Annotated in this window: 199 protein-coding genes, 2 tRNA genes and 5 pseudogenes (2 of these 206 running past the window's edge); 80 read left to right on the top strand and 126 right to left on the bottom strand. The window is 56.3% G+C overall.

The annotated features are described in order from the left end of the window. Together C3406_RS03645 and C3406_RS03640 are read left to right on the top strand one after the other, a co-directional pair. Positions 1-75, top strand: partial view of an NAD(P)H-dependent oxidoreductase gene (locus tag C3406_RS03645; RefSeq protein WP_103823329.1) — the 3' end only. Its footprint begins 1,281 nt before the window's first position; the window shows 75 of its 1,356 coding nt (coding positions 1,282-1,356); its start codon lies beyond the left edge, outside the window; the stop codon is at positions 73-75. A gap of 50 nt (positions 76-125) precedes the next feature. After that, positions 126-1,010: an NAD(P)-dependent oxidoreductase gene (locus C3406_RS03640; RefSeq protein WP_103823330.1), complete on the top strand. Its 885-nt coding sequence runs from the start codon at positions 126-128 to the stop codon at positions 1,008-1,010. Here C3406_RS03640 and C3406_RS03635 read toward each other — a convergent pair. After that, positions 1,003-2,007, bottom strand: a complete 1,005-nt coding sequence (locus C3406_RS03635) for a LacI family DNA-binding transcriptional regulator (RefSeq protein ID WP_158250560.1) — start codon at positions 2,005-2,007, stop codon at positions 1,003-1,005. The two genes, C3406_RS03640 and C3406_RS03635, sit on opposite strands and share 8 nt — an antisense overlap. A gap of 219 nt (positions 2,008-2,226) precedes the next feature. Then, positions 2,227-2,314: transfer RNA gene (locus tag C3406_RS03630), tRNA-Ser, on the bottom strand. A gap of 208 nt (positions 2,315-2,522) precedes the next feature. On the opposite strand from C3406_RS03630, the gene C3406_RS03625 reads away from it, so the two are divergent. Next, positions 2,523-3,380: an alpha/beta hydrolase family protein gene (locus tag C3406_RS03625; protein ID WP_103823332.1), complete on the top strand. Its 858-nt coding sequence runs from the start codon at positions 2,523-2,525 to the stop codon at positions 3,378-3,380. 63 nt (positions 3,381-3,443) lie between these two features. On the opposite strand, the gene C3406_RS03620 is transcribed toward C3406_RS03625, so the two are convergent. From C3406_RS03620 to C3406_RS03600, 5 genes and pseudogenes are all read right to left on the bottom strand, one after another. Continuing rightward, a complete protein-coding gene (locus C3406_RS03620; RefSeq protein WP_103823333.1) occupies positions 3,444-5,540 on the bottom strand; it encodes a pyrroloquinoline quinone-dependent dehydrogenase in 2,097 nt (698 codons plus the stop codon). 12 nt (positions 5,541-5,552) lie between these two features. Beyond that, entirely contained in the window at positions 5,553-5,918 is a 366-nt protein-coding gene (locus C3406_RS03615) for a hypothetical protein (protein ID WP_103823334.1), read from the bottom strand. A gap of 233 nt (positions 5,919-6,151) precedes the next feature. Continuing rightward, positions 6,152-6,337: pseudogene (locus tag C3406_RS03610) on the bottom strand (choline transporter); the annotation flags it as partial. A gap of 110 nt (positions 6,338-6,447) precedes the next feature. Further along, positions 6,448-6,535: transfer RNA gene (locus tag C3406_RS03605), tRNA-Ser, on the bottom strand. Positions 6,536-6,680: 145 nt separating this feature from the next. Beyond that, on the bottom strand, positions 6,681-8,309 hold the full coding sequence (locus tag C3406_RS03600; protein WP_103823336.1) for an ABC transporter substrate-binding protein: 1,629 nt from the start codon (positions 8,307-8,309) through the stop codon (positions 6,681-6,683). 267 nt (positions 8,310-8,576) lie between these two features. On the opposite strand from C3406_RS03600, the gene yccA reads away from it, so the two are divergent. Continuing rightward, complete coding sequence (gene yccA / locus C3406_RS03595) at positions 8,577-9,236, top strand: FtsH protease modulator YccA (protein ID WP_103823337.1); 660 nt, start codon at positions 8,577-8,579, stop codon at positions 9,234-9,236. 86 nt (positions 9,237-9,322) lie between these two features. Next, on the top strand, positions 9,323-9,652 hold the full coding sequence (gene tusE / locus C3406_RS03590; RefSeq protein ID WP_103823605.1) for a sulfurtransferase TusE: 330 nt from the start codon (positions 9,323-9,325) through the stop codon (positions 9,650-9,652). Here tusE and yccX read toward each other — a convergent pair. From yccX to C3406_RS03575, 3 genes are all read right to left on the bottom strand, one after another. Next, positions 9,649-9,930, bottom strand: coding sequence for an acylphosphatase (yccX, locus tag C3406_RS03585; protein ID WP_103823338.1), 282 nt, complete (start codon positions 9,928-9,930; stop codon positions 9,649-9,651). The two genes, tusE and yccX, sit on opposite strands and share 4 nt — an antisense overlap. Before the next feature lie 61 nt (positions 9,931-9,991). Then, a complete protein-coding gene (locus C3406_RS03580; protein ID WP_476629926.1) occupies positions 9,992-10,720 on the bottom strand; it encodes a helix-turn-helix transcriptional regulator in 729 nt (242 codons plus the stop codon). Positions 10,721-10,791: 71 nt separating this feature from the next. Then, entirely contained in the window at positions 10,792-11,349 is a 558-nt protein-coding gene (locus tag C3406_RS03575; RefSeq protein ID WP_103823340.1) for a kinase inhibitor, read from the bottom strand. Positions 11,350-11,524: 175 nt separating this feature from the next. Between C3406_RS03575 and rlmI the strand changes: the two genes are divergently transcribed. Both rlmI and hspQ read left to right on the top strand, forming a co-directional pair. Then, the gene (rlmI, locus tag C3406_RS03570) at positions 11,525-12,715 is read left to right on the top strand and encodes a 23S rRNA (cytosine(1962)-C(5))-methyltransferase RlmI (RefSeq protein ID WP_103823341.1); all 1,191 of its coding nucleotides are present in this window, start codon (positions 11,525-11,527) and stop codon (positions 12,713-12,715) included. A gap of 60 nt (positions 12,716-12,775) precedes the next feature. Next, the gene (hspQ, locus tag C3406_RS03565) at positions 12,776-13,093 is read left to right on the top strand and encodes a heat shock protein HspQ (RefSeq protein WP_103823342.1); all 318 of its coding nucleotides are present in this window, start codon (positions 12,776-12,778) and stop codon (positions 13,091-13,093) included. A gap of 37 nt (positions 13,094-13,130) precedes the next feature. On the opposite strand, the gene C3406_RS03560 is transcribed toward hspQ, so the two are convergent. Next, positions 13,131-13,544, bottom strand: a complete 414-nt coding sequence (locus tag C3406_RS03560) for a CoA-binding protein (protein WP_103823343.1) — start codon at positions 13,542-13,544, stop codon at positions 13,131-13,133. A gap of 170 nt (positions 13,545-13,714) precedes the next feature. Between C3406_RS03560 and csgI the strand changes: the two genes are divergently transcribed. Both csgI and mgsA read left to right on the top strand, forming a co-directional pair. Next, positions 13,715-14,377: a curli synthesis inhibitor gene (gene csgI / locus C3406_RS03555; protein WP_103823344.1), complete on the top strand. Its 663-nt coding sequence runs from the start codon at positions 13,715-13,717 to the stop codon at positions 14,375-14,377. A gap of 79 nt (positions 14,378-14,456) precedes the next feature. Further along, complete coding sequence (mgsA, locus tag C3406_RS03550) at positions 14,457-14,915, top strand: methylglyoxal synthase (RefSeq protein ID WP_103823345.1); 459 nt, start codon at positions 14,457-14,459, stop codon at positions 14,913-14,915. Positions 14,916-14,952: 37 nt separating this feature from the next. Here the strand turns inward: mgsA and helD are convergent, their stop codons facing one another. Continuing rightward, entirely contained in the window at positions 14,953-17,007 is a 2,055-nt protein-coding gene (helD, locus tag C3406_RS03545) for a DNA helicase IV (RefSeq protein ID WP_103826474.1), read from the bottom strand. 123 nt (positions 17,008-17,130) lie between these two features. On the opposite strand from helD, the gene C3406_RS03540 reads away from it, so the two are divergent. Together C3406_RS03540 and yccS are read left to right on the top strand one after the other, a co-directional pair. After that, positions 17,131-17,577, top strand: coding sequence for a YccF domain-containing protein (locus C3406_RS03540; protein ID WP_103178960.1), 447 nt, complete (start codon positions 17,131-17,133; stop codon positions 17,575-17,577). Positions 17,578-17,595: 18 nt separating this feature from the next. Continuing rightward, positions 17,596-19,731 (top strand): YccS family putative transporter, encoded by a 2,136-nt coding sequence (yccS, locus tag C3406_RS03535; protein ID WP_103823347.1) that lies wholly within the window; start codon positions 17,596-17,598, stop codon positions 19,729-19,731. On the opposite strand, the gene C3406_RS03530 is transcribed toward yccS, so the two are convergent. Then, on the bottom strand, positions 19,712-20,341 hold the full coding sequence (locus C3406_RS03530) for a TfoX/Sxy family DNA transformation protein (protein WP_103823348.1): 630 nt from the start codon (positions 20,339-20,341) through the stop codon (positions 19,712-19,714). The two genes, yccS and C3406_RS03530, sit on opposite strands and share 20 nt — an antisense overlap. Positions 20,342-20,558: 217 nt before the next feature. On the opposite strand from C3406_RS03530, the gene sulA reads away from it, so the two are divergent. Together sulA and ompA are read left to right on the top strand one after the other, a co-directional pair. Further along, a complete protein-coding gene (gene sulA, locus C3406_RS03525; RefSeq protein WP_103178957.1) occupies positions 20,559-21,068 on the top strand; it encodes an SOS-induced cell division inhibitor SulA in 510 nt (169 codons plus the stop codon). A 354-nt stretch (positions 21,069-21,422) separates the two neighbouring features. Further along, entirely contained in the window at positions 21,423-22,478 is a 1,056-nt protein-coding gene (gene ompA, locus C3406_RS03520; protein ID WP_103823606.1) for a porin OmpA, read from the top strand. 66 nt (positions 22,479-22,544) lie between these two features. Here the strand turns inward: ompA and matP are convergent, their stop codons facing one another. Beyond that, positions 22,545-23,000, bottom strand: a complete 456-nt coding sequence (gene matP / locus C3406_RS03515; protein ID WP_103178956.1) for a macrodomain Ter protein MatP — start codon at positions 22,998-23,000, stop codon at positions 22,545-22,547. Positions 23,001-23,186: 186 nt separating this feature from the next. Between matP and C3406_RS03510 the strand changes: the two genes are divergently transcribed. Beyond that, on the top strand, positions 23,187-24,947 hold the full coding sequence (locus C3406_RS03510; RefSeq protein ID WP_103823349.1) for an AAA family ATPase: 1,761 nt from the start codon (positions 23,187-23,189) through the stop codon (positions 24,945-24,947). Between the two features lie 68 nt (positions 24,948-25,015). Continuing rightward, positions 25,016-25,534: a bifunctional 3-hydroxydecanoyl-ACP dehydratase/trans-2-decenoyl-ACP isomerase gene (fabA, locus tag C3406_RS03505; protein ID WP_000227926.1), complete on the top strand. Its 519-nt coding sequence runs from the start codon at positions 25,016-25,018 to the stop codon at positions 25,532-25,534. Between the two features lie 72 nt (positions 25,535-25,606). Here fabA and rmf read toward each other — a convergent pair whose 3' ends face one another. The 6 genes from rmf to rlmKL all read right to left on the bottom strand — a co-directional run bounded on the left by rmf (position 25,607) and on the right by rlmKL (position 33,535). Beyond that, complete coding sequence (gene rmf / locus C3406_RS03500; protein ID WP_010429337.1) at positions 25,607-25,774, bottom strand: ribosome modulation factor; 168 nt, start codon at positions 25,772-25,774, stop codon at positions 25,607-25,609. Between the two features lie 255 nt (positions 25,775-26,029). Further along, positions 26,030-26,593, bottom strand: coding sequence for a membrane integrity-associated transporter subunit PqiC (pqiC, locus tag C3406_RS03490; protein ID WP_103823351.1), 564 nt, complete (start codon positions 26,591-26,593; stop codon positions 26,030-26,032). Further along, entirely contained in the window at positions 26,593-28,230 is a 1,638-nt protein-coding gene (gene pqiB, locus C3406_RS03485; RefSeq protein WP_103823607.1) for an intermembrane transport protein PqiB, read from the bottom strand. The genes pqiC and pqiB overlap by 1 nt, the downstream gene beginning before the upstream one ends. A gap of 4 nt (positions 28,231-28,234) precedes the next feature. Next, positions 28,235-29,488, bottom strand: a complete 1,254-nt coding sequence (gene pqiA / locus C3406_RS03480; RefSeq protein ID WP_103823352.1) for a membrane integrity-associated transporter subunit PqiA — start codon at positions 29,486-29,488, stop codon at positions 28,235-28,237. 18 nt (positions 29,489-29,506) lie between these two features. Next, entirely contained in the window at positions 29,507-31,414 is a 1,908-nt protein-coding gene (locus tag C3406_RS03475; protein WP_103178951.1) for an ABC transporter ATP-binding protein, read from the bottom strand. Positions 31,415-31,426: 12 nt separating this feature from the next. Next, positions 31,427-33,535 (bottom strand): bifunctional 23S rRNA (guanine(2069)-N(7))-methyltransferase RlmK/23S rRNA (guanine(2445)-N(2))-methyltransferase RlmL, encoded by a 2,109-nt coding sequence (gene rlmKL / locus C3406_RS03470; protein WP_103823353.1) that lies wholly within the window; start codon positions 33,533-33,535, stop codon positions 31,427-31,429. 97 nt (positions 33,536-33,632) lie between these two features. Between rlmKL and C3406_RS03465 the strand changes: the two genes are divergently transcribed. After that, a complete protein-coding gene (locus C3406_RS03465; RefSeq protein WP_103823354.1) occupies positions 33,633-34,742 on the top strand; it encodes a YcbX family protein in 1,110 nt (369 codons plus the stop codon). Here C3406_RS03465 and zapC read toward each other — a convergent pair. Both zapC and pyrD read right to left on the bottom strand, forming a co-directional pair. Then, positions 34,739-35,275 carry a cell division protein ZapC gene (gene zapC, locus C3406_RS03460; RefSeq protein WP_103823355.1) on the bottom strand — a complete coding sequence of 179 codons (537 nt, stop codon included), beginning with the start codon at positions 35,273-35,275 and terminating at the stop codon, positions 34,739-34,741. The two genes, C3406_RS03465 and zapC, sit on opposite strands and share 4 nt — an antisense overlap. Positions 35,276-35,442: 167 nt before the next feature. Then, positions 35,443-36,453: a quinone-dependent dihydroorotate dehydrogenase gene (pyrD, locus tag C3406_RS03455; protein WP_103823356.1), complete on the bottom strand. Its 1,011-nt coding sequence runs from the start codon at positions 36,451-36,453 to the stop codon at positions 35,443-35,445. Positions 36,454-36,701: 248 nt separating this feature from the next. Between pyrD and ssuE the strand changes: the two genes are divergently transcribed. From ssuE to ssuB, 5 genes are read left to right on the top strand one after another with little or no spacing between them, the layout of a single operon-like run. Further along, positions 36,702-37,277: an NADPH-dependent FMN reductase gene (gene ssuE, locus C3406_RS03450; RefSeq protein ID WP_103178946.1), complete on the top strand. Its 576-nt coding sequence runs from the start codon at positions 36,702-36,704 to the stop codon at positions 37,275-37,277. After that, entirely contained in the window at positions 37,270-38,232 is a 963-nt protein-coding gene (locus tag C3406_RS03445; RefSeq protein WP_103823357.1) for a sulfonate ABC transporter substrate-binding protein, read from the top strand. The genes ssuE and C3406_RS03445 overlap by 8 nt, the downstream gene beginning before the upstream one ends. After that, the gene (gene ssuD / locus C3406_RS03440; protein WP_103823358.1) at positions 38,229-39,374 is read left to right on the top strand and encodes an FMNH2-dependent alkanesulfonate monooxygenase; all 1,146 of its coding nucleotides are present in this window, start codon (positions 38,229-38,231) and stop codon (positions 39,372-39,374) included. The genes C3406_RS03445 and ssuD overlap by 4 nt, the downstream gene beginning before the upstream one ends. Before the next feature lie 9 nt (positions 39,375-39,383). After that, positions 39,384-40,175 carry an aliphatic sulfonate ABC transporter permease SsuC gene (ssuC, locus tag C3406_RS03435; protein ID WP_103823359.1) on the top strand — a complete coding sequence of 264 codons (792 nt, stop codon included), beginning with the start codon at positions 39,384-39,386 and terminating at the stop codon, positions 40,173-40,175. Continuing rightward, positions 40,172-40,942 (top strand): aliphatic sulfonates ABC transporter ATP-binding protein, encoded by a 771-nt coding sequence (gene ssuB, locus C3406_RS03430; protein WP_103823360.1) that lies wholly within the window; start codon positions 40,172-40,174, stop codon positions 40,940-40,942. Before ssuC ends, ssuB begins: the two co-directional genes overlap by 4 nt. Positions 40,943-41,056: 114 nt before the next feature. Here ssuB and pepN read toward each other — a convergent pair whose 3' ends face one another. After that, the gene (gene pepN, locus C3406_RS03425; RefSeq protein WP_103823361.1) at positions 41,057-43,669 is read right to left on the bottom strand and encodes an aminopeptidase N; all 2,613 of its coding nucleotides are present in this window, start codon (positions 43,667-43,669) and stop codon (positions 41,057-41,059) included. A 264-nt stretch (positions 43,670-43,933) separates the two neighbouring features. Here pepN and pncB point away from each other — a divergent pair, with 264 nt between their 5' ends. The 4 genes from pncB to C3406_RS03400 all read left to right on the top strand — a co-directional run bounded on the left by pncB (position 43,934) and on the right by C3406_RS03400 (position 49,758). Then, complete coding sequence (gene pncB / locus C3406_RS03420) at positions 43,934-45,136, top strand: nicotinate phosphoribosyltransferase (protein WP_103823362.1); 1,203 nt, start codon at positions 43,934-43,936, stop codon at positions 45,134-45,136. 162 nt (positions 45,137-45,298) lie between these two features. Then, a complete protein-coding gene (asnS, locus tag C3406_RS03415) occupies positions 45,299-46,699 on the top strand; it encodes an asparagine--tRNA ligase (RefSeq protein ID WP_103178939.1) in 1,401 nt (466 codons plus the stop codon). Positions 46,700-47,303: 604 nt separating this feature from the next. After that, positions 47,304-48,383, top strand: coding sequence for a porin (locus C3406_RS03405; protein ID WP_103823363.1), 1,080 nt, complete (start codon positions 47,304-47,306; stop codon positions 48,381-48,383). Positions 48,384-48,567: 184 nt separating this feature from the next. Then, entirely contained in the window at positions 48,568-49,758 is a 1,191-nt protein-coding gene (locus C3406_RS03400) for an amino acid aminotransferase (protein WP_103178937.1), read from the top strand. A 112-nt stretch (positions 49,759-49,870) separates the two neighbouring features. On the opposite strand, the gene C3406_RS03395 is transcribed toward C3406_RS03400, so the two are convergent. The 7 genes from C3406_RS03395 to cmoM all read right to left on the bottom strand — a co-directional run bounded on the left by C3406_RS03395 (position 49,871) and on the right by cmoM (position 60,508). Continuing rightward, positions 49,871-50,518, bottom strand: a complete 648-nt coding sequence (locus tag C3406_RS03395; protein WP_103823364.1) for an MBL fold metallo-hydrolase — start codon at positions 50,516-50,518, stop codon at positions 49,871-49,873. Positions 50,519-50,536: 18 nt separating this feature from the next. Beyond that, positions 50,537-51,085, bottom strand: a complete 549-nt coding sequence (gene mepK, locus C3406_RS03390) for a peptidoglycan L,D-endopeptidase MepK (RefSeq protein ID WP_103823365.1) — start codon at positions 51,083-51,085, stop codon at positions 50,537-50,539. A gap of 178 nt (positions 51,086-51,263) precedes the next feature. Then, positions 51,264-53,087 carry a L,D-transpeptidase gene (gene ldtD / locus C3406_RS03380; RefSeq protein WP_103823366.1) on the bottom strand — a complete coding sequence of 608 codons (1,824 nt, stop codon included), beginning with the start codon at positions 53,085-53,087 and terminating at the stop codon, positions 51,264-51,266. Between the two features lie 183 nt (positions 53,088-53,270). After that, positions 53,271-57,719, bottom strand: a complete 4,449-nt coding sequence (gene mukB, locus C3406_RS03375; protein WP_103823367.1) for a chromosome partition protein MukB — start codon at positions 57,717-57,719, stop codon at positions 53,271-53,273. Continuing rightward, on the bottom strand, positions 57,719-58,423 hold the full coding sequence (gene mukE, locus C3406_RS03370) for a chromosome partition protein MukE (RefSeq protein WP_103178932.1): 705 nt from the start codon (positions 58,421-58,423) through the stop codon (positions 57,719-57,721). Before mukE ends, mukB begins: the two co-directional genes overlap by 1 nt. Next, complete coding sequence (gene mukF, locus C3406_RS03365; protein ID WP_103823368.1) at positions 58,404-59,726, bottom strand: chromosome partition protein MukF; 1,323 nt, start codon at positions 59,724-59,726, stop codon at positions 58,404-58,406. Before mukF ends, mukE begins: the two co-directional genes overlap by 20 nt. Continuing rightward, the gene (cmoM, locus tag C3406_RS03360) at positions 59,723-60,508 is read right to left on the bottom strand and encodes a tRNA uridine 5-oxyacetic acid(34) methyltransferase CmoM (RefSeq protein ID WP_103823369.1); all 786 of its coding nucleotides are present in this window, start codon (positions 60,506-60,508) and stop codon (positions 59,723-59,725) included. Before cmoM ends, mukF begins: the two co-directional genes overlap by 4 nt. A 124-nt stretch (positions 60,509-60,632) precedes the next feature. Here cmoM and elyC point away from each other — a divergent pair, with 124 nt between their 5' ends. Then, on the top strand, positions 60,633-61,412 hold the full coding sequence (elyC, locus tag C3406_RS03355) for an envelope biogenesis factor ElyC (RefSeq protein ID WP_103823370.1): 780 nt from the start codon (positions 60,633-60,635) through the stop codon (positions 61,410-61,412). Here elyC and C3406_RS03350 read toward each other — a convergent pair. The 13 genes from C3406_RS03350 to C3406_RS03290 form a co-directional block, all read right to left on the bottom strand. Continuing rightward, on the bottom strand, positions 61,389-62,282 hold the full coding sequence (locus tag C3406_RS03350; RefSeq protein WP_103823371.1) for a YcbJ family phosphotransferase: 894 nt from the start codon (positions 62,280-62,282) through the stop codon (positions 61,389-61,391). The two genes, elyC and C3406_RS03350, sit on opposite strands and share 24 nt — an antisense overlap. Positions 62,283-62,419: 137 nt before the next feature. Continuing rightward, a complete protein-coding gene (gene kdsB / locus C3406_RS03345; protein ID WP_103823372.1) occupies positions 62,420-63,166 on the bottom strand; it encodes a 3-deoxy-manno-octulosonate cytidylyltransferase in 747 nt (248 codons plus the stop codon). Continuing rightward, positions 63,163-63,345 (bottom strand): protein YcaR, encoded by a 183-nt coding sequence (ycaR, locus tag C3406_RS03340; RefSeq protein WP_103178926.1) that lies wholly within the window; start codon positions 63,343-63,345, stop codon positions 63,163-63,165. The genes kdsB and ycaR overlap by 4 nt, the downstream gene beginning before the upstream one ends. Positions 63,346-63,390: 45 nt before the next feature. Next, positions 63,391-64,620, bottom strand: a complete 1,230-nt coding sequence (locus C3406_RS03335; RefSeq protein ID WP_103823373.1) for a winged helix-turn-helix domain-containing protein — start codon at positions 64,618-64,620, stop codon at positions 63,391-63,393. 15 nt (positions 64,621-64,635) lie between these two features. Beyond that, positions 64,636-65,640, bottom strand: coding sequence for a tetraacyldisaccharide 4'-kinase (lpxK, locus tag C3406_RS03330; protein ID WP_103823374.1), 1,005 nt, complete (start codon positions 65,638-65,640; stop codon positions 64,636-64,638). After that, positions 65,637-67,385 carry a lipid A ABC transporter ATP-binding protein/permease MsbA gene (gene msbA / locus C3406_RS03325; RefSeq protein ID WP_103178923.1) on the bottom strand — a complete coding sequence of 583 codons (1,749 nt, stop codon included), beginning with the start codon at positions 67,383-67,385 and terminating at the stop codon, positions 65,637-65,639. The genes lpxK and msbA overlap by 4 nt, the downstream gene beginning before the upstream one ends. 36 nt (positions 67,386-67,421) lie before the next feature. After that, complete coding sequence (locus tag C3406_RS03320; protein WP_103823375.1) at positions 67,422-69,686, bottom strand: ComEC family protein; 2,265 nt, start codon at positions 69,684-69,686, stop codon at positions 67,422-67,424. 213 nt (positions 69,687-69,899) lie between these two features. After that, the gene (gene ihfB / locus C3406_RS03315; RefSeq protein WP_039029484.1) at positions 69,900-70,187 is read right to left on the bottom strand and encodes an integration host factor subunit beta; all 288 of its coding nucleotides are present in this window, start codon (positions 70,185-70,187) and stop codon (positions 69,900-69,902) included. A 120-nt stretch (positions 70,188-70,307) separates the two neighbouring features. After that, complete coding sequence (rpsA, locus tag C3406_RS03310; RefSeq protein ID WP_032617357.1) at positions 70,308-71,981, bottom strand: 30S ribosomal protein S1; 1,674 nt, start codon at positions 71,979-71,981, stop codon at positions 70,308-70,310. Between the two features lie 111 nt (positions 71,982-72,092). Continuing rightward, positions 72,093-72,776, bottom strand: a complete 684-nt coding sequence (cmk, locus tag C3406_RS03305; protein WP_103823376.1) for a (d)CMP kinase — start codon at positions 72,774-72,776, stop codon at positions 72,093-72,095. A gap of 183 nt (positions 72,777-72,959) precedes the next feature. Further along, positions 72,960-74,243, bottom strand: a complete 1,284-nt coding sequence (gene aroA / locus C3406_RS03300) for a 3-phosphoshikimate 1-carboxyvinyltransferase (RefSeq protein ID WP_103823377.1) — start codon at positions 74,241-74,243, stop codon at positions 72,960-72,962. A 71-nt stretch (positions 74,244-74,314) separates the two neighbouring features. After that, a complete protein-coding gene (gene serC, locus C3406_RS03295; RefSeq protein ID WP_103823378.1) occupies positions 74,315-75,403 on the bottom strand; it encodes a 3-phosphoserine/phosphohydroxythreonine transaminase in 1,089 nt (362 codons plus the stop codon). Between the two features lie 162 nt (positions 75,404-75,565). Next, positions 75,566-76,258 carry a DUF421 domain-containing protein gene (locus C3406_RS03290; RefSeq protein WP_103823379.1) on the bottom strand — a complete coding sequence of 231 codons (693 nt, stop codon included), beginning with the start codon at positions 76,256-76,258 and terminating at the stop codon, positions 75,566-75,568. A gap of 138 nt (positions 76,259-76,396) precedes the next feature. On the opposite strand from C3406_RS03290, the gene ycaO reads away from it, so the two are divergent. The 4 genes from ycaO to pflA all read left to right on the top strand — a co-directional run bounded on the left by ycaO (position 76,397) and on the right by pflA (position 82,698). After that, positions 76,397-78,157 carry a 30S ribosomal protein S12 methylthiotransferase accessory factor YcaO gene (gene ycaO, locus C3406_RS03285; RefSeq protein WP_103823380.1) on the top strand — a complete coding sequence of 587 codons (1,761 nt, stop codon included), beginning with the start codon at positions 76,397-76,399 and terminating at the stop codon, positions 78,155-78,157. A 406-nt stretch (positions 78,158-78,563) separates the two neighbouring features. Beyond that, positions 78,564-79,421 (top strand): formate transporter FocA, encoded by an 858-nt coding sequence (gene focA, locus C3406_RS03280; RefSeq protein WP_146052351.1) that lies wholly within the window; start codon positions 78,564-78,566, stop codon positions 79,419-79,421. 51 nt (positions 79,422-79,472) lie between these two features. Continuing rightward, positions 79,473-81,755: a formate C-acetyltransferase gene (gene pflB, locus C3406_RS03275; protein WP_103823382.1), complete on the top strand. Its 2,283-nt coding sequence runs from the start codon at positions 79,473-79,475 to the stop codon at positions 81,753-81,755. A 202-nt stretch (positions 81,756-81,957) separates the two neighbouring features. Further along, positions 81,958-82,698 carry a pyruvate formate lyase 1-activating protein gene (gene pflA, locus C3406_RS03270; protein ID WP_103823383.1) on the top strand — a complete coding sequence of 247 codons (741 nt, stop codon included), beginning with the start codon at positions 81,958-81,960 and terminating at the stop codon, positions 82,696-82,698. Between the two features lie 34 nt (positions 82,699-82,732). On the opposite strand, the gene C3406_RS03265 is transcribed toward pflA, so the two are convergent. The 10 genes from C3406_RS03265 to lrp form a co-directional block, all read right to left on the bottom strand. Next, positions 82,733-83,269 (bottom strand): anti-virulence regulator CigR family protein, encoded by a 537-nt coding sequence (locus tag C3406_RS03265; protein ID WP_103823384.1) that lies wholly within the window; start codon positions 83,267-83,269, stop codon positions 82,733-82,735. Positions 83,270-83,392: 123 nt separating this feature from the next. Next, positions 83,393-84,541, bottom strand: a complete 1,149-nt coding sequence (locus C3406_RS03260; protein ID WP_103178912.1) for an MFS transporter — start codon at positions 84,539-84,541, stop codon at positions 83,393-83,395. 275 nt (positions 84,542-84,816) lie between these two features. Further along, entirely contained in the window at positions 84,817-85,680 is an 864-nt protein-coding gene (locus C3406_RS03255) for a dimethyl sulfoxide reductase anchor subunit family protein (protein ID WP_103823385.1), read from the bottom strand. Position 85,681: 1 nt separating this feature from the next. Next, positions 85,682-86,299: a DMSO/selenate family reductase complex B subunit gene (locus C3406_RS03250; protein ID WP_039029496.1), complete on the bottom strand. Its 618-nt coding sequence runs from the start codon at positions 86,297-86,299 to the stop codon at positions 85,682-85,684. A 10-nt stretch (positions 86,300-86,309) separates the two neighbouring features. Then, positions 86,310-88,754 carry a dimethylsulfoxide reductase subunit A gene (gene dmsA, locus C3406_RS03245; protein ID WP_103823386.1) on the bottom strand — a complete coding sequence of 815 codons (2,445 nt, stop codon included), beginning with the start codon at positions 88,752-88,754 and terminating at the stop codon, positions 86,310-86,312. Between the two features lie 207 nt (positions 88,755-88,961). Next, on the bottom strand, positions 88,962-90,254 hold the full coding sequence (serS, locus tag C3406_RS03240) for a serine--tRNA ligase (protein WP_103823387.1): 1,293 nt from the start codon (positions 90,252-90,254) through the stop codon (positions 88,962-88,964). A gap of 93 nt (positions 90,255-90,347) precedes the next feature. Next, positions 90,348-91,691 (bottom strand): replication-associated recombination protein RarA, encoded by a 1,344-nt coding sequence (gene rarA / locus C3406_RS03235; protein WP_103823388.1) that lies wholly within the window; start codon positions 91,689-91,691, stop codon positions 90,348-90,350. Between the two features lie 9 nt (positions 91,692-91,700). Further along, positions 91,701-92,315: an outer membrane lipoprotein periplasmic chaperone LolA gene (lolA, locus tag C3406_RS03230; RefSeq protein ID WP_103823389.1), complete on the bottom strand. Its 615-nt coding sequence runs from the start codon at positions 92,313-92,315 to the stop codon at positions 91,701-91,703. 127 nt (positions 92,316-92,442) lie between these two features. Further along, entirely contained in the window at positions 92,443-96,360 is a 3,918-nt protein-coding gene (gene ftsK / locus C3406_RS03225; RefSeq protein WP_103823390.1) for a DNA translocase FtsK, read from the bottom strand. Between the two features lie 133 nt (positions 96,361-96,493). Beyond that, positions 96,494-96,988, bottom strand: a complete 495-nt coding sequence (lrp, locus tag C3406_RS03220) for a leucine-responsive transcriptional regulator Lrp (RefSeq protein WP_000228469.1) — start codon at positions 96,986-96,988, stop codon at positions 96,494-96,496. A gap of 549 nt (positions 96,989-97,537) precedes the next feature. Between lrp and trxB the strand changes: the two genes are divergently transcribed. From trxB to infA, 5 genes are all read left to right on the top strand, one after another. Further along, positions 97,538-98,506 (top strand): thioredoxin-disulfide reductase, encoded by a 969-nt coding sequence (trxB, locus tag C3406_RS03210; RefSeq protein WP_103823391.1) that lies wholly within the window; start codon positions 97,538-97,540, stop codon positions 98,504-98,506. 113 nt (positions 98,507-98,619) lie between these two features. Next, entirely contained in the window at positions 98,620-100,386 is a 1,767-nt protein-coding gene (gene cydD, locus C3406_RS03205) for a heme ABC transporter permease/ATP-binding protein CydD (RefSeq protein ID WP_103823392.1), read from the top strand. Continuing rightward, on the top strand, positions 100,386-102,107 hold the full coding sequence (gene cydC, locus C3406_RS03200) for a heme ABC transporter ATP-binding protein/permease CydC (RefSeq protein ID WP_103823393.1): 1,722 nt from the start codon (positions 100,386-100,388) through the stop codon (positions 102,105-102,107). The genes cydD and cydC overlap by 1 nt, the downstream gene beginning before the upstream one ends. 47 nt (positions 102,108-102,154) lie before the next feature. Beyond that, positions 102,155-102,862, top strand: a complete 708-nt coding sequence (gene aat / locus C3406_RS03195; protein WP_103823394.1) for a leucyl/phenylalanyl-tRNA--protein transferase — start codon at positions 102,155-102,157, stop codon at positions 102,860-102,862. Positions 102,863-103,148: 286 nt separating this feature from the next. Further along, positions 103,149-103,367 (top strand): translation initiation factor IF-1, encoded by a 219-nt coding sequence (gene infA / locus C3406_RS03190; RefSeq protein WP_001040187.1) that lies wholly within the window; start codon positions 103,149-103,151, stop codon positions 103,365-103,367. 77 nt (positions 103,368-103,444) lie between these two features. Here infA and C3406_RS03185 read toward each other — a convergent pair whose 3' ends face one another. From C3406_RS03185 to clpS, 3 genes are all read right to left on the bottom strand, one after another. After that, positions 103,445-103,861, bottom strand: a complete 417-nt coding sequence (locus C3406_RS03185; RefSeq protein WP_103823395.1) for a hypothetical protein — start codon at positions 103,859-103,861, stop codon at positions 103,445-103,447. Positions 103,862-104,430: 569 nt separating this feature from the next. After that, positions 104,431-106,707 (bottom strand): ATP-dependent Clp protease ATP-binding subunit ClpA, encoded by a 2,277-nt coding sequence (gene clpA / locus C3406_RS03170; RefSeq protein WP_103823398.1) that lies wholly within the window; start codon positions 106,705-106,707, stop codon positions 104,431-104,433. Between the two features lie 30 nt (positions 106,708-106,737). Beyond that, the gene (gene clpS / locus C3406_RS03165; protein WP_103823399.1) at positions 106,738-107,058 is read right to left on the bottom strand and encodes an ATP-dependent Clp protease adapter ClpS; all 321 of its coding nucleotides are present in this window, start codon (positions 107,056-107,058) and stop codon (positions 106,738-106,740) included. A 322-nt stretch (positions 107,059-107,380) separates the two neighbouring features. On the opposite strand from clpS, the gene cspD reads away from it, so the two are divergent. Next, positions 107,381-107,602, top strand: coding sequence for a cold shock-like protein CspD (gene cspD / locus C3406_RS03160; RefSeq protein WP_032617324.1), 222 nt, complete (start codon positions 107,381-107,383; stop codon positions 107,600-107,602). Positions 107,603-107,767: 165 nt separating this feature from the next. Here the strand turns inward: cspD and macB are convergent, their stop codons facing one another. After that, a complete protein-coding gene (macB, locus tag C3406_RS03155) occupies positions 107,768-109,708 on the bottom strand; it encodes a macrolide ABC transporter ATP-binding protein/permease MacB (RefSeq protein ID WP_103823400.1) in 1,941 nt (646 codons plus the stop codon). Beyond that, on the bottom strand, positions 109,705-110,820 hold the full coding sequence (macA, locus tag C3406_RS03150) for a macrolide transporter subunit MacA (RefSeq protein WP_103178898.1): 1,116 nt from the start codon (positions 110,818-110,820) through the stop codon (positions 109,705-109,707). Before macA ends, macB begins: the two co-directional genes overlap by 4 nt. Before the next feature lie 159 nt (positions 110,821-110,979). On the opposite strand from macA, the gene C3406_RS03145 reads away from it, so the two are divergent. Then, complete coding sequence (locus C3406_RS03145; protein WP_103823401.1) at positions 110,980-111,936, top strand: VirK/YbjX family protein; 957 nt, start codon at positions 110,980-110,982, stop codon at positions 111,934-111,936. On the opposite strand, the gene C3406_RS03140 is transcribed toward C3406_RS03145, so the two are convergent. Beyond that, on the bottom strand, positions 111,933-113,591 hold the full coding sequence (locus tag C3406_RS03140) for an ATP-dependent endonuclease (RefSeq protein WP_103823402.1): 1,659 nt from the start codon (positions 113,589-113,591) through the stop codon (positions 111,933-111,935). The two genes, C3406_RS03145 and C3406_RS03140, sit on opposite strands and share 4 nt — an antisense overlap. Before the next feature lie 371 nt (positions 113,592-113,962). On the opposite strand from C3406_RS03140, the gene aqpZ reads away from it, so the two are divergent. The 4 genes from aqpZ (at position 113,963) to hcr (ending at position 118,500) form a co-directional block, all read left to right on the top strand. Next, the gene (aqpZ, locus tag C3406_RS03135) at positions 113,963-114,658 is read left to right on the top strand and encodes an aquaporin Z (protein WP_103823403.1); all 696 of its coding nucleotides are present in this window, start codon (positions 113,963-113,965) and stop codon (positions 114,656-114,658) included. A 166-nt stretch (positions 114,659-114,824) separates the two neighbouring features. Continuing rightward, complete coding sequence (locus C3406_RS03130; protein WP_103823404.1) at positions 114,825-115,724, top strand: LysO family transporter; 900 nt, start codon at positions 114,825-114,827, stop codon at positions 115,722-115,724. A 143-nt stretch (positions 115,725-115,867) separates the two neighbouring features. Further along, positions 115,868-117,520, top strand: coding sequence for a hydroxylamine reductase (gene hcp, locus C3406_RS03125; RefSeq protein ID WP_103823405.1), 1,653 nt, complete (start codon positions 115,868-115,870; stop codon positions 117,518-117,520). A gap of 11 nt (positions 117,521-117,531) precedes the next feature. Then, the gene (gene hcr, locus C3406_RS03120; protein WP_103823406.1) at positions 117,532-118,500 is read left to right on the top strand and encodes an NADH oxidoreductase; all 969 of its coding nucleotides are present in this window, start codon (positions 117,532-117,534) and stop codon (positions 118,498-118,500) included. 153 nt (positions 118,501-118,653) lie between these two features. Here hcr and C3406_RS03115 read toward each other — a convergent pair. Then, positions 118,654-118,734: pseudogene (locus tag C3406_RS03115) on the bottom strand (GntR family transcriptional regulator); the annotation flags it as partial. A gap of 151 nt (positions 118,735-118,885) precedes the next feature. Here C3406_RS03115 and poxB point away from each other — a divergent pair. The 4 genes from poxB (at position 118,886) to C3406_RS03095 (ending at position 124,195) form a co-directional block, all read left to right on the top strand. Next, on the top strand, positions 118,886-120,604 hold the full coding sequence (poxB, locus tag C3406_RS03110; protein WP_103823407.1) for a ubiquinone-dependent pyruvate dehydrogenase: 1,719 nt from the start codon (positions 118,886-118,888) through the stop codon (positions 120,602-120,604). Between the two features lie 38 nt (positions 120,605-120,642). Then, positions 120,643-121,644, top strand: a complete 1,002-nt coding sequence (gene ltaE / locus C3406_RS03105; RefSeq protein WP_103823408.1) for a low-specificity L-threonine aldolase — start codon at positions 120,643-120,645, stop codon at positions 121,642-121,644. Positions 121,645-121,653: 9 nt separating this feature from the next. After that, complete coding sequence (locus tag C3406_RS03100; RefSeq protein ID WP_103823409.1) at positions 121,654-123,090, top strand: SDR family oxidoreductase; 1,437 nt, start codon at positions 121,654-121,656, stop codon at positions 123,088-123,090. 91 nt (positions 123,091-123,181) lie between these two features. After that, the gene (locus C3406_RS03095) at positions 123,182-124,195 is read left to right on the top strand and encodes an NAD-dependent epimerase/dehydratase family protein (protein ID WP_103823410.1); all 1,014 of its coding nucleotides are present in this window, start codon (positions 123,182-123,184) and stop codon (positions 124,193-124,195) included. Between the two features lie 56 nt (positions 124,196-124,251). Here C3406_RS03095 and C3406_RS03090 read toward each other — a convergent pair whose 3' ends face one another. The 15 genes from C3406_RS03090 to gspC all read right to left on the bottom strand — a co-directional run bounded on the left by C3406_RS03090 (position 124,252) and on the right by gspC (position 140,500). Next, complete coding sequence (locus C3406_RS03090) at positions 124,252-126,108, bottom strand: glycoside hydrolase family 19 protein (protein ID WP_103823411.1); 1,857 nt, start codon at positions 126,106-126,108, stop codon at positions 124,252-124,254. Positions 126,109-126,244: 136 nt separating this feature from the next. Next, a complete protein-coding gene (iagB, locus tag C3406_RS03085; protein WP_103823412.1) occupies positions 126,245-126,688 on the bottom strand; it encodes a type III secretion system invasion protein IagB in 444 nt (147 codons plus the stop codon). 96 nt (positions 126,689-126,784) lie between these two features. After that, the gene (locus tag C3406_RS03080) at positions 126,785-129,493 is read right to left on the bottom strand and encodes a glycosyl hydrolase family 18 protein (protein ID WP_103823608.1); all 2,709 of its coding nucleotides are present in this window, start codon (positions 129,491-129,493) and stop codon (positions 126,785-126,787) included. A gap of 246 nt (positions 129,494-129,739) precedes the next feature. Beyond that, a complete protein-coding gene (locus C3406_RS03075; RefSeq protein ID WP_103823413.1) occupies positions 129,740-130,537 on the bottom strand; it encodes a prepilin peptidase in 798 nt (265 codons plus the stop codon). Continuing rightward, a complete protein-coding gene (gene gspM / locus C3406_RS03070) occupies positions 130,534-131,019 on the bottom strand; it encodes a type II secretion system protein GspM (protein ID WP_103823414.1) in 486 nt (161 codons plus the stop codon). The genes C3406_RS03075 and gspM overlap by 4 nt, the downstream gene beginning before the upstream one ends. Beyond that, positions 131,016-132,161, bottom strand: coding sequence for a type II secretion system protein GspL (gene gspL / locus C3406_RS03065; RefSeq protein WP_103823415.1), 1,146 nt, complete (start codon positions 132,159-132,161; stop codon positions 131,016-131,018). Before gspL ends, gspM begins: the two co-directional genes overlap by 4 nt. Positions 132,162-132,176: 15 nt before the next feature. Continuing rightward, positions 132,177-133,190, bottom strand: coding sequence for a type II secretion system minor pseudopilin GspK (gspK, locus tag C3406_RS03060; protein ID WP_103823416.1), 1,014 nt, complete (start codon positions 133,188-133,190; stop codon positions 132,177-132,179). Beyond that, complete coding sequence (gene gspJ / locus C3406_RS03055; RefSeq protein ID WP_103823417.1) at positions 133,187-133,846, bottom strand: type II secretion system minor pseudopilin GspJ; 660 nt, start codon at positions 133,844-133,846, stop codon at positions 133,187-133,189. Before gspJ ends, gspK begins: the two co-directional genes overlap by 4 nt. Continuing rightward, on the bottom strand, positions 133,843-134,223 hold the full coding sequence (gene gspI / locus C3406_RS03050; protein ID WP_103823418.1) for a type II secretion system minor pseudopilin GspI: 381 nt from the start codon (positions 134,221-134,223) through the stop codon (positions 133,843-133,845). Before gspI ends, gspJ begins: the two co-directional genes overlap by 4 nt. Beyond that, positions 134,216-134,701, bottom strand: a complete 486-nt coding sequence (gene gspH / locus C3406_RS03045; RefSeq protein WP_103823419.1) for a type II secretion system minor pseudopilin GspH — start codon at positions 134,699-134,701, stop codon at positions 134,216-134,218. Before gspH ends, gspI begins: the two co-directional genes overlap by 8 nt. Next, complete coding sequence (gspG, locus tag C3406_RS03040; RefSeq protein ID WP_103823420.1) at positions 134,701-135,144, bottom strand: type II secretion system major pseudopilin GspG; 444 nt, start codon at positions 135,142-135,144, stop codon at positions 134,701-134,703. The genes gspH and gspG overlap by 1 nt, the downstream gene beginning before the upstream one ends. Before the next feature lie 2 nt (positions 135,145-135,146). Continuing rightward, positions 135,147-136,355 (bottom strand): type II secretion system inner membrane protein GspF, encoded by a 1,209-nt coding sequence (gene gspF, locus C3406_RS03035; protein ID WP_103823421.1) that lies wholly within the window; start codon positions 136,353-136,355, stop codon positions 135,147-135,149. Then, entirely contained in the window at positions 136,355-137,833 is a 1,479-nt protein-coding gene (gspE, locus tag C3406_RS03030) for a type II secretion system ATPase GspE (RefSeq protein ID WP_103823422.1), read from the bottom strand. Before gspE ends, gspF begins: the two co-directional genes overlap by 1 nt. Before the next feature lie 11 nt (positions 137,834-137,844). Then, the gene (gene gspD, locus C3406_RS03025) at positions 137,845-139,755 is read right to left on the bottom strand and encodes a type II secretion system secretin GspD (protein WP_103823423.1); all 1,911 of its coding nucleotides are present in this window, start codon (positions 139,753-139,755) and stop codon (positions 137,845-137,847) included. Positions 139,756-139,768: 13 nt separating this feature from the next. Then, positions 139,769-140,500, bottom strand: coding sequence for a type II secretion system protein GspC (gene gspC, locus C3406_RS03020; protein ID WP_103823609.1), 732 nt, complete (start codon positions 140,498-140,500; stop codon positions 139,769-139,771). A 304-nt stretch (positions 140,501-140,804) separates the two neighbouring features. Between gspC and C3406_RS03015 the strand changes: the two genes are divergently transcribed. Then, entirely contained in the window at positions 140,805-142,382 is a 1,578-nt protein-coding gene (locus tag C3406_RS03015; RefSeq protein WP_103823424.1) for an ExeA family protein, read from the top strand. Between the two features lie 131 nt (positions 142,383-142,513). Continuing rightward, complete coding sequence (locus C3406_RS03010) at positions 142,514-143,035, top strand: hypothetical protein (RefSeq protein ID WP_231604230.1); 522 nt, start codon at positions 142,514-142,516, stop codon at positions 143,033-143,035. Here the strand turns inward: C3406_RS03010 and C3406_RS03005 are convergent. The 3 genes from C3406_RS03005 to C3406_RS02995 form a co-directional block, all read right to left on the bottom strand. After that, positions 143,029-143,652: a helix-turn-helix domain-containing protein gene (locus C3406_RS03005; protein ID WP_103823425.1), complete on the bottom strand. Its 624-nt coding sequence runs from the start codon at positions 143,650-143,652 to the stop codon at positions 143,029-143,031. The two genes, C3406_RS03010 and C3406_RS03005, sit on opposite strands and share 7 nt — an antisense overlap. Positions 143,653-143,905: 253 nt before the next feature. Next, entirely contained in the window at positions 143,906-144,736 is an 831-nt protein-coding gene (locus C3406_RS03000) for an N-acetylmuramoyl-L-alanine amidase (RefSeq protein ID WP_103823426.1), read from the bottom strand. Next, positions 144,733-145,056 (bottom strand): heavy metal-binding domain-containing protein, encoded by a 324-nt coding sequence (locus C3406_RS02995; protein ID WP_103178871.1) that lies wholly within the window; start codon positions 145,054-145,056, stop codon positions 144,733-144,735. Before C3406_RS02995 ends, C3406_RS03000 begins: the two co-directional genes overlap by 4 nt. Positions 145,057-145,172: 116 nt before the next feature. Here C3406_RS02995 and C3406_RS02990 point away from each other — a divergent pair, with 116 nt between their 5' ends. The 6 genes from C3406_RS02990 to artJ all read left to right on the top strand — a co-directional run bounded on the left by C3406_RS02990 (position 145,173) and on the right by artJ (position 149,704). After that, positions 145,173-145,691, top strand: coding sequence for a lipoprotein (locus C3406_RS02990; RefSeq protein ID WP_103823427.1), 519 nt, complete (start codon positions 145,173-145,175; stop codon positions 145,689-145,691). A 237-nt stretch (positions 145,692-145,928) separates the two neighbouring features. Next, positions 145,929-146,657 carry an arginine ABC transporter ATP-binding protein ArtP gene (gene artP, locus C3406_RS02985; protein ID WP_039029538.1) on the top strand — a complete coding sequence of 243 codons (729 nt, stop codon included), beginning with the start codon at positions 145,929-145,931 and terminating at the stop codon, positions 146,655-146,657. A gap of 19 nt (positions 146,658-146,676) precedes the next feature. Next, a complete protein-coding gene (artI, locus tag C3406_RS02980; protein ID WP_103823428.1) occupies positions 146,677-147,408 on the top strand; it encodes an arginine ABC transporter substrate-binding protein ArtI in 732 nt (243 codons plus the stop codon). A gap of 6 nt (positions 147,409-147,414) precedes the next feature. Then, on the top strand, positions 147,415-148,131 hold the full coding sequence (artQ, locus tag C3406_RS02975) for an arginine ABC transporter permease ArtQ (RefSeq protein WP_103823429.1): 717 nt from the start codon (positions 147,415-147,417) through the stop codon (positions 148,129-148,131). After that, positions 148,131-148,799 (top strand): arginine ABC transporter permease ArtM, encoded by a 669-nt coding sequence (artM, locus tag C3406_RS02970; protein WP_103823430.1) that lies wholly within the window; start codon positions 148,131-148,133, stop codon positions 148,797-148,799. The genes artQ and artM overlap by 1 nt, the downstream gene beginning before the upstream one ends. Before the next feature lie 173 nt (positions 148,800-148,972). Then, positions 148,973-149,704, top strand: a complete 732-nt coding sequence (gene artJ / locus C3406_RS02965; protein WP_103823610.1) for an arginine ABC transporter substrate-binding protein ArtJ — start codon at positions 148,973-148,975, stop codon at positions 149,702-149,704. Positions 149,705-149,849: 145 nt separating this feature from the next. Here artJ and C3406_RS02960 read toward each other — a convergent pair whose 3' ends face one another. From C3406_RS02960 to nfsA, 11 genes are all read right to left on the bottom strand, one after another. After that, complete coding sequence (locus C3406_RS02960) at positions 149,850-151,304, bottom strand: sensor histidine kinase (protein ID WP_103823431.1); 1,455 nt, start codon at positions 151,302-151,304, stop codon at positions 149,850-149,852. Then, a complete protein-coding gene (locus tag C3406_RS02955) occupies positions 151,301-151,993 on the bottom strand; it encodes a response regulator transcription factor (protein ID WP_103823432.1) in 693 nt (230 codons plus the stop codon). The genes C3406_RS02960 and C3406_RS02955 overlap by 4 nt, the downstream gene beginning before the upstream one ends. 166 nt (positions 151,994-152,159) lie before the next feature. Then, entirely contained in the window at positions 152,160-153,287 is a 1,128-nt protein-coding gene (gene rlmC / locus C3406_RS02950; RefSeq protein ID WP_103823433.1) for a 23S rRNA (uracil(747)-C(5))-methyltransferase RlmC, read from the bottom strand. Positions 153,288-153,327: 40 nt separating this feature from the next. Beyond that, positions 153,328-153,816 (bottom strand): YbjO family protein, encoded by a 489-nt coding sequence (locus C3406_RS02945; protein WP_103823434.1) that lies wholly within the window; start codon positions 153,814-153,816, stop codon positions 153,328-153,330. A gap of 59 nt (positions 153,817-153,875) precedes the next feature. Next, positions 153,876-154,721: a putrescine ABC transporter permease PotI gene (gene potI, locus C3406_RS02940; protein WP_103178862.1), complete on the bottom strand. Its 846-nt coding sequence runs from the start codon at positions 154,719-154,721 to the stop codon at positions 153,876-153,878. After that, positions 154,718-155,668, bottom strand: a complete 951-nt coding sequence (gene potH / locus C3406_RS02935) for a putrescine ABC transporter permease PotH (protein ID WP_103823435.1) — start codon at positions 155,666-155,668, stop codon at positions 154,718-154,720. The genes potI and potH overlap by 4 nt, the downstream gene beginning before the upstream one ends. Before the next feature lie 9 nt (positions 155,669-155,677). Beyond that, positions 155,678-156,811, bottom strand: coding sequence for a putrescine ABC transporter ATP-binding subunit PotG (gene potG / locus C3406_RS02930; protein WP_103178860.1), 1,134 nt, complete (start codon positions 156,809-156,811; stop codon positions 155,678-155,680). Positions 156,812-156,907: 96 nt separating this feature from the next. Further along, positions 156,908-158,020: a spermidine/putrescine ABC transporter substrate-binding protein PotF gene (gene potF, locus C3406_RS02925; protein ID WP_103823436.1), complete on the bottom strand. Its 1,113-nt coding sequence runs from the start codon at positions 158,018-158,020 to the stop codon at positions 156,908-156,910. Positions 158,021-158,369: 349 nt separating this feature from the next. Next, the gene (locus C3406_RS02920) at positions 158,370-158,846 is read right to left on the bottom strand and encodes a YbjN domain-containing protein (RefSeq protein WP_103823437.1); all 477 of its coding nucleotides are present in this window, start codon (positions 158,844-158,846) and stop codon (positions 158,370-158,372) included. 61 nt (positions 158,847-158,907) lie between these two features. Next, entirely contained in the window at positions 158,908-159,810 is a 903-nt protein-coding gene (gene rimK, locus C3406_RS02915) for a 30S ribosomal protein S6--L-glutamate ligase (RefSeq protein ID WP_103823438.1), read from the bottom strand. Between the two features lie 72 nt (positions 159,811-159,882). Then, positions 159,883-160,605 (bottom strand): oxygen-insensitive NADPH nitroreductase, encoded by a 723-nt coding sequence (nfsA, locus tag C3406_RS02910; protein WP_103178856.1) that lies wholly within the window; start codon positions 160,603-160,605, stop codon positions 159,883-159,885. A gap of 181 nt (positions 160,606-160,786) precedes the next feature. Between nfsA and C3406_RS02905 the strand changes: the two genes are divergently transcribed. Further along, complete coding sequence (locus tag C3406_RS02905; RefSeq protein WP_103823439.1) at positions 160,787-161,056, top strand: GrxA family glutaredoxin; 270 nt, start codon at positions 160,787-160,789, stop codon at positions 161,054-161,056. A gap of 13 nt (positions 161,057-161,069) precedes the next feature. On the opposite strand, the gene C3406_RS02900 is transcribed toward C3406_RS02905, so the two are convergent. After that, the gene (locus C3406_RS02900) at positions 161,070-161,459 is read right to left on the bottom strand and encodes an inner membrane protein YbjM (RefSeq protein WP_103823440.1); all 390 of its coding nucleotides are present in this window, start codon (positions 161,457-161,459) and stop codon (positions 161,070-161,072) included. 273 nt (positions 161,460-161,732) lie between these two features. On the opposite strand from C3406_RS02900, the gene C3406_RS02895 reads away from it, so the two are divergent. The 3 genes and pseudogenes from C3406_RS02895 to C3406_RS02885 all read left to right on the top strand — a co-directional run bounded on the left by C3406_RS02895 (position 161,733) and on the right by C3406_RS02885 (position 165,878). Further along, complete coding sequence (locus C3406_RS02895; protein ID WP_103178853.1) at positions 161,733-163,418, top strand: aspartate:alanine antiporter; 1,686 nt, start codon at positions 161,733-161,735, stop codon at positions 163,416-163,418. 411 nt (positions 163,419-163,829) lie between these two features. Next, positions 163,830-164,890 (top strand): annotated as a pseudogene (locus tag C3406_RS02890) (phage terminase large subunit family protein); the annotation flags it as partial. Then, a pseudogene (locus tag C3406_RS02885) lies at positions 164,890-165,878 on the top strand (phage portal protein). The pseudogenes C3406_RS02890 and C3406_RS02885, both read left to right, overlap by 1 nt. A 5-nt stretch (positions 165,879-165,883) precedes the next feature. Here the strand turns inward: C3406_RS02885 and ptuB are convergent. The 4 genes and pseudogenes from ptuB to C3406_RS02855 form a co-directional block, all read right to left on the bottom strand. Further along, positions 165,884-166,564: a retron Ec78 anti-phage system effector HNH endonuclease PtuB gene (ptuB, locus tag C3406_RS02880; protein ID WP_103823441.1), complete on the bottom strand. Its 681-nt coding sequence runs from the start codon at positions 166,562-166,564 to the stop codon at positions 165,884-165,886. Next, a complete protein-coding gene (locus C3406_RS02875) occupies positions 166,565-168,199 on the bottom strand; it encodes an AAA family ATPase (protein WP_103823442.1) in 1,635 nt (544 codons plus the stop codon). A gap of 2 nt (positions 168,200-168,201) precedes the next feature. Continuing rightward, positions 168,202-169,134 carry a retron St85 family RNA-directed DNA polymerase gene (locus C3406_RS02870; protein ID WP_103823443.1) on the bottom strand — a complete coding sequence of 311 codons (933 nt, stop codon included), beginning with the start codon at positions 169,132-169,134 and terminating at the stop codon, positions 168,202-168,204. A 760-nt stretch (positions 169,135-169,894) separates the two neighbouring features. Continuing rightward, positions 169,895-170,988, bottom strand: a pseudogene (locus C3406_RS02855) (replication endonuclease); the annotation flags it as partial. Between the two features lie 363 nt (positions 170,989-171,351). On the opposite strand from C3406_RS02855, the gene C3406_RS02850 reads away from it, so the two are divergent. Beyond that, positions 171,352-171,969, top strand: coding sequence for a hypothetical protein (locus tag C3406_RS02850; RefSeq protein WP_103823446.1), 618 nt, complete (start codon positions 171,352-171,354; stop codon positions 171,967-171,969). 234 nt (positions 171,970-172,203) lie between these two features. Further along, on the top strand, positions 172,204-172,740 hold the full coding sequence (locus tag C3406_RS02845) for a sterol desaturase family protein (RefSeq protein ID WP_103823447.1): 537 nt from the start codon (positions 172,204-172,206) through the stop codon (positions 172,738-172,740). Here the strand turns inward: C3406_RS02845 and crtB are convergent. The 7 genes from crtB to C3406_RS02810 form a co-directional block, all read right to left on the bottom strand. Then, positions 172,679-173,605, bottom strand: a complete 927-nt coding sequence (gene crtB, locus C3406_RS02840) for a 15-cis-phytoene synthase CrtB (protein WP_103823448.1) — start codon at positions 173,603-173,605, stop codon at positions 172,679-172,681. The genes C3406_RS02845 and crtB overlap by 62 nt on opposite strands. Further along, positions 173,602-175,080: a phytoene desaturase gene (locus tag C3406_RS02835; RefSeq protein WP_103823449.1), complete on the bottom strand. Its 1,479-nt coding sequence runs from the start codon at positions 175,078-175,080 to the stop codon at positions 173,602-173,604. The genes crtB and C3406_RS02835 overlap by 4 nt, the downstream gene beginning before the upstream one ends. Then, entirely contained in the window at positions 175,073-176,248 is a 1,176-nt protein-coding gene (crtY, locus tag C3406_RS02830; RefSeq protein ID WP_103823450.1) for a lycopene beta-cyclase CrtY, read from the bottom strand. The genes C3406_RS02835 and crtY overlap by 8 nt, the downstream gene beginning before the upstream one ends. After that, positions 176,248-177,276: a type 2 isopentenyl-diphosphate Delta-isomerase gene (fni, locus tag C3406_RS02825; RefSeq protein ID WP_103823451.1), complete on the bottom strand. Its 1,029-nt coding sequence runs from the start codon at positions 177,274-177,276 to the stop codon at positions 176,248-176,250. The genes crtY and fni overlap by 1 nt, the downstream gene beginning before the upstream one ends. Continuing rightward, the gene (locus C3406_RS02820; protein ID WP_103823452.1) at positions 177,273-178,193 is read right to left on the bottom strand and encodes a polyprenyl synthetase family protein; all 921 of its coding nucleotides are present in this window, start codon (positions 178,191-178,193) and stop codon (positions 177,273-177,275) included. The genes fni and C3406_RS02820 overlap by 4 nt, the downstream gene beginning before the upstream one ends. Positions 178,194-178,403: 210 nt before the next feature. Next, positions 178,404-178,976: a DUF2239 family protein gene (locus C3406_RS02815; protein ID WP_103823453.1), complete on the bottom strand. Its 573-nt coding sequence runs from the start codon at positions 178,974-178,976 to the stop codon at positions 178,404-178,406. A gap of 176 nt (positions 178,977-179,152) precedes the next feature. Continuing rightward, entirely contained in the window at positions 179,153-179,701 is a 549-nt protein-coding gene (locus tag C3406_RS02810) for a TetR/AcrR family transcriptional regulator (protein WP_103823454.1), read from the bottom strand. Between the two features lie 81 nt (positions 179,702-179,782). On the opposite strand from C3406_RS02810, the gene C3406_RS02805 reads away from it, so the two are divergent. Then, positions 179,783-180,991 carry an MFS transporter gene (locus C3406_RS02805; RefSeq protein ID WP_103823455.1) on the top strand — a complete coding sequence of 403 codons (1,209 nt, stop codon included), beginning with the start codon at positions 179,783-179,785 and terminating at the stop codon, positions 180,989-180,991. Beyond that, positions 180,991-181,803 carry a Cof-type HAD-IIB family hydrolase gene (locus tag C3406_RS02800; protein WP_103823456.1) on the top strand — a complete coding sequence of 271 codons (813 nt, stop codon included), beginning with the start codon at positions 180,991-180,993 and terminating at the stop codon, positions 181,801-181,803. The genes C3406_RS02805 and C3406_RS02800 overlap by 1 nt, the downstream gene beginning before the upstream one ends. A gap of 81 nt (positions 181,804-181,884) precedes the next feature. Here the strand turns inward: C3406_RS02800 and C3406_RS02795 are convergent, their stop codons facing one another. Continuing rightward, positions 181,885-183,120, bottom strand: a complete 1,236-nt coding sequence (locus tag C3406_RS02795) for an MFS transporter (RefSeq protein ID WP_103823457.1) — start codon at positions 183,118-183,120, stop codon at positions 181,885-181,887. A 167-nt stretch (positions 183,121-183,287) separates the two neighbouring features. Between C3406_RS02795 and C3406_RS02790 the strand changes: the two genes are divergently transcribed. The 3 genes from C3406_RS02790 (at position 183,288) to deoR (ending at position 185,458) form a co-directional block, all read left to right on the top strand. Then, complete coding sequence (locus C3406_RS02790) at positions 183,288-184,016, top strand: phosphatase PAP2 family protein (protein WP_103823458.1); 729 nt, start codon at positions 183,288-183,290, stop codon at positions 184,014-184,016. A gap of 7 nt (positions 184,017-184,023) precedes the next feature. Beyond that, positions 184,024-184,632 carry an undecaprenyl-diphosphate phosphatase gene (ybjG, locus tag C3406_RS02785; RefSeq protein ID WP_103823459.1) on the top strand — a complete coding sequence of 203 codons (609 nt, stop codon included), beginning with the start codon at positions 184,024-184,026 and terminating at the stop codon, positions 184,630-184,632. Between the two features lie 67 nt (positions 184,633-184,699). Then, a complete protein-coding gene (deoR, locus tag C3406_RS02780) occupies positions 184,700-185,458 on the top strand; it encodes a DNA-binding transcriptional repressor DeoR (protein WP_103823460.1) in 759 nt (252 codons plus the stop codon). Between the two features lie 107 nt (positions 185,459-185,565). Here deoR and dacC read toward each other — a convergent pair whose 3' ends face one another. Further along, complete coding sequence (gene dacC / locus C3406_RS02775) at positions 185,566-186,771, bottom strand: serine-type D-Ala-D-Ala carboxypeptidase (protein WP_103823461.1); 1,206 nt, start codon at positions 186,769-186,771, stop codon at positions 185,566-185,568. Between the two features lie 257 nt (positions 186,772-187,028). Between dacC and C3406_RS02770 the strand changes: the two genes are divergently transcribed. Continuing rightward, complete coding sequence (locus tag C3406_RS02770; RefSeq protein ID WP_103823462.1) at positions 187,029-187,655, top strand: glutathione S-transferase family protein; 627 nt, start codon at positions 187,029-187,031, stop codon at positions 187,653-187,655. Between the two features lies 1 nt (position 187,656). Here the strand turns inward: C3406_RS02770 and C3406_RS02765 are convergent, their stop codons facing one another. Together C3406_RS02765 and bssR are read right to left on the bottom strand one after the other, a co-directional pair. After that, positions 187,657-188,775 (bottom strand): PQQ-dependent sugar dehydrogenase, encoded by a 1,119-nt coding sequence (locus C3406_RS02765; protein ID WP_103823463.1) that lies wholly within the window; start codon positions 188,773-188,775, stop codon positions 187,657-187,659. 104 nt (positions 188,776-188,879) lie between these two features. Beyond that, entirely contained in the window at positions 188,880-189,263 is a 384-nt protein-coding gene (gene bssR / locus C3406_RS02760) for a biofilm formation regulator BssR (RefSeq protein ID WP_103823464.1), read from the bottom strand. Between the two features lie 268 nt (positions 189,264-189,531). Between bssR and rimO the strand changes: the two genes are divergently transcribed. Then, positions 189,532-190,857: a 30S ribosomal protein S12 methylthiotransferase RimO gene (gene rimO / locus C3406_RS02755; RefSeq protein WP_103823465.1), complete on the top strand. Its 1,326-nt coding sequence runs from the start codon at positions 189,532-189,534 to the stop codon at positions 190,855-190,857. A 51-nt stretch (positions 190,858-190,908) separates the two neighbouring features. Here rimO and C3406_RS02750 read toward each other — a convergent pair whose 3' ends face one another. The 7 genes from C3406_RS02750 to C3406_RS02720 form a co-directional block, all read right to left on the bottom strand. Next, positions 190,909-191,919 carry an SIS domain-containing protein gene (locus C3406_RS02750; RefSeq protein WP_103823466.1) on the bottom strand — a complete coding sequence of 337 codons (1,011 nt, stop codon included), beginning with the start codon at positions 191,917-191,919 and terminating at the stop codon, positions 190,909-190,911. A 13-nt stretch (positions 191,920-191,932) separates the two neighbouring features. Continuing rightward, positions 191,933-192,994 (bottom strand): SIS domain-containing protein, encoded by a 1,062-nt coding sequence (locus C3406_RS02745; protein ID WP_103823467.1) that lies wholly within the window; start codon positions 192,992-192,994, stop codon positions 191,933-191,935. A 12-nt stretch (positions 192,995-193,006) separates the two neighbouring features. Then, positions 193,007-193,852: a PTS system mannose/fructose/sorbose family transporter subunit IID gene (locus tag C3406_RS02740; protein WP_103823468.1), complete on the bottom strand. Its 846-nt coding sequence runs from the start codon at positions 193,850-193,852 to the stop codon at positions 193,007-193,009. Beyond that, the gene (locus C3406_RS02735; protein WP_103823469.1) at positions 193,833-194,609 is read right to left on the bottom strand and encodes a PTS mannose/fructose/sorbose/N-acetylgalactosamine transporter subunit IIC; all 777 of its coding nucleotides are present in this window, start codon (positions 194,607-194,609) and stop codon (positions 193,833-193,835) included. Before C3406_RS02735 ends, C3406_RS02740 begins: the two co-directional genes overlap by 20 nt. A gap of 16 nt (positions 194,610-194,625) precedes the next feature. Beyond that, positions 194,626-195,096: a PTS sugar transporter subunit IIB gene (locus C3406_RS02730; protein ID WP_103823470.1), complete on the bottom strand. Its 471-nt coding sequence runs from the start codon at positions 195,094-195,096 to the stop codon at positions 194,626-194,628. A gap of 15 nt (positions 195,097-195,111) precedes the next feature. Beyond that, complete coding sequence (locus C3406_RS02725) at positions 195,112-195,534, bottom strand: PTS sugar transporter subunit IIA (protein WP_103823471.1); 423 nt, start codon at positions 195,532-195,534, stop codon at positions 195,112-195,114. 105 nt (positions 195,535-195,639) lie between these two features. After that, a complete protein-coding gene (locus C3406_RS02720) occupies positions 195,640-198,402 on the bottom strand; it encodes a sigma-54-dependent transcriptional regulator (protein WP_103823472.1) in 2,763 nt (920 codons plus the stop codon). A 316-nt stretch (positions 198,403-198,718) separates the two neighbouring features. Here C3406_RS02720 and C3406_RS02715 point away from each other — a divergent pair, with 316 nt between their 5' ends. Beyond that, the gene (locus C3406_RS02715; RefSeq protein ID WP_103823473.1) at positions 198,719-199,282 is read left to right on the top strand and encodes a hypothetical protein; all 564 of its coding nucleotides are present in this window, start codon (positions 198,719-198,721) and stop codon (positions 199,280-199,282) included. Positions 199,283-199,362: 80 nt separating this feature from the next. Then, the gene (locus C3406_RS26245) at positions 199,363-199,536 is read left to right on the top strand and encodes a hypothetical protein (protein ID WP_199182725.1); all 174 of its coding nucleotides are present in this window, start codon (positions 199,363-199,365) and stop codon (positions 199,534-199,536) included. Positions 199,537-199,591: 55 nt separating this feature from the next. Here C3406_RS26245 and C3406_RS02710 read toward each other — a convergent pair whose 3' ends face one another. Next, a complete protein-coding gene (locus C3406_RS02710) occupies positions 199,592-200,029 on the bottom strand; it encodes a GNAT family N-acetyltransferase (protein WP_103823474.1) in 438 nt (145 codons plus the stop codon). 149 nt (positions 200,030-200,178) lie between these two features. On the opposite strand from C3406_RS02710, the gene C3406_RS02705 reads away from it, so the two are divergent. Beyond that, positions 200,179-200,856, top strand: a complete 678-nt coding sequence (locus C3406_RS02705) for a type 1 glutamine amidotransferase domain-containing protein (RefSeq protein ID WP_103823475.1) — start codon at positions 200,179-200,181, stop codon at positions 200,854-200,856. A gap of 109 nt (positions 200,857-200,965) precedes the next feature. Further along, entirely contained in the window at positions 200,966-201,706 is a 741-nt protein-coding gene (locus tag C3406_RS02700; protein ID WP_103823476.1) for a nitroreductase family protein, read from the top strand. 252 nt (positions 201,707-201,958) lie between these two features. Here C3406_RS02700 and gsiD read toward each other — a convergent pair whose 3' ends face one another. Genes gsiD through iaaA form a run of 5 tightly spaced genes read right to left on the bottom strand, consistent with a single transcriptional unit; the run spans position 201,959 to position 208,232 of the window. Then, positions 201,959-202,870, bottom strand: a complete 912-nt coding sequence (gene gsiD / locus C3406_RS02695; RefSeq protein WP_103823477.1) for a glutathione ABC transporter permease GsiD — start codon at positions 202,868-202,870, stop codon at positions 201,959-201,961. 1 nt (position 202,871) lies between these two features. After that, positions 202,872-203,792 carry a glutathione ABC transporter permease GsiC gene (gene gsiC / locus C3406_RS02690; protein ID WP_103823478.1) on the bottom strand — a complete coding sequence of 307 codons (921 nt, stop codon included), beginning with the start codon at positions 203,790-203,792 and terminating at the stop codon, positions 202,872-202,874. Positions 203,793-203,839: 47 nt separating this feature from the next. Further along, positions 203,840-205,378: a glutathione ABC transporter substrate-binding protein GsiB gene (gene gsiB / locus C3406_RS02685; RefSeq protein WP_103823479.1), complete on the bottom strand. Its 1,539-nt coding sequence runs from the start codon at positions 205,376-205,378 to the stop codon at positions 203,840-203,842. A gap of 32 nt (positions 205,379-205,410) precedes the next feature. Then, the gene (gsiA, locus tag C3406_RS02680) at positions 205,411-207,282 is read right to left on the bottom strand and encodes a glutathione ABC transporter ATP-binding protein GsiA (RefSeq protein ID WP_103823480.1); all 1,872 of its coding nucleotides are present in this window, start codon (positions 207,280-207,282) and stop codon (positions 205,411-205,413) included. Between the two features lie 11 nt (positions 207,283-207,293). Next, positions 207,294-208,232 (bottom strand): beta-aspartyl-peptidase, encoded by a 939-nt coding sequence (gene iaaA, locus C3406_RS02675; RefSeq protein WP_103823481.1) that lies wholly within the window; start codon positions 208,230-208,232, stop codon positions 207,294-207,296. 189 nt (positions 208,233-208,421) lie between these two features. On the opposite strand from iaaA, the gene moeA reads away from it, so the two are divergent. Both moeA and moeB read left to right on the top strand, forming a co-directional pair. Beyond that, positions 208,422-209,654 (top strand): molybdopterin molybdotransferase MoeA, encoded by a 1,233-nt coding sequence (moeA, locus tag C3406_RS02670; RefSeq protein WP_103823482.1) that lies wholly within the window; start codon positions 208,422-208,424, stop codon positions 209,652-209,654. A gap of 2 nt (positions 209,655-209,656) precedes the next feature. After that, positions 209,657-210,409 carry a molybdopterin-synthase adenylyltransferase MoeB gene (gene moeB, locus C3406_RS02665; protein WP_103823483.1) on the top strand — a complete coding sequence of 251 codons (753 nt, stop codon included), beginning with the start codon at positions 209,657-209,659 and terminating at the stop codon, positions 210,407-210,409. Positions 210,410-210,499: 90 nt separating this feature from the next. Here the strand turns inward: moeB and fsa are convergent, their stop codons facing one another. Next, entirely contained in the window at positions 210,500-211,162 is a 663-nt protein-coding gene (gene fsa, locus C3406_RS02660; protein ID WP_103823484.1) for a fructose-6-phosphate aldolase, read from the bottom strand. Between the two features lie 127 nt (positions 211,163-211,289). On the opposite strand from fsa, the gene C3406_RS02655 reads away from it, so the two are divergent. The 4 genes from C3406_RS02655 to C3406_RS02640 all read left to right on the top strand — a co-directional run bounded on the left by C3406_RS02655 (position 211,290) and on the right by C3406_RS02640 (position 217,022). Beyond that, a complete protein-coding gene (locus C3406_RS02655) occupies positions 211,290-212,189 on the top strand; it encodes a glycyl-radical enzyme activating protein (protein WP_103823485.1) in 900 nt (299 codons plus the stop codon). 4 nt (positions 212,190-212,193) lie between these two features. Next, a complete protein-coding gene (locus tag C3406_RS02650) occupies positions 212,194-214,626 on the top strand; it encodes a formate C-acetyltransferase/glycerol dehydratase family glycyl radical enzyme (protein WP_103823486.1) in 2,433 nt (810 codons plus the stop codon). A gap of 167 nt (positions 214,627-214,793) precedes the next feature. Beyond that, positions 214,794-215,609 (top strand): Cof-type HAD-IIB family hydrolase, encoded by an 816-nt coding sequence (locus C3406_RS02645; RefSeq protein ID WP_103823487.1) that lies wholly within the window; start codon positions 214,794-214,796, stop codon positions 215,607-215,609. Positions 215,610-215,759: 150 nt separating this feature from the next. After that, complete coding sequence (locus C3406_RS02640; RefSeq protein ID WP_103823488.1) at positions 215,760-217,022, top strand: DUF1479 domain-containing protein; 1,263 nt, start codon at positions 215,760-215,762, stop codon at positions 217,020-217,022. A 408-nt stretch (positions 217,023-217,430) separates the two neighbouring features. Here the strand turns inward: C3406_RS02640 and C3406_RS02635 are convergent, their stop codons facing one another. Next, positions 217,431-219,026 (bottom strand): ABC-F family ATPase, encoded by a 1,596-nt coding sequence (locus C3406_RS02635; RefSeq protein WP_103823489.1) that lies wholly within the window; start codon positions 219,024-219,026, stop codon positions 217,431-217,433. A 220-nt stretch (positions 219,027-219,246) separates the two neighbouring features. On the opposite strand from C3406_RS02635, the gene ldtB reads away from it, so the two are divergent. Further along, positions 219,247-220,167, top strand: coding sequence for a L,D-transpeptidase (gene ldtB, locus C3406_RS02630; RefSeq protein ID WP_103823490.1), 921 nt, complete (start codon positions 219,247-219,249; stop codon positions 220,165-220,167). A gap of 674 nt (positions 220,168-220,841) precedes the next feature. On the opposite strand, the gene C3406_RS02620 is transcribed toward ldtB, so the two are convergent. The 5 genes from C3406_RS02620 to mntR form a co-directional block, all read right to left on the bottom strand. Next, positions 220,842-222,365: an efflux transporter outer membrane subunit gene (locus tag C3406_RS02620; RefSeq protein ID WP_199182729.1), complete on the bottom strand. Its 1,524-nt coding sequence runs from the start codon at positions 222,363-222,365 to the stop codon at positions 220,842-220,844. Further along, positions 222,362-223,933 carry a DHA2 family efflux MFS transporter permease subunit gene (locus tag C3406_RS02615; RefSeq protein WP_103823492.1) on the bottom strand — a complete coding sequence of 524 codons (1,572 nt, stop codon included), beginning with the start codon at positions 223,931-223,933 and terminating at the stop codon, positions 222,362-222,364. Before C3406_RS02615 ends, C3406_RS02620 begins: the two co-directional genes overlap by 4 nt. Next, positions 223,930-225,030, bottom strand: a complete 1,101-nt coding sequence (locus C3406_RS02610; RefSeq protein ID WP_103823493.1) for an HlyD family secretion protein — start codon at positions 225,028-225,030, stop codon at positions 223,930-223,932. The genes C3406_RS02615 and C3406_RS02610 overlap by 4 nt, the downstream gene beginning before the upstream one ends. Before the next feature lie 103 nt (positions 225,031-225,133). Beyond that, complete coding sequence (locus tag C3406_RS02605) at positions 225,134-226,243, bottom strand: anion transporter (RefSeq protein WP_103823494.1); 1,110 nt, start codon at positions 226,241-226,243, stop codon at positions 225,134-225,136. Next, a complete protein-coding gene (gene mntR, locus C3406_RS02600; protein ID WP_103823495.1) occupies positions 226,240-226,713 on the bottom strand; it encodes a manganese-binding transcriptional regulator MntR in 474 nt (157 codons plus the stop codon). Before mntR ends, C3406_RS02605 begins: the two co-directional genes overlap by 4 nt. Positions 226,714-226,896: 183 nt before the next feature. Between mntR and mntS the strand changes: the two genes are divergently transcribed. Next, positions 226,897-227,022, top strand: a complete 126-nt coding sequence (mntS, locus tag C3406_RS02595; protein WP_103178798.1) for a manganase accumulation protein MntS — start codon at positions 226,897-226,899, stop codon at positions 227,020-227,022. A gap of 279 nt (positions 227,023-227,301) precedes the next feature. Further along, positions 227,302-228,885, top strand: coding sequence for a phosphoethanolamine transferase (locus C3406_RS02590; protein ID WP_103823496.1), 1,584 nt, complete (start codon positions 227,302-227,304; stop codon positions 228,883-228,885). 477 nt (positions 228,886-229,362) lie between these two features. On the opposite strand, the gene ompX is transcribed toward C3406_RS02590, so the two are convergent. Then, positions 229,363-229,881, bottom strand: a complete 519-nt coding sequence (gene ompX / locus C3406_RS02585; protein ID WP_103823497.1) for an outer membrane protein OmpX — start codon at positions 229,879-229,881, stop codon at positions 229,363-229,365. A gap of 353 nt (positions 229,882-230,234) precedes the next feature. On the opposite strand from ompX, the gene rhtA reads away from it, so the two are divergent. Next, a protein-coding gene (gene rhtA, locus C3406_RS02580; RefSeq protein ID WP_103823498.1) for a threonine/homoserine exporter RhtA crosses the window boundary here: on the top strand, positions 230,235-230,686 show its 5' portion. 436 nt of this gene lie beyond the right edge of the window; only the first 452 of its 888 coding nucleotides appear in the window; the start codon lies at positions 230,235-230,237; the stop codon falls past the right edge of the window.

The following is a 230,686-nucleotide window of genomic DNA, read 5'->3' as shown; positions in this document are numbered from 1 at the left end:
TCCGATGTTCATTTTGACAACAATCTGGATATCGTCGAATTGCGCAAGCAAATGGTCAATCTTGCGGGATTATAAACAGGGTGATACCCGCAACGGCTACTGTTGCGGGTATATCAGGAGGACAAATGAAAAGCGAAATGCGTATTGGCTTGTTGGGTACGGGGTTGATGGGACAACCTGTGGCGCGTCGACTTGTCGCTGCCGGATATCCGGTCACGGTATGGAACAGGTCGCAAGAAAAAGCGCTACAACTGGCAAGCGCTGGCGTAAAGATCGAACAATCTGCTTCGCAGTTACTGGCAGACAGTGAGCTCATCATCTGTTTGTTAAGCGATGCCACGGCGTGCGATGAGGTGATATTCAATCACGACGCACTTCAGTACATTGGTCCAGAGACAATCATCCTCATGATGAGTACCCTGTCGCCGGACATTGTGGTTGAGCAAGCACGTAAGGCCCATAGTGTTCAGGCTCATTATGTCGATCTCCCTGTTTCCGGCGGAACAACAGGCGCGGAGAAAGGGTCATTATCCTTAATGGCGGGAGGAGACAGGCAGCTCATTGATAGCATTCGTCCTTTGCTATCACACCTGGGGAAAGTCACGCATGTCGGAGAAGTTGGAGCCGGTCAGCTCACCAAACTTGCAAACCAGATTATTGTCGCCGGAACCTTAAGTTTATTGTCGGAAGCTTTTACTCTCGCGCAACGCGGCGGCGCCAATCCAGAAAAAGTGCGCGAAGCCCTACTCGGCGGGTTTGCAGATTCCAAATTATTGCAACACCAGGGCGAACGCATGGTTAAAGGGGATTTTAAAGCTCGGGGCGCTGCAAAGTGGCAGCTTAAAGATACGCGCAGTGCGGTGGCACTGGCAAAGCAGCTTAATTTGACCCTACCGTTAACAGAAACAGTGAATCAACTCTTCAGCCAGATGATTGATGCCGGAGAGGGTGACCTGGATCATTGCGCCATTATTAAGCAAATTCAGCGTTTAAATAAGGTGGCTATTTAATTCTGGAAACACTTTCTCTTTTAACTAATATGCTATCCAGTTCGCAGGGTTTTTGCTGTTCACCGGATAAACTCAACAGTGCTTTACTGGCCAGTTCTTCAAGGGGATGTTTTATAACGCTGATGGACGGGCTCAGCAGGCGACTCCAGTGACTGTCATGATAAACGATGACGGAAAGGTCATCGGGCACAGCCAATTTTAGCTCGCGGATCCGCGACATGATGACCGGTGCGATTGACGTATTGCCAATAATGATTGCTGTCGGTGGTTCTGCAAGCGACAGCAATTCATCAAGCGACTGGCTGGCGAGCGGATCGCGAAAATTCTTTACTGCGATAAGCTGTTTATTGCATTCAATTCCCTGCGCCTGCAGACCTTTCTTGTAACCTTCCAGTCTTTGCAAAGAAGTGGATGTATTGATGGGCCCACTTATCCACCCAATACGCCGATGGCCTTGCTCGACCAGATAAGTGGTCGCCTGGCGAGCAGAGGTTTCATTGTTAAACCCAATAACACTGGCGCCTGTAAAATCCTCCAGATAGCGATCGATAAATACGATCGCTATCCCCATGTTGCTGATCGATTGCCACATATCCTTATTAGCGCTTGTCGGCGTTGCGATGATGGCTTTGACCCGCTTTTGCATCAACATTTCCAGGCTTTCTCGCTCAAGCAAGGGATCTTCCTGCGTCGTGACCAGGATGACGTTCATCGCCATTTCGCGAGCGCGCCGTACAATGAGATCCGAAATTTCAGAGAAAAAGTCATTACTGATGTCGGCCACAACCAAGCCGAGGGTATTGTTCAGGTTTGTCTTGAGTTCACGCGCGGCGCTCTGCGGGGTGTAATTTAGGGTTTGCATGGCAGCGATAATCCGCTGCCGGGTACGTTCGGAAACTGAACCGGTTCCGGGATTCAATACACGGGAGACAACACCGATTGATACTTCGGCTAAAGCAGCGACATCTTTGATGGTGCTTTTCTTTTTATCATTCAATGTAGCACTTAGCCTCATGTCCGCAGAGTAGATAATTTTATGTTAGATCAATCATGTTTCGATGAAAATGATGTTAGCGGCAAAATCACGTATCGATAAAATTTATGACAGCGCTTACCTTCAACCAGGGAAATAAGTTGCGCAGGAGACGTCAACTTTTGCTGAAAAAGCACAAAAGCAAAAAACCCTGCGATATTGCTATCGCAGGGTTTTTAAATTTGGCGGAAGCGTAGAGATTCGAACTCTAGAACCCTTTCGGGTCGCCGGTTTTCAAGACCGGTGCCTTCAACCGCTCGGCCACGCTTCCAGAGTGAGGCGCACTATAAACATCTCTGGAGGTTATGTAAAGCAAAAAATGCAGGAAATTGAATGTGTTCGCCTTTTGTACAACCCCGCGCACATCATCTTCTGCTGACGACCGTCAAATTCCGGACAAGAAAAAATCGCCAGACTCATCAGAAGCAGTTATTGTCTTTTATTCATAACTGGTATGACCACTCAACCAAGGTTTACCTATGCATTCGATAATAATCCCGACAAATGAAGGCGACTCTCTCGCTGCCACGCTTTGGGAGAGAGAAGATGCCCGTGCGCTGGTTATCCTTCACCCCGCGACAGCGGTTGTACAGGAATTTTATCAGCGTTTCGCTGAGTATCTTTACGAGTATGGATTCAGTGTCCTGACGTATGACTATCGGGGGGTAGGTCGCTCTAAATCAGTCATGCTCCGCAGCTGTAACGTCTCCATGTCAGACTGGATGGAGCAGGATGTGGGTTGCATCACGGCCTGGGCCAGGTCACGTTTCCCCGATCTTAGCCTGCTGGCGGTTGGGCACAGCGTGGGTGGGCACGCCGTTCTGCTGTCGACGGCTACCCGGCATCTTCAGGCTGCGGCCATTGTGGCATCCCACGCCGGGGTGACCCGTTCTATAAAACAGACGGCGGAAAAAGTGCGCGTCTGGTGCTTGCTGCGCGTTCTCGGTCCGCTCCTCTGCCGTATATTTGGTTATATGCCGGCAAAACGCCTCGGGTTGGGAGAAGATTTACCGGCGCCTGTCATGCTGCAATGGGGGCGCTGGAGCGCCATGCCGGGTTACTTCTACGACGATCCTGACTGGGATGCGCGTCGAAGAGCGGCTGAGGTCAGGCTCCCTCTGATGGTTATGGGGTTTGATGACGATCCGTGGGCTAATCCTGAGGCCATTACGCGCCTGATAGAGCCGGTCAAAAACGCAATAATTGACCGCCGGGAGATCCGTCATGCGGATTTTGGCCTGCCCGGCGTGGGGCATATGGGTTTTTTCCGCACGCGCTGTGCGGAAACATTATGGCCCATTGTCGGGCAATGGTTGATGAGTCAGTGTCCGTATTGAGTGAGCAGTGAATATAAAAAGGGGCCCGCAGGCCCCATTATGATGACATTGCGCGACGAGGAATTATTCAGGCAGGGCGTAAACCACAACCTGGTCGCCTACCTGATCCTTCAGGATCGTATTCCCGCCCGCGACAAACGCCACATACTGACGCCCTTTGTACTCATAGACCGACGGGTTCGCCACAGCCGGGGCTTCAACCTGATCGGACCATAGCTCTTCACCGCTTTCCACGGAATAAGCGCGTACTTTGGCATCCATAGAGGCACCGATGAAGATCACCCCACCCGCGGTGATAGCCGGGCCGCCGATGGTTGGGGAGCCCCAGCTTTCCGGCATAAAGAAGCCGTACTGCTGCGAGGCGCCAACCGGACGACGCCACTTCACGTCACCCGTATGCATATCCAGCGCGACGATTTCACCAAACGGCGGTTTCCAGCACGGCATGCCCAGCCAGTTATTGGCGACCAGCAGACGCATGCCGTAAGGCGCGCCTTCCTGCGGTGCAAAGCCGCTCTCGTTACCGGCGGTTTTATCGGCTTTATCGTAATCTTCGCGGCTATAGAGCTTCACGTACTGCACAATATGCGAGGTGTTGACGATAGCGATCTGCTTATTCGGATCGAACGCCACCCCGCCCCACTGCACGCCACCGGCGCTGTCCGGGTAGGTCAGCGCCCCCTCGCCTTTGGCGGTAGGCGGTGTGTACATCCCCTCATAGGCCAGGTTATCCCACAGGCGGGAGCATTGACCGGCACCCACCATATCGGCCAGCTTCCAGATCTCCGGCTTTTTCGACTGATCGAGCAGCGGTGCAGGCTTGGTCGGGAACGGCTGGGTTGGCGAAAGTTTTTCCCCCTGCACCGAACCGTCGCCCTGCGGCACCGGACGCTCTTCGATAGGCCAGACGTCCTCCCCCGTCAGGCGGTTAACCACAAACAGGAAGCCCTGCTTGGTGGCCTGTACCAGGGCCGGGATCTGCTTGCCGTCTACGGTGATATCCATCAGCGTTGGCGCGGAGTTGATATCGTAATCCCACACGTCGTGATGCACCCACTGGCGGGACCAGACCACTTTACCGGTATTGATGTCCAGCGCGGTTGTCGAGGTGCCAAGCGGGATCGCGTCGACACGGTTACCGCCCCAGTAGTTAGGCGACGGAGAGGAAACCGGCAGATAAACCAGGCCGTTGGCCTCGTCGGCGGACATGTGCGTCCAGACGTTAGCCGTCCCGGTGCGCTGGCGAATCTCTTCCGGGATCGCCTCGAATGACCATTCCCGCTCGCCGGTCTGGGCATTGATAGAAAATACGGTGCCCGGAGGTGCTTCGGCGTAAGCCCAGTCTTTGCCGGCCCAGCCCACCAGCAGATGGTTACCCACCACCGTTGGCGGTTGCAGGATGGAGAGCGGGAATTTGGCGTTAACGGTGTTCCACTGATTCACATCCAGCACGCCGTTGTTCGCAAAGCCGGTGCAGGGTTTGCCTGAATCGGCATCCAGCGCAAAGAGCTTGCCGTCCACGGTGCCCATATAGACGATCTTCTGGCAGGCTTCGCCGGCGACTGGCTCTTTGGCCTGCCAGTAAGAGACGCCGCGGTTTTTCAGCACCGGCTGGGTTAGCGCTTTACGCGAAGACTTCGTGTCGTAGTGCCACTTCTCTTTCCCGGTGCCCGGATCCAGCGCAATCAGGCGATCGAAAGGGGTACCGATATAGAGCGTCTCGTTAGCAAAAATGGGCGTTGCTGACCAGACGGTTGCAGGGGTGTCGCCTTTACCATCCGACACATCGCCGGTATGGAACTCCCAGATTTTCGTCAATTTACCGACGTTCTCCGCCGTGATCTGGGTCAACGGGCTGTATTTCTGCGCGTTAAGCTGTCCGTGGAAGCTGTCCCAGGTGGCGGCAGAGGGCACCAGCGGGGTCGCTGGTTGCTCAGCCGAAGCCACTTTTTGTCCCTCGCTCTGCCCGGTAGAGGCTTCATCGGTGGTTTTGGTGGTTCCCGGCGCCTGTTGATCCGCTGCATCTACGTTGAGCTGTTCTTGCGTTCCCTGAGAGGCCTCAGTGGCTTTATCCTGCGCCTGCACAAAGAGTGGCGCGATCAGCAGCGCCAGCGCCGTCATGCTGACTTTCATGAAGGGGTAGTGTTTATCGTTATACACGGGTGGGACTCCTCAGGCTCTGACGCGGGTATTGTGGTGAACGGGCTTGCTGCTCAGCATAATCAGACCAATCAGGCCGACCACCATCGCTGCAGTAATGATGTACTGGTGCAGCAGCGCGGCGGCGAATCCAATACCAATGAGTACCACGAGGGTGACGATAATCAGAAAGATACGCGCCCCACGGCCAGATGCGGCACGTAACATCAAGGTCAGTACCGCCAGTACCGCGCTGGCAATGGCGACGCCCAACGCACCGATGGTATCGGTAACGCCGGTAAGGGGCGTCAGCCAGGCGTATAACGCCACCGCGACGCCAATGACCGCAGCCAGCAGCAGCAATATCGTGCCAGCGCGGGAGGATTGAGAATGTAACATACCAGGAACTCCCCCTATCAAAACAAAAATTAACCAATAATTCAGGCTCGTGGATTTATGCGGCTGCGACTTGCATGGGCAATAGCGAAAAACTCAGGCAGTAAGAAAAACAGCGGCATAGATCACTAAACGTAACTGAGTATAGAAGAAGGTTTTTAAAGGGGGCGTTCAAACACGGCATAGCCGCGTAGTTGGGCATAAAAAATGCCGCCTGAGGAGGCGGCATAGTGATGTTAACGAACCAGATGCAAGAAGTGGAGATGCTTTTCGTACTGGTCGAGAATATCGTTAATCAGCTGCTCCTGGTTCCAGCTCATCACGTCGTAATTCTGTCCCCCTTCTTTGAGGTAGACTTCCGCACGATAGTATCGGTGTTGCTCCGCCGGCTGTTCGTCGTTGTCTGTCGCCGCCAGGGCAAAGGTTAATTTGTCGGGATCGGATCTTTAGTTGACTGACATAACGTCATCGGGCAGGTAAAACGACAAAAGAAAAAGCCCCGCGATATTGCTATCGCAGGGCTTATCTAATCTGGCGGAAGCGCAGAGATTCGAACTCTGGAACCCTTTCGGGTCGCCGGTTTTCAAGACCGGTGCCTTCAACCGCTCGGCCACACTTCCAGAATGAGGCGAACTATAAACACCTCCTTGCGCCCTGTAAAGCGTGCCCGCGATCGTTCGCCTGAAAAATAGTCAAAATGCGTTTAATCGGTTGAATAGCCAACATCCTGACCATTTTATCAGCACAAAATCACGCACAGACCGCTCAATGTTTTTTGATATACATATCTTTGGTGAAGTAGTACCCCAGCTTATCCGGCGTAAATCCGCCCACCCACGGCTTCACCAGATGGGTACGCACGTAGTGATAGACCGGGATCGCCGGGACATCCCGCGCCAGCAGATCTTCTGCCTGCTGGTAAAATGCCCCGCGCTCGGCAGTGGTTTTCGCTTTCGCGGCATTGGCCAGCGCCTCGTCATAGGCGGCATTGCTGTACTGGCTGGTGTTCTGACTGTCACCGGTACGGAAGTTATTCAGGAAAGTCGCCGCATCGTCGAAATCGGCGATCCAGGCGTAGCGCACCGCGTCAAAATTGTGGGTGTGCATGGTGTCCAGCATCGTTTTCCACTCCTGGTTTTGCAGCTTCGCCTCCACACCGAGGTTTTTCTTCCACATCGAGCTGACGGCAATGGCAATCCGCTGGTGGGATTCCGAGGTGTTATACAGGAGGTTAAAGCTGAGCGGGTGACCGTCGTTAAAGCCAGCTTCGTTCAGCAGTTTTTTCGCTTCGGCAATGCGTTTATCCATCGGCCAGCTGGCGTAATCCGGATTTTTCAGTTTCACCCCGCCGATATCCGGCTGGCTAATCACCCACGCCGGACGCTGCCCCTGCCCCAGCACCTTCCCGGCAATAATCTCTTTATCCAGCGCCAGGTTCAGCGCCTTGCGTACGCGCGGATCGTTAAACGGCGGACGGGAGGTATTGAACTGGTAGTAGTAGGTTGCCAGCTGCGGCGAGACATCCACCTCTTTGCCCAGCGTTTTTTGCAGCTGCGCGAACTGATTGATAGGCAGCGTATAAGCGATATCGATTTCACCCGCCCTGTAGCGGTTCACGTCGGCGGCTTCGGAGGTGATGGGCAGATAAGTCACCTTGTTGATCACCGTATGGGCATTGTCCCAGTAGCGCGGGTTGCGCTCGGCGACAATCCGCTCGTTGACCACCCACTGCTTGAGGGTATAGGCCCCGCTGCCAACAAAGTGTTCCGGCCTGGACCATTTATCGCCGTAGCGACCAATCAGGACCTTATCCACCGGCACCAGCGACGGGTGCGCCAGCATGGCAAGAAATGCCGCGTTGGGCTGATCCAGCGTCACTTCCAGGGTGGTGTCGTTCAGCGCCTTCACCCCCAGGGTATCAGGGGCTTTTTTCCCTTCGGCGATATCGGCGGCGTTGACCATATGCATATTGCCGGGGAAGCTGGCATACGGCGAGACGGTTTTCGGGTCCACCAGCCGCTGCCAGCTCCAGACTACGTCCTGGGCAGTAATCGCTGTACCGTCGCTCCAGGTTATCCCCGGGCGGAGATGGAAGGTCCAGACGGTGTTGTCTTTGTTCTCCCATTTCTCGGCCAGCCGCGGCTGGATCTCACCCTGCGGCGAGACGCTCACCAGCCCATCGAATATATCGCTGATAATATTGAATTCGACATCGCTTTCGACTTTATGCGGATCGAGCGATGCCGGTTCATTGCCATTATTCCTGACCAGTTCCTGCTTCTCTGCCAGCTCTGTTCCTGCCGGTACACTGGCGGCGAACGCCGTTGTGCTTGCGCACAGGATGCCTGCCGTCAGTAAAGAGAGCGTAAATGTTGCTTGTGATGAGGGTTTCATGTCCTTCGCCTTATTGTTTCGTTTTGTCGACGCAAAATAACTCTTAGCGTTGAGTCAGGAATAAGGCAATATATTTCAGTGACCTATAAGAGCTTGATCTGATTAATCCTGACAAACAGTGATTCGTGCTACATTGCGCAGGTTACGGAACATTTCATGCTACCTCAACACCTAAGATGCTGAGTAAAGATGGGTAAAACCATTTTATAAGCGGCGCGTCGTTTTCTATTCTTGCCGTCAATTACATCTGTCATAAGAGAGTGACTCATGGATCGTATTATTAGTTCTTCACGCGACCGCACATCGCTACTCAGCACCCACAAGGTGCTGCGCAACACCTACTTTATGCTCAGCCTGACGCTGGCCTTCTCCGCGCTGACGGCCACCGCCAGCACCGTGCTGATGCTGCCATCGCCGGGGCTGATCCTGACTCTGGTTGGTATGTATGGTCTGATGTTCCTGACCTACAAAACGGCTAACAAGCCGGTAGGTATTTTGTCGGCGTTCGCCTTCACCGGTTTCCTGGGCTACATCCTGGGGCCAATGCTTAACACCTACCTGTCTGCCGGTATGGGCGATCTGATCGGCCTGGCGCTGGGCGGTACCGCGCTGGTCTTCTTCTGCTGCTCTGCCTACGTGCTGACCACCCGCAAAGACATGTCCTTCCTCGGCGGTATGCTGATGGCGGGCATCGTGGTAGTACTGATCGGTATGGTGGCGAACATCTTCCTGCAGTTACCGGCCCTGCACCTGGCTATCAGCGCCGTATTCATCCTGATCTCCTCCGGGGCGATCCTGATGGAAACCAGCAACATCATTCATGGCGGTGAGACGAACTACATCCGCGCTACCGTGAGCCTGTATGTGTCGCTGTACAACATCTTCGTCAGCCTGTTGAGCATTCTGGGCTTCGCCAGCCGCGATTAACCGACAGTGCTCTGTAACAAGCCCCGCTTATGCGGGGCTTTCTTTTTTGGTAAACTGTCGCGGTTTTCGATAATTTCGTGATGATTATGCTGAACTTTGAAGGTAAAGAGATTGAGACCGATAGCGAAGGCTATCTGAAAGAGACCAGCCAGTGGAGCGAAGGGCTGGCGGCGATTATCGCCGAAAAAGAGTCTATTGCCCTGACGCCAGAGCACTGGGAAGTGGTGCGCTTTGTGCGCGACTTCTATCTGGAATTTAACACCTCCCCCGCCATCCGCATGCTGGTCAAAGCGATGGCCAATAAGTATGGCGAGGAGAAAGGCAACAGCCGCTATCTGTATCGTCTGTTCCCGAAAGGCCCGGCAAAACAGGCGACCAAAATCGCCGGCCTGCCTAAGCCCGTGAAGTGCATTTAATAGCGAATACCGAAGTTCACGTATTCCCGGCCGGGTTGATGCGGTTCTGACAGAACCTTTTCAACCCGAGCAATGCGCGGCCCGCCCGCCTTAAGCCAGGCGAGCAGTTTATCGACCTGTTCCGCCTCGCCGCAGGCCACCACTTCGACGCTGCCGTCATCCATATTACGCGCGTAACCGGTCAGCCCCAGCTCCGTGGCTTCTCGCTGCGTGCTGTAACGAAAGCCCACACCCTGAACCGTGCCGTGAACCCACGCGATGATGCAGACATTTGCCATACTCCCTCCCCTTATCCATGCCTGACCTGAATCCAAAGAATAGCAAATTATGGCTCCAGGTTTAGCGTAGCGTTTTGGGTAAACAGCCGTAATGCTGGCGGAAACGGGCCGTAAAACGCGAGCTGGACAGGTACCCGCACTGCATGGCGATCTCGCCGATGGGCAGGCGGGTCGACTGTAGCTGCGAGAGCGCTACCGCCATGCGTACCTCCTCCACAATCTGGCGAAAACTTTGCGACTCTTCCCGTAAGCGTCGGCGCAAGGTGGGTACGCTTACGGCCAGACGGCTGGCGATCTCCTGCGCGGTCCATGCCTTACCGGGCGACACCATGATGAAATGCCGCACCTGCTCAGTAAGATTGATATTTCTCTCGATAAGCAGCGGCCCGGCCACCCCATCATGCAGCAGCGCCAGCAGGAGCCCGAAGGCCTGATGCTTTTGCAGCTCTTCCGGCAAACCGTGCCGCACCGCATGCAGCAGATTGCCCCACATAAAGGCCAGCCCTTCGCTGAGCGGAGCACACAACGAGTCCGTTCTGGCGCGCGGCCAGGATTGCAGGTAGCGCGTTTTAAACTCGGCGATAATGTCGGGGGATAACAGCAGCAGATCGGAATGAAACAGCTCCTGCGCGGGCTGGTTAATGATCTCCATTGGGGTGTTCGCCGGAATAATGATTAGCTCATCCGGCGTGGCCACCAAGCGCCGCTCCTCCTGAATAATCACCTTGCTGCCATGTGTAATGTGGCAAATGGCCGGGTAAAAAAGCTTTACGTGGTGCAGGCGATGCATCTTGCTGGCATTGACCTCAGCCGCTGTCAGATGATTATGTTGAAAATGAAAATCCTGCACCGGACCACCTTTTATCGTGCGTATGTTGCGGTTAATTGCGCTTTCGCCAGTACGTGGCTGTTGAGCATGAAGCCGACCAGCGCGCCGCTGGCATTACTGTCGATGGGCAGTTTATCCACGTTCAGCGCCCAGACGGTGAACTGATAGGGGTGCGGTTTATCCCCTTCCGGCGGACACGCCCCACCAAAGCCAGCATACCCGAAATCATTCCGCCCCTGCACCGCCCCTGCGGGTAATTTATCGCTGTTCGTTTTTCCGGCGCCAGCGGGCAGGCTCAGCGTGTGAGCGGGAAGATTGACCAGGGTCCAGTGCCACCAGCCGCTGCCTGTGGGGGCGGCAGGATCGTAGGCCGTGATGGCAAAACTTTTTGTGCCCGCTGGGGGATGCTGCCAGGCCAACTGTGGCGAGGCATTCCCTCCCTTGCAGCCAAAGCCAGTAAAAACCTGCTGTTGCGTTAAGGGGTGGCCGTCGGCGATATCCTGACTGCTGAGACTAAACGGCAATGCCGCAGACGCAGTAAAACTGATTGTCGCCAGCGTCATGGCGGCGATAGCAATGTGCTTTTTCATTGTGGTTTCCTTTTGCTGAACCGGAAACCTCACTCTAAAGCTCACGACAAATTCATAATGTGCCTGAGCGATTTTAAAATGTGCCGAAACGCTCAATAGTGTCCGCAGATGATTGCCACTGACCATCTGTGCTACTCTACGCGCCATTTCCCTGGAATCGACAGAACAGAAAATTATGAGTGTACGTTTAGTGTTAGCCAAAGGGCGCGAGAAATCATTGCTGCGCCGTCATCCCTGGGTCTTCTCCGGTGCAGTTGCCCGTATGGAAGGCAAAGCCAGCCTCGGTGAAACCATCGATATCGTTGACCACCAGGGTAAATGGTTAGCGCGCGGCGCATACTCGCCTGCGTCCCAGATCCGGGCGCGCGTCTGGACATTTGATAAAGAGGAATCCATCGATATCGATTTCTTCGTCCGTCGCCTGCAGCAGGCGCAGCAGTGGCGCGACTGGCTGGCAAAACGCGACGGGCTGGACAGCTACCGCCTGATCGCCGGTGAATCCGACGGTCTGCCAGGCGTGACCATCGACCGTTTTGGCAATTTCCTGGTGCTGCAACTGCTAAGCGCGGGGGCAGAGTATCAGCGGGCGGCGTTAATCAGCGCGCTGCAGACACTGTTCCCTGAGTGTGCCATTTACGATCGCAGCGACGTCGCGGTGCGTAAAAAAGAGGGCATGGAACTGACTCAGGGTCCGGTAACGGGCGAACTGCCCCCTGCCCTGCTGCCTATCGAAGAGCACGGCATGAAACTGCTGGTGGATATTCAGGGCGGCCACAAAACCGGTTACTACCTCGATCAGCGCGACAGCCGTCTGGCAACACGCCAGTACGTTGCCGACAAGCGCGTGCTGAACTGCTTCTCCTATACCGGCGGTTTTGCGGTGTCGGCGCTGATGGGCGGTTGTGCTCAGGTGGTGAGCGTCGATACGTCCCAGGAAGCGCTGGACGTGGCGAAGCAGAACGTTGAGCTTAACAAGCTGGATCTGAGCAAAGCCGAATTTGTTCGCGATGATGTCTTTAAGCTGCTGCGCAAATATCGCGACCAGGGCGAGACGTTTGACGTGATCGTGATGGATCCGCCGAAGTTCGTCGAAAATAAAAACCAGCTGATGGGCGCCTGCCGTGGGTATAAAGACATTAATATGCTCGCCATCCAGCTGCTTAACCCGGGCGGCGTGCTGCTGACCTTCTCCTGTTCCGGCCTGATGACCACCGAATTATTCCAGAAAATTATCGCGGATGCCGCTGTAGATGCTGGTCGTGATGTACAATTTATAGAGCAGTTCCGTCAGGCGGCCGATCATCCGGTGATCGCTACCTATCCGGAAGGGCTGTATCTGAAAGGATTTGCCTGTCGCATCATGTAACTTGAAAAGTGGAATGTTGCCCACACCTATAGTGTAAGTAACGTTTCCCGGGAGGTGACTATGAATGCCAGCAAATTCGGTATCGGCCAGCAGGTCCGCCATTCCCTGTTAGGTTATCTGGGCGTGGTCGTGGATATCGACCCGGAATATTCCCTCGACGAACCGTCAGCGGATGAGCTGGCGGTGAATGCAGAACTCCGCGCCGCGCCCTGGTACCACGTGGTTATGGAAGATGATGATGGCCAGGCCGTGCATACCTATCTTGCCGAAGCCCAGTTAAGTAGCGAACAGCAGGATGAACATCCTGAACAGCCATCGATGGATGAACTGGCGCAAACGATCCGCAAACAGTTGCAGGCCCCGCGCCTGCGTAACTAATGAAAACCCGGTAGCCCACGGCTGACCGGGTTTTTTATTACTTCGCCATCCCGAGGCGTGGGATCTCAATCGCCGGGCAGCGATCCATCACCACATTCAGGCCTGCGTCCCGTGCCAGCACCGCCGCCTGTTCGTTAATCACCCCGAGCTGTAACCACAACGTTTTCGCCCCGACTGCAATGGCTTCTTGCGCCACCCCCCAGGCCGCTTCAGAGTTGCGGAACACATCCACCATGTCGATTTTTTCCGGTACTTCCGCCAGGGTGCCGTACCCCTGCTGGCCCAGCAATGTTTTACCTGCCACTTTTGGTGATACCGGGATCACGTGATAGCCCTGGTCGAGCAGATATTTCATCACCCGATAACTCGGGCGATCGGGCTTATCACTCGCCCCTACCAACGCAATGGTTCGGGTGGTGGTAAGGATGTCAGCTATGGTGTTCTCTTTCATTTATCTCCTCCTGGCTCATTCAAACCGGGTATCAACGCCGTTAAGCAACTTCTCATCCCATACGTCTGTATGAGGGCAAATTGCCGTACCCTGTCTATATGTTAGTAAATATGATTAACGAAAAATTTTGATACATTATTCAAGACGCATGTCTTTTAAGAGGGCTCTCTATGAAAACCGGCATTGCCTGGAGTCTGTTTGCGCTGCTCATGCCGGTTTGCGTTTTCGCCACAACGCTGCGGCTCTCTACAGACATCGACCTGCTGGTACTTGATGGCAAAAAAGTCTCCAGTTCCCTGCTGCGCGGCGCCGATAGCATAGAGTTGGACAACGGTCCGCATCAGATTGTCTTCCGGGTAGAAAAAACCATTCGCCTTGGCAATCACGAGGAGCGCATCTATATCTCCCCTCCTCTGGTCGCCAGCTTTAACACCCAGCGGATCAGTCAGGTTAATTTTAGCCTTCCGCGGCTGGAAACAGAAAAAGAGTCACAACTTTATGATAAATCACCGCAAATCGAGTTGCTGGATGGCGACGCGACCCCGATTCCGGTCAAGCTGGATATTCTGGCGATCACCAATACGCCGAACGGCGTCAATTACGAGTACGACACCGAGCGCTATAACAAAGCCGGGCAGAGCGCCTCGATACCGCAGTTTTCTACCACCATGGCCGATGACAGCACGCTCTTATCCGGCGTGTCTGAACTGGATATGCCGCCACCGCAATCCCAGAGCATGACGGAGCAGCGCCTGAAATACTGGTTTGCCCAGGCCGATCCCGAGACCCGAAGCCGTTTCCTGCAATGGGCGAAGCAACAACCCTCGTCCTGAGCCGCATTTTTTATCCCTTTCTCTTGCAGCGTCAGGTGCTTCCAGTAATCTGTAGCCAGTTAACTAACGGATAGAGACTATGGAACTCACAACCCGCACACTGCCGGAACGCAAACATATCGCCCTTGTCGCGCACGATCACTGCAAACAGATGCTGCTCAACTGGGTTCAGCGTCATAAATCCCTGCTGGGACAACATCAGCTTTCGGCCACCGGAACAACCGGCAACCTGATCCATCGTGAGACCGGGCTGGAGGTGAATGCCATGTTGAGCGGCCCTATGGGGGGCGATCAGCAGGTGGGCGCCCAGATTTCGGAAGGAAAGATTGATGTGCTGATCTTCTTCTGGGACCCGCTCAATGCGGTACCGCACGATCCGGACGTAAAAGCCCTGCTGCGTCTGGCAACGGTGTGGAATATTCCGGTCGCCACTAACCTGTCGACGGCGGACTTTATTATCGAATCCCCGCAGTTCAACTCGCCGGTGGAGATTCTGATCCCGGATTATCAGCGCTATCTGGCTGAACGTCTGAAGTAAATGTGTCCTGCCGGGTGGCGGCTTCGCCTTACCCGGCCTACGGTTTACGCACTACCGGCACGTCTATATTTTTCAATATCTCAACAAAACGTGACGGCTGCTGTTTATTAAACAGCAGCCAGACCCGATGGCGGGCGCGGGTCATCGCCACATATAACAATCGCCGCTCTTCGGCATCGGGAAAGTCTTCCGTCGCAGGCAGCAGAGCCTGCTCCATGACCGATTCACGCGCAGGTGCCGGGAAACCGTCGCTCCCCTCCTGTAACCCCACGACGATTACATAGTCCGCCTGCTGCCCCTTGCTGGCGTGGATGGTCATAAAATCCAGCTGCAATTTTGGCCAGCGGGTCGCGGCTTTCTCCAGGCTGGCAGGCTTGAGATGGTGATAGCGCGCCAGCACCAGAATGCGCTCCTCCGGTCTGGCGTAACCGCTGAGCTTATCCAGCAGGGCATCAAGCTGATCGTCTCCCAGCAGCGTGACCGCTTTTTTGTCCCCTGCCGACAGGCTGTTCAGCGGTTTTGCCAGCTGATGCGGGTTCTGCTGGATAAAGCGGTTGGCGATCTCACCGATCCGGTTATTGAAGCGGTAGGTGGTATCCAGATCGCAGCGATCGCCTTCGCCAAAGTAATGGTGAAACGCGGTTGTCAGCGACAGCTGCGCGCCACTGAAGCGATAGATCGCCTGCCAGTCATCCCCCACGGCGAACAGGGTGGTGTGCTTGTTCTGTGCCCGTAGCGCCGCCAGTAGTGCCGCACGCTGAGGGGAGATGTCCTGAAACTCATCAACCAGAATGTGTTTCCAGGGGCTGATAAAACGGCCTTTCTCCAGAATAACGATCGCCTGATGAATCAGGCCGGAAAAATCGACGGCGTTTTCTGCCTTCAGGGCAGCTTTCCACGCTTTTAGCAGCGGTGCCATTAACTTCACCCGCTTTGAAAACAGCGCCCGCACCTCTTCAGGGGCGCCGGCAATCATCTCTGCCTGAGCGCCGCCGTGCATGCGCATCAGGCTCACCCAGCGATCGAGCCGGGGTGCCAGTCGGCGCGCCAGCTTCTCGTTTTGCCAGAAACTGCCCTCCGGCACGTCCCAGTTCAGCTCCTCTTCCAGCCACTGGCGCCAGCCTTTGGCCTGCGCTTTTTTCTCGCTGCACTGCTGCTGCCAGGCATCGATAAATAGCTTCTGCCGCGCCGCGGTGTCGTTTTCAAGCTCGCTGACCACGGGCACTTTTTTACTCCCCTGCTGAATGATGTGCAGGGCCAGGGCGTGGAAAGTCCGGGCGGTAATGTCGCGGGTATGCAGCCGCGCCTCGATCCGCTCATCCATCTCCTGGGCCGCCTTACGGCCAAAGGCCAGGAGTAAAATCTGATCGGCAGAGGCTTCATTGCGGGTCAGCAGCCAGCCTGCCCGGGCCACCAGCACCGAGGTTTTGCCGCTACCGGCACCGGCCAGCACCAGCAGCGACGACTCGCCGTTGACCACCGCCCGAGCCTGGGCCGGATTGAGGGGGGAAGACTCTATACCGGCAAAAAAGTCCGCATACTGGCTGAGCATGGCGTCGGTCCACGCCTGATTGTGCGCCAGCCTGCTCTGGTCAATGTCCTTCAGCCAGGCCTGACACTGACGCCAGGCTTCCCGGCAGTTATCAAACTCGTCGAGCCGTGAGACGGACAACGGCAAGGCCTGTAACGCCTGGCGAATTTTTTGCTGCAGACCGAGCGTTTTTTCCCGCGTCAGCCAGCTGTTTTGCTCATTTGTTGCGGCAATGTCATTCAGCGCGTTTTGCAGGACCTGCGCCGCCACCTCACTCATTTCAGCACTCCACTGCTGCCAGAGCGTGTTCAGATGCCGGTGAAAACGCTGGGTTTCCGCCCACTCGGTGCCATGCAGGCGGACCACTTTTTCATCGGGCAGAACAAACTCCAGCTCCCCCCAGACCAGGCCGCGCTTGCAGTGAATGGCCAAAAGCTGATTGAAAGGGATGAGATATTCATGACGTTCGCCTGAGACCTTGACCCCGGCGTTGAGCAGAACGACTTTGTCGTACGGATGTTGTGCCAGGCGCTTGCCTAACGATGTTGCTTTCAGTTCCATGTCCAGCCTGATCCACGACGTGAATAATTGCATAACAGTTTAACTGCCAGTTTTCAGGTGCTCCAGCGCAAAAAAACGTTACAATCATCAGGGCTTCACCATTCCGGTAAGAATTGAGGTTTTATGCGTACCGTTCTGAATATTTTGAATTTTGTGCTGGGTGGTTTTGTCACTACCCTCTCCTGGCTGCTGGCGACGCTGGTCAGCGTGGTGCTGATCTTCACCCTGCCGCTGACGCGCTCCTGCTGGGAAATCACCAAACTCTCGCTGGTGCCTTACGGTAACGAAGCGGTTCACGTGGATGAACTGGAGCCTGACAGTAAAAGTACGCTGATGAACACCGGCGGAACGCTGCTCAATATTCTGTGGCTGATCTTTTTCGGCTGGTGGCTGTGTGTAATGCATATTGCGGCGGGGATCGCCCAGTGCCTGACCCTGATTGGTATCCCCGTCGGGATTGCCAATTTCAAAATTGCCGCCATCGCCCTCTGGCCGGTCGGACGCCGGGTTGTGCCGGTGGAAGTGGCTCGCGCCGCGCGGGAAGCCAACGCCCGCCGCCGTTTTCCGTAACAAGGACCTCGCGCGCACATGCTAAGCCCCCTGCTTCGCCGCTACACCCTGAACAGCGCCTGGCTCTACAATGCCCGGATCTTTATTGCCCTGTGTGGCAGTACCGCCCTGCCCTGGTGGCTGGGAGAAGTAAAGCTGACCATCCCGCTGACGCTGGGGGTGGTTGCCGGCGCGCTGGCCGACCTGGACGATCGCCTTACCGGTCGGCTGCGCAATCTGGTCATCACCCTGATCTGCTTTTTTATCGCCTCTGCATCAGTTGAGCTGCTCTTCCCGTGGCCGTGGTTTTTCGCGATTGGGCTGACGCTCTCCACCAGCGTTTTTATCCTGTTGGGTGGGCTGGGCCAGCGCTACGCCACCATCGCCTTTGGCGCGCTGCTTATTGCCATCTATACCATGCTGGGGGTGTCGCTGTATGACCAGTGGTATCAACAGCCGGTGCTGCTGTTGCTGGGCGCGGTCTGGTATAACCTGCTGACGCTCGCCGGGCATCTTATTTTCCCCATTCGCCCGTTACAGGATAATCTTGCCCGCAGCTACGAGCAGCTGGCCCACTATCTGGAATTAAAGTCCCGGCTCTTCGATCCAGATATCGAAGATGACGGCCAGGCACCGCTGTACGATCTGGCCCTGGCGAACGGGCAACTGGTGACTACGCTAAACCAGACCAAAGCATCGTTACTCACCCGTTTACGCGGCGATCGTGGTCAGCGCGGCACCCGCCGAACCCTACACTATTACTTTGTGGCGCAGGATATCCACGAGCGCGCCAGCTCATCGCACATTCAGTACGCCGAACTGCGCGAAAAGTTTCGCTACAGCGACGTGATGTTCCGCTTCCAGCGCCTGTTGTCGATGCAGTCGCAAGCCTGCCAGCAACTGTCGCGCTCCATTCTGCTGCGCACCCCTTATCAACACGATCCGCGATTTGAACGCGCATTTACCCACCTGGATGCGGCGCTCGACCGCGTTCAGGCCAGCGGCACCTCTGCTGAGCAGATGAAAGCGCTGGGTTTTCTGTTAAATAACTTACGCGCCATTGATGCCCAGCTCGCCACCATCGAATCTGAGCAGGCGCTGGCAACACCCGGTAATGATGTGAATAACCAGCTTGCGGATGACAGCCTGCATGGGTTTAGCGATATCTGGCTGCGTTTAAGTCGTCATTTTTCCCCGGAATCGGCGCTGTTTCGCCATGCGGTGAGGATGTCGCTGGTGCTCTGTATTGGTTATGCTTTTATACAGATAACCGGGCTTAATCACGGCTACTGGATTTTGCTCACCAGCCTCTTTGTCTGTCAGCCCAACTACAACGCCACCCGCCATCGACTGGCGCTGCGTATTCTCGGCACCCTGGTTGGGGTCGCTGTCGGGTTACCTATCCTTTACTTTGTTCCTTCGCTGGAAGGCCAGCTGATCTTAATTGTGATCACCGGCGTGCTGTTTTTTGCGTTTCGTAATGTGCAATATGCCCACGCCACCATGTTTATCACTCTGCTGGTGCTGCTCTGCTTCAACCTGCTCGGGGAAGGTTTTGAGGTGGCCCTGCCGCGCGTCGTTGATACGTTAATTGGCTGCGCCATTGCCTGGGCTGCGGTGAGTTTCATCTGGCCGGACTGGCGGTTCCGTAATCTGCCACGGGTGCTGGATCAGGCGATGAACGCCAACTGCCGTTATCTTGATGCCATTCTTGAGCAGTATCATCAGGGGCGCGATAACCGTCTGGCGTACCGTATCGCCCGGCGTGACGCCTATAACCGCGACGCGGAGCTGGCGTCTGTGGTGTCGAATATGTCCACGGAGCCGCGGGCAACCGCAGAAACCCGTGAAGTCGCATTCCGTTTGCTGTGCCTGAACCATACTTTTACCAGCTATATCGCCGCGTTGGGCGCGCACCGCGAGCGGCTCACCAGCCCCGCAATCCTGGGATTGCTCGACGATGCGGTCTGCTACGTTGATGATGCACTTCATCAACGTCCGGCGGATGAGCCTCGTGTTCAGCAGGCATTAAGCGAACTGGCGCAACGCATTTCACATATTGAGCCGGGAGCCGAGAGCAAAGCGCCTCTGGTTCTGCAGCAAATTGGTCTGCTCATCGCGTTGCTGCCAGAAATTTGTCGCCTACAGCAGCACGTTAATCAGCTGCCGGAGTAAGGGGAGTCTCTACCGGCAGCTTTTTGTACCACTCCACAAGCTCCTGGCGTCTGACTTCCGGGAGTGCAGCGACGTGCAGCCCGGTAATTGCCCCTTCCAGTGCAAACAGCACCTTATAACTGAGGTGCTTGTTCAGCGCTTTGATCTTCAGCCAGGACTGTTCCGCCCCCAGCGCGCGTAATGCCTCTTCGGTGGTGATGCCCGCTTCATAAAGCAGGATCTCCAGTTGAAAGGTGAGATTGGGTAAATCTTTCAGCCTTTCGCGCTTATAGCGTGCGCTGCGCTCCCGCCGCGCCGCTTCCAGCGCAAACGAGGAGAGCTGCAGAAGCTTTTCGCGATCCTGCCAGAGTCCTTCATCAACGCGATAATAGTTCAACAATACAGGCCGCCCCCGCTTTACCAGCGACAGGAAAGTCGAGGCATGTTTTACACAGTAAGGTGCGCTCTCCTCACAGGCCCGCAGGTATAACTCCCCTTCCGACACCATGGCAAATACCGTGTCATCTACCGCCAGAGTGTAACCGCCAAACAGGGCGCGATAGTGCACCTCGCCGAGAGGAGACAGGTATTCTGCTGATTGATAGATCCGTTCATACGATAACTTTTTCATGATATTTCCCTTTTAAATCATGGAGTAATGGTGAGTTCGTTTGTTAACGGATCCGTTAGCCAAAAAATAGGTGACTTATAATCGAACGGCAAGATGATTTTTCAATACGACTGAATTACAAACCAAATTTGCGAGGAGCTTTCCGAAAATGAGGTTGATCTTTAGTCGCACAGGGGTTACTGTATATCCATACAGTAACTACAGGGCTGGATTGATTATGTACTCTTCAGGCTATGCAAACCGTTCAACTACTTTCTCTTCAACCGCAGGTAAAAGCGCGCTGAATTCCACTGCGCCTGTTTCCACCGGGCTGATTAGTGAAGTGCTCTACCGTGAAGACCAGCCCATGATGACGCAGCTGTTATTGCTGCCCCTGTTACAGCAGCTTGGTCAGCAGTCTCGCTGGCAGTTGTGGCTTACGCCGCAGCAGAAATTGAGCCGGGAGTGGGTGCAGTCCGCCGGCTTGCCGCTCACAAAAGTGATGCAGATAAGTCAGATGGATCCATGCCATACTGTAGATTCAATGGTGAGGGCGTTGCGTACCGGGAATTACAGCGTCGTGATCGGCTGGTTTACGCACGAGTTGACGGAAACGGAACAACATCGTCTGGCTGAAGCCGCCGAAGAAGGTAATGCGCTCGGCTTCATAATGCGTCCCATTCGAATGAATGCTCTGGGCAACGGACACCTTTCTGGGCTAAAAATTCACTCCAATTTGTATCATTAAGTAAAAATAAGAGTATTCCTGGAATTTTTTTTGCGCCCTCTGTACGCCGTTGGTTCTCTATATAAAAGCCGCGAAAAGTCTTGTCTGCCGCGGCTTTCTTCATTTTAGCACGCCTTAAATTGCGCAATAAATGTTAAATATTGTGTATACAAAACTTTTTTTTTCATATGCCTGACAGAGTTCACACTTGTAAGTTTTCAGGTACGTTGTAGACTTTACATCGCCAGGGGTGCTCGGCCTAAGCCGAAGATATCGGTAGGTTTACTCTTTGTCCCCGCCCCCCGGTGAAGGATTTAACCGTGACTCTCATTGAGATTCTCATGGCGATTTTTGGATGATAACGAGGCGCAAAAAATGAAAAAGACAGCTATCGCGATTGCAGTGGCACTGGCTGGTTTCGCTACCGTAGCGCAGGCCGCTCCGAAAGATAATACCTGGTACGCTGGTGCTAAACTGGGCTGGTCTCAGTTCCATGACACTGGCTGGTATAACGACGCTCTGAACAACGACGGTCCAACTCATGAAAGCCAGCTGGGCGCAGGCGCGTTCGGTGGTTATCAGGTTAACCCGTACGTTGGCTTCGAAATGGGTTACGACTGGCTGGGCCGTATGCCTTACAAAGGCGATCGAATTAACGGCGCATTCAAAGCTCAGGGCGTTCAGCTGACTGCTAAACTGGGCTACCCAGTAAATGACGCTGTAGACATCTACACCCGTCTGGGCGGCATGGTATGGCGTGCAGACTCCAGCAACAGCATCGCTGGCGACGACCATGACACCGGCGTATCCCCAGTATTCGCTGGTGGCGTTGAGTGGGCTATGACCCGTGACGTTGCTACCCGTCTGGAATACCAGTGGGTTAACAACATCGGCGACGGCAACACCGTTGGTGTTCGTCCAGACAACGGCATGCTGAGCGTGGGTGTTTCCTACCGTTTCGGCCAGCAGGAAGAAGCAGCGCCAATCGTTGCTCCAGCTCCAGCACCGGCTCCAGAAGTACAGACCAAGCACTTCACTCTGAAGTCTGACGTTCTGTTCAACTTCAACAAAGCAACCCTGAAACCAGAAGGTCAGCAGGCACTGGATCAGCTGTACACCCAGCTGAGCAACCTGGATCCTAAAGATGGTTCCGTAGTGGTTCTGGGCTTCACCGACCGTATCGGTTCTGACGCTTACAACCAGGGTCTGTCTGAGAAACGTGCTCAGTCCGTTGTTGACTACCTGATCTCTAAAGGTATCCCGGCTAACAAGATCTCCCCACGTGGTATGGGCGAATCTAACCCAGTTACCGGTTCTACCTGTGACAACGTGAAAGCTCGCGCTGCACTGATCGACTGCCTGGCTCCAGATCGTCGCGTAGAGATTGAAGTTAAAGGCATCAAAGACGTTGTAACTCAGCCAGCGGCATAAGTTATCGTCTGACAAAAAACCCCGCCATGGTGCGGGGTTTTTTATTGCCTGAAGAAAAGTAAAACGCTACTTTTTACCGGCCAGCAGCGCCTGAAGATCGGTTTTCAGGGTCGACATCTGACTGGCGTACTTCTCTTTATGTTCCGCATCTTCAATCAGCTGCACGATGGTTTCTGACAAGGTTTTCCCCCGTCGCTGGGCAAGCCCGGCCAGACGCTGCCAGACCATAAACTCCAGATCGATCGACTTTTTACGGGTGTGCTGGTGCTCAGCATTAAAGTGCCGTTTGCGCCGCGCACGGATAGTCTGCTTCATTCGGTTCAGTAAGGCGGGATTAATATGCTTTTCAATCCAGCCATTGACCAGAATGGGTTCATTTTCGAGGGTCAGCAATAAATCTACAGCTTCTTTTGCGGCACTGGCTTCGAGGTAGCAGGTGATCAACTCCCCTTCACGGTGTTTTTTGACCAGATACTTCCATTTCCAGCCGCTTTCGAGATTTTCCAGTTGTTGATATTTCATTGCGATCTCAGTGTGACCGTGTAACTGTGTTCAGAATATCAGTTTTTTAGCAATCTGCTGAAAAGAAATCATATCCTGTGACACGCGGTGACGCATTCCTGCCCGGAAACCCCCATTCCCTCATGTGCAGAGCCTGCGCCTTACGGTATACTCCATCGTTTTACTTCTGACTAAAAAACATCAACTTTGACCATTACGAAACTTGCATGGCGTGACCTTGTTCCGGATACCGACAGTTATCAGGAACTGTTTGCACAGCCAGATCTCGCGAAAGAAGACGAATACATCCTCAGCGACACTCAGCCCCGTTTGCATTACGCGCTGGAGCAGGTGTTAAGCCCATGGGCCACCTCGCCATTCATGTTGTTGAAAGCGCCAGACGAAGCGGAGTATCTGAATCTTCTGGCAGATGCCATGCGGCAGCTGCAGCCAGAAGCCGGAACGGTCTTTGGTGGTGAGTACCGCATCGATGGGCATACCGTTACCTTTGAACCCGCCACCGTACCCGATGGCCGTTTTGCAGTCACCGGCAACATCGTCCAGGCGGGCTGGACAGAAGCAGAGCAGCTGTTCGGCTGTCTGCGCCAGTTTAACGGTGAACTTACCCTGCACCCCGGTCTGGTCCATCAGGCAAACGGCGGCGTGCTGGTTATCTCTCTGCGCACGCTGCTTGCCCAGCCGCTTCTGTGGATGCGCCTGAAAAACAGCGTTAGCCAGCAGCGCTTCGACTGGGTGGCCTACGACGAGTCGCGCCCTCTTCCTGTCGCTGTGCCCTCTATGCCGCTCACCCTGAAAGTGGTGCTCATCGGCGATCGCGAAGCGCTGGCGGATTTCCAGGAGATGGAACCCGAACTGGCCGACCAGGTGGTCTACAGCGAATTTGAAGAGAGCAGCCAGATTGCGGATGCCGAAGATATGCAGCAATGGCTGCAGTGGGTTTACGCCGTCTGCCAGCGTGCGCAGCTGCCAACACCATCTGCCGATGCCTGGCCGGTGCTGATCCGCGAAGCGGTCCGCTATACCGGCGATCAGGAGACACTGCCGCTTTGTCCTCTCTGGCTTGGCAAACAACTGCGTGAAGCCGCAGCCATGACCGAAGACGATACGGTCACCGGCGAACAGCTCTTCCAGATGCTGGTGCAGCGCGAATGGCGTGAAGGCTATCTTGCCGATCGCATGCAGGATGAGATCTTGCTTGAGCAGATCCTGGTTGAAACCGAAGGCGAACGCGTCGGGCAGATCAACGCCCTGTCGGTAATTGAATTCCCTGGCCACCCGCGCGCCTTTGGCGAGCCGTCGCGTATCAGCTGCGTCGTGCACATCGGCGACGGTGAGTTTATCGATGTCGAACGCAAAGCCGAGCTGGGCGGGAATATTCACGCCAAGGGCATGATGATCATGCAGGCCTTCCTGATGTCGGAACTGCAGCTCGAGCAGCAGATCCCCTTCACCGCCTCGCTGACCTTCGAACAATCCTACAGCGAAGTGGACGGCGACAGTGCCTCAATGGCAGAGCTGTGTGCCCTCATCAGCGCCCTGGCCGATGTGCCGGTGAATCAGAGCATTGCCATTACCGGTTCCGTGGACCAGTTTGGTCGCGCGCAGCCGGTCGGCGGACTGAATGAGAAGATCGAGGGCTTCTTTACCGTCTGCCAGCAGCGTGGGCTGAGCGGTAAACAGGGTGTGATCATTCCTCTGCCGAACGTGCGTCATCTCAGCCTCAGTCAGGAACTGCTGAAGGCGGTAGAAGAGGAACAATTCAGCCTCTGGGCCATCGAAGACATTACAGATGCGCTACCCTTACTGACAAACCTGGAGTGGGACGCCGAGGGGCAAACCACGTTGATGCAGACTATCCAGGAACGTATTGCGCAGGCAACGCAACAGGAAGCGCGCCACCGTTATCCCTGGCCGTTACGCTGGTTGAACTGGTTCACGCCAAACTGATCGGACTTGTTCAGCGTACACGTGTTAGCTATCCTGCGTCCTTCACTAAAATAAGGCATACTGAGAACATGGTAGATAAACGCGAATCCTATACAAAAGAAGATCTTCTTGCCTCTGGTCGCGGTGAACTGTTTGGCGCGAAAGGCCCGCAGTTACCGGCCCCGAACATGCTGATGATGGACCGTGTCGTGAAGATGACGGAAACCGGCGGCAACTTCGATAAGGGTTACGTAGAAGCAGAGCTCGATATCAACCCGGACCTGTGGTTCTTTGGTTGCCACTTTATTGGCGATCCGGTGATGCCAGGCTGCCTGGGTCTGGACGCAATGTGGCAGCTGGTTGGCTTCTACCTCGGCTGGCTGGGTGGCGAAGGTAAAGGCCGCGCGCTGGGCGTGGGTGAAGTGAAATTCACTGGTCAGGTTCTGCCGACCGCCAAAAAAGTTACCTACCGTATTCACTTCAAACGCATTGTTAACCGTCGCCTGATTATGGGCCTGGCGGATGGCGAAGTGCTGGTCGACGGTCGTCTGATCTATACCGCGAACGACCTGAAAGTGGGTCTGTTCCAGGACACCTCCGCATTCTGATTGTTGCTTTTACCAGAGCATATAAAGGCGAAACCTCCGCAGTGCGGAGGTTTCTTTTTTAAAGAGACGTTATCAAGCAAGTACTGCCCTGTCTCCGATGGCTTCTCGCCAGCCCCCTAACCATTGTGACCTCTGATTCAAGGTCTGATAGGGACACATTTCTTTTGAACGTCCGGCGATGCCAGCCTGATAACCACGTTGATGAGCCCTTTCAAGGCGATCTCGTTTCTGTCTCTTCATGCCTCGTTTCCCTCATTATTTGATCTGGTGGAAAAGAAAACAGTGATTACAAAATGTGCAATCACAGATAACGAATACCCTGATTACCGCCGAGCGTCAATGCGCAAAATTCACGCCAGTGTCATAAATGTGAGCTACACAAAAGTTCATTTGTACAAAAATTGTGACGCGGCAAAAGTAACCGCCTGAGGGACAAACGAAAAAAAAGCCGCAATTAGCATCAAGCTAAGTGCGGCCCCGTGCGATGAATTTTACTTATGGCAGTCGGGAGATCTCTCTCGCAATGCTGGCAGACTCCTGCGCCCAGCCCTGAGCCAGCACTTTTACCATCTCATCGTAACCATCTTTTCGCTGGATCAGCTCCAGATGGAAAGGTCGTTTGATCAGCTGACCCTGATGGTTCAGCAGCCACTCCCCGCTGACGATCACCCTGCCATCATAGCGCCCGTGGAAGTTGGTCACGTTGACGTTGAGCGTATCCTGGTCGCTACCCAGCGGCTGCGAGGCTACCACCCATCCCGGCAGTTGGCTGCCAAGGTTGGCGACCAGCGTGTTGCGCAGCTGCTGATCCAGCGGGCTGGCCCACAGGTTGTTATTAGCGATGACATACTGCACATCGCTGGTCTGATAAACCACGCCATTACCGGCGAGGTAATCCGGCACCGCCACCTGCTCTACCCACAGCAGGCGATTCCCCTGGCTGGCCGTCGTTTGCCCGCCCGCCTGCGCTGCCAGCGGCAGCTGATAATAGCTCTTGTTCTCTGATGAGCTACAGGCGGTCAGAAGCGCCACTGCGGTGATGATTAGCCATTTTTTCATTATTTAGCCCCCTTCGGCTCAGGGTCCTTTTTGTCTTTTGCTTCGAATACCAGCGCATTACTCTTCGTATTCAGCGTTTTCAGTACCGGCTGGAGCTCACGCAGAACCTGATCGAGGCGCTGCATATCCGCCACCATCTTGTTATATGCCGCGGAGCCCGGCTGGAAGCCCTGCATACTGCGGTTCAGTTCACGCAGCGTCTTCTGCATGTCCTGCGGCAGCTGCTGCATCGACTGGCTGGCGGTCAGCTTGTTCAGATTATCCAGCGTGGCCTGCAGTCGGCGCATCGTCGCCTGGCTTTCACTAAGTGTGTTGGTAGCCTGCTGAATCATCGGATTAAGCGGCAGGTTGTTGATCTTATCCAGCGTTTCCATCAGACGCTGTTGGATCTGCGCCAGGCCACCGCTGACGGTCGGGATAATTTTATAGCCCCCAAACTCGCGGATCTCTTTTAACGGCGGCTCTTTCGGGAAGAAGTCCATATCCACATACAGCGCCCCGGTCACCAGATTACCGGTTTTGAGCGAGCCGCGCAGGCCGCGCTTCATTAGCCCGTCGATATGCTGAGCAATGTCCGGCGTATCGCCAACCTGATTGATCAGACGCTCCGGCTCGATGCGGATCAGCACCGGAATACGGTAGTCATCATCCAGCACCTGGCGCATACCCGGCGCAAAGAACGGCACCTTACCGACGGTTCCGAGACGGATACCCCGGAATTCAACCGGCGCACCCGGCTGCAGGCCGCGGACAGAATCTTTGAAGAACATCAGGTAGTCGATATGGTCGGTATAGAGCGAATCCTGAATGCTTCTCTGGTCGTCATAGAGCTTGAACGCCGTGTGCTGCGCCACCGGCTGGCCCTGATCCAGCCCTTCTGGCACGTCAAAGCTGACGCCACCGCCGAAGAGCGTAGAGAGTGAACCCATTTCGACGCGCATACCGGCTGAGGTTAAGTCCACGGCGATACCGCTGTCTTTCCAGAAGCGTACGTTGCCGGTCACCAGGCGATCGTTAGGCGCATTGATAAACAGCTGATAATTGATGGTGCGTTTTTGGGTGTCAAACGTGCTGGTTTCAACGGAACCTACGCGATAACCGCGGAACAATACCGGATCGCCCGGACTCAGCTGGCCCGCTTTTTTACTGTCGAGGATAACGCGGATCCCCTTCGCATCCGGTGGCGCCAGCGGCGGTGAGTCCAGCAGTTGATATTCCGCTGGCTGGACGCCCTTTTTGCCCGGTTGCAGTTCAATATATGCCCCGGATAACAACGTGCCCAGACCGCTGATGCCTTCACGGCCTACCTGCGGTTTCACCACCCAGAACACCGAGTCGCCGTGTAGCAGCTTCTCCATGCCAGCATTAAGGCGGGCTTTGATCTCTACGTGTGTCAGATCGTCAGTCAGGGTGGCGCTTTCAATGACCCCCACATCCACGCTGCGGCTTTTGATGGTGGTTTTACCACCCTCAATCCCCTCGGCGTTGGTGGTGATTAACGTCACTTCCGGACCCTGATGGCTGTAATGATAAAACAGGATCCAGGCACCGATCAGGGCAGTCACGATGGGAAAAATCCACACCGGCGACCAGTTTCTGACCTTCTGCACTTTCGCCTCTCCGCTTTTCTTTTCCATGCTTTTATTCATCCTCATGGCTCGACGCTGACTCACGATCCCAGGATAACCGAGGGTCGAAAGTCATGGCCGCAAACATGGTCATAATCACGACCAATGCAAACATCACCGCTCCGATGGCGGGATAGATACTCATTAATCCGCCTATACGCACCAGCGCAGAGAGGACGGCAATAACAAAGACGTCAATCATTGACCAGCGCCCGACAAACTCCACGACTTCATAAATCAAATGCATCCGCTCGCTGTCACGCTTGCCGTGCCCTTTGGCATCCCAGCAGAGCCAGGCAATCGCAATCATTTTGAGCGTGGGAACCATAATACTGGCGATAAAGATCACCAGCGCAACCGGATAGGAGCCTTCACTCCATAGCAGTACAACCCCGGCCATAATGGTCGATGGCATTCTATCGCCCAGCAGGTCGGTAATCATAATCGGCAGAATATTGGCCGGGAGATAGAGGATCATGGAGGTAATAAGCAGCGCCATGGTCCACTGAAGACTGTTTTTACGCCGCACATGCCCTTTGGTTGCGCAACGCGGGCAGACATACTGGTCGGCAGGGAGGATCGCTGTGCAGCAGGCGCATAAGCGCAAATTTTGATTGATTCCCGGCACGCCGGGTTGCAGCGTTTGCGGCAACGCGGGCGCAGGGGCGATATCGTCCCATGCCCAACGGCGATCCACGCACTGAAACGCGCGTAGTTGCAGGATACAGAACAGGCACCAGGGAATAAAGCTGCTGCCAATGCCGATATCACCGTAGGCCATCAGCTTAACAAAGCTCACCAGAATACCGGCTAAGAAAATCTCCGCCATTCCCCAGCTTTTCAACTGGAACAGGATCCGCGCCAGCCTGATCTTCAGTGCTCCGGGCATATGCGCCCGGTTCACGAGCAGTAAGATAACCACCAGGCAAAACGCCGGTACGATCTGGACGAAAAGCAAAAAGAATGTTCCCAGACTGGCGTAATTCTCTGAGAACATCACGCGGGGTATCTCCAGCAAATGGACTTCGCTGGTGATGCCCCCCACCTTCATATTAATAAAGGGGAACAGATTGGAGAGAAAGAGCATAAACAACGCAGCAATGGCATAAGCAGTAGGACGCTGCCGCGGCGCGTCCCACTCTGTTGTCAGCGTTGTCCCGCAGCGCGGGCATGCCGCTTTGTGGCCATGCTCGAGCACGGGAAGCGCCACGAGCATATCGCACTGTGAGCATAAAATATGCCGGTCGGCATGGTGATGTTCACACATACTGGCTCCATGTTTAACTTATGCGCCGTTTTTCAGAGCCTCAAGATATTCCCAGCGTTCAAATGCCTCTTCCAGCGCCTGCTCAGCCTGGGCCATATCGGCCAGAACTTTTTGAGTATAGTCATGCGGCTGGCTGAAGAATGACGCGTCTGCCACCTGAGCCTGCAAACTTTCCAGACTGGCTTCGAGCTCTTCCAGACGCTGCGGCAAGCCTTCCAGTTCGCGCTGAAGGTTATAGCTTAATTTGGCCGTGGTGCGTTTGCTATTTTCTGCTTTTGGAACAGCAACTTCCGCTTCCACCTTCGCTTTTGACTGTTTTGTCGCCTGCGATTGCGCCTGCTGCCCACGGGCATCGTGATAACCGCCCACATACTGACCAATTCGGCCCTGGCCTTCGAAGATCCAGCATTCGGTAACGGTGTTATCCACGAACTGGCGATCGTGGCTGACCAGCATCACAGTTCCCTGATAACTATCAATCAGTTCTTCCAGAAGTTCCAGCGTTTCAACGTCAAGATCGTTGGTCGGTTCGTCAAGAATAAGCAGGTTGCTGGGTTTCAGGAACAGACGCGCCAGTAACAGGCGGTTACGCTCCCCACCAGAGAGTGCACGCACCGGGGTCATCGCCCGTTTTGGATGGAACAGGAAGTCCTGCAGATAGCCCAGCACGTGGCGCGGCTTACCGTTTACCATCACTTCCTGCTTGCCTTCGGCGAGGTTGTCCATCACCGTTTTATCCGGATCCAGCTCCGCGCGGTGCTGGTCGAAGTACGCCACTTCGAGCTTGGTACCGCAGTGGATGCGGCCGCTGTCGGCCTTAAGTTGATCCAGCATCAGCTTCAGCAGCGTAGTCTTACCGCAGCCGTTCGGGCCGATAAGGGCGATTTTGTCGCCGCGCTGTACCTGGGCGGAGAAGTCCTTCACCAGCACCTTGCCGTCGACCTGGTAGTTGACGTTTTCCATCTCAAAGACGATTTTGCCTGAACGGCTCGCCTCTTCGACCTGCATCTTCGCGCTGCCCATCACCTCGCGGCGCTCGCTGCGCTCACGGCGCATCGCTTTCAGGGCGCGGACGCGGCCTTCGTTACGGGTACGACGCGCTTTAATCCCCTGACGGATCCACACCTCTTCCTGCGCCAGCTTGCGGTCAAACTCTGCGTTTTGCAGCTCCTCTACCCGCAGGTTTTCCTCTTTTTCCAGCAGATAGGTATCGTAATCCCCCGGATAGGTCACCAGCTTGCCGCGATCGAGATCGACAATACGGGTCGCCATATTGCGAATGAACGAACGGTCATGAGAGATAAAGATAATGGTGCCGTTGAAGGTTTTCAGGAACCCTTCCAGCCAGTCGATGGTTTCGATATCCAGGTGGTTGGTCGGCTCATCAAGCAGCAGCACTTTCGGCCCGCTGACCAGCGCCCGGCCCAGCGCCGCCTTACGCAGCCAGCCGCCAGAAAGCGAGGCCAGCGGCATGTCCGCTTCCAGACCTAACTGCGCCAGCACTTCGTTGATGCGATTTTCCAGCTGCCACAGGCCATGATGATCCAGCAGCTCCTGCAGGCGCGCCATCTCATTCAGGTTTTTGGTGCTGGGGTCGGTCATCACCAGATGCGAAATCTCGTGGTAGCGCTTCAGGTATTCGGCCTGCTCTTCGATGCCTTCGGCAACAAAATCATAGACGCTACCCTGCACGTTACGCGGCGGGTCCTGTTGTAGACGCGCCACGACCAGATCCTGTTCGTAAATAATACGCCCGTCATCCAGCCCCTGCTCGCGGTTGAGGATCTTCATTAGCGTCGATTTTCCGGCACCATTACGCCCCACCAGACAGACGCGTTCGTTATCTTCGATATGCAGCTCAGCATTATCGAGAAGCGGCGCGTCGCTGAACGACAGCCACGCTCCATGCATACTAATTAATGACATTTACTTTTCCTTTCAGACCGCGGTAATCAGCCAGCAGTTATGGATCTGACGGTTACGGGCAAAATCCTGGGACAAGGTTTTTTGACTGATCTCTTGTGCTTTCAGCCCCAGTTTTTCCAGCCCTTCATGATCCATGCGGAAACCGCGTTTGTTGTTCGAGAACATGATCGTGCCGCCTTTACGCAGCATACGTTTTAGATCTTTCATCAGCGTAATATGGTCGCGCTGGACATCGAAAGACTCTTCCATGCGCTTGGAGTTCGAGAAGGTCGGCGGATCGATAAAGATCAGATCGAACTGCTCTTCGGTTTCTCGCAGCCAGCCCAGCACGTCAGCCTGCAGCAGGCGGTGCGCGCGACCGGTCAGGCCGTTAAGGCGCAGGTTGCGCTCCGCCCACTCCAGATAGGTACGGGACATATCCACGGTGGTAGTGGTACGCGCACCGCCCAGGCCGGCATGTACGCTGGCGCTGCCGGTATAGGAGAAGAGGTTCAGGAAGTCTTTACCTTTACTCATCTGGCCCAGCATGCGGCGGGCAATGCGGTGGTCGAGGAACAGCCCGGTATCGAGGTAATCGGTGAGGTTCACCCACAGGCGCGCGTTATATTCGCCCACTTCGATAAACTCACCCTTGCTGTTCATCTTCTCATACTGGTTTTTACCCTTCTGACGCTCACGGGTTTTGAGGATCAGCTTGTTCGGGGCGATATTCAGCACGCTGATGGTCGCGGCAATAATATCCAGCATACGCTGACGGGCTTTCTGCGGATCGACGGTTTTAGGCGGAGCATACTCCTGCACGACCACCCAGTCGGCGTAGCGATCGACCGCCACGTTGTATTCCGGCAGATCGGCGTCATACAGGCGATAGCATTCAATGCCTTCCTGCTTCGCCCATTTTTCAAATTTCTTCAGGTTCTTGCGCAGGCGGTTAGCGTAATCTTCCGCGATGGTGGCAGGTTTGCTGTCCGCCTCTTTCTCGGCCAGATGGTAATTTTTCTGCACGCAGTCCAGCGGGCCGTTTTTGGCCTTGAACTGGCGCTCGGCGCGCAGTTGCAGGCAGCTCAGCAGCTCAGGAGAGGCGCTGAACAAAGAGAGGTTCCAGCCGCCAAACAGATCCTTCATGGTGCGCCCCAGCAGGCTGTGCAGGGCAATCAGCGCAGGCTCGCTGTCCAGACGTTCGCCGTAAGGCGGGTTACTGATCACCGTGCCGTACGGGCCTTTTGGCAGCGGATTGGTGAGCTGGGAAACATCTTTAACCTCAAAGGCGATCAGCTCGCCGATCCCGGCGCGGCGGGCGTTGCTGCGCGCGCGTTCAATGACGCGGGCGTCGCTGTCAGAACCATAGAAACGGGATTCATAGGCTGCCAGCCCGGCACGTGCGCGCGTCTGGGCTTCGGCTTTGACCTCCTGCCAGATGGCCTCGTCGTGCTGAGCCCAGCCCTTAAAGCCCCACGCGCCGCGATGCAGGCCAGGCGCGCGGTCGGTTGCCAGCATCGCCGCTTCGATAAGCAGGGTACCGGAACCACACATCGGATCGAGCAACGGCGTACCCGGCAGCCAGCCGGAACGCATCACGATGGCGGCCGCCAGGTTCTCTTTGATCGGCGCAATACCGGCACGATCGCGGTAGCCGCGCTGGTGCAGGCCTTCGCCACACAGGTCCAGCGCAATGCTGGCGACTTCTTTATTCAGGCGAACGTTGATGCGCAGATCCGGATTTTCACGATCGACGTTCGGACGCTCCAGATTTTTGCGAGTGAAACAGTCGACGATGGCATCTTTGACCTTCAGCGCCCCGTACTGGCTGTTACGGATCTCATCGTTCAGGCCGCTGAAGTGCACGGCAAAAGTGGCGCCTGGGGCAAAAATCTCTGTCCAGTCGATAGTCTGCACGCCAATATAAAGATCGAGATCGCTATAAACCTTGCACTCTCTCATCGGCAACATGATGCGTGAGGCCAGGCGGCTCCACATCAGGCTCTGGTAAATAAGCCGCGTGTCGCCCTGAAAATGGACACCACCCTGAACCACCTGGCACTCTTGCGCGCCCAGGTTTTCCAGTTCAGTTTTTAACAGCTCTTCCAGCCCACGGGCCGTACTGGCAAACAGAGAATTCATATCGTCACTTTTACTCTAAGAAAATTGCTGCGCATTATAGCCAATCTGGGCTCTATGTCATAAAGTTGAGGGCTTATTTTCATTTGAGGGCTGCGCCGTGGCGACGTTATCCAGGCTTTTCATTCATCCGGTTAAATCCATGCGGGGTATTGGGCTCACGCATGCCCTTGCCGATGTCAGCGGTTTTGCCTTTGATCGCATTTTTATGGTCACAGAGCTGGATGGCACATTTATTACCGCACGCCAGTTCCCGCAAATGGTTCGCTTTACCCCGGCGCCAGTTCAGGATGGTCTGCATCTGACTGCGCCGGATGGTTCCAGTAGTATCGTCCGTTTCAGCGATTTTGCGCCAGCGGATGCGCCCACCGAAGTCTGGGGCAATCACTTTACCGCCCGTATCGCCCCGGATGCGATCAACCGCTGGCTGAGCGAATTCTTTTCCCGCCCGGTTCAGCTGCGCTGGGTTGGGCCGGAGCTGACGCGACGCGTGGCAAAGTTTGCCGCGGTGCCGCTCTCTTTTGCCGACGGGTTCCCGTATCTGCTCACTAACGAAGCCTCGCTGCGCGACCTGCAACAGCGCTGCCCGGCCAGCGTGCAGATGGAGCAGTTCCGCCCGAACCTGGTGGTGACCGGCGCTGCCGCCTGGGAAGAGGACACCTGGAAAGTGATCCGCATCGGCGAGGTCATTTTTGATGTGGTGAAACCCTGTAGCCGCTGCATCTTTACTACCGTCAGCCCGGAAAAGGGGCAGAAACACCCGGCTGGCGAACCGCTAAAAACCCTGCAATCTTTCCGCACCGCGCAGGATAATGGTGATGTCGATTTCGGCCAGAACCTGATCCCGCGCTCCAGCGGAGTGATCCGCGTGGGCGACGAGGTGGAGATCCTCTCGACCGCCCCGGGCCGCCTCTACGGCGCAAGCGCCGAAGAAGAGGCCAGTGACGTGGAAGTGCAGCCTGCAACGGCGGTGACCATCCAGTGGCAGGGACAGACCATTCGCGGTAACAATCAGCAGGTGTTACTGGAGCAGCTTGAACAGGCCGGTATTCGCGTGCCCTACTCCTGCCGTGCGGGGATTTGCGGATGCTGTCGCATCACGCTGGTTGAGGGGGAAGTGAGCGCGCTGAAGAAATCGGCCCTTGGCAGCGACGGCACAATCCTGTGCTGTAGCTGTGTGCCGAAAACGTCGTTACAGCTCGAGGCTTAAACAGCCTGTTCCAGGCTGAAGCTGACCGGTTGCGGTTTCAGCCTGTCATTCATCACTTTAATCGGGTCGCCCAACTGCATGGTGCGCCCGGCAATGGTCACCGCGGGCTGCGCCAGTAAACAGAGCGCAGCGTTGTCGCCCGGCTCCACCACCAGCAAATTCACCTGCTCACCATTTTCGCTCAGGCTGACACAGGCGGCGTCGCCGATTGTCGGTGTCCAGCGTTCACCGTGGGCAAGAAAGTGCCAGCTTTTTGGCATCTGGGGTTTGAGGAAGCGGATCGCCACCAGCGCATTGAGCACCAGTTCAGCACGCTGCTCTTTCGACAGTTCCAGGTCACGGCACTTCTCTTCAAAAGAGAAATAGAGTGCGGCATCATCGACGCAAAAACCGGTATCGGCAAAGGCGTCCGGGGTTAACATCCGGCGGGCAAAACGCGAACGAAACAACATACCATTGGCCAGATCGAGCATCATACGATCGTGCTCTTCGCAGAAATACCAGCGCCAGTTATCGTCAGGTTTAATTCGCATCTGTCTCTCCCGTTCCCGAAACGTCCTGTCGTAAGAAAGTCCTTATTGCCGCTTCGTTTTTTTAACCTCAGTAATCAAAGACTACTATGTCTAATAAAGCAACAGTCCGGGAATATAAAACAACCAGAGCTGGAAATAAAGCCCTGGTTGTCAGTCATGCTAAAAGGTTAGAGGTGATTAACGATTTCTTTAATCAGCGGCGGACCTTTAAAAATAAAGCCGGAATATATCTGAACAAGCGAAGCGCCAGCAGCCATTTTTTCACGGGCGGCGATGACTGAATCAATCCCGCCAACCCCAATAATCGGTAAGCGGCCATTTAATTCCTGCGATAGACGACGAATTATTTCGGTGCTTTTTAACTGCACCGGGCGTCCGCTCAAGCCGCCCATTTCATCGCAGTGCTTCATCCCCTGAACTAAAGCGCGGTCGAGCGTGGTATTGGTAGCGATAACACCATCAATATTATGACGAACTAAACTGTCGGCCACCTGAATCAGCTCTTCTTCAGTCAGATCCGGCGCAATTTTAACGGCGACCGGCACATATTTATGGTGCGTCGCCTGGAGTTCATTTTGCTTATTTTTGATGGCGGTTAATAAGTCATCCAGCGCTTCGCCGTATTGCAGGGTACGCAGACCTGGCGTGTTAGGCGAGGAGATATTCACCGCAATATATCCAGCGTAAGCGTAGACTTTCTCCATGCATATCAGGTAGTCATCTTTGCCCTGCTCGACCGGCGTGTCTTTATTTTTACCGATATTAATGCCTAATACGCCGTCGAAATGGGCCTTTTTCACATTTTCAACGAGGTGATCGACACCGAGATTATTAAACCCCATGCGGTTAATCAGCCCTTCGGCTTCTACCAGGCGGAACAGGCGTGGCTTGTCGTTGCCCGGCTGCGGACGTGGTGTGACGGTACCAATTTCGATGGAGCCGAAGCCCATCGCACCCAGTGCATCAATGCACTCGCCATTTTTATCCAGCCCTGCCGCCAGACCCAGTGGGTTTTTAAAGGTTAACCCCATACAGGTGACCGGCTTATCCAACACTTTCTGGCGCACCAGCGCTTCGAGCGGGGTTCCCGTAATACGGCGTAACTGCTGGAACGTTAATTCATGAGCGCGCTCAGGATCGAGCTGGAAAAGGGCTTTACGAACGAAGGGGTAGTACATGAACTCTCCTGGATTCCCGGTGTGCAAACCGGGGGCGTATTATCTGCGATCGCAGCGGGAAAGGGAATTGACCTAAGGCAAAAAAAGCCCCATGCCGCGCAATCGTTTACTTTTCACTCCTCCTTTATTCAATTTTCGGCATTTATCTTGCGGATAAATCATTTAGCGGAATAAGCCAGCGGTGCCACACTGCCAACAAATGTTATCAATGTTAGATAAAAGCAAATAATTGGTTATAAGGAGCATCTATGCGCGTCATTACGTTGGCCGGCAGTCCGCGATTCCCTTCCCGCTCCAGCGCACTGCTGGAGTACGCCCGGGAGCAGCTTACCTCTCTGGATGTGGAGGTATTCCACTGGAATCTGCAAAATTTTGCCCCGGAAGATCTGCTCTATGCCCGCTTCGACAGCCCTGCGCTGAAGGCGCTGAATGAACAGTTAAAAGAGGCCGATGGGCTGATCGTCGCCACGCCGATCTATAAAGCCTCGTTCTCCGGCGCCCTGAAAACCCTGCTCGATCTGCTGCCGGAGCGCGCGTTAGAGGGCAAAGTCGTCCTGCCGCTGGCGACGGGCGGCACCGTGGCCCATCTGCTGGCGGTGGATTACGCCCTGAAACCGGTGCTCAACGCCCTGAAAGCCCAGGAGATCCTGCACGGCGTGTTTGCCGATGATTCTCAGGTCATCGACTACCAGCACAAGCCGCACTTTACCCCGAACCTGCAAACCCGCCTCGACAGCGCGCTGGAGACCTTCTGGCAGGCGCTGCATCGCCGCGACGTTCAGGTTCCGGCCTTTGGTCTTCAGAAAGGAGTCGCCCATGTTTAAATCCCTCGCTCGCCTGAGTCTGGCAGGTCTGGTGGCTCTCTCCGCACTGGCGCATGGCGCAGAGCCCGCGCCCGACAATCTGCGTATTGGCTATCAGAAAGGCAGCGTCAGTATGGTGCTGGCAAAAAGTCATCAGCTGCTGGAAAAACGCTACCCGGAAACCAAATTCTCCTGGGTTGAGTTCCCGGCCGGCCCGCAGATGCTGGAGGCGCTGAACGTGGGCAGTATCGATCTTGGCAGTACCGGGGATATCCCGCCAATCTTCGCCCAGGCCGCCGGCGCGGACCTGGTTTACGTCGGCGTTGAGCCGCCCAAACCGAAAGCCGAAGTGATCCTGGTGCCTGAAAATAGCCCGATTAAAACCGTAGCGGATTTGAAAGGCCACAAAGTGGCTTTCCAGAAAGGTTCCAGTTCGCACAACCTTTTACTGCGCGCGCTCCAGCAGGCGGGCCTGACCTTTAAGGATATTCAGCCGGTCTATCTCTCCCCGTCGGATGCCCGCGCCGCTTTCCAGCAACAGAATGTCGATGCCTGGGCTATCTGGGACCCTTACTACTCTGCGGTGCTGCTGCAGGGGGGTGTGAGAGTACTGAAAGATGGCGAAACCCTGAAACAGACCGGCTCTTTCTACCTTGCCGCACGCCCCTATGCCGAGAAGAACGGTGCCTTTATTCAGGGCGTGCTGGATACCTTTAGCGAAGCGGACGCCCTCACCCAGAGCCAGCGTCAGGCCAGTATCGCCCTGCTGGCAAAAAGCATGGGTCTGCCGGAGCCGGTCATTGCTACCTACCTTGACCATCGCCCGCCAACCGTCATCAAACCGGTGGATGCGAAAATCGCCGTGTTACAGCAGCAAACCGCCGACCTGTTTTACGACAACCATCTGGTACCGAAAAAAATCGTTATTCGCGACCGCATCTGGCAGCCCACTGCCTCGAAAGGAGATAAATCATGAGTCTGAATATGTTCTGGTTTTTACCTACCCACGGCGACGGTCATTATCTGGGCACCGACGAGGGCGCACGCCCGGTGGATCATGCTTATCTTCAGCAGATCGCCCAGGCCGCCGACCGGATTGGTTTTACCGGGGTGCTGATCCCGACAGGTCGTTCCTGCGAGGATGCGTGGCTGGTGGCGGCGTCGATGATCCCGGTGACCCAACGCCTGAAGTTTCTGGTGGCCCTGCGTCCCAGCGTGACCTCCCCGACGGTGGCCGCACGCCAGGCCGCGACCCTCGACCGTCTGTCGAATGGCCGCGCCCTCTTTAACCTGGTGACCGGCAGCGATCCGCAGGAGCTGGCGGGAGACGGCGTCTTCCTCGATCACACCGAGCGTTACGAAGCCTCCGCGGAGTTCACCCACGTCTGGCGTCGCCTGCTGGAGGGCGAGAACGTGACCTTCGAGGGCAAGCATATCCATGTGCGTGACGCGAAACTCTACTTCCCACCGATCCAGCAGCCGCGTCCGCCGCTCTATTTTGGCGGTTCATCCGACGTTGCCCAGGATCTGGCCGCCGAACAGGTGGATCTCTACCTCACCTGGGGCGAACCGCCGGCGCTGGTAAAAGAGAAAATCGAACAGGTGCGCGCCAAAGCCGCGGCGCGGGGTCGTAAAGTCCGCTTCGGCATTCGTCTGCATGTGATTGTGCGCGAAACCACTGAAGAGGCGTGGCAGGCCGCCGATCGCCTGATTTCGCATCTGGATGAAGACACCATTGCCAAAGCGCAGGCCGCGTTTGCCCGCACCGATTCCGTGGGGCAACACCGAATGGCCTCCCTGCACAACGGTAAAAGAGAAAATCTGGAGATCAGCCCGAACCTGTGGGCGGGCGTCGGCCTGGTGCGCGGCGGTGCGGGTACCGCCTTAGTGGGGGATGGTCCGACCGTGGCGGCGCGCATTAATGAGTACGCTGACCTCGGTATCGACAGCTTTATTCTCTCCGGTTATCCGCATCTGGAGGAGGCGTACAAGGTGGGCGAACTGCTGTTCCCGCATCTGGATGTCGCCATTCCGGAGATCCCGCAGCCGCAGCAGCTGTTGCAGCAGGGTGAAGCGGTCGCCAACGAATTTATTCCGCGTAAAGTCGCCCAGAGCTAAGGAGAACGCATGGCTAACCCTTCCCGAAAATGGCTGCTGCGCATTGCCCCCTGGCTGCTTCCCGCAGGCATTGTGCTTATCTGGCAGTTAGCCTCTTCCGTGGGCTGGCTCTCCAGCCGCATCCTGCCGTCGCCGGAGGGGGTTGTGGAGGCCTTCTGGTCGCTGAGCGCCAGCGGTGAGCTGTGGCAGCATCTGGCGATCAGCGCCTGGCGCGCAGTGATTGGTTTTTCCATCGGCGGGTCGATTGGCCTGACGCTGGGGCTGATCAGCGGTCTCTCCCGCTGGGGTGAGCGTCTACTGGACACCTCGATCCAGATGCTGCGCAACGTGCCACATCTGGCGCTGATCCCGCTGGTAATCCTCTGGTTTGGTATCGATGAGACGGCAAAGATTTTCCTCGTCGCCCTTGGCACGCTCTTCCCGGTCTACATCAACACCTGGCACGGCATTCGTAATATCGATCGCGGGCTGGTGGAGATGGCGCGCAGCTACGGTTTGTCCGGCTTCGCCCTGTTTATCCACGTTATCCTGCCGGGCGCCCTCCCCTCCATTATGGTCGGCGTGCGCTTCGCCCTCGGTCTGATGTGGCTGACGTTAATTGTGGCGGAAACCATCTCCGCCAACTCGGGTATCGGCTACCTGGCGATGAACGCCCGCGAATTCCTGCAGACCGACGTGGTCGTGGTGGCCATCGTTCTCTACGCCCTGCTCGGTAAACTGGCGGATGTCAGCGCCCAGTGGCTGGAACGCCGCTGGCTGCGCTGGAATCCGGCCTACGCGATAAAGGAGGCACACGCATGAATACGGCTCGCTTAAACCAGGGGACGCCGCTGTTGCTTAACGGCGTGACCAAACGCTACGGCGAAAACACCATTCTGAACGAACTGGAGCTGCATATTCCCGCCGGGCAATTCGTGGCGGTGGTAGGCCGCAGCGGCGGCGGTAAAAGCACCCTGCTGCGCCTCCTGGCCGGGCTGGAAGCCCCGAACGGCGGTGAACTGTTGGCCGGGAACACCCCCCTGGCGGAGATCCAGGACGATACCCGGATGATGTTCCAGGATGCGCGACTGCTGCCGTGGAAATCGGTCATTGATAACGTGGGCCTGGGGCTGAAAGGCGACTGGAAAGCGCAGGCATTACAGGCGCTGGCCGCCGTCGGGCTGGACAATCGCGCCGGGGAGTGGCCTGCCGCCCTCTCCGGTGGGCAAAAGCAGCGCGTGGCGTTGGCAAGAGCGCTGATTCATCGCCCGGGGCTGTTGCTGCTGGATGAGCCGCTGGGGGCGCTGGACGCCCTGACGCGGATTGAGATGCAGGATCTGATTGTCTCGTTATGGCAGGAGCACGGCTTTACGGTACTGCTGGTGACCCACGATGTGAGTGAAGCCGTTGCCATGGCGGACCGGGTACTGCTGATTGAGGAGGGCAAGATTGGACTGGATCTGACGGTAGATCTTCCTCGCCCTCGCCGGGTGGGTTCGGCGCGGCTGGCGGAGCTGGAAGCGGAGGTCCTGGATCGGGTGATGAAGCGTGGGGTAACGGAGCGGCAGTTGATTACGGCTAATGCCTGATGCCCTCTCCCACAGGGAGAGGGACGGTAAACGTAGGCCCGGTAAGCGTAGCGCCACCGGGCATCAGGCCGCACAGCATTGCCGGGTGGCGGCTTCGCCTTACCCGGCTTTCTGTCAGGCCAGCGCCTTACTGATCTTCTCGTACAGATCGCCGGAGAGGTTCTCCAGCCCTTTCAACTGCTCCAGCGCGGCACGCATCTTCGCCTGACGCTTCTCATCGTAGCGTTTCAGACGGATCAGCGGCTCAATCAGACGCGACGCCACCTGCGGGTTGCGGCTGTTGAGCTCGGTCAGCATCTCCACCATAAACTGGTAGCCGCTGCCATCTTCCGCATGGAAGGCGGCCGGGTTGCTGCTGGCAAAGGCGCCAATCAGGGAGCGGACGCGGTTCGGGTTGCTGAGAGTGAACGAACGGTGATTGAGCAGGCTGCGCACCTTGTTCACCACATCCGCCGCCGGGCTGGTGGATTGCAGGATGAACCACTTATCCATCACCAGACCATCCTGGTGCCATTTGTCGTCATACTCCTGCATCAGGGCATCACGGCACGGCAGCTCTGCGGCAACGCTGGCAGCCAGCGCAGCCAGCGCATCGGTCATGTTGTCGGCCGTGTGATACTGCTTGCTGACCAGTTCGTCGGCGAGCGCCGTCTCCCCAAACGCCAGATAGCGCAGACAGGTGTTACGCAGTGAGCGCTTGCCAATATCGGCATGCTCAACCCGATAGGCGTCCAGTTTATGGTGGTTGTAGATCGCCAGGAACTCATCCGCCAGCTCGGTTGCCAGAGTACGGGTCAGGGCCTCACGCACCGTCGCGATGGCGATCGGATCGATAATCTCAAACAGCTCGGCGATTTCATTTACCGACGGCAGGGTAAGGATTTCAGCCGCCAGCGCCGGATCGATCTTCTCATCTAACAGAATTGCGCGGAAGGCGTCGGCAACATGTGCCGGTACCGACAGCGGCTGCCCCTGCTGATGACGATTGACGTTCAGCTTGATATAGGTCGCCAGCAGGCTCTGCGCTGCATCCCAGCGGGAGAAGTCGTTGCGCGCATGACGCATCAGGAAGGTCAGCTGCTGATCGCTCCACTTGTACTCCAGCTTAACCGGCGCGGAGAATTCGCACAGCAGCGCAGGTACCGGCTGGAAGTAGACGTTATCAAAGATGAAAGTCTGCTCGGCCTGGGTCACGTTCAACACGTTATGCACCGGATGGCCGCCTTTTTGCAGCGGGATCACCTTACCTTCGTTATCGTACAGCTCAATGGCGAACGGAATATGTAGCGGGTGCTTCTCTTCCTGTTCAGCCGTTGGCGGCGTGCGCTGGCTGATGGTCAGGGTGTACTGCTCGGTTTCCGGGTTGTAGTCGTCTTTAACGGTGACAACCGGCGTACCGGCCTGGCTGTACCAGCGACGGAAATGGGAGAGATCGATGTTAGAGGCATCTTCCATCGCCTGCACGAAATCGTCGCAGGTGGCGGCGCTGCCGTCATGACGTTCGAAATAGAGCTGCATCCCTTTCTGGAAGTTCTCTTCGCCCAGCAGGGTATGGATCATGCGAATGATTTCAGAACCCTTTTCATACACCGTCAGGGTGTAGAAGTTGTTCATCTCGATCACTTTGTCCGGACGGATCGGGTGCGCCATCGGGCTGGCGTCTTCGGCAAACTGCAGGCCGCGCATGGTGCGCACGTTATTGATGCGGTTCACCGCCCGCGAGCCGAGGTCGGAGCTGAACTCCTGATCGCGGAAGACGGTTAAGCCCTCTTTCAGGCTCAGCTGGAACCAGTCGCGGCAGGTGACGCGGTTGCCGGTCCAGTTATGGAAATACTCGTGGCCAATGACGCGCTCGATATCGAGGTAGTCTTTATCGGTGGCGGTATCGGTACGCGCCAGCACATATTTGGAGTTAAAGACGTTGAGGCCCTTGTTCTCCATCGCGCCCATATTGAAGAAGTCGACGGCGACGATCATATAGATGTCGAGGTCATACTCGAGACCGAAACGCTCTTCATCCCACTTCATGGAGTTGATAAGCGAGGTCATGGCCCACGGGGCGCGGTCGAGGTTGCCGCGATCGACAAACAGCTCCAGCGCCACTTCACGGCCTGAACGGGTGGTGAAGGTGTCGCGCAGAACGTCAAAATCACCCGCCACCAGCGCAAACAGGTAGCACGGTTTCGGGAACGGATCCTGCCACTGTACCCAGTGACGGCCATTTTCCAGCTCGCCCTCGCCTACGCGGTTACCGTTGGAGAGCAGGAACGGATAGGTGGCTTTATCGGCGATGATTTTGGTGGTAAAGCGGGCCAGTACATCCGGGCGGTCGAGATACCAGGTGATGTGACGGAAACCTTCGGCTTCACACTGGGTGCAGAGCGCCACGCCCGACTGGTATAACCCCTCCAGTGCGGTGTTAGACGCCGGGCTAATCTCGTTAACGATGCGTAATGTAAAACGTTCCGGCAGGTTATCCAGCACCAGCTGGTTATTTTCTTCTTTATAGTCGGTCCATGGGGTGTCGTTCACCTGCACCGACACTAAGGTCAGGTCCTCGCCATCAAGACGCAGCGGCACCGCCGTGGCGTTGTGGCGCGTCACCTGGCTTACCGCCGTCACAACGGTTTTTGTGGCATCCAGGTCAAAAGTCAGATCGATATCGCTAATCAGGTAATCCGGCGCACGGTAGTCGTGGCGGTATTTGGCTTGAGGCTGTTGTGTCATAGAAAACCTTTTGCATCGTTTGTCGAATAACGAACCAGTCTATTCCTGTTGTCTAAATCGCGCTATGCAGAATGTTCATCTTTTCAGTCACAAACACTCTATTTGCTACATTTTTATAACACGCGGCACGAAATGCTCTCGACCCTGGTCCAGGCTTATGGTGTGATCGGGGTTCAATAAATCGCTAAACAAGGTATACTCCAGCGGTTTCATTAGTCGTTTATTGTACTAAACGCTCCCGTGAGAGGATGCTACTGCGCACCTATGACTCAATTCGCTTCTCCTGTTCTGCATACGCTGCTGGATACCGACGCGTACAAACTGCATATGCAGCAAGCCGTTTTCCACCAATACCACGACGTACAGGTCGCGGCTGAATTCCGCTGCCGTGGTGACGATTTGCTGGGGATCTATGCTGACGCCATCCGTGAGCAAGTCGACGCAATGCAGCATCTTCGTCTGCAGGATGATGAATTCCAGTGGCTTTCCAGCCTGCCCTTCTTTAAAGAAGATTACCTTCAGTGGCTGCGCCATTTCCGCTATGACCCGTCCCAGGTAAAAATCAGCAATGATAACGGCAAGCTGCACATCCGCCTTGAAGGCCCGTGGCGGGAAGTGATCATGTGGGAAGTGCCGCTGCTGGCGGTGATCAGCGAGCTGGTGCACCGCTTCCGTTCCCCGGAGGCGAGCGTTGAGCTGGCGCTGACGACGCTGGAACAGAAGCTGGTGGATTTTGCCCAACTGACCGACTCGCTGGATATGTCGCGTTTCCGTCTGATGGATTTTGGCACCCGCCGCCGTTTCTCCCGCGAGGTGCAGCAGGCCATCGTCGAGCGGCTGCAGCAGGAGCCGTGGTTTGTCGGCACCAGCAATTACGATCTGGCCCGCCGTCTGAACCTGACCCCAATGGGCACCCAGGCGCACGAGTGGTTCCAGGCGCATCAGCAGATCAGTCCGGAGCTGGCGACCAGCCAGCGTGCGGCGCTGGCGGCCTGGCTTGATGAGTACCCGAACCAGCTCGGTATTGCCTTAACCGACTGTATTACCATGGACGCCTTCCTGCGCGATTTCGGGCCTGAGTTCGCCACCGCCTATCAGGGGCTGCGCCATGACTCCGGGGATCCGCTGGAGTGGGGTGAGAAAGCGATTGCCCATTATCAAAAGCTGGGCATCGACCCGATGAGCAAAGTGCTGGTCTTCTCCGATAATCTCGACCTGCCAAAAGCGGTAGGCTTGTACCGGCACTTCTCCTCGCGCGTAAATCTGGCCTTTGGGATCGGCACCCGTCTGACCTGCGATATTCCGCAGGTAAAACCGCTGAATATCGTGATTAAACTGGTGGAATGTAACGGCAAGCCGGTAGCGAAGCTCTCCGACAGCCCGGGCAAAACCATCTGTCATGACAAAGCCTTCGTGCGGGCGCTGCGCAAAGCCTTCGACCTGCCTCAGGTAAAAATCGCCAGCTAATCTCTTCAGGGAGCCTGCCGCGCTCCCTTCTCTTATTTATTTCCTATTTCTTCTCTTATGATTGCGAAATCTGCTTGTCTGATGGCGGATGCCAGGTAACATAGATATCCCCCTGTTGAGGGGGATACAGATTTTATTTTTGGACAACATAGAGAGACTATTATGAGCGTTGTGCCTGTAGCCGACGTACTCCAGGGCCGCGTAGCCGTTGACAGCGAAGTCACCGTGCGCGGATGGGTGCGTACCCGCCGAGATTCAAAAGCTGGCTTCTCATTCCTCGCCGTCTATGACGGTTCCTGCTTTGATCCTGTACAGGCCGTAATTAATAATTCTCTGCCCAATTACAATCAGGAAGTGCTGCGTCTGACCACGGGTTGCTCCGTTGTCGTCACCGGTAAAATCGTGGCCTCTCAGGGCCAGGGTCAGAGCTACGAACTGCAGGCCACCTCCATTGAAGTGACCGGCTGGGTTGAAGATCCAGATACCTACCCGATGGCGGCAAAACGCCACAGCATCGAGTATCTGCGCGAAGTGGCTCACCTGCGCCCGCGTACCAACATGATTGGTGCCGTGGCCCGTGTCCGTCATACGCTTGCACAGGCGCTGCACCGCTTCTTCGACGAGCAGGGTTTCTTCTGGGTCTCCACGCCGCTTATCACCGCTTCTGATACCGAAGGCGCAGGCGAGATGTTCCGCGTCTCCACGCTGGATATGGAAAACCTGCCGCGCACACCAGAAGGCAAAGTGGACTACGACAAAGATTTCTTTGGTAAAGAGGCCTTCCTGACCGTGTCTGGCCAGCTGAACGGCGAAACCTACGCCTGTGCGCTGTCTAAAATCTACACCTTCGGCCCGACCTTCCGTGCTGAAAACTCCAACACCAGCCGCCACCTGGCAGAATTCTGGATGCTGGAGCCAGAAGTGGCCTTCGCCGATCTCAATGATGTTGCGGGCCTGGCAGAAGCGATGCTGAAGTACGTCTTCAAGGCCGTGCTTACCGAGCGCGCAGACGACATGAAATTCTTTGCCGAGCGCGTCGACAGCGATGCGATTGCCCGTCTGGAGCGTTTCGTCTCTGCTGACTTTGCGCAGGTGGATTACACCGATGCCGTCGCGATCCTTGAGAAATGCGGTGAGAAGTTCGAGAACCCGGTTTACTGGGGCGTTGATCTGGCTTCCGAGCATGAACGTTACCTGGCCGAGAAACACTTCAAGGCGCCAGTGGTTGTTAAAAACTATCCGAAAGACATTAAGGCGTTCTATATGCGCCTTAACGAAGATGGCAAAACCGTTGCCGCGATGGACGTGCTGGCGCCGGGCATCGGTGAAATCATCGGGGGTTCTCAGCGTGAAGAGCGTCTGGATGTGCTGGATGCGCGTATGGCTGAAATGGGCCTCAACAAAGAGGACTACTGGTGGTATCGCGATTTACGTCGCTATGGCACCGTGCCGCACTCCGGTTTCGGGCTCGGCTTTGAGCGTCTGATTGCCTATGTCACCGGTGTTCAGAACGTGCGTGATGTCATTCCTTTCCCGCGTACCCCGCGCAGCGCAACGTTCTAATCCCGTATTACTCAATGGCCAGCTATGCTGGCCATTATTTTATCCTGCCTTGTCAACTTGTGTCAGTTGAAAGTCAGCATCTTTAAAGCGCAACCCCGCAAAATACTCTTCAGTGTTACGCTTTATTTCCAAGAAACATCTTTGAACAAAAAATAAACCCTATTCTTATTGCGCCTAATCTCTTTCTTAAGCATTAGCACATTTTTCGCACAAACTCCCAGCTATCCAGACGTCCATTTTCAGAAATAAGAAAAATTGTTCGCTAATGCTTCGGATCATAAAAAAGTCGTTATCTAAAATTAAGATAAGCAATTCATATAGATAGAATATGTGAAGCTTTAAATTTAGCCATTCAACTCTGAACTTTGAGGTGCTTCACAAAGTTCCTTAAAATTCACATTTAGTTACACATATTTTCTTATTGTAACCGATTCTTTATGTTTGTAGCACTTTCAGGCTAGCGAAACCGCTATTTGAATGGAAAGATGCCTGTCAGACACATAAAGACACCAAACTCTCATCAATAGTTCCGGAAATATTTATTGACAGAATTTATTGACGGCAGTGGCGAGTGTCATAAAAAAACCAATGAGGGTAATAAATAATGATGAAGCGCAATATCCTGGCAGTGGTTATCCCTGCCCTGCTGGCAGCCGGTGCAGCTAACGCAGCAGAAATCTATAACAAAAACGCTAACAAGCTGGACTTCTACGGTAAAGCTGTAGGTGAGCACATCTGGACCACCAACGGTGATACTTCTAACGCTGACACCACCTATGCGCGTATCGGCTTTAAAGGTGAAACTCAGATTAATGACCAGCTGGCCGGTTACGGTCAGTGGGAATACAACATGGACGCTTCTTCCCAGGAAGGCGCTCAGGGTACCAAGACCCGTCTGGCATTCGCAGGCCTGAAAGCTGGTGATTACGGTTCATTCGACTACGGTCGTAACTACGGCGTGTTCTACGATGCGCTGGCTTCTACCGATATGTTCGTCATCTGGGGCGGCGACTCCCTGGCGGCAACCGACAACTTCATGACCGGACGTAGCACCGGTCTGGCTACCTACCGTAACTCTGACTTCTTCGGTCTGGTTGACGGCCTGGCAGTAGGTCTGCAGTACCAGGGCACAAACACTTCTAACCACAATACCGAGCGTCAGAACGGCGACGGCGGTAGCTACTCTCTGGGTTATGACTTCGCTGAAGGCTTCAACGTAACCGCGGCCTACTCTAACTCCGATCGTACTGCTGCGCAGAGCCGAGACGGTAAAGGCGAACGTGCTGAAGGCTGGGCAACCTCCCTGAAATATGACGCAAACAACCTGTACGCAGCGGTCATGTACGGCGAATCTCAGAACATGACCCGTGAAAACGACGACGAGTTCGCGAACAAGACTCAGAACGTTGAAGCTGTGGTTCAGTACCAGTTCGACTTCGGTCTGCGTCCATCCGTGGGTTACGTTCAGTCCAAAGGTAAAGATCTGACCGCTCGTAACGGTTTCTCCGGCGGCGATGCTGACCTGGTGAAATACGTAGAAGTGGGTACCTGGTACTACTTCAACAAGAACATGAACGTGTACGCTGCATACCGCTTCAACCTGCTGGACGACAACAACTACACCGAAGCAACTGGCCTGTCTACCGACGACCAGGCGGGTGTAGGTATCGTTTACCAGTTCTAATCAGTACACCACTTTGTTATATGTCTAAAAAACAGGGCTTCGGCCCTGTTTTTTTATGCCTGAAAGCAAAAAATGGCGACTTTTGAAAAGCCGCACGCTTTTTGTAGCAAACGGTTGGCATTTTGTAGAACTATCGTTAACCTGATAGCGGATTTCACTTCCGTAACCACAATGGAACTTCGTCATGTTTGAGAACATTACCGCCGCCCCTGCCGACCCTATTCTGGGCCTGGCCGATCTGTTTCGTGCCGATGACCGCCCTGGGAAAATTAACCTGGGTATTGGTGTCTATAAAGATGAGACCGGCAAGACCCCGGTACTGACCAGCGTTAAAAAAGCTGAGCAGTATCTGCTGGAAAATGAAAATACCAAAAACTACCTCGGCATCGACGGTATTCCGGAATTTGGTCGTTGCACCCAGGAACTGCTCTTCGGCAAAGGCAGCGCGATTGTCAGCGATAAACGTGCCCGCACGGCGCAGACCCCTGGCGGTACTGGCGCCCTGCGCGTGGCAGCGGATTTCCTCGCCAAAAACACCAGCGTAAAAACCGTCTGGGTGAGCAATCCGAGCTGGCCGAACCACAAGAGTGTCTTTAACTCTGCGGGTTTGGAAGTGCGTGAATATGCTTACTACGACGCGGCGAACCACTCTCTGGACTTCGACGGCCTGCTGGCAAGCCTGAGCGAAGCGCAGGCGGGCGATGTGGTGCTGTTCCACGGCTGCTGCCATAACCCAACCGGTATTGATCCAACGCTTGAGCAGTGGGAACAACTGGCAAAACTCTCCGTAGAAAAAGGCTGGCTGCCACTGTTCGACTTCGCGTATCAGGGCTTTGCTCGTGGTCTGGAAGAAGACGCCGAAGGCCTGCGCGCTTTCGCAGCAGTCCATAAAGAGCTGATTGTTGCCAGCTCCTACTCCAAGAACTTCGGCCTCTACAACGAGCGCGTAGGTGCCTGTACGCTGGTGGCCTCTGATGAGCAGACCGTTGACCGTGCGTTCAGCCAGATGAAATCTGTTATTCGCGCTAACTACTCTAACCCGCCGGCTCACGGTGCGTCTGTAGTGGCGACTATCCTCAGCAATGACGCCCTGCGCGCTATCTGGGAACAGGAACTGAACGACATGCGTCAGCGTATTCAGCGCATGCGTCAGCTGTTTGTGAACACCCTGGCGGAAAAAGGGGCGGATCGCGACTTCAGCTTTATCATCAAACAGAATGGCATGTTCTCATTCAGCGGCCTGACCAAAGAGCAAGTTCTGCGTCTGCGCGAAGAGTTTGGCGTGTATGCGGTGGCATCGGGTCGTGTTAACGTGGCGGGGATGACCCCGGATAACATGGCACCGCTGTGCGAAGCGATTGTGGCAGTGTTGTAAAAACGCTAAGCCGGGCGGCACTGCGTTTGCCCGGCCTACGTGTAGGCCCGGTAAGCGTAGCGCCGCCGGGCAATTAAAAAAGCCTGCTTAAAGCAGGCTTTTTTAATGTTCGTTACCAGACCGGCATTTCATCCTGCAGGAACGGATTGTGCAGCCGTTCGTATCCCAGGGTAGACATCGGGCCGTGGCCGGGAATAAAGGTCACATCGTCACCCAGCGGTAATAACTTCTCTTTGATCGAGCGGATCAGCTGACCATGATCCCCACGCGGGAAATCACTGCGCCCTACGCCGCCTTTAAAGATCACATCGCCGGAAATCAGCAGGCGCGACTGATCATCAAAGAAAACAATATGGCCTGGAGTATGCCCTGGACAATGCAAGACCTGTAATGTCACATTGCCCACGTTGACGCTCTCGCCCTCATTCAGCCAGCGATCTGGCGTCAGGGGAAGACATTCATCAAGACCAAACATGCGGCTCTGCGCCGGTAATCCCTGCAGCCAGAACTCATCTTCTTTTTCCGGGCCAATCACCGGCACGCCATAATGCTGTGCCAGTTCAGCCGCCGCCCCCACGTGATCGAGATGGCCGTGGGTCAGCAGGATCTGCATTAAGGTCACGCCAGCGGCAGCGACTTCCTGTTTGATCATCTCTGCATCGCCACCGGGATCGACCAGGGCTGCCAGTTTGGTTTGTTCACACCAGATAAGCGAACAGTTCTGGGAGAAGGCGGTGACCGGAATAATACGATAGTTCATACTGCTCCTGATTTGTTATTACCAGTGCCGCAATGGCCCGGTATCAATATGCACAAAGTTGCTACGTGGGTAATATCCTACACCACCTGCGCGCATAGATAACGCAGCTTTGCGAACATTGGCTAACGAAACGCCTTCAATATGAAAATCCATCGCCTGCCCTTTGGTGTGATAGCTCTTTTTAGCTACACCGCGGCTGTGGGCGCGCAATTCATTATTGGTATCAAGAGAGCGGTAGCCGGAAATGAGCTGAACCGGTTTGCGGGTGCCAAGCAAACCCTGCAGGCGGTAAAGCTGGTCAAATAATCCCGGATCGATGGCCTTTACTTTATTGGCGCGGAAATCACGGAAAAAGTGATTCAGCTTGGCTAATTCATCCTGAATATAGCCCCGACCATCAAAAAACTCAGCTTTGATCGACTCACCTGTGTGCAGGTTATTAAGCGTCAAAATACGTGGTCGAGGGGTAGAGAGCGTGGCAAATGATGGCGTAGGTAAGATGGCCGCGCCCAGCGCAATGCCACCTAACGCCAACAACTTACGGCGATTAGCGTCGAATTTGTCCATGGTAATCAGGTCTACAGGTCAATGTTATCGTATAGATGCTTTACAGCGCACGAAGGGCACATTACCGGGCAAACCTGTCATCGTCAAGGCACCACAACCCAGGAAAGACGGGGCTTGCAACCGCAAGACCCCGTTTATTTTTCCATTTAGACTACCGGAATTTTCCGAACTTCTTCATTTATCTGATCAATTGCTCTGCCTTGGGCAGAATTTGTGTGTTGGACCGGGCGGTCTCATCATAATTGTAAATATCTGTACGATACTGCGTCCGACCATCCTTGCCGACGAAGGCGGTGAGATAGTACAGATTAACCGGAATATTCTGGCGGATATTCACATATCGCGTGTCGCCCTGCTTCAGCGCATCCGAGATACGTGTGTCGTTCCAGCCAGCATCCTGTAACAACATATTTGCCAGTTCTGACGCCTTATTGACACGCACGCACCCAGAACTGAGCGCACGGGCATCTTTCTGGAACAGGTTGTGGTTCGGCGTATCGTGCAGATAGATGGCATCCAAGCTTGGCATATTGAATTTATACCGACCCAGCGAGTTGTGTGCACCAGGTGCCTGCTGGAAACGGAAAGGTAAATTCGCCGGCGTGATGGTCGCCCAGTCGACTTGCCACGGATCTATCGCCTCTTTACTGTTCCAGCCGCGCAGGACGGTATAGTTATGGCGTTCAAGATAGCCCGGGTCATTCCACACCTTCGGCAGAATATCTTTGCGCGCCAGCGTCGGCGGCACGTTCCACGGCGGGTTAACCACCACGTTGTTCAGCGCGCTGCTCATCATCGGCGTTTTACGATCCGGGCGGCCCACAATCACGCGGGAGGCCAGCACTTCACTGCCGTTCTGGTAATAGACCAACGAAAAGGCCGGGATATTCACCATGATGCCCGTCGAGAGTGTTCCCGGCAGCAAACGCAGACGCTGGATATTCAACGCCAGCACCCCGGCACGCTGTGCGGGAGTCATGTTTAGCGCCTCACGCGTCGCCTGGCCGATAACGCCATCCGCGCCCAACCCCTGGCTGGCCTGGAACGCTTTTACCGCTTCAACCAGGCTACGGTCATAGGAGGCCGGCTTGCTGGAGACGGACTTCGTCTTCTTTTCGACGGAGGGCGCCGACGGGCTGACGACCACGCTTTGCGGATCGTCACCCGGCAGGGCAATTTTTGGCCCGCCGTCAATCACGCCTGAGCGCTTCAGGATTTCACGCAGGGCCGGAACATCGCTGCTCCACTGCCCCGGGCTCAGCTTAGCGGTGCCCTGAATCTGTGGCCAGGGCTGCGTGTCAGCCACCAGCTGCAGCAGAGACTGGTGCATCACAGCATATTGCGGATGCGTCGGGGCCAGCCCGGCAATGAAGTGCGGCACCGTGCCGTTATCCAGCGCCAGCTGCCACTGGTTAATCACCGACAGCGGCGGTGTCGCCAGCTTGTAAGGCTTGTTGCTGTAGAGCCAGCGGTTGCCGTTGACCGGGATCCCCGCCACAAACTGCAGGTAGCCCATCATCGCATCGGACAGCACGACGTCGCGCGCCATTCCGGTGACGGCAGGCTGGGTCAGCAACTCGACCCAGGCAGTAAATTGCGGCTGAAAACCGGCGATGGCGACTTCAGCCAGCTGCTGCTGGAACGCGCGCACAGCTTCACGATCGTCCCACATCGGCTTCATGTCACGCGCGGCATACAGCAGTGTAAGTTGATTGAGATAGGCCGGGGTGTAGCCGGCAGGCAGCGCCGCAAGCAATTCCTGACGGCGTTGCTCTGCATTGACATCCGCAGGCAGCGGCCGGATACCGGCCATTATGGCGGTGGCAGGCGATTGCTCAAGCGGCTGGGACAGCGCAGTCGGTTGCGCGCCCACCGTGGCGGAGCTATCGACAGGAACCAGCTCGGGCTCATCCGCCCGCGCACTAAACAGCGGAGCAACTATTACCGTCAGACACAAACTGAGTGCCGACAGCTGACGACCATACATATTATTCAGCAACATCCCTTGCCCCCTGTTTGCTATACGTCACGCCCTCATCACCGGGGCTTCACTTCATTATAGAAAGGCAGACCGGCATCAGCCTTACCTTATGTAAAGAAGTTTAAAGTTAACGCAGCCGCCAGTACAAGCTCAAGGAATAAAAAAAGGCGGCCCGGGGGCCGCCATCGCTAATTTTCAGATTCCTCAGGAGGCGTCAGCCGTTCCCGGAAGCGATTCCGGCAGCTGCGGGGCAAAGCCACGCAGACCGACAACGTGAACGTGCTCGCTGTTCTGATAGACCTTACGCACCAGTTTATAGGTGGTGCCTTTCTCCGGACTGATGTTCTCCGGGGCTGCGATAATCAGCTGCATATCCAGACGGTCGCACAGCTCAAACAGCGTGGCGATCGAACGGGCATCCAGACGCGCCGCCTCATCAAGGAACAGTAGACGGCATGGGGAGATATCCTTGCCGCGCAGGCGGCGGGATTCATCTTCCCAGCTCTGCACCACCATCACCAGAATCGACATCCCGGTACCGATCGCTTCCCCGGTCGACAGGGCGCCAGATTCCGCACGCAGCCAGCCGTCAGAACCACGGTTAACTTCCACTTCCATTTCGAGATAGTTGCGGTAGTCCAGCAGCTCCTCACCGATGGTCTGCGGCGTGCGCTGGCCCATGTCGATCTGCGGGTTCAGACGCTGATACAGCTTCGCCAGCGCTTCGGAGAAGGTCAGGCGGTTGCTGTTGAACAGATCCTGATGCTGCTCGTGCTGCTCGGCCAGCACATCCAGCAGCGTGGCGTGGGCTTCACGCACATTGACGTTCAGTCGCACACTGTTGACCTGGCCGAAGGAGACGCTCTGCAGGCCCTGGTTCAGCTGACGAATACGGTTCTGCTCGCGCTGGATCGTCTTGCGGATGATATTGGCCACGCTGCGGGAGCTGATCGCCAGCTTCTGCTCGCGGGAGGTCAGCTCTTCCGTCAGACGCCCCAGTTCGATCTCCATCTGTTCAATGGCTTCAACCGGGTCATCGGTGCGAATGATATCCTGGCGAATACGCTCGCGCAGATGCTGATAGACCGCCACGAAGAACTGAATTTTGCGCTCAGGGCGCTTCGGATCTTCCGACATGCGCAGCACATCGCGCAGGTGTTCGTTATCCGCCACCGCCAGACGCAGCGCACCCAGCGCCTTATCCGACATAGAACGCAGCTCATCGCCGGAGAGATAGGCCAGCTCGCGGCGGTGTAGACGACGTTCAACGCCGTTGTCTTTCACCATCCGCATCACGGCGCACCAGCCCGCTTTGGCAGTGACGACCTGCTCGCGCTTCTCGTGGTAGTCACGTTCCAGCTTGCGCAGACGGCGGGTCAGGTTGTCCATCTCCGCTTCACAGAAGGTGAGCGCTTTTTCCAGCTGGTTACGGCGGGCGCGGTTATTGCTGAGCTGGGCATGGAGTTCGTCGCGACGAATGCGCGCCCGCTCCTCTGCCCCGCTGTCGGCCCGCACGCCGATATCCTGCAGCTCTTTATGCAGGTCGGTCAGCAGCTCTTTCTTGGTATCAAACGAACTTTTCAGCGACGCCAGCACCTGATTGTACTGACTCAGCTGCGCGGCATGGCTACGCATCGCCTCACGGGCGCGGGTACGCTCCATTTCCGCCTGCTCCAGACGCTGGCGCAGTTTTTCGTTCAGATCGCTGTTGCCGTTCAGCATCTCCGCCGAGTCGGAGTAGCTGAAGTGCGCCCGGCGCTGGGAAACTTCGGTCAGGGCAAACGCCTGCTGACGCGCTTCGCGCTGGACCTGCTGTGACCAGGCGTAATCTTCTTTCAGCTGTTCGAACTGTTCCGGGTCGCTCTGCAGCACAGAGACCATCGGCTCCAGCTTCGCCAGCTGATTGCCGTACTGTTGCACAAAGCGCGCGGCTTCCTGCGCTTCGTCGAGACGCTCCTGGATCTCATCCACGCGATCGGCGAGGGTGTCGTCCGCCAGAAGGTTCAGGCGCGGCAGAATGCGGTTAAGGGCAGCGACGCCCTCTTTAGCCTGCTCGAACTGGAGGCGGCTCTGCTGGTTATCATTTTCGTGGGCTGAAATCGCGCGTTCAAGCTCGGTACGACGGATAGTGAACTTGCGGATCTCGGCTTCCGGATCGGCCTCAAAGGCCACGGCCAGATGGCTGCCGATAAAGCGGCTGAACGCCTGGTGCAGACGCTGCGTTTTTTGCACGTCGAACGAGAGCGTCGCAAAACGTTCTGACAGCGCTTCGCGCTCGGTGTGCAGGCTCTCAATACGGCTTTCACGCGCCGCGCGGCCAAACAGCGGCAGCGCCGGGAAGCGCGAATAGCGCCACTGGCGATCGGCGATTTTCACCACCACCGCTTTTTCCAGCTCGTCGACGCCGAAGACGCTGTCATCGAACGACTGCGGATCCCCTTCGATCAGGTAGAGATCTTCCGGGCAATCTTCCAGCCCTTCGAGCTGGTCCGCGATCAGCGACAGATCCGGCACCACAATCGCGTGGCGGGATGGTCCATACAGCGCCGAGTAGTACGGGGCATCTTCCAGGCTGACGTCGTCATAAATCTCTGACAGCAGCACGCCGCCAAAGCGCTCTGCAAGGGTGTTCAGACGGGCGTCTTCTGCGCCGCCCGGCTGGCTTAAACGTTCGATCTCGTCATCGACGGCGCGCTTACGCGCCCCCACTTCGTCACGTTCAACAATCGCTTCGCGTTCACGCTCCAGCAGCTGCTGCAGATACTCCGTGACCTCCTGGCTGGATTCGAAGGTTTCGCCACACTGCTCGCTGAGCTGGCTGAGGCTGCTCTGGGCTGCCAGCCAGATTGGGGCGCGCTGCATCAGCGTCTGAATACGCGACTGGAGCTGCTCCATCTCCTGACGCAGCGCCATGCGCTGTTCGCTGGCACTGGATACGCTGTCGGAGAGCGACGCGATACGGGCTTCCAGCTCCTGATGCAGGCTTTCCAGATCGTCAATATCGACCCGTTTACCCTGACGCTTGCAGAACTCAGCCAGCAGGCGTTCCGCCTCCTGCTGTTCACGCAGGCGCTGCTCCAGCTCGTTCAGGCGCATACGCAGCGGCTGAACCTGTTCCGCCAGGTGGCGCTGGTTAACGCCATCACGCAGCAGCTCGCGGGCCACTTCCCACGCTTCGGCGCGCGCCAGCGGGCCGTTAATCGCGGCCACCAGCTGGTATGCCTGTTCAAACTGGCTGTGCGCAGTTTGCGCCACGCTCATTTTCTGCTCAAGATTCAGCAGTTTTTCTGTGGCTTCCTGCTCTTTGGCCTGGAAAGTCTCCAGCCACTGATCCGCGCTCTCTGGCGTCAGGTCCGGCAGATGGCAAAGCGCTTTTGCACGTTCCAGCGCCTGCAACGCCTGATTGTACTGAATGGCGCGGGTTTGCTGGACGTCGAGCGCCTGCTGATAGTCGGCAAGCTGGCTTTTCAGCTCATCCACTTCCAGCTCGGCGGCTTCGGCCCGGGCTTCGTTCTCTTCCTGCTTGTCGGCAGCTTCCGCCACCACTTCGTTCTGCTCTTCCAGACGAATTTGCAGTTCATCGAGATCCGCTTCGTAGCGCTCAATTTTTTCCTGCTGACGCAGCGCGGTCTGCACCAGGTTCAGGTGATCGCTGGCGGCCTGATAGTCGGCCTCCAGATCCCCTTCTGCCCCGTTATGCTCAGACAGCTCGCGGGCCATCTCAACGTGCTTGTACTGTTCAGAGGCCAGCTGCTGACGGGAGGTGAAGAGCTCACGGCGATACTCGAGAGCCTGATCGAGATGAATGCGGCGCTCGTTGGCGTGACGCATGTAGTCCGCCGCCACATAGTTGGTGGCTTCGCTGATCAGATGCTTGAACAGGTCGCGGTCAGACTGCGTGACGCGAATGGCTTCCAGCGTCATGCGGTTTTCACGCAGCGCCGCTTCCATGTCCTGGAACGCCTTACGCACACCGCTGTTTTCCGGTAACAGGTAATCACGCAGGGAGCGGGTAATGGCGCTGGAGATCCCGCCGTAGAGCGAGGCTTCGATCAGACGATAATATTTACTGCGGTCCGAGGCGGAGCGCAGACGACGGGCGACGATGCCCAGATCGAACATCAGCGAGTGGTATTCGGTGATGGAGTTGAACTGCTTAAACTGCACGCCTTCGATGGCTTCCAGCTTGTCTTTCAGCTCCTGCAGCGTCAGCACGCGCGCCTGGCGTTCGTTCAGGGTTTCCGTCAATAGCGCGGTGGGCTGAACGGAGGTTGGCAGCCCCTGAATGGCGAACGGTTTGATATCCACTTTACGGTCGCGACCGGCGACCTGCTGTAAGCGGACGCCAACCACCACGCGCTGATGGCGGGAGTTGATCACGTCCAGCACAGAGTAACAGACACCCGCCTTCAGCTTACCGTGCAGACCCTTATCACGGGAACCGCTGGTCGCGCCGGCTTCGGTGGTGTTACGGAAGTGCAGCAGGGTTAAGTCCGGGATCAGCGCCGTGACGAAGGCCGCCATGGTGGTGGATTTCCCCGCCCCGTTACCGCCCGAGAGCGTGGTCACCAGCTCATCGAGATCAAAGGTGCGGGCAAAGAAACCGTTCCAGTTAACCAGCGTCAGTGAGCGAAATTTACCGCGTTCAATCATTACTCTTCCTCCCCGCTATCCGGCTGATTGTCTTCATGCTCGTCATTGAGCTGCAGATGGTTTTCCACCGGCATCGCTTCGCCATCACGGATCATGCGCAGTTGCGCTTCGCGGGCGTCATCGCCCACGCGCACGTCGGCACCGAAGCGGAACACCGATTCAGTGATGCGGAATTTGCTGCTGTCATGGCCCATAAACCACACCATCCCCAGACGGCGCAGACGGTTCAGGGAGGAGCGCACTTTTTCCTGTAACTTCTGACGGTCTACGTCCGAGCCGGTGGAGCGGTTGTTGACCAGCTTCAGCAGCTTGCCTTCGTCCGCCAGGGTCATCAGCTCGTCATAGAGCTCCTGCTGGGTGAAGATGCCTTCGTTCGCCAGACGCTCCGGGCTGAGGTAGAGATAGCAGAGAATTTTGCCGACCATCATGTCCAGCTCGGAGAGCACCGAGCGCGGGATGAGCGTGGTGGAGCGCGGGCGCAGATAGAAGAACCCCTCCGGCGCGCGGATCAGCTCCACGTTATAGCGGGCGTAAAACTCTTCCAGGTACTCCTGAAAATCCATTAAAAAAGCGTGATTATCCAGCTCGTCGAGACCAATGTGACGACCGGCACGCAGCTGGCTGTCCAGCGCCGGAAAGATCGGATTTGCCAGCGCCTGGGCCAGCTTAACTGGCATCACGTGTTCAATATTTGTCAATGACATGCGCCTGTACCTTGGCTCCGTAATCGTTGATCGGCTGCCACTTCGGCGGCAGGCCGGTGAAATCTGCTTGCGCGACGCCCAGGCGTACCGCCTGATCGACCACAATGCGGGCGATATCGAAATGGCGGGCACGCGGGTATTGTGCGAGGTAGTCGCGCACCACCAGACCGAGATCGAGTGGTTTGTTTTTGGTTTTGAAGATCGCCAGTTGCTCCTCGATCATCGCGGCAAGCTGTTCCCGTATTTCGTTAAACTCTTCATATTCCAGATCGGCTGGCAGCTCGCCGGTCACCTCTTCGTCGCGCAGGCTCATCTCTTCGTCACGCATATCGAGCAGGCGGTCAGCGCTGGCGTAGGTCAGCGCCCACGGCGCATCGAAATAGGTCTGTACCGACTGGCGCAGACGCTGGGCAAACACGCGGTTTTTATCCATGTCGATAGCGGTACGGATAAATTTATGCACGTGGCGGTCATAGCCGATCCACAGGTCAATCGCCTGCTGGCCCCAGCTGATAATGCGGTCCAGCTTGCTTTGCAGGTCGAAGACCAGGCGATCGACAAAATGCAGGTTGTCCTGGGCCAGGGTGGCATCCTGAATGCGCAGCAGGTTAGCCTGCAGCTTGTCCCCCGCAGCCTCCAGCGTATCCTGCAGTTCACGCAGGGTGCCGGAGGTTTCTGACAGCAGCATTTCACAGCTGGAGATTGCCGCCCGCCAGTCTTTGTTCAGAAGCTGGGCGATGTCCTCTTTCACCAGCTGCTGCTGCTCATCCATGATGCGCTGCGTCAAATCGATGCTGTCGAAAATCTCGGCTACTGAATATTTCAGCGGCGCGTAGACGTTACGGTGCCAGTGGAACTCGTCACCGCCCTCATCTGCGGCATCGGCTGCACGCTTCAGTTCACCCGCCACAATGGAGAGCTGCATCGAGAGGCGCAGGGTCGAGAATTCGCGCTGGCGAATGTAGTAGTCGGTAATGCCGATGCCCAGTGGCGTCAGACGATAGATGGCATTCCCTTCTGCCAGCTCGCTGGTAAAGCGGTTCAGCAGACGTTGACGCACCATATCGTTAATCGCGTTATTGGCACGCACATTAATGGTTTCGCTGGTTTGCTCAAACGCATCACTGACATGGCGGAACGCATCCACCAGTTCGCCCTCGCTCATTTCTCCATCCAGCCGTTCGCTGTTCAGCGTGGCGACCGCCAGCAGAAAAGAGAGTCTGTCTACCGGCAGCGAGAGGGAGAAATCATTTTTTCGGGCCCAGGCAACCAGCTCGGGGACTGTCTGGGAAAATTCACTCATAAGTTATCCTTGCTCTGCGGCTTGCGCGCGGTGACGTGAATGTAGCGGCCAAGGCTAATATAAGGCTCCTGGCGACAGTACCGCGTTTCTAATTCTGTCAGGGCGTCAAAGCACTCATGCTGCTTCTGTTTATCGCGCAGATAATCATGAAACACCCTGATGCCGGTTTTCCCGGTAATCTGCCAGCCGGAGGTTTCCAGCCAGCCATAAACCTGCTGCGGGTCGCGCGGAAAGTCCGGTGACAGCGTACGGCGTTTCTTCTTGTACATGCCCTGCTGTACATAACCGAAATTACCCACCAGCACGTTACGCATTAACAGGCCGTTAGCGTTGTAAAACATCAGCGACAGCGCGCCGCCGGGGCGCAGTATCGACCAGAGCGTTTTCAGCAGCGCCTGGGGTTCGGCTACCCATTCCAGCACCGCATGAGACAATATCAGATCAACCGGGCTTTCCAAATGTTGAGCGATCTCCTGAGCGGCACAATGTATAAATTGCATGTTATCGCTCACACCTTTCTCCACCGCGGCACTTTCAGCGCGGGCGATCATTTCAGCGGAGAGATCGCAAAAGATAACGTGGTGCCCACGCTCAGCCATTTTTATCGCCGCCTGGCCTTCACCGCCGCCAGCATCGAGGACACGCAGTTTCTTGTCGCCAAATCCGGCCAACAGGATGTCCAGATCCTGCCAGAGGATCGTCTGCCGCAGACGGCCTTTGGTCGTGCCGTAAATATTGCGGGCAAACTTTTCCGCGATGTCATCAAAATTGCGATCCCGCATTGGGAGAGCTCCACCCACTCACAACAAAACCGCTATTTTGTCACAGCCGGGCGGAGAATGAACCTCTCTGGTGTAATATCGCTGACAATCATCAGCTATATGGTCAAAAAAGGAGCCAGAAAGGATGCTTTTTACTCTAAAAAAATATATTGGCGGCATGATGCTTCCCCTCCCTCTTCTTCTGCTGTGTATCGCGCTGGGCCTGGGGTTGCTGTGGTTCAGCCGCCATCAGAAAAGCGGCAAAATTTTGGTTACGGCAGGCTGGCTGGCGCTGACGCTGCTGAGCCTGCAGCCGGTCGCGGATGGGCTGTTACGTCCGGTCGAAGACAAATACCCCACCTGGCAGGGAAATGAGAAGGTTAAGTACATTGTGGTGCTCGGCGGGGGCTACACCTGGGATCCACAATGGGCTCCCAGCTCCAATCTGATCAACAACAGCCTGCCGCGCCTCAATGAAGGCATGCGGCTGTGGCTGGCGAATCCCGGGTCGAAGATGATCTTCACCGGGGCGGCAGCACAAAGTAATCCGGTGAGTACCGCCGAAGCGGGCGCGCGCGTGGCGCAGTCTTTGGGCGTGCCGCGCGAGGCGATCATCACTCTCGACGGTCCAAAGGATACCGAAGAGGAAGCCGCCGCGGTGAAGCAGGCGATAGGCGATGCGCCCTTCTTGCTGGTGACCTCAGCCTCCCATCTGCCGCGGGCGATGATCTTCTTTGAACGCCAGGGTCTGCATCCTCTACCCGCGCCCGCGAACCAGCTGGCGATTAGCGCCCCGCTTAACCCCTGGGAACGGATCATTCCGTCCCCGGTATGGCTGATGCACAGCGATCGCGTGGGCTATGAGACGCTCGGGCGCGTCTGGCAGTGGCTGAAGGGCCTGTCAGGCGAGCCAGGGGAGCAGTGATTTCGAGGCCAGATCGAAGTTGGCGCGGCTAAAATGCCCGGTATTCACCAGCTGCGCCACTTCGTCCCACAGCGTATAGAGCCAGCGCCGCCAGAGGAACGACTCTGAGACCGGCGCGCGCCGCAGGTAGTGCCAGAGTAAATCCTCCGCCTGCCCGCTCTCGCTCAGGCGAAACAGTTCATACTCCCGGGGGGCCCACAACATCACGCCGGGCCCGACCATCGCCAGCAGCTGATCGCTGCGGGGATCCTTGAGCATACTGCGCAGCGTAAAATTGCCGTGGATCAGCACGCTGTTGTCATTGAATCCTTCAAACAGGGTGGGCAGGCACTCGCGGGTACGAAACAGGATCCGTTTATCCTGCATGGTCAGGCCGGTGTTGTGATACTGGTTTAGCGTCCCCCACAGCACCTCGACCCGCTGGCGGTACCAGAGTGGCCAGAGATTTTCCTGGGTGCTGTCCACCGAGCCGACCACCCCTCCGCTGTCCAGCCGGTGCCAGGCCAGCAGCGCTTCAACTATCTGATCTTTTAGCTGCTCCCAGCGTTCAGGCGTGCGGGCTGGCGCTTCCACCGGGACACCACGCAGACGCTCAATCAGCAGGACATCCGGGCCCGGATGTTCTTCGTGGGTCATCACGCCATAAACGGTCGGCATTCTTACCGTGCCGCTGCGGGCCAGCATGGAGATTTTCCACGCCAGCTGTCGGGCCACATCCGGTGAAGAGAAGCTTCGCGCCAGTAACGGCATGGGGTTTCCCTGGCTGTCGTACAGCGACCATAGCGTGGTATCCGCCTTTTCATGCACGCATTCCACACGGCTCAGTTTTTCACCCAGCAGATGGCTGAGTTCGGCTCGCAGCTGTTCCATTTGAGATTACCCCCATTAAGACTACTGCTTTTATAATGAGCGTGTGGCGGGCGGATGTCACTCTTATGAGAAGATTCTGTAGCAGAAATTCAGAAAATTGAGACAAAAAAATCCCCTCAAAGAGGGGATGGCGGGGATTAGCGAAGTTCAGCGCGAACGCGGGCCAGATCTTCTGGCGTATCGACGCCTGTGCCCGGGACCTCGTGCGCGACGGCGACGTGGATCTTTTCCCCGTACCACAGCACACGCAGCTGCTCGAGCATTTCGATGTTCTCCAGCGGGCTCGGCTGCCAGTTGACGTAACGGCGGATAAAGCCTGCACGATAGCCATAAATGCCCAGATGACGCAGGATGCTGTCACCAATGTTATCCCGGGATTCGGCAAAGCGATCGCGATCCCAGGGGATAGTGGCGCGGGAGAAATAGAGCGCATAGCCTTCAGCGTCCAGTACCACCTTCACCGCATTCGGGTTGAATGCCTCTTCTGCGCTATGAACCGGCACGGCCAGCGTCGCCATACCCACCTGACGCTGGGCGAGGTTTTCTGCCACCTGACGAATAATGACCGCCGGGATCATCGGCTCATCGCCCTGCACGTTAACAATTACCGTGTCGTCGCTAAAACCGCATTTTTCCACCACTTCGGCCAGACGCTCAGTGCCGGACTGGTGATCGGCGCGGGTCATGCAGACTTCGCCGCCCGCCGCTTCAACTGCACGCGCCACCTCTTCATGATCGGTGGCGACAATGATCCGCTCCGCGCCGGACTCACGGGCACGTTCAAGCACATGCACGATCATCGGCTTGCCGTTGATATCCACCAGCGGTTTGCCCGGCAGACGCGTGGAGGCAAAGCGCGCCGGAATAATGACAACAAAACTCATGGTTTGCTCTCTTCAGGCGCCAGGGCGCGGGCTTCGGTTTCCAGCAGGACGGGAATGCCGTCGCGCAGAGGGAAGGCAAGGCTATCCACTTTGCAAATCAGCTCCTGCTTATCCTGGCTGTAGTAGAGTTTGCCGTTGCACACCGGGCAGGCAATAATTTCCAGTAAACGGTGATCCATAGTTCCTCCGTATCAATAATTGGTAAAGTTTACCATATTCCTTTTTCAGACCGCGTCTATTTCCCAGCCAGTTCGACAGGCGTGAAAAAGACCGTCAGGAAGATGGCCCAGCGCGATGCGTGTCGCTCCCTGCCAGCGCGCAAAATCGCTGATTGCCGTGGCAAGCCCCTTCTCCAGCGCAACGCTTATCCGAATACCCTCTTCCAGATAAAGGGCGATGACCTGTAACTCGCCGGTTTTGCGATGCATTTTGGCATCCATCCGCCCCACCAGCTGCCCTCTATGCAACAGCGGCAGAACGAAATAGCCATACTGACGTTTCGGCGCCGGGGTATAACATTCCAGCCGGTAGCTGAAGTTAAAGAGCTGCTCCGCACGCTTACGATCCCAGACTACCGGATCGAAGGGTGAGAGAACGGCGCTATGGGTTGCGGTGAGCTTCCCTTCCTGCGCTTCGTTAAGCAACGGCAGCAGATCGGCATGCAGCCACATCTCCCCCAGCGTCTCCACTTCGACGCGGACCACCTGCTGCTGCGCCTGCCAGCGCTCAAGCAAGGGGGCCAGCGTGGGCTGACGCAGGCGGTAATAGTCAGCCAACCACTGGGGGCGGAAAATGCCTAAGCTGCGGGCACTGTTTTCCAGCATTATGGCTTCTGCCGCCGCCTGGGTCAGCATATCCCGGCTGTCATCCCACTCCGGCATCACCCGATGTGTGAGATCGTAAACGCGCTGAAAGTTACGCCGTTCCACCACCATCACCTTGCCAGCGGTGAACAATCCCTCAAGATGGCGTTTATGCGGCTTCCACTCCCACCAGCCGCTCGTTCCTTTGTGGGGATGTTCAAAATCGGCGGAACGGACAGGGCCTTTCTCCTGAATATGGGCGATAAGCTCTTCTATTTCATCCGCATGTTCCTGCATCCAGGCCTGACGGTATTTCCAGCCCATTTTATCGGGCGCGAGCATTCTGTGACGCACCAGCGCAAAGTCGCTGCGCGGCAGGAAACACGCCTCGTGCGCCCAGTACTCCATCAGCTCTCCCTGACGCAGGGCGTTATCCAGCCAGTCGGGCGAATAGGGACCGAGACGGCTGAAGAGCACCAGGTAAGGGCTGCGGGCAACGATATTGATGGTGTCGATCTGGAGCAGCGACATGCGCTTAATGGTGGTAAGAATATCGGCGGGTCGGGCGCGACGACGGGGCTTTTTCAAAAGCCCCTGGGCGGCAAGATGCAGATGACGTGCGGCTGAAAGCGTGAGTTGCGGTAAAGCCATGCCTTTTCCTGTCAGTTAGTGCGCGGGCGAAACCTCTTTTACCTGCCCTGCAAGGGCGATAAGTTCCTGGAGCAGTTGTTCAGGCTGTTCACCCTGCAGTTGGGCATCAACCGGTAAATACCACCAGTTATCCCGGGCAAAGGCACGGCATTTCACCGCATCTTTTTCAGTCATGATCAATGTCTGACCAGGCGCAGTAAACGCCGCAACCTGCTCCAGGCTTAGCGCCTGGTGGTCGGCCAGCGGCACGCTACGCTGAAGTTTGGCGCCGCAGGCTTCTAGGGTGGAGAAAAAACGCGGAGGATGACCGATACCGGCCATCGCCACCAGATGGTTTAGCTCAGCAACGTCGCGCCGCTCACCGGTCAGCAGATTCACGGCAAGTCCTGGGTGCAGCTGCATCGGGATCTCCCCCGCCTGCGCCGTACCACCGTTGACGATAACCGCATCCACGGACCGCAAACGCGACGCGCGCTCGCGCATCGGTCCGGCAGGTAACCACCAGCCGTTACCAAAGCGGCGAACGCCATCAATCACCACAATCTCTTTATCCCGGGCCAGCGCGTAGTGCTGCAGCCCATCGTCGGTGATCACAATCCGGACATCCGTCTGGTTCAGCAGAGCCTGCACCGCCTCGCTGCGCACCGGCGAAACCGCTACCGGCGCACCGGTGCGTTGAAAGATCAGCACCGGTTCATCCCCCGCTTGCGCCGTGGTGGTTTGCGCGCTCAGCAGCAGCGGATAGCGCTCCGCCTTGCCGCCGTATCCCCGGGAGACAACCCCCACGCGAATCCCACGTTTTGTCAGCTGTTCCACCAGCCAGATCACCACCGGCGTTTTACCGTTACCGCCAGCGGTAAGGTTGCCCACCACCACCACAGGCACCGGCGCGCGCCAGGCCCGTTTGAGCCCCACTTTATAACTCAGGCGGATCAGGCCGCTGACCAGGCCATACAGCCATGAGAGCGGCAACAACAACAGCCAGAGTGGAGACTCACCGGACCAGATGCGAGCGATCATTCGCCAAACTGCATTTTATGAAGCTGGGCATACACGCCCTGGTGCGCCAGCAGGTCGGCATGGCTGCCCCGCTCGACGATGTAGCCATCTTCTACCACCACGATTTCGTCGGCTTTTTCAATCGTCGACAGGCGGTGGGCAATCACCAGTGAGGTACGGTTCTTCTGCAGCTCATCCAGCGCAGACTGGATAGCGCGTTCGGACTCGGTATCCAGCGCCGAGGTGGCTTCATCGAGGATCAGGATTGGGCTGTCACGCAGTAGCGCGCGCGCAATAGCGATACGCTGGCGCTGACCGCCGGAGAGCAGGACACCGTTTTCACCGATAATGGTATCCAGGCCGTTATCCATCTTATTGATGAAGTCCATGGCGTAGGCCATCCGCGCCGCCGCTTCGATCTGCTCGCGGCTGTACTCTTCATTACGGGCATAGGCGATGTTATTAGCCACAGTGTCGTTGAACAGGTGCACATTCTGGGAAACCAGCGCGACCTGATTACGCAGCGACCGCAGGGTGTACTCGCGCAGATCGTGGCCATCAATCAGGATCTCACCCTCATCAATATCGTAGAAGCGGGTGATCAGGCTGGCGATGGTCGATTTACCTGAGCCAGAGCGGCCCACCAGGGCTACGGTCTTGCCTGCCGGAATTTTCAGATTGATATTGCGCAGAGCAGGCGTATCACGACCCGGATAGGTAAAGGTCACATTGCGGAACTCCACGTCACCGGTTGAGCGCTCAATCACGCGTTTGCCTTCGTCCTTTTCCTGTTCGGAATCAAGGATCGCGAACAGCGTCTGGCAGGCTGCCATCCCGCGCTGGAACTGGGCGTTAACGTTGGTTAACGATTTCAGCGGGCGCATCAGGGCAATCATCGACGAGAAGACCACGGTGATGGTACCGGCGGTGAGGGTTTCCATCACGCTCGGGAAGCTGGCGGCATAGAGCACAAACGCCAGAGCCAGGGAGGCGATGAGCTGAATGATCGGATCGGAGATGGAAGAAGCAGACACCATCTTCATCCCCTGCAGACGCATCTTATTGCTGACCTTATCGAAGCGCTTGGTTTCGAGCTCCTGGCCGCCAAAAATCAGCACCTCTTTATGGCCTTTCAGCATCTGCTCGGCGCTGGTGGTCACCTGCCCCATCGTGTTCTGCATGTTCTTACTGATGCTGCGGAAACGCTTCGAGACGACGCGGATCGCAATCGAGACAATCGGCGCCAGCACAATCAGGATCAGCGACAGTTGCCAGCTATACCAGAACATCAGGGCGAACAGACCAATAATCGACGCCCCTTCACGCACAACGGTGATCAGCGCGCTGGAGGAGGAGGAAGCCACCTGCTCGGAGTCGTAGGTAATGCGCGACAGCAGGGTGCCGGTCGACTGCTTGTCAAAAAACGCGACCGGCATGCCCATCATATGGCTGAACAGGCGGCGGCGCATGGTCATCACAACTTTGCCCGAAACCCAGGAGAGGCAGTAGCTGGAGATATAGCTGGTGATGCCGCGTAAAATCATCAGGCCGATAACCACCAGCGGCATCCATAGCAACACTGAGCGATCCGTTTTACCAAAACCGTCGTCCAGTAACGGTTTGAGGAGCGATAACATGAAGGTATCGCTGGCTGCGTTGAGGATTAACGCTACGCCCGCCACGATTAGGCCCGTTCTGAAGGGTGCAATCACCGGCCAGAGTCGGCGGAAGGTCTGCCACGTGGAGAGATCTTTGTCGTTATGCATTCAAAAAACCAGCATTTGTTGAAATAGCCGCATATTCTACCCGTTATCTCCGGGCGCGCCAAACCACTGATGATACCAACGGGGCAAAATTTGATCCCGTAAGCTATGGATTTGCCAGCCATGTTGCGAAAAATAAACGGTAAGTTGTCCCAGTCGGGGGGTTGTTAGCCAGCGATACCCCTCCTTTTGGTAGCGACGAGCCACTTTGAGCGAAGGCAGTCGCCACGCGTTATAGCGGGAGGCAGACACCAGAGCGATCTGCCCACCTACGCGCTGCACCAGAGGGAGTGATGAGGAGGTATTACTGCCATGGTGCGGCACCTGGATAAGTGTAGACGCAAGATATTGCCAGTGACGACTGAGCATCGCTTTTTCTCCCTTCGCTTCAATATCGCCGGTTAACAACACGCTATGGGTACCGTCCTCAACTTTAACCACGCAGGAACCGTTGTTGCCGCGCTGCGGTTTGTTGGCGAGGGGCCAGTGTGCGCTGAAGGTCAGCCCTCGCCACTGCCAGCGCTCCCCGCGCGCACAAGGGTCATGCCCGGCCCAGCGCAGCGGACTTCTTATCCACATTGTCGGCCACGTCTTACGTAGCGATACCAGCCCGCCGATATGGTCGAGGTGTTCGTGGCTGATAATCACCCCCTCCGGGCGTAAATGGTGCCACCGTAGCCAGGGAATGATCAGCTGTTGCGCACTGTCCCCGCCCGGCCAGGCGGGGCCGGTGTCATAAAGAATCGCTCTCCCCTGCCGCTCGATCACCATTGCCAGCCCCTGTCCGACATCCAGCATATGCACCGCCCAGCCCTCGGTTTTATCAGCTCGCCATAGCGGACTACTTGCCAGCACCAGTGCCGAGACACAGACCACCGGACAGGCACGTACGCCGCGCAGACGCCAGGCGACAATGGCGGCCCAGGGCAGCAGGGTCAGCCACAGCCAGCGTTTATCGACCGGGATCCAACCGTCAGGGAGCGCGGTTAAAAATCTGAATAGCAGCGACAGTGAGCCATCCGCCATAGTCCAGACCATATTTTCCGCCGCCGGCCACATGCAGAGGTGCAGCCCCATTCCCAGTAAGATCAAAGGCACCGAAATAAAGGTCACCAGCGGCACCGCCACCAGATTCGCGACCAGTGAAGAGAGGCTGAAACCATGGAAGACGACAATCTGTACCGGCAGCAACAGCAATAGCATGCCAAGTTGCAGGTGCAGCAAATTAACCACAGCCCTGACGACCCACGGGCCGGAAAAGCGCGGGGCAGGCACCCACTGATACCAGAAAATCAGCACCGCCACGGCAAAAGCGGACAGTAAAAGACTGTGCGACAGCACGGCCAGCGGATCGGCCAGCAAAATGGCAGCAATGCAGACTCGCCATACCTGCCAGGGCGACCAGAGACGACCGCTCAATTGCAACGCCAGACAAGCACCCAGTGAGACGACGGTGCGCAACGCAGGAGGCTGCATTCCGGTAAGCCAGGCGTAAAAGGCGGCAAAGCAGAAACCCGCCACCAACGGGGCTCGCCAGCTTACCCAACGCCCCGGGATGAAAAACTGTATGCCCCGCACCAGCAGCCAGACAACCGACGCCGCCAGGGCTATGTGCAAACCTGAGATCGCCATCAGATGCCCGGTGCCGGTTTCCCGCATCAGATTTTTTATCTCTGGCGTTACCGCCAGCCGCTCCCCCATGCCTAGCCCCAGCAGAACCGGCCCCCAGGTATAGGTAGAAAGTGTGGCCGTCAGCGAGGTGAGATAGCGGGCGCGTAAGCTACAGCGATCATCTGTTACACCGGCATGGGTAAAACGCCCGGTCAGGGGTTGATGCTGTGCCAGGGCATAGCGCTGGGAATCGAACCCGCCATCGTTGATTTGCCCGTGAACGGCACGTAATGACAAGGTCATCGACCAACGCTGTCCGGCGCAGCCCGGTTGCGGCAGCGTGTTGCCATACAGCGTGACGCCTACTGCTGGCACCATCGCTTTGCCGTTGAGCTGGATGATACGGGCCCGATAGGCCGCCTCGTTTTCAACCGCTACGATCTCTATCTCCGCTTTCTGCGGACCCCGGGTGAGATGCTGCATTGGCCAGACCGCACTTTGCGCGGCCAGCGCTCCCCAGGCAAAGAAAAGCAGCCAGAAACCACTGTAGCGGGCCACGTTATGACGAATTAAGGCGAGCAGAAATCCGGCACAAGCTATGGCCTGGATAACCGGCAGCGCTGGCAGAGCGGGCAGCCACAGAAGTGGCAGGATAGCCAGGATCAGACATGTCGCTAACGACGTTAAACGCATTTACACCTCCCTGTGTCAGGGCAGTGTGCGTTCAGACGTTAAGTCTGTCAGGTGCGAAATTGTGCGGTTGCGACACAGGCTGGCATAAATAAACGGTGTGCAGCAAAAGACCGTGAAATTTGCGGCGCAGCTTCCGGATAAAAAGGAGAAAAACAAAAAAAGCACCCGCAGGTGCTTTTCTTGTGGTCACTCAGTTTTGCCCGCAGGCGAAACTCAGTTGCCGTAAATATTGGCGCGATCGCGCAGCTCTTTACCCGGCTTAAAGTGCGGAACGTATTTACCTTCCAGCTCTACTTTGTCGCCAGTCTTCGGGTTACGCCCGGTACGTGGAGCACGATAGTGCAGAGAAAAACTACCGAAACCGCGGATTTCAATGCGCTCGCCCTGTGCAAGAGTGGTAGCCATATGCTCCAGCATCTCTTTTACGGCGTCTTCCACTGCTTTCGCAGGTATATGCGATTGCTGGCTGGCAAGTCTTTCAATCAATTCTGACTTGGTCATGATTCCTCCGGTTCCTTCAAACCAATTAGCTAAACAGCTTAAACAAGGGCGGCCGTAGCCGCCCTTTGTTATTGATTACAGGACGAATCCTGCAATCTGTCAAGTCACTCTACGAGTAACTTATTCGCCTTTAGCTGCTTTGAAAGCTTCAGCCATTGCGTTGTTAGAGAAGTTTGCATCTTCCTGTTTGTTAACAGTTGCGATTGCATCTTTCTCATCAGCTTCGTCTTTAGCACGAACAGACAGGCTGATTGCACGGTTCTTACGATCAACGCCAGTGAATTTAGCTTCAACGTCGTCGCCTACGCTCAGAACCAGAGTTGCATCTTCAACGCGGTCACGTGAAGCTTCAGAAGCGCGCAGGTAGCCTTCAACGCCGTCAGCCAGTTCTACGGTTGCGCCTTTCGCGTCAACTGCAGTCACTTTACCGTTTACGATTGCGCCTTTCTTGTTCAGTGCAACCCAGTTGTTGAACGGATCTTCTGCGAGCTGTTTAACGCCCAGGGAGATACGCTCACGCTCTGCGTCAACCTGCAGAACAACTGCTGCGATTTCGTCGCCTTTTTTGTATTCACGTACTGCTTCTTCGCCTGCAACGTTCCAGGAGATGTCAGACAGGTGAACCAGGCCGTCGATGCCGCCGTCCAGGCCGATGAAGATACCGAAGTCAGTGATAGACTTGATTTTACCTTCAACACGGTCGCCCTTGTTGTGGGTTTCCGCGAACTGCTGCCATGGGTTGTTTTTGCACTGCTTCAGGCCCAGGGAGATACGACGACGTTCTTCGTCGATATCCAGAACCATAACTTCCACTACATCACCAACGTTAACAACTTTGGATGGGTGGATGTTTTTGTTGGTCCAGTCCATTTCGGAAACGTGCACCAGGCCTTCAACGCCTTCTTCGATTTCAACGAAGCAGCCGTAGTCGGTCAGGTTGGTAACGCGACCAGTCAGTTTAGTACCTTCTGGGTAACGTTTAGCGATAGCTACCCATGGATCTTCGCCCAGCTGTTTCAGGCCGAGGGATACACGAGTACGCTCGCGGTCGAACTTCAGCACTTTAACAGTGATTTCGTCGCCCACGTTCACGATTTCGCTTGGGTGCTTAACGCGTTTCCACGCCATGTCGGTGATGTGCAGCAGGCCATCAACGCCGCCCAGGTCAACGAATGCGCCGTAGTCAGTGAGGTTCTTAACGATACCTTTGACTTCCATGCCTTCCTGCAGGTTTTCCAGCAGCTGATCGCGTTCTGCGCTGTTTTCGGATTCGATAACCGCACGACGGGAAACAACAACGTTGTTACGCTTCTGGTCCAGCTTGATTACTTTGAACTCAAGCTCTTTGCCTTCCAGGTGCAGGGTGTCACGAACTGGACGAACGTCTACCAGTGAACCTGGCAGGAACGCACGAATACCATTCAGCTCAACAGTGAAGCCACCTTTAACTTTGCCGTTGATAACACCGACCACAGTTTCAGCTTCTTCGTAAGCTTTCTCCAGCGTGATCCATGCTTCGTGACGTTTCGCTTTTTCACGAGACAGCAGGGTTTCGCCGAAGCCGTCTTCTACTGCGTCCAGAGCAACGTCAACTTCGTCACCAACCTGGATTTCCAGCTCGCCCTGAGCGTTTTTGAACTGCTCTGCCGGAATGGCAGACTCAGATTTCAGACCGGCGTCAACCAGTACGATATCTTTGTCGATAGCAACAACAACGCCACGAACGATGGAACCCGGACGGGTTTCGATTTCTTTTAAGGATTCTTCAAACAGTTGAGCAAAAGATTCAGTCATGTTTAATCTTCAGGTTAATATTAACGTCCACCTGGCTCCGTGCCGGATGGGGTTGTTTCACATACCCGCCGTCAATCCATTGCAGCGGGGGTACTGCTAAATCGGTCGCGATTACGCGAGAGCCAATTTCTGGCGCGCATATTGTAGCGCTTTTTCAATCACTTGCTCAATAGTTAAACTGGTAGAATCCAGAACTAATGCATCATCTGCGGGAACAAGCGGTGCAACGGCGCGATTACGGTCGCGATCGTCACGCTCTTTTATCTCAGACAAAAGACGTTCAAAGTTAACACTAAAGCCCTTTTCCTGCAACTGCAGCATACGGCGCTGCGCGCGCTCCTCCGAGGAAGCGTCAAGGAAAATTTTCACCGGCGCATCAGGGAAGACCACGGTTCCCATGTCGCGTCCGTCGGCGATCAGGCCCGGGGCGTCACGGAACGCGCGCTGGCGACGTAAAAGCGCCTCGCGAACGCGCGGAAACGCAGCGACCTGAGAGGCGGCGTTCGCCACGTCCTGGGTGCGGATCTCACTGCTGACGTCTTCCCCCTCCAGAATCACTTCCAGGTTGCCGTTGGTGGAGACAAAACGCACGTCCAGATGGGCGGCCAGCGGCACCAGCGCCTCTTCAGAGGCAACGTCGACATGGTGGTGCAATGCAGCCAGCGCCAGCACACGATAGATTGCGCCCGAATCTAAAAGATGCCATTGCAGTGCTTCCGCCATCGCTTTGCACAGGGTACCCTTACCTGCGCCACTCGGCCCGTCAATGGTGATAACCGGGGCAATTGCCGTCATCTTTTTCTCCTTAAAATAGGCATACCGTTGTGTAAACGCCGCGCATTATACGCGTCAACGTGCACAACTGTTACCTTTGCGTGAAAATTACGGAATGAATGAAGCTGAGTGTAGAAGAAATGGGCGATGATGACGTCAGGAAGCGTAAGGAAACGCCGCATCAGGTGATGCGGCACAGCGATATCATGCAGAAGTGCTAATGCGCGCCAGCTGCTCGAAGTAGTCAGGGAAAGTTTTCGCGGTACATTTCGGGTCAAGGATGGTCACCGGCGTATCCGACAGCGCCACCAGCGAGAAGCACATCGCCATACGGTGGTCGTTGTAGGTGCCAATTTCCGCAGCCTGCAGCTGGGCCGGAGGCGTTACGCGGATATAGTCCTCGCCCTCTTCCACTTCGGCACCGACTTTACGCAGCTCGGTCGCCATAGCAAACAGGCGATCGGTCTCTTTCACACGCCAGTTATAAATGTTGCGCAGCGTGGTAGTGCCTTTGGCAAACAGCGCCGCCGTGGCAATGGTCATCGCCGCGTCAGGAATGTGGTTCATGTCCATATCAATGGCGTTCAGCTCCCCGCGTGTGCAGGAGATATAGTCATCGCCCCAGGTCACCACGGCACCCATCTTCTCCAGCACATCAGCAAAGCGAATGTCGCCCTGCACGCTGTTGCGACCAATACCGGTCACTTTAACGGTACCGCCTTTAATGGCGCCCGCCGCCAGGAAGTAAGAGGCCGACGAGGCATCGCCTTCTACCAGGTAGTTGCCCGGTGTCTGGTACTGCTGCCCGCCGCGCACCACGAAACGCTGGTAGCTGTGGTTTTCCACCTCAACGCTAAAGGTCTTCATCAGGTGCAGCGTGATATCAATATAGGGTTTGGAAACCAGCTCGCCTTTAATGGTGATAGTGGTGTTTTGTGGCGCCAGCGGTGCGGTCATCAACAACGCGGTCAGGAACTGGCTGGAGACGCTGCCGTCCACCGCCACTTCGCCACCGGTAAAGCCACCGCGCAGACGCAGCGGCGGATAGTTTTCCTGCTCCAGATAGTCAATCTGCGCGCCGCCCTGACGCAGCGCATCAACCAGATGGCCAATCGGACGCTCTTTCATGCGCGGCTCGCCCGTCAGCACGATGTCATTGCTGCCCAGGCACAGGGCTGCCGCCAGCGGGCGCATAGCCGTGCCAGCGTTGCCGAGGAACAGCTCCAGCGCGTCGGCGGAGTGCAGCGCACCCGCGTTGCCCGTCACTTCACAACGGGTACGATCCGCAGACAGGGTGTAGTGGACTCCCAACGCTTTCAGCGCATTAAGCATATGGCGAACGTCATCGCTGTCCAGCAGGTTAGTGAGAACAGTGGTGCCGTTTGCCAGCGCAGCCAGCAGCAAGGCGCGGTTCGAGACACTTTTTGAACCAGGCAGATTGATGGTGCCATCTACCCGCGCGATAGGGTGTAACGTCAGGGATTCCATGAAATTTAAGTCTCAACTCAACATAATAAAAACCCCGCAGCCAGGCTACGGGGGAATAAACACGGGCGCAATTAACCGTGGCGACGTTCAAAGTCAGTCATAAAATCGGTCAACGCCTTAACGCCTTCGATCGGCATGGCGTTATAGATGGACGCACGCATTCCGCCAACCACGCGGTGGCCTTTCAGCGCATGCAGGCCAGCAGCGAAGGACTCTTCGAGGAAGAGCTTATCGAGGTTGCTGTCTGCCAGCTGGAACGGCACGTTCATGCGGGAGCGGTTCGCTTTGGCGACGTCGTTGCGATAGAAGTCGCTGCCGTCGATTACGCTGTAGAGCAGCTCAGATTTCTGCTGGTTGATCTTATCCATCTGCGCCACGCCGCCGTTGTTTCTCAGCCATTTAAAGACCAGGCCAGAGAGATACCAGGCAAAGGTCGGCGGGGTGTTGAACATGGAGTCGTTATCGTTCAGCACGCTGTAATCCAGAATCGACGGGCAGGATTTGTGGGCTTTACCCAGCAGATCTTCGCGCACGATCACCAGAGTCAGACCGGCCGGGCCGATGTTTTTCTGCGCGCCAGCGTAGATCACGCCGTAGCGGCTGACATCCAGCGGCGCAGAAAGAATGGTGGAGGAGAAGTCCGCCGTGACGACCACATCCTCGCCAAAGTTTGGCTCTTCGTGGATGGCGATGCCGTCGATGGTTTCATTTGGGCAGTAGTGCAGATAGGCCGCATCGCGGGAGAGCTGCCATTCGCTCATCGGTTTTACCGCGCGTAAGCCGTCAACGGTGACTTTGGCATCAATCACGTTCGGGGAACAGTATTTGTGCGCTTCTTTTACCGCGCTGGCAGCCCAGTAACCGGCATCAACATAGTCAGCGGTGGTTTTGTCGCCCAGCAGGTTCAGCGGAATACCCGCAAACTGACCGCGTCCGCCGCCGTGACAGAATAATACTTTGTAATTTGAGGGGATATTCAGCAGGAAACGAAAATCTGCTTCTGCCTCTTCCGCCACCTGAATAAACTCTTTACCACGGTGGCTGACTTCCATCACCGACGTGCCAAGACCATTCCAGTCGCAAAGCTCCTGTTGAGCCTGTTTGAGCACATCCGCCGGTAACATTGCCGGACCTGAACTAAAATTAAAGACCTGAGCCATTTCCCCTCACCACGCTAAAAGCCATAAGTTATAACTGTGGCTATCGGTTTTATCATTCAGTGACACGCGCCGCAATGTCTAAAACTTATGACCCGGGAAATGTGCCCGCCGTCACACAATACATTCTGCCAGCGGGCTGTCACAAAACCGACAAAATCGCTGTCAGGTGATGCGTTTGGCCCGGCTAACCTTCGTCCATTCCGGATTCGTGCAGCGTGGACATAATTGATGCGCCCCGGCCTGCAGAGACTCAACATGGCCACAGCGTCGGCAGGCGTAGTCACCGACTTCCGGTATCGTCATAAAACGTTCTACAAATTCATCCGGCAATATGCACAATCCGGGTTTAACCTGGTCATCGTCGTAAAAATAGACGCTTATCTGCCCGTTGGTCTCCATAATGGCAAGCTTAACCTGCCCAAGCTGTTCGACGCTGCTCACCCGCAGTTCCATAAAGAACTCAAACTCGGTCATGTTGGCGCGCTTTACTTTTTCCCAGGCCAGCTTGCCCTCTTCAACAATGGCGACCGGTTTCCCCTCAAGCAGATCTTCCAGCTTTTCACTTTTCGACATCAGCCACATCACCAGCCGGTAGAGCAACGCCAGGGTGACAAAAACGATAAAGACGGGGATCATCGGCACGTCGTCATAAAATGCCACGTCACCCGCCGCCGACCCCAGCGTCAGAATGATTAACACTTCGAAGAGCGACATCTGACGCACGCCGCGCCGCCCGGTAAGTTTGAGGAACAGGAAGACCAGAACAAAGGTATAGAGACTTCGCAGCGCTACCTCGCCTAAAAACTCAACGGGTACTTTATCAAAGGCCATTCGTTGAAGATCGAATGCTTTCATTTTTATATTCCTTTACAGTAGGTTACTGGATATAAGCATAGCCCAGCCTTTTATTTTCGCCGAAACCGCCGGGAAGATAGCGCCTGTCATGCAAAACCCGTATCATTGCGCGCTTTCCGTACGATATAAGTGATCGCCATGACTCAAACGTTTATCCCCGGCAAAGACGCCGCCCTGGAAGATTCCATCGCTCGCTTCCAGCAAAAACTGACCGACCTGGGTTTTAACATCGAAGAAGCCTCCTGGCTCAACCCGGTTCCCCACGTCTGGTCCGTGCATATTCGCGATAAAGAGTGCGCGCTATGCTTTACCAACGGTAAAGGTGCGACCAAAAAAGCGGCGCTGGCCTCTGCGCTGGGTGAGTATTTTGAGCGTCTGTCTACCAACTATTTCTTTGCTGATTTCTGGCTGGGCGAGACCGTGGCGAATGGCCCGTTTGTTCACTATCCCAATGAAAAATGGTTCCCGCTGACCGAAGATGACGAACTGCCGGAAGGGATCCTCGACGATCGCCTGCGCGCGTTCTACGATCTGGACAATCAGCTGACCGCCAGCATGCTGATCGATCTGCAGTCAGGTAATGAAGATCGCGGTATCTGCGCCCTGCCGTTTACCCGTCAGTCTGACGAGCAAACCGTCTACATTCCGATGAACATCGTTGGCAACCTCTATGTCTCCAACGGCATGTCAGCCGGTAACACCCGCAACGAAGCGCGTGTTCAGGGCCTGTCCGAGGTCTTTGAGCGCCATATTAAAAACCGCATTATTGCGGAGTCCATCAGCCTGCCGGAGATCCCGGCTGACGTGCTGGCCCGCTACCCGGGCGTGGTGGAGTCCATTGCCAAACTGGAAGCCGAAGGTTTCCCAATCTTTGCCTATGACGGCTCGCTGGGCGGGAAATATCCGGTTATCTGCGTGGTGCTGTTCAACCCAGCGAACGGCACCTGCTTCGCCTCCTTCGGGGCGCACCCGGACTTTGGCGTAGCGCTGGAACGTACCGTTACCGAGCTGCTGCAGGGCCGTAGCCTGAAAGATCTCGATGTCTTCACTCCGCCGACGTTTGATGACGAAGAAGTGGCGGAACATGCCAACCTGGAGACGCACTTCATCGACTCCAGCGGCTCTATCTCCTGGGATCTGTTCAAGCAGGACGCGGATTATCCGTTTGTTGACTGGAGCTTCTCCGGCACCACGGAAGAAGAGTTCGCCACCCTGATGGCTATCTTCACTGCCGAAGGGCAGGAAGTGTACATCGCCGATTATGAACACCTGGGCGTCTACGCCTGCCGTATTCTGGTGCCGGGTATGTCCGACATCTATCCGGTGGAAGATCTGTGGCTGGCCAATAACAGCATGGGTAGCCACCTGCGCGAAACCCTGCTGGCGCTGCCGGAGAGCGCATGGGAGAAAGAGGACTACCTGAACCTCATTACCCAACTGGACGACGAAGGCCACGATGACTTTACCCGCGTACGCGAGCTGCTGGGTCTGGCGACGGGTAAAGACAATGGCTGGTACACCCTGCGTATTGGCGAGCTGAAGGCGATGCTGGCGCTGGCAGGCGGCGATCTGGAACAGGCGCTGATCTGGACCGAATGGACCATCGAGTTCAATGCCTCGGTATTCAGCGCGGAGCGCGCAAACTACTACCGTTGCCTGCAGACGCTGCTGTTGCTGGCGCAGGAAGAAGATCGTCAGCCGCTGCAGTATCTCAACGCCTTCACCCGTATGTACGGTGCCGAAGCGGTAGAGAACGCCAGCGCGGCCCTGAGCGGCGAAGCGCCGTTCTATGGCCTGCAGGCCGTGGACAGCGATCTGAAAGCCTTCCCTGCTCACCAGTCCTTGCTGAAGGCCTATGAGAAACTGCAGAAAGCCAAAAGCGCGTACTGGGCTAAATAACGTTACATACCATTACAAACAGTAGGCGAATACAATCGCCTACGTTATATTACGGGGCAATTTTTATTGCCCCGTTTTTTATTTGCGCGGTAATAAATTTAAGTTGTAATAATAAAGTTAAATATTGGTAGCTATAATAATTCCAGCCTGCCGAGTATTGTTACTATTTATATGAAATACTCCATTTTAATTAACTGTCCGGGAGAGGGTCAGGAGAAAAAAATCAAATCATTTTGTAACTTTTAAAATTTATTTTTATCATGACAATCAAAAACTTACCCCGCATTTGCTGTAAAACCACGCAGTTTGCGGGCCTATAAGCCAGGCGAGATATGATCTACATCAATTTCTCTTCTATAATGCTTTGTTAGTATCTCGTCGCCGACTTAATAAAGAGAGAGTTAGTGTGAAAGCTGACAACCCTTTTGATCTTTTACTCCCAGCTGCGATGGCAAAAGTTGCCGAAGAAGCGGGTGTCTATAAAGCAACAAAACAACCGATGACGACGTTCTTCCTGGCGATTACCGCTGGCGTGTTCATCTCCATCGCTTTTGTTTTCTATATCACTGCCACTACCGGTACCGCCGCAATGCCTTTCGGTATTGCCAAGCTGATTGGTGGCATCTGTTTCTCGCTGGGTCTGATTCTCTGCGTCATCTGCGGTGCCGATCTTTTTACCTCAACGGTACTCATCGTCGTGGCGAAAGCCAGCGGTAGAATCACCTGGGGTCAACTGGCCAAAAACTGGATTAACGTTTATATCGGTAACCTGATTGGATGTTTACTGTTTGTCCTGTTGATGTGGTTGTCCGGTGAATATATGACAGCCAACGGCGGCTGGGGTCTGAATGTCCTGCAAACCGCCGACCATAAAATGCACCACACATTTATTGAAGCCGTTGCCCTTGGCATCCTGGCGAACCTGATGGTCTGTCTGGCCGTCTGGATGAGTTACTCCGGCCGCAGCCTGATGGACAAAGCCATGATTATGGTACTGCCCGTCGCCATGTTCGTCGCCAGCGGCTTTGAACACAGCATTGCAAACATGTTTATGATTCCTTTCGGTATCGTAATCCGTGACTTTGCCAGCCCGGAGTTCTGGACCGCTATTGGTTCAAGCCCGGAGAATTTCTCTCACCTGACCGTTATGAACTTCATTACTGATAACCTGATCCCAGTCACAATCGGGAACATTATCGGCGGTGGTCTGCTGGTTGGGTTGACATACTGGGTCATTTACCTGCGTGGCGATAACCATCATTAACGGTTGTCTCAGGCAGTAAATAAAAAATCCACTTAAGAAGGTAGGTGTTACATGTCCGAACTTAATGAAAAGTTAGCCACAGCATGGGAAGGTTTTGCCAAAGGTGATTGGCAGAATGAAGTCAACGTTCGTGACTTCATCCAGAAAAACTACACCCCATATGAAGGTGACGAATCCTTCCTGGCCGGTGCCACCGACGCAACCACTGCCCTGTGGGATAGCGTTATGGAAGGCGTTAAGCAGGAAAACCGCACTCACGCGCCTGTTGATTTCGACACCTCCATCGCGTCCACCATCACTTCTCACGACGCGGGTTATATCAACAAGTCCCTCGAGAAGATTGTTGGTCTGCAAACTGAAGCGCCACTGAAACGTGCGATTATCCCGTTCGGTGGTATCAAAATGGTTGAAGGTTCCTGCAAAGCGTACAATCGCGAGCTGGACCCAATGCTGAAAAAAATCTTCACCGAATACCGCAAAACCCACAACCAGGGCGTGTTTGACGTATACACCAAAGACATCCTGAACTGCCGTAAATCTGGCGTCCTGACCGGCCTGCCAGATGCGTATGGCCGTGGCCGTATCATCGGTGACTACCGTCGCGTTGCGCTGTACGGTATCGACTTCCTGATGAAAGACAAATACGCCCAGTTCCAGTCTCTGCAGTCCGACCTGGAAAATGGCGTAAACCTGGAAGCCACTATCCGTCTGCGTGAAGAGATTGCTGAACAGCACCGCGCGCTGGGTCAGATCAAAGAGATGGCAGCGAAATATGGTTGCGATATCTCCGGCCCTGCAACCAACGCTCAGGAAGCGATCCAGTGGACCTACTTCGGTTACCTGGCTGCTGTTAAGTCTCAGAACGGTGCAGCAATGTCCTTCGGTCGTGTATCCACCTTCCTGGATGCGTACATCGAACGTGACCTGAAAGCAGGCAAAATCACTGAACAAGACGCTCAGGAAATGATTGACCACCTGGTCATGAAACTGCGTATGGTTCGCTTCCTGCGTACCCCAGAATATGATGAGCTGTTCTCTGGTGACCCAATCTGGGCAACGGAATCCATCGGTGGTATGGGCGTAGATGGCCGTACTCTGGTAACCAAAAACAGCTTCCGCTTCCTGAACACCCTGTACACCATGGGTCCTTCTCCGGAGCCGAACATCACCGTTCTGTGGTCTGAAAAACTGCCACTGAACTTCAAGAAATTTGCCGCTAAAGTGTCCATCGACACCTCTTCTCTGCAGTATGAGAACGATGACCTGATGCGTCCTGACTTCAACAACGATGACTACGCTATCGCTTGCTGCGTAAGCCCAATGGTTGTTGGTAAACAAATGCAGTTCTTCGGTGCGCGTGCAAACCTGGCGAAAACCATGCTGTACGCAATCAACGGCGGCGTTGATGAAAAACTGAAAATGCAGGTTGGTCCTAAGTCTGAGCCGATCAAAGGCGACGTGCTGAACTATGACGAAGTCATGGATCGCATGGATCACTTCATGGACTGGCTGGCTAAACAGTACGTCACCGCGCTGAACGTTATTCACTACATGCACGACAAGTACAGCTACGAAGCCTCTCTGATGGCGCTGCACGACCGTGACGTAGTGCGCACCATGGCATGTGGTATCGCAGGTCTGTCCGTTGCAGCTGACTCCCTGTCTGCTATCAAATATGCGAAAGTTAAACCAATTCGTGACGAAGACGGTCTGGCTATCGACTTCGAAATCGAAGGTGAATATCCGCAGTTTGGTAACAACGACGCTCGCGTTGATGACATGGCGGTTGACCTGGTAGAACGTTTCATGAAGAAAATTCAGAAACTCACTACCTACCGTAACGCTATCCCGACTCAGTCTGTTCTGACCATCACCTCTAACGTTGTGTATGGTAAGAAAACCGGTAACACCCCAGACGGACGTCGTGCTGGCGCGCCATTCGGACCAGGTGCTAACCCAATGCACGGCCGTGATCAGAAAGGTGCTGTTGCCTCTCTGACCTCCGTTGCAAAACTGCCGTTTGCTTACGCTAAAGATGGTATCTCTTACACCTTCTCTATCGTTCCAAATGCGCTTGGTAAAGATGACGAAGTGCGTAAAACCAACCTCGCGGGTCTGATGGACGGTTACTTCCATCATGAAGCGACCATCGAAGGTGGTCAGCACCTGAACGTGAACGTCATGAACCGTGAAATGCTGCTCGACGCGATGGAACACCCTGAGAAATATCCTCAGCTGACCATCCGTGTTTCTGGCTACGCAGTACGTTTTAACTCGCTGACTAAAGAGCAGCAGAAAGACGTTATTACCCGTACTTTCACTCAGTCCATGTAAGTGGATTTGACTGAAATCGCGCAGTAAAAGGCGTACAATAAAGGCTCCACGCAAGTGGGGCCTTTTTAACACCTCCCGCTCCGCAGTCTCTTTTGCCCGCTATCTATAATGAATGGATAACAGCCAAAACAGACTCGACACAGCCTCCGAGTTGTGCACATAAACAGGCCCCGGAAGGGCCGAACCTGGAGATATCACCGCAATGTCAACTATTGGTCGCATCCACTCCTTTGAGTCCTGTGGCACCGTCGATGGCCCGGGCATCCGTTTTATTACCTTCTTCCAGGGCTGCCTGATGCGCTGCATGTATTGCCATAACCGCGATACATGGGATACCCACGGCGGCAAAGAGGTCACCGTTGAAGATTTAATGAAAGAAGTGGTGACCTATCGCCACTTTATGAACGCCTCTGGCGGCGGCGTAACCGCATCCGGCGGGGAAGCGATCCTGCAGGCTGAGTTTGTACGCGACTGGTTCCGCGCCTGCCGTAAAGAGGGTATTCATACCTGTCTGGATACCAACGGCTTTGTCCGTCGCTACGATCCGGTGATCGATGAACTGCTGGAAGTGACCGATCTGGTGATGCTCGATCTCAAGCAGATGAACGACGAGATCCACCAGAACCTGGTGGGGGTCTCCAACCACCGCACTCTGGAGTTCGCAAAATACATCTCCGCCAAAGGCATCAAAACCTGGATCCGTTATGTCGTCGTTCCAGGCTGGTCAGATGATGATGATTCAGCCCACCGCCTGGGTGAGTTCACGCGCGATATGGGCAATGTCGAGAAAATTGAATTGCTGCCGTATCACGAGCTGGGCAAACACAAATGGGTGGCGATGGGCGAAGAATACAAACTTGATGGCGTGAAACCGCCGAAGAAAGAGACCATGGAACGCGTGAAAGGCATTCTGGAGCAGTACGGTCACAAGGTCATGTATTAACAAAACGCCCGGTCTTTACCGGGCGTTTTATTTATTAGTCAAAGACACCATTAATAATGGTCGTCACAATTGCCGTACTCAACGCAATTAACACCAGATCCTTGCCGACTACCCGCCATTCATAACCAGGGTAAGAAGGCAATTGACCTAACATTGAAGCCGGTACGGTCTTTTTCGCAATTCCCGGCGGCAGCGGTTTACCGCGGGCGAGGTTTTTCGCAATCCCCGGCGGCAGTGAGTCATAACCTGTTAAACCATAGTTTAACGCCAGATGACGGGCATGATCGTAACTGACACGTGCATCCACATCCTCTCTTACGCTTTTCTTTGATTTGCCGGAAGTGTGGTTACCATTATTTTGTTTATTACCATGATTATCGGAATTCCCTTTCCCGGAATTTCCGTTCCCATGATTACCGCTATTACCTTGCCCACCGCCATTGCCGTGGCCATTTCCATTGCCATTGCCATTGCCATTGCCATTGCCTGGATTAGCCATAACAGATGCAGTTGCAAATGATAAAGACAACACTACTGCCAGCGCGGTAGTGGTAAAACGACGAGTCGACATGATCGCTGCCTTTTAGTGGTAGAACGCATCTGAATTATCGCCTGGCATGATAAACAAACAATGCGTAAAACTCTTAGATGTGACAAAGACAAAAAAGCCTGTCATCGACAGGCTTTTATTTGTTCAGGCATGCGCCACTGGCGTCGGGTGTTCGCCCGCTTTGCGCAGCAACATTAAGAGATAAATAAACGACACACTGGCGATCATAATAAACAGCAGATTGTCAGAATAATTCTGCATCAGCATGGCGGTGAAGGTCGGACCCAGTAAACTGCCGATGGTGTAACTCAGCAGCAGCGCCTGGTTCATCGCCACCAGCTGATGATGCTCCACTTTCTCACAGGCCCAGGCCATCGCCACCGGATAGAGGGTAAAGCCCGCCGCGCCCAGAATAAACAGTGCAGGCGCCATGGCGGCATTACTGAGCATGGCAAAGCACCCCATGATCACCACGAAGACCTGAACGCGCAGCACCAGCAGGCGCCCAAAGCGGTCGGCAAGACGCCCCACCGGCCACTGTCCAACAATCCCGGCGCTAACCATCACCGCCATCCAGAAACCGATCCCGGAATCACTCACCCCCTGATGGTTGAGATAGAGCGGCATCAGGCCATACAGCGAGCCCAGTACAATCCCGGAGATGATGCAGCCATTAACGCCCAGACGCGCCTGGCGCAGTCTCAGCATCGGCCAGACGTGGGTCGCTTCCTGGTGCTCGCTGCTCTGGTTCACAATGCGCGTAAAGAGCAGCGGCAGAATAGCGGCCAGCACCATGCCCGTTACCCACGGCAGGACGCTCATCAGGTCGGTTGGAAGTTTGCTGACCATCAGCTGGCCCAGCACGGTCCCAACATAATAGACCATCATATAGGCCGCCAGCAGACGACCGCGGTTGCGGGAGGTACCGCTGCACATCAGGGCGCTTTCCACGACCACCCAGATCATGGCGCAGCCTACGCCGGCAATAAAGCGCCAGACCATCCAGCTCCAGAAGCCAACCATCAGCCCCAGCCCGGCACAGCCGGCAGCAAAAATAAGCGACGCCAGATAATAGCTGCGGTTAAAGCCAAAGCGTTTGATCAGGCTTCCCGTCATTAATGTTCCCAGCAGGTTGCCGGTAAAAAAGGACGAGCTGACCATGCCAACCTGCCAGGTCGGTAAATTTTCATGGGCGAGCCACAGCGGGACGAGCGTATTTAACACCGCGATCGCGAGGGTCAGCAAAAGCAGGCCACAGAGCAACAGGAGCACTGGCCGGGTATAGGTCGACATGGGTTAAAAACCGTGAGGAAGTTCAGATTTCGTGCGCATCATGCCACTGGCAAAAACAAAGTCAATCCACCCTCTCGAGCCGCAAGCACGATATGATCCTCGTCGATTGAAAAAACTCATCCTGCTAATGGAATGGCGGCTATCAATAATATTTATGTGTTTGTTTTTGTTTATATAGAGACAAAATTGAAGCCAAACGACAGTAGAAAAATTTCATGATCGAAAATAAAAAAAACCGGGCACTAAGTCCCGGCTTTCTATAACAAAGATTAGCGTTAACTGGCGACAGCCATTCCAACAGTCATATGCAGACCGTAGAATACGCCGCGACCCAGTAATTCGCCCGCCAGCACCAGCACAAATGCCAGCGACAACAACGGTAACGCAGGCTGATAGCCTTTAAGCTGCGGCACAATCCAGCAGGCCAGCGCGGCCGCTAACAGCACCACTCGCCAGGCCATCAGCGAGCCGTAATCCGGCACCAGGGCTGACGCCTGCTGAATGGAGCTGCTGATGGTTGCCAGCTCCGCCCCCTGCATCAGGGCAACGAGGGCGCTCACCACCAGCGCCAGCAGGGAGACGGCGGGCAATAAACGCATGGCCCAGCCATCCACACCCGCCACACGCAGCAGCAGGAAACCGAGCAGCGGCCCGCCGATAAACATCGTCAGGAAGAAGGTCATTGGGGTCCAGACGCTGTACCAGGTAGGCACGGTGTCGATTGTGTTATAGACCCGAACCATCATCCAGACGAACACCACGCCCAGCACCATCGTGACAATCAGCCACAGGCTGCGCAGCCCGGCAGGCAGTTTCTTCATTGCGGCGAGCAGCCAGCCCAGACCACCAACAGCAAAGAAGATCGCCCCGCTGGCGATCTCATTACTGAGTGACGAAGCACCCACGCGGTTGAGGGAGTTAAACGCGCGCATCGGTGAGCCCAGATGCAGCGTAGAGGCGATAAAGCCGATCCCCATCAGCACCCACAGGCCAAACATGCTCAGCACCAGACGCTGCTGTTGTTCAGAATTCAGATCACCTTTTAACAGCGCCAGCGCGAGGACAATAAAACCGCCCGCCACGCACTGTCCGAAGACGGTAAAAATCATTAACGGCCATTCATGCCATCCGCTTCCCATCTCACACCTCCTTTGGATTGGCCAGATAGCCGGTGGTATCACCCGTTGGTCGGCTGTTGGCATTGGGTTTAATGACGATACTCGGCTTCGTAAAGTGTGCCGACGGCAGCGGCGCGACCGCAGCCAGCTTGCCGTACTTCTGGCGCAGCTCGGCAATCGGACCGAAATCCAGCGCCCGTAGCGGGCAGGATTCAACGCAAATCGGCTTATGGCCTTCAGCCACACGATCATGGCAGCCGTCGCACTTGGTCATATGGCCTTTGGCGGCGTTGTACTGCGGCGCGCCGTACGGGCAGGCCATATGGCAGTAACGACAGCCGATGCAGACATCTTCATTCACCACGACAAAACCGTCGTCGCGCTTGTGCATCGCGCCGCTCGGGCACACCTTGGTACAGGCGGGATCTTCGCAGTGGTTGCAGGCAATAGAGAGGTAGTAGGCAAAGACGTTCTGATGCCAGACGCCGTTGTCCTCCTGCCAGTCGCCGCCCGCGTACTCGTAGATACGGCGGAAGCTAACATCTGGCGTCAGATCCTTATAGTCTTTACAGGCCAGCTCGCAGGTTTTACACCCGGTGCAGCGGCTGGAATCAATAAAAAATCCATACTGAGTGGTCATCGGCTACTCCTTACGCCTTTTCAACCTGAACAAGGTTACTGTGAGACGGATTACCTTTCGCCAGTGGCGACGGGCGTTGCGTGGTGAGCACGTTAATGCAGCCAGCCTGATCGACGCGGTTGGCGTCCGGGTTGTACCAGGCACCCTCACCTAGCGCGACGACGCCCGGCAGAATACGCGGCGTCACTTTGGCTTCAATGTGTACTTCGCCACGGCTGTTAAAGATCCGTACCCGGTCGCCGTTGGCGATCCCGCGGGCCTTAGCATCCAGCGGATTGATCCACATCTCCTGACGGCAGGCCGCCTTAAGGACATCAACGTTGCCGTAGGTAGAGTGCGTACGTGCTTTGTAATGGAAGCCAGTCAACTGCAGCGGGAAGGTTTTGACCTGCGGATCGTCGTAGTTTTCGAAACCCGGGCTGTAAACCGGGAGTGGATCGATCACATCGTCTTTCTCGAGCTCCCACGTCGCGGCGATCTGCGCCAGCTCAGCGGAGTAGATCTCAATTTTGCCTGACGGGGTGGTCAGCGGATTGGCAACAGGATCGGCACGGAAGGCTTTATACGCCACATGATGCCCTTCTGGGTCACGCTTTTTGAACATGCCTTGCTGGCGGAATTCATCAAATGACGGCAATTCCGGAATGGCTTCGCGGGACTGCTCGTAAAGGTGGCGCATCCACCCTTCCTGGGTGCGCCCCTCGGTGAACTGTTGCTCAACGCCCATACGTTTCGCCAGCTCTGTGGTCATCTCATAGATGGTTTTGCAGCCGAAGCGCGGTTTGATCGCCTGGTCCGCAAAAATCACGTACGACATATTGCCGCAGGAGGCATCAAGGGCGAAGTCCATCTGTTCAGAGGCGGTGCAGTCTGGCAGCAAAATGTCGGCATACTTCGCCGAGGAGGTCATATGGCAGTCCACCACCACAATCAGCTCGCATTTTTTGTCATCCTGCAGGATCTCATGGGTACGGTTGATCTGCGAATGCTGGTTGATCAGGCAGTTCCCGGCGTAGTTCCAGACCATCTTAATTGGCACGTCGAGTTTATCTTTGCCGCGTACCCCATCACGGGTGGCGGTCATTTCCGGGCCGCGCTCGATGGCATCTGTCCACATAAACATTGAAATGCTGGTCTTAACCGGGTTTTCCAGGGTCGGCATGCGTACAAACGGCAGGGAATATGAGCCTTCACGCGCGCCGCTGTTGCCACCGTTAATCCCCACGTTGCCGGTTAAAATTGCCAGCATGGCGATAGCGCGGGAGACCAGTTCACCATTCGCATGACGCTGCGGCCCCCAACCCTGAGAGATAAACGCGGGCTTCGCCCCGGCGATTTCACGTGCCAGTTTGATGATTCGCGCCTCAGGAATACCGGTGATGGCCGCAGCCCAGGCCGGAGTTTTGGCGATGCCGTCATTGCCCTGGCCGAGAATATAGGCTTTATAGTGGCCGTTCGCCGGTGCCCCTTCAGGCAGCGTTTTTTCGTCGTAGCCGACGCAATATTTATCGAGGAAAGGCTGGTCGACGAGGTTTTCAGTGATCATGACCCACGCCAGGGCAGAGATCAGCGCTGCATCGGTGCCGGGACGGATGGGGATCCACTCATCTTCGCGTCCTGCCCCGGTGTCGGTATAGCGCGGGTCAATGACGATCATCCGGGCTTGCGATTTTTCTCGGGCCTGTTCAACGTAGTACGTCACCCCGCCGCCGCTCATGCGCGTTTCACCAGGGTTATTGCCGAACAGGACTACCAGCTTGCTGTTTTCGATATCCGACGGGCTGTTGCCATCTGCCCAGCCGCCATAGGTGTAGTTCAGGCCAGCGGCAATCTGTGCGGTTGAGTAGTCACCGTAATGATTAAGATACCCCCCGCAGCAGTTCATCAGACGGGCGATCAGAGTTTTTCCCGGCGGCCAGGAGCGGGTCATGGTGCCGCCGAGGGTGCCGGTGCCGTAGTTCAGATAGATAGATTCGTTACCGTAATCCTTAATCAGACGCTGCATCGTACCGGCGATGGTATCAAAGGCCTCTTCCCAGCTGATGGGTTCGAATTTGCCTTCGCCGCGTTTACCCACGCGCTTCATCGGCTGCTTCAGGCGATCCGGATTGTAGACGCGGCGGCGCATCGAGCGGCCACGCAGGCAGGCGCGAACCTGATGTAATCCTTCGTAGTTATCATCCCCGGTATTGTCGGTTTCAACGTATTTAATTTCACCGTCAACGACATGCATGCGTAGCGGACAGCGGCTGCCGCAGTTCACCGTGCAGGCGCTCCAGACCACTTTCTCATCAGGTTTAACGGTCTCAGTGGCTTGTGCAGCCGATGCCAGACGTGAAAAAGGCAATGTGAATGCGCTACTGGCAACAGCCAGGCCGCCAATCGCCGTGGTTTTCATCAATCCACGTCGACTCACCTCAGCAGCCAGCAGAGCTTCAGGCGTTTTTATTTTCATAGATTCTCACTTTGGTTGCTCACAAAGTTCAAAGGTGCGGCAGTCACCGCTATATAGTTTTTTATGTAAGGATGGCGTGCGTTAGCAGACGTTTACGCTAACCAACTGTTTGGCAAGTATTACTACTTTAGAGGGAGGGGTTATTGCCTGACATCAAAAGCGGGACATAAAAAAAGCGCCCGCAGGCGCTTTTTACTTAAAAACAAATCAACCGATGTACTGCTGGCCTTTCATGTACGGACGTAGCACTTCAGGGATTTCGATACGGCCATCGGCCTGCTGGTAGTTTTCCAGCAACGCGACCAGGGTGCGGCCCACGGCCAGGCCGGAGCCGTTCAGGGTGTGCACCAGGCGGGTTTTCTTGTCTGACTTGCTGCGGCAACGGGCCTGCATACGACGCGCCTGGAAATCCCCGATATTGGAGCAGGAGGAGATTTCGCGGTAGGTATTCTGCGCCGGAACCCAGACTTCCAGATCGAAGGTTTTGCAGGCACCAAAGCCCATGTCGCCGGTGCACAGCGCCACACGACGGTACGGCAGCCCCAGCAGCTCCAGCACTTTTTCCGCGTGACCGGTCATCTCTTCCAGCGCCGCCATGGACTCTTCAGGACGAACGATCTGCACCATCTCTACTTTGTCGAACTGGTGCATACGGATCAGACCACGGGTATCACGGCCATAGGAGCCCGCTTCAGAACGGAAGCATGGCGAGTGCGCCGTCAGTTTGATCGGCAGGTCATCTTCATCGATGATCTCATCACGCACGAGGTTGGTCAGCGGCACTTCTGCCGTTGGGATCAGCGCGTAGTTGCTGCTGTCGGCTTCTTCGTCCAGAGGACGGGTATGGAACAGATCGCCGGCAAATTTTGGCAGCTGGCCAGTGCCGTACAGCGTATCGTGGTTAACCAGATACGGGACGTAAGTTTCGCTGTAGCCGTGCTGCTCGGTGTGCAGATCCAGCATGAACTGGGCCAGGGCACGGTGCAGATGGGCGATCTGACCTTTCATTACCACAAAACGGGAACCGGTGAGCTTAACGGCAGCCGCGAAATCGAGCCCGGCATGCATTTCACCCAGGGTCACGTGATCGCGAATTTCAAAGTCGAACTCACGTGGGGTGCCCCAGCGTTTCACTTCGACGTTATCATTTTCGTCTTTACCGACAGGTACGCTGTCGTCAGGGGTGTTAGGGATCGCCAGGGCGATATCACGAATTTCAGCCTGAAGAACGTCCAGCTCGGCTTTCGCCTGATCCAGCTCTTCACCCAGTTTGTTCACTTCCAGGCGTAATGGCTCAATGTCTTCCCCGCGCGCTTTCGCCTGGCCGATGGATTTCGATCGAGAGTTACGCTCTGCCTGCAAGTTTTCAGTTTGTACCTGCAGAACTTTACGACGCTCTTCAAGAGCGCGCAGCTTATCTACATCCAGTTTAAAGCCCCGGCGTGCCAGTTTTTCAGCGACTGCGTCTGGCTCGTTACGCAGCAGATTGGGATCGAGCATGCTTATCCTGTGCTTATCGAATTAAAAAATAGGAGGAAATGACCGCAGCCTGCGGTCATCAGATACATTGCCAACATTACCGCAACGATCGCCCTAACGGTAGCGTTTTATAGGGCTATTTTGATCCTGTCCGGCAAGCCAGGTGAGCTTTTCGCCAATCTTGCCCTCAAGGCCTCTGTTTGTCGGATGATAATAGCGCGTTTGTGCCATCTCCTGCGGGAAATACTCCTCCCCGGCGGCATAGGCGTTGGGCTCGTCATGCGCATAGCGATATTCCTGACCGTAACCCATCTCTTTCATCAGTTTGGTCGGCGCATTGCGCAGGTGGACCGGCACATCGTAATCAGGACGCTCGCGGGCGTCGGACATCGCCGCTTTGAACGCGGTATAGACTGCATTGCTTTTCGGCGCGCAGGCCAGATAGACAATCGCCTGCGCAATGGCGCGCTCGCCTTCTGCGGGGCCAACGCGGGTGAAACAGTCCCAGGCGGAAATCGCCACCTGCATGGCACGCGGGTCGGCGTTACCGACATCTTCCGAGGCGATGGCCAGGCAGCGGCGGGCGACGTACAGCGGATCGCCGCCGGCGGTAATAATGCGCGCATACCAGTAAAGTGCGGCATCCGGGGCGCTACCGCGTACCGATTTATGCAGCGCCGAGATAAGATCGTAAAAACGGTCGCCTTTGTTATCAAAACGCGCGCTGCGTTCGCCGGCGATTTCGGTCAGCAGCGCCGGGAGCAGCACCCGCTTTCCGCTATCGTCGGTTTCAGCCATATCGGCCATCATTTCCAGGGTATTCAGCGCCCGGCGCGCATCGCCGTTAACCAGCTCCGCAATGGCGCGACGGGTCTCGTCAGGTAGGACGATATCCTGGCCGCCGTAGCCCCGGGCCTTGTCGGTCATCGCCTGGGTCAGCACCTGCTCAATATCTTCGGTGGTTAACGATTTCAGCAGATAGACGCGGGCACGGGACAACAGTGCGGAGTTGAGTTCAAACGAGGGGTTTTCCGTGGTGGCGCCGATAAAGGTGATGGTGCCGTCTTCGATGTGCGGCAGGAAGGCATCCTGCTGGCTTTTATTGAAGCGGTGGACTTCGTCAACAAACAGGATTGTGCGGCGACCGGCGTTACGGTTCTGCCGGGCACGCTCGATGGCTTCACGGATCTCTTTCACGCCGGAGGTAACGGCGGAGATGCGCTCGACATCTGCATCAGCATAGCGGGCGATCACTTCCGCCAGGGTCGTTTTACCGGTGCCCGGTGGCCCCCAGAGGATCATCGAGTGCAGATGCCCGGCTTCAATGGCGCGCGGCAAGGGCTTGCCCGCGGCCAGCAGATGCTGCTGGCCGATATACTGCGCTAAATTTTCTGGCCGCATACGGGCGGCCAGAGGTTGAAACGCCTTATCTGAAAAATCGAGCGACAGGTTGCTCACTCACGCCTCTTACTTATTACGTTGATCGTCCACCGTTACGCCCTTCGGCGGGGTAAAGGTGAATTTCGATGCATCGACCGCACCGTTCTGCTGGGATTTCAGCTGATAGCTGCTGCGCTGATCGTCCTGCTCAACGGCGCTGAATTGGTTAATGGTACCGTTGCTGCTCACGTTGATGGTGAACTGCTTCAGGTTGCCCGTGCTGCCTTTCGGCGTCAGCACGAACTCATCGCCGGTCTGTTTGATGTTGTACTGCTGCCAGTCGCTGGACTGGTTACGGGCAATCAGCATAAACGGCGTGTTGCTGGTCGCATCTTTCAGCCAGGTGGCGGTAGCCTGCTCAACAAACGGGTTAAAGAACCACAGGGTTTTGCCGTCGGAGACAAGGATACTTTCGTCCGGCTGGGTCATATGCCAGTTGAACAGATTCGGACGTTTAACCCACAAGTCACCCTGGCCTTCCTGCACCGCGTTACCGCTGCCGTCGGTCACTTTCTGTGTGAAGCTGGCATGGAAGCTGCTCACTTTATCCAGGCGGCTCTTCAGGTCGCTGGCGGCATCAGCCCAGACGCTGCTTGCCACAAAGCCAGTGAGTAATGCACAGGTGATTGCGATTTTTTTCATTGTTCATCCTTACAAAGCGTCTTCCCGAAATGGGGGTTTCTGTCACTATTCTGGACCTGCCCGCAGGCAGGCGACAGAAGAAAATGCTTAATTTTTGCTGCTTTACCCATCTTTGCAATCGAGGCCGTTACTCAAATGGTGGCGGGGCCAGCACTTCACGGTTGCCGTTATGTCCCTGCTCGCTAACGATGCCCTGCGCTTCCATCTGCTCGATAATGCGCGCCGCGCGGTTATAGCCGATGCGGAACTGGCGCTGTACGCCGGAGATGGAGGCTTTACGTTTCTCGGTAACGAAGTTAACCGCCTGATCGAACAATGGATCCAGCTCTTCACCGCCGTCAAAGCCGCCGCCACCACCGCCTTCGCTTTCGCTGTCAGAGGTGATGCCTTCGACATATTGCGGACGACCGCGCGCTTTCCAGTCCTGCACCACGGCATGCACTTCCTGGTCACGAACAAACGCGCCGTGGACACGTACCGGGGAAGTCGAGTTCGGCCCCGAATAGAGCATATCCCCCATGCCGAGCAGCGATTCCGCGCCCCCCTGGTCAAGAATGGTACGGGAGTCGATTTTGCTCGACACGGTAAAGGCGATACGGGTCGGGATGTTGGCTTTAATCAGGCCGGTGATGACATCCACCGATGGACGCTGGGTCGCCAACACCAGATGGATCCCTGCCGCACGGGCTTTTTGCGCCAGGCGGGCGATCAGCTCTTCCACTTTCTTACCGACGGTCATCATCAGGTCGGCAAATTCATCCACCAGCACCACGATATACGGCAGCTTTTCCAGTACCGGATGTTCGGCATCCATGCTGTCGCCCGGTTTCCAGTACGGATCCGGAATTGGGCGTCCCATCTTCGCCGCTTCGGCAATGATGTCGTTATACCCGGCGAGGTTACGCACGCCCAGCGCAGACATCAGCTTGTAGCGACGCTCCATCTCGTTGACGCTCCAGCGCAGGGCGTTGGCAGCGTCTTTCATGTCGGTCACGACTTCGGTCAGCAGATGCGGGATCCCTTCATAGACTGACAGCTCCAGCATTTTCGGGTCGATCATGATGAAACGCACATCTTCCGGCTGCGCTTTATAAAGCATGCTGAGGATCATGGCGTTCACGCCGACAGATTTACCGGAGCCGGTGGTACCCGCCACCAGCAGGTGCGGCATTTTAGCCAAATCGGCCACCACAGGCTCACCCGCGATGTCTTTACCCAGCACCACGCTCAGTGGCGACGGGTTATCGCGGAACTTGGCGTTATCAAGCACTTCACGCAGGTAAACGGTCTGGCGTTTTTTGTTCGGCAGCTCCAGACCCACATAGGGTTTGCCTGGGATCACCTCAACCACGCGCACAGCCACGGTCGACAGCGAACGCGCCAGGTCACGGGAGAGATTGGAAATACGCGCGGCTTTAACACCCGGCGCCAGGTTCAGCTCGAAGCGGGTGATGACCGGGCCCGGGGAATAGTTCACCACATCCGCTTTAATACGGAAGTCGGCCAGACGCGCTTCAACCAGACGAGCCATCTGCTCCAGGGCAAAGGTATCGACCGGCTCCACTTCCGTTGGCGGCGGCGTTAACAGATCCAACGACGGCAGCGGCGTGGTTGGCTTTTGCAGTGGGCGGCTGTCGCCATTGCGCATCAACAACGGATGGATCAGGCTCTGCTGAGGCTGAGCGGCTGGCTGCTGTGGCTGCACCGGCTGTTGCGGCTGTTGCGGCTGCGCATACTGCTGCGGCTGCACGGACTGCTGAGGCTGTGCATACTGCTGCGGCTGAACAGGCTGCTGCGGTTGAGCATACTGCTGCGGCTGCACCGGCTGTTGCGGCTGCGCATACTGCTGCAGCTGAACAGGCTGCTGCGGTTTTGCATACTGATGGGGCTGAACAGGCTGCTGCGGTTGTGCAACATGTTGTGGCTGCACGGACTGCTGCGGCTGTGGCGGCGTAACCGGCTGACGTGGTGGCTCGGCTTCCGGCATCACGCCAGGCGTAAACAGCGGTTCACTCGGCGTATCATCCACCAGATCTTTCATTGGCGAGAATTCAAAGTCCGCCAGCGAGAAAGGGTTAGCTCCTGTCGGTTGCTCACCGGAATAACGCTGCTGCTGGGTGGCGGCGAACTGGCGAGCCAGCTCCGCTTCGGCGGCACTATCTTCGTCATCCTGCGTTTCAAAGGACTGTGGCTGGGCCTGATACTCATCACCACCGTACCGCTGCTGTTGCTGCTGAGCGAACTGGCGGGCCAGCTCCTCCTGCTGCTGCATTTCATCGGCATCGTCGTCGTAGTGTTCATCATACTGATGGCGTCCGGCTTCACGCGCTTTCTCTTCGGCCATTCGTTGGGAAGGCAGCTTGATACCATACGAGGCCAGTTCACGGCGGGTCGGAACACGTACGCGGTTAGGACGCGGCAACTGCGGACCAATCCCCTCTTTTACCTGCGGACGCGGTGCGCCGCCGGTTGCCAGGCTGAATAACGGCGCGGCGGCGCTGGCCGCAGCGGCGCCTGCGCTTGTTGCCTGCTGTACGCTTGCGGCAACAGGAGCGACGGCGGAAGCGGGTTCCACAGCGGGAACCGGAATTGCCGGGGTTTCAGCGGCTTTAACCGGGGCTGGCTCTTGTGCCTCCTCGGGTACCGGCTGATACCAGGCCGCAAGCTGTTCGCGTTCCCGGGCACGTTTTTCTTCCACCTCTTCGAAATAGTAAAGCGGTGGACGGGACGGTTTCACCTCTTCAACCGGCGGCTCTTCGACAACCGGCGGGGTGATAACAGGCTCTGGCTGATAAACGGGTTCAGACTGATAAACAGGTTCAGGCTGATAAACAGGTTCAGGCTGATAAACAGGTTCAGGCTGATAAACAGGTTCAGGCTGATAAGGCGGTTGCCACTCCTGCTGCGCGGCGGTGACATACGGTTCCGGCTCCGGCGCAGGGATCGGCGATGCAGGCGCAGCAGGTTGCGCTTGCCATTCAACCGCATGTTGCTGCAGCGGCATCTCTGGCACAGAAGGCGTCGGGGTGATCGGTTCAACCGGCGCAGCAAAGGCCTGGGTTGCTGTGGTTGCGGCGGCAGCGGCAGCAAGGGGCTCAGCTACTGAGTGACCGTTGAGCAGCGGATCGAACTCATCATAATCGGACGGCAGTGCACGATTACCGGAGAACAATACATCATCCGGATCGGCGGCAACACCACGGGCACTATAAGCCACCTCTTCTTCGTCATCCATCCGTTTGCCGGAGAACAACGCCGCGTCGGTTTTGCGGCCTAATGGATTGGCGAATTTCTCTGCCACACGCTTACGGCGCGCCAGCGCCCCGCGCATAATGCGGGCGCGGCGAGATTCACGACGCTCAGCGCTCGGCTCAGCCTCTTCGTAGTCATCTTCATACTCTTCGTCGTTAACCCAGGTATCGTCGCGACGGGTGCGGTTGCTGGCAAAGGTCAGGATATTGAGGATCACGCTGCCAATTTTCTCGGCGATGGTGACCCAGGACCAGCCGGTAAACAGCGTCAGCCCCGCCCCCCAGACGCAGAGCAGCGCCAGAGTACCACCGCTGCTGTGCAGCATCGGCTGTAGCGCGGTGCTCAGCAGGCTGCCAATCACGCCGCCGGAGGCAAAATACCAGATGTCGTCGGCGTTAATCGCCGCCAGGCCGCAGGAGGTGAGGATCAGGGCAAGCGCACCAATCAGGCGCAGCGAGACAGCAAAATAGTCGATGTAATCATCGTTCTGGCGATGGCGCCAGGCAAACCAGCAGCCGCCAATAATAATGACGGGAAGGGTGTACGCCATTATGCCAAAGATAAAGAACAGCGTGTCCGCCAGCCATGCCCCCGGTACGCCGCCTAAATTATGGATAGGCTCATGCCATGCGGTTTGTGACCAGCTGGGATCGGAGGGATTAAAACTGAGTAAGGCTGCCATCAACCAGACGGCAAAAAGAGCAACAAGGATCAGTAACGCCTCAAGGAGTCGGCGCCCACTGCTGAGCTTGGTTAAATTGACTTCTTTGTCTTCGGTATATTCCTGGCTCAAAACAGGCTCTCCAGGTATCAGGCAATTCCTGCCTGCGTGCTAAACGGACAACAGTGCCGGGAAGCCCGACACTGTTGCTGTATGGATTACCAGGAGTGTAATCAAAGTACGCTGATAATGCACCTGTTCCGTGTTAGCGCGTCTTAATAACCAGACGATTGCTCTGTTTGACTTCTTCCATTACCACGTAGGTACGGGTGTCGTTCACACCAGGCAGTCGCAGCAGGGTTTCGCCCAGCAGCTTACGGTAGGCGGACATATCAGGCACGCGGGTTTTCAACAGATAGTCGAAATCACCGGAAACCAGATGACACTCTTGAATTTCTTCAAGTTTTTGTACGGCGGCATTGAACTGCTCAAACACATCCGGCGCACCACGATTCAGAGTAATCTCAACAAATACCAGAAGTGAGGCATCCAGATAATGCGGGTTCAGCAGCGCTGTATAGCCCTGAATAAAACCCTGTCTTTCCAGTCGGCGCACACGCTCAAGGCATGGCGTCGGGGAAAGTCCCACACGTTTTGAAAGCTCGACGTTGGAAATACGCCCATCCTTTTGCAATTCATTAAGAATGTTACGATCGATGCGGTCGAGATCTTTGCCAGGGCGCTTCTTGCTATCTACCATTATTATTGTCTCTCTGTATTCCTTCCCTAACTCCTGCCAGGACCCTGTGCACTTCACTGTTCAGAGTCTTTCCCCGCGGTTAATCGCATCGCCTGTTTTATAGTTTGCGCGATCCGATTGGGGTTATGTGGTATGAAGACCGTTGCCCAGAGGCGGCCATCAACATCACGTATGGCATCTGTCCACACCATGCGTAGATTTCGCTGACCCGGTAAAAATGGTGATTTTGTGCATGACTATGCGTTACACAAAGACCATTTTTTTTCTTCCTTGAATGTTTTCGCAAAAGCGCAGGGGATTGTCAAAGCAAAACATCGATTTTTAGTACAACATGTCGGATATTCATTACGTCCGGCGATTAATCCTCATTTTATCGCCGTCGTTTCGACCGATTACCCATGATTATTGTTATAAAATTACCTTTTCTTTCCTCTCGTTGATTGGCCCTTTCTATCACACACATCGTTAACAAAATCGCTGTGCCCTTTTTTTACGCCAACAAATTCCCTACAATCCGGGAAAATGTCTGCCAACAACAATGAGGATCTCATGGGCACGGCCAAACACAGTAAGCTGCTAATTCTTGGTTCTGGACCTGCGGGATATACCGCAGCGGTCTACGCTGCACGCGCTAACCTGCAACCGGTACTGATTACGGGCATGGAAAAAGGCGGTCAGCTGACCACCACCACCGAAGTTGAAAACTGGCCAGGCGATCCTGAAGGCCTGACCGGGCCGCTGCTGATGGAGCGCATGCACGAGCATGCCGCCAAATTTGATACCGAAATCATTTTTGACCACATCAACAAGGTCGATCTGCAAAACCGTCCGTTCCGCCTGACCGGTGACAACGCGGAGTATACCTGCGACGCGCTGATCGTTGCGACCGGCGCCTCTGCCCGCTATCTGGGTCTGCCTTCTGAAGAGGAATTTAAAGGTCGCGGCGTATCTGCCTGCGCAACCTGCGACGGTTTCTTCTATCGCAACCAGAAGGTCGCGGTCATCGGCGGCGGCAATACTGCGGTTGAAGAGGCACTCTATCTGGCGAATATCGCCTCTGAAGTGCACCTCATTCACCGCCGTGATACTTTCCGCGCGGAAAAGATCCTGATTAAACGTCTGATGGACAAAGTGGCCAGCGGCAATATCGTGCTGCACACCCACCGCACGCTGGAAGAAGTGACCGGCGATCAGATGGGCGTGGCGGGCCTGCGCATCCGTGACACCCAGAACACCGACAACGTTGAAACGCTGGAAGTAGCAGGTCTGTTTGTTGCCATCGGCCACAGCCCGAACACCGCTATCTTCGACGGCCAGCTTGAGCTGGAGAACGGCTATATCAAAGTGCAGTCAGGTATTCATGGTAATGCTACCCAGACCAGCATCCCGGGCGTGTTCGCTGCGGGCGACGTGATGGACCACATTTATCGTCAGGCGATCACCTCTGCGGGCACCGGTTGTATGGCGGCGCTGGATGCAGAACGATATCTCGACGGACTGGCCGATCAGAGCAAATAATTTTTACAGATCAGCAACAAACGTAAATAAGGCGGCGATAAGTCGCCTTTATCGTCTCTGCGTTGTAACATTGCCGTGCCCAATACCTAATAACATCACCTGCAAAGCACGCAATGGAAAAAACCCGTCAACAAGAGTTAACTCGCTGGCTTAAAAAGCAAAGCGTTATTTCCCGCCGCTGGCTGAATATTTCCCGTCTTTTGGGGTTTATCAGCGGACTGTTGATTGTCGGCCAGGCATGGCTTCTGGCCCGCATTCTTAACCATATGATTATGGAAAATATCCCGCGCGAGGCGCTGTTACTGCCTTTCATTGTGTTGATTCTGGTCTTTGTTCTGCGTGCCTGGGTGGTCTGGTTGCGCGAGCGCGTGGGCTTCCACGCCGGGCAGAACATTCGCTATGAAATTCGCCGCCAGGTGCTGGACAGGCTACAGGAGGCCGGGCCTGCCTGGATCCAAGGCAAGCCCGCCGGAAGCTGGGCGACGCTTATCCTCGAACAGATCGATGATATGCATGACTACTACGCCCGCTATCTGCCCCAGATGGCGCTGGCCGCTTTCGTTCCCCTGCTGATCGTGCTCGCGATTTTTCCTTACAACTGGGTCGCCGCGCTGATCCTGCTGGGCACCGCCCCGCTGATCCCGCTCTTTATGGCGATGGTCGGTATGGGGGCTGCCGACGCCAACCGCCGCAACTTCCTGGCGCTCGGTCGTCTCAGCGGCCACTTCCTTGACCGTCTGCGCGGCATGGAAACGCTGCGTATTTTTGGTCGCGGTAAAGCCGAAACCGACAACATCCGCCACGCCTCCCAGGATTTCCGTCAGCGCACCATGGAAGTGTTACGCCTGGCATTTTTATCCTCCGGGGTGCTGGAGTTCTTCACCTCCCTGTCGATTGCGCTGGTTGCCGTCTATTTCGGTTTCTCCTATCTGGGCGCCCTTGATTTCGGTCATTACGGTACCGCCGTGACCCTTTTTGCAGGCTTTCTGGCGTTAATTCTGGCGCCGGAATTTTTCCAGCCGCTGCGCGATCTGGGCACTTTCTATCATGCGAAAGCGCAGGCGGTGGGTGCCGCCGACAGCCTGAAAACCTTCCTTGAAACGCCGCTGGCTCATCCGCAGCGTGGCGACGTGACCCTGAACACCACCAGACCGGTCAGCATTGAAGCAGAGAATTTCTGCGTACTGTCGCCGGAAGGTAAAGTCCTTGCCGGCCCTCTGAACTTTACCCTCGCGGCAGGTCAGCGCGTGGTGCTGGTTGGCACCAGCGGCTCCGGTAAAAGCTCCCTGCTGAATGCGTTATCCGGTTTTATGGCCTACAGCGGCTCGCTGCGCATCAACCAGGCCGAGCTCTCAGCGCTCGATCCTGACGAGTGGCGCACCCATTTAAGCTGGGTAGGACAGAACCCGCAGCTTCCGGCGGCCACGCTGCGGGAAAACGTGCTGCTGGCGCGCCCGGACGCCAGCGAAGAAGAGCTACAGTCGGTGCTCGACCGCGCCTGGGTCAGCGAGTTTCTGCCCCTGCTGCCGAACGGCGTGGATACGGTGGTGGGCGATCAGTCGGCGGGGCTTTCCGTCGGCCAGGCGCAGCGCATTGCCGTGGCCCGCGCCCTGCTTAACCCGTGTCAGCTTTTATTGCTGGATGAACCCGCCGCCAGCCTGGATGCGCACAGTGAACAGCGCGTGATGATGGCCCTTGATGCCGCCTCGCAGCAGCAAACCACGCTGATGGTAACTCACCAGCTGGAGGGCATCTCCCGCTGGGATCAGATCTGGGTCATGGACAATGGTCAGCTTGTTGAGCAGGGCGATTACGCTACGCTCGCGGCGGCACAGGGGCCGTTTGCGGCCCTGCTGGCAAACCGTCAGGAGGAGATTTGATGCGCGCTTTACTGCCTTATCTGGCGCTTTATATGCGCCACAAATGGATGCTGACGCTGGGGGTGGTGCTGGCGATTGTCACCCTGCTGGCGAGTATCGGCCTGTTGACGCTCTCCGGCTGGTTCCTCTCTGCCTCCGCGGTCGCCGGTTTTGCCGGGCTCTACAGCTTTAACTATATGCTGCCTGCCGCCGGGGTGCGCGGTACGGCCATCACCCGTACCGCCGGGCGCTACTTTGAACGTCTGGTCAGCCATGACGCGACCTTCCGCGTGCTGCAACACCTGCGCGTTACCACCTTCAGCAAGCTGCTCCCCCTCTCCCCTGCCGGACTGGCACGCTATCGCCAGGGGGAACTGCTTAACCGCGTCGCCGCCGACGTAGATACCCTCGATCACCTCTATTTGCGCGTGATCTCTCCGCTGGTGGGCGCCCTGGTGGTAATTGTGGTGGTCACCCTTGGGCTGTGCCTGCTGGACGTTCACATTGCGCTGATGCTCGGCGGGATCATGCTCGCAACGCTCTTTATCTTACCCCCGCTGTTTTACCGCGCCGGCAAACCGACCGGTGAAAAGCTGACGCGTCTGCGGGGCGAGTATCGCCAGCAGCTGACGGGCTGGCTACAGGGTCAGGCGGAGCTGACCATCTTTGGTGCCAGCCGCCGCTACCGTGCGCAGATGGAAAATACCGAGCTGAACTGGCACGAAGCCCAGCGCAAGCAGTCGGAACTCACGGCCCTCTCCCAGGCGCTGATGCTGTTAATTGGCGGAGGCGCAGTCATGGCGATGCTGTGGATGGCTTCCGGCGGCGTGGGCGATAACGCGCAGCCAGGCCCGTTAATCGCCCTGTTTGTCTTCTGTGCGCTGGCGGCGTTTGAAGCCCTGGCGCCGGTGACCGGTGCCTTTCAGCACCTGGGCCAGGTGGTGGCCTCCGCGCTGCGGATCACCCAGATTACCGGCCAGCAGCCGGAAGTGCAGTTCAGTACGACCGCATCAGCGGTCCCTGAGCAGCTGGCCCTGTGCCTTTCGGATGTCAGTTTTGCCTATGAAGGTCAGGCGCAGCCCGCGCTGGACCACATTAATCTGACGATCCCCGCGGGCGCCCATGTGGCGGTGCTGGGTCGCACAGGCTGCGGTAAATCGACACTGCTGCAGCTGCTGACCAGAGCATGGGACCCGGCGCAGGGTCAGATCCTGTTTAACGACACGCCTCTGGTGCAGATGAGCGAGACTGCGCTGCGCAAAACGGTAAGCGTGGTGCCCCAGCGGGTTCATCTTTTCAGCGCCACCCTGCGCGATAACCTGCTGTTAGCTGCGCCCGGTGCTGCCGATGAAGCATTACGCGGGATGCTGGAAAAAGTAGGTCTGCACAAGCTGCTGGAAGATGAAGGGCTCAACAGCTGGCTTGGCGAAGGTGGCCGTCAGTTATCCGGCGGCGAGCTGCGCCGCCTGGCCATTGCGCGTGCGCTGCTTCACAATGCGCCGCTGATGCTGCTGGATGAGCCAACCGAAGGGCTGGACGCGACTACCGAGCGGCAAATCCTTGATTTACTGAAAAAAGAGATGCAGGACAAAACCGTGCTGATGGTGACGCACCGTCTGCGCGGCCTGGCGGATTTCGATCAAATTATTGTGATGGACAACGGACAAATTATTGAGCAAGGTAATCACGCTGAACTGTTGGCAAAACAGGGCCGCTACTACCAGTTCAAACAACGTCTGTAGTCTATATTTGAACCGATCCCCACTTTGCGTACTGGAGTTTTGTTGTCATGCGCCTGGTCCAGCTCTCTCGTCACTCTCTTGCGTTCCCTTCTCCGGAAGGGGCGCTGCGTGAACCTAATGGTTTGCTGGCCCTGGGCGGCGATCTGAGTCCGTCGCGTTTACTGATGGCCTACCAACGGGGGATTTTTCCGTGGTTCTCTCCCGGCGATCCCATCTTATGGTGGTCGCCCGACCCCCGCGCCGTTCTGTGGCCTGCGGAGTTTCATATCAGCCGCAGCATGAAGCGTTTTCACGCTCGCTCCCCTTATCGCGTCACCCTCAACCATGCGTTTGGTCAGGTGATCGAGGGCTGCGCCAGCGATCGCTTTGAAGGAACCTGGATCACGCCCGAGGTGATCGTCGCCTACCATCGCCTGCACGAGCTGGGCTACGCCCATTCGATTGAGGTATGGGATGATAAGGATGAACTGGTGGGCGGCATGTACGGCGTGGCGCAGGGCACGCTGTTTTGCGGCGAGTCGATGTTCAGCCGCGCGGTTAACGCCTCGAAAACCGCGTTGCTGATCTTCTGCGAACGCTTTGCCCGCAGCGGCGGCAAGTTAGTTGACTGCCAGGTGCTGAACGAACATACCGCCTCTCTGGGTGTCGTGGAGATCTCGCGCCATGAATATCTGGCGCAGCTGGCGACCCTGCGCATGCAAAAATTACCGCAAAATTTCTGGGTGCCGACGACGTTATTTACGCCTCAGGGATAAATGTTTTCCGCATATTTTTCCTCAAGGTGCTATAATTCTGCCGCAGAGTAGGTTCTGCCTGTTGCCCCGCCGCCGTTTGGGAATAGTTCGCATCCGATAACGCCCTATCGTTTATCCTGCCACCTCCCCTTTACGTATGCGCTTTTCGTACGGTTGAACCGTGACGTCCGGGCAATACGCTGAAACTGCTTTGTTGCGTTTTAAACGCACAAATCTTTACTTAATTGAGGAATTTCGGCATTATCTTGCCGGTTCAAAACTTGGTAGTGATACCCCAGAGGATTAGATGGCCAAAGAAGACAATATTGAAATGCAGGGTACCGTTCTGGAAACGTTGCCTAACACCATGTTTCGCGTAGAACTGGAAAACGGTCACGTCGTTACCGCGCATATCTCCGGTAAAATGCGTAAGAACTATATCCGTATTCTGACGGGCGACAAAGTGACTGTTGAGCTGACCCCGTACGACCTGAGCAAAGGCCGCATTGTCTTCCGTAGTCGCTAAGAGTATTTCGCCTGCAATGGCGTACAAAGAATAATAAAGGCCGGGTTATCCCGGCCTTTTTTTATGCCCCGCCCGTATCAGTGGATACGCACTACGGTCAGATCCGCCAGCATGGTATGCGCAATATCATGCAGCAGCCCGGTAAGGTGCGGGAGCATCTCGCGGTCGAAATGCGACACCAGCAGCACATGGTTTAAGGCCCGGCAGTAATCACACTGGGCTTCGGTGCTGTCCAGCAGCCACTCCTGTTTGTGCGAGGGCGGGATCTCGTTCTCATCCAGCACACGAAAATCGGTCATGGATTTTGCCAGCTCAGCGCTGAATGCATCAAGGTAGGCTGCCAGGCAGCGGCAGACAGGCTGCGTTTGCGGCAGCGAGTCGCAATCGACAAGGATTTCGGTAAGCAGGTTGCAGCGCGCAGCGAGCGTGGAGAGATCGTGGGCACAGACTTCAAGTTCGCTATAAAGCTGGGGAATAGGGTTTTCATTGGTCATAAAGAGTCCTTTATGCACGGCAAATTATCATTGTGCGCGCTTTCAGGATGCCAATACTGGCACCTGATTTTGCAGGTGCATCGCCATTCTAATACTGTGATTTTATCCAGCGATTTTCTCTTTTAAATTCTGGATAACGCCTCGCAAAATTTTGATGTGGGGTAAGGTGAATATGCGGCTTAAGTAGTCGTTCCGTTCACCTTACGTTCCTTGCTTCTCTGATACGTCGGAACCGGTGAACGTGCCAGGGGGGCTCGCCGCCTCCCCCCTGGCAACCCCGGCTCCCGGCAAAGAAAATCGCCGCTTCGCGGTGCCCTCAGCTTATTCCTACAGGCTTTCGGGTCGGGCACCAGCCTGCATCCATGCAGGCTATGCCCTCTCGGCGCTTCCATGCGCCTCGCCCCGGCCTTACGGAAACGCTTCGGCGATTTTCAGCCGGACCTGGTCATCGCTGTAACTCTCAATTCACCTTTAATGACTTTATCGCTTCAGGTATTCAAAATTACCAACCCGGCCACATCCATAAAAAAACCGGGCTTTCGCCCGGTTTTTACCATCACGCAACAGCGTTAGTGAGCCGCTTCCGGCTTATGCTTCGCCGCACTCTGGAAATCATACGTCAGCTCGTTCTTCGCCTGATCCAGCGCCACCGTCACCTGGCCCCCATCGACAAGCGAACCAAACAGCAGCTCGTTAGCCAACGGTTTCTTCAGGTTATCCTGAATCACACGCGCCATCGGACGGGCACCCATCGCACGATCGTAGCCTTTCTCAGCCAGCCAGTTGCGGGCCTCCTGGCTCACTTCCAGCGACACGCCTTTCTGATCCAGCTGAACCTGCAGCTCGACGATGAACTTATCCACCACCTGATGAATCACCTCGGTAGAGAGATGTTCGAACCAGATAATGTTGTCCAGACGGTTACGGAATTCCGGCGTGAAGATCTTCTTGATCTCCTCCATCGCATCGGTGCTGTTATCCTGGTGGATCAGGCCGATGGATTTACGCTCGGTTTCACGCACCCCGGCGTTGGTGGTCATCACCAGCACCACGTTGCGGAAGTCCGCCTTGCGCCCGTTGTTATCGGTCAGCGTCCCGTTATCCATCACCTGCAGCAGGATGTTGAACACGTCCGGGTGCGCTTTCTCGATTTCATCGAGCAGCAGTACCGCGTGCGGATGCTTGATCACCGCGTCGGTGAGCAGGCCGCCCTGGTCAAAGCCCACATAGCCCGGAGGCGCACCGATCAGACGGCTGACGGTGTGACGCTCCATATACTCGGACATATCAAAGCGCAGCAGCTCGATGCCCAGCGCTTTGGAGAGCTGAACCGTCACCTCGGTTTTCCCCACCCCGGTCGGGCCGGCGAACAGGAAAGAACCGACAGGCTTGTGCTCATGCCCCAGCCCGGCACGGGCCATCTTAATGGCCTCGGTTAAGGCCTCAATGGCTTTATCCTGTCCAAAGACCAGCATTTTCAGGCGATCGTTGAGGTTTTTCAGCGTATCGCGGTCGCTCTGAGAAACGCTTTTCTCAGGGATACGCGCGATGCGGGCCACCACGGATTCGATATCCGCCACGTTGACCGTTTTCTTACGCTTGCTGACCGGCATCAGACGCGCACGCGCGCCCGCTTCGTCGATCACATCAATCGCTTTATCCGGCAGGTGGCGATCGTTGATGTATTTCACCGCCAGCTCCACCGCCGCACGCACCGCTTTCGCGGTATAACGCACGTCATGGTGCGCTTCGTACTTCGGCTTCAGGCCATTGATGATCTGCACCGTTTCTTCAACCGACGGTTCAGTAATATCGATTTTCTGGAAGCGACGCGCCAGGGCACGGTCTTTTTCGAAAATATTGCTGAACTCCTGATAGGTGGTTGAGCCGATCACCCGGATCTTGCCGCTGGAGAGCAGCGGTTTAATCAGGTTGGCGGCATCCACCTGACCACCGGATGCCGCACCGGCGCCGATGATGGTATGGATCTCGTCGATAAACAGGATGCTGTTAGTATCCTGCTCCAGCTGTTTCAGCAGCGCTTTGAAACGTTTTTCAAAATCACCGCGGTATTTGGTTCCGGCCAACAGGGAACCGATATCCAGCGAATAGATGGTGCAGTCGGCGATCACTTCCGGGACGTCGCCCTGCACGATACGCCAGGCCAGCCCTTCGGCAATGGCGGTTTTACCTACGCCAGATTCCCCCACCAGCAGCGGGTTGTTCTTGCGGCGGCGGCACAGCACCTGAATCGCCCGTTCCAGCTCTTTATCGCGGCCTATCAGCGGGTCAATACCGCCAACACGGGCAAGCTGGTTAAGATTGGTGGTGAAGTTTTCCATACGTTCCTCCCCGCCTGCTTGCTCTTCGCTGTTGACCTGATGGCTGGAATCCGAAGACGGATTCGATTCGTCTTTTCGCGTTCCGTGAGAGATAAAGTTCACCACATCGAGGCGGCTGACTTCGTGTTTGCGCAGCAGGTAGGCGGCTTGCGACTCCTGCTCGCTGAAGATGGCAACCAGCACGTTGGCACCGGTGACTTCGCTACGTCCGGAGGACTGGACGTGAAATACCGCACGCTGGAGTACACGCTGGAAGCTGAGCGTCGGTTGCGTGTCGCGCTCCTCTTCACTGACGGGCAGTACAGGTGTGGTCTGTTCGATGAAGGCTTCAAGTTCCTGACGCAGCGCCACCAGATCCACGGAGCAGGCTTCAAGCGCTTCGCGGGCGGATGGGTTACTGAGCAGTGCAAGCAGCAGGTGCTCGACCGTCATAAACTCATGTCGGTGCTCACGCGCTCTGGCGAAAGCCATGTTTAAACTGAGTTCCAGTTCTTGATTGAGCATAGGCACCTCCCCCAATTTTCATTGCCTTATTCAGGCTTTTTCCAGCGTACACAGCAACGGATGCTCATTCTCCCTTGCATACTGGTTCACCATTGCCACCTTGGTTTCGGCGACTTCTGCGGTAAACACCCCGCAGATGGCTTTGCCATGATAGTGAACCGTAAGCATCAGTTGCGTTGCACGTTCAACATCATAAGAAAAGAACTTTTGTAGCACGTCAATAACAAATTCCATCGGCGTGTAATCATCGTTCATTAACATAACTTTATACATAGATGGCGGTTTTAGCGCGTCGCGCACTTCATCTTCCGCCAGCTTGTCGAAATCGAGCCAGTCGTTCGTCTTACCCATTGTCAGTCGTCATCTTCGTTTACGGTCTCCGGTCGCGTGTTCTGATGCTGACGGGAGGCTATACATAACCTGAATCTACCTTAGATGTCAGATAACCTACATCTATTATTGCCATCCTCGATGTCTGTCACAATACCGTTCAATAGCGTTAACTGCTTCAAATTTTGACTCATTTTTACCCGTCCTTGCCCGGCAAATGCTTGACGATCCTTTTGGTTTATCTAAATTGTACAAGCGTGAGTTGGCGAGGTTTTGAACAGCTCCCACTCCACCACCGGTTCATTACATCTAACTCAATAAGATTTACGAAGGATGTCGAAGCATGGAAACGGGTACAGTTAAGTGGTTTAACAACGCCAAAGGGTTTGGTTTTATCTGCCCTGAAGGCGGCGGCGAAGACATTTTCGCACATTACTCCACCATTCAGATGGATGGATACAGAACGCTGAAAGCCGGGCAGGCCGTCCGGTTCGATGTACACCTTGGGCCAAAAGGCAATCATGCCAGCGTTATTGTGCCCATCGAAGCAGAAGTGGTGGCATAGCCCTCTGTTTCATTGTGTACACCCCGCACTCAAAATGCCAGCCCGATGCGCTGGCATTTTTATTTGTGTGCGGTGATGCGACCTGATGCCCGACGGCGCTGCGCTTGCGCAGGCCTACGAACTTTTGTAGGCCGGGTAAGGCGTAGCCGCCACCCGGCAACAGGTTCACTCCCGGGCTAACGCATCCACCGGATCTAATCGCGCGGCGTTGCGTGCCGGCAACCAGCCAAACAGTACCCCGGTAAAGGTAGAACACAGGAAGGCAGTTAGCAGCGCCATCGGTGAAAAACCAATTTCCCAGCCGGGTAAAAACAGCTGCAGCGTAAAGGCGATGAGCAGCGAGAGCGTAATCCCCAGCGCACCGCCCACCAGACAGACCAGCACCGCTTCAATCAAAAACTGCTGCAGCACATCGCTGGCCCGGGCGCCGACCGCCATACGGATACCGATTTCACGCGTCCGCTCCGTCACCGACACCAGCATGATATTCATCACCCCGATCCCCCCGACCAGCAGGGAGATGATCGCCACCAGCGTGAGGAAGAGCTGAAGAGTACGTGTGGTCTTTTCCGCCGTTTTCAAGAGCCCGTCCATGTTCCAGGTGAAGAAATCTTTCTTCCCGTGGCGCAGGGTTAACAGGCGTTCAAGCTGTTGCTCTGCCTGAGCGCTGTCGTAGCCATCTTTCACCCGGACGGTGATGGAGTTGAGCCACGACTGCCCCATAATGCGCCCCGAGATAGTGGTGTAAGGCAGCCAGACGCGTAAAATCTTGCTGCTGCCAAACATCGACTGCTTCTCCTCCGCCACGCCAATCACCGTCGCGGGCATGTTCCCCACCAGCACGATCTCACCCACCACCTTCGCTTTATTGGGGAACAGCTGTCGCCGGGCGTTGCTGTCGAGCACCACCACCTGCGCCCGCCCTGCCAGCTGCTCTGCATTGAAGGTGCCCCCTTCGCTGAAGGTCATGCCGTAGACGTTGAAGTAGTCGCCGCTGACGCCGTTGGCGCTGGCCGCCACATCGATATTGGCATAGCGCAAACGCAGGCTCTGGGACACCGCCGGGGTGGCGGAGTTAACCCACGGCTGCTTCTGAATGGCCGTGAGATCGTCATACTTCAGCGCCTGCTGGTACTGCGGCTCGTCATCGCCAAAATCTTTGCCGGGATAGACGTCAATCGTATTGGTGCCGATGGAGCGGATATCCGACAGCACCAGCTGTTTGGCCGCGTCGCCCACTACCACAATCGACACCACCGAGGCGATGCCGATGATGATCCCAAGCATGGTCAGCAGGGTGCGCATCTTGTTTGCCGCCATCGCCAGCCAGGCCATGGTCAGCGCTTCGCGAAAGCTGCTGGTAAACTGCCGCCAGCCCGAAGGCGGCGGTAATGATACCTCCTGACGCCGGGTGGTATTGAGGCCAGGCGGCGGATTGCTGACCAGCTCGCCGTCGCGGATCTCTACGATGCGTCCGGCCTGGGAGGCCACCTGCGGGTCGTGGGTGACGATGATCACCGTGTGCCCCTGATCCCGCAGCTGGTGCAGGATCGCCATCACCTCTTCCCCGGAGTGGCTGTCCAGCGCCCCGGTCGGTTCATCCGCCAGGATCACCTGTCCGCCGTTCATCAGCGCCCGGGCGATACTCACCCGCTGCTGCTGGCCGCCGGAAAGCTGCGACGGCTGGTAATCCACCCGCTCCCCCAGCCCCAGCCGGGTAAGCAGCGCCTGCGCCCGCTCAAGGCGTTTTTTGCGCTCCACGCCAGCATAGACCGCGGGCACCTCGACGTTTTGCGCCGCGCTCAGATGCGAAAGCAGATGGTAACGCTGGAAGATAAAGCCGAAATGTTCCCGGCGCAGTTTAGCCAGCGCGTCGCTGTCCAGCGTGGCGACGTCGGTGCCCGCCACACGATAGGTGCCGCTGGTGGGTTTATCCAGACAGCCGAGAATATTCATCAGCGTCGATTTACCGGAGCCTGATGCCCCGACAATCGCCACCATCTCCCCCGCCTCTACCCGCAGGGTGATGCCCTTCAGCACCTCCACCGGCCCGTCGCCGGAGGGGTAGCTGCGGCGGATATCATTCAGCTCCAGCAGGGCGGTCATTTCGCCGCCCCCGGCTGGCTCTCGCTGATGACCACCTCTTCACCCTCTTCCAGCCCTTTTACCACCACCACATCGGTATCGTTGCGCGAGCCGAGGCTCACCTCACGCTCGCGGATTTCACCGTTACGCAGCACCTTCACGTTATAGCGGTTATCTCCTACCGGTTGGCCCAGCGCCGCCAGCGGAATGGTCAGCACGTTTTTCACCCCGGAGAGCTGAATATGCACCTGGGCGGTCATGTCCAGGCGCAGCACCCCCTGCGGGTTGGGGACTTCAAACCGGGCGTGATAGAAAATGGCGTCGTTGACCTTCTCCGGCGTCGGGAGAATATCCTTCAGCACCCCTTCATAGCGGGTTTGCGGGTCCCCCAGCACGGTAAACCAGGCTTTTTGCCCCGGCTTCAGGTGGATCACATCCGCTTCCGAGACCTGGGCTTTCACCAGCATGGTACCCATATCCGCGAGGGTCAGGATGTTCGGCGCCTGCTGGGCAGCGATAACCGTCTGTCCCTGCAGGGTCGTAATCTGCGTCACTTCCCCGGCCATTGGCGCAACGATGCGGGTGTACTCAAGGTTAGTTTTGGCACTGTCCAGCGAGGCCTGGTTGCGTTTGATCTGCGCGTCGATGGTGCCAATCTGCGCCTGCTTTACCGCCAGCTCGGTGGTCGAGGTATCCAGATCCTGCTGCGAGATCGCCTGGGTGGTCGCCAGCTGCCGCTGACGGTTCAGGGTCACCTGGGCGAGCTTACGCTCCGCTTCCGCCTGGCTGCGCTGGGCGCGCAGCTCCATCAGCGTCGCCTCCACCTCTTTGATCTGGTTTTCGGCCTGCTCCGGGTCGATAACCCCCAGCAGTTGCCCTTTTTTCACCTTGTCGCCAATCTCCACCGACAGCGTCTTCAACTGGCCGCTGACCTGGGCACCCACGTCAACCTTGCGTAGCGCGTCCAGTTTGCCGGTCGCCAGCACGCTCTGCTGTAGCTCGCCCGGACGAACAATCAATGTCTGATATTGCGGCACCGGTGCGTTTAGCACCCGCCACAGCCAGAATCCACCCACCAGTACAATCAGCACCAGCAGCAGAAACAGCTTCCTGCGCTTTCCCTTTAAGTTCATAAATATTCCAAATAGCTATTCCGGCTTACATAACTGTTGATTCTAACTAAACCGCGCCTCAACGAAACCCCTGCTTTTCGTGGCGCGTAAACGTTGTTGAGGAGAGGTTGATAAAACCCCTGCTGAAATAAAGGCCTGGCAACAAGACCGGGATCTATTATGTCCTCCATCGCAGAGTCATCTTATTCACAGCAGCCGCAACCTAAATCAGCCTGGCAGCTATTTCAGCATCTGGCATCCGGAACATTAACCCCCGGCCTTGCCTGGCGTAATCCGGCCTATCGCCGCAAGTTTATGCTGCGCTCGCTGATGACGCCGTTCAGCACCGCACGTCTGCTGGCAAGCCTGACAAAACAGCCGCAACTCCTGCAACTGTTACAGGTCCAGCCGGGGCTGCCCTGCCGCCTGCATCGCCCGTGGCTCTCGGTGGCGATGAATCGCCAGCAAACGCTCCAGGCGCTGAACTGGCACTATCAGACCCTGCAGCGCCAGCTTCCGGCCGCGCTGATGAACGGCTATCTCTCCCGGGAGGGGGTAACATTACTGACCCTGACTGGGAAAGACGATCGCGCCTTTACCCTGCGTCTGTGCGCCGATGCTTTTCTCGATAAAGAGGGCGAGGCGACGCTGGCATTTTGCGACGAACAGCAGACGGTGCTGGCGGAGATGACCTTTACGCTGTGTCAGGTTAACGGCACCCCGACGCTGTTTATCGGCGGGATGCAGGGGGCAAAAGCCTTTGTGCCGCACGAGGCGATCCAGAGCGCCACCAAAGCCTGTCACGGCCTGTTCCCGAAACGCCTGCTGGTGGAAGCCGCCATGACGCTCGGTAGCGCCCTGGCCGTGGAGCAGATTATCGCCGTCAGCAACAGCACCCATATTTATCGCAGCTGGCGCTATCGCAAGAAAAAAGAGGGGAAACTGCTGGCCGACTACGACAGTTTCTGGCTGTCGCTGGGCGGGGAGCGCGACAGCGAGGGCAACTTCAGGCTGCCGCTCGCCATGCCGCGCAAACCGATGGAGGAGATCGCCAGCAAAAAACGCGCTGAGTATCGCCGCCGGTTTACCCTGCTGGACAGCCTGATCGATCAGGTCAACCAGGCGACCCGCCGTTAATCCGCCCTCCCGCGTGCCAGCCACAGCACGCGGGAGAACATCTTCCGCAACAGCGTGGGCACCGCCTCCACGCCGCGACGACCAGCCTCCATCGCCACCTCAATCGCCAGATCGGGTTTCGACGAACGGTGAATGGCCTTCATGATCACCCGCCGCATGTTCATCGGGACGTCGTCCGGGATCATCGCCACCCGGTGAAAGACATCGGAAAAGCCCTGCCGGTACATGAAGTGTTCCATGTCCATGGCGGGCAGCGCCGTCAGGTGCTCGCGCTCCTCTTCCCGATCGTTATTGATCAGCCCGCGCACGGTCGCGGCATATTTCTTACCCGCCTCGTCACCGTCCACCAGCACATGCCATTCGATGCCCATCCGCCGGGCAAATTTAATCAGCGGTTTCAGCCCCGACTGGGCAAACTCAATCACTTTGATGCCCTCGGCATCAAAGTGGTGCCCACACTGACGGGCCAGCTCGTTAATCACCCAGGTTTCGGTCTCCCCTTCCACCAGCAGCCAGCAGCGGGCAAACAGCGAGGAGGCGCGGTTGAAGCGAATATGGAAGGCGATACGGCGACTGTCTTCCGCATTCATGCCCCCCGGACCCAGGCGGTAAGCCGAGACGCGCGACGACTCACGCACCAGACGGCAGACGTGCTCGACCGGGGTTAGCGACAGCAATTCGCCGGAGTTGGTGGTGGTGATGCGCTGCAGCGGCAGCAGATTCAACAGGTGCCAGGCCACCGAGAGCATGATCGGGTGCAGGCGCGTCTCGGGATCTTCCACCAGCAGCAGCGGGCGGGCATCCCGGTCCAGCCGGACGGTGCCTTTGGCCTGCAACAGCGTGGAGAAGAGCCCCAGCAGGATCACCCGGTGCGAGCGGCCGCCGGGACGGTCGATCATCCGGTTGATGATGTCGAGGTAGCGCCAGCTGCGCTGCTCGTCATGGGAGCGCCGCCGCATCAGCCGGTTGCGCACCGGGGAGGTGCCCTGCTCGGAGAAGTAGTGCTCCAGCAACTGCACCATTGCCGACAGTCCCTGGCGGATCTGGCCGTCGGTCAGGTTTTGCGGACGGGCGACCAGTTCCCGGGCCAGATAGTCCAGCTCCCGGGCGGTGACCTCCACATCAGGCATGTCAGGGACGGTACCGTTGCGGATGCGGCGCATAAAGCGGGCATCACGCAGGCGCAGCACCGGCATCAGACGGACCAGATGACGCGCCCGCTCGTCGATATCCTCCAGCGGCAGGGCCTGGCCGTCAGTATCGAGAAAACCGCGCAGGGTCAGCACACTGTCATCGCTGGCAAGCTCACCCTCCAGACGATAAAAAATGCGCCGATAGCCATCATCACAGGGCACCCAGCAATCGGCAAGAGGACGATAGCGGCGAACGCGATGGCGCCCCGGCTCGCTTTCACGAAAGGTAAGGATAATATGCAGATGGTGTTCACGCCCCAGCATATCCCCGGGGGGGAACCAGAAATCTTCCCGGACAAAATGGTACAAACTGGATTCCGGCGATAGCAGCAGCGTCAGGGCGTCCAGCAGGCTCGATTTACCCCAGGCGTTTTCTCCGATCAGCACGTTGTTGTGCTCAAGCATCAGCGACAGACGGTTAATGCCGCGAAACCCCACGATTTCCACACGCTCTAGCAACATGTACCCTCCGGGAGAGATGAACTTTTTCCTTTAAGTTATCAGGAGTATAACGCCAGCGGGCCCGGACGGACACTCCATCGTCGGCGGAATAATGCCAGCCAGAAGCGAAAATTAAGAATTTAACCAGACAGTTTCATTTGTAATAACGATTTCCGCCGCATACTCTTGCTGCCAAAAATGCAACTCTGCTTTACTCGCCTTAATTTAGCAAGGAAGCGCAACACATTGCCCTACATCAAACTTACCGTATTTATTTAACTGGTGAGGGAGAATATTCATTTTTAGAATAGTGGCGTTTTAAAAATCGTCGCTTGTTTTGGCGATAAATAACAATGGCGCAGGATTGCGCTCATTTTTTCTTTGAGGTGGTTATGTTCAGAAAATTAGCAGCGGAATGTTTTGGTACATTCTGGTTGGTATTTGGTGGCTGCGGTAGTGCCGTACTGGCAGCAGGATTCCCGGAACTGGGAATTGGTTTCGTTGGTGTTTCGCTGGCCTTCGGCTTAACGGTTTTAACGATGGCATGTGCCGTGGGCCATATTTCCGGTGGTCATTTTAACCCGGCGGTAACATTAGGATTGTGGGCCGGCGGTCGTTTTCCGGCAAAAGAGGTTCTTGGCTATATTATTGCCCAGGTCATTGGCGGAATTATTGCTGCCGCTATTCTGTATGTCATTGCCAGCGGTAAAGCGGGCTTTGATGCTGCGGCCAGCGGCTTTGCCTCAAACGGCTTTGGCGAACACTCCCCTGGCGGTTTCTCCATGCTCTCTGCCATCGTGATTGAAATTGTACTGACTGCGGGCTTCCTGCTGGTGATCCACGGCGCAACGGACAAACACGCCCCGGCCGGTTTCGCGCCGATTGCGATTGGCCTGGCGCTGACCCTGATCCACCTGATCAGCATTCCGGTGACCAACACCTCTGTTAACCCAGCGCGCAGCACAGCGGTAGCCATCTTCCAGGGCGGCTGGGCGCTGCAGCAGCTGTGGCTGTTCTGGGTGATGCCGATTATCGGCGGTATTATTGGCGGCGTGCTGTACCGCACCCTGCTGGAAAAACGCGATTAAGAGTGCGCGCGTGTGGTGCCGGGTGGCGGCTTCGCCTTACCCGACCTACGGGACAGCATTTCGTAGGCCGGGCAAGCGAAGCGCCGCCCGGCACTGTTTTCACCTTTACTGAACCGTCTGAATTGGGTAGTGTCTCAGCGCCACTCAAATACAGGACCGGTTGTTCATGTTTTCAGGACTCTTAATCATTCTGCTCCCACTGATCGTGGGTTATCTCATTCCTCTTCATCAGCTGTCAGCGTTAAAACTGATCAACCGACTTTTGAGCGGGATTGTCTACGTCATTCTCTTTTTTATGGGGATCAGCCTCGCCTTCCTCGATAATCTTGCCACCAATCTGCTCTCTATCCTGCACTATTCCATTATTACGATGACCGTTATTTTGCTCTGCAATATCGCGGCCCTGTTCTGGCTGGAGCGCGCTATTCCATGGAAAAACCATCACCATCAGGAAAAATTGCCTTCACGTATTGCCATGGCGCTGGAGTCATTAAAATTATGCGGCGTGGTAGTGCTCGGTTTTCTGCTGGGGCTGACAGGATTCTCTTTTTTGCAGCACGCCACCGAGGCCAGTGAATATACGCTGATCTTCCTGCTGTTCCTTATTGGTATTCAGCTGCGAAATAACGGCATGACCTTAAAACAGATTGTGCTCAACCGTCGCGGCATGATAGTGGCGGTGATCGTGGTGGGCAGTTCGCTGATTGGCGGGGTGATTAACGCCTTTATTCTCGACCTGCCGCTGAATACCGCCCTGGCGATGGCCTCCGGCTTTGGCTGGTATTCGCTTTCCGGCATTCTGTTAACCGAGTCTTTCGGTCCGGTCATTGGCAGCGCCGCTTTCTTTAACGATCTGGGGCGCGAGCTGATCGCCATCATGCTGATCCCGGGTCTGGTGCGCCGCAGTCGCTCCACGGCGCTGGGGCTCTGCGGCGCCACCTCAATGGACTTTACCCTGCCGGTACTGCAACGCTCGGGCGGGCTGGAGATGGTACCTGCCGCCATCGTTCACGGCTTTATTTTAAGCCTGCTGGTGCCCGTCATGATGGCGTTCTTCTCAGCCTGATACTTCTTTGGCGGTAGCCTGCTGCCGCCAAAATTGCGCTAAATCAATATCCCTCTATTTTGTGGCAGAAAGCGCTTCCCACCGTATCGCCACAGGCATAATCTTAAACATGTATATTAAATATAACTTTAACAGGTGTGATTATGTTTTGTGTGCAATGTGAACAAACCATCCGTACCCCAGCTGGCAACGGCTGCTCTTACGCACAGGGCATGTGCGGTAAAACCGCAGAAACCTCCGATCTGCAGGATTTACTGATCGCCTCCCTGCAGGGTTTATCCGCCTGGGCAGTTAAAGCCCGGGAATATGGCATCATCGACCACTACGTCGACAACTTCGCCCCGCGCGCGTTTTTCTCTACCTTGACTAACGTGAACTTCGACTCCCCGCGCATTGTGGGCTACGCCCGCGAAGCCATCGCCCTGCGTGAAGCCCTGAAAGCGCAGTGCCTGAGTGTGGATGCCAGCGCCCGTGTCGACAACCCAATGGCCGACCTGCAGTTGGTCAGCGACGACCTCGGCGATCTGCAGCGCCAGGCGGCTGAATTTACCCCGAACAAAGACAAAGCGGCGATTGGCGAGAACATTCTCGGCCTGCGTCTGCTCTGCCTGTACGGTCTGAAAGGGGCCGCGGCCTATATGGAACACGCCCACGTCCTGGATCAGTACGACAACGACATCTATGCCCAGTACCACAAAATTATGGCGTGGCTCGGCACCTGGCCTTCCGACATGAACGCCCTGCTGGAGTGTTCCATGGAGATCGGCCAGATGAACTTCAAAGTGATGAGCATCCTGGACGCCGGTGAAACCACCAAATACGGCCATCCAACCCCGACGCAGGTCAACGTCAAAGCGACCGAAGGCAAATGCATCCTGATCTCCGGTCACGACCTGAAAGATCTCTACAACCTGCTGGAGCAGACCGATGGCACCGGCGTTAACGTCTACACCCACGGCGAGATGCTGCCCGCCCATGGCTATCCGGAGCTGCGCAAATTCAAACACCTGATCGGGAACTACGGCAGCGGCTGGCAGAACCAGCAGGTGGAATTCGCCCGCTTCCCGGGCCCCATCGTGATGACCTCTAACTGCATCATCGACCCTACCGTTGGCGCTTACGATGACCGTATCTGGACCCGCAGCATCGTCGGCTGGCCGGGCGTGAGCCACCTCGAAGGCGACGATTTTGGTCCGGTGATTGCTCAGGCCCAGCAGATGGCGGGCTTCCCCTACAGCGAAATTCCACACCTGATCACCGTCGGTTTCGGTCGCCAGACCCTGCTGGGGGCGGCGGATTCCCTGATTGACCTGGTGAGCCGCGAAAAACTGCGTCACATCTTCCTGGTCGGCGGCTGCGACGGCGCGCGCGGGGAACGTAATTACTTCACCGACTTCGCCACCAGCGTACCGGACGACTGCCTGATCCTGACCCTGGCCTGCGGTAAGTACCGCTTCAACAAGCTGGAGTTCGGCGATATCGAAGGGCTGCCGCGCCTGATCGATGCCGGTCAGTGTAACGATGCCTACTCAGCCATCATCCTCGCGGTCACTCTGGCGGAAAAACTGGGCTGCGGCGTAAACGATCTGCCGCTGTCGCTGGTGCTCTCCTGGTTCGAGCAGAAAGCGATTGTGATCCTGCTAACCCTGCTCTCGCTGGGCGTGAAAAACATCGTCACCGGCCCGACGGCGCCTGGCTTCTTTACCCCGGATCTGCTGGCGGTCCTCAACGAGAAGTTCGGTCTGCGTTCCGTGACCACCGTTGAAGACGATATGAAGCAACTGCTGAGCGCGTAAGGAGTAAAAGTATGACGATGCCAACCCATCAGTGCCCATGGCGGATGCAGGTTCACCACATCCATCAGGAAACGCCGGATGTCTGGACGATTTCGCTGCTGTGCCACGACTATTATCCTTACCGTGCCGGGCAGTATGCGCTGGTCAGCGTGCGTCACTCCGCAGAGACGCTGCGGGCGTATACGATCTCCTCGACGCCGGGCATCAGCGAGTACATTACGCTGACAGTTCGTCGCATTGATGATGGGGCGGGCTCTCAGTGGCTGACCGGAGAGGTGAAGCGTGGGGATTACATCTGGCTCTCTGACGCGCAGGGAGATTTTACCTGCGACGATAAGCCGGACGACAAATTCCTGCTGCTGGCCGCTGGCTGCGGCGTCACGCCGGTGATGTCGATGCGTCGCTGGCTGGCGAAGAATCGCCCGCAGGCTGACGTGGCGGTGATCTTCAGCGTGCGCTCGCCGCAGGATGTCATTTTTGCAGACGAATGGCATAACTACCCGGTTACCCTGGTGGCGGAAAACAACGCCACAGAGGGATTTGTCGCCGGTCGCCTGAGCCGCGAACTGCTGCAAAGCGTACCGGATATCGCCTCCCGCACGGTGATGACCTGTGGCCCGGCGCCCTATATGGAGATCGTGGAAGAAGAGGTGAAGGCCCTGGGCGTGACCCGCTTCTTTAAAGAGCAGTTCTTTACTCCGGTCGCGGAAGCTGCCACCAGCGGGTTGAAGATCACCAAACTGCAGCCTGCGAAAACCTTCTTTGGCCGCGTGGGCAGTACGCTGCTGGAGGCGCTGGAGAGCAATAACGTGCCGGTGGTGGCTGCCTGTCGTGCAGGCGTGTGCGGCTGCTGTAAAACAAAAGTGGTGGACGGGAACTATACCGTTACCAGCACCATGACGCTGACGGATGCCGAAGTGGCGGAAGGCTATGTACTTGCCTGCTCCTGCCATCCGCAGGGGGATCTGGTGCTGGCCTGATAAAAAGCCCGGTGGCGCTACGCTTACCGGGCTTACAAAAGACCGCGAACCGTAGGCCGGGCAAACGCAGTGCCGCCCGGCATTACCGCCGCAGAGGAATTACTTCCACACCGGATCGCTCACCACTGCAAACCGTCCTGCCCCCAAAAGTGCCACCGCCAGCCGCAGCAACAATCTGCCGAAATCTTCGTGCATTAGTGTTTTATTAACAGCAATCAACAATGATTTAACCATCTGAATTAAATCCATTTTTAGCTGAATAACCACCACAATATGACGGAATGTTGCACAGTGAAAGCAACGATTAATAAGGGGGATTTCACGGGCATGCCGGTCAGTTTCATCTAAGCTTGAAAGCGTTATCACATTCAGGAGATGGACTACCATGAAACAAACCGTGGCGAACTATATTGCGAAAATGCTGGAACAGGCCGGGGTAAAACGGATCTGGGGTGTTACCGGGGATTCCCTCAACGGTCTGAGCGACAGCCTGAACCGAATGGGCACCATCGAATGGATGCCGACCCGCCATGAGGAGGTCGCCGCGTTCGCCGCTGGGGCAGAAGCCCAACTTACCGGAGAGCTGGCGGTCTGTGCGGGCTCGTGCGGGCCAGGCAACCTGCATCTGATCAACGGCCTGTTTGATTGTCACCGTAACCATGTCCCGGTGCTGGCTATCGCCGCGCACATTCCGTCGAGCGAGATTGGCAGCGGCTATTTTCAGGAGACGCATCCGCAGGAGCTGTTCCGTGAATGCAGCCACTACTGTGAACTGGTCTCCTCCCCTGAGCAGATCCCCCAGGTGCTGGCCCTGGCGATGCGCAACGCCATTCTTAAGCGCGGCGTCTCGGTGATTGTGCTGCCAGGCGACGTGGCGCTGCAGGCGGCGCCGGAAAGTGCCAGCACCCACTGGTATCCCGCGCCCCAGCCAGTGGTGACCCCCGCCCTCGCTGAGCTGAAAAAACTGGCCCAGCTGCTGCGCTACTCCAGCAATATCGCCCTGATGTGCGGCAGCGGCTGCGCCGGGGCCCACGAAGAGCTGCTGGAATTTGCCGGCACCCTGAAGGCGCCGATTGTTCACGCCCTGCGCGGGAAAGAGCATGTAGAGTACGATAACCCGTACGACGTGGGGATGACCGGGCTAATTGGCTTCTCCTCCGGGTTCCACACCATGATGAATGCCGACACCCTGGTGCTGCTCGGGACCCAGTTCCCCTATCGCGCCTTCTACCCGACTGACGCCAAAATTATCCAGATCGACATTAACCCCGCCAGCATCGGGGCGCACAGCAAAGTGGACATGGCGCTGGTGGGCGACATCAAGGCGACCCTGAGCGCACTTATGCCGCTGCTGGAGGAGAAGACCGATCGCACCTTCCTGGACAAGGCCCTGAGCGATTATCGCGATGCCCGCAAAGGGCTGGATGACAAGGCGAAACCCAGCGATAAGGCGCTGCACCCGCAGTATCTGGCCCAGCAGATCAGCCGTTACGCCGACGAAGACGCCATCTTTACCTGTGACGTGGGTACCCCCACCGTCTGGGCGGCGCGTTACCTGAAAATGAACGGCAAGCGCCGCCTGCTGGGGTCGTTTAACCACGGCTCAATGGCTAACGCCATGCCGCAGGCGCTGGGGGCGAAAGCCACCGCGCCGGACCGTCAGGTGGTGGCGATGTGCGGCGACGGTGGCTTCAGTATGCTGATGGGCGATTTCCTTTCGGTAGCGCAGATGAAACTGCCGATCAAAATCATCGTCTTTAACAACAGCGTGCTGGGCTTTGTGGCGATGGAGATGAAGGCCGGAGGCTATCTGACCGACGGTACGGATCTGCACGACACCAACTTCGCCGCCATCGCCGAAGCCTGCGGCATTACCGGTATCCGCGTGGAGAAAGCGTCAGAGGTGGATGAGGCCTTGCAGCGCGCCTTTGCCACCGACGGCCCGGTGCTGGTGGATGTGGTGGTCGCCAAAGAGGAGCTGGCTATACCGCCGCAGATCAAACTGGAACAGGCGAAGGGCTTTAGCCTGTACATGCTGCGCGCCATTATTAGTGGTCGCGGTGACGAAGTTTTGGAGCTGGCAAAAACCAACTGGCTCAGGTAAAACATTTCACATCACCTTTTAAACTATAGGGATGTGAAATGATTGATTTACGTAGCGATACCGTAACCCGCCCGACGCAGGCCATGCTCAAGGAGATGCTGGCCGCGCCGGTCGGGGACGACGTCTATGGCGATGACCCCACCGTTAACGAACTTCAGCGCTATGCCGCTGAACTGAGTGGCCACGAGGCTGCCCTGTTCCTGCCAACCGGCACCCAGGCGAACCTGGTGGCGCTGCTCAGCCACTGCGAGCGCGGCGAAGAGTATATCGTCGGCCAGGGGGCGCATAACTATCTGTACGAAGCGGGCGGCGCGGCGGTACTCGGCAGCATTCAGCCGCAGCCTATCGATGTCGCCCCCGACGGCTCCCTGCCGCTGGACAAGGTGGCGGCTAAAATCAAAGCCGACGACATTCACTTCGCCCGCACTAAATTGCTCAGCCTCGAAAACACCCATAACGGCAAAGTGCTGCCGCGCGACTACCTGAAAGCGGCGTGGGAGTTTACCCGCGAGCGCAAACTGGGGCTGCACGTTGACGGCGCGCGCATCTTCAACGCCGTGGTGGAGTATGGCTGCGAGCTGAAAGCGATTACGCAATATTGCGACTCGTTCACCATTTGTCTCTCCAAAGGGCTGGGCACGCCGGTGGGTTCCCTGCTGGTGGGCAACGCCGACTATATCAAGCGCGCCAACCGCTGGCGCAAAATGACCGGCGGTGGCATGCGCCAGGCCGGGATCCTTGCCGCGGCGGGTCTGTACGCCCTGAAAAATAACGTTGCCCGTCTGAAGGACGATCACGACAACGCCGCGTGGATGGCTGCGCAGCTGCGCGAGATCGGCGCTGACGTCATGCGTCACGACACCAACATGCTGTTTGTCCGCGTCGGAGAGGAACACGCCGCGGCGCTGGGCGAATTTATGAAGGCGCGCGGCGTGCTGATTAACGCCGCGCCGGTGGTACGTCTGGTGATGCATCTCGACGTCAACCGCGAGCAGCTGGCAGAAGTGGTTGCCCACTGGCAGGCGTTTTTGCAGCGCTAAGGAGTCCTCGTGCCGCAACGTATTCTGGTGCTCGGTGCCAGCGGGTATATCGGTCAACATCTGGTGGCCGCCCTGAGCGCACACGGGCATCAGGTACGAGCTGCGGCACGCAGCATCGAGCGCCTGCAAAAGCAGGCCCTGCCCAACGTCACCTGCCATGCTATCGACCTCAACTGGCCGCAGACGCTGGCGGCGCTGCTGGAGGGAGTGGATACCCTTTACTATCTGGTGCACAGCATGGGCGAAGGGGGCGACTTTATCGCCCACGAGCGCAAGGTGGCGATGAACGTGCGCGATCTGCTGCTGGAACACCCGGTTAAGCAGATTATCTTCCTCAGTTCGTTACAGGCACCGACGCATGAGCAGTCCGACCATCTGCGTGCCCGGCAGCTTACCGCCGACACCCTGCGCAGCGCCGGGAGCCCGCTTACCGAACTGCGGGCCGGGATCATCGTTGGCGCCGGTTCTGCCGCCTTCGAAGTGATGCGCGATATGGTCTATAACCTGCCGGTGCTCACCCCGCCGCGCTGGGTGCGCTCGCGCACCACGCCGATTGCGCTGGAGAACCTGCTGCACTATCTGGTGGAGCTGCTCAATCACCCGGCCACAGAGAACCGGGTGCTGGAGGCTGCCGGGCCCGAGGTGCTGAGCTATCAGCAGCAGTTCGAACATTTTATGGCAGTGAGTGGCCGCCGCCGCCCGCTGATCCCCATCCCCTTCCCGACCCGCTGGATTTCGGTGTGGTTTTTGAATGTCATCACCTCCGTGCCGCCGACCACCGCCAAAGCCCTAATTCAGGGGCTAAAACACGATCTGCTGGCCGACGACCGCGCGCTGCGGACGCTGATCCCGCAGGAACTCATTCGCTTCGATGATGCGGTGCGCAATACGCTAAAAGAAGAAGAGAAGCTGGTGAACTCCAGCGACTGGGGCTACGACGCCCAGGCCTTCGCCCGCTGGCGTCCGGAATATGGTTACTACCCGAAACAGGCCGGATGCACGGTGAAAACCGCCGCCAGCCTCAGCGCGCTCTGGAAAGTGGTGAACCAGATCGGCGGTAAAGAGCGCTACTTCTTTGGCAACGCCCTGTGGCAAACCCGGGCGATGATGGATCGGCTCGTCGGGCACAGGCTGGCGAAAGGCCGTCCGGCCGCGCCATATTTGCAAACCGGCGATACCGTTGACAGCTGGAAGGTGATTATTGTTGAACCTGAAAAGCAGCTGGCGCTGCTGTTTGGCATGAAAGCCCCCGGTCTTGGGCGGTTGTGCTTTACCCTGAAGGACAAAGGCGACCACCGGGAGCTGGACGTGCGCGCCTGGTGGCATCCACACGGCATGCCTGGGCTGTTCTACTGGCTGCTGATGATCCCGGCGCACCTGTTTATCTTCCGGGGAATGGCCCGGCGTATTGTTTTTCTGGCAGAACAAAACAAAGAAAAAGACTAATTAAAACTCTGAATCTTTCACGTTTCCCATTGCATACAGGCGTAATTCACGGAAGAATGCGCACGAAATTCTTTCAATACAGTGGATCGATATGAAGGTACTGGTTACCGGCGCCACCAGCGGCTTAGGCCGCAACGCGGTGGAGTTTTTGCGCAATAAAGGCGTCAGCGTCCGGGCCACCGGTCGTAATGAAGCGATGGGTAAATTGCTGCAAAAAATGGGCGCAGAGTTTGTCCATGCCGACCTGACGGAACTGGTCTCTTCCCAGGCAAAAGTGATGCTGGCCGGAATCGATACGCTGTGGCACTGCTCCAGCTTTACCTCACCCTGGGGAACGCAGGAAGCGTTCGACCTGGCAAACGTGCGCGCCACTCGTCGTCTGGGCGAGTGGGCCGTGGCCTGGGGCGTGCGTAACTTCGTACATATCTCCTCGCCGTCGCTCTATTTCGACTATCACCACCATCGCGACATTCAGGAAGATTTCCGTCCGGCGCGCTTCGCCTGCGAATTTGCCCGCAGTAAAGCCGCCAGCGAAGAGGTGATCGATCTGCTGGCGCAGTCTAACCCGCACACCCGTTTTACCATTCTGCGTCCGCAGAGCCTGTTTGGCCCGCACGACAAAGTGTTTATTCCGCGCCTGGCGCAGATGATGCATCACTACGGCAGCGTGCTGCTGCCGCGCGGCGGGGATGCGCTGGTGGACATGACCTATTACGACAACGCCATTCATGCCATGTGGCTGGCCAGCCAGCGTGAATGCGACGGGCTGCCATCCGGCCGGGCATACAACATCACCAACGGTGAGCCGCGCTCGCTGCGCAGCATTGTGCAAAAGCTGATCGACGAGCTGAACATTCACTGCCGGATCCGTTCGGTGCCCTACCCGATGCTGGATATTATTGCCCGCAGCATGGAGCGGCTGGGGAATAAGTCCGCCAAAGAGCCGATGCTGACGCACTACGGGGTGTCGAAACTGAACTTTGATTTTACTCTCGATACGCAACGCGCTGAGAGTGAGCTGGGCTATAAGCCGCTGGTGACGCTGGATGAGGGGATTGTGCGCACCGCGGCCTGGCTGCGGGATCACGGGAAGTTACATCGCTAAAGCCCGGCGCGCGGCAGAGCAAAAAAAACGGCAACCCTGAGGTTGCCGTTTTGCTATTAAAGTGCGGTCCAGGCGTCTGCCCATGCCAGGCCTACGCCTGGTTCATAGTAAGCCGAGGCGCTGTTACACCAGCCGCTGTACGGGAATGGCTTGCACTGGAAGAGTTTACCGTGGTTATTCACGATATCCCCTGCGTTGTACTTGCTGTTAGCGCTCCACGCCGCGTAAGTGTCTGAGCCTTCATCACCTGACGGGGTCTGCGCTTTCGCTTTCACGTTCAGCAGGTAAGTCGTGGTGTCGCTCAGTTCGCCATCGCTGACGGTCAGGCTCACTTCAATCTGCTGAGCCGTTGCTGCTTCAGGCGCAGTAAAGGTCACTACCGCTTTGTCTTCACCGGAGACGGTCTGGCCGTCCTGGGAGCGCCAGGTGTAGGTCAGTTTGTTGCCATCTTCGTCAGTGGAGCCTTCAGCGCTCAGGGAGACCTGCGCACCCGCGTCAACCGCACCAACCGGGCCGGAAATGACCGCAACCGGCGCATGGTTGGTCACAGCTGGCGTGTCGTCTGCTGGCGTATTGTCCGCAGGGGTGTTGTCCGCAGGCGTATTGTCAGCCGGGGTGTTATCCGCTGGCGTATTGTCTGCCGGGGTATTGTCCGCAGGCGTGTTATCGCTCGGGTTAACCGCAGAGCCGTCGTCATTGATGATATTCACGTTAAAGAACTTCTGCACACACTTGGTGTAGTCGCCCTCTTTAAATGCGCTGAATGGCGTCTGATAACCCACCAGCTGACAGGCGTAGGTCTTGCCGTCTGGCGTATCTGCGCTCCATCCCCAGTCCTGTTCCCAGTAAATTTTCAGAGCACCAGCGCCGCCTTCATCAAACTGCTTCATGTTGGCGCAGCCGAGTACTTCGTTTTCCGGAACCGGCACTTTCAGGTAGTTGGCGAACTCTTTGTAGTATTTGATACGGTTTTCCGACTGGGCAATCTCAGTCGGGCCGCCGCATTCCACGCCGCCGTTAATGATCTGGGTGGTCACGCCGAAGCCCGGAACCAGGCCGTTAGCTTTGTCATGATCGTTTGGCTGCCAGGTGCCGTCGATAACCTGCAGCATGCTCGGCTTCGGCGGTTGCGGGTAGGCGAAGAAGAAGATGGCGCTCGCCAGGTTCAGCCAGGTGTCGGCTACCAGCTCCGGTTTGTCCAGCAGCGTGCGGACGTCGCCGAACATCGCCTCCGAGAACGGACCGTAGTTATAGTTGTAGGAGAGCTGTTTGGCGCCGCGGCCAAAGTAGCTCAGGAAATCGCCGTCTTTGTCTTTGCCGCACGGCCAGGTCTGACCCTGCCAGACATCCGGGTTACATTCGCCGTTATAACCGCCCTTCTGGCCTTCGCTCCAGCCCATTTCGCGAACGTATACCAGCGCCTGACGCCATTCGGCTTCCGGACGCCAGGATTCATGCCCGCCGGTCTCCTGCGCGAAGTGCGCAAACATGGTCGCCAGCTCTTTACGGCAAATGGCCAGGCTGTCGCGGCCATCGGTGTAGGTGTCGCACAGCGCCGGGAATTTACCTACCGCTTTCAGGAAGTTGCTGTAGCTGTACTCTTTGGCGCGCAGCGGGAACAGATACTCCCAGTCGCTCTCCTTCAGAATACTTTCAACACGCTTCACGTTATCCGGGTTGGTAGCCTTACCCGGCTCAATCAGTTCCACCTGGGCGTTATCCAGGGTGCGAATTGTCGCTTTAACTGACTTCATCAGCGGAAAATCCGTTAACTCCTGCTCCTTTTTCGCCAGATCGCTGGCTTTCATCGTGTAGGGTTCGCTGCTTTCCGCCTTGAGCATGTTTGCCTGTGCCATCACTGGCGCAACACACGCCCCCGCGACCAGAATGCTCAGCAATGTCCTTTTATTCATCTACATTATTCCTGTTAAAAACGATAATAACCAATGCGATCTCGATTTATGTATTAATCCTTTAATAAATAAACCCGGGACAGCACCTTTTCTTTCTGAAGAACACTCGCAAGATATTCTTCAAAAAAAAGCCTGATTATCGGTATTGCGACATCCGTTTTATTCTTTGATATTTCGCCCAGACTTTTCTGGCGTAAATCCTGCGCTGGGGAAAGTTCTCCGGTTTCAGCCCCGCGTTATAGGCACCGACCGCTTCCCAGTTATAGCCGTAAACTTTAATCATCCCGGAGAGAATAGAAGCACCGACCATAATTGAGGTACAGGGCTCATTCATTAACCGATATTCATCAATGCCCTTTTTTTTCAGCTCGGCAAAATGCGAACTATTTATTTGCATCAGCCCGACATCCCGTGAACCGTCATGGTTATAACCGACCGCGTTTGGATTGAGACCGGACTCCACGTCCGCAATAGCAAATAATAACCAGGGGTCCACATGGTAATATTGTCCTGCGGAATTCCAGCAATTGGCTAATGCGCTCTGGCTAATTAACAACAACAGAAAAATAAAGCGTTTCATCTCTTCACCTGGCCGTCGCTGATGGACTGACCGCGCTTCACCGCGCGGTCAGTGATGGCGGGCAAGTATCGCGCCCGCCATCTCAGAGAAGGATGATTATTCGCAGTCTGCTGCGCCTACTTTCACCCATACATCGCTGTTAGCTGGGTTATCACCACGGGTCCACCACTTCGCACGGTACTCAGAACCCTGATAGGTTGTGGTATCGCCACCGTTGTAAACCACGTCAGCTTTCCAGCCGAATTTCACCTTGCTGACCAGTTCCCATGCATCCACACCGAAGCCAGGCTGGTTGCCCTGAGTCCAGTACTTCGCTTTCCATACCAGGTTGTCGAAGCTGACGATGTCGCCACCGTTGTAGACCTTGCTGCTGCTCCACGCGGCATATTTGCTTGCGTTGGCATCGACAGGGTTATCGCAGCTACCGGATGCACCTTCGTCGGACGGCGCGGTGTCTTCGTCAGCCGGAGGCGTAACGTCATCTGCCGGTGGGGTAACGTCATCAGCTGGCGGCGTTACGTCATCCGCAGGCTCAGCGGCTTTCGGCGTGACGATAACCTGCACGGTGGAGTGCACGCTGTCTTTGCCATCGCCTACCACTACGCTCAGGGAATAGCTGGTCTCAGAAGCCACGTCCGGCGCAGTGATACGTACGCTAGAGGTATTGATACCGGTAGCGTTCATCTCTGCCGGTACGCTCCAGCTGTAGGTCAGCGCATCGCCATCTGGATCGGATGCCTGAACATGCAGGGACTGAGTCTGGCCCGCTTCCAGAGTAACGGCTTGCATTGGGTTAACGACTGGTGCCTGGTTCGCTTTTGGCGCTTTGTTCACAACCTGGACGTTCACGGTGCTGGAGAGCCCTTTAGCATCGGTTACGGTCAGGCGGAAGGAGAGCGTCTGGTCCTGGGTGACTGCCGGTACGTTAAAGGTGGCTTTCGCGGAGGTGCTGTTCGCGATATTCACCGTGGTTCCGGAAATCTGGGTCCACTTGTAGGTCAGCGCATCGCCATCCTGGTCGGAAGAGGCAGAACCATCCAGCGTTACAGTAACCGGACCGGTCACGGTCTGGTCAGCAGCGGTCGCCACAGGTGCATGGTTGGTGTTAACTGGCTCGTCAGAAGAGGAACCGTTGCCCAACAGGCTTTCGTTCATGGCGTTCAGGATATCGCCGTTATCGGATTCAATAGACCATGCGAACAGACCGCCGAGGTTTTTGTCCAGCACGTACTTACCTTTCGCCGCAACCGAGCGGGCGTCGTCATAGCTCACCAGCTCGCCGGTGGATTTGTTGAACAGGTAAGGCGCTTCTGCCGCGCTGTCATATTTGTACTCCCAGCCTGACTTGCCTTTCATCTGGTTGGCAATCACGCGGTAGTCAATGATACCCGGTTCCCAGGTACCCGGAATTGCGCCAGTCGCGGTGCCGGTGAATGGGTTGTCGCCGGTGTAACCGTGTACGCCAGTCCAGCCACGACCGTACATCGCTGCACCCACTACGATTTTGCCCGGCTGTACTTTCTGGTCCAGCATCGCTTTCACGGCGTTATCGGTGGTGTAGTTGGTATCTGGCTTCCAGGAAGCACCGTACAGCGCCGCCTGGTGACCCAGATCGGTGTTGCTCCATGCGCCGTAGTAGTCGTAGCTCATCAGGAAGATATGGTCGATATACTGCTGTGCAGTGGTGTAGTCGACATCTTCGATCTTATCTCTACCCGCGCCGATAGCGGTGGTCAGCTCGTAAGTACGGCCTGTCTCGGCTGACAGCTCGTTCAGCATCGCGCGCAGATCGTGCATCAGTGCGTTATAGGTAGCTTTGTCGGTCTGCGGGTTGCCAAGTTTGGCGTTCTCGCCGCCGCCGCCCGGGAATTCCCAGTCGATATCCACACCATCAAACACTTTCCAGGTTTTCAGGAACTCTTTAACTGAGCCGACGAAACGGTCGCGCAGCACTTTGTTGTCCATCTGGAAGAATGGATCGGACAGAGTCCAGCCGCCCACGGAAGGCAGGATCTTCAGGTTCGGGTTGGCTTTTTTCATCGCCATCAGCTGGCCGTAGTTGCCTTTGTACGGCTCGTCCCAGCCGGTCACACCCTGCTGTGGTTTTTGCAGAGCAGCCCATGGGTCATGAATGGCGACGGTGTAGTCCTGACGGCCAGCACAGGCGCGTTTCAGGGATTCCAGCGCGCCAGAAGATTTCGCGCTGTCGTTGATGCCATCGCCACCACAAATTGGAATGAAGCCGTAAAGGATGTGGTTCAGGTTGGCAACCGGGATTTTATCCACGGTGAAGTTACGGTCGTATACGCCCCACTCAGGGAAATAGGCCGCAACCACTTTATCGGTATGTTTGGCGAACGCTTTGTTGTTCTCATGAAGCGTGGTGTTTAATGGCAGCAGGTGGCTACCATCGGTATCCGCTACAATGATCAGTTTGCTGGCGCTGGTGCTGCAGCCACTGTCGTTACATACCTGAACCTGCTCCTGGTAACGGCCGCCTTTCTTAACCTTAAAGGTCGCAGAGCCTGTCGCGCCGCTCGCGCCAGACCAGACTTCTTTACCGTCCAGCAGCACTTTTGCAGACGTCGGAGCATCGCCGCTCCAGACGTTCCACTCAACCTTAACATCGGCACCATCATGAACTTTTACCAGGGAGTTATAGTCCTGCGCGGCCTGGTCAACTTCAACAATAGCAAACTTGTCGTTGCCGCTGGTCAATGATGGTACCCCTGGAACGGCTGCAAATACAGGGCTGGTTGCCGCTGCAACAAAAAGCGCCAGGTATTTAGGCTTAAAGAAATTCATTTTCATATCCCAATAACTCTACGTGAACTTTAAAAAACATGTCTTCCTTAAACATGAAATAAAACCAGCATGGATTTAAAAAAATTAAATACATAATGACTTAAAATGTTTTTAATATTTTCAGTTAATCTTAATTATCGAATTAACGTCACATGCGGTTTACAACGAAGATAGTATTAGCAAAAGAATTATTACTCACCTCTTTCCCTTGTCGAAAAAATCTCAAAATATAATTGACAGATTTAATTAGGGAATGAGCGAATAATTTTGCAAAATAAAGGCAATAACGCCTCCGACCGCCAGAGCGGGGCCAAATGGAATGTGCGCAGCTTTTTTATCTGATTTAATAAAAAGGAGATTCCCGGCAATGCCGGTTAACGACGCCAGTAACAGTACATCAGGCAGTGCCTGCCAGCCGCACCAGGCTCCCAGCGCGGCCAGCAGCTTGAAATCACCGTAACCCAGACCTTCGCGACCGGTCATCAGACGAAACGCCCAGTATATAAGCCAGAGAGAGAGGTAGCCCGCCACGGCGCCGATAATGGCATCGCGCAGGGGCAGCGTCGGGCTGATAAGGTGGACCAGCAGCCCGGCCCACAGCAGCGGTTGCGTCAGGCAGTCCGGCAGCAGGAGATGCCGCCCGTCGATGATGGCCAGCGGCAGCAAGAAAGCGCTCAGCAGCCAGAGGGAAAAGAGCGCCGGGATGTCTGGCATACACCAGGCCGTGGCGCCAAAAAAGAGGAAGGTAAAGGCTTCCAGTAACCATAAGCGCAGCGGGATAGCGCTGCCGCAGTGGTGGCAGCGCCCGCGCAGCGCCAGCCAGCTTACCAGTGGGATATTTTCCCACCAGGCTAAATCATGCTGGCACGCCGGGCAGTGCGAGGCCGGAAAAAGTAAGTTAATCCGCGCCTCATCTTCCAGCAGCATCGGCGGGATCCGCTCCGCCACCACGCCGAGAAAGCTGCCGATAATCGCGCCGAAAATGGCGCTCATCAGGCTGAACAGGGCCGGGCTGCTCTCTCTGAACAGGGCGAAGGCGGTCATGCCGTCTTTTTCCAGCTAAGCTGGATCTCTGCCCTGACGTCACGCTGGTGGTCGACAGGGGTCAGCTTCATTTTCTCCAGCTTGATCCCTGAGGCGGCGTTAATTTCGCGCAGCCAGTTCTTCAGCTCATTGATCTCCACCCGGGGTACAGTAAACGATAACGTCTGCCCCTCCTGGCGCACATCATTCAATGGCAACTTGATCTCCTGTGCGCTGTTTTCCACCACACTGCGCGGATTATCGGTTTTTAATTGCTGCACCTGGAGATGGTTTTTATCAATTTCGCTGCGCATCCAGTTAAGGGTATCTCTCTGGCGCTTCAGCGTTAACTGGCTATTTTTAATCATATTATCCAGCGGAACCATGCCGCCGTAATAGACAACGGCACAGCACAGCGCCGCGGCGCAGAATTTCATAAGCAGCTTTTCGCGGGTAGAGTAATTCTGATACCGCGCTTTAAGCTGTGCGACACGCTCTTTCATTTATGTTTCCCCGTGATCATGGCGGTAAAGGGCGCGACCGTTGATACCGGCTGCAGAGAAAAGTTGAAATCCGCACTGCTCTGGTTGATGAACGTCTGCAGCGATGCGCTGTTCTGGCTGCTGGCGCTGAGCGTCCAGAGGTTTTGCGTACTGTCGTAATCCAGAAGATTAATTTCTATATCCGGAACCGCCTGTTTCGCTTTGTTCAAATCCTCCATTTGCAGAAAGACGCCTTTAGTGACCTTCTTCAGGTTCTGACCAAAGTGATACTTAATATTGCTTTGCTGGCGAAGGCTGGGGAAATGATACTGGTAGACCGTGGCGATCTCCTGTTGCAGCTGGTTTTCCTGTTGCACCAGCATCAGGGCCATCGCCAGCCTCGGCCCCAGCAGCAGTCCGACGCTGAGCAGCGCCAGCGCAACCATCGCCCCTTTCATCCCTTTGGGCGTGCCGCCCTGGGCGCCGCGGGGATGAAACTCATCGTGCAGCACGTTGGCCCGGCAGTTCTGCCACTGCGGCTGGATCAGCACTAACGGGTGCTGCCAGGGTAAGGATTCATCTACCGCAATCCCGGCAGGCGCCTCACCATAACAGCGCACCATCCCGGCCTGAGATTTCGCCATCAGCAGCGGCAGCAGCGAGGCATCCGCTTCACAGGCGCTGGCCGGTGAAAAGCGCAGCCAGTAACTCTCATCCAGCGCAACCAGCGTGCTTCCCCTTTCCGCGACCGGCAGCAGCCAGGCGTCAGGCAGGGCCTGTACCACCTTCAGCCCGGCCTGCTCAAAACAGGCGAGCCAGTCGCGCAAGCGCCGGGCATCAATGGCGACGGCATCCACTTCCTGCCCTTTTTTACTCAACACCGTCCAGTGCAGGTCGTCGACGTCACCGATCAGCGTCTCCTCCGCCATCCACGAGAACGGCGTCGCCTGAGCGCTGAGCCCTTTCTTTGGCAGGGAGAAGTGGCGGAAGATCATCTCACCCGCGGGCAGCAGCAGACAGACGCGCGACGCCAGCGGATGATCCGCAAGCGTCGACAGGGCCGCCATGCCGTGGAGCGTATTGACCTGCTGGCTCCCGGATTCGCACCATGCAATAGTCCCGTCCTCACGGCTATCGGGACGAACAAACAGTATCTTTTTCATCGGTATCGGCTTTTGTTATTCAATCATTCGGTAACGACGCTGCCAGGTTACGATCTCGCCCGCTTCACTGTTAACCTGAAGCTGACTGACCACGCGCAGCGTTAAATCATCGGTGTTGCCGGTGTAGTTCACCCGGAAGTAGCGACTGTTGACGGCCACCTGTTCGGCCACCTGAGTTAACTCGTCTTTCAGCTGGGGGAAGTTTTGCTCCAGCGCCTTGCTGAAAGCCTCCACGTTTTCCCATCCCGCTTCCGGGCGCGACGCGAGCAGCCGGGCGGCGTCATCTTCCGTCAGTTTTCCGGCAAACAGCGCCGCCAGCAGTTTTGCCTGCTCAGGCTTAAGGGTGTTGACGTTGATCTTGCTGCCGGCATCCGGCAGGGCACACAGCAGCGCGCTGGCTTTAGCGTACGCCGCCGGTGGAAACGCGGGCAGCAGCCTGATTTCGCTGATGTTGCGCATCATCTGGTTGGCCGGAAGCCGCGCGGGCTGTACGCCTGCCCAGGCGTCGGTCTCCTGAGCCTCTTTCGCCGTGGTGCTGTCGCCGTCCAGGTAATCCACCAGCTGCTGATAGACCTGTTCAGCGGTGATCTGATCCAGCCCCGCATCGGTAAGCAGCTGTTCAACCGTCTGCTGCTTACGGGATTTTTCCGGTATGGCTGATGTGGTCTGATCCTTCGCCGCCTGCTCCACGGCGAGCAGGTTATTGACGTTAAAGCAGTCCTGCGCGTCCTCAACCTGGCTCACCACCGTGTAAAACTCCCCCTGCGTCTCAAAAGGTTGATGCCACTCGCCGTCCGGCTCCAGTGGGTTCTCACCGCTGGCGGCGGTTTGCAACAGCTGCTTCACCGCCTGCTCCTGGCGCTGTATCGCCCAGCGCAGCTGCTGCTGGCTCACCTGGTAGTGGGTTTTCTGTAAATTGCGGCTGAACTGCTGGCTGATTCTGGCCGCCAGGGCCGACATCATCACCAGCAGGATAAGCACCACCAGCAGCGCAACGCCCCGCTGCTGGCTTTGATTCATTTTGTTCATGGCTGACTTTCCGGTACCGGTGCTACCGCCTGCTCCGGAGCGGGCGAAGGCTTCGCCTCTTCGGGCTTTTCAGCCGCTTTCACGGCGATCTGCGGCTGCGGCATATCCCCTGGGGTGGTAAAGACCCAGCGCCAGGTGTCGCCGCTCTCCATGGTCAGGGTTAACTCGACCCCGTTCGGCTGATGCCCGCTCTCACGCCAGTGCTTCTGCCATGAATCGCTGAAAAACCGCCACTGGACGGATTTCACCTCAGAGACAATCGGCACCTCTTCGGGTTTAACGTCTGCCGGGCTGTCGATGGTCGGCCAGACATCGCGCCATAACCGGTGATCCTCAAACCGCCAGCGCACCCGCTCAAGCTGGACATGTCCGCTCACCCCGTTGAGGGTGGTCAGTTCGATGGCGTTATCATCCTGGCGAAAAACGTCGGGTTCATTACGCGGCGCGCGGGCCTGCTGCTGAAAAAAATCACGCTCCAGCAGGCTCCAGGCGCGCTGGATCTGATTGAGCCTGGACGCGTTGCGATCGGTGGCATTGCTGGTGCGCATCGCGCCGTCGAGGATCTGCCAGGCGAGGGTGCTGATCACCGCAAAGATGGTCAGCGCAATCATGATCTCCAGCAGCGTAAAGCCGCGCTGGCTTTGCCGTTTTTTCATTTTTTCTCTCCCGGAGGCAGAACCCGCATCGCCACTACCGGCTGGCTCTCATCCCCTTCGGCATAGACCAGGATCTCATCCGCCCAGCGCTTATCGGCAACCTTCACCCGCTGCATCCGCCAGTTCCAGTTGCGCCCGCCCATCAGTTCCGTCCCCTTCTGCTCTGCATCCGGGAAGTCGCTTTTGGTCAGTTGCGCTTCGGCGAGCAGATTCTCAGCGACCCAGCTGGCCTGGAGGGTATCCGCAAGACCGTGGGTAAAGCGCACGTTCAGGTAGACAGAGTTCATTAACGCCAGCGCGGCGGTGGAGAAGATCACCAGGGCGACCATCACCTCCAGCAGCGTCATCCCGCGCTGCGAGGCATTTCGTTTAGCCATCGTTCTCTACCGTAACCGGTGCCGCGCCCTGCGACACCACGCGGAAATGGTGTTGTTTATCATCACTCTGTAACGTCAGGGTGAAACGGCTCATCTCGCCGTCCGGCAAAAAGACGATCTGCGGCTCGGCGTCAGGCGTGGCGGCCAGACGCTGCGGGGTGAGCGAGACGTGCATCCCATCAGGGAAGTCGCCCCCGGTGGTGATACGGCGTTGCGCTAACGGCACCCAGCGGCGTTCACCGTCTTTTTCATTGAGCGTCATCAGCTGATATTTATCCGGCGTCACTACCAGGCCCACAATGTTTCCGTCCATCACCGCACGGTCGGAGCCATATTCAACAACGGCTTTTAATTGCTGGCCAAATATATCCGCGCCGCTGCGCGACGGTATTGTGGAAACCACCATCATGGCGCAGCTGGCGAATATCACCAGCGCGAGAATAATTTCCAGCAGAGTAAAGCCGCGTTGCCTGTTCATTATTTTTTATCGAGCGACCAGTTGGTAATATCGTCCGCGGTATTGGCTTCGCCGTCCGGACCTGCGGAGAATACGTCAATAGCACCATGTTCGCCCGGGCTCACCAGAATGTAATCACTGCCCCACGGATCCTGCGGCAGGCGGCGAATATAGCCGTCGGCGCGGTAGCCGTTCGGAATTGGCGCGATTTCTGGTTTGGTGACCAGCGCCTGCAGGCCCTGTTCAGTGGTGGGATAACGGTGGTTATCCAGCTTATACATATCCAGCGAGCCTTCCAGCGCTACAATATCGCTGGTGGCTTTCTGGGTATCCGCCTTTTCCTTATTGCCCATTAAATTCGGCACCACCATACTGGCCAGCACGCCGAGAATAACAATGACCACCATTAATTCGAGCAAAGTAAAGCCCGCCTGGCGCGCCAGGTTTTTTCGTTTCATCGCCATAATTAACCTACCATATTATTAAGTTGCAGAAGCGGTTGTAATATTGACATCACAATAAACAGAACAATGGTCGCCATAGAGACCACCAGCGCCGGTTCAAATACCGACAGCGTTAAAGTAATTCGATGCTGTAATGCTGATTCCTGGTTTTCGGCCGCGCGATCCATCAGGTTACCCAGTTCGCCGCTCTCTTCGCCGGAGGCAATCATATACAGCATGGTGGGCGGGAATAATCTCGCCTGCTCCAGAGCGGCATATAACGATGCCCCCTGACGCACGGTGTCCGCCGCCTGTTCCAACACCTGGCGGGCGTGCAGATTTTCAATCCCGTCCATGGCGATATACATCCCCTCAAGCAGTGGCACGCTACTGGCCTGCAAAATACTCAGGGTGCGGATGTAGCGCGCGCTGTTGATGGCGCACACCAGTTTTTTGATTGGTGAAGCGTTAACCAGCCAGCGGTGCCAGACAAAGCGGTTCCGGACGTTTTTAAGCCAGCTTTTAAAGCCGATAAACGCCGTGACCAGCCCGCCGCCGATATAGAGGCCATAAGCCTGCAGGAAATCACTCACCGCGATCAGCGTGCGGGTGGTGATCGGCAGTTGCTGTTTCATATGGGTAAACTGCTCAATCACCTGCGGCACCACCGCCACCAGCAGGATGCAGATCACCGCCACCGCCACCACCGTCAGGGTGATGGGGTAAACCATCGCCTGGGTGAGCTTACTTTTCATCTTCTGGCGCTGTTCGTTGTACTCCGCCAGTTTTTCCAGCACGTCCCCGAGATGGCCGGTTTTTTCCCCGGCCATCACCAGGGTGCAGTAGAGTTTGTCGAAGGTGCGCGGAAACTGGCTGAACGCGTCGAACAACGTGTGTCCTTCCACCACTTTGTCGCGGATCTCAGTCACCATCGCCGCCAGCTTTTTATCTTCCGACTGCTTTGCAATCGCCTTCAGGGCGCTCTCCAGCGGCAGCGCGGCGTTCACCAGGGTTGACAGCTGACGGGTAAACATCGACAGCACCGGGGTGGAGAGTTTGATCCCCTTCTGCGCGCTCCCGGCGGTCGCGGGTTCGCGGGTCGGCGTAATGCTCACCGGCATCAGCTTTTGCTCGCGCAACGTCTGGCGAACCTGCTTCGGCCCCTCGGCCTGCATGGTGCCGCGCTGGGTTTTCCCCGCCGCACTGGTGGCTGTCCACGCATACCACGCCATTATTCATCTCCCCCGCGCTCGGCGGTGACACGCATTACCTCTTCCAGGGAGGTGACGCCGGAAATCACCTTCAGCAGGCCGTTTTCACGCAGGCTGTAGGCCTGTTTGAAGAGTTCGGTCTCGATGGACATCTCATCTTTATCTTCGTGAATGGCCCGGCGCATCGCGCTGTCCACCACCAGGAATTCATGGATCCCGGCTCGCCCCTGATACCCGCTCTGGCGGCAGTGTTCGCAGCCCACGGCGCGGTAGATCGCTTTCGGCGGCGCAACCATAAAGCTGAACAGCGCTTTTTCATTGGCGTCCAGCGGACTGGTGGTCCGGCAGTGTACACACAGCCGACGCACCAGACGCTGGGCAATGACCCCTAACAGGGATGAACCGATTAAAAATGACTCCAGACCCATATCGCGCAGGCGGGTGATGGCCCCTGCCGCGCTGTTGGTGTGCAGCGTGGACATCACCAGGTGACCGGTGAGCGACGCCTGCACCGCAATCTGCGCGGTTTCGCCGTCACGGATTTCACCGATCATCACCACGTCCGGGTCCTGGCGCAGAATGGCGCGCAGCCCGCGGGCAAAGGTCATGTCGACGCGCGGGTTAACCTGGGTTTGCCCCACCCCTTCCAGCTCATACTCGATAGGATCTTCTACGGTGAGAATGTTGCGTTCATGACCGTTCAGCGCCGACAGAATGGCGTACAGGGTGGTACTTTTCCCGGAACCGGTCGGACCGGTTACCAGAATGATGCCATGCGGACGGCCAATTAATCCCTTCAGCTGCTGTAACTCTTCGTCGATGAGACCCAGCTTGTTAATGTCCGGCTTGAGATTGCTTTTATCGAGCAGACGCATCACCACCCGCTCGCCGTACTGCGAGGGGATGGTGGAAACACGCACGTCGATGGCTTTACGCCCGATACGCAGGGAGATACGCCCATCCTGCGGCAGGCGTTTTTCGGCGATATCGAGCTTCGACATTACCTTGATACGGGATACCAGCAGCGGCGCCAGCTTGCGCGCCGGTTGCAGTACGGGACGCAGCACGCCGTCAACGCGAAAGCGGATGCTCAGCGTACGCTCGAACGTTTCGATATGAATATCCGAGGCGCCGTCTTTCACGGCCTCGCCGAGAATGGCGTTGATCAGACGGATCACCGGCGAGTTTTCGTCGTTATCCAGCAGATCCTCGTTATCCGGGATCTCCTCGGTGAGCGCCATCAGGTCGATATCGGCGTCCATGTCATCCACCAGCTGCTGGGAGACGCCGCTGTTCTGCTGCCAGATTTTGGCCAGCATCTCGTCAAACGCCTCCGGCGTCAGGACAACCGGCGTAAACGAACGGGCCAGCACCCGGCGCATCTCCAGCAGAGCAAAGGCCGGGGCGTCATCGCGGACAAAGACCTGATCCTGATAAAAGAGGACGCCGTTATCCTTGGCAAAGCTGCTGGTGCATAAGGCGTTGGTGAGTTCATCCATCTCCCGCCCCCTTACTCTTTAAACGGATTGCGTGGGGCCGCAGGGGCGGGAGTGCCCTGAGACGGATAGGCCGGCAGTATCGCTGTGTCATCGTTGGAGACGATGCCCAGCTTTTTCTCTTCCATGCGCTGCTGTTGGCGCGCGCGGATCTGGTCATATTTTTCCTTCGACGACGCACTGTAGCTGTCGTCGTCACGCAGGACGGTGGTGTGGATAAAGACCATCAGGTTACGTTTCGAGGTATCCTGGGAGGTGTAGCGGAAGAGCTGCCCCACCAGCGGAAGATCCCCCAGCAGCGGCACTTTCGAGACGTTCTGCTTGGTGACGTTCTCCATTAACCCGCCGAGGACTACCGTCTGCCCGCTGTGCACCATCACTTCGTTATTGATGGTACGGGTATTGAAGGTTGGACCGAGGCTGGCATCTTCCGTCGCGCTGGCATCCACGCTGGAAACTTCCTGCTCAATCTTCAGGTGAATGATGTCACCGTCGTTGATCTGCGGCACAATTTTCAGCTTGGTACCGACTGTCTTACGCTCCACCGAGTTAAAGACGTTATCGCCGCTGGTGGTCTGCGAGCCGGACAGCACCGGCACATCCTGACCCACGTTAAACGACGCTTCTTTGTTATCCAGGGTAACTACGCTTGGGGTTGAAAGAATGTCGTTTTTACCGTCGGTGGAGAGGGCAGTCATCAGCGCGCCAAAATCACCGTTAAAGAAACCGGTCGCCATGCCGGTAAAGCTGGTTCCTTTGATGGCGCCGCTCTTCACCTGGCTTATCGGCATGCCGGTTGCACCAAACTGCACACCGCCATGTTTGCCGGTCCACTGCACGCCAAGGTCGAGACCGTTGCCGTCCTGCACTTCGGCAATGATCGCTTCTACCAGCACCTGCGGACGGCGGATATCGAGTTTGTCGATCACTTTTTCCAGCGAATTCATCACGTTAGGCTGGGCGGTAATCACCAGTGAGTTGGTGGCTTCGTCGGCGGTGATATTCAGATCGCTGCTGGCGGAGGCTGTTTTGCTTTTTGAGGCCGGCGCTTTGTCTTTCAGCTGTTCGCCGATGCCGGTGAGCACCGGCACCACTTTGCTGGCGCTGGCATACTTCAGGTAGAAGACGCGGGTGTTGCCCTCGTTGTTCTGCTCACGATCGAGCTGACTGACCAGCGACCGGGTGCGCGCGCGGGCATCTTCCGAGCCGCTGATCACCAGGCTATTCGTCTCGTCATCGGCAACAACTTTGGTTGCCAGCTGCGGCGCGTTCTGCCCTTTTTGCTCTTCGTTGTTGAGATTATTCAACATGTCAGAGAGCTCTTTGGCCGAAGCATAGCGTAACGGCACGATCTCGCGACGCTGCATGCCGGAGCGATCGACCCGCTGCACCAGATCCACCAGCCGGTTCACCACCGAGGCTTTACCTGTCAGCAGCAGCACATTGGAAGGTTCAAAATGGACCACGTTACCAATACCGGAGGCATCATTCAGCTGGCGCAGCAGCGGTGCCAGCTCACGCACCGGCACGTTCTCCATCCGCACCACGCGGGTGATAATCTCATCGCCCTTGCCAGGATGCTGACTGTCTGCCAGCGGCACGCCTGACGTACGCGCCACCGTGGAGCGCACCACTTTCACCATGCCGTTATCCATCGGGATCACCGACAGACCGTACAGATCCAGCACGCTCAGGAAGAACTGATAGTATTCCTCTTCCGTCAGCACGTTATAGGTCTTAACCGATACGTTGCCCTGAACGGACGGATCGACCAGGATGGTTTTATTAAGGTTGCGCCCTACCGTATCGATAAATTCACGAATATCGGTGTTCTTGAAACTGGCGCTGAAGTTCGCCGCCATTACCGAACTGGAAATAAAAGAGGCGGCAGTCAACGCGATACATGCCCAGGGAAATTTCTTCATCTCATTACACTTGTTAATTGGTTAAAACATTAACCCGAATATTTTCAAGATGAGCGTGGCGTCTAACTACGACTTCCGCTTCTCTCATTTTCGACCAGCTGGCAATAATACTTTTCGCCTGCTCCGCTCGCGTCATATCGACGGAATTCACTTTCACTACCACATCTCCCTTTTCCAGCCCGCTATTGCTAAAAAAGGAAGAGGCATTTTTAGGCTTAATTTGATAGCCTTCGAGCTGACCCTTTTCGATATAGGGTTTCAGCACCAAATAATCGTCGAGATGAATATTATCTGCTCCGGGATCGCCTTTAGGCTTCTGCGCGGGCGAGGAATTCATATCGCCTTTAAAATAATCAGGGCGTTTTAACGCCAGTACCTGCCGCTCGCCCTCGTAACTCACCACCACGTTGTCGGGGTTGATCTCATCGATATAGGCATCGTTGTAACCGGGCAGCGGATCGCCTTCACGCAGACTCTTCTGCCCAACAGGCGTTTTGATGACGGCAAAGGAGAGCCACGCTTCATCGCTGTTGATGATGCCGTCCACCTCGGCAGAAATACGCTTTTTTGTCGCCTGCTGCGCCACGGGTTGGTAAGCGGCTGGCTTGAAAAGGGCAAAGGCCTGCTCTGACTGCTGCGTACGAGAAAGCGCGGGCGCCTTATCCGGACTGGAATTGGCCGCCTTTTTATACTCTTTAAATACGACATATCCCTGCTGACCGCTAAATATCAGCAGGACAAACATTACGCATGGCGCAATATACCGGGAATAGAACTGCATTTTCATTTTTAAAACTGACCTTTTAGTCAATGCAGGAGTTAGCAGCCTGGCGCTGCACCTGAATACCCAGAAATAGTAATAATGATGCGCCCCCCGCTCCATCGGGTTTGCCGTTAACTTTAATAAAGAAAAATATTGACCAGACAAATATCCGATGTTAACCAGCCGACTCAGGTTATTTTTCTCCTCCAGCGAAATTGACCCTTTACCGCGCTTCCCTTACTTTCCAGGTTGACATTTGGTCAATGAAATACAACGGTGAAGCGTTATGTTCCTCAGTCATTTTAAATTTGCCCGCCCCCCCTTCAGGAGCGCAGCCCGCCCCTGCGGCAGTTTCTTTGCGGCTTATCATCAGGATGTCTTCGGCATGCTGGCAGAGAAATCAACCATGCCAGGGATTGTGGCGCTGTTTGGCGATGACGAGGCACTGCTCAACACCTTCACCGGGCATCTGCTGGCGAAAACCTCCGCCGGGGTTGCCGTTAACGCTTTTCCGAAGCTGAACGCGAAAGGGCTGCTGTATAAACTCAGCGCCCAGGCAAAAGATGCCAGCAACAAAATTCATGCCATTGACGCGGTACTGCGCCAGTGGCACGAGAAATACCCTGCCTGCAAAAAGAGCGGCATGGTAATGACCGTCTCCGCCGTTCAGGCGATGCGCGATAACTGCTGGGAGGCGCTGGGCATGCTGCTCTCCCGGGCACAGGAGTGCAACCTGTCGCTGACGCTGGTCCTGACCGGCACCTCTGACCAGGAAGCGCGCCTGATGAACCACTCTGGGCTGGCGTCCCGGGTGCATACCCGCCATACCCTGCGCCCGCTCACCTGCCGCGAAGTGATGAGCTATGTTCAGGCGCAAACCCAGGAGCATGGGGCGGAAACCTCACCCTTTACCCCTGCCCGCATACGCCGGATGCACGCCCTGAGCAAAGGATCGGTAAGCCAGCTGAACGCGCTGGCGCACCTGTCGCTACTGGCGGCCTGGACCGAACGAGCCCCCGGCGTAGGGCCACGCCATTTACGTCTGGCGGCGGGTGAAGTGCTGCCGCGCAAAACCCACCGCAAAACCCTGGCGACGGTTGGCCTGTTCGCCAGCGTGCTGTTTGCCGCCTGCGGATGGTATTTCTCAGGCGCCATCACAGCGAAACTCCCTGTGCCGCTGCCTGTTCCGGCGAGCTGGAAACAGACAGTCCATACGCCGCAGGCCCCGGTTCTGCCGACCCTGGATAAAGAGGTGGTTAATTCGCCGGATGCCATGCATCAGCTCTACACCATGTGGGGGTACGATCCCTCCACGGAAGAGGCGCTTTGCCAGAATGCCGCCCGGGTGAATCTCACCTGTAAACAGGGCCACGCCTCGCTGCAGGAGCTGGAAAAAGAGGGCTATCCGTGGGTGAGCGAACTGAAAACCGGCGATCACCTGAACTATGCGGTGGTGGCCCGCGTCGGGCAGAACTCGCTGGATTTACTGCTGAATAATCGCACCTGGCAGGTGAAGCGCAGCTGGTTTAACGCCCACGCCACCGGGAATTACACATTGTTGCACCGTCTGACCCCGGCAGGACAAGATTTGGTCGGTGCCGCCAGCAGCCGCCAGGATCTGGCCTGGATCGACACGCAACTCAGTCAGGCGCTGCATGAGCCCGAAACCCATGCTCAGTCCTGGACGCAGACGCTGGTGCAGCGCACCCGGGAATTTCAGGCCCAGGCCGGGCTGAACGTAGATGGCATGCCTGGGGAAGAGACGCTGATGCAGTTAATGCGTGCCAATAACACCATCCCGACGGTCAACACCCAGGTTGCAGACACCGCACCGCAAGTTCTGGCGCAAGGAAAAACGCACTAATGTCTACTATATGCCTCGCTGCTCAGCGCAGCTTTAATACCGGCGAGGCGGTCTGGTTCTCATACCGCCTTCCCGCGTTGCATAAAATCGTCTTCAGAACCCTGGCCTGCTTATGCTGCCTGGGGGCCGTTTTGATCGCCGGGCTGTACGCCCATATTTACTGGCATCTTCAGCATCCGGCGCCAGCACCCAAACCGGTGAGCGTGGCGCAACCGGATACGCAGCTTTCGGATATGCATTATGTCTATATCTCGAAACCGTTTCCGGAACCGAAACCAAAAGTCGCGGAGTATGCCGCACCGCCGCTACCCTCAGACGATCCGTTGATGATGGATAAATCTTTAGACTGGCAACAGGCCCCGGACAATGATATTTCCAGCGAACCGTTGCCCGATACGCACATCGCCCAGCAAGCAACCGATTCCGATTCGTTAAAAGAACGGTTTATGCAGGCATTAAAAGAGCAGCAGCAGGATTATTCGCAGGGAAAAATACCGGATGCACCGGTTGATGAGACACAAGCTGATTCTGAGACGAATAATCGGGTGATAAACCAGACAGCAGCGTTAAAAACGGAAAAAATAGCTACATCAATGCTAAAAAAATCTCCACAGGCGTTAACCCATGGAGATTTGCGGAATGGTTATCAGTAGCGTTCCGGCAGACTGGTGATATTTATTAATTTCCCTTTTTCAACTACAATATACTGGCCTTTTTTCAGGTCTGAGAGAATTTTAATGATGGTACTGCGCGCCAGGCTGGTATATTCCTGAATGTAATCATAAACGTTAATATCACGATTCTGATGAACAATCAGTTCATTAATTTCGAGGAGGAATTCACGGACGACAGAATAAGCGCTGCGGGCAACCAGGATATCATCGCGCTTGCTCAGTACGTCGATATACCAGATCAAGAGCTGGCTGAACTCTGGCCACAGGTTTTTCTCGCTAATGATACGTTCGAACTCATCACGTTTGATGGTGCGAATGACGGTGGTATCGCGAACCAGGCCGTACATGTGAGAGGCTCTGTTATAGACGGCAGAGACCCCTAAAAATCCGGCCTGACGCATGGTAAACATACTTAACTCATCGGAGCTCCGACGAATTTCGACTTCACCACTGACCATTACATGAACATATTGGGAATCGGCGGTAATAATCTTCTGCCATTTCTTTAACGTTTTTTCAGGATAATCCGCCGTAGCGGCAATAATGGCGTCAATCGCCTTTTTCGGTCGACTATTTTTAGAGTATAAGTTTAACATTATTATGCCTGTTGAAATTTTTATGGATAAAGCAGCCCACTGCGTCTAAAAAGGCGCAAAGGATAATTCGAAATAACTTTGCTGAGAGTAAGTCTCAAATAATATTTACTTTGTAATAATAGTTAGCAAGCTATATGTACATCTTATATTCGGGTAAATTTAAGTCAATTAACTAAAAATGAATCGCGATTGAACCTAAGATTAATCTTAAGTCGGGTACAGAGTAAAGCCCTTGAACGGCGGGGCTTGCGGCCTATCCCTGACCATATTTTTCAAGTAACGCTTCCGCGACAGCAATTGTTTCTCTATCAGAAACACCATTCCATAATTGCGGTCTGAAATGCATCTGAAAAGCCATAATAATGCGCTTTTGTTGTGAGGGCGAAATATTATCCGGAACATCATATCCGTAGCGAGATAATAAACTGAGGAGTGTGGCACTGTCTGCGGGTTGATAAGGCGGTTGCCCGTTCAGATAAAACGCCACCCGGGCCGGATCCGGCCAGGCGCCAATCCCCTGCTGCGCCAGCGCCTGCCAGGGGAACAACGGACCGGGATCGTCCTTGCGCTGCGGGGCGATGTCCGCGTGGGCGACCACATTCTGGGGTTTAATGTCGTAACGCTGGATAATATCCTTCGCCAGCGGGATCAGGGCAGCGATCTGCGCCGGTTCGAAGGGAACAAAGCGTTTCTGGCCGTTAATTTTTTGCCAGCCGCGGTTTTCCAGCTCAATGCCAATAGAGGTGTCATTAATACGCGTGGCGCCACGCCAGAAGCTGACGCCGGCATGCCAGGCCAGATCCCGCTCCGGCACCAGCTGCCAGATCCGCGGTTTTCCTTTATGCAGGGGCGGGATCGCCGGGATCAAATAATGGGAGCTGACATTTTTATCGGTCAGGGTGGCCAGCGAGCTGTCAAAATCGTCGGCAGTGTAATGGATAACCAGTACCTTAACGCGCGGATAGGCCGCCTGCGCCTGACGCCGGGTGTCCAGCTCATACGCCCCTTTCTCGATGACCCCTTTTTCTGCCGCACAGCCTGCCAGCAGCAACGCCAGCAGGAGGGGCACAAATGCCTGCTTCATCGGCGCGTTTTCACCGCCGTACCGCTGACGCTGACCATCAGCATACTGGCGTCTTTGCCGACGGTTTCGTAGTCGATATCGATCCCCACTACCGCATCTGCGCCCATCGCCTTCGCCTGCTCGCCCATCTCCCTGAAGGCAATTTCACGCGCCTTGCGCAGCTCTTTCTCATAAGCGCCGGAGCGACCGCCGACGATATCGCGGATCCCAGCAAAAAAGTCACGGAAGACGTTGGCGCCGAGTATGGCTTCCCCGGTTACCACGCCGCAGTATTCGCTGATGGGTTGTCCTTCCAGAGTGGGGGTAGTTGAAAATTGCATCCTAGTCTCCTTTGCGCGAGTTAAGAGCCTAAGCGGTTAAGAACAAAATCATTATCTGCTCGTTACGCTATGATTTAAAGGTTAGTTAATTATTGCAGCCTAATAAGGAAATCATCATGCGCTATTCTGCTTTGACGCTTTTAGTGCCTTGCGCGCTGCTGCTCAGCGCCTGCACAACGCCAGTCACCCCGGCCTTCAAGGACATCGGTACCCGCAGCGGCAGCTGCATCACCGGCGGGCCGGATGCCGTGGCTCAACAGTTCTATGACTACCGCATCACGCACCGCAGCAATGACTTCACCGCCCTGCGCCCTTACCTGAGCGACGGCCTGGCCCAGCTGCTGAGCGATGCCAGCCGCGATCCGCAGCACCGTAACCTGCTGAAAGACGATCCTTTCTCCAGCCGCACCACCGCGCCTGAAAAGGCCGAAGTCTCCAGCGCATCGACCATCCCGAATACCGATGCACGAAATATCCCGCTGCGCGTCAAGCTGACGCAGGGCAGCCAGACCTGGCAGGATGAAGTGTTGATGATCCGCGAAGGCCAGTGCTGGGCTATCGATGACGTGCGCTACCTGGGCGGCAGCGTTCACGCCCCGGCTGGCACCCTGCGCCAGTCGATTGAAAACCGCTAAATACGCGCGTTTCAGACCGTTAAGCAGGGGAAAACCCCGTAAAATGTCTGGCATTTCGTGAGGAATGCCGACATTTATTCTCGCCGACCTTAGCTTCCGCTATTTTGTGCTATGTTTAGGTATAGATTCGGTTTATATTTAACTTTTAACGCAGTTATATTGCATAACTATTCTGTCAACGGTACTATTTGCGGCCTCAATTGCTATAGATTGCCTGGATGAGTAAAGACTGCCCCGATGAGTATTCAACTAAACGGCATTAACTGCTTCTACGGCGCACACCAGGCGCTGTTCGACATCACACTGAATTGCCCTGAGGGCGAAACGCTGGTTCTGCTTGGTCCCAGCGGCGCGGGTAAAAGCTCGCTGCTTCGCGTCCTTAATCTGCTTGAAATGCCCCGCTCCGGTACGCTGGATATTGCGGGCAACCACTTCAATTTTGCGAAAGCCCCTTCTGAGAAAGCGATCCGCGATCTGCGCCAGAATGTCGGCATGGTCTTTCAGCAATATAATCTCTGGCCGCACCTCACCGTGCAGCAGAACCTGATTGAAGCGCCGTGTCGCGTGCTGGGCCTGTCAAAAGAGCAGGCGCTGGCGCGTGCCGAGAAGCTGCTGGAACGTCTGCGCCTGAAGCCCTACAGCGACCGTTATCCGCTGCACCTCTCCGGGGGTCAGCAGCAGCGTGTGGCCATTGCCCGCGCCCTGATGATGGAGCCGCAGGTTCTTCTGTTTGATGAACCCACCGCCGCGCTGGACCCGGAAATCACAGCCCAGATCGTCAGCATCATTCGCGAACTGGCGGAGACCAACATTACCCAGGTGATCGTGACCCACGAGGTGGAAGTGGCGCGTAAAACCGCCAGCCGTGTGGTCTATATGGAAAACGGTCATATTGTGGAGCAAGGGGATGCGCGCTGCTTTGCCGAGCCGCAGACCGACGCATTCAGAAATTATCTGTCTCACTAATCGAACCGAGAGAACGACAATGAAAAAAATAGTGATTGCCGCGCTGCTTGCCAGCGTTAGCCTCTCTGCCACCGCAGCTCAGACCATCCGTTTTGCCACGGAAGCCTCCTACCCTCCGTTTGAGTCTATGGATGCGAATAACAAGATTGTGGGCTTTGACGTGGATCTGGCGAACGCCCTGTGTAAAGAGATCGACGCCACCTGTACCTTCTCCAACCAGTCTTTCGACAGCCTGATCCCAAGCCTGAAATTCCGTCGTATCGACGCGGTGATGGCCGGTATGGACATCACCCCGGAACGTGAGAAGCAGGTTCTGTTCAGCACCCCGTACTATGAGAACTCCGCCCTGTTCATCGGTCAGAAGGGTAAATACGCCTCTATCGACGCGCTGAAAGGCAAGAAAGTGGGCGTGCAGAACGGCACCACCCACCAGAAATTCATCATGGATAAGCACCCGGAAATCACCACCGTGCCTTACGACAGCTATCAGAACGCCCGTCTGGATCTGCAGAATGGCCGTATCGACGCCGTCTTTGGTGATAACGCGGTGGTGACCGAATGGCTGAAAGCGAACGACAAGCTGGCCCCAGTGGGCGATAAAGTGACGGATAAAGACTACTTCGGCACCGGTCTGGGCATCGCTGTTCGTCAGGGCAACACCGAGCTGCAGCAGAAATTCAATACTGCGCTGGAAAAAGTGAAGAAAGATGGCACCTACGATTCCATCTACAACAAATGGTTCCAGAAGTAAGATCTGATGAACGAAATTTTTCCATTAGCAAGCGCCGCCGGGATGACCGTCGGCCTTGCCGTTTGTGCGCTGATCATCGGCCTGGTGCTGGCGATGATCTTTGCCGTGTGGGAGTCGGCTAAGTGGCGACCTGTCGCCTGGGCCGGCTCAGCACTGGTGACCCTGCTGCGCGGCCTGCCGGAAATTCTGGTGGTGCTGTTTATTTACTTTGGCTCCTCGCAGCTGCTGCTGACGCTGTCGGACGGCTTTACGCTCAATCTGGGCGTGGTGCAGATCCCGATTCAGATGCAGATCGAAAACTTCGACGTCAGCCCGTTCCTGTGCGGCGTGATCGCCCTCTCCCTGCTCTACTCCGCCTACGCCTCGCAGACCCTGCGCGGCGCGCTGAAAGCGGTGCCGGTGGGACAGAGGGAGTCCGGTCAGGCGCTGGGGCTGTCGAAAACCGCCATTTTCTTCCGTCTGGTGATGCCGCAGATGTGGCGTCATGCCCTGCCGGGGCTCGGCAACCAGTGGCTGGTGCTGTTGAAAGATACCGCGCTGGTGAGCTTAATCAGCGTGAACGACCTGATGCTGCAAACCAAAAGCATCGCCACCCGTACTCAGGAGCCCTTTACCTGGTACATCGTGGCGGCGGCCATCTACCTGGTGATCACGTTGCTCAGTCAGTACATTCTCAAGCGTATTGACCTGCGTGCAACGCGTTTTGAACGGAGACCAGGCTGATGCTGGATTACTTACCCGAACTGATGAAAGGGCTGCACACCAGCCTGACGCTGACGGTGGCCTCGATTATCGTGGCGCTGATCCTGGCGCTGATTTTCACCATCATCCTGACGCTGAAAACGCCGGTACTGGTGTGGATCGTGCGCGGCTACATCACCCTGTTTACCGGCACGCCGCTGCTGGTGCAGATCTTCCTGATCTATTACGGCCCGGGGCAGTTCCCGACGCTGCAGGAATATCCGGTGCTGTGGCATCTGCTCTCCGAGCCGTGGCTCTGCGCCCTGCTCGCCCTGTCGCTGAACAGTGCCGCCTATACCACGCAGCTGTTCTACGGCGCGATCCGCGCCATTCCGGACGGTCAGTGGCAGTCCTGCGGCGCGCTGGGGATGAGCAAGAAAGACACGCTGGCGATCCTGCTGCCCTACGCCTTCAAACGCGCCCTCTCGTCATATTCCAACGAAGTGGTGCTGGTGTTCAAGAGTACGTCGCTGGCCTACACCATCACGCTGATGGAGGTGATGGGCCACGGACAGCTGCTGTACGGCCGCACCTATGATGTGATGGTGTTTGGCGCTGCAGGTATTATCTACCTCATCGTCAACGGCCTGCTGACGCTGCTGATGCGTCTGGTTGAACGTAAAGCCCTGGCCTTCGAACGCCGCAATTAAAACTGCATAAGTTTGATTTAAGAAAGACGGGAAAGCCTGACAGCTTCCCGTATTTTTTATTCTCAAAATAATGTTTAATCATTTTTATTGCATACAAATTCATTAAGTGGCATTGTAACTCTCAGCCGCAGACACGGCACATAATGACAAGATTGACAGACGGGAGCTTCATGATGAAAAAGTTAGTTCTGGCCGCTTTACTCGCTACCTTCGCCGCAGGCGCCTCTGCTGCCGATAAGATCAACTTCGGTGTTTCTGCGACCTATCCACCGTTCGAATCACTGGATGCCAGCAACCAGATCGTTGGGTTTGATATCGACCTGGCGAAAGCGCTGTGCAAACAGATGCAGGCCGAGTGCACCTTTACTAACCACGCTTTTGATAGCCTGATCCCGTCCCTGAAATTTAAAAAATATGACGCGGTGATCTCCGGCATGGATATTACTCCGGAGCGTAGCAAGCAGGTCGCCTTCACCGAGCCGTACTATGCCAACTCTGCGGTGGTGATTGCCAAAAAAGGCCAGTACACCTCCTTTGAGCAGCTGAAAGGCAAGCGCATCGGCATGGAAAACGGCACCACGCACCAGAAATATCTCCAGGATAAGCACCCGGAAGTGAAAACCGTGGCCTATGACAGCTACCAGAATGCGATTATCGACCTGAAGAATGGCCGTATCGATGGCGTGTTTGGCGATACGGCGGTGGTGAACGAGTGGCTGAAGACCAACCCGCAGCTGGGTACCGCTACCGATAAAGTGACCGACCCGCAGTACTTCGGCACCGGTCTGGGCATCGCGGTTCGTCCGGATAACAAAGCCCTGGTCGAGAAACTGAACGGCGCCCTGAAAGCGATTAAAGCTGACGGCACGTATCAGAAAATCAGCGACCAGTGGTTCCCGCAGTAAGCCTGTTTTGCCGGGTGGCGCTGCGCTTACCCGGCCTACAAAACCACAAACCGCACCATCCGTAGGCCCGGTAAGGCGAAGCCGCCACCGGGCATCAGACCGCACCATCCGTAGGCCGGGTAAGCGTTATCGCCACCCGGCGTTTTTATAACGGCACATAGAAGCGAAAACGCGCCCCTTTCGCCGCCTCCATCAGCCTGATCCCCCCGCCGTGCAGCTCCAGCATCCTTTTGACGATCAACAGCCCCAGCCCGCCGCGATTATCCCGCGACGCCTGCTGGCTCAGCGCAGAAGGCCGCATAAAGAGATCGTCGCGCAGGTGTTCATCTACCCCCGGCCCGCTGTCATTCACCTCCACCTGCAACTGCTCGCCCTCCCGCCACACTTTCAGCCCGATCTCGCCGCCCGGCGGTGTATGCCGGATGGCGTTATCCAGCAGATTGGTGACCACCCGCTCGATCATCGACAGATCGGCGTTGATCATCGGCAGCTGGCGCGGCACGTCGATATGCAGCCGCAGCTTGCGCGTCTCCACCGCCAGGTCAAACTTTTGCGCCACGTCGGAGATGAGCTCCCCGATAGCAAAGCGCTCGCGCTGGGGCTTGATGCTGCCGTGCTCAAGGCGCGCCAGCTCAAACAGCTGCTGCGACAGATGGCGCACTTTATGCCCCTGACGCAGGGCAATGGAGAGATAGTGCTGCGTCTCCTCTGCGGATAGCGTGCCCGATTTCAGCGACAAAGTTTCCAGATAGCCCAGCAGCGCGGTCAGCGGGGTACGCAGATCGTGGGAGATATTGGCGATAAACTCCCGGCGCTGCCGGTCACTGTCGGCCAGCTGATCCCACTGGCTGGCAATCTGCTGCGCCAGTTCGATGAAGGTATTACGCAGCAGGGCCACTTCATCAGACGGCGCGGTCTGTATAGGCTGGGTGGCAAGCTGCTTGATAACGTGCATACTTTCGCGATCCAGGCCACTCACCTCGTCGGTCAGTTGCTTGACAGGCCGGGTCACCCAGTACCAGACCAGGCCGCCCGCCAGCGCGCCGAAAAGCGCCACCAGCAGCAGCGACCAGAGCACCGTGCTCCAGAGCGTTTTCTGCCATGCCTGCTCCGCCAGGGCGTTCAGCTCTTCTCCCTGCAAAATGATGTAGAGATAGCCGCGCAGCACGCCGTCCTGATGCAGCGGCACGGCGCTGAAGACCTTCTCTCCCGTCAGGGTGCGGGGATCGTCGCCATAGACCGGCATCATCCCGCCGCTCAGGAACTGCTGTACCGGCGCAACGGCGAGATGCTGGCGTTTGATATGCCCCGGCGGCGCGGCATCGGCAAGGATCTGCCCGTCCGGGGAGAGGATGTAGAGCTCCACGCTGGGGTTGTAAGTCATCAGCCTGTCGAACAGCGGCTTGAGGCGGGAGCGATCGACCTGCCCGTGCGCATCCAGCAGGGTTTCGCGCTGGGCGATGTGCTGCGCCAGCCCGCCGGAGAGACGCTGCACCATGGCGTTGCCATACTGCATGCTGGTCCAGAGCTGCACCGCGCAGGCCACCGCCGCGCAGACCGTCAGCAGAAGGATGAAGATCAGGGTGAGACGACGGATCATAGTGGGCGTTCCGCAAACAGATAGCCTTTACCCCAGACGGTGCGGATGATCTCCGGCTCGGCGGCATCTTTCTCAATTTTTACCCGCAGACGATTGATATGGGTGTTGACGGTATGCTCGTACCCTTCGTGCTGGTATCCCCACACCTGTTCGAGCAGGGCAAGCCGGGAGAAGACCTCGCCGGGATGGCGGGCAAAAAAGTAGAGTAAGTCGAACTCGCGCGGCGTCAGGTCAACCACCTCGCCGCGCAGCAGCACGCTGCGGGCCAGCGGGTCGATGGTCAGGCCGTGGGCGTTAATCAGCCCGGACGTTTGCTGCCCCATCGCCTGCTGACGACGGAACAGCGCCCGGATGCGCGCCACCAGCTCCTGCACCGAGAAGGGTTTAGCCAGATAGTCATCGGCCCCGGTTTCCAGGCCCAGAATACGCTCAGTTTCGCTGCTGCGGGCGCTGATGATAATCACCGGCAGGTAATGGTCCCGGGCGCGGATCGCCCGGCAGAGGGTCAGCCCGTCAACGTTGGGCAGCATCAGATCGAGGATCACCGCGTCCCAGTGAGGTTGCCCGAGCAGCTGCAGCGCCCTGCCCCCGTCCGCTTCATGGGTAATCACGTAACCTTCGTCTTCTAAATTGAGGCGCAGTAACGCGGCGATATCGCCGTCGTCCTCCACTAGCAGGATGTGCTTCATCGGTCAGCCTTATTGAATCTTAACAGCTAAAGCTTACCCGATTTCCGGGGCGGGAAACGTTCACATTTTGTTTAACATTGTGCAGGGGGTTGCCGGGTGGCGGCTGCACCTTACCCGGCCTACGAAACCGTAGGCCCGTACAAGCGCAGCGCCGCCGGGCGGTTCCTCAGGATTTAACTAATAGCGTCAGCACTTCATAGTGCGCAGTATGCGGGAACATATCGAACAGCTGCACCCGCGCAATCCGGTAACCGGGCAGGTCGCGAATGTCTTTTGCCATCGTCTGGGCATTGCAGCTGGAGTAGATAATAAACTGTGGCGCCATCTGGCTCAGGTAGTCGCACAGCGCCTTACCGATACCGCGGCGCGGCGGGTTTACCAGCACCAGCTCCGGCACGTTGCCCTGGCCGGTGGCGAACTGCGTGGAATCGAGCGCCTGGAAGTGCAGATTCGTCAGCCCCAGTTCCGCGGCGGACTGGGTGGCGCAGGCGATCGCCTCGGCGGAGATCTCAATCCCGGTCAGCTGCATCTGTGGGGTGGCGCAGTGCAGGCCAAAGCCGCCGACGCCGCAGAAGAGATCCCACATATGGTTAACCGGCAGACCACGCACCCAGTCGCGTGCGGTGGCGTACAGCTCGCTTGCCACGGTCGGGTTGGTCTGGAAGAAGCTCTTTGGGCGGATCCACAGCGGCACGTCGTTAAAACGCTCTGCCAGCGCCTGAGCGTCGGTGAGGAAGATCTCCTCTTCCCCTTCCATGATCGCCATATGCACTGGCTGAATATTGGCGGTAATCACCTTCAGCTGCGGCAGCTGTTCCTGTAGCCACGGCAGCGCCGCGCGGAGCTGGGGCAGCTTGGCCTCCGAGCGCAGCACGAAGCGCAGCATCATCCCGCCATCAAGCTGGCTTTCGGTGAGCAGAATGTACTTCAGCTCGCCGCGCTTGCGTTCCACGTTGTAGGGCGTCAGGCCCGCGCGGGCGATAAAGGGTTTCAGGGCGGCAAAGACCAGGAAGAACGAGGCCGGATAGAGCGGGCAGTCGGTCAGATCGACAGGGGTGCCGTCGCGGTGCAGCATGCCGAGCAGCGGTTTTTCGACGCTGCCGCTGACCACCATTTTGGCTTTATTGCGAAACGCCTGTTCCGGCCCGCTGACCGGCGCGCACCACTCCGCCACCGGCAGGCCAGACAGCAGCGTCTGCAGGTCGGTCATTTTGGCGGAAAGTTGTGAAGAGACCGGCTGCGCTATCCACTGACAGGAGCGACAGCGACCGGCATCATAGAGTGCGCACTGCATAACGAAACCTTAATACGTCTGGGGGCAGCGATTATACACGTTATTGCAGACGGAAAAACCGTCGGCTGGCCGCAGGGACAAACAGCAGGCCGAGCACCAGGATGTCGGGCAGTTTTTGCATCACCAGGGTGTGGAAAATCTCGCGCTTTGACTCGCCGGGGATGCTGAACAGCTCGGGATAGCCGTAGCCCAGCGATGCGGCCCACAGATAGCCGGTGGCGGTGATCTGGGTCAGCAGGTAGATAATCCGCGCCCAGTTACGCCCTTTCACCAGCGAAAAGGCGCAGTAAATTTCGATAAAGACCAGCATCAGGCTGGCGAAAAAGACCAGCGTCAGGCTCCAGGTCTGTACGCTGCGGTGAACAAACTCGCTCAGCCCGCGCATCCCCAGCGTATTGAAAATCATAAACACATCAAGGCAGCGGATCATGATAATGGCGAGCGCCGCCACCTGCACCAGGGCAGGAACGTTCAGACGGGCATGCGAACGGCTTGTTTTCGTGAAAAATCCCAACGTGATGTCTTCCATGAAACGATGCCGCGATAACGCGGCATCTTAATTTCGCTTCTTTGCAGATTTTAGGAGCTTCAGCCGCGTCTTGCACGTTGGATATCGCGCTGACGTTGTTTTTCAGACCGCGCCATCAGATACCAGGCAATTAACCCGATGATGCCGACCACGCCGAGAATCAGCGTCGCCAGGGCGTTGATCTCCGGGTTAACCCCCATGCGCACGCTGGAGAAGACCAGCATCGGCAGCGTGGTGGCCCCCGGCCCGGAGACAAAGCTGGCAATCACCAGGTCGTCCAGCGACAGGGTAAAGGCCAGCAGCCAGCCGGAGATCACCGCCGGCATGATCATCGGCAGGGTGATGATGAAGAAGACCTTCAGCGGCGTCGCCCCGAGATCCATCGCCGCCTCTTCAATGGAGTGGTCCAGCTCGCGCAGGCGCGAGGAGATGACCACCGCCACATAGGCGGTACAGAAGGTGACGTGGGCCAGCCAGATGGTGAGCATGCCGCGATCCGATGGCCAGCCGATGGCATGCCCCATGGCGACAAACAGCAGCAGCAGCGACAGGCCGGTGATGACATCGGGCATCACCAGCGGGGCAGTGATCATAAAAGCGAAGCCGTTGGCCCCGCGAAAACGACCAAAGCGCACCATCACCACCGCGGCAATCGTGCCCAGAATGGCCGCCATCGTCGCCGCGCAGGCGGCAATGGTCAGGCTCAGGCCCACGGCGCTCATCATCGCCTCGTCGCGGAACAGCTCGCCGTACCAGCGCGTTGACCAGCCCGCCCACACCGTCACCAGCTTGGAGCTGTTAAAGGAGTAGATCACCAGCATCAGCATCGGCGCATAGAGGAAGGTAAAGCCGAGGACCAGGATCAGGATCCGCCACGGCGAGCGCACTACCGGTAAATTGTTCATCCGTGATCTCCCATCTGTTTCTGCTGGTACTTGTGGAACCACATGATCGGCACGATCAGCAGCAGCAACATCACGATCGCCACCGCCGAGGCCACCGGCCAGTCGCGGTTATTAAAAAACTCCTGCCAGAGCACGCGGCCAATCATGATGCTGTCCGGGCCGCCGAGCAGCTCCGGGATCACAAATTCCCCCACCGCCGGAATAAACACCAGCATCGACCCGGCGATAATTCCGCCTTTGGTCAGCGGCACAATCACGCTGAAGAAGGTTTTCATCGGACGGGCACCGAGATCCAGCGCCGCCTCCACCAGCGAGTAGTCGATGCGCGTCAGGGCGGTGTAGATAGGCAGCACCATAAACGGCAGATAGGCGTAGACAATGCCGATATAGACCGCCAGATTGGTGTGCAGAATGGTCAACGGCTGGTCGATAACCCCAAGCCAGAGCAGAACGTTATTCAGTACGCCGTTGTTTTTCAGGATCCCGATCCAGGCATAGACGCGGATCAGGAATGAGGTCCATGAGGGTAAAATCACCAGCAGCAGCAGAATATTACGCGTCGAGGGCTTGCTGTGCGCCACCGCCCAGGCCAGTGGGTAAGCCAGCAGCAGACAGCAGAGGGTTGAAATAGCCGCGACCTGTAGCGATTGCAGATAGGCCTCAAAATAGAGCGGATCCTCGGTCAGCTGCAGGAAATTGCCCAGGTTGAGCATGATCGACAGCTGACTGTCCCCCCACTCCAGCAGATCGCTGTAGGGCGGGATCGCCCGCGCCATCTCCGCCAGGCTGATTTTAAACACAATCAGGAACGGCAGCAGGAAGAGCAAGATCAGCCACAGATAGGGCAGCGCGATCACCAGCTTACGGCCGTGGGCCATCTGCATACGGGTCAGCCAGCTGGTATCAATGCCCGCGGCTACGCGGGTCGCAGGTTCAGGTTTGTTCATCGCCCTTCCTTATACCGTCAGCACAACGCAGCTATCGGCTTCCCAGCACAGACGCACTTCGTCACCCCAGGTTGGTAACCCCTTGCGGTAGCGGAAGGTGTTCTGCAATTGCGCACTGATCATCTGCCCGCTCTTCAGGCGGACATGGTAGATGGAGAGATCGCCGAGGTAGGCGATATGCACCACTTCCCCCACGGCAAAGTTGTAGCCATCCGCGGGCGCCTCTTCGCAGAGGGTGATTTTTTCCGGGCGCAGGGCCACATAGACCGGCACGTTATCCACTACCGAGTTGTCCGCCGCCACTTTCAGCGGGTGGATCAGCCCCGGCGAGTCAATCACCAGCCCGTCCTCTTCACGGCTTTTCAGCAGCCCTTCAAACACGTTCATGGAGCCGATAAATTCGGCGCTGTAGCGGGTGGTCGGATGCTCGTAAATCTCTTCCGGCTCGCCAATCTGCACGAACTTGCCGCGGTTCATGATGGCGATACGCCCGGCCATGGTCATCGCCTCTTCCTGGTCGTGAGTTACCATCACGCAGGTCACGCCCACGCGCTCGAGAATATCCACCACCTCCAGCTGCATACGGTCGCGCAGTTTTTTATCCAGCGCCCCCATCGGTTCATCGAGCAGCAGCAGCTTTGGTCGCTTCGCCAGGCTGCGGGCCAGGGCCACGCGCTGACGCTGGCCGCCGGAGAGCTGGTGCGGTTTGCGCTTCGCAAACTCCTGCATGTGCACCAGGCTCAGCATTTCGGCGACGCGGGCGGTGATTTCCGCTTTTGGCAGTTTGTCCTGCTTCAGGCCAAAGGCGATGTTCTGCTCCACGGTCATGTGCGGGAAAAGTGCATAAGACTGGAACATCATATTGATCGGGCGCTGATAGGGCGGCACCCGGGAGAGGTCAACGCCATCCAGCATAATCTGCCCGGCGCTGGGCTGTTCAAACCCGGCGAGCATGCGCAGCAAGGTCGATTTCCCGCAGCCAGATGCGCCAAGCAGAGCAAAAATTTCACCTTTGTAGATAGTCAGGCTGACATCATCCACGGCATTCTGACCATCGAAAGATTTGGTCAGGTTACGGATTTCCAGCAGCGGGGTCAGCGCTTTACGGGTTTTCGCCTGCGGGCGGGGGATCGCGTCGTTCACGGGGTGCTCTCCGGCATCAATCAAAATGGTGCAGGCGCACCAGAACGGTGCGCCTGTTGCCGGGGGCGCTACGCTTGCCCGGCCTACGACGAACGGTTATTTACCGCTTTTCACTTTCGTCCACGCACGGGTACGAACGCGGTCAATTTTCGGCTCCTGCACGCTCAGGGTAAACATCTTGGCGCGCACCTCTTCCGGCGGGTAGATCCCTGGGTTATCACGCACTTCGGCGCTGACAAGCTTCGTGGCCTCTTTGTTGCCGTTGGCATAGAAGACGTGGTCAGAGATGTGGGCGATCACTTCCGGGCGCAGCAGATAGTTCAGGAACTGATAGGCTTCGTCTTTGTTTTTTGCATCGGCTGGCATCGCGAAGACATCAAAGAAGGCCATTGCCCCCTCTTTCGGGATCGAATAGGCGATATTCACGCCATTTTTCGCCTCTTTCGCGCGGTTCGCCGCCTGCCACACGTCCCCTGCCCAGCCGATGGCTACGCAGATATCGCCGTTTGCCAGATCGTTGATGTACTGGGAGGAGTGGAAGTAACGGATATTTGGACGCAGCTTCAGCAGCAGATCGGTGGCCGGGCCGGTGTAGTCATCCGCTTTGGTGCTGTTGGGATCTTTGCCGAGGTAGTTCAGGACGGTGGCAAAAATCTCTTCAGGCGCATCGAGGAACGACACGCCGCAGCTTTTCAGTTTTTCCAGGTTCTCTGGCTTCAGCACCAGATCCCAGCTGTTTACCGGCGCATCGGCACCCAACACCTGTTTCACTTTCTCGACGTTATAGCCAATGCCGGTGGTGGCCCACATGTACGGCATGGCGTATTTGTTGTCCGGATCGTGTTTGGCGATAAGTTTCAACAGTTCAGGGTCGAGGTTTTTCCAGTCCGGCAGTTTGCTTTTATCCAGCGGCTGGAACACGCCCGCAGAGAGCTGACGTTCCAGGAAGCTGGCTGACGGTACGACCAGGTCAAAGCCGGTGCTGCCCGCCATCAGTTTGCCTTCCAGCACTTCGTTAGAATCGAAGACGTCATAGACGACTTTAATCCCGGTCTCTTTTTCAAAATTCGCCACCGTATCCGGGGCGATATAATCAGACCAGTTGTAGATATGCAGCGTTTTTTGCTCTGCCGCCAGCGAGCCTGCAGAGACCGCCATCAGCGCGCCCGCAACCAGACCCGATAACCATTTTTTATTTAAAGCGATCATAGCGTTAATCCTTCTGAAAGCGCGTTAACAAACGCACTAAAAATGAACACTCTTAGCCTATGCAAGAAACGTGCATAATTTATCACTCTGCCTGTAGCAGAAGATGTTACTCAGGTGGCTGTATCTGCTCGCGTTTAACAGCATCGCAAGAATAAACTGTAGCTTGTCTCCGTAGCTATAGCTCAGATTAAAAAACGCCTTTTAACAATTTTTTATGCAAGAAGTATCTATGTGATAAGCCGAATTGGCGGGATGGCGGTGAATAATTCTTTAAAGAAAGGTTAAAGTCAGCAGAAAAGCGGGTGTTATGCAGCCGCCACAACAGCGACTGCCTAAATGTCAGACAGGTTTAGTGCAGAAAATTGCTCGCAGATTCAGGCTGCTCAGCGCCCTCTTCAGCGTTATAGAGCAGATGATGGGCGCTGGCTTCCAGCATTACCATAGAGATCTGCTCTTCGCTCTGCTGGATAAACGCCGCGAACTGCGGGAAGGTCAGCCCAACGGACGCGGATAAAGACTGGCAAACCACCAGCTTTGGCAGATTATCATCCTGTATATCGAGAAATGCTTTCACCGTCAAAGAACTGGCATTGATGGCGGACAAATCCGATGCTAAGGCCAGCAGCGCCGAGGGTTTGACCTCCGCCAGCGCGGAGAAAAGAATAACGTCATTGATCAGATCGAGCTTGGCATCAAACACGCCGTCAAAGTTTTGCATGTGCGGCAGGTGCAGCGCCTGGCAGGTGTCGCATTCAAAAAAGCTGACGCCCATGTTGTCCAGCCAGTGGCGTAACGTATCAAGTGTCGGTACTACAAGTGAATCCATAACGGTGGAACCCCTTCAAAAAAATAGTGCCTGGCCCAGGCCACACGGCGCGGCAGGCCAGTTATCCGCCCGTTTTCAGGCAAAACTCCGGCGTGGCATGGCGTTCAATCCAGCCGATCATCTTCCCGGCGATATCAATCCCGGTGGTTTTCTCAATGCCTTCCAGCCCTGGCGAGGCGTTGACTTCCATCACCAGCGGCCCTCTGTCGGCGCGTAAGATATCGACCCCGGCAACGTCCAGCCCCAGGGTTCTGGCGGCCAGCAGGGCCATCTCCCGCTCGCGTGGGGTGATCTCCACCACCCGGGCCACGCCGCCCCGATGCAGGTTAGAACGAAAATCGCCCTCTTTCGCCTGACGCTCGATGGCGGCGACCACTTCATCGCCCACCACCAGGCAGCGAATATCGCGCCCTTTCGCCTCTTTAATGTACTCCTGCACCAGAATGTGCGCGTTCAGGCCGCGAAACGCATCCACCACGCTCTCTGCCGCCTGGCGGGTTTCGGCCAGCACCACGCCAATGCCCTGGGTGCCTTCAACCAGTTTAACCACCAATGGCGCGCCGCCGACCATCTCGATCAGATCGTGGGTGTCGTCGGGCGAATGGGCAATACCGGTGATCGGCAGGTCGATTCCCTGGCGGGCCAGCAGTTGCAGGGAGCGTAGTTTGTCACGCGCCCGGGTGATCGCCACGGATTCATTTAGCGGATAACTGCCGAGCAGCTCAAACTGGCGCAGCGCGGCGGTGCCATAAAAGGTGATCGCTGAGCCAATGCGCGGAATAACCGCGTCAAAATGCGGCAGCTGGCGCCCTTTATAGTGAATAGAAGATGCCGCCGGGCTGATATTCATATAGCAGGACAGCGGATCGAGGATTTCCACCAGATGGCCGCGCTGCTGCGCCGCTTCACGCAGGCGTTTACACGACCAGAGCGTTCCATCCCGGGACAATATGGCAATTTTCACCCTGCACCTCTCAGACATGATCTGGTAAAAGCCTGCGTATCATACACGCAGGCAGGCGCAGGATGAATGACCTTATCGCGTTGCCCAGCCCTGTTTATGCAAATAGTCGAGAATAAACGGACGGTTTTCTTTGATGATGGTGCGCCGGATATGGTCGCTCCAGGTGTCGCGGCGGTTATTGGTCGCGCGGCTGAGGTAGTAGTTCGCCAGCTCTTCGTCGTACTGCGCCAGCACCGCTTTATCGACCGGCTGATAGTGGTTTTCATGCATCACCATCGCCGCAGGCAGGCGCGGCTTAACATCCGGGTTATCCGCCGGCCAGCCGAGGCAGAGGCCAAACAGCGGCAGGACGTGCTTCGGCAGCTGCAGCAGCTCGGTCACCGCCTCAATGCTGTTGCGGATACCACCAATGTAAACCCCGCCCAGCCCCAGCGACTCCGCCGCCGTCATCGCATTTTGCGCCAGCATCGCGGTATCCACCACGCCCAGCAGCAGCTGCTCGGCGAGGCCCAGCTGCGCCTCAGGGCAGATTTGCAGATGGCGGTTGAAGTCGGCGCAAAAGACCCAGAACTCCGCCGCCTCGGCCACGTGCTTCTGCCCGCCGGTGAGGGTCACCAGCTGCTCGCGCATCGCGGGATCGGTAATGCGGATAATGGAGCTGCACTGCAGGAAGCTGGAGCTGGAGGTACCCTGCGCACCGGCAAGAATGGCCTCACGCTGGGCATCGCTGATGGGTTGATCGGTAAAATGGCGAATGGAACGGTGGGAACGAAGCAGATCAATTACAGGCGTCATGCGGTCTCTCTGTACGGGCGTTAATGACAATATCGCCAGTATAGGCAAAGAAAAGGCGGCTGTAATTGGCGAAACATAGCCTGGAGATATCAATGTAACAGGCAGAACCTGCTTTTCATTACCGATAGTTATCGGCAATATAGCGTCATTCGCCGTCAGGCTTAGTTTCAGGAGAGAGAACATGTTTGCAGTAATTTTTGGACGTCCAGGCTGCCCTTACTGTGTGCGCGCAAAAGATCTGGCAGAAAAACTGACCGCTGAGCGTGATGATTTTAACTACCGCTACGTGGACATTCATGCTGAAGGCATCACCAAAGCCGATCTGGAAAAAACCGTCGGTAAGCCGGTTGAAACCGTACCGCAGATCTTCCTCGACCAGAACCACATTGGCGGCTTTACCGATTTTGAAGCCTATGCCAAAGCGAACCTCGGGCTGTTTGCTGCCCAGTAAGCCTTTCGCGCCCTCACTCTGAGGGCGTTTTTATTCTCGCACGACGATTCTCCAGCGCCCGGCGCACGAACAGAAAGAACAGCGCCCCCAACGCACACCAAAAGACCCCACTTAACAGCCATGCCATCTCCTGCACGATGGTGCGCGACGGGATAAAGACCAGACGCATCACTACCAGACAGAGGGGCGCAGCGAGCATCGCACCGACCAGCGGCCGGATGACCTCTCCCCCACGGGAGACAAAACTGGCGGCAGCACCTGGTAGGGTGAAGAACAATAATCCCAGCTCAGGACGCCCGGCGGCAATAAATGCCCCTCTTACGTTGAACGTCAGGCAGATGCATACACCAGTAAAAAGTAAAAAACAGCAAGCCACCCCAAACCAGTTACGTTTAATATTCAAATCGTCCCCCTACAGCGTGGGCAAATTCATTTTTCGTCCACTGGACGCACAATCAGATGGTTTATATGGCATTCCATGCCTGAACGGCGCGTCGTTACGCAATCATGAGCAGATGTTGCTGTCTGTTATAAATAAAGTAATAGTTTGGTATTATTATTTGATATATATTATAGTGTGCGGCCGGGAGCCGCAGCGCTCCTCAACACCGGGAAAACAGTAGCCTAAATCACCTGTCCCTTCAACCACTTACTGGTAAACAAGAAGTTATCCTTCGTGAACATAAACGTCGCAGAATTGTTAAACGGGAATTACATCCTGCTATTATTTGTGGTACTGGCGCTGGGTCTGTGCCTGGGTAAATTACGCCTCGGATCAATCCAACTTGGTAATTCTATTGGCGTTTTAGTCGTCTCGTTATTATTAGGCCAGCAACATTTCAGTATTAACACGGATGCCCTTAATCTGGGCTTTATGCTGTTTATTTTTTGTGTAGGTGTTGAAGCCGGACCTAACTTTTTTTCAATTTTCTTCCGCGACGGTAAAAATTATCTGATGCTGGCGCTGGTGATGGTCGGCAGTGCCCTGCTGATTGCGTTAGGCTTAGGCAAACTGTTTGGCTGGGATATCGGCCTGACGGCGGGCATGCTGGCCGGCTCGATGACCTCCACGCCGGTGCTGGTGGGTGCGGGGGATACGTTGCGCCATCTGGGGCTGGATAACGCCCAGCTCTCTATGGCGTTAGATCACCTCAGCCTCGGCTATGCCCTGACCTATCTGATTGGTCTGGTGAGCCTGATCGTGGGTGCACGCTATCTGCCGAAGTTACAGCATCAGGATCTGCAGACCAGCGCCCAGCAAATCGCCCGCGAACGCGGTCTGGATACGGACAGCAAACGCAAGGTCTACCTGCCGGTGATCCGCGCCTACCGTGTCGGCCCGGAACTGGTGGCCTGGGCGGACGGTAAAAACCTGCGCGAGCTGGGCATCTATCGCCAGACCGGCTGCTATATCGAACGCATCCGCCGTAACGGCATTCTGGCGAACCCGGACGGCGACGCGGTGTTGCAGATGGGCGACGACATTGCGCTGGTGGGTTATCCAGATGCGCACGCCCGTCTCGACCCCAGCTTCCGTAACGGCAAAGAGGTCTTCGACCGCGATCTGCTGGACATGCGCATCGTCACCGAAGAGATCGTGGTGAAAAACCACAACGCCGTGGGCCGCCGTCTCGGACAGCTTAAACTGACCGACCACGGCTGCTTCCTCAACCGGGTGATCCGCAGCCAGATCGAGATGCCTATCGACGACAACATCGTGCTGAACAAGGGCGATGTGCTGCAGGTGAGCGGCGACACGCGCCGCGTGAAGACCGTTGCCGATCGCATCGGCTTTATCTCCATTCACAGTCAGGTGACCGATCTGCTCGCCTTCTGCGCCTTCTTTATCGTCGGCCTGATGATTGGGATGATTACCTTCCAGTTCAGCAATTTCAGCTTTGGCATCGGCAACGCCGCCGGTCTGCTGTTTGCCGGGATCATGCTCGGCTTCCTGCGCGCCAACCACCCCACCTTCGGCTATATCCCCCAGGGGGCGCTGAATATGGTGAAAGAGTTTGGCCTGATGGTGTTTATGGCGGGCGTCGGCTTAAGCGCGGGCAGCGGCATTGGCCACAGCCTGGGCGCGGTAGGCTGGCAGATGCTGGTGGCCGGGTTGATTGTGAGCCTGGTGCCGGTGGTGATCTGTTTCCTGTTCGGCGCCTACGTGCTGCGCATGAACCGCGCCATGCTGTTTGGCGCCATGATGGGGGCGCGTACCTGCGCGCCTGCGATGGAAATCATCAGCGATACCGCGCGCAGCAACATTCCGGCGCTGGGCTACGCGGGCACCTATGCCATCGCTAACGTGTTGTTAACCCTCGCGGGGACGCTAATCATCATCATCTGGCCGGGTCTGGGATAAAAAATTTTTGCGCAATGACGAAAAAATTTTCGCTATGCGCAGAACTTTTCTGCCAGACGTCAGTCATAACTATTGCCACTGCTTTTCTTTGATGTCCCCAATTTGTGGAGCCCATCAACCCCGCCGTTTCGGTTCAAGGTTGATGGGTTTTTTGTTGTCTTGAATTTATAATTTTACAGATAAATCACTTAAGCTATTGAATTCCGGCTCCTTCGCAAACAACTGGCGCTAAATACGGCCTTTCTTGTTGCCAGTCGTGGCCCGACGCAACTCCTAACCGCTACCATCGGAATCAAGCTACAGCCTGATATTGTGTTGCTGAGTGCGGCATATCTCTTGCGCCAATTGCTCCATCATACGACCGTGTGAAGCAGGAGCGAGATTCGTAGCAACGCCGCCAACCAATCCACCACCAACGTCCGCACAGCGCAGAGCTACCACTGCAATCTGTAACTAGAAAATATTTTTGGATACCGAAATTCCAGGAGCTGCGCAAAGTGGCCTCCGGGATGGCCATTCACAAAAAATAGCGGCAGACCTACTTTTCCACACCGTCCAGCCTGACCCACAGCGCCTATCCGTTCTGGTCCGGCGCACTCTTCAACCGGGGCCGCGCCAAAGCGGACAAGGTGGCTATTGACCTGACCCACAGCAATCTGGCCCCGGGCCTGCTCTGCCCGGACGGCCAGGACCGCCAGATCGTCACCGTGGAAGATGCGGTGCGTGGTGGCTGTAACCTGTTTGATATCGACCAGCTGCGCATGGAGTACAGCCCGGACGAATACCAGAACCTGCTGATGTGCAAGTTTATTGACGATCTGGCGTCAGTGTTCCCGCTGAGCGAGCTGCAGGCCTGCATGGTGGACAGCTGGGAAGTATGGTCCGATTTTCAGGCGCTGGCGCTACGCCCGTTTGGCTGGCGCGAAGTCTGGATCGGCTATGACCCGGCGAAAGGTACGCAGAACGGCGACAGCGCCGGATGCGTGGTGATGGCACCGCCCACAGTGCCGGGCGGCAAGTTCCGCATTCTTGAGCGGCACTAGTGCCGTGGGATGGACTTCCGCGCCCAGGCTGACACGATCAAAAAGCTGACGCAGCAGTACAACGTGACCTATATCGGCATTGACTCGACCGGCATCGGCCACGGCGTGTATGAGAACGTGAAGGCGTTCTTCCCAGCGGTCCGGGAGTTTGTCTACAACCCCAACGTCAAAAACGCCCTGGTGCTCAAGGCATACGACATTATCAGCCACCGCCGCTTGGAGTTTGACGCTGGGCACACCGACATCGCGCAGTCATTCATGGCTATCCGGCGCGCCACCACCGCCAGCGGCAACCGCCCCACCTACGAAGCCAGCCGCAGCGAAGAAGCCAGCCATACAGACCTGGCCTGGGCAACGATGCACGCACTGTTTAACGAACCGCTGCAGGGCGAAGCCGCCAATACCAGCAATATTGTGGAGATTTTTTGATGGGCAAGAACAAGAAAAACCTTGCCGCAGTTCAGCGCAGCAGCGGCCCGGCCACAGAAGCATTCAGCTTTGGCGACCCGATCCCGGTACTGGACCGCCGGGAGCTACTGGACTATGTAGAATGTGTGCAGATGGACTGCTGGTATGAGCCGCCGGTGAGTTTTGACGGGCTGCGCGCACCTATCGCGCGGCGGTGCATCACAGCTCCCCGATTGCGGTGAAGCGAAACATTCTGACCAGCACCTTTATACCGCACCCGCTGCTGAGCCAGCAGGCATTCAGCCGGTTTGTGCAGGACTATCTGGTATTCGGTAACGCCTATCTGGAGAAACGGACGAACCGGCTCGGCGGTATTCTGTCTCTTGAGCCATCGCTGGCGAAATATACTCGCCGCGGCGTGGATCTGGATACCTACTGGTTTGTGCAATACGGCATGACCACGCAGCCCTATGAGTTCACAAAAGGCAGCATCTTTCACCTGATGGAACCGGACTTAAACCAGGAGATTTACGGCCTGACGGAATACCTGTCCGCCACCTTGTTCCGCCGGAAGTATTATATCAATGGCAGCCATGCGGGATTCATCATGTATATGACCGACGCCGCACAGAACCAGGAGGACGTGAACAATATCCGTCAGGCCATGAAAAGCGCCAAGAGTCCGGGTAATTTCCGCAACCTGTTTATGTATTCGCCGAACGGCAAAAAGGACGGGATTCAGATCATCCCGTTGTCAGAAGTCGCGGCAAAGGATGAGTTTTTGAATATCAAGAACGTGAGCCGGGACGACGATATGATGGCAGCACACCGCGTACCGCCGCAAATGATAGGGATCATGCCAAACAATGTTTGGGGGTTTGGGGATATAGAAAAGGCCAGCCATGTATTCGTAAAAAACGAATTAGTTCCTTTATAAAAAAGAACACAAGAATTTAATAGATGGATTGGGATGAGCATTATAAACTTCGATAAATACATCATCCCGTAAAGTATTCAAGGCAACCTATTATCGAAAGCATGTTTTATCGCAGTGATAAAACATCTTTCTTTAACCTCGTTGTAAAACTCTTCAGCAACCATACTTCTTACTTCGTCCTCATCCTCACCTGCTGTAATTAATTCAGCAGCCACTTCAACATATTTATTAATTAAAGTCATACTCTTATATATGGCATCGCGTCTTTCAGCTTTAACACCACCTATTTCAGGGTTCAAGTTAAAGACCCTTAAGGTCACTTCAGCCATCTTCTTTTCCTGATGACTCAAACCTTCCCTAATTTTAATGGATCCTGTTTCAAAAAAAATGAAATATTTTTCAGGATCATGAACATCTGCCTTGATCAATTCATGATCATCATATTTTTGCTTATCTTTATAAAACCCACACCTGTTTAATTCACCGCATGACCCAAATAAATTTGACCATTCAAATGTTAATTCTTTATAATCATTTTTCCTATAAAAATGTTCAATATGCCTTACGGCTGCTCGGCGTTCGGCTCGAGTATGATCTATTTTTTTTTCACAATATGCGCATAGTTTCCCTTGCATTTTTATAAGACCTTCCCATATTGCTCTTTTGTCTTCTGATGATAACGAATCCCAATTATGATTTATATAGTTGTAATTATTTAAAACAGAAGGCCCATCAATTTGACGAATCAAATGTTTCATTCACTTCATTCCTTTTTTATCTTCTGAACGTTTTTTAATCTTATCTTTAAACTTCAATACTGAGATTAAATCATCACATTCTTTGATTAAAGGATGGTCTTCTCCAAAATGTTCTATAAGGCTTTTTCTCAAACTTAATGCTTCGTTATCAGAATATCGATTAAGCTCAACAAGCTCTTTGTATTTTTCCAATAATATATTAGCCTTGGTATTTGGAATAGGATCAGTTTTCATTCCATATAATAACGCATCTTGATTACTTACTCCTTTTGTTTGGTAATCGGGATGTGATACTATTAATTCATCCTCTCCATCTATATCATTTTTTTGTAAAATACGGACAGACCGACTATTAACAGTCGATAAAACCTGCGGGCTATGTGTAGTAACTACAAACTGGATATTAGGAAAGGTTGATGTTAATCTTTCAATAATTGTCTGTTGCCATTGAGGATGAAGATGCAAATCTATTTCATCAATTAACACAATTCCATAACCCATTAACGGGTTATCTAACTGAGGGTTTAATAAACTCAAACGCCTTGCCATGTCACCGACTAAAGTAAATACTGCTTTCTCCCCTTGGGATAGCTGTTGGATATCAAGCAGCACACCTCCCTTACTTAACTGAAGGATATAATCATCATCACTATATACAAGTTTAATCTCTTCAAATTCAGGTAAAAAAGTAAGTATGGTTTTTATCACCTTTTCATATAAAGAGATTGCTTTATTATCTTTAATTTCAACTTGACTATAACCATCCAAGAAACCTATTTTTTCATTCAAAGATATCTCAAGCCCTCTTATTACATTCATATCGATATTGGAAACGTTAGAGAGTTGAGATAAAGTCAATTTTAATTTGTCAATATCAGAATAAAGGGCATCGAGTGTCTTTTCAGATTTATTTAATCTTTCGTGAGATGCCCTGTTATTGAGAAAAACAAGCCATTGGAAAAAATCAGTAAAGTCATTTCTATCAAATTCTATTTCATTATAGACATCAAATTTGGACCAAATAGACTTTGCTTTGTTAGCTCTCTTTTTTTTATCAACCCCTCCCCCTGCGTAAGAACGTGTAATGGAATAATACGCCATAAGTGGAAGACTGGCGTTATCTACATATCTATTTATAAGTCTATAAATACTGGCTAATTTTTTAACCTCAAATAGATCATTAGTCCTTGAGATTTGCGCACCTTCTTTGGATTTTGTTATCAATACGCCAGTATGTAAGTCTTTGATTTTTATATTTGCTGTAATTGAAGCATAATCCACGTCAGCAGAGTTATTGACCTCATGTAATTTTATATAGCTTCCAGGCTTATTCTCTTTCTCAATATTTGACCTTAACCAGCTTAATGCTATAGCGATCGACTCTAAAATACTGCTTTTACCAAACCCATTATCACCGACAAAAACTGTTAAATCCTCTTCTAAACTAAACTGTAATTCTCTTATTCTCTTAAAATCATGAATAGCCAGTTTATTTAGATGAAACCTTGACTCACTAATGGCAGATTTCAACCTCTCAATTTCTAAAGAATTTTTTAGATATTCTTCATTTTTTACATTCTCTGTTAACGCTAAAAAATCCAAATAGCATTCTTCAATGCTTAATTTATTAATCATTTCTAACATCCCTCCTTCAGAAACCTATCGATTAATTCGTTTCCATACTTCTTTTTCAACCGAAATATAAAATCACCTTCTATATAATTAGCAAAAGTCACTAAGCCCCTTACTTTATTTATATCTTCAGTTGATAACATCCCTAAATAATACTGATGCATCTTTGCATAAAGCATTCTTTTACGTTCTCGTCCTACAGATAACTTCCCTTCCGGAGTCAACGTCACCCCAGTGACATGTCGATTGTGAGCTTTAGAAGTAAATATCGTCTTTGACTCGTTAACTGTTAGACCTGGCACATACTCTGAGAGCATTTTTTTAACCATTTTAGGAACTGATACTAAAAGATCCTTAGTATTTGTAGAAAAGGTTATGTCATCAGCATATCTGGAATAAACAACGCCATGATTCAAACACCAATCGTCAACATTTCGGTCAAAATCGTACATAATAAAATTGCTGATAAAAGGCGAGCTGGGAGCGCCAATACTGAGGATCAAAGTAATGCTTCTTTTAGTACCAGGCCGCCAAAAAAGCAAATTCCTTAATACAAATTTATCCAAGGATTCCAACTCTAAGTTAGAGGCTTCTATTTTTGTAAGAAATAGATCTGGTTTTATTTTATTAAAGAAATTTTGGAAATCCATTTTGAGAACATAGGAGTTATCCTTATGTAGATAAGCATTATCCTTAATACTTTTATTTAACTGGTAAGCCATAGCCTTATGATGGACAGGCAAAATTGGTTCTAACAAAGAAACTATAAAGCGCTGGACGTTCTTTAATTCTTTTGTTGGTTGCGCAATTACTCTAAAACCGGCACCACGCTTTGGAATATAATAAACCTTATATTTTTTGGGTGCTTCATTTAATAACTGTTCAAAAGCTAACCTTTCATAATTAAATTTTTTAATAATTTTTGAAGTTAGCTGCATATAATTTCTCCTAAAACCAAAGCGCTATGCAAAATTGCATAGCGCTCCGACTCTTCACTAAAGACAGCGAAAGACGCAGAGTCCTCCTTCGCATATCTGGTACCAGCCAGGGATGCGAAGGAGGACTCTGTGTCTTTCGCAACCCTAAACTGGACAATAAATTTAAGCCTGGCTAAACACCCGGCTGGAACCTATGTTCCTACGCTAAAGAGCTCTGTGATTTTAATGAACAAGCAATAATATAGCAAGGCGCGCGCTCGTATCCCCGCCACGCCTGCCCGCTTTGTGTAGTGGTTTTCATGCAGGTCCATGACGAGCCGGAAAGCGCGCCAGTTCTGGCGGCCCCGACCCGTTGCGATCCTTTTTGTATCATGCGAATCCATGCACCATAGACATGCACTGCTTTCTCAAACCGCAGGATGCCATATGGAAGGGAGTTTCCCATGGTGCGAAATCACTAATGCGTACTCTCATCATGCCCTACTCCATATTCATTCAGCCTGGTAACCAGATCGCTAGTTAGCTCCGACAACCACGAGATCGCCACCTCTTTGTCGTCATCGCTACAATCTGAGCTGGCGACCAGCCGGGCCATAAGTTCTATCCGCTGCAATGCAAGTGACTCCATGAACAAATCGTTCACAACCCCCTCCCCTTAATACTGTTTATATATACAGTAAAACATATGAATTTAAAGCTGAAATGGTTTTTTACGCAGCTAACTCTTTGATTAATAGATAGCCTCATTACCGCCTTCACATTACCACTGTCGCCATTTGTCATCCTCCTGTAGTCGCAGGTTACGGTAGAAGATGCGCAGTCCAGCTCCAGATGGGATACTGCCCCCACGCAAAAGCAGATCCACTTCCATTTCACTGGCGTCAAAGCCCCTGCATCTCAGCTCCGCATCGAGCTGCAGCCTTTGATGTTCAGTAATTTCCTGTTTGTACCCTTTCCGGCGCTTCGGTTTGACCAGTCTTAGCCTCGCCGTCAGCTCGCGCAGTTCCTTTTTGCTCATGTTCTCGAAGTCCGGCAGCGCTACAAGTTCTTCGCCACCTGGAGATTCGCCCCCTGTTTGATACGTTTTTTCAACAGGGGACAATTATTGCCACGAGTCCAAGGGGCGCAAGCGCCCTGGTCGGCTGTCGCCTCCTGAACGTCAACGGCCTTGCGAACCATTTTCCACTTCATCACGCGCGTGCAGATCCGGCCCTCCACAATCGGAGACCAGATGCCATAGATGCGGATTCCGTGATCGCCGTAGGTGCCCCACTCGTCGTTCAGCTCATATGCGGTACGGATAAGGTGATGTTTGCAGGGAACCAGAACGCCGCCCTGCTTCATGATGTAGGTGGCAAAGCAGCCCGCACCAGCCGCAGCTAACACGGCATCAAGCCGCGCATTTTCCAGCACCCGTGCACCTGCTTTTTTATCGCTATGCGCTCTCGCGGCTTGCCCGGCCAGCAAGCGCAGCTCGCGGTACGCCTGACGGCCAGGGATACCAAAGAAGCGGAATTGCTGAACACGGTGCAGCGAAGCCCAGGCGTTTACGTTCTCAGCGTTATCACGCAGTGATCTGCCCGTTTCTTTACTGATTTCCTGCGCCAACCCGCGCCCGTCGATATTCTTGCTGATGTATTTGGCGATATAGCTGGTCGGTGTACCCTTGCGCGTGTTGATAAGCTCAGACTTGAAGCGCGGCCCGGTATTGGTGCCCAGCTCCTCCCGGTCCTCACGAATGGCGAATTTACGCAGCAGCGCGGTGATGGATTTGCGGTCTTTTTTGCGCATGAAGCACAGCAGGTGCCAGTGCACGGTGCCGTCATGATGTGGTTCAGCAACGCGGACGCCATAACCAAATAAATTGCAAGGTTTTTAGGGAGTGATCCGTGCACTTTTAGGGCTGGATCCCACAGCAGAATAAGACGAAGATTTCAAGGCTGTTTTGAGCCATCTTTATTCATTGACCAATGACACCAGACTTTACACACTTATGTAAGTTCTGCGCGGGGTGCGGGAAGGAAAATGTACATTCTCAAACCTGGTCACCCCGACGGTCGCGTAATGTTCTACATAAATAATAGCAAATTTACTAAGCACATTTTTGTTTCAATTAATAGCCATCAATTTACGCGGTAAAATAAACCTCATATTTTACTGATTTTTGCCGATAAGCTCATCTCACCTTTCACTATATGCGCAAACTGAGGAATACGAATGAAAGTTGAAAGCAATTGGTTCGACGAACTTCTTAAAGTAACAATATACCGCGATCTCTTGTATCGGGCTTCTATCTGGACGCTATTTCCTTTAATAACGCTAATTATTAACTGGAGAAGCAATAATTATTCTGCAGCAGATTATTTAATGAAAGCCTATGCATCAACCATGCCTGCTCTGAATTTTGTTTTTCCGGTAAGCACAATTATGGTACTCATTGCTTTATATACAAAACACCGTGAGAGCATCTCTTCCCCAAAATCTCAGAATGTTAAAAAATTCTATCACACGTTCAGACGTTTCACTTCCGATGTCCTTATCTGGATAGCAGGTGCATTGACCGGTTTAACGCTTTTGACTTTTATCAACTTTGGCATATTGTTTTATGATAACCCTCAAGATTTGACAATAGACAATATCGTCAAACTATTTCTTTCACTGTTCATACTTTTAGCCGTCCTGGGTTATTGTTTAACGACTTATGTTGCGATAAGAAAAGAAAAGACTTTTCACTTTACGTCACCAAAATTAAACAAAGGATGGATTGTCACTGTTATTTATGGTGCTGCAATTGCAGTATGGTACGGTTATCTTAATTATCATAATATTCTTTAGCGACAGCCTATAAATAATGGCAACAACCTGGATCATCAGGACTGCATAACGCTGACTCCAGGTTATTTATTTAGCTTAAATGTCTTTATCACATCCTTTTGCCATGGGATGTTACAAGCGGTCACCGATTTTATTATCATAAAATCCGGTTCGCATACTTCGCCCCCCCCTTCCTCCAATTACCTGTTACGCTTAATACCTGAGCCCTCTCTTCCCCGAGCCCAAGGAGCCCCAATGCTCGCGTTGTACAACACAGTGATCGTGCTTTTAACCGTTGCCGCCATGGAACTCGTCGCCGCTCTGTCCCACAAATACATCATGCACGGCTGGGGTTGGGGATGGCATGAATCGCACCACGAGCCGCGCACAGGCTGGTTTGAGGTGAACGACCTTTACGCCGTGGTGTTCGCGGTGCTGGCGATTGTGCTGATTGCGCTGGGAACGTGGGGCCTGTGGCCGCTGCAGTGGATTGGTGCCGGGATGACGGCCTACGGCGCGCTCTACTTTATGGTGCATGATGGGCTGGTGCATCAGCGCTGGCCGTTTCGCTATATCCCGCGCAAAGGTTATCTCAAGCGCCTCTATCTGGCGCACCGCCTGCACCATGCGGTGCGGGGCAAAGAGGACTGCGTCTCCTTTGGTTTTCTCTATGCCCCGCCGGTAGAAAAATTGCAGGCGACGTTACGCCAGCGCAAGGCGCGTCGCGCAGCTAGCGAGGGCGCTGCCAGAGCTGAGCCGGACGCGGCGACGGCGTCGCAAAACGAGAAGTAAGCGCCAGCAAGGCGCCTTTTAGCAGTAATCCCGATTTTTCCACCGAGCTGGTGCCCTGCCGATTATCCCAGGCGCGGGCACCCGCCGCGCTCACCTTCACGCCAATTTCACGGTAGACCCCGTGCGCCGAGGCAATTGCCCACGCGGATCGCAGCGGTAGCCCAGCCAGACCTTGCCGGGCAGAGGCATAGTAAGGCTCGGCTTCGGCTACCAGCCTCTGGGCAATGCCCGCGAGGGGTTGGCGCATCTGGGGTGAGGTCATTGCCGCTGGGTCGATGTCCGCCTCTGCCAGCCACCGGGCCGGCAGATAGCAGCGACCAACCCGGGCATCCTCGACAATATCCCGGGCAATATTAGTGAGCTGAAACGCCAGGCCTAAATCACAGGCGCGATCGAGCACCGCTTCATCGCGCACACCCATCACCCTCGCCATCATCAGCCCCACCACCCCCGCCACGCGATAGCAGTATTGCAGGGTGTCATCGAAGGTCTCGTAATGGGTCTCGCGCACGTCCATGGCAAAGCCATCCAGATGATCGTAAGCCAGCTGGAGCGGGATATTGTGCCCCAGCGCCACCTCCTGAAAAGCGGCAAAGGCGGGTTCATGCATCTCACCCCCCTCCCAGGCGCGCAGGGTCTGGCGTTTGAGCATCTCAAGGCGTTGCTCGGCCGGGGCGATCTCCACGGGAGTGACGTTAAACCCCAGCTCCTGCCCGTCGATCACGTCGTCGCAATAGCGGCACCAGGCGTAAAGCATCAGCACGCTACGCCGGGTGGCGGGATCGAACAGCTTCGCGGCGGTGGCAAAACTTTTTGATCCCACGGCGATGGTGTCGGTGGCGTGATCCATCAGGGTTGTGTTCATCGGGAAAGCGCCTCCAGCATCAGTCCTGCCGTTGCTTTGGCCGAGCCGATCACCCCAGGAATACCGGCGCCTGGGTGGGTACCCGCCCCGACCAGGTAGAGGTTGGGGATGCGGCTGTCGCGATTGTGCGGCCGGAACCAGGCGCTCTGGCGCAGGATCGGTTCTACCGAAAAGGCGGAGCCCAAATGCGCCCCAAGCTGGTCGCGAAAATCAAAGGGGGTAAACATGCGGTGAGTCACCAGCTGGCTACGCAGCCCTGGCATGTAGTGGGCTTCGAGATAGGCAAAAATCCTGTCACGCAGGCGCGGCCCCTCAACGTCCCAGTCGAGATCCGCCGTCCCCAGATGCGGCACGGGCGCTAACACGTAGTAGCTGCCGCAGCCCGGCGGGGCCAGGGAGGGGTCGGTGACACAGGGGGCATGCAGGTAGAGGGAAAAATCCTCCGCCAGGGCGTTTTTATTAAATATCTCGTCGATAAGCGCTTTATAGCGCGGCCCGAAACAGACGGTGTGGTGGGCCAGATCGTGCTGCTTGTTGAGGCCAAAATAGAGCACAAACAGGGAGTTACTCATCCGTTTGCGCTTGAGCGAGGCCGCGCGCGCCGCCCCTGTGGGATGATGTCCCAGTAGCTTTTCGTAGGTATGCACCACGTCGGCATTGGAGGCCACCGCTGCGACAGGGATCGTCCGGCCATCTTTGAGCGTGACGGCGCTGATATGATCGCCGTCGGCCTGCAGCCGGGTCACCTCCGCATTCAGCTGTAGCTCGCCGCCCAGGTCCTGGTAGAGCTTCACCAGCCCCTGCACTAACGCCCCGGTTCCCCCGCGGGCAAACCAGACGCCCCACTCCCGCTCAAGGGCGTGGATCAGGGTGTAAATGGACGAGGTGGCGAAGGGATTGCCCCCCACCAGCAGGGAATGAAACGAGAACGCCTGGCGCAGCTGTTCATTCTCGATAAAGCGGGAGACCATGCTGTAGACGCTGCGCCAGGCCTGAAGGCGGGTAAGCTGCGGCCCGGCGCGAAGCATATCGCGAAAAGAGAGGAACGGCACCGTGCCAAGCTTGAGATAGCCCTCGTTAAACACCTCCCGCGAATAAGCGTGAAACTTGCGGTAGCCCTCCACGTCGCGCGGGTTAAATCGTCTTATCTGCTCTTCCAGCCGGGTCTGCACGTTGTCGTAATCAAAGACTTCTCCCGTCTCCCAGCAGAGGCGATAGAACGGGGTCACCGGCAGCAGCTCGACATAATCGGCCATGCGTTTGCCGGCCAGTGTAAAGAGCTCTTCGATGGCGCTGGGATCGGTTATCACCGTCGGCCCGGCGTCAAAGGTGAATCCCTCGTCGTGATAAACGTAAGCGCGTCCGCCGGGCTTATCCCGCTGCTCCAGCAGAAGCGTGTTGATGCCCTGCGCCTGCAGCCGAATGGCCAGCGCTAATCCGCCAAAACCGGCGCCAATAATCACTGTTTTATTCATGGTGAAACGCTCGCATCCGGGGAGTGAGTTTCAGTATGGCGAGCATCGCTTCGCCGACGGGTACCGGGGGCTTGCCTGCCAGGATCCGCGCTTTATCGGCCAGGGTCAGCTGCCCGGCGTAAAAGCGGGCAATCAGCCCTTCGTTAAGAGAGTAAAACCGCTGCATCACCTGCCAGCGCTTATCGGCATCCCCCGCCAGGAACAGCATGCGGTTGAGGGAGCGGAAAAAGCGCTGCTCGCGCCACTGGCGCAGGGCGTAGCGATGGATAACGGAAAAAAGCGCGGCTGCGCTGCTATCCGCGCTTGCGGCAATGGCCTCGGCCAGCGCCACCGCGTGGGGCAGGGAATAGCCGGTGGTGGCATGAAACAGCCCGGCGCGCAGTCCGCTGCACGGCTGTTTGTCTCGCCCCTGCCAGTAGGCCGGGAAATTGCCCGCCAGCATAATGGGAAGGTCGCCCTGCTCTTCGCGCTCAAGATGCGCCAGCCCCCAGCCCTGCTCGCGGGCGTAATCGGCGATGTTTTGCCGCGCAACACCAGCATCCAGTCGGGCGGCGTCAACGTAGTGGGTATCTTCGATCAAGAGTTCGTTCGCAGAAAGCGGCAGCGTGTAGACAAAACGATACCCGCCCTGCTGATTGACCGTGGCATCCATCAGGATGGGCCGGGTCAGGCCGTGGGGCTGGCTCAGACGCCACTGCTGGCCGAGAAAGGACTGGCTCCCGGTAGTAAGATGCCTGTCCGCCATGTAGCCCCGACCATCAATGACCGCCCGGGCCTGGAGCGTGGTACCGTCAGCAAGCGTCACCGACGTCGGCGTGAGCGCGGTGACAGCGGCACGGGTATGCAGATTGTCGCCGCAGGTCGCGGTCAACACCTCGGCAAAACGTTCGGAAGTGATGCTGAGATAGTCCCCGGGAAGGGTGCGGTTCAGGTCAGGAAAGCGGACGTCATACCCCTGCCAGCGGTGAGCCACCAGTGGGGCAACCCAGCGATGCTGTTCCGGTGTAATGTCGCCCTCATGAAAGGACCAGGTGTGATTCCCGCCAGGCTTACTGTCAGCCTCAAGAAGCAGTACGCGCAGCGTCGGCTGTAGCTGTCGCAAGCGTAAGGCGATCAGCCCGTTGGCCAGTCCGCCGCCCGCTAAGATGATGTCCCACGCTGGCGCCATTACGTTTGTGCCACCAGCGTGGCCTGACGCAGCTGGGCCAGGTTTGCACTGCCAGTGCAGAAGCAGGCGACGCGCAGCTGGTCGATGATCACCTGAAAATGGTCGATAACCGCCTCGCTGGAGGTTAACGCGCTTTGCAGCACGCCGGCCGCCTGCCCCACCAGGCTTGCGCCTAAGCGGATCGCTTTTGCCGCTTCAATGCCGTTGGCGATCCCACCCGAGGCCACCAGCGGCATATCGGGCAGTGCCTGATGCAGATCCTGAAGCGCCGTCGCGGTCGGGATCCCCCAGTCGGCAAAGGCCATCGCCACCGCCCGGTCGTGGGCGTTAACGGCGCGTTCGCCCTCCACCGCCGCCCAGCTGGTGCCCCCGGCACCGGCGACATCCAGCATCGCCACTCCCGCCGCCGCCAGCTTGCGGGCTACCGGAACTGAAATTCCGTTACCCACCTCTTTCACCACCACCGGCACATCCAGCGCCTCGACGGTGCGATGGATGGCGTCGATGACGCCGTACCAGTTGCGATCCCCGCCGTGCTGCAGCGCCTCCTGCAGCGGGTTAAGGTGGATGATGAGCGCATCCGCCGCGAGGGTCTCGACGGCCCGTTTGGCATAATCCAGCCCCTGTGGTCCCGCGATTTGCGCCGCGCCGAGGTTCGCCATCAGCACAATGTCCGGGGCAAAAGATCGCAGTTCGCGCGTCAGGCCATATCTGGCGTCACTCTCCAGCGCCACGCGCTGGGAGCCCACCCCCATCGCCAGCCCCAGTGTCTGTGCGGCAATGGCAAGGTGTTGGTTAATCTGGCTCGCCCGTCGGGTGCCGCCGGTCATGGAGCTTATCAGCAGCGGCGCGTTCAGGGTTCGGCCAAACAGCGGGGTCGAGAGGTCAATCTCATCAAGATGCAGTTCGGGCAGTGCGCAATGCCCGAAGCGCCATTTTTCAAAGCCGCTGGTACATTTTTTTACGCCGGGCATGCTGTTCAGTACGATATCGAGATGATCGCTTTTACGTTGCGACAGGCTGCTCATTGACACTCCGACAGGGATAACGACAGGCTCTGGCTGATAAGCGTCAGCTGTTTTTCAAACCAGATGTGAACATAGTAGCGGGCGGTATTTCCCGGCTGACAGGCGGTAGCGATATGCTGATCGGCGCTGCGCACGTGTTCGCGCAGCCGCAGGAAGACACTCTCTGCCCCGAGCACGGCTACCAGCGTCGATTTGTCTTTATCCTGATGCGGATCTTTGCCGTTGGCACTGGAGCCATCGGTCAGGTCATCAATCAGCTGGAAGGCCTGGCCGAGATCGCGGGCAAAAAAGCGCAGCCGTTCGCTGACCGGAGGCGGCGCGTCGGCGGCAATGGCCGCCAGTTGCAGAGCGGCGTTGAACAGGCTGCTGGTTTTCAGCTCATTGGTCAGCAGGATCTCATCGGTATTTCGGCTCTGGCGGGCCTCATTGAGATCGCGGAATTGCCCCTGCACCAGCCCCATATGCCCCACCGACGCAGAAAGCTCAGCCATCGCCCGCGCTTTTGCCTCGTGGGTCAGCGAAGGCGCGCGGGAGATAACGCAAAAAGCGTGACTGAGCAGCGCCACCGCCGCCAGGATCGCCACGTGTTCGCCATACTGGTAGTGAACCGTAGGCCGCCCGCGGCGGAGCGTCGCGTTGTCCATGCAGGGCATGTCATCCAGGATCAGGGAGGCGACATGGACCATCTCAATGGCGCAGGCCAAATCGAGAATGCCCGTCGGCTCTGTTTTGTAGCCCATATCTCGCGCCGCCAGCAGCAGCAACAAAGGGCGCATACGCTTGCCCGCGACAAGCGTGGCATCACGCATGGCTGCATAGACTTGCCCTTCCTGCTCCCCCGCGGGCAAAAGTTGTTCGAGACGTTGCTCAAACGCAGACAGCAGCATCTTCACATCATCTTCATGACTGTGGGTCATAGTGGCTTCCCCGGTGTTATGGTGGCGACGTCCGCAGAAGAGGTAAAAACGCTTGCCGCAGGCTGGTTTACAAAGCGTAGCGTATCCTTCTGCGTTTTGTTGCCTGACAGGAAAAGAGAAAGCAGGGGTAGATTTTAATCTTTTTAAAATCAATACATTGAAATAAAAACCAACCAGCAAATTGCACAAAAATTTACATTTGTAGAGATTTTAGGCGTCGTGGCTCTCTTCCTCTTTGCCAAAAGCTAACCGTAGCGCGTACTCGCGAATATCCTGCGGCCAGCTTGCGATACTGGCCGTAAATGCCGCTTCATCGTCGGCAAACAGCGCGCGCATGCTGGCCTCGTAGCCAGGAAGATCCCCCGCGATTTCGTACATAAAGTGATAGGCGCGGTCGTGGCGCTGGCGCTTGTTATCCGCCGGTTTAGCGCTTTTCCTCGCCTGATCGATAAGCCTGCGCAGCGTGGCGGAAGCGCCGCCGGGCTGCGTGGCCAGCCACTCCCAGTGTCGGGGCAGCAGGGTGACCTCTTTTGCCGACACGCCCAGTTTTGGTCGTCCACGGGTTTTCACCGCGGTACTTTCCGCCAGCTCCGGGTAGACCGCCAGGGCGCTGGCAATATCTTCATGAAGATGAATATCGAGGCGTTTGCCGCTGCGATCGTTGAAAATGAAAACGGTTTCACGACCGATGTTAACGGATTGTAGCTGCTGCATCAGTTCGCTCAGGGTTCCGTGCGCAATCTGCTGCTGCCGCCAGAAGGCAGTGAGGGTGATAGCGGGCATGTGCTTGCCTTTTTATCCGGGTAAAAATATAAGCGTAGGCAGATAATGAGAATGGTGCCAATTTTACCCGGGTAAAATTTGTTATGCCCGTTTAGCCTGACGTGACGCTTTCAATTTGTGCGTAAAAGTAAAATCACTATCATCGTTTGCGGCAGAGGCTGCCGCTGGCCTGGAGCTTATCTCCCCTCCCCCGCAATCCGCCCTACCATCGCCCTTAACTCTTCTCGTGAAAGCGGCTGCCGGTCGGTAACAAAATGCAGCGTCATCCCTTCAATAAACGCATCCAGCGCGCGGGCAGTGACTGGATCAAACCACTGCTCCAGCGTCGTCTGGCTGGTTTTCATCCAGTCCTGCATCACGCTTTTTAACGGCGGGCTGCGGTTCATAAAGGCATAAAGCTGGTACATCAGCGCCATATTGTGCGGCGTGGTGACCTGGGAGCTGTGAATCAGGGTGGTAATCGACTCGCAGGCCATCTCCGGCCCCGTCACTCCGGCAAAAAACTCGCGGTACTGCACCGACATCTGCTGCGTAAACCAGGTGAACGCCTCCTCAAGCAGCGCATCCATCCCGGAAAAATAGTAGGTCATCGACCCCAGCGGCACCCCGGCGCAGCTGGCGATTTTGCGGTGGGTGACGGCGTTCAGGCCGTGTTCGGCAATGGTGTCCAGGGTGGCCTGCAATATCCGTTCCCGCCGTTGCGGATCGTTGGGTCGTCTGTTCATTTTTACCTCAGCGAATTTATGTACAAATGTACACAAACTTGCTAGTGTTGTCTCCTGTGTTGTCCCTCTGGTACAGAAATCATGACCGACATCTCATCGCGCAAAAAGCTGCAACGCCGCCTGTGGGCGCTGTTTATGTTCTTCTTTATCCCCGGCCTGTTGATGGCCTCCTGGGCCACACGTACCCCCGCTATCCGCGACATTTTGTCGGTCTCGACGGCGGAAATGGGCATCGTGCTATTTGGCCTGTCGATAGGCTCGATGAGCGGCATTCTCTGCTCCGCCTGGCTGGTTAAGCGCTTCGGCACGCGGACCGTGATCCGCACCACCATGTGCTGCGCGATTCTGGGTATGATGATGCTCAGCGCTGCGCTGTGGTCTGCCTCCCCGCTGGCGTTTGCCCTCGGGTTGACCGTCTTTGGCGGCAGTTTTGGCGCGGCAGAAGTGGCGATCAACGTCGAAGGCGCCACTATCGAGCAGGAGATGAACAAAACCGTGCTGCCGATGATGCACGGCTTTTACAGCCTCGGTACCCTGGCAGGCGCCGGTATCGGCATGGCACTCACCGCCTCCGGTATCGCCGCCACGACCCATACTTTGCTGGCCGCGCTGGTCTGTATCGCCCCGGTTCTGCTGGGGATCACCGCCATCCCGGACGGCAACGGCAAGAACCAGGCCGGTGAGAGCAAAACGGGTGAGAAAGGCCTGCCGTTTTATCGCGATATGCAGCTGATGCTGATTGGCGTGGTGGTGCTGGCGATGGCCTTTGCTGAAGGGTCAGCGAATGACTGGCTGCCGCTGCTGATGGTGGATGGTCACGGCTTCAGCCCCACCTCCGGCTCGCTGATTTACGCCGGGTTTACGCTGGGTATGACCGTCGGGCGCTTTACCGGCGGCTGGTTTATTGACCGCTACAGCCGCGTGACGGTGGTACGCGCCAGCGCCCTGCTGGGCGGGCTGGGCATTGCCCTGATTATTTTTGTTGATGTCGACTGGGTGGCCGGCGTGTCGGTGGTGCTGTGGGGGCTGGGTGCCTCGCTCGGCTTCCCGCTCACCATCTCGGCAGCCAGCGACACCGGCCCGGATGCGCCAGGGCGCGTCAGCGTGGTCGCCACCACCGGCTATCTCGCCTTCCTGGTGGGTCCGCCGCTGCTGGGCTTCCTCGGTGAGCACTACGGCTTACGCAGCGCCATGCTGGTGGTATTAGGATTAGTGATCATTGCCGCCCTGGTCGCCCGGGCGGTCGCTAAACCGACGTCGCAGAATGAATCTGTCATGGAGAATGGATAATGAGCGTTAAGATGATTGCGGTTGATATGGATGGCACCTTCCTGAACGATGCGAAGGAGTACAATCGCGCGCGCTTTCTGCGCCAGTATGCGCAAATGAAGGAACGGGGCATACGGTTTGTGGTCGCCAGCGGCAACCAGTACTACCAGTTGATCTCCTTTTTCCCGGAGATAGCCGATGAGATCGCCTTCGTCGCTGAAAACGGCGGCTGGGTGGTAAATGCCGGAGAAGATGTTTATAACGGCGAGCTGACCCAGGCGCAGTTCGCCACCGTCGCGGAGTTTCTCTGTTCCATCCCGGAAGTGGAAGTGATCGCCTGCGGCAAAGGCAGCGCCTATACCCTCAAGCACTATGGCGAAGCGTTTCACGACGTTGCCGCGAAGTATTATCACCGCCTGGAAAAGGTGGATAACTTCGATAACTTTAACGATATCTTCTTTAAATTCGGGCTGAATCTGCCGGATGAGGAGATCCCGCGTATCCAGGAGATGATCCACGACAAACTGAGCGATATTATGGTGCCGGTAACCACCGGCTACGGCAATATCGACCTGATCCTGCCGGGGATCCACAAGGCCAACGGCCTGCGTCTGCTTCAGGAGCTGTGGGGCATTGATGACAGCGAAGTGGTCGCCTTTGGCGACAGCGGTAATGACATGGAGATGCTGAGCCAGGCCGGGTTTAGTTTTGCCATGGCCAATGCCCGGGATCACATCAAAGCGGTCGCCCGCTATGAAGCGCCGCACAATAACGAAGAAGGGGTGCTGGAGATTATCGACCGCGTCCTGAACCGCGAGGCGCCGTTCAACTAAGGTCATGCCCGGCGGCGCGTTGCTTGCACGGGCCTGCGACTTTGTAGGCCGGGTAAGCACAGCGCCATCCGGCCTGATTGTTTACTCCGGCTGTAACGAACTGCCCACCCGCTTGTCTTTCAGGAACACAAACATCAGTGCCAGCCACAGCAGGCCGTTTACCAGGTTAAACAGGCTGAACAGCCCGTTACCGCCGCTGCTGAAGGCGTGTTTGCTCACCTCAATGCCCACGGTAAAGATCAGCATCTGTAACATGCCCATCGCCGCCGACACCGTTCCTTTGCTCACCTCGCTGGCAAACAGCGTCAGGCGCACCAGCCCGGCGTTTGCCAGCCCAATGCCAAATGCGTAGATGCTGAGCCCGGCGGTCATCCACAGGTAGGCGTGCGATGAGACGACCGTCGCCACCGCGGCCACCACCAGCCCAATCACGATCGGCCAGCCGCCCATAATAATCAGCGAGCGTACGGTACGGCGCGAGGTCAAACGGGCCAGCACGATGTTACCCACAATCAGCGCGCCAAAAATCGGCACCTGCAGCAGGCCATATTCGTAGCTGCTGAGGTTTTCGCCGCTGATGATGATCACCGGCGACTGGGCGATCCACGCCAGCAGCGGCAGGCAGACAAAGCCAATCGCCAGCGCCCCGGCCACAAAGCGACCGTTTTTCAGCACCTCTTTATAGTCGCGCCCCAGCTCCTGCAGTGAGAGCTTTTCGCCGATGCGGGTAGCCGTTTCGGGCATCGCCCGGTGCAGACCGTAAAACGAGATGGCGGCCAGCGCCGCAAACAGCACAAACATCCCCTCCCACGGCGCGACATGCACCCACGCCGCCCCCACCAGCGGGCCCAGCAGCGGGGCAATGAGCGCCACGTTAGCCATCAGGGCGGTGATTTTGATGCACACCGCCTCCTCAAACGACTCCTGGATGGCGGCGTACCCAACCGCGCCGATAAAGCACAGGCTGATCCCCTGTAAAAAACGCAGCACCATAAACTGCTCGATGGTTTGCGCCAGCAGGGTCGCCAGGCAGGTGACGATAAACCACGCCACCCCGGTGAGCATCACCGGACGACGGCCAATACGGTCCGACAGCGGGCCGAGCAGCCACTGCAAAAACATCCCTCCTGCCAGATAGGCGGTCATGGAGGTGGGTACCCACTCAATCCCGGCGTTGTACTGCTCCACCACGGCCAGCATGCCGGGCTGGATCATATCGTTACCGATATAGGTGGAGAATTCGTAAAGCACCAGGCACAGGGGGAACAACAACGCCTGACGCCCCAGGCGAGTGCCAGAAGAAGAACGGTTTAACATGGAGTCTCAATATCCGATAAAAAATCGCGCAGAGTGTAATGAAATGGTCGCGCCAGCGATAGCAGATTCACGCAGCAGTACAGAAATAACGCACAAATCGCCGTCGTTTAAGGTTTCCTTAAGTTGGCATCCGTATGCTTAGGCTTTTCCAGTCATTGACCTCAATTATGACACAGATTTCCTCCGCTTCAGAATTGTCTAAGTTAAAGAGTTCTAAGACAAAACCGCTTTACCCTTTGCCGGTACGTTTTTATGTTAACCAGTTCATTGTGCTGCTGGTGCTGGCCGCGGTTTTTACCTGGCTTTCGCGGGATGAAACCCTCGACAGGGTGCTGACCGGCTACTGGTTTGACGCGGCGAGTCAACACTTTCCGCTGCAGCAGAACGTGCTGCTCGATCTGCTCAATCATCGACTGGCGAAATATCTGACCATCGCCCTGGCTGCCGGGACGTTGCTGTACGGTATCTGGCGACGCAACGCTCAGTTGGTGACCGGGGCTTTGCTGATGGGGCTTGGCACGGCGGTGGTGGGCATACTGAAAGCTACCAGCCATCACAGCTGCCCCTGGGACCTGGTGGAGTATGGCGGCAAAGTGCTGTCGTATCCCCTGTTTGATCCCGCCCCTGCCGGCAGTGGCCCCGGGCGCTGTTTTCCGGGCGGGCACGCCTCAAGCGGCTTTATGGTGATGGGGCTGTTCTTCGCCTTCTGGCGTGAACGTCCGCGCCTGGCCTGGGGAATGGTCGCCGCGGGTATCGCGCTCGGGCTGGGGATGGGCTATGGCCAGGTGATGCGCGGTGCACATTTCTTCTCCCATAACCTGTGGGCAGGCTGGTGGGTGTGGTTTTCTCAGGTGGTGGCCTATGGCCTGGTGTCCGCCTGGTTTGCAAAAGAGTAACGAGGATATGTTAGAAGATCTGAACTACGGATTGTTTCATCTGATCAATGCTACCCCTGCTTCAGCGGAGTGGAGCATCAATCTCGCCACCTTTGTGGCGAAAGACCTGATCAGCATCGTGCCGGCGCTGATTGCGATCCTCTGGCTATGGGGACCGCGTAAACAGGTGGGTGCCCAGCGTCAGCTGGTGATTAAAATTGCTATGGCGCTGGTGATTAGCCTGGCGGCGTCGTGGCTGCTGGGGCATCTCTTCCCTCATGACCGCCCGTTTGTCGATCGTGTCGGCTATAACTTCCTGCCTCACGCCGCCGATGACTCCTTCCCGAGCGATCACGGCACCGTCATTTTCACTTTTGCGCTGGCGTTCCTGTTCTGGCACCGCGTCTGGTCAGGCATCGTCTTAATGATGCTGGCCTGCGCTATCGCCTGGTCCCGCGTCTATCTTGGCGTGCACTGGCCGATGGATATGCTGGGCGGGCTGATGGTCGGCTTGTTGGGCTGCCTGAGCGCGCAGATCCTCTGGAATCTGTTTGGTGACGTTATCTATCAACGTCTTTCGCAGCTTCACCGCTTCTGCTTTGCCCTGCCTATCCGCAAAGGCTGGATACGTGACTAAGTCGGGTTTAGCGGGTTAAACTTGAGCCCCCGGCGTAACGGGGGTTCATTTTTGGCTCCGAGGACCTATGGAAACACGACGTGACGAACGGCTGGCTCAACTGATTAATGCGCTTAAGCGCAGCGACAAATTGCATCTGAAAGAAGCCGCCGCGCTGCTGGGTGTCTCTGAGATGACCATTCGACGGGATCTCAACAGCGAAAGCGGCCCCGTGGTGCTGCTTGGCGGCTATATCGTCCTCGAACCCCGCAGCGCCAGCCACTATCTGCTGAGCGATCAAAAGACCCGTCTGGTGGAAGAGAAGCGCAAAGCGGCACGTCTGGCCGCCTCGCTGGTGCAGCCCCATCAAACGCTCTTTTTCGATTGCGGTACCACCACCCCCTGGATCATCGAAGCCATTGATAACGACCTGCCCTTTACCGGCGTCTGCTATTCCCTGAATACGTTCCTCGCCCTGCAGGAAAAACCGGGTTGCCGGGTGATCCTCTGCGGCGGCGAGTTCCACGCCAGCAATGCCATTTTCAAACCGCTCAATCTGCAGGACACGCTCAATAACCTCTGCCCGGATATTGCCTTTTACTCCGCGGCGGGTGTGCATGTCCGTCAGGGCGCGACCTGCTTTAATCTGGATGAACTGCCGGTAAAACAGTGGGCGATGAGCATGGCTCAGTACCATGTGCTGGTGGTGGATCACAGCAAGATAGGCAAAGTGCGCCCGGCCCGAATGGGCGAGCTGACCTGTTTTGATGCCATCGTGAGCGACTGCCGTCCGGATGAGGAATTGGTTGCTTATGCTAAGGCGCAGCAGATAAAGCTGATGTACTGAGTGGGGTTTAATGCCCGGCGGCGCTGCGCTTGCACGGGCCTACGATTCAGGCGTTTGGGCCGTTCGTAGGCCGGGTAAGGCAAAGCCGCTACCCGGCGCTGTTTAATTTACTTAAACCACCCCCCAAACCATTCGTGGAATTTCATCATGACGAAATCCCACATCCGGCCAAAGAAGCCGCCCTCTTCTACCGCTTCCATCACAATCAGCGGACGCTGCTCGATAGATTTGCCGTTCAGCTGGAAATCGATGGTGCCGACCACCTGGCCTTTTTTCAGCGGCGCGGTAAGCTGTTTGTCAGTGAGGGTGTAGCTGGCTTTCAGGTTTTTCAGCTGGCCGCGCGGAATGGTCACGGAACCGCTCTCCCCGGCGCCGAGCTTAACCTCGCTCTTGTCACCAAACCAGACGCGCTGGCTGACAAACGTCGCATCCGGCTTGATAGGGGTAACAGTTTCGAAGAAGCGGAAGCCCCAGGTCAGCAGTTTTTCCGACTCATTAAAGCGGATGCGGTCGGTTTTGGTGCCCAGCACTACTGAGATCAGACGCATATCGCCCTGGGTCGCCGACGCCACGAGGTTGTAGCCAGCCCCCGCCGTGGTTCCGGTTTTCATCCCGTCAACGTTAAGGTTGCTGCTCCAGAGCAGGCGGTTACGGTTCGGCTGGCGGATTTTGTTGAAGGTAAACTCTTTCTCTTTGTGGATCGCATACTCTTCCGGCACGTCATGAATCAGCGCCTTACCGAGCAGGGCCATATCGCGGGCGGTACTGAACTGGCCCGGCGCATCCAGACCATGAACGGTTTTAAAGGTGGTGTTGGTGAGGCCCAGTCGCTGGGCATAGCCATTCATCAAACCAATAAAAGAATCCTTGCTGCCGGCCACATAATCGGCCAGCGCGATACAGGCATCATTCCCTGACTGAATGATTACCCCTTTGTTCAGGTCAGAAACCGCCACCTGATCGCCAGGCTTCAGGAACATGACCGAGGAGCCGCGCAGCGCCGGATTACCGGTCGCCCAGGCGTCTTTACCGATGGTCACCATGTCGGTGAGCTTGATTTTGCCCGCTTTCAGCGCCTGCCCTACCACGTAGCTGGTCATGATTTTGGTCAGGCTTGCAGGATCAAGTTTCTCGTCTGCGTTGCCCTCAGCCAGCACTTTACCGCTGGCGTAGTCCATCAGTATCCAGGCGCGCGCATCAACCGGCGGTGCCTCTGGGGCCGCCTGTTCCGCTGCGTACAGCGAAGGTGCAAAAAGGACCAGCAGCGCACTACCTGCTACCAGACCACGTAAATAAGAAGTTTTTCGCATCATGTTGCCACCCGAATGTCCATTCCAAAAATCACGTCATACCGCCGTGTCGCAAGAAACGTTGATTAATAACGTACTAATGGCTTTAAAAAAACTAAAACCTGGTAAACTTTTTTAAAGTTTACGCAATTACAATCCGATACGCTTTGACCCCATCGATTTTTTTCGCCTCTGTTGCGTATTTGTTAGGTTTATCTCACCATGGGTGATCATAAACACGGATTTCATCCTGAGATCGGCTTTAATTATAAGGGGTTATTATGATTACTTTGTGGGGCCGGAACAATTCAACGAACGTCAAAAAGGTGCTCTGGACGCTGGAAGAGCTGGATTTACCCTTTACCCAGATCATGGCGGGGATGCAGTACGGGGTGAATAAAGAGGCGGAGTACCTGGCGATGAACCCCAATGGCCTGGTGCCGCTGCTGCGCGATGACGAAACCGACCTGACGCTGTGGGAGTCCAACGCTATTGTGCGCTACCTTGCGGCGCAATACGGGCAGAACAGGCTGTGGATCGATGCGCCTGCGAAGCGTGCCGTCGGCGAGAAGTGGATGGACTGGGCCAACCAGACGCTCTCCCCTGCCCACCGTGTGATCCTGATGGGGCTGGTGAGAACCCCGGAAGCCGAACGTAACTATGCGGCGATTAACGCAGCAAAAGAGAGCTGCGAATCCCTGTTCGCCATGCTGGATGAGGCTCTCGCGACACAACCGTGGCTGTCGGGCGATGAGTTTGGCGTGGGTGATATCGCCGTCGCACCGTTTGTCTGGAACCTCACCAACGTCGATCTTGAGTGGGCGCCCCGCCCCAATCTGGCGCGCTGGCTGACGAACCTGAGCGAGCGCCCGGCGTACCGCAACGTGGTGATGATCCCGGTCAGCTAAGCTATGTCCCGGACGGGCTGACCTTTAACAGCTGCCCGTCCGACTCATCGGTAAGTACGTATAAATAGCCATCCGGCCCCACCCGCACATCGCGAACCCGCTGATTGCGATCCCCCAGAATACGCCCCTCTTCCGTAACGCGATTGCCATTGACGTTCAGCACAATCACATCTTTGTCTTTCAGCGCGCCGATAAAGAGTTTATTCTTCCACTGCGGGAAGCGATCGCTGTTATAGAAGGCCATGCCGCTGATGGCCGGGGACTGTTTCCAGACAAACAGCGGCGGCTCGGTGCCTTCCACTTGTTCACCCTTCGCTTCCGGTATCGGCAATCCGCTGTAATTGATGCCGTGCGTCGCCAGCGGCCAGCCGTAGTTTTTGCCCTTTTCCGGAATATTGATCTCATCGCCGCCGCGCGGACCGTGCTCATTAAGCCACAGCGTGTCGCTCCACGGGTTCATGGCTAACCCCTGCGGGTTACGGATGCCGTAAGACCAGATCTCGGGTCGGGCGCCCTGGCGGTTTACGAACGGGTTATCGTCCGGTACGGCCCCCTGGTCGGTAAGACGCACCACTTTGCCCTGCAGCTTATCCAGATCCTGGGCGGTGGGACGCTGGTTATTCTCGCCCAGGGCGATATAGAGATAGCCTTTCCCGTCGAACACCAGCCGGCCACCAAAGTGATTGCCGGTGGAGAGTTTTGGCTGCTGGCGGAAGATCACCTTAAACCCCTCCAGCCGGGTATTGTCGTCGCTGAGACGGCCATACCCTACCGCCGTGCCCGCTTTACCGTCATCCCCCGCTTCGGCATAGCTCAGCCAGACCCGGCGCGACGTGGCAAAGTCAGGGGCCAGCGCCACGTCAAGCAACCCACCCTGGCCGTTAGCCCAGACCTTCGGCACGCCGACGATGGGATCGGAGAGACCTTTGCCCGCCTGCCAGCGTTTAAGCTGCCCGCCTTTCAACGTGATGAGCATCCCCTGATCCTGTGGCAAAAACGCCAGCGCCCAGGGGTGATCGAGTTTATTTTGCAGCACCGAAACCTTCACTTCGGCTGGTGCGGCAAACAGCGAGGCGGAGATTAGCAACAATGGCAGGAAAATAAGCGAGGATCGACGCATGACGTACTCCTTTTCGACGTATGCCTTAAAGGTAGCCACTCAGCGCAGGGGCATTATTAATTTTACAAAAGCTTAAGCAGATGGGGGAGTTGCCTCCCCCAGGGTCAGCTCTGAATCAGCGGTGTATGCGATTTCAGATACTGGATGCAGAGAGTGAGATCGTTCAGACAGTTTTCCAGCTTCTCTGCGTTGACGGCGATGAACGTCGGGCAATCATGGTTGCCGGTCATCATACAGACGCCTGCGGTGGTGAGCGAACCGGCGGCACGATAGAGCATCGCCTGCTCCTCAGCATTGCAGTGCGCCCTCAGTTCAGGCGCTTTTTCACGCATGTAAGTACAAAGTTCAAAGAAGTTGTCACGCAGATGGTCGCTTTCGCTGACTGACATATACCCCTTCGCTTTCCTCAACTGCAGATAGGCCGCGAGATCGATTCGGGCGTTGATCATCTTGTTAAGAAGATCGCGTTTCAGTCTGTCAACGGACATGCTTTTTCCCCCCTTGTCAGCCTTAGAACATTCTTAGATTATGTCTATTTTTTGTTCAATTTAATGCGTCAGGTCAATAATCCGTGACGGATTACTGACATTTACAATGTTAAATCGACCTGAGCGAGCCGCTCCAGAGAGGTACCGGCGCGCGCTCACGCCCCGTTCAGGATGCTTGCCTCCCCATTGCACAGACCGCTATAAATTCTCTGCGGAAATCTGTACAATCCCTGCCCTGATAACTCCATAACTGACTACTTTTTAATCTATGAGCAATGTGACACACCAGCCGAAAATCGGCTTCGTCTCTCTGGGCTGCCCGAAAAACCTGGTGGATTCCGAACGTATCCTGACCGAGCTTCGCACCGAAGGCTATGACGTGGTACCAAGCTACGACAACGCCGATATGGTGATCGTTAACACCTGCGGCTTTATCGATAGCGCCGTACAGGAGTCTCTGGAAGCCATCGGTGAAGCACTCACCGAAAACGGCAAGGTGATTGTCACCGGTTGCCTGGGTGCCAAAGTCGATCAGATCCGCGAAGTCCACCCTAAGGTGCTGGAAATCACCGGTCCGCACAGCTACGAGCAGGTGCTGGAACATGTGCATCACTATGTGCCAAAACCAAAGCATAACCCGTTCCTGAGCCTGGTGCCGGAACAGGGCGTGAAGCTCACCCCACGTCACTACGCGTACTTAAAAATTTCCGAAGGCTGCAACCATCGCTGCACCTTCTGCATTATCCCGTCCATGCGTGGCGATCTGGTGAGCCGTCCGATTGGCGAAGTGCTGGCCGAAGCCAAGCGCCTGGCCGATGCGGGCGTGAAAGAGCTGCTGGTGATCTCCCAGGACACCTCCGCCTACGGCGTGGACGTGAAGCACCGCGCCGGTTTCCACAACGGCGAGCCGGTGAAAACCAGCATGGTCGGCCTGTGCGAACAGCTCGCTAAGCTCGGCATCTGGACGCGTCTGCACTACGTCTACCCTTACCCGCACGTGGACGACGTGATCCCGCTGATGGCGGAAGGCAAAATCCTGCCGTATCTGGATATCCCGCTGCAGCACGCCAGCCCACGCATTCTGAAGCTGATGAAGCGTCCTGGCTCTGTTGACCGCCAGCTGGCGCGCATCAAGCAGTGGCGTGAAATCTGCCCGGATCTGACCCTGCGCTCCACCTTTATTGTCGGCTTCCCGGGTGAAACCGAAGAAGATTTCCAGATGCTGCTCGACTTCCTGAAGGAAGCGCGTCTGGATCGCGTGGGCTGCTTCAAGTACAGCCCGGTTGAAGGGGCGACCGCCAACGAACTGGCGGATCAGGTGCCGGAAGAGATCAAAGAAGAGCGCTGGAACCGCTTCATGCAGCTGCAACAGCAGATCTCTGCTGAACGTCTGCAGGAGAAAGTGGGCCGCGAAATCATGGTCATCATCGACGAAGTGGATGAAGAAGGCGCGATTGGCCGCAGCATGGCCGACGCCCCGGAAATCGACGGTGCGGTCTACCTGAACGGTGAAACGAAGGTCAAACCGGGCGATATCGTGCGTGTGAAAGTTGAAAACGCCGACGAATATGACCTGTGGGGCAGTCGGGTTTAATCACACCGCTACATAGATTAAGGGGACGTCACGTCCCCTTTTTCATTGCGATTAATACTCGAACTGCCGATAGTAACGGCGGATATCCAGACTGTGGCCGGTGTAATGCTCGAAGTGGGCGGCAAGACGGTCCACCAGCAGGGTTGAGATAACGCACGGCGCCAGCAGCCAGCGGAACGCATCGTCAATGCCCGCCAGAGTGTAATCACGCGGATCAAACACCACCAGATTATCGGTAATTTTCGCCGCGAAACGTTCGACACGGTCGTCCAGCGCCCGGCATTTACCCTCGCCTTTGACCAGGAACAGCGGCACCTCTTTCTCCAGCAGCTCCAGCGTGCCGTGGAAGAACTCCGCCGAGGAGACCGATTTGGTGCGCTTCCACTGCATCTCCTCCAGAATACACATCGAGAAGAGATAGACTTCGCCCCACATCTCCGCGCCGCCAATCCACATCATATAATCGGCGGTATGGTATTTTTGCGCGATGGCATCCGCCTGCGGATCAAATTGCTTTTTGGCGTTAAGGAGATTCTCAGGTAACAGCTCCAGCTGGCTGGCAAAGCGGTCGTAATCCGCAAATTCCCCGTTACGATGCAGTAAACGGAAGAATACCCAGTAGAGCAGCATATACTCATATTCCACGCCGTTCTTGTGCCGCATCGGAATATGCCAGGTGGCAGCATTCGCCAGCGGTGAGTCGCTGTTTTTGGTGATCGCCACCACGCGGATCCCCTGCGCCTTGCACCATTCGGCAATCGCCGCCGACTCTTTGGTATCCCCCGATTTCGAGAGCGTAATCACCACGGAATCTTTATTTAAGCGTTTATGTCCGGCATGAATTAATTCCGCCGCCTGTTCAAGGTAAACCGGCATTTCGGTTAATTCCCGGGCGAAGGCGTTAATGGCCATCATCGGCGCCAGCGATCCCCCTACCGAGGCGAAAAATAACGTGCTGAAGCCCTGCTGAATAATCTCATCAGCAACTTGTTCCGCCTGTTTACGCGCAGCAACAATCTCACGAGCACTGGTCAGGTACTCGTCCTGATTAAAACCTAACATAGTTGTTCTCCTGCTATATTTTGCTTTTTAAAACCCGATCGAAGTCATCGAAGATACGCACCGAGAGATCGATGCCTTTGGCGCAGGCGGTACGCCAGGCCAGAATTTGCATGGGGACAATCAACAGCAGCGGCGAGAGCAGATGATCTACGGAGCAGTTCAGCGCCAGGGTATTTTCCTGTTCCTCGCCCGTCAGCGTCACCAGAAAGGTCTGTTTAACCGCCGGAGCCATATAGTCCCTGAGCGCCCGCAGGCGCGGGTTTGGCGCATCCTCAATAAAGAACATCACATGCTCTGCGTTGGCCTCCAGATAGGGGCCATGCATGTAGGCCTCCAGCTCAAATCCACCGGACGGCACCCGCACCGTTTCGGTGAACTTGGTCTCAAACTCCTTCGCCACCCCGGTCAGGGCCCCTTCACCGATGGCAACAAAGCGTGTGCCCTCCTGAAGGATGTGCTGATGGTGCGCGAAAAACGCCTCCGTGCGGGCGATGGTGTCGGGGATGGCCGCCGCAAGCTGGTGCAGCGCCTTCAGGTAGTCCTGTGCTTCCCGCTCATCAATCTGCTGTTGCGCCCGGGCAAGAGTGAGCGCTACCAGCAACAAATTGAGCACCGTTGCGCTAAAGCCGCGGGTCACAAACCCCACCTTCTCGATCCCGGTATGGATATCCAGCACACGATCGCAGCGGCGACCTATCGGGCTATCCGGGTCCGACGTCAGAGCGAACACCGGCAGCCCGGCGGCCTGCACTTTCTCCATTGCCGCCAGCGTCGAGGCGCTTTTTCCGCTCTGGGAGACCACCAGCGCCATGTCGGTGTGCGGGTCGATGGCTTCATAATGCACAAAGTTGTACGGCTCCTTGATTTCCACCAGCAGGCCGAAGCGGTGTTCAAAGAAGTAGCGCGCGCACATCGCCGCATTCAGTGAAGATCCGGTCGCCAGCACCAGCAGACGGCGTACCGGGTGCTGACGGGCAAAGGCCTCCAGCGAGTCGAGATGAGCCGGATAGTGCCGGAGAATATTCTCCAGCGCCGCAGGCTGCTCCTCGATATAGGTCATCATTGTTGGTTGCATCGTTTTCTCCGCTTAAAACAGACCGATCCACGAACCCAGAATGCCCACCAGCGCCATGCCGCCGATGATGGTGAGCGGTTTTACCTTGCGCCCCAGCAGCCAGTAGACAATGCCGAAGCTGATAAGGGGCAGCAGACAAGGCATGATGTTGTCGATGATCCCCTGGACCTCGGTTTTCGCCTCTCCCGCGCCAAAGGAGATAGGGATAGTGATGTTGATCATCGAGGCGGCCATCGCCCCCACTACCATCAGCCCGATAATCGACGCCCCGTAGGTAAGGCTCTCCATCATCCCGCTCTTCTGCACCCGATGGAGCACCCCGGTGCCCAGCACGTATCCCCAGCGGGTAAAGAGCCAGCGCACCAGAATGTGCGGCACGTTAAACACCAGCAGGAACAGGATTGGCCCCAGGATATTGCCCTGCAGCGCCAGGCTGGTGCCGATCCCGGTGGCGATCAGGCGCAGCGTTCCCCAGAAGAAGGAGTCCCCCAGCCCGGCCAGCGGCCCCATCAGCGACGCCTTCACGTTGTCGATCGCCGTACCGTCCATCTCGTTTTGCTGGCTGTTTTTCTCCTCCATCGCGGTGGTGATACCCAGCAGCAGCGTGACGATATGCGGCGTGGTGTTGAAGAACACCAGGTGGCGTTTTAACGCCGCCGCCAGCGCGGCCTTTTGTGGATAGAGCTTTTTCAGCACCGGGATCAGGGCATAGACGAAGGCAAGGTTCATCTGCCGCTCATAGTTCCAGGAAAACTCCATCTGGAACGACCGCCAGAACACCCGGCGCAGATCGCAGGCGTTGATCGCGTTCTCATCCTGCGTCTCGGGCAGGGTCTCTTCAGAAATCTTCGTCGTCATCAGCGACTCCTTGATCAGTCGTTGTACGGGGAGCGTTAGGGGCGGTCATATTGACCATCACCACCGCTACAATGGCACCGAGAATGGCGATACCGGTGACGGGTATTTTCAGGTACGCCATTAGGGCAAAGCCGAGGAAGAAGAACGGAGCCACTTTTTTGTTGATCAGCAGCCGGGCGAGCATGGCAAAGCCCAGCGCCGGAATGATCCCCGTCGCCACGCTTAACCCGTGCTTAATAAATTCCGGGATGGCATCCAGCAAGGATTTCACCGCGCTGCTGCCGACCAGGAATGACACCGTCACCACCGCCGCCAGCATCAACGACAGACCAAACCCGGCGATAAGATGCATCCGCTCAATGCCGCCGGTATCCGCCTGTTCGGCATAGCTGTCGGCCTTCTGGCTGAGCATGGGGATAAACATGCCGAGATAGACGTTTTTCAGCACCAGCGTCAGGGTGGCAATCGGCAGGCCGAGCAGCAGCGCCGTTTCCGTTCCTGCCCCGGAGGTGATGGCAAACGCCACGCCGAGCACTCCGCCGGTGACCACGTCCGGCGGAATTGACGCCCCCACCGAAAACGACCCGATAAATGCCAGCTCGAGCGTCGCGCCCATCACCAACCCCGTCTGCACATCGCCCAATACCAGCCCGGTTAACAGGCCGGTGACAATGGGCCGGGAGAGCAGCGAGGTGCCGAGGGCATATTCAGACTGGGCGATAAACGCCACCAGTCCGAGTAAAAGTGCCTCTACCATAGTGAGTCCTCAGGAATTACAGCGATTCCGCTAATAACTGTTTGCGATCATTCGGCACCTGGCGTATTTCGACTTCAACACCGTTGCCGACCAGTTGAGTAAGTTTTTCTATTTCGTCCGGCAGCAAATTAATGGCCTTAGAGATATTGCGCGCCCCCTCTTTCGCTTTAACGCCGCCAAGATTAATGCTTTTAATACCGTCTACCGCCGAAGCTAAACGCCAGGCATCATCCACAGACTCCACGACGATAAAAAGATGATATTTATCGGTGACGCCGCTTTTAATGGCTTCAATCGAGTCGTTGATATTTTTAATCACCAGCTTCACCGCGGGTGGCTTAGCCAGCTTGATGGTGGTTTTGCGTAATTCATCATTCGGCACGCTGTCGTTGGCAATTAAAATGCAATCCGCCCCGACATACTGGGTCCACGAAAAGGCTACCTGTCCATGTAATAAGCGGTGGTCAACACGCAGTAACGTAATCATTATTATTCCTCCTGATCAGAAGTCTTTATCCGCCTGCAGCGCACTGGCAATAGACTGGTTGCAATACTGAATACTCTCTCTGGAACTGAATAACGCTTCGTGAATTAATTTCTCGCTATCCTGCTCATCCGCTGAAATCAGTAAGCCGATCACCAACGGGAGATTGAGGCCTGCGATCAAATGAAAATTTGGTCGGTGCAAAAAGCGGATAAATTCGTTGTTGACGCTACCGGCAAAAATATCGGTGATCGCAATCACCTCATCCTCTTCGGGCAGGCTGGCGAGTAAGGTTTCTACCTGCTCGGTTAAATCGCGGTGCTCGTCGACGTAGGCGCAGAGCGTATGGATGTCCTGCTGCTTGCCGAGGATCAGCTCAACCGAATCGAGTAACCCGCGGGCAAAGGTGCCGTGACTGGCAAAAATGTAATGTCGTTTCATCCTGTCCTCGAAAGCTCATTCCACTGTGCAGCGATGTGCTAAACAGAGATTGCAACCCACGTGCCAGAAAAAGTGGCGCGTGGGAGGAGAGAAGGATGGGAGGGTTTAAAACTCTTGATCTGCCTGAATAAATTCAGTTTCCAGGGTCAGAATATTGTGGATATAGCAGAGCTCGACGACGGGTATTTTGACACTATAACTGCTCTCAATGACACTAAAGGCCTGGCGCAGCAGCGCCAGCTCGCTTTCAGGACACTGTTGTCCGGCATAGGTGGAAGGTGACGCGTTACGGATGAGCCGCTCAATCAGACAGCTGATGTGCACATAGAGCGCCACCTTGCGTTCGTTTGGTACCTGGTAGCCAGCCAGATGCTCGTAGCGAAAGACAAACTGCTCCACCTGGTTAATCACTTTGGTGGTATCCAGAATGGTGACCGACTCAATCACCCGCCGCAGGGAGAAGTTCTTCAACAGTAGATTGTTGATCTCATCCACCTGCTCCTGGGTGGCAATGTCACCGAAGATGCTCATCAGCGGTCGCGTTCCCTCCCCGGCAATCAGCGAATCCAGCGAGATCCAGGGGACGTCGGGCACCTGTGGATCGAAGGTGCCGACAATCGCCAGTATGTCGTAGCGGTTGAAGGCCACCGCCCGCTCCTGAGGGTCGCTGAGCATCTCGTAGTCACAGGCGATCACCTCTATCCCCAGCGCCTCCGGGATGCTGGCCTTCAGCAGATGACAGAGATTGGCCGCCGCGCCGATCCCGGTGATGCAGGTGGTAAGTATGACCCGGGGTTTACTGGCCTGCGGCCAGAAGATCTGGTGCTCTACCGGTAAATCCGCGCCAACCTCCTGAGCGATCGCCTCGATGTGGTGCCCTTGCAGGATCCGCTCTCCGACATAGAGCGCCATGCTGGTGGAGACGTTATTCACAATCGCCACCGGGGTCGAGAGGCGACGCTGAAAGTGGCTATGGATAGCATTAAGCGACCCCATATCCACCAGGATCATCAGCCCGGACGTCACGGCGTTACTTTCGATGTAGTGCATGACCTGCTGAGCAATCGCCTCCGGCGTGACGTCGAGAGGCATGTCGAAGGATTCAAAAACGGTCTGTTTCAGTAAGCGGTTCGCCACGTTAGTAATACTGCTGGCGGTAGCGTAGCCGTGGGCCAGGATCACCGCCCGCGTCACCTGGGATTGACTCACCGCCCCGGCTTTATGCAACCACAGCACAAGTAGCAGGGCGTCGATGCGCTGGGCGTCGATATCGAGTTTTTGCGTCAGGGCGGCGATCATCGCCTGGCAAAAACGGTACAGCTGGGGGTACTTTTGCGCCAGGAAATCATCCAGCAGACGGACACGCTCCTGGCTCAGGGCCGAGAGGCCCCCATGGGCGCGATGCACCAGATAGTGGCTCAGGGCGTAGATCCCATTGCCGTTAAACTGCACATTGAACTGCTGCTCCAGGCGGTAAAACGCCTCCCGCACCTGCTGGGTGGTGAGCTGCAACAGTGGCGAGGCGGTAGTCTCGCGATGATGAAACACCAGCCTGTCGAACAGGGTTTCGATCTCCTCCCCCATCCGCCGGTGCACATCCTCCCAGTCTGACCGACCGGCGATTACCTCTTCGTACAGGGCCAGCACCTGACACTGGGTGTCATGGATCAATCCCTGGGTCCGGTCGTGGGCGCGGAGCAGCCACAGCAGGTTGGTCTCAGGTTCGATGGTCAGCGGCTCTTCCACTACGGGCGCGTCGCTCAGCGTCGGGATAGCAGCCAGCACCTTCTCCGGCAGATCCTGAAGGGTAACGCTAATAGCCTCCTGCCCCCGCTGCCTGGCCCACGCCGCGGCGACCGCATACTTAACCACGTTTTTCAGCTCGCCCACGTTACCGCGATAAAGGACGTGGAGAAGCACCTGGCGCAGTCGGGGCGTAAGGGTCAGGGGGACATCCAGCTTCTTCGCTTCCCGCCAGAAGAACTGAAGGATCAACGCCTCTTTTTCCTGGCGGGAACGCGCGTTAAGGTCGGGCAGCGTGACCAGAATGGGAATACGCCGCAGGAAGGTGGTTAAGAAGGTGCTATGCAGATCCTCGGTGGTGGCAAAGACCAGCCGGGTGGTGATGGGACGACCCTGGGCTGTTTCCCCCACCCGGTAGATCTCCTTGCGGTCGAGCCAGGTAAAGAGTTTCTCCTGGCCTTCGGCATTCAGGCGATGCACTTCGTCGAGAAACAGCATCCCGCCGTCGGCGGCCTCAAAGGCCCCCTGCCTGTCGGTCTGCGCGCCAGTAAAGGCCCCTTTCACATAGCCAAAAAGGTTTGCCGCCAGCAGCTCCGGGTTGCTGGCGTACTGAGCGCAGTTGAAGCTGACAAAGGGGGCATCATCCGCCAGTAGCCCCTGTGAAATGGCGTAGGCATGCATCAGGTTCGCCATATAGCTTTTGCCGGTGCCGCTCTCCCCTGTGATCAGCAGCGGCAAACCGCCATCGGGGTAAAAGAGCGCCGTTTTCAGCTGGGCAATTGCCTTCTTCAGGCTGCCATCATGACCGATCAGCAGCGAAAAGTGATCCGGCGGTTCCTGCCCGCTGTCGCCGTCATTCAGCAGCTGCGCGATGCTGTCGTATTCGTTGCCTGACGGGGGGAAGAACTGCTGGCTGAAGGCTTTCTTGTGCAAAAAGTAGACTGGCCGGGTATTGGTTTTAACCAGCTCGCCCTGGGCCACCAGCTGATTCAGGTAGTGGCTGGCGGTGTTGCGTTTGAGATCAAACCGCTCCGCAAGGTAGCTGGCGGTGAAGACCTCGCTCAGGTTTTGCGGGTCAAAAAAATCGGTCTGGTTGGCCAAAAAGCTCAGGATTTCATTACGCATGGCTTATCCCACAACTGGAGTGTCATGGGAGTATGATGCCCGCAAACGCGCGGACGGAGGGAACGCGACGGCGGGTTATGTGCGCTTTTGTGGGGGAGTGCACAGAATGCCAGCGGGGGAACAATGCCCAGGCCGGGTAGATTTACATCTTTTCTGAAGGCGCCTCGCAGGATTGAATTCTGCGCTATTTCCCTGCTTTAACCGTGCCTGTTTGCGGCGTAGGGTGTCTGTACGCCAATAACATCAAACCGAATCGGGCTATGACCGTTTCCCTCACGATAACGTGAAAAGATGACAGCTAAGGAAGGCTGATGAAATGCGCAATTTATCGCTCCAGGAAATACACGAGCAGTGCCTTAACACTACCCAAAAAATCATACAGGGTTTCGGTTGGGGCAGCATCGTAGTCGGTGCGTTAAGTCAAAAAGACAAAAATTATCTTCATAAAGAGAGCAATAACGCTGTTCTCAACTGGCGATGGGGGATGGAGCATTATCATGGAAACGCTAACGATGACGGCATTTTAGATATCAGCCTAAAAAGTACGAAGGCTAACGATCCTAGTGCGCTGCATGCAGCGATAATGTGCAAATATGATGCTCGCCGCGAAGAGTTCGCCATTTGTATGCTGGAAAATCTGATAACTGATGAATACTCTGCACTTACAGGCAACGTCTTTATCATTGCACTGGTCTATTCGACAGTATTTTGCAGCATGATGGACCCTGAGGATGTGGTCATAGAAAATCCATTGGAGGAGATAAAACCACGATATCGAGCATATGGGTTCTCACAAGTTTTTTACGCGCCCAATAAAATGTCTTCTTCAGTAGTAGATATTCAGGCAATGATTCGACGTAAAGTGATGAGTATGACCTGACATAAAAATGGACTGTTTGTCAGGCAAAGACGACCGCTGTAAACTCAGATACAATGGTCAAAAACTAACCGGGAGAGGTTATGATCAAGCAAAACAAAAAAATTGATACCACCAAAGCGATGGCTGCGGCCCAACGCGCCGCAGACTTCTGGGCAACGATTGACGGCAACAAACTTGCACAAGTAGGCCAGCGTGAAAAAGAGAGGGATCTTGTGGGTCCAACAAAGAAGGCTGAATACGTCAAATTAGGCTAAGGAATTTCCCCTCTTTCCAGCCCTCTCTAAAGAGAGGGGCTGACTATGCACAGAGTTAAATCGTAATCTGGTAGCGAACGTAGTCATCCACCGTGGCCAGCTTGTCATACAGCGCCCGGGCCGGATTGCCCTCCCGCGTCACCCAGTAGACCTTCGACCACCCCTTATTCCGGGCCTCAGCAATAATGGCTTCGATCAGCGCCCTGCCCGCCCCTTTGCCGCGCGCCGCGTCATCCACAAACAGATCTTCCAGATAACACAGCGGCTGGGTTACCCAGGTACCTTCATGCAGCACGCAGATGGCAAAACCCACCACGCCCTGTTCGGTTTCTGCCAGTCGGCAAAACAGTCCCGAATCCGGGGATAATACCCGGCGCCAGGTCGCCAGCGTCACCGCCTCATCCAGCCCGGTGCCGTAAAAATCGAGATAGCCTTGCCACAGCGTTAACCATGCTGCGTAATCTTCCGCTTTCGCTTCACGCACGTTAATCATTGGTGTGATCCTTGATGTGTCTGATATTTCCCGATGATAACAAGGATTGCCCGGAAGCTGCCGTAATCATTCTGAAACTGCCCTCCCTCGGGGGATGGCTTCGCTGAACCAGGCTACCTTTATAGCTATCCACATCACCGGAGAAAACAATGAAAGTATTAATGGTTCTCACCTCTCACAGTGAACTGGGCAATACCGGCAAGAAAACCGGCTTCTGGCTGGAGGAGTTTGCCGCCCCGTATTATGTCTTCAAAGACGCGGGCGCCGAGGTGGTGCTGGCGTCTCCCCAGGGTGGCCAACCTCCTTTAGATCCCAAAAGCGATCAGCCCGATTTCCAGACCGAGATGACCGATCGCTTTAAAGCCGATCCGGCCGCGCAGCAGGCACTCGCTAACACGGTCAAACTCGACAGCGTGCGCCAGGAGGATTTCGATACTGTCTTCTATCCGGGTGGCCACGGTCCGCTGTGGGATCTGGCGGAATCCCAAACCTCCATCGCGCTGATTGAAGCCTTTACCCGCGCGGGTAAACCGACCGGCTTCGTCTGCCATGCCCCAGGCGTGCTGCGCCATGTGAAAACCGCTTCTGGCGAGCCGCTGGTCAAGGGCCGCAAGGTGACCGGTTTTACCAACGGTGAAGAGGCCGACGTGGAACTGACCGACGTGGTGCCTTTCCTGGTGGAAGATGAGTTGAGCGCGCTGGGTGCGCACTACCAGAAAGGCCCGAACTGGGGCTCGTATATTGTCGAAGATGGTAAGCTGATCACCGGGCAGAACCCGGCAAGCTCCGAAGAGGCGGCCAAAGCGCTGGTTGCTGCGCTGCGCTAACCCCTAACCCGGCCGCTGGCCGGGCTTTTCGCCTGCGTGAACCGCAAAGAGTGTTAAATGCAAAACAGTTTCAGGCTGTTAAGATTTTGCGCTTCACACGGGAGAACGCATGAACACCATTATTGACCTGTTTAACGACCATAAAAGCGAGCGCAGCTTCACCGATCAAGCCATTGATGACGCCACGCTCGAACGCATTATCAGCACTGCTTACCGTGCTCCTACCTCCGTCCATTCCCAGCAGGTGTCGGTGATCGTCACACGCGATGCCGAAAAGCGGGCGCAGATTTCGCAGATCGCCGGCGGCCAGCCGTGGATCGCCAAAGCCCCGGTGTTTATCACCTTTGTGCTGGATATGTACAAAACTGAGGTTGGCATGAAGCTGGCGGGCAAGGAGCAGATAGCGCACCAGAGCATAGAGAGCCTGGTGGCTGGCGCAACCGACGTGGGCATTGCCCTGGGCTCGGTGATGGCGGCTGCCCGCTCCGAAGGGCTGGGGATTGTGCCAATTGGCGGGATCCGTCTGAAGCCGCAAGAGCTGATTGAGTTGCTTGAGCTACCGGAACACACCTTCCCGGTGGCGGGCGTGGTGATTGGTCATGTCGATGTGCCATCCCATCACAAACCGCGTCTGCCGCTGGAGACCTTCCGCCACGACGAAGCCTATGTCACCGAGGGGCTGGAAGCGAAAATCACCCGCTACAACCAGCAGATGACCGAACACTGGCAGGCGATTAACCGTACCGACGGGGATACCTGGAGTGAAAGCGTGAGCGGGTACTACCAGCACATTTACTTCCCGGACGTGCTGCCAGCCCTGATTAAGCAGGGCTTCGGCGTCGACAAGTAATTTCTGCCATTGCCTGGCGGCGCTTCGCTTGCACGGGCCTACGGGTTAAATGCCGTTTGTAGGCCGGGTAAGCGTCAGCGCCACCCGGCATAAATGCGAGCACAGTCTGTAGGCCGGGTAAGCGCAGCGCCACCCGGCATAAATGCGCGCGCAGTCTGTAGGCTTGGTAAGCGCAGCGCCACCCGGTAAAATGCGCGCACAGTCTGTAGGCCGGGTAAGCGCAGCGCCACCCGGCAAAATGCACGCACCCGATCACCCCTTAATGCGCGGGTCCAGCGCGTCCCGCAGCCCATCTCCCAGCAGATTAAACGCCAGTACGGTGAAAAAAATCGCCATGCTCGGGAACAGCGCCACGTGCGGAGCAATCACCATATCGGCCCGCGCCTCGTTAAGCATCGCTCCCCACTCCGGGGTCGGCGGCTGGGCGCCTAAGCCGAGAAAGGACAGGCTCGCCGCTGAGATAATCGACACCCCGATACGCATGGTGAAATAGACCACGATGGAGGAGACGGTGCCCGGCAGGATATGGTTAAACAGAATCGTGGTGTCGCTGGCACCGATACTGCGCGCCGACTCGATAAAGGTCTGCTGTTTCAGCACAAGGGTATTGCCGCGCACCAGACGGGCGAAGGCTGGAATCGAGAAGATCGCCACGGCGATAATCACGTTAGCCATGCCGTTGCCCATCACCGCTACCACCGCAATCGCCAGCAGAATGCCGGGAAAGGCAAAGAGCACGTCGCAGATGCGCATGATAATCCGGTCCCACCAGCCTTCATAATAACCTGCCAGCAGGCCCAGCACCGTGCCGATGGCCGCGCCAATCAGCACCGCAAACACCCCCGCCGCCAGCGAGATCTGCGCCCCCATCAGCACCCGGCTGAAGATATCACGCCCCAGGGAGTCCACGCCGAACCAGTGCATCATCGATGGCCCCTCGTTCAGACGGTCGTAATCGAAATAGTTCTTCGCATCGAAGGGGACGATCCACGGGGCCAGTATCGCCACCAGGATCAACATCAGCACGAACAGCCCGGCGGCGATCGCCACCGGCTGCTTGCGAAAGCGTCGCCAGAATTCATGCCACGGAGTGCGGATCTGATCCGGTTTAAGTCCCGGCATCGCCTTTAACATGGCCTGCCGGCGCCAGTTTAACAGTCGCATCTTACTTGTACCTGATAGCCGGATTAATGGCGGCATACAGGACATCCACCACTAAGTTGATAAGAATAAACTCCAGCGAAAAGAGCAATACTTCCGCCTGAATCACCGGGTAGTCGCGCATGTCGACGGAATCGACCAGCAGGCGCCCGAGCCCCGGCCAGTTAAAGACCTTTTCCACCACGATGGAGCCGCCGAGCAGGAAGCCAAACTGCAGCCCCATCATGGTGACCACCGGGATCATCGCGTTGCGCAGGCCATGCTTGAGAATCACCCACCTCTCGCTCACCCCCTTCGCCCGGGCGGTGCGCATATAGTCTTCATTCAGCACATCCACGAATGAGGCGCGGGTGAAGCGGGCCATCACTGCCGCCACCGCCGCGCCCAGCGTCAGCGAAGGCAGGATGTAGTGCCGCCAGCTGTCCGCGCCCACGGTGGGCAGCCAGCCCAGCTCAACGGAGAAGATCTGCATCAGCAACATCCCCAGCGCAAAGGCCGGGAAGGAAATCCCCGTTACCGCCAGCGCCATACCCAGCCGGTCTGGCCAGCGGTTACGCCACACGGCCGCCACAATCCCGGCCATCAGGCCAAATAGCACCGCCCAGGCCATGCTGGCGAGAGTCAGCCAGAAGGTAGGCATAAAGCGGCTGGCAATCTCCGCGGAAACGGGCCGACGGGAGACCATCGAGATACCAAAATCGCCCCGCAGGACATTGGTAATGTAGTGCCAGAACTGCCGGTAGAGCGGCTGATCCAGCCCCAGCTGCTTACGTACCAGCTCAATGACCGTGGCATCCGCTTCCGGGCCGGCAATCAGCCGCGCCGGATCCCCTGGCAGCATATGCACAAATAAAAAGACCAGCACCGCGACAATCAGCAGCGTCGGGATCAGCCCCAGCAGGCGTTTAATCACATAATTCAGCATGCACATTCCTCTCATCCCGCAGGCGCATACCTGCGGGAATGAGTGCTCTATTTCAGATCCGCGTCGTCAAAGCTAAAGCCGGTATCCGGCATGATGTAGAATCCGGTCAGCGCCTTGTTGTGCGCCGAGACCAGCTTCTCTACCACCAGCGGCACCCAAGGCGACTCCTTCCAGATGGTGTCCTGCGCGTCCTTGTACAGTTTCGCTTTCTCTTCCGGCTGGGTAGTTTTCAGGGCATCCGTCAGATCTTTATCCACCTGCGGATTACTGTAAAACGCGGTGTTGAACAGGGTTGGCGGCCAGTTTTGCGAGGCGAACAGCGGCGACAGCGCCCAGTCGGCTTCGCCGGTGGAGGCCGACCAGCCGGTGTAGAACATCCTTACCCCGCTCTCTTTCTGCCCTTTGCCTTCCACTTCGGCGGCACGCTGTCCGGCATCCATCGCCGTCACCTTCACCTTAATACCCACCTGCGCCAGCTGCTGCTGGGTAAACTGCAGCACCTTCTGGGCGGTGCTGTGATTGTGCGACGACCACAGGGTAGTGCTGAAGCCATTCGGGAAGCCAGCCTCTTTCAGCAGCGCGCGCGCTTTTGTCGGATTGTATTCCCACGGATGGTACTGCTGGGAGTATGCAATAGACGGCGGCACCACGCCCGTTGCCGGAGTGGCATAGCCCGCAAAGGCCACCTTCACCAGCGCCTCGCGGTTGATGGCGTAGTTGATCGCCTCGCGCACTTTCGGGTTATCGAACGGCTTTTGCGTCACGTTCATGCTGATGTAGCGCTGCATAATGGACGGGCTGGCGACCAGCTCCAGCTTGCTGTTTTTGCCGAGCAGCGCCGCCTGCTCATAGGGGATCGGGAAGGCAAACTGCGCTTCGCCGGTCTGTAGCATCGCCGCGCGGGTGTTGTTATCCACCACCGGACGCCAGGTGATGGTGTCCAGCTTCGGCAGCCCTTGCTGCCAGTAACCGGCAAACTTCTTCACCTTCACAAAGTCGGTCTGGTTCCAGGTCACCAGCTCATACGGCCCGGTGCCCACCGGATGAAAACCAATCTCTTTGCCATATTTTTTCAGCGCCTCGGGGGAGATCATCGCCGTGGCCGGGTGCGCCAGAATGTTGATAAAGGCGGAGAACGGTTCCTTGAGAGTAATTTTTACCGTGGTGGGATCGACGGCTTCAGTGCTGGCGATATTTTTATAGAGGTTGTAGCGCTTGAGGCTGTTGTCCGGGTTGCTGGCGCGATCGAGGTTGACCTTCACCGCCTCGGCATTGAAGTCGGTGCCGTCCTGGAACTTCACCCCGCTGCGCAGCTTGATGGTGTAGACCAGCCCGTCGTCAGAGACGGTATAGCTCTCGGCCAGCACGTTTTTCAGCTGCATCTCTTTATCGAGGCCGAATAGCCCCTGATAAAACGACTTTGCCACCTGCTGGGAGAGCGTGTCGTTGGCGTCATAGGGATCGAGGGTGGTGAAATTGGAGGCCACCGCCACTACCACATCTTTTGCTGCGAAGGCCGGCGTGGCCGCGAGGGCTGCCGTTACGCTCGCGGCTAACAGCCATCTGCGAGCAACAAATTTTGTCATGTTCTTCTCCTGTTGTTCCCTGCTGTCTTAAGTTATAAACGCGAAAAAGCATTGTCCTGACGCGGCGGTGCGACAAAATGGCCGGGGCTGACCTCCCGCAACGCCACGCGCTCGGTGGGTTCTCCCCGCTGGCGAATGTTACCCGGCAGCTCGTCCTGCAACAGCACCCGTCGGGCCTGCCGGTGAGCCGGATCGGCCACCGGCACCGCCGCCATCAGTTTGCGGGTGTAAGGGTGCTGGGGATTTTCAAACACCGCCCGCCGTGGGCCAATCTCGACAATCTGCCCGAGGTACATCACCGCCACCCGGTGGCTGATGCGCTCCACCACCGCCATATCATGGGAAATAAACAGAAACGCGATGCCCATCTCCCGCTGCAAATCGAGCAGCAGGTTAATGATCTGCGCCCGGATGGAGACATCCAGCGCCGAGACGGACTCGTCGGCAATCACCACCTTCGGGTTCAGCGCCAGCGCGCGGGCAATACAGATCCGCTGCCGCTGGCCGCCGGAAAATTCATGGGGATAGCGCCAGGCATGTTCCGGTTTGAGGCCCACGCGCTCCAGCAGCCACGCCACCCGCCGCTGGGCGGCATCCCCGTCCAGCAGATTATGCACCCGCAGCGGCTCCATAATCGAATAGCCCACTGTCTGGCGGGGATCGAGGGAGGCGTAGGGATCCTGGAAAATAAACTGAATATCCCGCCGCAGGGGTTGCAGCTTCCCGGCCGGCAGGGTGTCGATGCGCTCGCCGTTAAAGGTGATGGTGCCCTCCTGGGCCTCCACCAGCCGCAGCAGCGCCCGGCCAGTGGTCGATTTGCCGCTGCCGGATTCGCCCACCAGCGACAGCGTTTCGCCGGGCCATAAATCGAAACTGACGCTCTCTACCGCGTGGACTTCGCGCTTGACGCGGTTAAACAGGCCGCCGCGCAGCGGAAAGCGGGTCACCAGGTCGCGCACCTGCAAAATGGGTTCGCCGGGCACCACGGTATCCTGCTCGGTTTCAGCCTCCTGATAGCCGGGTTCGGCAAGGGAGAACAGCGGAAAACGCCGGGGCAGATCGCTGCCGTTCATCGCTCCCAGACGTGGCACCGCGGCCAGCAGCGCCTTCGTATAGGGGTGCTCAGGGGCATGGAAAATCTGCTCCACGGTGCCGGTTTCCACCGCCTCGCCCTGATACATCACCAGCACCCGATCGGCGATATCCGCCACCACGCCCATGTCGTGGGTAATAAAGATCACCCCCATCTCCATCTCCTCCTGCAACACCTTAATGAGCTGCAGGATCTGCGCCTGAATGGTGACGTCCAGCGCGGTGGTCGGTTCATCGGCAATCAGCACCGCCGGGCGACAGGAGAGCGCCATGGCGATCATCACCCGCTGGCGCATGCCGCCGGAAAGCTGGTGCGGATAGCGCGACAGCACGGCGTCGGCCTCCGGGATCCGCACCTGCTCCAGCATGCGCCGGGCTTCCGCCAGCGCACCCTCGCGGTTCAGACCCTGATGCAGGCGAATGGATTCGGCGATCTGCTCCCCCACCGGAAAGACCGGATTGAGGGAGGTCATCGGCTCCTGGAAAATCATGGCGATATCCGCGCCGCGCACGCTGCGCATCTGGGAGGCGTTCAGGGTAGTGAGATCGCTCACCTGGCCGTTACGACGGCGCAGCAGCAGGCTGTCGCACGCCACCTGCCCGCCGGACTGTTCAATCAGGCGCATCAGCGACAGCGCGGTCACCGATTTACCGGAACCGGACTCACCGACAATCGCCAGCGTCTCGCCGCGTTTTAGCGAAAAAGAGAGGTGTTTAACCGCCGGGATCGACTGACGGTTGTCGGGAAAGGCAACGTTCAGGTTGTGCACCGCCAGCACCTGCTGACTGTCCAGTTCATCACTGTGCGGCATGCCTCTCCCCCTTATTCACGGTAAATTCCGGTGCTTGGCGTATCGCCTGCGTATCCCCAGGCACGGTACATGCCCTCACTGTTAAACGGTAGTGCCACATTGCCCTCGCGATCGATGGCAATCAGCCCGCCGCTGCCCTCCAGCGCCGGGAGTTTTTCCATTACCACCCGCTCGCAGGCTTCTGCCAGGCTTAAGCCGCCGTAATCCATCAGCGCGGCAATGTCATAGGCAGCCAGGGTGCGGATAAACACTTCGCCAGTGCCGGTACAGGAGACCGCCACGCTGGCGTTATTGGCATAGCAGCCTGCACCGGGCAGCGGGCTGTCGCCCACCCGACCGGGCAGTTTATTGGTCATTCCCCCGGTGGAGGTGGCCGCGGCCAGATTGCCCGCTTTATCCAGCGCGACGGCGCCCACGGTACCCATTTTGCTCGCCTCGTCCAGCGGGGCGGCGTGGTCGAGCCGGGTTTCACCCGCCCCGCGCGCCGCCAGCAGCTGCTGATAGCGCTCCGGGGTAGAGAAAATCTCCGGCGACACCGCCTCCATACCGTGGGCAAGGGCGAATTTCTCGGCGCCCTCCCCGACCAGCAGCACGTGCGGGCTCTGCTCCATCACCAGACGGGCGGCCAGCACCGGGTTGCGCAAATGGCTGACCCCGGCCACGGCGCCCGCTTTCAGGGTAATGCCATCCATCACGCAGGCATCCAGCTCGTGGGTTTCGTCGCGGGTAAACACCGCGCCAATCCCGGCGTTAAACAGCGGGCACTCCTCCAGCAGGCGTACCGCTTCGGTGACCACATCCAGCGCGCTCTCTCCCGCCTCCAGCATTCGCTGGCCGGTTTCCACAATCGATGAGAGCGCCTCAACGTAGCGCCTTTCCTGTTCCTGACTAAGCTGCGCGCGGGTGATAGCCCCGGCGCCGCCGTGGATTGCAATGACTGCCTTCCCCATTTACTTTACCTTTGGGCACGTTATGGCCGCTTTTTTTATAAATATCATTATCGTGGCTGACAATTCATATAATTTTTGAATATAGAAAGACGTCACGGTGATGTAAAGGGTAAGCCCATGGTGTCATACAGTTAACGGCACTTTTCTGCCATAATGGCCGCCTTCGTTATTCTCTCCCTGGAGTGACCCATGGATTTTACCGCCGGACTGATGCCGCTTGAGACGGCACTCACCCAGATGCTCGATCGTATTTCTCCGCTTACAGAGCAGGAAACCTTACCGCTGCTGCGCTGCTTTGGCCGCGTGACCGCCGCCGACATCATCTCTCCCCTGAACGTGCCGGGCTTTGATAACTCAGCGATGGATGGCTACGCCGTGCGTCTGGCGGATCTGGCGGCAGGTACCGCGCTACCGGTGGCGGGAAAAGCCTTTGCCGGTCAGCCTTTGCAGGGTGAATGGCCTGCCGGAAGCTGCGTGCGCATTATGACCGGCGCGCCGGTGCCGCCAGGCTGCGATGCGGTGGTGATGCAGGAGGAGACCGAACAGACCGACGATGGCGTGCGTTTTACCGCCAGCGTTAAGCCGGGACAAAATATCCGCCGCAGCGGGGAAAATATTGCCCTCGGCGCGACCGTCTTCCCGGCGGGGACAAAACTGACCGTCGCCGAACTGCCGGTGCTGGCCTCGCTGGGCATTGCGGAGATCGCCGTGGTGCGCCAGGTGCGCGTGGCGCTCTTCTCCACCGGCGACGAGCTTCAGCTGCCGGGCCAGCCGCTGGCCGAGGGGCAGATTTACGACACCAACCGGCTGGCGGTGCACCTGATGCTGGAGCAGCTCGGCTGCGAGGTGATCAACCTCGGCATTATTCCTGACGATCCGCAAAAACTGCGCGAAGCCTTTATCGAAGCGGATCGTGTGGCCGACGTGGTCCTGAGCTCCGGCGGCGTCTCGGTGGGCGAAGCGGACTACACCAAAACGATCCTCGATGAACTGGGTGAGATCGGCTTCTGGAAGCTGGCCATCAAGCCCGGCAAGCCTTTTGCCTTCGGCAAACTGCCGGATAGCTGGTTCTGCGGCCTGCCAGGGAACCCGGTCTCTGCGGCGCTCACCTTCTACCAGCTGGTGCAGCCATTGCTGGCGAAGCTCTCCGGCAACCGGGCGCACAGCCTGCCTGCCCGCCAGCGCGTGCGCGCCGCCACCCGGCTGAAAAAATCGCCGGGCCGTCTCGACTTCCAGCGCGGCATTCTGGCGCGTAACGCCGACGGCGAGCTGGAGGTGAGCACCACCGGCCATCAGGGCTCGCATATTTTCAGCTCCTTCAGCCAGGGCAACTGCTTTATCGTGCTTGAGCGCGAACGCGGTAACGTGGAAGCGGGTGAGTGGGTGGAAGTCGAGCCGTTTAACGCCCTGTTTGGAGGCTAACCATGACGGTGGAGCTGAGCGACAACGAGATGCTGCGCTACAATCGCCAGATTGTGCTGCGCGGTTTTGATTTCGACGGCCAGGAAGCGTTAAAAGCCGCGAATGTGCTGGTGGTCGGCCTCGGCGGATTAGGCTGCGCCGCGGCGCAGTATCTGGCGGCGGCCGGTGTCGGGCGCATGACGCTGCTCGATTTCGACACCGTGTCGCTCTCCAACCTGCAACGCCAGACCCTGCACAGCGATGCGACACTGGGCGAGCCGAAAGTGGTCTCGGCCCAGGCATCGCTTTCGCGCATCAACCCCAACGTGCAGTTTACGCTGCTCAACGCCCTGCTTGACGACGCCGCGCTGTCTGACCAGATAGCCCAACACGATCTGGTGCTCGACTGCACCGACAACGTCACCATTCGTAACCAGCTTAACGCCGGCTGTTTCAGCCATAAAACACCCCTGGTCTCCGGGGCGGCTATCCGCATGGAAGGCCAGGTGAGCGTCTTTACGTACGCGGAGGGCGAGCCTTGCTACCGCTGCCTGAGCCGTCTGTTTGGCGAAAACTCCCTGACCTGCGTTGAGGCGGGAGTGATGGCGCCGCTGGTGGGGGTGATCGGTTCGATGCAGGCGATGGAGGCGATTAAAGTGCTGACCCGTTACGGCACACCCGCGGCGGGGAAAATCGTGATGTACGACGCGATGACCTGCCAGTTCCGCGAGATGAAGCTGATGCGCAATCCGGGATGTGAGGTGTGCGGGGGGTAAAAACATGCCGGGTGGCGGCTTCGCCTTGCCCGGCCTACAAAAACCTCGAACCGTAGGCCGGGCAAGCGTTAGCGCCGCCCGGCAATAAGGTCAGATCGATGTCCGTCCAAAGGCGTTCTGCCAGTCCTGCTCGAATTTTGCGATCGCGGCGTCCACCGGCGGAGAGGTAATCAGTTGCTGGGCCACGTCCAGCGGCAGGGTGATGGATTCACAGCCCGCCAGCAGGCAGTCCAGCGCCTGACGCGGGGTTTTGAAGCTCGCGGCCAGCACTTTGGCGTGCGGCGCGTGGAGCGTCAGCAGCTGTTGCAGCTCCGCCACCGTCTGAATGCCATCCCCGCCCTGCGCATCCACGCGGTTGACATAGGGCGCGACATACTCCGCCCCCGCCAGCGCCGCCATCAGCCCCTGCGCCGCGCTGTAGACCGCCGTACCGAGCGTTGGCACGCCCTGCGCTTTCAGCATCTTAATGGCCGCCAGCCCTTCTGCCGTGACCGGCACTTTGACCACCAGATCCGCGACGATACCGCGCAGCTTCAGCGCATCTTCCACCATCCCTTCCGCGGTGGTCGCCATCACTTGGGCAAACAGACGACCCTGGCCGCCCATCGCCTCCTGCAGCTGCGGCAGCAAGACTTCCAGCGGCGTTTTGCCCGCGGCAACAATGCTTGGGTTGGTGGTGACGCCTGCCAGCGGAAAGACGCGGGCCAGTTTTTTAACAGTAATGACGTCGGATGTGTCGAGATACAGTTCCATGATGGGGTCCTCAAAAATGACTATGCCGTAACCCTAGCACGGCAAAACCTGCCTCAGAGTTGATTTGCGTCAAGATAACTTTCATTCGAAAGTAATTTAATCTTCATACGCAACAAGAGGCGACATTATGATCTTCAACATTCAGCGTTATTCGACACACGACGGCCCCGGTATTCGTACCGTGGTCTTTATGAAAGGCTGCTCTCTGGGCTGCCGCTGGTGTCAGAACCCGGAAAGCCGCGAACGCTCGCGGGATCTGCTGTTCGACGCTCGCCTGTGCCTGGAGGGATGTGACCTCTGCCAGCAGGCGGCGCCCGCGGTCATCCACCGCACGCTGAATGGCCTGGTGATCCACCGCGAAAAACTCGACGATACCCACCTGGATGCCCTCACCCACTGCTGCCCGACCCAGGCCCTGACCGTCTGCGGTGAAGAGAAGCAGGTGGAAGAGATCATGAGCACCGTGCTGCGGGATAAGCCGTTCTACGATCGCAGCGGCGGCGGCGTCACCCTCTCCGGGGGCGAACCTTTTATGAACCCGACGCTGACCCGCGCCCTCTTCCAGGCCAGCCACGACGCGGGCATTCATACCGCCGTGGAAACCTGTCTGCATGTGCCGTGGCACTATATCGAACCGTCGTTACCGTACATCGATCTGTTTCTCGCCGACCTGAAACATGTCGACGGCGCGGTCTTTAAGCAGTGGACCGACGGCTCGGCGAAACGGGTGCTGGATAACCTCAGACGCCTCGCTGCCGCCGGGAAAACGCTCACCATTCGCGTGCCGCTGATCCAGGGCTTTAACGCCGATGAAGCGTCAATTACCGCGATTACCAATTTTGCCGCGGATGAACTGAACGTCCGTGACATCCATTTTTTACCGTATCACACGCTGGGCATGAACAAATACACCCTGCTCGGCCAACCTTACTCTGCCCCAGATAAACCGCTCGATAATCCTGCATTACTGGACTTTGCCCGGCAGTACGCCGCCCAGAAAGGGTTAACCGCGACCTTACGAGGATAATGTTATGACACAGCTGAATCTTACTACCCTGAGCGATCGCATTAAGGCGCATAAAACTGCCCTGGTCCACATTGTTAAGCCGCCGGTCTGTACCGAACGTGCGCAGCACTATACCGAAATGTACCAGCAGCATATGGATAAGCCGATCCCGGTCCGCCGCGCGCTGGCCCTGGCGCATCACCTGGCGCAGCGCACTATCTGGATCAAACATGACGAACTGATTATTGGTAACCAGGCAAGCGAAGTGCGCGCCGCGCCGATCTTCCCGGAATACACCGTCTCGTGGATTGAAAAAGAGATCGACGATCTCGCCGACCGTCCGGGCGCGGGCTTTGCGGTAAGCGAAGAGAACAAACGCGTTCTGCATGAACTCTGCCCGTGGTGGCGTGGCCAGACGGTGCAGGATCGCTGCTACGGTATGTTCACCGATGAGCAAAAAGGCCTGCTGGAAACCGGGATTATTAAAGCCGAAGGCAACATGACCTCCGGCGACGCCCACCTGGCGGTGAACTTCCCGCTGCTGCTGGAAAAGGGGCTCGACGGCCTGCGCCACAAGGTGGCCGAGCGCCGCTCCCGCATCAACCTGACGGTGCTGGAAGATCTGCACGGTGAACAGTTCCTGAAAGCGATCGATATTGTGCTGGAAGCGGTAAGTATGCATATCGAACGCTTTGCCGACCTGGCGCGTGAGATGGCCGCCAGCGAAACCCGCGAAAGCCGCCGCGACGAGCTGCTGGCCATGGCGGAAAACTGCGATGTGATCGCCCACGAACCGCCAAAAACCTTCTGGCAGGCGCTGCAGCTGTGCTACTTCATCCAGCTGATCCTGCAGATTGAGTCCAACGGCCACTCCGTCTCCTTTGCCCGTATGGACCAGTATCTCTACCCGTACTACCGCCGCGACGTGGAGCTGAACCAGTCTCTGGATCGTGAACACGCCATCGAACTGCTGCACAGCTGCTGGCTGAAGCTGCTGGAGGTGAACAAGATCCGCTCCGGCTCGCACTCCAAAGCCTCTGCCGGTAGCCCGCTGTACCAGAACGTCACCATCGGCGGTCAGAAACTGGTGAACGGTGTGGCGATGGATGCGGTGAACCCGCTCTCTTACGCGATTCTGGAATCCTGCGGTCGTCTGCGCTCCACCCAGCCGAACCTGAGCGTGCGCTACCACGCGGGTATGAGCAACGACTTCCTCGACGCCTGCGTGCAGGTGATCCGCTGTGGCTTCGGGATGCCAGCCTTCAACAACGATGAGATTGTGATCCCGGAATTTATCAAGCTTGGGGTAGAGAAAGAGGACGCTTACGACTATGCGGCCATCGGCTGTATCGAAACCGCCGTGGGCGGCAAGTGGGGCTATCGCTGCACCGGCATGAGCTTCATTAACTTCGCCCGCGTGATGCTGGCGGCGATGGAGGGCGGCCGCGACGCCACCAGCGGTAGAGTATTCCTGCCGCAGGAAAAAGCGCTCTCGGCGGGCAACTTCAATAACTTTGACGAAGTGATGGCCGCCTGGGATAGCCAGATCCGCTATTACACCCGCAAGTCCATCGAAATCGAGTACGTGGTGGACACCATGCTGGAAGAGAACGTCCACGACATTCTCTGCTCGGCGCTGGTGGATGACTGCATTGAGCGCGCGAAGAGCATCAAGCAGGGCGGCGCGAAGTACGACTGGGTATCCGGCCTGCAGGTGGGCATCGCCAACCTCGGCAACAGCCTGGCGGCAGTGAAGAAGCTGGTCTTTGAACAGGGGGCGATTGGTCAGCAGCAGCTGGCGGCGGCCCTTGCGGATGATTACGAGGGACTGACCCACGAGCAGCTACGCCAGCGTCTGATCAACGGCGCGCCGAAGTACGGTAACGACGACGACAGCGTGGATCTGCTCCTGACCCGTGCCTACCAGACCTACATCGAAGAGCTGAAGCAGTACCATAACCCGCGCTACGGTCGCGGCCCAATTGGCGGCAAATATTACGCCGGCACCTCGTCCATCTCCGCCAACGTGCCGTTTGGCGCGGCAACCATGGCGACCCCGGACGGGCGTAAAGCGCATACTCCGCTGGCGGAAGGGGCCAGCCCGGCCTCCGGTACGGATCACCTGGGCCCAACCGCGGTTATCGGCTCCGTGGGCAAACTGCCGACCGAGGCGATTCTGGGCGGCGTGCTGCTGAACCAAAAGCTCAACCCGGCGACGCTGGATAACGACAGCGACCGCCAGAAGCTGATGGTGCTGTTGCGTACCTTCTTCGAGGTGCATAAAGGCTGGCATATCCAGTACAACATTGTGTCGCGCGAAACGCTGCTGGAAGCGAAGAAACACCCGGATCAGTATCGTGACCTGGTAGTGCGCGTGGCGGGTTACTCGGCGTTCTTCACCGCCCTGTCGCCGGATGCGCAGGACGATATTATTGCGCGTACTGAGCACACGCTGTAAACAAACGCCCGGTGGCGCTACGCTTACCGGGCCTACAATTCCCCCCGTAGGCCGGGTAAGCGTCAGCGCCACCCGGCTTTTCACTTTCATTCGAAATTAAATTTGTGGTTTTGGTCACATTGTTATTAGAATGTTGCTGGTCGCAGTTATATCCAGGAGCGCAATGTATGACCGTTAAAGTTATCGTCACTGATATGGACGGGACTTTTCTTGATGACGCCAAGCAGTACGATCGTGACCGCTTTCAGGCGCAGTTCCAGCAACTTCAGGCCCGGAATATCGAGTTCGTTGTCGCCAGCGGCAACCAGTATTACCAGCTCATCTCCTTCTTCCCGGAGCTGAAATCGCAGATCTCCTTCGTGGCGGAGAACGGCGCGCTGGTGTTCGATCACGGCGAGCAGATTTTCCACGGCGAACTGACCAAACATGAGTCGCAGATTGTCATTGGCGAGCTGCTGAAAGATAGCGCCCTGAACTTTGTCGCCTGCGGTCTGGAGAGTGCTTATGTCAGCGACAAGGCACCTGATGCCTTTGTCGACCTGATGTCAAAACACTATCACCGCTTACAGCGCATCAGCGACTATCGCGACATCGACGACGTGCTGTTTAAATTCTCGTTGAATCTGCCGGACAGCGATATCCCGAACCTGATTGACGCCCTGCATGTCTCTCTTGACGGCATCATGAAGCCGGTGACCAGCGGGTTTGGCTTTGTCGATCTGATCATTCCCGGCCTGCATAAAGCCAACGGCATCAGCCGCCTGCTGAAGCGCTGGCACATCTCCCCGCAGGAGTGCGTGGCCATTGGCGACAGCGGTAATGACGCCGAAATGCTGAAATTTGCCCACTACTCCTTCGCCATGGGTAACGCGGGCGAAAATATCAAAGCCATCACCCGCTATCAGACCGACGACAACAACCACCAGGGCGCGCTGAACGTGATTCAGGCCGTCCTCGATAACACCCCGCCTTTCAGCAACTGATTTTCTCGCCGGAGCCTCCTCCGGCGAACCTTCCTCTTTCTCTCCGGGTTGTGCACTTCATCAAGTTATTTAACTTGCATTAACTTATTTTTAACCTAAAGTATCACTTGTAATTACTTTTACTTTCGAATGAAAGATAGCGAGGCTGTTATGACCTTAACGTTTACCAGTGAAACTTTGCCCGCTGACCATAAAGCGGCCATTCGCCAGATGAAACGCGAGCTGTGGGCGCAGATTGGCGACGTGCAGGGCGTGTTTGATCGCCTGAGCGATAAAATTGCCAGCCGCGTGGCAGAAATTAATGCCCTGAAAAGCAAAGGCGATCCTGTCTGGCCGGTGATCCCCTTTGCGGACGTGCAGAGCGGTAACATCAGCCCGGCGCAGCGCGAGGCGGTGAAACGCCGGGGCTGTGCGGTGATCAAAGGTCATTTCCCGCGCGAGCAGGCGCTGGCGTGGGATAACGCGATGCTCGACTATCTGGATCTCAACCGTTTTGATGATGTCTATAAAGGTCCGGGGGATAACTTCTTTGGCACCCTCACCGCCTCCCGCCCGGAGATCTACCCGATCTACTGGTCGCACGCCCAGATGGAAGCCCGTCAGAGCGAAGAGATGGCCCAGGTGCAGTCATTCCTGAACCGTTTATGGACTTTTGAGAGCAACGGCAAGCAGTGGTTCAACCCGGACGTGAGCGTGATCTACCCGGACCGCATTCGTCGTCGTCCGCCGGGAACCACCTCAAAGGGGCTCGGAGCGCACACTGACTCCGGCGCGCTGGAGCGCTGGCTGCTTCCGGCCTATCAGCAGGTCTTTGCCCGGGTCTTTGATGGCAATATCGAGCAGTACGATCCGTGGGATGCCGCCCACCGCACCGAAGTGGAAGAGTACACCGTGGAGAACACCACCAAATGCTCGGTGTTCCGCACCTTCCAGGGCTGGACGGCGCTCTCAGACATGATCCCGGATCAGGGGCTGCTGCACGTGGTGCCGATCCCGGAAGCGATGGCGTACATTCTGCTGCGTCCGCTGCTGGATGATGTGCCGGAAGATGAACTCTGCGGCGTGGCACCGGGTCGCGTGCTGCCGATTTCCGAGAAGTGGCATCCGCTGTTAATGGAAGCCCTGACCAGCATCCCGGCGCTGGAAGCGGGTGACTCCGTGTGGTGGCACTGCGATGTGATCCACTCGGTGGCACCGGTTGAGAACCAGCAGGGCTGGGGCAACGTGATGTACATTCCGGCGGCGCCGATGTGCGAGAAAAACCTCGCCTATGCGAAGAAGGTAAAAGCGGCGCTGGAAACCGGCGCCTCGCCGGGCGATTTCCCGCGTGAAGATTATGAAGCGACGTGGCAGTCACGCTTCACCGTTGATGATCTGAACATTCACGGCAAGCGCGCACTCGGCATGGCCTGATCCCTATACGGCGGCGCGTCCAGTATGGGCGTCGCCGCCCCGCTTAATCTCCCCCCCGGTAATTTTGTGACCGCGCTCCGGTTACGTTAAAAATCATTTTTCTTAACGCAAACAACAGGTCATGATGTCTCACCGCATAACGGTTACAAAGTGTGTGCCGCTTTTATCCCGCTTTTTGCACGAAACTGCCTGATTTCCGCCCGCCGCCGGTTCTCCCTTCTTTTTAGTTGTCATACCAATTTTCCGATAGCTATATGACAGGTGAAATGGTGCCATAATTGGTATACCAATTATATAAACGCATTGATATCGTGTGTATATACAAGAAGTTATGAAAAATGCGGGGGAAAGCGTGCAGACTGGGGGAAAGCAGACCCTCCCCGGACGGGAAGGGTCAGAAACGGATGATTAGCCGTCGATACCTTTGCTGCGCAGGTAGTCTTCGTAGTTACCGCTGAAGTCCACCACGCGCTCTGGCGTAATCTCAATCACGCGGGTCGCCAGCGAGCTGACGAACTCACGGTCATGGGAGACGAAGATCAGGGTGCCCTGATACATCTCCAGCGCCATGTTCAGCGATTCAATCGATTCCATATCCAGGTGGTTGGTCGGTTCGTCCATTACCAGAATGTTCGGTTTCTGCATCATCAGCTTGCCGAACAGCATACGGCCCTTCTCACCCCCGGAGAGTACCTTCGCCGGTTTTTTGATGTCGTCCTGGCTGAAGAGCAGACGGCCCAGGAAGCTGCGCACTACCTGCTCATCGTCGCCTTCTGATTTCCACTGGCTCATCCATTCGAAAACGGTCAGGTCGTTTTCAAACTCATACTCGTGGTCCTGCGCGTAATAGCCGATAGAGGCATTTTCGGACCACTTCACGGTGCCGCTATCCGGCTGCAGTTCGCCTACCAGGGTCTTCAGCATGGTGGATTTACCCACGCCGTTGGCACCGATAATCGCGATCTTCTCCCCCACTTCCAGCAGCAGGTTGAAGTTTTTAAACAGCGGTCCCTCTTCAAAGCCCTTGGTGAGAGCTTCCACTTCCAGTGCGTTACGGAACAGTTTCTTATCCTGCTCGAAGCGGATGAACGGGTTCTGACGGCTGGAGGCTTTAACCTCTTCCAGCTTGATCTTGTCAATCTGACGGGCGCGGGAGGTGGCCTGACGGGATTTAGAGGCGTTGGCGCTAAAGCGGCTGACGAAGGATTGCAGGTCCGCAATCTGCGCCTTTTTCTTGGCGTTGTCAGCCAGCAGACGCTCACGCGCCTGGGTCGCGGCGGTCATGTACTCGTCGTAGTTGCCCGGATAAACGCGCAGCTCGCCGTAGTCGAGATCGGCCATGTGGGTGCAGACCATGTTCAGGAAGTGACGGTCGTGCGAGATGATGATCATGGTGCTGTTACGCTCGTTCAGCGTCTGCTCCAGCCAGCGAATGGTGTCGATGTCCAGGTTGTTCGTCGGTTCGTCGAGCAGCAGGATATCCGGGTTGGAGAAGAGCGCCTGCGCCAGCAGAACACGCAGCTTCCAGCCTGGCGCGACTTCACTCATCGGGCCGTAATGCTGTTCAACCGGAATACCGACGCCGAGCAGCAGCTCACCGGCGCGGGCTTCGGCGGAGTAGCCGTCCATTTCGCCGTACTGGGTTTCGAGATCGGCCACTTTATAGCCATCTTCTTCGCTCATTTCGGCAAGGCCGTAGATGCGATCGCGCTCCTGCTTCACTTCCCACAGCTCAACGTGACCCATGATCACCGTATCAAGCACGGTGAACGCTTCAAAGGCGAACTGATCCTGACGCAGCTTACCGATGCGCTCGTTCGGATCGAGAGAAACGTTGCCCAGGGTCGGCTCTAAATCGCCGCCGAGGATCTTCATGAAGGTGGATTTTCCGCTACCGTTGGCACCAATCAGGCCGTAACGGTTGCCGCCGCCAAACTTGACGGAAATGTTTTCAAACAGCGGCTTACTGCCAAACTGCATAGTGACGTTGCTGGTAACTAACACGGGAGATTCCTGCGAGAAGTGTGATAAACCCGGCATTATGCCACAATTCCGAAATGAGATCCCGCTTAACAACGTAGCGCTACACTTTAACAGAATTGAAAAAAGTGTGATTTAGTACACATCCGAATTCCATGCGGGTGGGAATGCACATATAATGCGCTCCCTAAACCGTTCTGACTTTTAAACAACCTGCCAACGTGGCACAGATACCTCGCACAACATGAATATGAAATTAACTTCGCTTTTTGCGGCGGCGTTTGCCGTAGTAGGGTTTTGCAAGACCGCTTCTGCTGTCACCTATCCACTGCCAACCGACGGTAGCCGTCTGGTCGGTCAGAACCAGGTTGTGACCATTGAAGAAGGCAACAGCCAGCCGCTGGAATATTTCGCAGCAGAATATCAGCTTGGCCTCTCCAACATGATGGAAGCTAACCCGGGCGTCGATCCGTACCTGCCGAAAGGCGGCACCGTGCTGAACATTCCTCAGCAGCTGATCCTGCCGGATACCGTACATGAAGGTATCATCATCAACAGCGCCGAAATGCGTCTGTACTACTACCCGAAAGGCACCAACACCGTAATCGTGCTGCCAATCGGTATCGGCCAGCTGGGTAAAGATACCCCGATGAACTGGACCACCAAAGTTGAGCGTAAGAAAGCGGGCCCAACCTGGACCCCAACCGCGAAGATGCACGCTGAATACATCGCCGCGGGCGAGCCGCTGCCAGCCGTTGTGCCTGCGGGCCCGGATAACCCGATGGGTCTGTACGCGCTCTACATTGGCCGCCTGTATGCGATTCACGGCACCAATGCCAACTTCGGTATCGGCCTGCGCGTGAGCCACGGTTGTGTGCGTCTGCGTAACGACGACATCAAATTCCTGTTCGAAAACGTACCGGTGGGTACTCGCGTGCAGTTCATCAACGAGCCTGTAAAAGCGACCACCGAGCCGGATGGCAGCCGTTACCTCGAAGTGCATAACCCGCTCTCTACCAGCGAAGAGCAGATCGACAATAACGTGACTGTGCCAATTACCCTGACCAGCAATGTTCAGGCGGTGACCGGCCAGCAGGATGTGGATGCGACCATCGTTGAGCAAGCGATCAATAACCGTTCCGGTATGCCAGTTCGTCTGAACTGATGGTAGTAGGAACAATTCTGTTGTAACGGTGGAATTGTTCCGTTCACTAAAGCATCTCTGCATTATGTTCACCCTGCTGCGGTGAACGTGTTAAGGGGGCTATCGCCGCCCCCTTAACAATCCCGGCTCCCGGCAAAGAAAATCGCCGCTTCGCGGTCCCCTCAGCTTATTCCTTCCGGCTTTCGGGTCGGGCGTGATCCTACATCCATGTAGGTCACGCCCTCTCGGCGCATCCATGCGCCTCGCCCCGGCCTACAGGAAACGCTTCGGCGATTTTCAGCCGGATTCACGTTCCCTCCACCTTCTTAATCTTTTGAATGAATCATTTTAAGTCATTAGTTAAGGCCCTATTTCATAGCCTGAATGTGGCACGGGGGTTGAGTTCCCGCTGAAATCGGCGAACCGGAGACCGGATGACAAGGGCTGGACGCCAGGGATGGCGGCCAGAGGCGAATCGAGACAGGCTGTCGAGTTGAGCCGACCGCAGGCAGCAGGTCGGGAGGTGAGCGCAGTGCGAAGCACCGATTTCTTGCGGGGCCGCGGGGATTGAAAAGGGGGCCGCGGCGGCCCCCTTTTCCCGTTCACGTGTGCTGGCAATTTATAATCTACGGGTCTCAAAGTGAACGGAACACACTACCGAACTCACCCAGATGCCCCTCCCCTGCTACCAGCAATCATCCCCTCGGCGCATCCCCAAACACAGCATAATCCGGCAGCTGCACCTCCTGATACGGCTCCCATCCCCCACCAAGGGCTTTATAGAGCGCCACCAGATCCAGCGCGCTCTGTACCCGGGCCTGATCCCGCTGCTGCTGCGCCTGGGCCAGCTGGCGCTGGGCATCCAGCACGTCGATAAAGGTAGCGATCCCCTGACGATAGCTACTGCTCGCCAGATCGAAAGCGTTTTGCAGCGCATCAATGGTTTTGCTTAATCCCGCCTCCCGCTTCTGGTCGGTGCGGTAGCTGACCAGCGCATTTTCCACATCCCCCAGCGCGGTAAGCACCGTCTGACGATAGTCCAGCACGGCGGCGCCCTGCTGCGCGCGGGCAACCTTCACGCTGGAGATCAGCCGTCCGCCCTGGAAGATGGGAATAGAGACCTGCGGCCCGACGCTGTAGAAGTGGCTGCTCCAGTCGGTGAGCCAGTTAGCCTCGCTGTTACGCAGCCCAAACTGGCCGCTGAGCGAGACGCTGGGGAAGAGCTGTGCCACCGACACGCCGATCTGCGCGGTGGCCGCATGCAGATTCGCCTCGGCCTCACGCACGTCCGGGCGGCGTCGCGCCAGCGTGGACGGGATCCCGGTGGGGACAATTTCCGGCAACGCGGGCAGCGGTTTGCTGGCCTGCAACTCGCCGTCCAGCGCCCCCGGCGGTTTGCCCAGCAGGATCGCCAGGCCGTTCATCGCCTGCCGCGCCTGGGCTTCATATTGCGGAAGCTGCGCCTCCAGATTGCCGAGCTGGGCGCGGGCGTTCTCCACGTCCATCTGCGGCGACAGCCCACCGCGCTGGCGGCTGCTGGTCAGCTCCAGAGTCTGCTGTGCACTCTCGATCTGGGTGTTGAGCGTCGCGATGCTACTCTGGGCACCGCGCAGCTGGAGCCAGGCGCGGGCGACTTCCGCCTCCAGCGACACCAGCGCATCGTTACGCTGCTCGATAGCCGCCTGCTGCTGAGCGTTGGCGGCTTCCACCTGACGGCGCACCTTGCCCCACAGATCCAGCTCCCACTGGGCGTCAAAGCTGCCCTGGTAGAGGTTAATCGGCTGGGTCAGCGGTCCCAGCGCCCCGCGCAGTTCAGGGTCGACATCATCAAGCTGGTCGTACACGCCGTGGGATTTCAGCTCCCCCTCCAGCCCCAGCTGCTGCCGGGTGGCCTGCAGGTTGCCGTTCACCGCCGGGAAGAAGGCACCACCCGCCTGGTTGATCTGCTCCCGCGCCCCGGCGATGCGCAACACGGTTTGCTGCAGAGACAGGTTGCCGGCGATGGCGCGCTCAATCAGGCTGTCCAGCTGCGGATCGCCAAAGGATTTCCACCAGCGAGGATTGATGGCGGTCGACGCGGTTTGCGATTTCACGCCGCCGTCGCCCGGATCGTTCCAGTGCGTCGGGGTTTGCGGCGCGGGCTGCTGGTAGTCGGGCCCCACGGCACAGCCTGCTAGCAGCAGCATTAACATCAGGGGGCTTAAACGTCGAATCATCAGTGTGCTCCTGCACTCCCCTCGCTCTTAACCGGCGAGAGCAACAAACAAAACGGAATCAGTAAAAGGGCCACCACGCTCAGAATGGTGAAGACATCCACGTAGGCCAGGAAACGCGACTGCTCGATCATCGCCTGGTACATGCGCCCGGTGGCGATGCCGGTGGGGTCGCCCACCTGGGTGGTAAAGTTCTGGATCGCCTGGGCCAACTCGCGGATCGTCTGCTGGAACGGCTCGTCAAACGCCGAAGTATGCGTGGCGAGATGGGCGCTGTGGGCCTGGGAGCGCTCGGTGATGGCCGCCGTCGAGAGCGAAATGCCTACCGACCCCGCCACGTTGCGGAACATGGTAAAGAGCGCCGCAGCGTCGGCGTTCAGCCGCCGGGGGATCGAGATAAAGGCGATGGTGGTCAGGGGCACAAACAGGAACCCCAGCCCAATCGACTGGGCGCTGCGGAACAGCACCAGGGTCTCGAAGTCGATATCCGGCGTCAGCGTCCGCGACCAGAAGAAGGCCGTCGCCAGGCAGGCAAAGCCGAAGGCGATGATCCAGCGCGTCTGCACAATCGGCATCAGCTTCAGCACAAGCGGGATGGTCAGCACAATGAGGATCGCGCCGGGCGAGAGCACCAGCCCCGACCAAGTGGCGGTATAGCCCAGATCCTGCTGCGCCAGCTGCGGGATCACCACCGAACTGCCGTAGAGGATCATCGCCATACCGGCCATCAGCAGGCTGGAGACGGCGAAGTTTTTATCCTTCATGCAGTGCAGATCCACCACCGGCTTTTTGGCATACAGCAGCCAGTAGATAGCGCCGATAATGCCAATCAGCGTCAGCACCGCGAAGGTGCGCGTAAAGTTCGAGTTAAACCAGTCTTCGTCTTCCCCGCGGTCGAGCATCACCTGCAGGCAGCCGAGGCCAAGGGCGATCAGCCCGATGCCCGTCCAGTCAACGGAAAGTTTCTCCTTCGATTTACTCTCCCACGGCGGATCTTCCAGCAGCTGATAGATCGCCAGCACGGTCACAATCCCCACCGGAATGTTGATAAAGAACACCCAGCGCCAGGAGTAGTTATCGGTGATCCAGCCGCCGAGCGTCGGACCCAGCACCGGGGCGACAATAATGGCGATGGACGACAGGCCAAAGGCTTTGCCGCGATCTTCCGGCTTAAAGTAGTCGAGCAGCACCGACTGCTGGGTCGGCTGCAGCCCGCCGCCGAAGAAGCCCTGCAGAATACGGAACAGGATGATCTGCCACAGCTCGGTGGCAATCCCGCACAGGAAGGAGCAGATGGTGAACATCACAATGCAGATCAGGAAGAACTGCTTGCGGCCAAAAAGCCGGCTCAGAAACGCCGAGATGGGGAGCACGATGCCGTTCGCCACCAGATAGCTGGTGAGCACCCAGGTGGATTCGTCATAGCTGGCGGAGAGCGAACCCGCCACGTGGGGCAGCGCCACGTTCACGATGGTGGTGTCGAGGATCTCCATAAACACCGCGAGGGTGACGACGATCGCCACCGCCCACGGGTTGCTGGCGGGCCGCCAGTTTTCATGGCTGTGGTCGGTCATTCCACGGTTACCTTCGGCTCAACCGACAGACCCAGCGGCAGCGGATTATTGGGATCCAGCCCTTTATCAATGACAATTTTCACCGGTACGCGCTGGACAATCTTCACGAAGTTACCGGTGGCGTTTTCCGACGGGAAGGCGGCAAAGCGCGAACCGCTGCCCTGCTGGATAGAGTCGACATGCCCTTCCAGCTCCATATCTGGCCAGGCGTCCACGCTCAGCGTGACCTTATTACCGGGGCGCATCCGCTCCAGCTGGGACTCTTTAAAGTTGGCGACCACCCAGATATCGCTCGAGACCAGGGAAAAGAGCGCGGTGCCCGCCTGCACCAGGGTACCGGTCTGGACGTTGCGCTTCGTGATGTAGCCATCAAAGGGAGCACGAACTTCGGTGTAAGAGAGGTTGAGCTCGGCGGTCTTCAGCTGGGCACGCGCTTGTTCCACCTGGCGCTCCCGGGCTTCGACGTTGGTCTCCTGCTGACGAATTTGCAGCTGCACCTGGGAGGCCACCTCAAGCTGTGCTTTGGCGCTCGCAAGCTGGGCCTGGGCGCTGCGCAGTTGGGCGTTGGCCGCGTCGATGCTCTGTTGCGTGGTGGCGCGGGGATCGACGCCGCGCTGACGGCGATACTCCGCCTGGGCATTGGCGAGATCGGCCTGGGCTTTGATCACCTGGGCGTTAGCTTCGTCGCGCTGGGCGGGGTATTGCACTTTCGAGAGCGCCAGTTGCGCCTGCGCCTGATGCAGTTGGGCCTCGGCCAGACCGAGCTGGGCTTTAGCCTGATCGCGCTGGGCGAGCGTATCCCGGGGATCGATCGTAACCAGCAGATCGCCTTTTTTCACCCGCTGGTTATCCCGCACCCGCAGATCGGTGACGTAGCCAGCGGTTTTCGGGGCAATTGTGACAGCGTCACCTTCGGTGAAGGCATCGTCGGTGGTCTCCTGGTTGCGGGTCATAAACCACCATACCAGCGCCACGATGACCATGACGATCACCACAATACCCAGAATAATCAGCGGCTTTTTGCCGGGGCGTTTACGTTCAGTCTCTTTATTTTCTTTATTATCGGTATCTTCAGAGGTGTGGTTTTCTTCTGCCATAGAACAGCGTCCGTCCTGTTAGTGAGCGGCATCACAATTTATACCGCTCAATAAAGTTAGGACGTTGCTATACATTTGCCAGGAAAAACTGACAAATAGGGCACTATATGAGAAGGAATAATCCGAAACCGACGAACCCGGCCCAGACCAGCATCGGCAGCGACCAGAGATGGAAGCGCCACCAGATACGACAATCGTTTGCCATCCGCAGGGCGATGAGGTTTGCGAGGGAGCCCGGCAGCAAACCAAAGCCCCCGACATTCACCGCCCAGGCCAGTAGCGCCGTCGGCGGCACATAGTTCAGCAGCAGAATGGTAGAGGGTACGTTGCTGATAAACTGCGACAGCCCGATGGCGGTGAGCCACAGCCCCGGCTGCGACAGATGGGTGACATTTTGCAGCATGCCCTGCAACGCCGGCACCTGAATCAGCAGGTGCACATCGATAAACATCGCCATAAACACCAGCAGCAGCGTCCAGTCCACGCTTATCAGCACCCGACGCGCCAGCAGCAGAAAGCCCCCCGCCACCAGCAGCACGCCCCATAGCTCCTGTTTCAGATCGAGAGCCACCAGAAAGACCAGATAGAGCGCCAGACAACTCCATGCCAGCCGCGGTTTCGCCTGGGCGATGGCGCTGCCGCTGTGATAGCGCAGCGGCGTTGCCGGGAAAGCAAACCAGCACAGCAGCGCCAGGGTTAACATCATCACCAGCGCCAGCGGCGCCATCTGCCAGGTAAAAGCGGCGAACGACAGCCCGGAGCGCCCCCACAGCAGGATGTTTTGCGGGTTACCAATCGGGGTCAACAGCGATCCGGCGTTAACCGCCAGCGCCTCGAAGATGATCATCCGGTTGACCGGGATCTCGCACAACTTGCGCAGCGTGAGCGTCAGCGGCACCACGATAAACAGCGCCACATCATTGGTCAGGAAGGTCGAGAGCAGCGCGGCCGAGAAGACCATAAACAGCGCCAGGCGCCGCTCGGTGGCGAAACGGCGCACCATCTTGCGCCCGAGCACGTCAAAAAAGCCGCTCTGCTCGACCCCTTTGGTGAGCATCATCAGCCCGGCGAGGGTAATAATGGTGTGCCAGTCGATGGCGGCAGGCCAGCGCTCAGGTGCGAAGGGAACCAGAAAACTGAGCCCAATCCCGACCACCAGCAACAGATGAAAGAAACGATCGCGGGCCAGCGCCCGCAGGCCTGGAAGGGTCATTCTGCGGCGGATCCGTGTTTCAGCGTAAAGGCCAGGAACTGCTGCAACGTCTCTTCGCTGACGTGGTGTTCCATTCCTTCGGCATCCCGGCGGGCAATCTCAGGGCTCACGCCCAGCACCAACAGGAAGTTTTCGACAATCTGATGGCGCTCGCGGCTCGCCTGCGCCAGCTTTTCCCCTTCCGGAGTGAGAAAGACGCCGCGCCAGGGGATCATTTCGATCAGGCCCACCGTGGACAGACGCTTGAGCATTTTTGCCACCGTCGGCTGGGAAACGCCAAGACGCGCCGCCATATCCACCTGACGGGCCTCCCCTACTTCGCGGATTAGATCCGAGATCAGCTCGACATAGTCATCAATCAGTTCGCGGCGATGCGCTTCGCGAACCTGGCGAAAGCCTTCGACATGCTCTTCGACATTGACCAGTTGCGTCATTTTTTTTGTTGTTGGTTTACCTGCACGGCGATTCATTGTGCTTCCTCAATCCGGTGACACATCAAGCGTATCAATGCATAAGCGGCCATTGTAAACCATCGCTACACAAGCACAAAAAATTAACGTAATAGCCATAGCTATACAACATAGCCTGTGCTATATCTGTATGTAATGCAGTCACCCTTCAAGGATTGAAGGGATCAACCCGCAGGAGGTCATATGAACGAATTCAAGAGGTGTATGCGCGTGTTTAGCCACTCTCCCTTTAAGGTACGCTTAATGCTGCTGAATATGATTTGCGACATCATCAACGGCAAGCCAGAGCAGAACAAACCTTCCCACTAAGCGGCGTCGCGGTACGCCGCTTCATTTTTTTGTCATTTATCATCGCTATACTCCCTCGCGGACGGCTATTCCCCGATCTTTTTTACGGAAATGCAGCCCTCTTCGCAAAACACCCCTTTTATATCTGTTGACGTTATACCTTACTGGCTCTATCTTCTTGCAGCCCTGCACTTTTTGCGGCTCGCAGATGCGGACCTCAATCCCCCTTCTTCGCATTCTCAGGCAGGTTTTGACCCTTGGCGCCAGGGTGAGCACATGGCGTTTTCGCGATAGTGACCTATGAATTTAACCCTGAAAGAGACGCTCATTACCCGCAGCCGGGCCTTAAGCCCGTGGACCGGATTCTATTTTTTACAGTCGCTGCTGATTAACTTTGCCCTGGGCTACGAATTCAGCCTGCTGTACGCCGTTGCCTTCACCTGTATCCTGCATCTTTTGTGGCTCAGCGCGCCGCGATTGCAGAAAGGGGTGGTTGGGATCTGCTCGCTGGTGGCGGCCATGTATTTCCCTTTTGGTCAGGCATACGGCGCGCCGAACTTTAATACCCTGCTGGCGATGCACTCCACCAACATGGAAGAGTCGACGGAGATCCTCACCATCTTCCCGTGGTACAGCTATATCGTCGCCCTGTTTATCTTTGCGCTCGGCGTGATTGCCGTGCGCCGTAAGCCGCAGCCCAGAAACGCGTGGAGCAAAATCGACAGCCTGTGCCTGGTCTTCAGCGTGGTGGCCTTTTTCGTCGCCCCGGTGCAGAACCTGGCCTGGGGCGGCGTCTTCAAGCTGAAAGATACCGGCTATCCGGTGTTTCGCTTCGTCAAAGATGTGGTGGTGAACAACCAGGAAGTGGTTGAAGAGCAGGCCCGGATGGCCGAACTGTCGCAGATGAAGGACACCTGGAACGTGCTGGGGGTAAAACCGAAGTATCACATCTATATGGTGGTGATCGGTGAAAGCGCCCGCCGCGATGCGCTGGGGGCCTTTGGCGGCCATTGGAATAACACCCCGTTCGCCAGTAAGGTCAACGGCACGCTCTTTACCGACTACATTGCCGCCAGCGGTTCAACCCAGAAGTCGCTGGGGCTGACGCTTAACCGGGTGGTGGACAACAAGCCGCAGTATCAGGATAACTTTGTGACCCTTGCCAACCGCGCGGGCTTCCAGAGCTGGTGGTTCTCCAACCAGGGGCAGATCGGCGAATACGATACCGCCATTGCCAGCATTGCCAAACGTGCGGACGAAGTGCATTTCCTGAAAAGCGGTGATTTCGAGGCGGATAAAAATACCCGGGATGAGGCATTACTGAAGATGACCGAACAGGTCTTCAGCAGCCATCGCACTCAGCCGCAGCTGATTGTTCTGCACCTGATGGGTTCCCATCCACAGGCCTGCGATCGCACTCAGGGGAAATATGCCGAGTTCGTGCAGTCGAAAGAGACCTCGTGCTATCTCTACACCATGACCCAGACCGATGACCTGCTCAGCAAGCTCTATGCCCAGCTGCAAAACACCGGCGAGAGTTTCTCGATGGTCTATTTTTCCGATCACGGGCTGGCGTTCAAAGAGCGCGGAAAAGAGGTGCAGTATCTGGCGCACGACGACGCTTATCAGCAGAACTTCCAGGTGCCGTTTATGGTGCTGTCGAGTGATGACAAAGCCCATCGCATCATCAAAGCGCGCCGCTCAGCGAATGATTTCTTAAGTTTCTTCTCGCAGTGGACGGGGATCAGGGCCAAAGAGATCGCGAATAAGTACCGATTCCTGTCGAACGACAAAGCGCCGCCGGTGTATGTGACCAACTTTAAATTACAGAAAGTGGATTACAACCATCTGGGGACGGATCTGTTTGAGACGAAAAGCCGGTAGGTTCGTGCGGGCTGATGTTCTCACCCAATCCTTCTCTACATAGCTGGAGTGAGAGAGAACATGCAGCAAAGTTAGTTGTTCCGTTCACTTTACGTTCAGTCTCTCTCTGTATGCCACGTCACCTGTGAACGTGCTAAGGGGGCTCGCCGCCGCCCCCTTAGCAATCCCGGCTCCCGGCAAAGAAAATCGCCGCTTCGCGGTGCCCTCAGCTTATTCCTCCAGGCTTTCGGGTCGGGCACCAGCCTGCATCCATGCAGGCTATGCCCTCTCGGCGCGTCCCTGCGCCTCGCCCCGGCCTTCCGGAAACGCTTCGGCGATTTTCAGCCGGACCAGGGAGCCGCTGTAAGTTAGGTATTTTTTTAAATTTGATCATTGCTGTAGACGCGAAAATATTACCGGTGGCTCTTCAGTCGATAGGATCAGATAAAAACAAAAAAACCCGCCGAAGCGGGTTTTTATATTGGCTCACCGAAGTGATTAGAAGCGGTAACCTACGCCCGCGATCCAGGTGCCAACGTCAACGTTACGGATGCGGCTCTGCTCATAAGAGAAGTCCAGCGCAACGTTTTCAACTGGGTTGAACTGCATACCTGCGCCATAGGAGAAACCGTAGTCGCTATTGCTTGCAGTGCGGTTGAAGCCCTGGTTTTCAGTCTGCTGGAATTTACCGTAGCCAACACCCACAACACCGTAGATGCTTGCCCAGTCGTTCAGACGGTAAGCCGGGCCAGCAGTGATGCCGTAGTACTGAGCTTTGTTGTACGCGCCGTCTTCAGAACGGTCTTTCTCAGTGTAGGTGAAGGAACCGATAACACCCAGTGGGTTGTTATCCTGCTCGTAGCGATATTTCAGGTTGAAACCGTTGGTTTTGTTCATTACGCCCTGCATATCGCTCTGAGCGTAACCGCCGGTAACGGTGGACGTATCTGCCATTGCGGAACCTGCGGAAACAGCCAGAACGGCCGCCAGTGCTGAAAGACATGCAATTTTTTTCATAACCACCTCAAATGTGCTTCAAGTAAATCCGTAAGTTTTAAATATATCAAAAAAACTTGTGAACTCTTTGTGATTCGTGATGTCTAACGCGGGTTTTCATGTAACTAAACATTTCTACCAGCAGCTATCTTGTTCAAAAAACACCACATTTGTGTTTCATAACGCTAATAGTGCGCGTCAGTCACAATACATTCATCCAGATGATTCCTAATCTGTTACAGAAATCATTCTGCCGCATGAGGCCATTTTACGGATTTGTGACGACTTTTTTCAACAAAGTCTCAACCGCCCGGCGTTATTTCCTTTACACTCCTCCTCTTTACTTCCTTTGACACAAACTGACAGGAGAAAGGATGCCTGGGTTGTCTCGCAGGGCGCCGGTCTGGTTGCCCGTAATCGTCATTCTTATTGCCATGCTCTCCATACAGAGCGGCGCTTCGCTGGCAAAATCGCTCTTTCCGGTGGTGGGTGCCCCTGGCGTGACGGCGCTGCGTATTGCGCTCGGTACCCTGATCCTGGTTGTGATTTTTAAACCCTGGCGGTTGCGCTTTCAGAAGGAGCAGCGCCTGCCCCTGCTCTTTTACGGACTGTCGCTGGGGGCGATGAACTACCTCTTTTACCTGTCGATTCAGACGGTGCCGCTGGGGATCGCCGTGGCGCTGGAGTTCACCGGCCCGCTGGCGGTAGCGCTCTTCTCCTCCCGACGCCCGGTGGACTTTATCTGGGTAGTGCTGGCGGTGCTCGGGCTATGGTTTCTTCTGCCGCTGGGCCAGGACGTCTCGCACGTTGATCTCACCGGCGCAGC

It is taken from the genome of Leclercia sp. LSNIH8, assembly GCF_002920195.1.
In the GTDB taxonomy this organism is placed as follows: domain Bacteria; phylum Pseudomonadota; class Gammaproteobacteria; order Enterobacterales; family Enterobacteriaceae; genus Enterobacter.
Note: the sequence above shows the minus strand (reverse complement) of the source record. Positions and strands in the feature narration are given on the sequence as shown.

Coding starts and splice junctions, on each gene's coding strand:
- C3406_RS03640 (WP_103823330.1), top strand. CDS start 126: ATGAAAAGCGAAATGCGTATTGGCTTGTTGGGTACGGGGTTGATGGGA.
- C3406_RS03625 (WP_103823332.1), top strand. CDS start 2,523: ATGCATTCGATAATAATCCCGACAAATGAAGGCGACTCTCTCGCTGCC.
- C3406_RS03615 (WP_103823334.1), bottom strand. CDS start 5,918: ATGTTACATTCTCAATCCTCCCGCGCTGGCACGATATTGCTGCTGCTG.
- C3406_RS03600 (WP_103823336.1), bottom strand. CDS start 8,309: ATGAAACCCTCATCACAAGCAACATTTACGCTCTCTTTACTGACGGCA.
- yccA (WP_103823337.1), top strand. CDS start 8,577: ATGGATCGTATTATTAGTTCTTCACGCGACCGCACATCGCTACTCAGC.
- tusE (WP_103823605.1), top strand. CDS start 9,323: ATGCTGAACTTTGAAGGTAAAGAGATTGAGACCGATAGCGAAGGCTAT.
- yccX (WP_103823338.1), bottom strand. CDS start 9,930: ATGGCAAATGTCTGCATCATCGCGTGGGTTCACGGCACGGTTCAGGGT.
- C3406_RS03580 (WP_476629926.1), bottom strand. CDS start 10,720: ATGCATCGCCTGCACCACGTAAAGCTTTTTTACCCGGCCATTTGCCAC.
- C3406_RS03575 (WP_103823340.1), bottom strand. CDS start 11,349: ATGAAAAAGCACATTGCTATCGCCGCCATGACGCTGGCGACAATCAGT.
- rlmI (WP_103823341.1), top strand. CDS start 11,525: ATGAGTGTACGTTTAGTGTTAGCCAAAGGGCGCGAGAAATCATTGCTG.
- hspQ (WP_103823342.1), top strand. CDS start 12,776: ATGAATGCCAGCAAATTCGGTATCGGCCAGCAGGTCCGCCATTCCCTG.
- C3406_RS03560 (WP_103823343.1), bottom strand. CDS start 13,544: ATGAAAGAGAACACCATAGCTGACATCCTTACCACCACCCGAACCATT.
- csgI (WP_103823344.1), top strand. CDS start 13,715: ATGAAAACCGGCATTGCCTGGAGTCTGTTTGCGCTGCTCATGCCGGTT.
- mgsA (WP_103823345.1), top strand. CDS start 14,457: ATGGAACTCACAACCCGCACACTGCCGGAACGCAAACATATCGCCCTT.
- helD (WP_103826474.1), bottom strand. CDS start 17,007: ATGGAACTGAAAGCAACATCGTTAGGCAAGCGCCTGGCACAACATCCG.
- C3406_RS03540 (WP_103178960.1), top strand. CDS start 17,131: ATGCGTACCGTTCTGAATATTTTGAATTTTGTGCTGGGTGGTTTTGTC.
- yccS (WP_103823347.1), top strand. CDS start 17,596: ATGCTAAGCCCCCTGCTTCGCCGCTACACCCTGAACAGCGCCTGGCTC.
- C3406_RS03530 (WP_103823348.1), bottom strand. CDS start 20,341: ATGAAAAAGTTATCGTATGAACGGATCTATCAATCAGCAGAATACCTG.
- sulA (WP_103178957.1), top strand. CDS start 20,559: ATGTACTCTTCAGGCTATGCAAACCGTTCAACTACTTTCTCTTCAACC.
- ompA (WP_103823606.1), top strand. CDS start 21,423: ATGAAAAAGACAGCTATCGCGATTGCAGTGGCACTGGCTGGTTTCGCT.
- matP (WP_103178956.1), bottom strand. CDS start 23,000: ATGAAATATCAACAACTGGAAAATCTCGAAAGCGGCTGGAAATGGAAG.
- fabA (WP_000227926.1), top strand. CDS start 25,016: ATGGTAGATAAACGCGAATCCTATACAAAAGAAGATCTTCTTGCCTCT.
- rmf (WP_010429337.1), bottom strand. CDS start 25,774: ATGAAGAGACAGAAACGAGATCGCCTTGAAAGGGCTCATCAACGTGGT.
- pqiC (WP_103823351.1), bottom strand. CDS start 26,593: ATGAAAAAATGGCTAATCATCACCGCAGTGGCGCTTCTGACCGCCTGT.
- pqiB (WP_103823607.1), bottom strand. CDS start 28,230: ATGGAAAAGAAAAGCGGAGAGGCGAAAGTGCAGAAGGTCAGAAACTGG.
- pqiA (WP_103823352.1), bottom strand. CDS start 29,488: ATGTGTGAACATCACCATGCCGACCGGCATATTTTATGCTCACAGTGC.
- C3406_RS03475 (WP_103178951.1), bottom strand. CDS start 31,414: ATGTCATTAATTAGTATGCATGGAGCGTGGCTGTCGTTCAGCGACGCG.
- rlmKL (WP_103823353.1), bottom strand. CDS start 33,535: ATGAATTCTCTGTTTGCCAGTACGGCCCGTGGGCTGGAAGAGCTGTTA.
- zapC (WP_103823355.1), bottom strand. CDS start 35,275: ATGCGAATTAAACCTGACGATAACTGGCGCTGGTATTTCTGCGAAGAG.
- pyrD (WP_103823356.1), bottom strand. CDS start 36,453: ATGTACTACCCCTTCGTTCGTAAAGCCCTTTTCCAGCTCGATCCTGAG.
- ssuE (WP_103178946.1), top strand. CDS start 36,702: ATGCGCGTCATTACGTTGGCCGGCAGTCCGCGATTCCCTTCCCGCTCC.
- C3406_RS03445 (WP_103823357.1), top strand. CDS start 37,270: ATGTTTAAATCCCTCGCTCGCCTGAGTCTGGCAGGTCTGGTGGCTCTC.
- ssuD (WP_103823358.1), top strand. CDS start 38,229: ATGAGTCTGAATATGTTCTGGTTTTTACCTACCCACGGCGACGGTCAT.
- ssuC (WP_103823359.1), top strand. CDS start 39,384: ATGGCTAACCCTTCCCGAAAATGGCTGCTGCGCATTGCCCCCTGGCTG.
- ssuB (WP_103823360.1), top strand. CDS start 40,172: ATGAATACGGCTCGCTTAAACCAGGGGACGCCGCTGTTGCTTAACGGC.
- pepN (WP_103823361.1), bottom strand. CDS start 43,669: ATGACACAACAGCCTCAAGCCAAATACCGCCACGACTACCGTGCGCCG.
- pncB (WP_103823362.1), top strand. CDS start 43,934: ATGACTCAATTCGCTTCTCCTGTTCTGCATACGCTGCTGGATACCGAC.
- asnS (WP_103178939.1), top strand. CDS start 45,299: ATGAGCGTTGTGCCTGTAGCCGACGTACTCCAGGGCCGCGTAGCCGTT.
- C3406_RS03405 (WP_103823363.1), top strand. CDS start 47,304: ATGATGAAGCGCAATATCCTGGCAGTGGTTATCCCTGCCCTGCTGGCA.
- C3406_RS03400 (WP_103178937.1), top strand. CDS start 48,568: ATGTTTGAGAACATTACCGCCGCCCCTGCCGACCCTATTCTGGGCCTG.
- C3406_RS03395 (WP_103823364.1), bottom strand. CDS start 50,518: ATGAACTATCGTATTATTCCGGTCACCGCCTTCTCCCAGAACTGTTCG.
- mepK (WP_103823365.1), bottom strand. CDS start 51,085: ATGGACAAATTCGACGCTAATCGCCGTAAGTTGTTGGCGTTAGGTGGC.
- ldtD (WP_103823366.1), bottom strand. CDS start 53,087: ATGTTGCTGAATAATATGTATGGTCGTCAGCTGTCGGCACTCAGTTTG.
- mukB (WP_103823367.1), bottom strand. CDS start 57,719: ATGATTGAACGCGGTAAATTTCGCTCACTGACGCTGGTTAACTGGAAC.
- mukE (WP_103178932.1), bottom strand. CDS start 58,423: ATGTCATTGACAAATATTGAACACGTGATGCCAGTTAAGCTGGCCCAG.
- mukF (WP_103823368.1), bottom strand. CDS start 59,726: ATGAGTGAATTTTCCCAGACAGTCCCCGAGCTGGTTGCCTGGGCCCGA.
- cmoM (WP_103823369.1), bottom strand. CDS start 60,508: ATGCGGGATCGCAATTTTGATGACATCGCGGAAAAGTTTGCCCGCAAT.
- elyC (WP_103823370.1), top strand. CDS start 60,633: ATGCTTTTTACTCTAAAAAAATATATTGGCGGCATGATGCTTCCCCTC.
- C3406_RS03350 (WP_103823371.1), bottom strand. CDS start 62,282: ATGGAACAGCTGCGAGCCGAACTCAGCCATCTGCTGGGTGAAAAACTG.
- kdsB (WP_103823372.1), bottom strand. CDS start 63,166: ATGAGTTTTGTTGTCATTATTCCGGCGCGCTTTGCCTCCACGCGTCTG.
- ycaR (WP_103178926.1), bottom strand. CDS start 63,345: ATGGATCACCGTTTACTGGAAATTATTGCCTGCCCGGTGTGCAACGGC.
- C3406_RS03335 (WP_103823373.1), bottom strand. CDS start 64,620: ATGGCTTTACCGCAACTCACGCTTTCAGCCGCACGTCATCTGCATCTT.
- lpxK (WP_103823374.1), bottom strand. CDS start 65,640: ATGATCGCTCGCATCTGGTCCGGTGAGTCTCCACTCTGGCTGTTGTTG.
- msbA (WP_103178923.1), bottom strand. CDS start 67,385: ATGCATAACGACAAAGATCTCTCCACGTGGCAGACCTTCCGCCGACTC.
- C3406_RS03320 (WP_103823375.1), bottom strand. CDS start 69,686: ATGCGTTTAACGTCGTTAGCGACATGTCTGATCCTGGCTATCCTGCCA.
- ihfB (WP_039029484.1), bottom strand. CDS start 70,187: ATGACCAAGTCAGAATTGATTGAAAGACTTGCCAGCCAGCAATCGCAT.
- rpsA (WP_032617357.1), bottom strand. CDS start 71,981: ATGACTGAATCTTTTGCTCAACTGTTTGAAGAATCCTTAAAAGAAATC.
- cmk (WP_103823376.1), bottom strand. CDS start 72,776: ATGACGGCAATTGCCCCGGTTATCACCATTGACGGGCCGAGTGGCGCA.
- aroA (WP_103823377.1), bottom strand. CDS start 74,243: ATGGAATCCCTGACGTTACACCCTATCGCGCGGGTAGATGGCACCATC.
- serC (WP_103823378.1), bottom strand. CDS start 75,403: ATGGCTCAGGTCTTTAATTTTAGTTCAGGTCCGGCAATGTTACCGGCG.
- C3406_RS03290 (WP_103823379.1), bottom strand. CDS start 76,258: ATGAAAGCATTCGATCTTCAACGAATGGCCTTTGATAAAGTACCCGTT.
- ycaO (WP_103823380.1), top strand. CDS start 76,397: ATGACTCAAACGTTTATCCCCGGCAAAGACGCCGCCCTGGAAGATTCC.
- pflB (WP_103823382.1), top strand. CDS start 79,473: ATGTCCGAACTTAATGAAAAGTTAGCCACAGCATGGGAAGGTTTTGCC.
- pflA (WP_103823383.1), top strand. CDS start 81,958: ATGTCAACTATTGGTCGCATCCACTCCTTTGAGTCCTGTGGCACCGTC.
- C3406_RS03265 (WP_103823384.1), bottom strand. CDS start 83,269: ATGTCGACTCGTCGTTTTACCACTACCGCGCTGGCAGTAGTGTTGTCT.
- C3406_RS03260 (WP_103178912.1), bottom strand. CDS start 84,541: ATGTCGACCTATACCCGGCCAGTGCTCCTGTTGCTCTGTGGCCTGCTT.
- C3406_RS03255 (WP_103823385.1), bottom strand. CDS start 85,680: ATGGGAAGCGGATGGCATGAATGGCCGTTAATGATTTTTACCGTCTTC.
- C3406_RS03250 (WP_039029496.1), bottom strand. CDS start 86,299: ATGACCACTCAGTATGGATTTTTTATTGATTCCAGCCGCTGCACCGGG.
- dmsA (WP_103823386.1), bottom strand. CDS start 88,754: ATGAAAATAAAAACGCCTGAAGCTCTGCTGGCTGCTGAGGTGAGTCGA.
- serS (WP_103823387.1), bottom strand. CDS start 90,254: ATGCTCGATCCCAATCTGCTGCGTAACGAGCCAGACGCAGTCGCTGAA.
- lolA (WP_103823389.1), bottom strand. CDS start 92,315: ATGAAAAAAATCGCAATCACCTGTGCATTACTCACTGGCTTTGTGGCA.
- lrp (WP_000228469.1), bottom strand. CDS start 96,988: ATGGTAGATAGCAAGAAGCGCCCTGGCAAAGATCTCGACCGCATCGAT.
- trxB (WP_103823391.1), top strand. CDS start 97,538: ATGGGCACGGCCAAACACAGTAAGCTGCTAATTCTTGGTTCTGGACCT.
- cydD (WP_103823392.1), top strand. CDS start 98,620: ATGGAAAAAACCCGTCAACAAGAGTTAACTCGCTGGCTTAAAAAGCAA.
- cydC (WP_103823393.1), top strand. CDS start 100,386: ATGCGCGCTTTACTGCCTTATCTGGCGCTTTATATGCGCCACAAATGG.
- aat (WP_103823394.1), top strand. CDS start 102,155: ATGCGCCTGGTCCAGCTCTCTCGTCACTCTCTTGCGTTCCCTTCTCCG.
- infA (WP_001040187.1), top strand. CDS start 103,149: ATGGCCAAAGAAGACAATATTGAAATGCAGGGTACCGTTCTGGAAACG.
- C3406_RS03185 (WP_103823395.1), bottom strand. CDS start 103,861: ATGACCAATGAAAACCCTATTCCCCAGCTTTATAGCGAACTTGAAGTC.
- clpA (WP_103823398.1), bottom strand. CDS start 106,707: ATGCTCAATCAAGAACTGGAACTCAGTTTAAACATGGCTTTCGCCAGA.
- clpS (WP_103823399.1), bottom strand. CDS start 107,058: ATGGGTAAGACGAACGACTGGCTCGATTTCGACAAGCTGGCGGAAGAT.
- cspD (WP_032617324.1), top strand. CDS start 107,381: ATGGAAACGGGTACAGTTAAGTGGTTTAACAACGCCAAAGGGTTTGGT.
- macB (WP_103823400.1), bottom strand. CDS start 109,708: ATGACCGCCCTGCTGGAGCTGAATGATATCCGCCGCAGCTACCCCTCC.
- macA (WP_103178898.1), bottom strand. CDS start 110,820: ATGAACTTAAAGGGAAAGCGCAGGAAGCTGTTTCTGCTGCTGGTGCTG.
- C3406_RS03145 (WP_103823401.1), top strand. CDS start 110,980: ATGTCCTCCATCGCAGAGTCATCTTATTCACAGCAGCCGCAACCTAAA.
- C3406_RS03140 (WP_103823402.1), bottom strand. CDS start 113,591: ATGTTGCTAGAGCGTGTGGAAATCGTGGGGTTTCGCGGCATTAACCGT.
- aqpZ (WP_103823403.1), top strand. CDS start 113,963: ATGTTCAGAAAATTAGCAGCGGAATGTTTTGGTACATTCTGGTTGGTA.
- C3406_RS03130 (WP_103823404.1), top strand. CDS start 114,825: ATGTTTTCAGGACTCTTAATCATTCTGCTCCCACTGATCGTGGGTTAT.
- hcp (WP_103823405.1), top strand. CDS start 115,868: ATGTTTTGTGTGCAATGTGAACAAACCATCCGTACCCCAGCTGGCAAC.
- hcr (WP_103823406.1), top strand. CDS start 117,532: ATGACGATGCCAACCCATCAGTGCCCATGGCGGATGCAGGTTCACCAC.
- poxB (WP_103823407.1), top strand. CDS start 118,886: ATGAAACAAACCGTGGCGAACTATATTGCGAAAATGCTGGAACAGGCC.
- ltaE (WP_103823408.1), top strand. CDS start 120,643: ATGATTGATTTACGTAGCGATACCGTAACCCGCCCGACGCAGGCCATG.
- C3406_RS03095 (WP_103823410.1), top strand. CDS start 123,182: ATGAAGGTACTGGTTACCGGCGCCACCAGCGGCTTAGGCCGCAACGCG.
- C3406_RS03090 (WP_103823411.1), bottom strand. CDS start 126,108: ATGAATAAAAGGACATTGCTGAGCATTCTGGTCGCGGGGGCGTGTGTT.
- iagB (WP_103823412.1), bottom strand. CDS start 126,688: ATGAAACGCTTTATTTTTCTGTTGTTGTTAATTAGCCAGAGCGCATTA.
- C3406_RS03080 (WP_103823608.1), bottom strand. CDS start 129,493: ATGAATTTCTTTAAGCCTAAATACCTGGCGCTTTTTGTTGCAGCGGCA.
- C3406_RS03075 (WP_103823413.1), bottom strand. CDS start 130,537: ATGACCGCCTTCGCCCTGTTCAGAGAGAGCAGCCCGGCCCTGTTCAGC.
- gspM (WP_103823414.1), bottom strand. CDS start 131,019: ATGAAAGAGCGTGTCGCACAGCTTAAAGCGCGGTATCAGAATTACTCT.
- gspL (WP_103823415.1), bottom strand. CDS start 132,161: ATGAAAAAGATACTGTTTGTTCGTCCCGATAGCCGTGAGGACGGGACT.
- gspK (WP_103823416.1), bottom strand. CDS start 133,190: ATGAACAAAATGAATCAAAGCCAGCAGCGGGGCGTTGCGCTGCTGGTG.
- gspJ (WP_103823417.1), bottom strand. CDS start 133,846: ATGAAAAAACGGCAAAGCCAGCGCGGCTTTACGCTGCTGGAGATCATG.
- gspI (WP_103823418.1), bottom strand. CDS start 134,223: ATGGCTAAACGAAATGCCTCGCAGCGCGGGATGACGCTGCTGGAGGTG.
- gspH (WP_103823419.1), bottom strand. CDS start 134,701: ATGAACAGGCAACGCGGCTTTACTCTGCTGGAAATTATTCTCGCGCTG.
- gspG (WP_103823420.1), bottom strand. CDS start 135,144: ATGGCGATGAAACGAAAAAACCTGGCGCGCCAGGCGGGCTTTACTTTG.
- gspF (WP_103823421.1), bottom strand. CDS start 136,355: ATGGCGTGGTATGCGTGGACAGCCACCAGTGCGGCGGGGAAAACCCAG.
- gspE (WP_103823422.1), bottom strand. CDS start 137,833: ATGGATGAACTCACCAACGCCTTATGCACCAGCAGCTTTGCCAAGGAT.
- gspD (WP_103823423.1), bottom strand. CDS start 139,755: ATGAAGAAATTTCCCTGGGCATGTATCGCGTTGACTGCCGCCTCTTTT.
- gspC (WP_103823609.1), bottom strand. CDS start 140,500: ATGTTTGTCCTGCTGATATTTAGCGGTCAGCAGGGATATGTCGTATTT.
- C3406_RS03015 (WP_103823424.1), top strand. CDS start 140,805: ATGTTCCTCAGTCATTTTAAATTTGCCCGCCCCCCCTTCAGGAGCGCA.
- C3406_RS03005 (WP_103823425.1), bottom strand. CDS start 143,652: ATGTTAAACTTATACTCTAAAAATAGTCGACCGAAAAAGGCGATTGAC.
- C3406_RS03000 (WP_103823426.1), bottom strand. CDS start 144,736: ATGAAGCAGGCATTTGTGCCCCTCCTGCTGGCGTTGCTGCTGGCAGGC.
- C3406_RS02995 (WP_103178871.1), bottom strand. CDS start 145,056: ATGCAATTTTCAACTACCCCCACTCTGGAAGGACAACCCATCAGCGAA.
- C3406_RS02990 (WP_103823427.1), top strand. CDS start 145,173: ATGCGCTATTCTGCTTTGACGCTTTTAGTGCCTTGCGCGCTGCTGCTC.
- artP (WP_039029538.1), top strand. CDS start 145,929: ATGAGTATTCAACTAAACGGCATTAACTGCTTCTACGGCGCACACCAG.
- artI (WP_103823428.1), top strand. CDS start 146,677: ATGAAAAAAATAGTGATTGCCGCGCTGCTTGCCAGCGTTAGCCTCTCT.
- artQ (WP_103823429.1), top strand. CDS start 147,415: ATGAACGAAATTTTTCCATTAGCAAGCGCCGCCGGGATGACCGTCGGC.
- artM (WP_103823430.1), top strand. CDS start 148,131: ATGCTGGATTACTTACCCGAACTGATGAAAGGGCTGCACACCAGCCTG.
- artJ (WP_103823610.1), top strand. CDS start 148,973: ATGAAAAAGTTAGTTCTGGCCGCTTTACTCGCTACCTTCGCCGCAGGC.
- C3406_RS02960 (WP_103823431.1), bottom strand. CDS start 151,304: ATGATCCGTCGTCTCACCCTGATCTTCATCCTTCTGCTGACGGTCTGC.
- C3406_RS02955 (WP_103823432.1), bottom strand. CDS start 151,993: ATGAAGCACATCCTGCTAGTGGAGGACGACGGCGATATCGCCGCGTTA.
- rlmC (WP_103823433.1), bottom strand. CDS start 153,287: ATGCAGTGCGCACTCTATGATGCCGGTCGCTGTCGCTCCTGTCAGTGG.
- C3406_RS02945 (WP_103823434.1), bottom strand. CDS start 153,816: ATGGAAGACATCACGTTGGGATTTTTCACGAAAACAAGCCGTTCGCAT.
- potI (WP_103178862.1), bottom strand. CDS start 154,721: ATGAACAATTTACCGGTAGTGCGCTCGCCGTGGCGGATCCTGATCCTG.
- potH (WP_103823435.1), bottom strand. CDS start 155,668: ATGAACAAACCTGAACCTGCGACCCGCGTAGCCGCGGGCATTGATACC.
- potF (WP_103823436.1), bottom strand. CDS start 158,020: ATGATCGCTTTAAATAAAAAATGGTTATCGGGTCTGGTTGCGGGCGCG.
- C3406_RS02920 (WP_103823437.1), bottom strand. CDS start 158,846: ATGGATTCACTTGTAGTACCGACACTTGATACGTTACGCCACTGGCTG.
- nfsA (WP_103178856.1), bottom strand. CDS start 160,605: ATGACGCCTGTAATTGATCTGCTTCGTTCCCACCGTTCCATTCGCCAT.
- C3406_RS02905 (WP_103823439.1), top strand. CDS start 160,787: ATGTTTGCAGTAATTTTTGGACGTCCAGGCTGCCCTTACTGTGTGCGC.
- ptuB (WP_103823441.1), bottom strand. CDS start 166,564: ATGAAACATTTGATTCGTCAAATTGATGGGCCTTCTGTTTTAAATAAT.
- C3406_RS02875 (WP_103823442.1), bottom strand. CDS start 168,199: ATGATTAATAAATTAAGCATTGAAGAATGCTATTTGGATTTTTTAGCG.
- C3406_RS02870 (WP_103823443.1), bottom strand. CDS start 169,134: ATGCAGCTAACTTCAAAAATTATTAAAAAATTTAATTATGAAAGGTTA.
- C3406_RS02850 (WP_103823446.1), top strand. CDS start 171,352: ATGAAAGTTGAAAGCAATTGGTTCGACGAACTTCTTAAAGTAACAATA.
- C3406_RS02845 (WP_103823447.1), top strand. CDS start 172,204: ATGCTCGCGTTGTACAACACAGTGATCGTGCTTTTAACCGTTGCCGCC.
- crtB (WP_103823448.1), bottom strand. CDS start 173,605: ATGAACACAACCCTGATGGATCACGCCACCGACACCATCGCCGTGGGA.
- C3406_RS02835 (WP_103823449.1), bottom strand. CDS start 175,080: ATGAATAAAACAGTGATTATTGGCGCCGGTTTTGGCGGATTAGCGCTG.
- crtY (WP_103823450.1), bottom strand. CDS start 176,248: ATGGCGCCAGCGTGGGACATCATCTTAGCGGGCGGCGGACTGGCCAAC.
- fni (WP_103823451.1), bottom strand. CDS start 177,276: ATGAGCAGCCTGTCGCAACGTAAAAGCGATCATCTCGATATCGTACTG.
- C3406_RS02820 (WP_103823452.1), bottom strand. CDS start 178,193: ATGACCCACAGTCATGAAGATGATGTGAAGATGCTGCTGTCTGCGTTT.
- C3406_RS02815 (WP_103823453.1), bottom strand. CDS start 178,976: ATGCCCGCTATCACCCTCACTGCCTTCTGGCGGCAGCAGCAGATTGCG.
- C3406_RS02810 (WP_103823454.1), bottom strand. CDS start 179,701: ATGAACAGACGACCCAACGATCCGCAACGGCGGGAACGGATATTGCAG.
- C3406_RS02805 (WP_103823455.1), top strand. CDS start 179,783: ATGACCGACATCTCATCGCGCAAAAAGCTGCAACGCCGCCTGTGGGCG.
- C3406_RS02800 (WP_103823456.1), top strand. CDS start 180,991: ATGAGCGTTAAGATGATTGCGGTTGATATGGATGGCACCTTCCTGAAC.
- C3406_RS02795 (WP_103823457.1), bottom strand. CDS start 183,120: ATGTTAAACCGTTCTTCTTCTGGCACTCGCCTGGGGCGTCAGGCGTTG.
- C3406_RS02790 (WP_103823458.1), top strand. CDS start 183,288: ATGACACAGATTTCCTCCGCTTCAGAATTGTCTAAGTTAAAGAGTTCT.
- ybjG (WP_103823459.1), top strand. CDS start 184,024: ATGTTAGAAGATCTGAACTACGGATTGTTTCATCTGATCAATGCTACC.
- deoR (WP_103823460.1), top strand. CDS start 184,700: ATGGAAACACGACGTGACGAACGGCTGGCTCAACTGATTAATGCGCTT.
- dacC (WP_103823461.1), bottom strand. CDS start 186,771: ATGATGCGAAAAACTTCTTATTTACGTGGTCTGGTAGCAGGTAGTGCG.
- C3406_RS02770 (WP_103823462.1), top strand. CDS start 187,029: ATGATTACTTTGTGGGGCCGGAACAATTCAACGAACGTCAAAAAGGTG.
- C3406_RS02765 (WP_103823463.1), bottom strand. CDS start 188,775: ATGCGTCGATCCTCGCTTATTTTCCTGCCATTGTTGCTAATCTCCGCC.
- bssR (WP_103823464.1), bottom strand. CDS start 189,263: ATGTCCGTTGACAGACTGAAACGCGATCTTCTTAACAAGATGATCAAC.
- rimO (WP_103823465.1), top strand. CDS start 189,532: ATGAGCAATGTGACACACCAGCCGAAAATCGGCTTCGTCTCTCTGGGC.
- C3406_RS02750 (WP_103823466.1), bottom strand. CDS start 191,919: ATGTTAGGTTTTAATCAGGACGAGTACCTGACCAGTGCTCGTGAGATT.
- C3406_RS02745 (WP_103823467.1), bottom strand. CDS start 192,994: ATGCAACCAACAATGATGACCTATATCGAGGAGCAGCCTGCGGCGCTG.
- C3406_RS02740 (WP_103823468.1), bottom strand. CDS start 193,852: ATGACGACGAAGATTTCTGAAGAGACCCTGCCCGAGACGCAGGATGAG.
- C3406_RS02735 (WP_103823469.1), bottom strand. CDS start 194,609: ATGGTAGAGGCACTTTTACTCGGACTGGTGGCGTTTATCGCCCAGTCT.
- C3406_RS02730 (WP_103823470.1), bottom strand. CDS start 195,096: ATGATTACGTTACTGCGTGTTGACCACCGCTTATTACATGGACAGGTA.
- C3406_RS02725 (WP_103823471.1), bottom strand. CDS start 195,534: ATGAAACGACATTACATTTTTGCCAGTCACGGCACCTTTGCCCGCGGG.
- C3406_RS02720 (WP_103823472.1), bottom strand. CDS start 198,402: ATGCGTAATGAAATCCTGAGCTTTTTGGCCAACCAGACCGATTTTTTT.
- C3406_RS02715 (WP_103823473.1), top strand. CDS start 198,719: ATGCGCAATTTATCGCTCCAGGAAATACACGAGCAGTGCCTTAACACT.
- C3406_RS26245 (WP_199182725.1), top strand. CDS start 199,363: ATGATCAAGCAAAACAAAAAAATTGATACCACCAAAGCGATGGCTGCG.
- C3406_RS02710 (WP_103823474.1), bottom strand. CDS start 200,029: ATGATTAACGTGCGTGAAGCGAAAGCGGAAGATTACGCAGCATGGTTA.
- C3406_RS02705 (WP_103823475.1), top strand. CDS start 200,179: ATGAAAGTATTAATGGTTCTCACCTCTCACAGTGAACTGGGCAATACC.
- C3406_RS02700 (WP_103823476.1), top strand. CDS start 200,966: ATGAACACCATTATTGACCTGTTTAACGACCATAAAAGCGAGCGCAGC.
- gsiD (WP_103823477.1), bottom strand. CDS start 202,870: ATGCGACTGTTAAACTGGCGCCGGCAGGCCATGTTAAAGGCGATGCCG.
- gsiC (WP_103823478.1), bottom strand. CDS start 203,792: ATGCTGAATTATGTGATTAAACGCCTGCTGGGGCTGATCCCGACGCTG.
- gsiB (WP_103823479.1), bottom strand. CDS start 205,378: ATGACAAAATTTGTTGCTCGCAGATGGCTGTTAGCCGCGAGCGTAACG.
- gsiA (WP_103823480.1), bottom strand. CDS start 207,282: ATGCCGCACAGTGATGAACTGGACAGTCAGCAGGTGCTGGCGGTGCAC.
- iaaA (WP_103823481.1), bottom strand. CDS start 208,232: ATGGGGAAGGCAGTCATTGCAATCCACGGCGGCGCCGGGGCTATCACC.
- moeA (WP_103823482.1), top strand. CDS start 208,422: ATGGATTTTACCGCCGGACTGATGCCGCTTGAGACGGCACTCACCCAG.
- moeB (WP_103823483.1), top strand. CDS start 209,657: ATGACGGTGGAGCTGAGCGACAACGAGATGCTGCGCTACAATCGCCAG.
- fsa (WP_103823484.1), bottom strand. CDS start 211,162: ATGGAACTGTATCTCGACACATCCGACGTCATTACTGTTAAAAAACTG.
- C3406_RS02655 (WP_103823485.1), top strand. CDS start 211,290: ATGATCTTCAACATTCAGCGTTATTCGACACACGACGGCCCCGGTATT.
- C3406_RS02650 (WP_103823486.1), top strand. CDS start 212,194: ATGACACAGCTGAATCTTACTACCCTGAGCGATCGCATTAAGGCGCAT.
- C3406_RS02645 (WP_103823487.1), top strand. CDS start 214,794: ATGACCGTTAAAGTTATCGTCACTGATATGGACGGGACTTTTCTTGAT.
- C3406_RS02640 (WP_103823488.1), top strand. CDS start 215,760: ATGACCTTAACGTTTACCAGTGAAACTTTGCCCGCTGACCATAAAGCG.
- ldtB (WP_103823490.1), top strand. CDS start 219,247: ATGAATATGAAATTAACTTCGCTTTTTGCGGCGGCGTTTGCCGTAGTA.
- C3406_RS02615 (WP_103823492.1), bottom strand. CDS start 223,933: ATGACCGACCACAGCCATGAAAACTGGCGGCCCGCCAGCAACCCGTGG.
- C3406_RS02610 (WP_103823493.1), bottom strand. CDS start 225,030: ATGGCAGAAGAAAACCACACCTCTGAAGATACCGATAATAAAGAAAAT.
- C3406_RS02605 (WP_103823494.1), bottom strand. CDS start 226,243: ATGACCCTTCCAGGCCTGCGGGCGCTGGCCCGCGATCGTTTCTTTCAT.
- mntR (WP_103823495.1), bottom strand. CDS start 226,713: ATGAATCGCCGTGCAGGTAAACCAACAACAAAAAAAATGACGCAACTG.
- mntS (WP_103178798.1), top strand. CDS start 226,897: ATGAACGAATTCAAGAGGTGTATGCGCGTGTTTAGCCACTCTCCCTTT.
- C3406_RS02590 (WP_103823496.1), top strand. CDS start 227,302: ATGAATTTAACCCTGAAAGAGACGCTCATTACCCGCAGCCGGGCCTTA.
- ompX (WP_103823497.1), bottom strand. CDS start 229,881: ATGAAAAAAATTGCATGTCTTTCAGCACTGGCGGCCGTTCTGGCTGTT.